This window comes from Serratia ureilytica (assembly GCF_013375155.1).
Taxonomy (GTDB): domain Bacteria; phylum Pseudomonadota; class Gammaproteobacteria; order Enterobacterales; family Enterobacteriaceae; genus Serratia; species Serratia ureilytica.
This window is the reverse complement of record NZ_JABXOF010000005.1, coordinates 55,444-283,723: the sequence shown is the minus strand read 5'-3', so window position 1 is coordinate 283,723 and position 228,280 is coordinate 55,444. Positions and strand designations below refer to the sequence as shown.

The window sequence follows — 228,280 nt, the reverse complement described above, 5'->3', positions numbered from 1 at the left end:
CCAGCCCGGCCAGCTCAAGCAGCAGGTGTTTGGCGCTGTAAAGCTGGCTGAGCATGTTGTTCTCGTCGCTGTCGGCCAGCAGCTGCAGCGTTTGCTGGCTGAGGGTCAGCAGCTGGCCGCTGTTGGCCAGGCGCTTGTACTCGGCGTCGGTCTGTTCGAACTCGCCGGCCTGCGGCGCGAATTCGTTCAGCTCTTTCAATTGGTATTGCAGCAGCTGCTTGCGCGCTTCGCGCTCGATGGACTGCTGCTGATGGTGCGCCAGCTCGCGGCAGCTCTGATGCCAGCGTTGGTAGGCCTGGCTCATCGCCGCCAGCAGGGCGGGTTCGTCGGCGTAGGCGTCGAGCAGCGCTTTTTGGTGCTCCGGCTTGAGCAGCAGCTGATGGGCGTGTTGACCGTGGATTTGGATCAGGCGTTGCCCCAGCTCACGCAGCTGCGACAGCGGCACGGCGGTGCCGTTGATAAAGCCGCGCGAACGGCCGTCGGCGTTGATCACCCGGCGCAGCAGGCATTCGTTGCTGTCGTCCAACTGGTTCTGCTCCAGCCACGCGCGCGCGGACGGGGTGTCCGCCAGCGAGAAGCGGGCGCAAATGTCGGCACGGGCGGCTCCCAGGCGAACCACGTTGCCGTCGGCGCGGTTGCCGAGGCACAGCCCCAGCGCATCGATGGCGATGGATTTGCCGGCGCCGGTTTCACCGGTGATCGCCGTCATGCCCGGTTGAAAATCAATTTCCAACTCACGAACGATAGCAAAGTTGCTGATGGTTAATTGCGCCAGCATGGGAACCTTCCTGTGTATAAACACATAACTGTAGTTTCATACAGTATAAACTGGTTTTATATACAGTAAAGTGGCCGATGCAGATTTTAGAACAATTTTTTCGACCAGCCCAACTTGGTGCTTAACGTGTTGAAATAGCTGTAGTCCTTCGGATGAATCAGGTTCAGATGGAAGTTGCTGCGGCGGATCAGCACTTCTTCGCCTTCCTGGATCGGCAGTGCGATCTGGCTGTCGCAACTGATCTCCAGATCGCTGCCGATCTGCGAGAATTTCAGGCGGATGGTGCTGTCGCCGTTGATCACCAGCGGCCGGGCGGAAAGGGTATGCGGGAACATCGGCACCAGCGCGATCGCCTCCAGCGACGGGGTGAGGATCGGCCCGCCGGCGGAGAGCGAGTAGGCGGTGGAGCCGGTCGGCGTGGCGATGATCAGGCCGTCGGAGCGCTGCGAGAAGGCGAAGCGATCGTCGATATACACCTCGAATTCGATCATGTGCGCCACTTTGCCGGGGTGCAGCACCACTTCGTTGATGGCGGTGCTGATGCGGCACTGCTGGTGCTCTTTATGCACGATGGTTTCCAGCAGGAAACGCTGTTCGTCGATGTACTCGCCTTCCAGCACGTCCGCCAGCTGCTGCAGGGCGTTGTCGGGATCGAGATCGGTGAGGAAACCGAGGTTGCCGCGGTTGACTCCGATTACCTTGATGTCGTAGCGCGCCAGCACGCGCGCTGCGCCGAGCATGTTGCCGTCGCCGCCGACCACCACCGCCAGATCGGCGCGCTGGCCGATATCCGCCAGGCTGCCGGTGACGGCGTCTTTCAGCCCCAAATCATGGGCGATTTGGCGTTCGACCATCACCGAATAGCCGCGGGCGACCAGCCAGTGGAACAGCATCTCGTGGGTTGCCAGCGCTGAAGGGTGACGCGGGTGGCCAACAATGCCAATACAGGCGAATTTTTTATTCATTTGTTGTGATTTTCCTCACCGGGACCCGTTTATGCCCCACATTGTGACCGGTTGACTTGAAACCCCGGTTTTGATCCCCATAATAAGCCAAGTTGCGAGATTAATGCTAAAACGCGGAGATATTCATGAGTAGTAAAGAACAGAAGACGCCAAACGAGCAAGTCTCGGAAGAAATGGAACAACACGCTCATCACGAGGATACGCTGCCGGAAGCGGCGGAAGGCGTCGATCTGCGCGATGCGCGTATCGCCGAACTGGAAGCCCAACTGGCGGAAGCTCAGCAGCACGAGCGCGACAGCCTGCTGCGCGCCAAAGCGGAAGCGGAGAACATCCGTCGCCGCGCCGAACTGGACGTCGAGAAAGCGCACAAGTTCGCCCTGGAGAAATTCTCCGGCGATCTGCTGCCGGTGATCGACAACCTGGAGCGCGCGCTGGATCTGGCGGATAAAAACAATCCGGAACTGGCCGCGATGATCGAAGGCATCGAGCTGACGCTGAAATCGCTGCTGGACGTGGTGCGCAAGTACGGCATCGAAATCGTCGGCGACGTCAACGTGCCGTTCAACCCGGAAGTACATCAGGCGATGAGCATGATGGAATCCGCCGATCACCAGCCGAACCACGTGATGATGGTGATGCAGAAAGGCTATACGCTGAACGGCCGCCTGCTGCGTCCGGCGATGGTCGCGGTCTCCAAAGCCAAGGCGTAATCGCCCCGGCAACGGCATAAAGAAAGGCACCCGAGGGTGCCTTTTTTGTCTCTGGACTACGCCTGCGGCAGGCGCGGCATCCAGTCGATCGGCGTGAGCCCTTGCTGCTCCAGCAGCTGATTGGCCTGCGAGAAGTGGCGGCAGCCGAGGAAACCGCGGTGCGCGGAGAGCGGCGACGGGTGCGGCGCTTTCAGCACATGGTGGCGGTTGCGGTCGATAAAGTTGCCTTTCTTCTGCGCGTGCGAGCCCCACAGCAGGAACACCACGCCTTCGCGGTTCTCGTTCAGGGCGGCAATCACCTTATCGGTAAAGGTTTCCCAGCCCAGGTTGGCGTGCGAGTGCGCGCGGCCGCCTTCCACCGTCAGCACGGTGTTGAGCAGCAGCACCCCCTGTTCGGCCCAGCTTTGCAGGTAGCCGTGATCCGGGCGCTCGAAACCGGGAATGTCGGTCGCCAGCTCTTTATACATGTTCACCAGCGACGGCGGCGCCGGCACGCCGGGGCGCACCGAGAAAGAGAGGCCGTGCGCCTGATTGGGGCCGTGATACGGATCCTGGCCGAGGATGACGACCTTGACGTCCGCCAGCTCGGTATAGCGGAAAGCGTTGAACACGTCCTTCTGCGGTGGATAAATGGTCTTACCGGCCTGGCGCTCAGCGGCAACAAAGGCGAGCGTTTCAACAAAATAGGGCTGCTCTTTCTCTTTGCCGATCACGTCATGCCAGGTGAGGGAGGTGGCCATAAACGCTCTCCTTTGTTTTCTTTAGCAATTCATGGGCTATAGCTTACCGTTTCAGCACGCGCAGCGAAACCCGCTTTTCATTTCTCGCCGCCGTGCCTTATGCAATTATTTTTGAAAATTTACAAAAATAATTGGTTTTTGCCGCAGTGGGAAAATTGATATAAAACATAAATTTGCCCCTTCACGCCCTGTGCCTACCCGGTAAAAATTGACTTTAATCAAAGAACTGGCCCGGTCAGGCTGGTATACAGAACAACAAGACAACAATGGTTTTACCAAATGGCCGAAACCAGAATTGGGTTTTCTCACGATGTGAATTTTTACGCCCTTGTACGGAGGCAACATAATGATTACCGGTATTCAAATTACCAAAGCGAACGACCAGGCGCTGGTGAATTCTTTCTGGCTGCTGGACGATGAAAAAGCGGAAGCTCGCTGCGTGTGCGCCAAGGCCAACTACGCGGAAGATCAGGTTGTCGCGGTCAGCGATCTGGGCCAGATCGAATACCGTGAAGTGCCGCTGGAAATGCAGCCGACCGTGCGCGTGGAAGGCGGCCAGCACCTCAACGTCAACGTGCTGCGTCGCGAAACCCTGGAAGACGCGGTCAAGCATCCGGAAAAATACCCGCAGCTGACCATCCGCGTGTCCGGCTATGCGGTGCGTTTCAATTCCCTGACGCCGGAACAGCAGCGCGACGTTATCGCCCGCACCTTTACCGAAAGCCTGTAATCGGCGGCGCAGTCAATCAGGGAGCTTCGGCTCCCTTTTTTGTGCTTGATAGCCGAAAACTGAAGGCGGATCACATTCTGCACAAAGATAAGCATTCCTGATACAGAACTCATCCGACCTGCCGATAGCTAAATCAGCACCTATTCAGGTGCTAAATAAAAAAGTCTATCGACAAGGAGTCGGCATGAGTATGCCTTTAAGTTTTACCTCTGCAGTATCCCCGGTGGCCGCGATCCCTACACCTCGCGCCGCTGCCGAAACGGCGACGGCATCGCAGCCTGCGGCCGCGCCGGCAAATCCGGCGCCGGTGGCCACCCCTTCTCAGAATACGCTGAACGCGCAGAACCTGTTGAATACGCTGGTCGGCGATATCTCCGCGGCGGCGCCGACGGCGGTTGCGCCGGGCGTGACCCGGGGACAACAATCTCAGGAAGGCGATTATGCGTTGGCGCTGTTGGCCAAGGACGTTTACTCGCTGAACGGCCAGGGCGCCGCCGGGTTCAACCGTCTGAGCGACAGCGCGCTGCTCGGTTTCGGTATCGATCCCGCCAGCCTGCACGACGCGGGCAGCGGTTTCCAGGCCGGGATTTACAGCAACGACAAGCAGTATGTGTTGGCGTTCGCCGGCACCAACGACTGGCGCGACTGGCTGAGCAACGTGCGGCAGGCGACGGGGTATGACGATGTGCAGTACAATCAGGCGGTTGCCGCCGCCAAAAGCGCCAAGGCGGCCTTCGGCGATGCGCTGGTGATCGCCGGTCATTCGCTCGGCGGCGGTCTGGCGGCCACGGCGGCGCTGGCGACCGGCACCGTCGCGGTCACCTTCAATGCGGCCGGGGTGTCGGATTACACCCTGAATCGCCTGGGGATCGATCCGGCGGCGGCGAAGAAAGACGCCGAAGCCGGCGGCATTCGCCGTTACAGCGAGCAATATGACATGCTGACCAGCACCCAGGAATCGACTTCGCTGATCCCGGACGCCATCGGCCACAACATTACCCTGGCCAACAACGATACCCTGACCGGCATCGATGACTGGCGGCCGAGCAAGCATCTGGATCGCAGCCTGACGGCGCACGGCATCGACAAGGTGATAAGCTCGATGGCGGAACAAAAGCCGTGGGAGGCGAAGGCCAATGCCTGAAGGGGGTCGCTTGCGGCGGGCGCTGGCGATAGCCTTACTGGCGCTGGTCGCGGTGACCGGTTTACTGATGATGGCTAAGGAGCAACAGATGGGGCAGGAGATTTCACCGTTTGACGGCCGCAGCAACCAGGCGCTGGCTCAGGCGGTGGCGCGCGGCGATACGCAGGGCATCGGTGCGCAGGCCACGCAGGATCGCTTGCGCGAACGGGGCGATCGGCAGGTCACGCTGTTGCAGTGGGCGGTGCTTTCGCAACAGCCGGCCAGCGTGCAGACGTTGCTGGAGCTCGGTGCCGACCCGGCGACGGCGGGGCTGGACGGCAACAGCGCGCTGCACACCGCGGCGATGTTGCAAGACGCACAGTATCTGCGGTTGTTGCTGACCGAAGGGGCGCCGGTGAACGTGCGCAATGCCGTTACCGGCGCCACGCCGCTCGCGGCGGCGGTGCTGGCCGGGCGTGAGGAGCAGTTGCGGCTGCTGCTGGCGGCCGGGGCGGACACCACGTTGAGCGATCGGCTGGGGGATACCCCGCTGCATCTGGCGGCGAAGATCAACGCGCCGCACCTAGCGCTGTTGCTGTTGCAGGCCGGTGCCGATGCCCGGGCGCGCAATCAGCAGGGTTATGCGTTCCAGTTTTACTTCTCGCAAACGCCGGCGCATTTGCAGAATGACGAGCTGAAGGCGCAGTTCCGCGAGCTGGATAAATGGCTGCAGGGGCGCCGCCTGGCCACGCATTACGCGCAGCAGTAAACGCCCATAAAAAAACCGCCTGTACAGGCGGTTTTTTCTTAGGCAGCGGCGGTTATTGCGCGTCGCCGGCCGGTTTGGCCTTCGCCTGACGGCGTTTGCCGACGTTTTTGGCGTCGCGATGGCGCACTTTCACCTTGGCCTTTTCTTTGTTCTTCGCCTTGTCTTCCGCGCGCTTGGCCAGCACTTTCTTCGACGGTTTACCGTTGCTCTTCTCGTTCGGCACCTTGGTTTTCGGCCGCAGTTCGTCGATCACGCGCGCTTTCAGCGGCTCGTTCAGGTAACGGCCCACTTTGCCCAGCAGCAGATGGTCGTGCGCTTCCACCAGCGAAATGGCAGTGCCTTTGCGCCCGGCGCGGCCGGTACGGCCGATGCGGTGCAGGTAGGTATCCGCAGTGCGCGGCATGTCGAAGTTGAACACGTGGGTGATATCGAGGATATCCAGGCCGCGCGCGGCAACGTCGGTGGCCACCAGCACGTTAACCCGGCCATCCATCATGCGTTTGACCGCTTCGTTGCGTTTGGCCTGCACCATTTCGCCTTCGAGATAGCAGGTGTTGATGCCCGCTTCGCGCAGCCAGGTGGCCAGCTCATGCACGCGCTCGCGCTTGCGCACGAAGATCACCGATTTCTGCACGTCCGGCTGCTTCAGCAGGTGGATCAGCAGCGCGGTTTTGTGCTGCACGTCATCGGCGCGATAGTACCATTGCAGGATCTTTTTGCGTTCGCGGCGCGACGGATCGGCTTCCACTTCCACCGGCTCTTTCAGGATGCGCTCGGCGAATTCGCGGATCGCTTCGCCTTCCAGCGTGGCGGAGAACAGCAGCGTCTGGTTGCGCCAGCGGGTTTCGGCGGAGATGGTTTCGATGTCCTGCGCGAAGCCCATGTCGAGCATGCGGTCGGCTTCGTCGAGGATCAGGGTTTCCACCGCGCGGCAGTCGAAGTTCTCTTCTTTAATGTATTGCAGCAAGCGGCCGGTGGTGGCGACCACCACGTCCTGGTTTTCGCTGAACACTTCCGCGTGGTTCATGTAAGCGACGCCGCCGGTGATGGTGGCGATATCCAGCGAGGTATGAGCAGCCAATTCACGCGCCTGATCGGCGACCTGCATCGCCAGTTCACGCGTTGGCGTCAGGATCAGCACGCGCGGCGGGCCGGATTTCTTGCGTGGAAAGTCCAGCAGGTGCTGCAACACGGGCAGCAGGAAGGCGGCGGTTTTGCCGGTGCCGGTCGGAGCCGAACCTAAGACGTCGCGCCCGTCCATCGCCGGCGGGATCGCAGCGGCCTGAATGGCGGTGGGGCGATCGTAGCCTTTGTCGCGCAGCGCGTCGATCAGGCGATCATCGAGTTCGAGTTCGGAAAAAGTGGTTGCTGTCATGGTCTACCTCTACTTGGGGCGCCGATTATAGACGGGTTGGCCGCGATCTTCACCTATTTAAGCGGAAAGCCGCTCTTTTCCCGCCGATCAGATTGCCTTATGCTACGCCAGTTTTATAGCCAGGTGGTGAGTGTGAGCAAGCGATCGAAAGCCGATTTTACCCCGCGCCGCGGGGGTTTTACCTTTAAACAATTCTTTGTCGCCCACGATCGTTGCGCCATGAAAGTGGGCACCGACGGGGTGCTGCTCGGCGCCTGGGCGCCGCTGGGGCAGGCGCGCCGGGTGCTGGACATCGGCAGCGGCAGCGGGCTGATCGCGCTGATGCTGGCGCAGCGCAGCGGCGACGAAGTGACCATCGACGCGGTGGAGCTGGATGAAGCCGCCGCCGGCCAGGCGCGCGAAAACGCGGCGGAATCGCCGTGGCCGCAGCGCATCCGCGTGCATGCGCAGGATATTCACCATTATGCGCAGCAGCATGCCGCTGAGTATGATCTGATCGTCAGCAATCCGCCTTATTTTGAGCCGGCGGTGGCCTGCCGCGATCAGGCGCGCCACAACGCGCGCTACACCGAAACCCTGACGCACGAGGCGCTGTTGGCCTGCGCCGCGCAGCTGTTGGCCGCGCAGGGCACGTTCTGCGTGGTGCTGCCGCACGACATCGGCGCCGAATTCGAACGCCTGGCGCAGCAAAGCGGTTGGCACACGGCGGCGAAAGTGAACGTCAGCGATCGGGCCGATACGCCGCTGCACCGGATGTTGCTGGCGCTGACGCGGCGGGAAACGCCGCTGCGGGAGCAGGCGCTGGCGATCAAACAGGCCGACGGCAGCTATACCGACGATTTCCGCCGGTTGATCACCGACTTCTACCTGTTCTACTGAAAAGAAAAGGGCGCCGATAAGGCGCCCTGTCGCAGAGTTTAAGGTTGCAAAATGGTCGGCAGCGCTTCCGGCAGCAAATCCGGGTAGTCCAGCGTGTAGTGCAGGCCGCGGCTCTCTTTGCGCGCCATGGCGCTGCGCACGATAAGCTCGGCCACCTGCACCAGATTGCGCAGCTCCAGCAGGTTGTTGGAGATGCGGAAGTGCGCGTAGTACTCGTCGATTTCCGCCTGCAGCGTGTTGATGCGGCGCAGGGCGCGCTCAAGGCGCTTGGTGGTGCGCACGATGCCGACGTAATCCCACATGAACAGCCGCAGCTCGTGCCAGTTGTGTTGAATCACCACCCGTTCGTCCGCATCGTCCACCCGGCTTTCATCCCAGTGCGGCACCTGTTTGGCCTGCTGGATGAACGGCAGGCGCTGCAGAATGTCTTCCGCCGCCGACCAACCGTAAACCAGGCACTCCAGCAGCGAGTTCGACGCCATGCGATTGGCGCCGTGCAGGCCGGTGTAGCTGACCTCGCCGATGGCGTACAGCCCGTCGAGATCGGTGCGGCCGTGCTGATCGACCATCACGCCGCCGCAGGTGTAGTGCGCCGCCGGGACGATGGGGATCGGTTGCCGAGTCAGATCGAAGCCCAGCGTCAGCAGCTTTTCGTGGATCATCGGGAAATGCTGGGTGATGAACTCCGCCGGCTTGTGGCTGATATCCAGGTACATGCAGTCGGCGCCCAGGCGCTTCATTTCATGGTCGATGGCGCGGGCGACGATATCGCGCGGGGCCAGTTCGCCACGCGGGTCGAAATCGGGCATAAAGCGGCTGCCGTCCGGGCGCTTCAGGTAAGCCCCTTCGCCGCGCAGCGCTTCGGTCAGCAGGAAGTTGCGCGCCTGTGGGTGGAACAGGCAGGTCGGGTGGAACTGGTTGAACTCCAGGTTGGCGACCCGGCAGCCGGCGCGCCAGGCCATGGCGATGCCGTCGCCGGAGGAGATGTCCGGGTTGGTGGTGTATTGGTATACCTTGGCCGCGCCGCCGGTGGCCAGCACCACCGTTTTGGCGCGGTAGGTTTCCACCCGCTCGAGCTCGCGGTTCCAGACGTAAGCGCCCACGACTCGGCGGGTGCCCGGCAGGCCGATTTTGTTCGAGGTAATAAGGTCAACCGCGTTGCGGCGTTCCATCACGCAAATATTGGGGTGAGCGCTTGCTTTCCCCACCAGCGTGGTCTCTACTTCCTTACCGGTAGCGTCCGCGGCGTGCAGGATGCGGCGATGGCTGTGGCCGCCTTCGCGCGTGAGGTGATAATGCGCCTCGCCCTGCGCGTTGACCTCGGTGTCGAACAGCACACCCTGATCGATCAGCCACTGCACGCAGTGGCGCGCGTTGCCGGCGATGAATTCGACGGCCTCTTTGTCGCACAGGCCGGCGCCGGCAATCAAAGTGTCATCAACGTGTGAGGCAATGCTGTCCGTCTCATCGAACACCGCGGCGATCCCGCCTTGGGCGTAAAAGGTGGCCCCCTCGCTGAGCGGCCCCTTGCTGAGAACGGTAACCTTGCAATGCTGCGCCAGGCGCAGCGCCAGTGACAGGCCCGCAGCGCCGCTGCCGACGATCAGTACATCGCTAACATGTTCAGATGATGGTTGCATAACGTATGATGTGTGCAGAAGAAGAGTGAATTTCATGTTAGCCTAACTGTCCGGGCAAAAGCCACGGATAGGGTGACATCAACAGAAAAAACAATGGCGATATGGAACTTCGTGTTCTATATGAACTCCAAGCGAGTGCTTGCTCAGGAAAATAATGTATGGCTGGCAGTACAATTTTACGCGTGGAGACGGATTTGGGGAGAGTTTACCTCGGATGAGCGAGCAGTTAACGGATCAAGTTCTGGTTGAGCGGGTCCAAAAGGGCGACCAGAAATCGTTTAACCTACTGGTAGTGCGCTATCAGCATAAGGTGGCGAGTCTCGTTTCCCGCTATGTGCCGCAGGGCGATGTGCCCGATGTGGTGCAGGAGTCGTTTATCAAGGCCTATCGCGCACTGGAATCGTTCCGTGGCGACAGCGCTTTTTATACCTGGTTGTATCGAATCGCCGTGAACACGGCAAAGAATTATCTGGTTGCTCAGGGGCGCCGTCCGCCATCCAGTGATGTGGACGCCAACGATGCGGAAAATTACGAAAGTGCGGGCGCACTGAAAGAAATTTCGAACCCTGAGAACTTAATGTTGTCAGAAGAGCTGAGACAGATAGTTTTCCGTACCATTGAGTCTCTCCCTGAGGATCTTCGCATGGCGATTACCCTGCGGGAGTTGGATGGTCTAAGCTACGAAGAGATAGCCGCCATCATGGATTGCCCGGTCGGAACCGTACGTTCGCGTATTTTCCGCGCCCGGGAAGCTATCGATAATAAAGTTCAACCGCTGATCCAGCGTTAGCAATGGCGGGCACAGGAAGGGTACTTAGGCATGCAGAAAGAAAAGCTTTCCGCTCTGATGGATGGTGAATCGTTCGACAGCGAGCTGTTGAGTTCTCTGTCGCAAGATCGAACGCTTCAGCAAAGCTGGCAGAGCTATCACCTGATACGTGACACACTGCGGGGTGATATCGGACAAGTGATGCATTTCGATATCGCCGATCGCGTCGCCGCTGCACTTGAGAAAGAACCTGCCCGGCTGGTGCCTTCCGCCGTCCAGGAATCTCAGCCGCAGCCTCACACCTGGCAGAAAATGCCGTTCTGGGACAAAGTGCGTCCTTGGGCGAGCCAGATTACGCAAATCGGCATGGCGGCCTGCGTGTCGCTGGCGGTCATCGTCGGCGTGCAGCACTACAACCAGCCTTCTGCGTCATCGAACACGTCCGAATCGCCGGCCTTCACCACGCTGCCGATCATGGGCCAGGCCTCACCGGTCAGCCTGGGCGTTCCTGCCGACAGTTTCTCCACCGGCAGCGGCCAACAGCAGCAGGTGCAGGAACAGCGTAAGCGTATCAACGCCATGCTGCAGGACTATGAACTGCAACGTCGCCTGCATTCGGATCAGCTGCAGCTTGAGCAAAGCAATCCGCAACAGGCTGCCATTCAGGTTCCCGGAACTCAGTCTTTAGGAATGCAACAGCAGTAATGAAGCAAATCTGGTTCTCCGTTTGTTTATTGACGGGCAGCCTGCTCTATTCCAGCATCGCCCCGGCGCAGCCGACTGCGTCCGGGGCGTTATTGCAACAGATGAGCAGCGCCAGCCGTTCTCTCAATTACGAGCTCGCCTACATCAGCATCAGCAAGCAGGGAATCGAGTCGTTGCGCTATCGCCATGCGGTGATCGGCAACGTGCCGCTCGGCCAGCTGTTGCACATGGACGGCCCGCGCCGCGAAGTGCTGCAGCGCGGCGGCGGGATCAGCTACTTCGAACCCGGCCTGGAGCCGTTCACGCTCACCGGCGATCACATCGTCGATGCGCTGCCGGCGATCGTTTATGCCGATTTCACCCGCCTGGCCAAGTACTACGACTTCATCTCCGTGGGCAGCACCCGCATCGCCGATCGGCCGTGTGAAGTGCTGCGCGTGGTGGCGCGCGACGGTTCCCGCTACAGCTACATCGTCTGGATGGACGAGGACACCAAGCTGCCGCTGCGGGTGGATTTGCTCGATCGCGACGGCGAAACGCTGGAGCAATATCGGGTGATCTCCTTCGCGGTCGGCGCCGACGTGCAGGGCGCGATGCAGGGGCTGCTCAAAGCCAACCTGCCGCCGCTGCTGTCGCTGCCGGCGGTGGAAAACGTCCAGCTGAGCTGGAGCACCGGCTGGCTGCCGGCGGGGGTAGACGAGGTGGCGCGCAACCGCCGCAAATTGCCTAACGTCGCCGTGCCGGTTGAATCCCGCCTTTACAGCGACGGCTTGTTCAGCTTCTCGGTCAACGTCAGCCCGGCGGGCAGCGGAGCCGGGCAGCAGTACTACCGTCAAGGGCGCCGCACCATCCAGACCGAAGTGCGCGCGGGCAACGAAATCACGATTGTGGGCGAATTGCCGCCGGCGACGGCCAAACGCATCGCCGACAGCATTTCTTTCAAGGTATCGCCGTAATGATGAAAGAGTGGGCCACGGTGGTTTCGTGGCAACAGGGCGTAGCGCTGCTGCGCTGTGAACCCAAGGCCGGCTGCGGCAGCTGCACCGCGCGCTCCGGCTGTGGCGCGCGTGCGTTGAACGAGCTGGTGCCGGAAACCGAGCATCAGCTGCAGGTGCATATCGATCAGCCGCTCGAGCCGGGGCAGCGTGTCGAGGTCGGCATCGCGGAAGGCAGCCTGCTGCGCTCCGCCATGCTGGTTTACCTGACGCCGCTGCTGGGCATGATGCTGGGTGGCGCGTTATTGCAATATTGTTTCGGCAGCGACGCCTCGGCGGCAGTCGGCGCCGTGCTGGGCGGCGGGGTGGCCTTTATGCTGGCGCGCCGCTTGGCCCGGCGTCTGGGCGAGCAGGCCGACTATCAGCCGGTGGTGCTGCAGATTGGCTTACCGCCTACCGCACTGCGCATGCAGGCGGAAAACTCCCCGCTGATTTAAACCGACGGCCGCGTCATCGCCGGGTTGTGATAGGCGGGGATGCGGTTGTGGATCATATGTTCCAGCAGCGCGATGAACAGATCGGCACTGAGCAGCGAATCATCGTTGATAGCGAACAGCACATTGCCCTGGCCGTCGAATAAGCGGATGCCGCGCTGCGGATGATTTTCCAACGCGCGGATCTGCTCGATAGGCACGTTGCCCCGTTCAGTGGTCAGCAGGGTGGCGCTCAGCCGCAGCGTTTCGGTCGGCGTGCCTTGCCGTTTGCCGAGCAGCAACTGCCACAGCCAGCGTGCGTCGCCCTCAACCGTGTGAAACGACACCGTCTCCCCCTGATAGAGCGCGTTCAACGCCAATGGCCCGCGCTGCTGCAGCTGCTGATCGACGATCACGTCCGCCAGTCGCCACGAATGGGCGACATTGCTGAAGACCGTGCACCAGGGCTGATCCGCGCCGGCGCGGAACGCCGTGACGTCAAACAACCCGCCAAAAGCCTTGCCGCCGCGAAAGCGATAGATGTCGCCGATTTTCTCAAACGGAATGAAACGCTCTTTGTGATGGTGGCCGTCAAAGACCCGCACGCCGTGCTCGTAGAGCCGATACGTCAACACCGGGCGCAGGTAATGCCGCAGCGCCAGCAGCGTACAGCCGAGTAAAATTGTGCCCGCGCCGGCCTGCAACAGCGTGATGACGTCGTTCTCATCAATGCTGCTCAGCAGCGGCAGCACCAACAGCGCCGCACCCACGCTGAACAGCAGCGCCGCCGCCGCCAGAATGCCCCAGTTGACCTTCGAAAAATCGTGCCGGCTCAGCATTTGCCCTTTATCGATCATAATGCACCTTCCAATCAACGTACGCAGATATGCTGGTGAACCCCGGTGGGCTGCCGATGTAGTGCCCGGAATAATGTTTTGTCGCGGAGTTCATGCCCTTTCTATCCGAGGGACGGTGGTGGCGTATATGGGGTTTTTCCTAAAGGATGTGGGGCAAAATCGAATTCTAAGAGGTTGATCCAAATATTCTTTTTCGATAATTTCAGAAGGGGTTTATTGCGCTGCGGCCGGTTATGTATTAGCGCCGGAGTTTGACGGCCACGGAGCGCCTGCAAGCCTTGGGTTCAGGCCGTATAGCCCGTGTTAACATCTGTTTTCATCAGCCGGGGCGCCCTGTAACATTTAGCTGCGCATAATAGAATGCCTTCACTGCACCGATCGCTAGGTTTTCAGTGGTGTGGCATGTAGAATGCAGCGATTCAGGTGCAAGACGGCCTAACCCATTCACTGTCGCTTTAGGTCCATGCGGGTTTCTATAGGCGAGTAATTCAGAAATACCAAGGCAGAAAAACTTTTATAATGAAGCATATACGAAATTTCTCCATTATTGCCCATATTGACCACGGTAAGTCGACGCTGTCTGACCGCATTATCCAAATTTGCGGTGGCCTGTCCGACCGTGAAATGGCTGCGCAGGTGCTCGATTCCATGGATCTGGAGCGCGAGCGCGGCATCACCATCAAGGCGCAGAGCGTCACGCTGGATTACAAGGCGCTGGATGGGCAGACCTATCAGCTTAACTTTATCGACACCCCAGGCCACGTTGACTTCTCCTATGAAGTGTCCCGCTCGCTGGCGGCCTGCGAAGGCGCGCTGCTGGTGGTGGACGCCGGCCAGGGCGTAGAAGCCCAGACGCTGGCCAACTGCTACACCGCGATCGAAATGGATCTGGAAGTGGTGCCGGTGTTGAACAAAATCGACCTGCCGGCCGCCGATCCGGATCGCGCCGCGCAGGAAATTGAAGACATCGTCGGCATCGACGCCACCGATGCCGTGCGCTGCTCGGCCAAAACCGGCGTCGGCGTGCCCGACGTGCTGGAGCGCCTGGTGCGCGACATTCCTGCGCCGCAGGGCGATCCGGATGCGCCGCTGCAGGCGTTGATCATCGATTCTTGGTTCGATAACTACCTGGGCGTCGTGTCGCTGGTGCGCGTCAAGAACGGCACGCTGCGCAAGGGCGACAAGATCAAGGTCATGAGCACCGGCCAGGTGTACAACGCCGATCGTTTGGGCATTTTCACGCCGAAGCAGGTCGATCGCGACGTGCTGAACTGCGGCGAAGTGGGCTGGCTGGTCTGTGCGATCAAAGACATCCTCGGCGCGCCGGTGGGCGATACCCTGACGCAGGCGCGTCAGCCGGCGGATAAAGCGTTGCCGGGCTTCAAAAAAGTGAAGCCACAGGTGTACGCCGGTCTGTTCCCGATCAGCTCCGACGACTATGAATCTTTCCGCGATGCGCTGGGCAAGCTGAGCCTTAACGACGCCTCCCTGTTCTACGAACCGGAAAGCTCCACCGCGTTGGGCTTCGGCTTCCGCTGCGGCTTCCTTGGTCTGCTGCACATGGAGATCATTCAGGAGCGTCTGGAGCGTGAATACGATCTGGATCTGATCACCACCGCGCCGACGGTAGTCTACGAAGTGGAAACCACCGGCAAAGAAGTGATCTACGTCGACAGCCCATCCAAGCTGCCGCCGTTGAACAACATCCAGGAACTGCGCGAGCCGATCGCCGAATGCCACATGCTGATGCCGCAGGAATACCTGGGCAACGTCATCACCCTGTGCGTTGAGAAACGCGGCGTGCAGACCAACATGGTCTACCACGGCAACCAGGTGGCGTTGACCTATGAAATCCCGATGGCGGAAGTGGTGCTCGACTTCTTCGACCGCCTGAAGTCCACGTCGCGCGGTTATGCGTCGCTGGATTACAACTTCAAGCGCTTCCAGGCCTCCGACATGGTGCGCGTGGACGTGCTGATCAACAACGAGCGCGTGGATGCGCTGGCGCTGATCACCCACCGCGATAACTCGCAGTATCGCGGCCGTGAATTGGTGGAAAAGATGAAAGATCTGATCCCGCGTCAGCAGTTCGACATCGCGATTCAGGCGGCGATCGGCACGCACATCATCGCGCGCTCCACCGTGAAGCAGCTGCGTAAAAACGTGCTGGCGAAATGCTACGGCGGTGACGTCAGCCGTAAGAAAAAGCTGCTGCAGAAACAGAAAGACGGTAAGAAGCGCATGAAGCAGGTCGGCAACGTCGAGCTGCCGCAGGAAGCGTTCCTGGCCATTCTGCACGTCGGTAAAGACGGCAAGTAACCGCGACGAGTTCGCGAAACGAGGGAGTTTGCATGGCGAATATGTTTGCCCTGATCCTGGCGTTGGCCACCCTGGTCACCGGGATCATCTGGTGCTTCGAGCGCTTTAAATGGGCGCCGGCCCGCCGCGCGAAGATTGCGGCGGTCAACGAGCAGACCGCGGGCGCAGTAGACGATAAAACGCTGGCGAAAGTGGCTAAGCAGCCAGGCTGGGTAGAGACCGGGGCATCGGTCTTCCCGGTGTTGCTGCTGGTCTTTGTGGTGCGCTCGTTTATTTACGAACCGTTCCAAATCCCGTCCGGCTCAATGATGCCGACGCTGTTGATTGGCGATTTCATTCTGGTGGAGAAATATGCTTACGGCATTAAAGATCCGATAACCCAGACCACGCTAATTGAAACCGGTCATCCGAAGCGCGGCGATATTGCGGTATTTAAATATCCGCTGGATCCGAAGCTGGATTATATCAAGCGCGTGATTGGCCTGCCGGGCGACCGTATTACTTACGATCCGGTGAATAAGCGCGTTACGGTGCAGCCGTCGTGCAACAGCGGGCAGTCCTGCGATACCGCGCTGGCGGTCACCTACGCCGACGCGCAGCCGAGCGACTTCGTACAGCTGTTCAGCCGCAGCGGCATGGGCGAGGCCAGCAACGGTTTCTACCAGATCCCGCTGAATGACAACGTGCCGCAGGGCGGCATTCGTCTGCGTGAACGTCAGGAGAGCCTGGGCAACGTGACGCACCGCATCCTGACCGTGCCGGGCACGCAGGATCAGGTGGGCGCTTACTACCAACAGCCGGGCAAACCGCTGGCGGAGTGGGTGGTGCCGGCCGGGCATTACTTCATGATGGGCGACAACCGCGACAACAGCGCGGACAGCCGTTACTGGGGCTTTGTGCCGGAGAAGAATCTGGTGGGTAAAGCCACGGCCATCTGGATGAGCTTTGAAAAGCAGGAAGGCGAGTGGCCTACCGGCGTGCGTTTCAGCCGGATTGGCGGCATTCATTAATCGCTGATTTATTCCCTGTCAATTTCACGCCGCAGCCTGCTGCGGCGTGAAAGATTAAGGGGATATAAACACAGCATTATGTTTCCACTCGTTGTAGAATACTTTCTCGAGCGATAAAAGTTGGCTCCTGCTGGGAGCCACTGCAAACGAAACAGCTTTGGATCGGCTTTCGGCGAAGCAGGCCTGTTCCGTATGCTGCAAGTTTTTGACGCATTCTTGATCTATTGGTAACTCATGAACCCCATCGTAATAAACAGGCTGCAGCGGAAGCTGGGCTACACTTTTCAACAGCAGGAGCTTTTACTGCAGGCTTTGACTCACCGCAGCGCCAGCAGTAAACACAATGAACGTCTTGAGTTTCTGGGTGACTCGATTCTTAGCTTTGTCATCGCCAATGCGCTCTATCACCGCTTTCCTCGCGTAGACGAGGGCGATATGAGCCGCATGCGCGCCACGCTGGTGCGCGGCAACACGCTGGCGGAGATGGCGCGCGAGTTTGACCTGGGCGAATGTCTGCGGCTTGGGCCGGGCGAATTGAAAAGTGGTGGGTTCCGCCGCGAGTCAATCCTGGCGGATACGGTGGAGGCATTGATCGGCGGCGTGTTCCTGGACAGCGACATCCAGACCGTCGAGCGCCTGATTTTGGACTGGTATCGCAGCCGGTTGGACGAAATCAGCCCCGGTGATAAGCAGAAAGACCCGAAAACCCGTTTGCAGGAATTTTTGCAGGGGCGTCATCTGCCGTTGCCTTCTTATTTGGTGGTGCAGGTTCGCGGTGAAGCGCACGACCAAGAGTTTACCATCCACTGCCAGGTGAGTGGTTTGAGCGAGCCCGTGGTGGGCACCGGCTCGAGCCGCCGTAAAGCCGAGCAGGCGGCAGCGGAACAAGCGCTGAAAAAGCTGGAGCTTGAATGAGTGAAGTAAAACAACACTGCGGTTTTATCGCCATCGTCGGCCGCCCGAACGTGGGCAAATCGACGTTGCTGAACCAACTGCTGGGGCAGAAGGTTTCCATTACGTCGCGTAAGCCGCAGACGACCCGTCACCGCATCATGGGCATCGACACCGATGGCGCCTATCAGGCGATCTACGTCGATACCCCAGGGTTGCACATCGAAGAAAAACGCGCCATCAACCGTTTGATGAACCGCGCGGCCAGCAGCTCGATCGGCGACGTCGAACTGGTTATCTTCGTGGTTGAAGGCACCAACTGGACCGCCGACGACGAAATGGTGGTCAACAAGCTGCGCAGCCTGCGCTGCCCGGTATTGCTGGCGATCAACAAGGTAGATAACGTCACCGACAAATCCAAGCTGTTGCCGCACATCGCGTTCCTCAGCCAGCAGATGAATTTCCTCGACGTGGTGCCTATCTCCGCCGAGAAAGGGATGAACGTCGACACCATCGCCGGCATCGTGCGCAAGCTGCTGCCGGAAGCGGAACACCACTTCCCGGAAGACTACATCACCGATCGCTCCCAGCGCTTTATGGCGTCTGAGATCATTCGTGAGAAGCTGATGCGTTTCCTGGGTGAAGAGCTGCCGTATTCGGTGACGGTGGAAATCGAACAGTTCGTGGCCAACGATCGCGGCGGCTACGATGTGCACGGCCTGATCCTGGTCGAGCGCGAAGGCCAGAAGAAAATGGTCATCGGCAACAAGGGCGCCAAGATCAAAACCATCGGCATCGAAGCGCGCCAGGACATGGAACAGATGTTCGATGCCAAAGTGCATCTGGAGCTGTGGGTGAAAGTGAAATCCGGTTGGGCGGACGACGAACGTGCGCTGCGCAGCCTGGGCTATGTTGACGATCTGAAGTAACGCCGTGGACGGCTGGGAGCGCGCTTTCGTCCTGCATGGGCGGCCGTACAGTGAAACCAGTCTGATGCTGGATCTGTTTACCGAAGGTCATGGGCGGGTGCGCTTGCTGGCAAAAGGCGCGCGCAGCCGCCGCTCCAATCTGAAGGGTTGCCTGCAGCCCTTTACCCCCCTGTTAGTGCGCTGGGGCGGCCGCGGCGAAGTGAAAACGCTGCGTAACGCCGAAGCGGTCTCTCTCGGTTTACCCCTCAGCGGCATGATGCTTTACAGCGGCCTGTACGTGAACGAACTGCTGGCGCGCGTGCTGGAGCAGGAAACCAACTACTCGGTGCTGTTCTTCGACTACCTGCAATGCCTGCAGGCGCTGGCGGCGGAAGACAGCTCGCCGGAACAGGCGTTGCGCCAGTTCGAGCTGGCCTTGTTGCAGCACCTGGGTTACGGCCTCGATTTCCTGCACTGCGCCGGCAGCGGCCTGCCGGTGGATGACGCCATGACCTACCGCTACCGTGAAGAGAAAGGCTTTATCGCCAGCCTGGTGGTGGATCACTACAGCTTCACCGGGCGCGAACTGCGCGCGCTGGCGGAGCGGCAGTTTCCCGATGCCGAGACGCTGCGCGCCGCCAAGCGCTTCACCCGCATGGCGCTGAAACCCTACCTCGGCGGCAAGCCGTTGAAGAGCCGCGAACTGTTTCGCCAATTCGTGCGCAAACAGCCGAATACGCCGGTCGACGACGCCTGACCTTTTCCCCTTTTGCCGTTCTGCACCCGCGTGTAAACTGCTGGCACTGAAAATCGTATTTAGAGGTTGTCATGGCTGATTTACTGCTGGGCGTCAATATCGATCACATCGCCACGTTACGTAACGCGCGCGGAACCCAATACCCGGATCCGCTTCAGGCGGCATTCATTGCCGAACAGGCGGGGGCCGATGGCATTACCGTGCATCTGCGCGAAGATCGCCGCCACATCACCGACCGCGACGTGCGCTTGCTGCGCCAGACCATCCAGACGCGCATGAATCTGGAGATGGCGGTGACCGACGAGATGCTGGACATCGCCGTGGAGCTGAAGCCGCATTTCTGTTGCCTGGTACCGGAAAAGCGTGAAGAAGTGACTACCGAAGGCGGCCTGGACGTTGCCGGCCAGCTGGACAAAATGAGCGTGGCGGTCGAGCGCCTGGCGCAGGCGGGCATTCTGGTCTCGCTGTTCATCGATCCCGATCATCGCCAAATCGACGCGGCGGTGGCGGTGGGCGCCCCCTATATCGAAATCCACACCGGCGCCTACGCCGAAGCGCAGGGCGAGCTGGCGGTTCAGGCCGAGCTGCGCCGCATCGCGGTCGCCGCCGCCTACGCGGCCGAGAAGGGGCTGAAGGTCAACGCCGGCCACGGCCTGACCTATCACAACGTGCAGCCGATCGCTGCGCTGCCGGAAATGCACGAGCTGAACATCGGCCATGCGATTATCGGCCAGGCGGTGATGAGCGGGCTGCCGGCTGCGGTTGCCGACATGAAAGTGCTGATGCGGGAAGCGCGCCGGTAATGGCGGTGCTCGGGCTGGGTACCGACATCGTCGAGATGGCGCGTATCGAAGCGGTGGTGGAGCGCAGCGGCGATCGTCTGGCGCGCCGCGTGCTGAGCGACGCCGAATGGGCGCTGTACCAGCAGCACCAGCAGCCGATTCGCTTTCTGGCCAAGCGTTTCGCCGTGAAAGAGGCCGCCGCCAAGGCGTTCGGCACCGGCATTCGCAACGGCCTGGCGTTCAACCAGTTCGAGGTGTTCAACGATGCGCTGGGCAAACCGAATATTCGTTTGCACGGCCGCGCCGCCGAGCTGGCGGGGGAGATGGGGGTCACCGCGATCCACGTTTCGCTGGCCGATGAAAGGCGCTATGCCTGCGCGACGGTGATCGTCGAAAGCTGAAAATAGAGAGGGCGCCCTGCGGCGCCCTTGTCAGTCCTGCGGCGGGTTAAATGCGATCGGCGTGGTGCAACACCACGAACTTATCCCACAGCTGCTCATTAGTCTCGCGATGCTGCGGATCGGTAATGATGGTGTTGTCGATGGGGCAGACCTGCTGACAGGTTGGCGTATCGTAATGGCCAACGCACTCGGTGCAGCGGTCGGTATCGATTTGGTAGATCTCATCGCCCATCGAAATCGCCTGGTTCGGGCATTCCGGCTCGCACATGTCGCAGTTGATGCATTTGCGTGTGATTAGCAGGGCCATGGCGTATCTCTCATTATTAACAGGGGTATTTTTCGCAGCGGCGATTATACCGGTTAAACCAACTTTTTCATCAATTGTTCGCTGTGCCTGATACGGTCGCGGGCATGATCGAGGTCGTGCTGGATCAGCGCCATAAACAGCAGGTCGGTGAGAGCGTACTGGGCGGTGCTGGAAGAGATGGCCGCGCTGCGGGTGCGGGGCTCTTCGGCGATGGTATAGAGGCAGTGATCGGCGCGTTGCTGCAGGCCGTTGGGCGAGAAGCTGGTCAGCGCCAGCACCCTGGCGCCGGCCTGGCGCGCTTCTTCCGCCGCCAGATTGATTTCACGCCGCTCGCCGCTGAAGGAGATCGCCACCAGCAGATCGCGTTTGTCCAGCGCCTGCACCGCCGCCAGTTGAACGTGCATATCCGCTTCGGCCACCGCCATCACCCCGATTTTCAGCAGCTTGAAGGAAAAATCCTTGGCCACCAGCCCGGAGGCGCCGATGCCGATCAGCATCACCCGGCGCGCCTGGCGCAGCATGTCCAGCGCCTGATGCAGCCGTTCTTCGCTGTTGATGTCCAGCGTCGCGCGCAGCGCCGCCTGCTTTTCCGCCAACAGCTTTTCACCGACGGTTTTCAGCGTGTCGCTGCTGAGGATGTGGTTATGAACGGTCACTACCGGTTCGGCCTGCGGCTGGGCCAGTGTCTCGCTCAGCGCCAGCTTCAGCGCCGGGAAACCTTTATAGCCCAGCTTTTGGGCGAACTTCACCACGCTCGACTGGCTGACGCCGGCCAGCTGGGCCAGCTTTTGCGAGCTGAGATGGCGCGCCTGTTCGGCGTTGTTCAGCAAAAAATCCGCCAGCTTGCGGTCGTTTTGCGCCAGTGTCGGATACATCTGGCGAATGCGCAGAAGGGTACTCATTGATCTTTCCCTGGAAACCAGCGGCCATTTTGCCACGCAGGCGGCGAAAACGCGCGGTGAAAATTTTTGTGAGCTCGTCGTTAAAATAGCAAATAGCGCTCGCTTTGTTGAATAAAATATTCAAATATTGACTTAATTTTGTGAATTAAAAATTCAAAGGTGAACAGATGAACTTAGGCGCACTGGTATCGGAAACCCGCAACCCGGCCACTATGGGGCTGGATGAGATGTCGACGTTGGACATGGTCCGCTGCTTTAACCAGGAAGATCGCAAGGTGCCGGAGGCGATTGAAAAAGTGCTGCCGGCGATCGCGCAGGCGGTCGATTTGGCCGCGGCGGCGCTGAAGGTCGGCGGGCGGTTGATTTATTTGGGCGCCGGCACCAGCGGGCGCCTGGGCGTATTGGATGCCTCCGAGTGCCCGCCGACCTTCGGCGTGCCGCACGGCGTGGTGGTGGGGCTAATCGCCGGCGGGCCGGGCGCGCTGCTGAAGGCGGTGGAAGGGGCGGAAGATGACGCAGCCCTGGGCGAGGCCGACCTCCGGGCGCTGAACCTGACCGCCGTCGATATGGTGGTGGGGTTGGCGGCCTCGGGGCGCACGCCCTACGTGATCGGCGCGCTGCGCTATGCGCGCGGGCTGGGTTGCCCGACGGCGGCCATCTCCTGCAACCCGGATTCGCCGATCGCGCACGAAGCGCAGGTGGCGATCTCGCCGGTGGTGGGGCCGGAGGCGCTGACCGGTTCGACGCGCCTGAAATCCGGCACCGCGCAGAAGCTGGTGCTTAACATGCTGTCGACCGGCGCGATGGTCAAGCTGGGCAAGGTTTACCAGAACCTGATGGTGGACGTGAAGGCCACCAACGTCAAACTGGTGGATCGCGCCTGCCGCATCGTGGTGGAGGCCACCGGCGCCGAACGCGCTCAGGCGGAGGCGGCGCTGGCGCAGACCGGCTTTGAGGTCAAACCTGCGATCCTGATGATTTTAGCCGGCGTCAGCGCCGATGAGGCGCAGCAGCGGCTGCAGCGGCACGACGGCTACCTGCGCGCGGCGTTGGCGCGTTAATTCACGGTGGGGGCGGCGATGGACAAGACAACGGCATTGGCGACACAGATCCTGGCGGGCGTGGGGGGCGAGGGCAATATCCTCAAACTGGAGAACTGCATGACGCGGGTGCGCGTCGAGGTCAGCGACGAACAGCGGCTGGATCTGGCGGCCCTCAAGCAGTTGCCCGGCGTGAAGGGCTATATCAAGCAGGGTGAACAGCATCAGTTTATCGTCGGCCCGGGCGCCGCCGCCAAGGTGGTGGACGCCATGCGCGCTTTGCTGAGCGGCAGCGCGCAGCCCGCCGTTGGTGACGCCGCCCGCACCAAGGCGCAGGCCAAACAGAAATACGCGGCGCCGATGAGCGGCGCGCTGAAAAAGCTGGCCGACGTTTTTATTCCGCTGATCCCGGCGTTTATCGCCTCGGGGCTGATCACTGGCATCATCAACCTGCTGAAACGGCCCGACATCGCCGGACAGTTGGCATTGGACTACCCGAACGCGCTGGGGCTGCTGGCGATCTTCGGCAGCGCGGTGTTCGCCATCATGAACATTCTGGTCGGGGTGAACGCCGCGCGGGTGTTCGGCGGCTCACAGGCGATGGGCGGCGTGATGGCCGGGATCCTCTCCAGCCCGGCGCTGGCGCAGATCACCCTGTTCGGCGAGGCGCTGCAGCCGGGGCGCGGCGGGGTGATCGCCGTGCTGCTGGTGGTGGCGTTGATGTGCTGGGTGGAGAAACGCCTGCGCACGCTGCTGCCGGAGTCGGTCGAACTGATCCTCAATCCGCTGCTGACCACGCTGGTGACCGCCTCGTTGGCGATCCTGATCCTGCAGCCGATCGGCGGCGCCATTTCCGATGCCATCGCCCACGGCGCCAATCTGGCGATCGACAAAGGCGGGCTGCTGGTGGGGGCGCTGCTCTCCGGGCTGTTCCTGCCGCTGGTGCTGTCCGGCTTGCACCAGGGGCTGGTGCCGATCCACGTCGAGCTGGTGCAGGCGCACGGTTCCAACCCGCTGTTGCCGATCCTGGCGATGGCCGGCGTCGGTCAGGTGGGGGCGGCGCTGGCGGTGCTGTTGAAAACCCGTAACGCGCGGCTGAAGAAGGTGATCAAAGGGGCGTTGCCGGTCGGCATTCTCGGCATCGGCGAGCCGCTGATCTTCGGGGTGACGCTGCCGCTGGGCCGGCCGTTTATCGGCGCCTGCCTCGGCGGTGCGGTAGGCGGCGCGCTGATCAGCTACTGGAAAGTGGCGACGGTGATTACCTTTGGCATTTCGGGGCTGCCTTTGGCGTTGACCATCGTCTCAGGTAAGGTGATGTTGTATCTGGCGGGGATGCTGATTACGATTATCGCCGGTTTTCTCTTCACCTGGATGATGGGGTTCAACGATCCCGAGGAGTAGCGTTTGAGCGACAAGCAGCAACCATCGGCCGCAGCAGGGCGCCGCGTGGTCTTTTTCGATCTGGACGGCACTCTGCATCAGGAGGATATGTTCGGCAGTTTCTTGCGTTTCCTGCTGCGCCGTTTACCGCTGAATTTGCTGCTGGTGATACCGCTGTTGCCATTGATTGGTCTGGCGCTGTTGCTGCTGGGGCGCGCCGCGCGCTGGCCGATGAGCCTGTTGTTGTGGGCTATCACCTTCGGGCGTACCGAAGCGACGCTGAAGGCGCTGGAGCGGCAGTTCATCGAGGTTTTCCGCCAGAGGGTGACTGCGTTTCCGGTGGTGCAAATGCGCTTGCGGCAGTATCTGGATGAGCACGATGCCGAGGTGTGGCTGATTACCGGCTCGCCGGAGCAACTGGTGGCGCAGGTGTATCGGGATTCGGCGTTTCTGCCGCGGGTGCGGTTGGTCGGCAGCCGCATCGCGCGCCGCTATGGCGGCTGGGTGCTGACCTTGCGCTGTCTGGGCGTACAAAAAGTGGTGCAGCTGGAGCAACGGCTCGGCGCGCCGCTGAAGCTGTACAGCGGTTACAGCGACAGCAAGCAGGATAACCCGCTGCTGTTTTTTTGCGAGCACCGTTGGCGGGTGAGTAAGCAGGGCGAGCTGCAGCAGCTGGAATAAACAAAGGGCGGAGAATTCCGCCCTTTGCTGTTATCGCTGCCGCGATCAGTCTTCGGTTACGTCGTGCGGTTTGCGTCCGAGCTGCCAAATCTTCTCCGCATAATGCCCCAACGCCCACAGGCTCAGGCCGAGCAGCGCGAAGAAAATCGTCTTCGGCATGCTGTCCCAGAAAAATTCGAACAGGCGGGTATAGAGGTTGATACCGAGGAAGGTCAGCCCGAAACCGCGTAGCATGGCGTCGTCATGCTTCAACCCCAGCCAGATGGCGGCGAAGGCGGCCAGCCCGAACAGCAGGCTCCAGTGGAACAGCTCAATCTGGCGCGCGCGGTACCAGCTGTCGAGATCGCCGTAGTTGCCGAAGATGGACAGCAGCCACAGCGCGATGAACAGGTACAGCAGGCCCATCGCCAGCGATACCCGCTGCAGGCCGCGCTGCGCCAATAGCGGCCGCAGCAGCAATGCGGCGGCGATCAGCACCGCGCCGAAGGCGATAAAGCGAATCGGGTAGCTCATGCCGAGCCAGTAGGCGCCCCAGCCGGACAGGTAGCCGGTCTCGGCGCCGAAGGCATTGCCGAGCGACAGCAGGGCGAACCACCATACCAGCCCGGAGCGGCTGAACCAGCCGATGGCGCCGTACAGCAGCGCGGCGACCAGCAGCAGCACGGAAACCCGCCCGCTGCCGTTATCCAGCCAGACGCCCAGTTGCCATAAGGCGCAGGCGGTGAGCAACACGGCGACAAACAGCGCCGCCTCATTGCCGTAGCGTTTTTCCGGGTGGCGTTGACGACGACGCAGCGCCCAGACGTAGGCCAGCGCCGCCAGTAGGCCGGCGATCGCCATGCGCACCGGCGCGTCGAAGCGGAACAGTTCGCTCAGCCATTCAAGCAGTGCGCTGTCGGCGAACAGGCTGGTGACGGCGATCAGCAACGAGGCCAGCGCGGCGAGAAACGCATAGCGCGCCAGCCGTCGCCAGTCGAAAGGCTGCACGTCCACATGCAGCAGCAGTTGCTGTTGTTGCTCGGGGGTCAAGGCACCTTCCCCAACCCAGCCGTCCAGCGCCTTGCGCACCACGACGGCGTTCTTTTTACTGAGTTTCATGTTTCTTGTCCCTGAATCACACGCTGATGTGGCCAGTATAGCCATTGGCGGGCGGCTACGACAAAGGGAGGCTAGTGTGTATAATGCCCGCCGCAAAAGCGCACGAGGAATTATGCGATGACTGAATATAACGATGAGTACTGGATGCGTCAGGCATTGCAGCTGGCCCTGCGCGCGCAGGAAGAGGGCGAGGTGCCGGTGGGTGCGCTGCTGGTGCTGGACAATCAGGTGATCGGCGAGGGCTGGAACCGGCCGATCGGCCGGCACGATCCTACCGCGCACGCCGAGATCATGGCGCTGCGGCAGGGCGGCGCGGTGCTGCAAAACTACCGCTTGTTGAACGCCACGCTGTACGTCACGCTGGAGCCTTGCGTGATGTGCGCCGGTGCGATGGTGCACAGCCGTATTCGCCGGCTGGTGTATGGCGCCGCCGACGAGAAAACCGGCGCGGTCGGTTCACTGGTGGACATTCTGCGCCATCCGGGCATGAACCATCAGGTGGAGATCGTCTCGGGCGTGCTGGCGGACGAATGCGCCGCCACCTTGAGCAATTTCTTCCGCCTGCGCCGCGAACAGAAAAAAGCGCTCAGGCTGGCGCAGCGGGCGGCGGATAAGCCGGAATAATCAGTAGTTGAGCGCCAGTTCCGGCATCACCGTCGGGTAGCCTTTCCCCAACGCCTCTTGCTCGGCGGCCGCTTGCGCCGCCTTTCTCTCTTTTTCCTGCAGATAACCCACCAGGCTGACCTGGTAGCGGCGGATGTTTTCTACATAGTTGTAGGCTTCACGCCCGCGCGCATAGCCATAGGTCAGCTGCGGGTAGTAGCGCTTTTGGCTGAGCATCGGCAGGCGCTGTTTGACGTCGACCCAGCTGTCCGGATTGCCTTTTTGCGTTTTGGTCAGCTTGCGTGCGTCCAGCATATGGCCCCAGCCCATGTTGTAGGCCGCCAGCGAGAACCAGATGCGCTCATCTTCCGGCACGCTGTCCGGCACCTTGGCCATCAGCCGCTGCAGGTACAGGGCGCCACCCTGAATGCTCTCTTCCGGATCGAGGCGATCGTTGACCCCCAGGCCGTCGGCGGTGGCGCGGGTCAGCATCATCAGGCCGCGCACGCCGGTGGGGGAGGTGGCCTGCGGATTCCAGTGCGATTCCTGATAGGCGATGGCCGCCAGCAGCTTCCAGTCGATCTCGTTGGCGTGTTTCTCGAACAGCGGGCGGAAGTTGGGCAGCACCGAGTCGATGGCCGACAGGAAGGTTTTGGTATCCACGTAGTCGAAGCTGCCGACGTGGCCGAGGTATTTCTCTTCCAGCCGCGCCAGGGTGCCGTCGTCCACCATCTGGCTGTAGAAATCCAGCATCGCCGCGTACAGGCTGTCATCGCCGTCGCGTTTGAGGTACCAGGTGACCGGCTCTTCGTCGGTGACGTCGAACGCCACCGCCAGCTGCGGATGGATGCGCTGCAGCAGCGCGATGGTCACCGAATCGCCGAGGGTATAGTCCAGCTTGCCGTCGGCAACCCGCTCCAGCAGCTCTTTGGAGGTGAGATCGCTGGAGGACTCCCAGGCGAGATCCGGGTATTTATCCTGTTTGAGCTGCTTTAGCGTGCTGACGTGCGCGGAACCGGAGGCGACCGCCAGCTTGCCTTTGATGTCGGCGAAGCCTTTTGGCCGCGGGGTGCCCAGCCGGTACACCAGCTGTTGGGAAACGGAGTAGTAGGCGGGGCCGGTGCGCGCGCGGCTGAGGCGCTCCTGGTTGTAGATAAGGCCCGCCGCCAGCAGGTCGGCGTCGTCGTCGTCCAGATCGTCGAACAGGTCATTGATGTTCTGATGGGGGATCACCACCAGTTTTACCCCGAGGTAGTTGGCGAAGCGCTTGGCCAGTTCGTAGTCGAGCCCACCCGGCCCTTGCTTGGTGTTGAAATAGGTCAGCGGTGAGTTCAGCGTGCTGATACGCAACTCGCCGCGGGAAATGATCTCCTGGAGTTGCCCGCCCTGGCCGCTGCGCCAGGTGATATTGGGCCACAGCGCGAGAGCCAGAAGCAGGGTGACAACGCCGATGAGGATGTAGTTTATTTTAAGACGTTTCAAATAGTTATCCAGTGGTGGTACAGGTACGCCGGCGACGATAACCGCGACTTTTCTCATGGTTAAATCACCAGTGCGGGGGGCATTTTGCGCAACAAAACGCCAGTGTGCAACTTTATTGACACGTTATGACAATTCGACGGTGCGGCGCGCTTTTATCAATAATCCCTACGCAAACGGTTTCGTCGGCGGCGAGGATTCTCTATAATGACGCGCGTTTTCCCCTGTTGCGCCCAATGAAGCGTCTTATCCGTCGCTTCGAAGACGAGAGAACTTTGATTATGGAAATTCTGCGTGGTTCGCCCGCTTTATCGGCTTTTCGCATTACCAAACTGCTGTCCCGCTGCCAGGACGCCCACCTGCCCGTCAGTGATATCTACGCCGAGTACGTCCACTTTGCCGATGTTAGCGCACCGCTAAGTGCCGAAGAACACGCCAAACTTCAGCGCTTGCTCAAGTACGGTCCTTCTCTCGCCGAACACGCCCCCGAAGGCCGGCTGCTGCTGGTCACGCCGCGCCCGGGCACCATTTCCCCCTGGTCTTCCAAAGCCACCGACATCGCCCACAACTGCGGTTTGCAACAGGTGCTGCGGCTGGAGCGCGGTCTGGCGTTCTACGTCAAGGCGCCTGAGCTGACCGAAGCCCAGTGGCACCAGCTCGCCGCGCTGCTGCACGATCGCATGATGGAAACCGTCTTCAGCGAGTTGCAACAGGCTGAACAGCTGTTCGCGCACCATCAGCCGGCGCCGTATCAGTCGGTCGACGTGCTGGGCGCAGGGCGCGCCGCGCTGGAGCAGGCCAACGTCCGGCTCGGCCTGGCGCTGGCGCAGGACGAGATCGATTACCTGCTGAATGCCTTTACCGGTTTGGGGCGCAACCCGACGGATATCGAACTCTATATGTTTGCGCAGGCCAACTCTGAGCACTGCCGCCACAAGATTTTCAATGCCGACTGGATCATCGACGGCGAACAGCAGCCCAAGTCGCTGTTCAAAATGATCAAGAACACCTATGAGCAGACGCCGGACTATGTGCTGTCGGCGTATAAAGACAACGCCGCGGTGATGGAAGGCTCGCAGGTCGGCCGCTTCTTCGCCGCGTCGGAGAACGGCACGTACGACTACCATCAGGAAGACGCGCATATCCTGATGAAGGTGGAAACTCACAACCACCCGACGGCGATCTCGCCGTGGCCGGGCGCCGCGACCGGCTCCGGCGGCGAGATCCGCGACGAAGGCGCCACCGGCCGCGGCGCCAAGCCGAAGGCCGGCCTGGTGGGCTTCTCGGTGTCCAACCTGCGCATTCCCGGCTTTGAACAGCCGTGGGAGCAGGACTTCGGCAAACCGGAGCGCATCGTCACCGCGCTGGACATCATGACCGAAGGCCCGCTGGGCGGCGCGGCGTTCAACAACGAATTCGGTCGCCCGGCGCTGCTGGGCTACTTCCGTACCTATGAAGAGCGCGTCAACAGCCATAACGGCGTTGAGCTGCGCGGCTACCACAAACCGATCATGCTGGCGGGCGGCATCGGCAACATCCGCGCCGATCACGTGCAGAAAGGGGAAATCACCGTCGGCGCCAAGCTGGTGGTGCTGGGCGGCCCGGCGATGAATATCGGTCTGGGCGGCGGCGCGGCGTCATCGATGGCGTCCGGCCAGTCCGATGCCGATCTGGACTTCGCGTCGGTGCAGCGCGACAACCCGGAAATGGAACGCCGCTGTCAGGAAGTGATCGACCGCTGCTGGCAGCTGGGCGACCAGAACCCGATCCTGTTTATCCATGACGTCGGCGCCGGCGGCCTGTCCAACGCCATGCCGGAGCTGGTGAGCGACGGCGGCCGCGGCGGCCGCTTCGAACTGCGCGACATCCTCAACGACGAGCCGGGCATGAGCCCGCTGGAAGTATGGTGCAACGAATCGCAGGAACGTTACGTGATGGCGATCGCCCCGGCGCAGATGGCGCAGTTCGACGAGATCTGCCGCCGCGAGCGCGCGCCTTACGCGGTGATCGGCGAAGCGACCGAAGAGCAACATCTGACGTTGAACGATCGTCACTTCGACAATCAGCCGATCGACATGCCGCTGGACGTGCTGCTCGGCAAGACGCCGAAGATGACCCGCGACGTGACCCGTCTGCAGGCGCAGGGCCAGGCGGTACAGCGTGAGAACATCACGCTGGCCGACGCGGTGAAGCGCGTGCTGCATCTGCCGGCCGTCGCGGAGAAAACCTTCCTGATCACCATCGGCGACCGCACCGTCACCGGCATGGTGGCGCGCGACCAAATGGTCGGCCCGTGGCAGATCCCGGTAGCCGACTGCGCGGTCACCACCGCCAGTCTGGACAGCTATTATGGCGAAGCGATGTCGCTCGGCGAACGCGCACCGGTGGCGCTGCTGGACTTCGCCGCCTCCGGCCGCCTGGCGGTCGGGGAAGCGCTGACCAACCTGGCCGCCACGGAAATCGGCAGCCTGAAGCGCGTGAAGCTGTCCGCCAACTGGATGGCCGCCGCCGGCCACCCGGGCGAAGACGCCGGCCTGTACGAAGCGGTGAAAGCGGTGGGCGAAGAGCTGTGCCCGGCGCTGGGCATCACCATTCCGGTGGGCAAAGACTCCATGTCGATGAAAACCCGCTGGCAGGAGGGCAATGAACAGCGTGAAATGACCTCGCCGCTGTCGCTGGTCATCACCGCCTTCGCCCGCGTGGAAGACGTGCGCCACACCGTGACGCCGCAATTGCGCACCGATAAGGGCGACAGCGCGCTGCTGTTGATCGACCTGGGCAACGGCCATAACGCGCTGGGCGCTACCGCGCTGGCGCAGGTTTATCGCCAACTGGGCGACAAACCGGCCGATGTGCGCGATGTCGCGCAGCTGGCGGGCTTCTTCAACGCCATGCAGCAGCTGGTGGCCGATCGCGCGCTGTTGGCTTATCACGACCGCGCTGACGGCGGCCTGCTGGTGACGCTGGCGGAGATGGCCTTCGCCGGTCACTGCGGCGTAGAGGTTAACCTCGATGGCCTCGGCGACGATGCGCTGGCGGTGCTGTTCAACGAAGAGCTGGGCGCGGTGATCCAGGTGAGCGCCGAACGTCTCGACGACGTGAAGCGGGCGTTCGCGCAGCACGGTCTGACCGACAACGTGCATCACATCGGCAGCGTACAGGCCGGCGATCGTTTCGTCATCAATCAGCACGGCAAAGCGTTGTACAGCGAAAGCCGCAATACCCTGCGCACCTGGTGGGCGGAAACGACCTGGCAGATGCAGCGTCTGCGCGACAACCCGGCGTGCGCCGATCAGGAACATCAGGCCAAGCAGGATGAACAAGATCCCGGCCTGAACGTGAAGCTGACCTTCGCACCCGAGGAAGACATCGCTGCGCCGTACATCGCCAAGGGCGCTCGCCCGAAAGTGGCGGTGCTGCGCGAGCAGGGGGTGAACTCCCACGTTGAAATGGCGGCGGCGTTCCACCGCGCCGGCTTTGACGCCGTGGACGTGCACATGAGCGATCTGCTGGCCGGGCGTCGCGATCTGCAGGACTTCCACACGCTGGTGGCCTGCGGCGGCTTCTCTTACGGCGATGTTCTGGGCGCCGGCGAAGGCTGGGCGAAGTCTATCCTGTTCAACGAGCGGGTGCGCGACGAGTTCGAGGCGTTCTTCCACCGTCCGCAGACGCTGGCGCTGGGCGTGTGCAACGGCTGCCAGATGATGTCCAACCTGCGTGAGCTGATCCCGGGCGCCGAACACTGGCCGCGCTTCGTGCGCAACCTGTCGGATCGCTTCGAGGCGCGCTTCAGCCTGGTGGAAGTGGCGGCCAGCCCGTCGCTGTTCATGCAGGGCATGACCGGCTCGCGCATGCCGATCGCCGTTTCCCATGGCGAAGGGCATGTCGAAGTGCGCGATGCGGCGCATCTGGCGGCGTTGGAAAGCCACGGCCTGGTGGCGCTGCGTTTCGTCAACAACGCCGGTCAGGTCACGGAAGCTTACCCGGCTAACCCGAACGGTTCGCCGAATGGCATCACCGCCGTGACCAGCGCCAACGGGCGCGCAACGGTGATGATGCCGCACCCGGAACGCGTGTTCCGCACCGTCAGCAACTCCTGGCACCCGGAAGAGTGGGGCGAGGATAGCCCGTGGATGCGCATGTTCCGCAACGCCCGTAAGCAACTGGGCTAAAAACGGCCACCACCGTACAGAGGGCGCAAGCAATTGCGCCCTTTTTTATGGCCGGCACTCGGCGATTGGCGGCAGTGTCTGCATTTAGCGACAAGCGCTGGTTTGCTTGTCGCTAAATGGAGACATTTAACCCATTGATTTTATTGTCGGTAAACAGGTTTGACTTTAGTTGTCGGCGTTTGGCGACAGGGTGGTGTTTTTTTCATCGTGCATTGGTGCTGATTGGGTGCATGGATTTACCTTTTTTTATTTATTATCAAATAAAATCATTATGTTATGATTTTTATTGCAAAGTTGGCACGTAACGTGCATTATTCTCGGCGGCTGCTCATTCACCTTTTTATGACGGTGCCGTAATTAGACGGCAAATTACCTCATAAGCCTCCGAATGATGCCAAAGAAATGGTGCCTATCGTCCAACTAAACCGATAACAGACCGCGCAAGCGGCTTTATCAAGCATCGGGCGACACGTGGAGTGAGGCACCGCCTGTATCCAACTGTGATGAAGGGTTCATCAATCCTGGATACTTACGGATGCTATTCGTCCCGTTCGATGCCAGCCGCTGCGCTACATCACCCTGGGGACGAGGTTCAAGGGCATCCACACTTTCCTTGCGTTGGGGCAAGTTTCTTGCCCCGATGTCATTTCTCAACGCTGCGCTTATCCCTGTTTCGTTACCTATGCTCTCGAACGCAGACGTTATCCCCACGCTATCGCTTTTGCACCGGTTGATGTTACCGAGGCCGCATGCCGTCGGCAGGCCAGGCCTATGGGCGCGTTTCACCGAACCCGCAACTTTTTCCTTGTGCGTTCAGGATTCTCCCTTGCCGGGCTTTTCTCTTTCCGGCGAGTCAGTTAGCATCGTGACAGAGCTGAGAGAATGAGATGATTTCGTTGAAAAAATGGCGTTTATTCCCCCGTTCGCTGCGGCAATTGGTGCTGCTGGCGTTCCTGTTGGTGCTGCTGCCGCTGTTGGTGCTGGCCTATCAGGCCTACCAGAGTCTGGATCACCTGAGCGCGCAGGCGGCGGACATCAACCGCACCACGCTGGTGGACGCGCGGCGCAGCGAGGCGATGACCAGCGTGGCGCTGGAGATGGAGCGCAGCTATCGTCAGTACTGCGTGCTGGTTGAGCCCACGCTGCAGAAGCTGTACCAAAATCAGCGCAAGCAGTATTCGCAGATGCTGGACGCCCACGCGCCGATTCTGCCGGACGAGCGCTACTACCAAACGTTGCGTCAGTTGCTGACCCAGCTGGCGGCGATCAAGTGCCATAACAGCGGGCCGGACCAAGAAGCCTCCGCCTTGCTCGAGTCGTTCTCGCGCTCCAATGCCGAAATGGTGCAGGCCACGCGCGCGGTGGTGTTCTCGCGCGGCCAGCAGCTGCAGCAGGCCATCGCCGAGCGCGGCCAGTTCTTCGGCTGGCAGGCGCTGCTGCTGTTCCTGGTCAGCGTGCTACTGGTGGTGCTGTTCACCCGCATGATCATCGGGCCGGTCAAGGCCGTGGAGCGGATGATCAACCGCTTGGGGGAAGGGCGCGCGTTGGGCAGCACCGCATCATTCAAAGGGCCGCGCGAGCTGCGTTCGCTGGCGCAGCGCATCATCTGGCTGAGCGAACGGCTGGCGTGGCTGGAGTCGCAGCGCCACGAGTTCCTGCGCCATATCTCGCACGAATTGAAAACGCCGCTGGCCAGCATGCGCGAAGGCACCGAACTGCTGGCCGACGAGGTGGCGGGGCCGCTGACTTCCGACCAGAAAGAGGTGGTGACGATCCTCGACAACAGCAGCCGCCACCTGCAGCAGCTGATTGAACAACTGCTGGATTACAACCGCAAACTGGCCGATGGCCCGGCGGAGCACGAGAACGTCGAGCTGCGCGAGATGGTCGATTTGGTGGTCGCCGCGCACAGTTTGCCGGCGCGGGCGAAGATGATTTCCACCGAAATCGCGCTGGAAGCGGAAATCTGCTGGGCAGAGCCTACGCTATTAATGCGCGTGCTGGATAATCTCTACTCCAATGCGGTGCACTACGGCAAGGAATCCGGTAACATTTGGATCCGCAGCCGTCAGGTTGGACAACGGGTGCAAATCGACGTCGCCAATACCGGCACGCCGATCCCCGAGGCTGAAAGAGCCATGATTTTCGAGCCTTTTTTCCAGGGTAGTCACCAGCGAAAAGGGGCGGTAAAAGGAAGCGGACTGGGGTTGAGCATCGCTCAGGACTGTATCCGTCGCATGCGCGGTGAGCTGCAACTGGCGACGGTCGCCGGTGCAGACGTCTGCTTCCGCATTGAACTGCCGTTAACCGCCGAGAATGAATAAATAATGTACACATGGTCTAAACGCCTTCGTCTTTCACAGACCGAACGTTCACCGCGTGCCACGCACAGAGCGCCGCTCGGCAAACGCCCGATCACCTGGCTGGGCGCCGTTTTCTTTATGCCGCTGTTGCTGGCGGGCTGCGTCGATCGCGCCGTCAGCGGCGGATTGAGCGCTCAGCAGCAAGAGGCGATCCCGGATACCAAGGTGATCGATTACCGCACCGCGGCTTGCGATACCCTGTGGCAATTGGACGACAAGGACGCGCTGGATAACGCGCTCTACTGGCTGCGCGCGATGGACTGCGCCGATCGCATCGGCTCGACCCAGGCGCGTGCGCTGGCGAAAACGGTGCCGGGCGACAGCTGGTCCGGCGTTTTCAAACAGAGCATCCTGCTGGGGAGCGCACAGCCGACCTCCGGTGAACGCCGCCAGATGCTCGACAGGATCAACAGTTACCGGATGGAGTTCCCCGGTTCGCTACGTCCGTTGACGCAGCTGTGGCGCCAGCAGCAGATGCTGCAGATCACGTTGTTCGATGAGAGAGCGCGTTATCAGCATCTGCAGGAGAGCAGCGACAGCCAGATCGATTCGCTGCGCCAGAATCAGGCGCGCCTGCAGTCGCAGCTGCAGGACACCTCGCGCAAGCTGGAAAACCTGACCGATATCGAACGCCAGCTCTCATCGCGCAAGCAGCTGCAAGGGGAAATCCCGGAAAACGGCGCGGGCCAGCAGAAGGGCGACGCCGCCGGTAAAAGCGGCGCGGCCGCCAAAGGCGCTGAAACGCAGGACGAACTGGAAAAAGGCACCGCGCTGCCGGTTGAACCGGAAGACACCTATACGCCGCACCCCGCCAATAAGGAGTCCCACGCGCAATGACCGCACGCAAACCGGCCAACCTGTTATTGGTTGACGACGATCCCAGCCTGCTGAAGCTGCTGGGCATGCGCCTGACCAGCGAAGGTTTTCACGTCACCACCGCCGAAAGCGGCCAGGAAGCGCTGCGCCTGTTGGCGCGCGAACAGATCGATCTGGTGATCAGCGATCTGCGCATGGATGAGATGGACGGCATGGCGCTGTTCGCCGAAATCCAAAAGCATCAGCCGGGCATGCCGGTGATCATTCTTACCGCGCACGGTTCGATTCCCGATGCGGTGGCCGCCACCCAGCAGGGGGTGTTCAGCTTCCTCACCAAACCGGTGGATCGCGATGCGCTCTATAAGGCCATCGACGAGGCGCTGTCGCTGTCGGCCTCCCCCGCGGGTGACGACGCCTGGCGCGAAGACATCGTCACCCGCAGCCCGTTGATGCTGCGCCTGCTGGAGCAGGTGAAAATGGTGGCCCAGTCCGACGTCAGCGTGTTGATCAACGGCCAGAGCGGCACCGGCAAAGAGGTGTTGGCGCAGGCGATCCACGCCGCCAGCCCGCGCGCGGGCAAGGCGTTCATCGCCATCAACTGCGGGGCGCTGCCGGAGCAACTGCTGGAGTCCGAACTGTTCGGCCACGCCAAGGGCGCCTTCACCGGCGCGGTCAGCAGCCGCGAAGGGCTGTTCCAGGCGGCGGCGGGCGGCACGCTGTTCCTCGACGAGATAGGCGACATGCCGCTGTCGCTGCAGGTGAAACTGCTGCGCGTGCTGCAGGAGCGCAAGGTGCGGCCGCTGGGCAGCAACCGCGATCTGGACATCGACGTGCGCATTATCTCCGCCACCCACCGCGATCTGCAAAAGGCGATGGCGAAGAACGAGTTCCGCGAAGATCTCTACTATCGCCTCAACGTGGTGAATCTGAAGATCCCGGCGCTCAACGAGCGCGCCGAAGACATTCCGCTGCTGGCCAATCACCTGTTGCGCGAAGCGGCTCAGCGGCACAAGCCGTTCGTGCGCAGCTTCTCGACCGACGCCATGAAGCGGCTGATGACCGCCAGCTGGCCGGGCAACGTGCGTCAGTTGGTCAACGTCATCGAGCAGTGCGTGGCGCTGACTTCGGCGCCGGTGATCAGCGAGGCGCTAGTGGAACAGGCGCTGGAAGGGGAAAACACCGCGCTGCCGACTTTCGCCGAAGCGCGCAACCAGTTTGAGTTGCACTATCTGCGCAAACTGCTGCAGATCACCAAGGGCAACGTGACCCAGGCCGCGCGCATGGCGGGCCGCAACCGCACCGAGTTTTACAAATTGCTGTCGCGCCACGAGCTGGACGCCAACGATTTCAAAGAATGACAGATTCCCGCCGGCGCCTGCCACGCAGGTTCTCAACAAATCCGGCGGAATGATTTACACTCCGTTCTCTTTGCCGCGGCGCGCCCCGGCGTAGAGCACCATGGAACGTATTAAGCGGGATCGTACACAAATGAGCAGATCACTTTCCATCGCCCTGGCCCAGCTGAACCTGCTGGTCGGCGACATTGAAGGCAACACCGAACGCATGTTGCAAATCGTGCAGGAGCAGCAGAAGGCGGGAGCCGATCTGGTCATGTTCACCGAACTGGCGCTGTCCGGCTACCCGCCGGAAGACCTGCTGTACCGCAATGATTTCTATCAGCGCTGTGATGCGCAGCTGCTGCGCCTGCAGCAGGCCTCCGCCGAGACGGCGATCCTGGTCGGCCACCCGTGGCGCGAAGGCGACAAGCTGTACAACGCGCTGTCGCTGTTTGCCGAAGGCCGCCTGCTGACCCGCTACTTCAAACAGCAGTTGCCGAACTACGGCGTGTTCGATGAGAAGCGCTATTTCCACGCCGGCAACGACACCTGCGTGGTGGAACTGAAAGGCTACCGTCTGGGGCTGCTGATTTGCGAAGATCTGTGGTTCCCGGAGCCGATCGACGCCGCCAAGGCCGCCGGCGCGGAGATTATCCTGTCGATCAACGCCTCGCCGTATAACCGCGAAAAACCGTATATCCGCAAAACGCTGATGGCCGGCCACTGCCAGCGCACCCAGCTGCCGCTGGTGTACCTCAACCAGGTCGGCGGCCAGGATGAGCTGATTTTCGACGGCTGCTCCAAGGTCTTCGACGCCGCCGGCACCATGACCCACCGTCTGGCGGCCTTCGACGAGCAGGTCACTCGCCTGGAATTCAACGAGCTGGACGTGGTGCCGATGGCCGATCCGGCCGCTGAGTTGCCGCAGCTGGCGCAGGTGTATCAGGCGCTGGTGCTGGCGGTGCGCGACTACGTGACCAAGAACGGCTTTAAAGGCGCGGTGCTGGGGCTGTCCGGCGGCATCGACTCGGCGCTGACGCTGGCGATCGCCGTGGATGCGTTGGGCAAAGACAAGGTGCAGGCGCTGATGATGCCGTTCCGCTATACCGCGGATATCAGCATCGCCGACGCCAAGGAAGAAGCGGAAATCCTCGGCGTGGAGTTCGATATCGTCTCCATCGAGCCGATGTTCGATGCCTTTATGGGCCAGCTGTCGCCGATGTTCGCCGGCACCGAGCGCGACACCACCGAAGAGAACCTGCAGGCGCGTTGCCGCGGGGTGGTGCTGATGGCGCTGTCCAACAAACGCCGCAGCATCGTGCTGACCACCGGCAACAAGAGCGAAATGGCGGTCGGTTACGCTACGCTGTACGGCGATATGGCCGGCGGTTTCGACGTGCTGAAGGACGTGCCGAAAACGCTGGTGTTCAAGCTGTCCGAATACCGCAACACCGTCTCCTACGTGATCCCGCAGCGGGTGATCGATCGTCCGCCGTCCGCCGAGCTGGCGCCGGATCAGGTCGATCAGGACAGCCTGCCGCCGTACGATATCCTGGATGCGATCCTGGAAGGCTACGTTGAGCGCGACAAGTCGGTCGCCGATCTGGTGGCCGAAGGCTTCGACGAAGCGATCGTGCGCAAGGTGATCCGCCTGGTGGACATCAACGAATACAAGCGGCGTCAGGCCGCCGTCGGGCCGCGCATCACCGCCCGTAACTTCGGCAAAGACCGCCGCTACCCCATCACATCCGGTTTTGGCCGCAAAAATTGGTAAAAGGAAAGAAGATGAAAAAGATCGACGCGATTATCAAGCCGTTCAAACTGGATGACGTCCGCGAAGCGCTGGCCGAAGTGGGCATCACCGGCATGACGGTCACCGAAGTCAAAGGCTTCGGCCGCCAGAAGGGCCACACCGAGCTGTACCGCGGCGCCGAGTACATGGTTGACTTTCTGCCGAAGGTGAAGATCGAGATCGTGGTTGCCGACGACATCGTCGACACCTGCGTGGAAACCATCATGCAGACGGCGCAGACCGGCAAGATCGGCGACGGCAAGATCTTCGTCTTCGACGTGGCGCGCGTGGTGCGCATCCGTACCGGCGAGCAGGACGAAGAAGCGATCTGATCTTCCGCAGGATCATCGGCCATCAGGGCGCAGCTTGCTGCGCCCTTGTCATTTCTGTCCCCCGCACATCGCACTTCTTCGCCTCATTGTTCCCCCCATTTTTGCCTGTCGGCATTCTAAAAAAGCGAACGCTATCGCGTTTTTGATACTTTTCCCGATCGCTTCTCTCGCGAGATCTACAATCAACGTAACTATTTTGATTAAGGTGATCCCCAATGAATTTCAAGTTGCGGCTAGGCGGCAAGGGCGTGCATCCCCAGGAGCTTACTCAAGTAAGTGACTGGGGGGACAAATCTGCCGGGAGCAGATTTGAACGCTGCTCGCAGCGGCCCGTTAGGGCGTGGCCTACGGATGGGCCACGTAATAGCACGCAGACAACAACGCAGCGGCTTGAAAGGCGATGGGGATGATGACGTTACGCCAAATCCGCCACTTTATCGCGGTGGCGGAAACCGGGTCGATCTCCGCCGGCGCCCAGGCGGTGTTTGTCTCCCAGTCTTCGCTGACGCTCGCTATCCAGCAGCTGGAAACCGAGATCGGCGTGCGGCTGTTCGATCGCCATGCCAAGGGCATGACGCTGACCCATCAGGGGCATCAGTTTCTACGCCAGTCGTATCTGATCCTGGCGACGGTGGACAACGCCAAGCGCAGCCTGCAGATCGGCACCGAAAGCCTGACCGGCAAGCTGACCATCGGCGTCACCAGTCTGGTGGCGGGCTACTTCCTGGTGGAACTGCTCACGCGCTTTAAATCGGCCTATCCCAACGTCACCGTGCAGGTGGTTGAAGACGAACGCCCGTACATCGAGCATCTGCTGGTCAGCGGCGAGATCGACATCGGCGTGCTGATCTTGTCGAACATCGAAGACCGCGACGCGCTGCAGACCGAGGTGCTGATGCACTCGCCGTATCGCCTGTGGCTGCCGCCGCTGCACCCGCTGCTGGAGCACGAGAGCATCAGCCTGGCGGACGTGGCTAAACAGCCGCTGATCCAGCTCAACGCCGATGAAATGGACGTGCACGCGCGGCGCATCTGGGCGCGCGCCGGGCTGAAGCCGGAGATCGCCATGAAGACCGCCTCGACCGAGGCGGTGCGCAGCCTGGTGGCGGCGGGGATGGGGGTGTCTATCCAGCCGGACATGGCGTACCGCGCCTGGTCGCTGGAAGGCAACATGATCGAGGCACGCAAACTGGACGATCTGCTGGAGCCGCTGGATATCGGGTTGGCGTGGCGGCGCGGCAGCGCGCGGCCGGAACTGGTGACGCCGTTCATCACCATCGCGCGCGAGAACGGCAGCAAACACGCCGCCGGGCTTAAGCATTCGATTTAATCGAACGCGGCGTTCAGTATTTAGAATTTGTTGCCCGCCAGAGGCTCGCTTAGGCTGATTAAAACTAACTTATTCACATTTGGTTAACGTTTTTGTCACTTAGGGGCGTCAGGCGATGGCAGATGTGCAAGTTCTCTCAGGTTTGTCCTGTCAGCAGTTCATTAACGGTCAGCTTATCGACGGCGAAGGCCAGCAGGAATGCATCGTCAATCCGGCCAACGGCGAGACGCTGATCGCCCTGACCGAAGCCTCTTCGGCGCAGGTTGGCAGCGCGGTGAAAGCCGCGCAGCAGGCATTTGGCCACTGGTCGCGCACTACACCGGCCCAGCGCGCCACGCTGCTGTTGCGCATTGCCGACGCCATCGAGAGGCAGGCGCCGCAGCTGGCGCAGCTGGAGGCCCTCAACTGCGGCAAACCGCTGCATCAGGCGCTCAATGACGATCTGCCGGCGGCGGTCGACGTGTTCCGCTTCTTCGCCGGCGCGGTGCGTACGCAGCAAGGGCAGCTGGCCGGCGAATATGTGCCCGGCCACACCTCGATGATCCGCCGCGATCCGATCGGCGTGGTGGCCTCGATCGCCCCCTGGAACTATCCGCTGATGATGGCGGCGTGGAAGATTGCGCCGGCGCTGGCGGCGGGCAATACCGTGGTGTTTAAACCCTCCGAGCATACGCCGCTGACCATTTTGGCGCTGGTGCCCGCGCTGCAGGAGATCCTGCCGCCGGGCGTGCTGAATATCGTCTACGGCGGCGGTGAAGGGGTCGGCAGCCAGCTGGTGGGGCACCCGCAGGTGCGGCTGGTGTCGGTCACCGGCGATATCGTCACCGGGCAAAAAATTCTTCAGGCGGCGGCCAAAAGCGTTAAGCGCACCCACCTGGAACTGGGGGGCAAGGCGCCGGTGATCGTCTGTGACGACGCCGATCTCGACGAAGTGGTCAACGGCATTCGCACCTACGGCTATTACAACGCCGGTCAGGACTGCACCGCCGCCTGCCGCATCTACGCGCAGGCGGGCATCTATCCCAAGCTGGTGGACGCGCTGGGCGAGGCGGTTGCCAGCCTGCGCTTTGCCCGCAAGCGCGATCAGGACAACGAGATCGGCCCGTTGATAAGCAGCCGCCAGCGCGATCGCGTCGCCAGCTTTGTCGAGCGGGCGCTCAGCCAACCGCATATCGAATTGATCACCGGCGCCGCGGCGCACTCCGGGCCGGGATTCTACTATCAGCCGACCCTGCTGGCGGGCTGCCTGCAAAGCGACGAGATCGTGCAGCGCGAGGTGTTTGGCCCGGTGGTCAGCGTCACGCGCTTCGAGCATCTGGCGCAGGCGGTCGAGTGGGCCAACGACTCGGAATACGGGCTGGCTTCGTCGGTGTGGACGCAAAATATCGATCGGGCGCTGCACATCGCCGCCCATCTGCAGTACGGCAGCACCTGGATCAACACCCATTTCACCTTGGCGAGCGAAATGCCGCACGGCGGCCTGAAACGCTCCGGCTACGGCAAGGATCTGTCCAGCGATTCGCTGCAGGATTACAGCGTTGTCAGGCACGTAATGGCGAAGTTCAAAGCCAGCTTCTAGCGGTTCTATAAAGCAAAATCGGGCGGCAGCCGTTCCCTGCCGCACACAGATACGCAACACAGGGGTAATTACGATGAGAAAAACTACCGCAGTCACCACCACCGTCTCCGCGCTCTGTCTCACCGTGCTGTGCGGCCTGGCTCAGGCGGCCGATCTGCCGCAGTCGCTGGGCAAAGGCGAAGGCCGGCTGGACATCATCGCCTGGCCCGGCTACATCGAACGCGGCCAGTCCGACAAAAACTACGACTGGGTCACCCAGTTTGAGAAGCAAACCGGCTGTGCGGTGAACGTGAAGACCGCCGCCACCTCCGATGAAATGGTCAGCCTGATGGCCAAGGGCGGCTACGATCTGGTGACCGCCTCCGGCGACGCCTCGCTGCGCCTGATCTTCGGCAAGCGGGTGCAGCCGATCAACACCGCGCTGATCCCGAACTGGAAGAACATCGATCCGCGCCTGCTGAACGGCGCCTGGTATACCGTGGACGGCAAAACTTACGGCACGCCGTACCAGTGGGGGCCGAACCTGCTGATGTACAACACCAAAACCTTCCCGACGCCGCCGGACAGCTGGGCGGTGATCTTCCAGCAGCAGAACCTGCCGGACGGCAAGAGCAACCAGGGGCGGGTGCAGGCTTACGACGGCCCGATCTACATCGCCGACGCGGCGCTGTTCCTGAAGGCCACCCAGCCGCAGCTCGGCATCAGCGATCCTTATCAGCTCAACGAAGAGCAGTATCAGGCGGCGCTGAAGCTGCTGCGCAGCCAGCACGCGCTGATCCACCGCTACTGGCACGATACCTCGGTGCAGATGAGCGACTTTAAAAACGAAGGCGTGGTGGCTTCCAGCGCCTGGCCGTATCAGGCCAACGCCCTGAAGGGCGAGGGGCAGCCGATCGCCACCGTGTTCCCAAAAGAGGGCGTGACCGGCTGGGCGGATACCACCATGCTGCATACCGACGCCAAACACCCGAGCTGCGCCTACCAGTGGATGAACTGGTCGCTGGAGCCGAAGGTGCAGGGCGACGTGGCGGCCTGGTTCGGGTCGGTACCGGCTTCGCCGGCGGGCTGCAAGGCCAGCGCGCTGCTGGGTGAGAAGGGCTGCGAAACCAACGGCTTCAACCAGTTCGACAAAATCGCCTTCTGGAAAACGCCTCAGGCGCAGGGTGGCAAGTTCGTGCCGTACAGTCGCTGGACCCAGGACTACATCGCCATCATGGGCGGCCGCTAAGCCGCGGGGCGCAGCCCGCTGCGCCCGAATTACATCCGTATGGAGCACAGAAAATGACCATTGCCGTGCAATTCATCGATGTTTCGCGGACTTTCGGCGATGTTCGCGCCGTGGATCGGGTATCCATCGATATTCAGGACGGGGAATTCTTCTCCATGCTCGGGCCATCCGGCTCGGGCAAAACCACCTGCCTGCGCCTGATCGCCGGCTTTGAACAGCTGACTTCCGGCTCGATTCGCATTCACGGTCAGGAAGCCGCCAACCTGCCGCCGTACCAGCGCGACGTGAACACCGTGTTTCAGGATTACGCGCTGTTCCCGCACATGTCGGTGCTGGAAAACGTCGCCTACGGCCTGATGGTGAAGGGCGTCGCCAAACGCGAGCGGCTGGCGCGGGCGCAAGAGGCGCTGGAGAGCGTGGCGCTCGGTTTCGTTGCCGAACGCAAACCGGCGCACCTGTCGGGCGGCCAGCGCCAGCGCGTGGCGTTGGCGCGCGCGCTGGTCAATCGGCCGCGGGTGCTGCTGCTGGACGAGCCGCTCGGCGCGCTGGATCTCAAGCTGCGCGAGCAGATGCAGGGCGAGCTGAAGAAGCTGCAGCGTCAGCTGGGCATCACCTTTATCTTCGTCACCCACGATCAAAGCGAAGCGCTGTCGATGTCCGATCGGGTGGCGGTGTTCAATAACGGCCGCATCGAACAGGTGGATACGCCGCGCGAGCTTTACATGCGGCCGAAGACGCCGTTCGTCGCCGAGTTCGTCGGCACCTCCAACGTGGTGCGCAGCGAGCTGGCACAGCGCCTGCTCGGCGAAAGCCGAACCTTCTCGATCCGGCCGGAACATATCCGCCTGCTGGAGCACGGCGGCGCGGCGCAGGACGAGATCCAGGTGCAGGGCACGCTGCAGGAAATCCATTACCAGGGCGCGGCCACGCGCTATGAAATCGCGCTGAACGGCGGCGAAAAGCTGCTGGTCAGCCAGGCCAATCCGCAGTGGATCGCCGCAGGGCAACAGCGGCAGATCGGCCAGCCGATCGTCGCCTGCTGGCCGCGCGCGGCGATGGTGCCGCTGCTGGAGGAGAGGTGAGATGGACATGAGCATCGATTCCCCCTCGGCGCGTGGCGGCACCGTGCGCACGCTGTCGACCTGGCTTTATCGCCGGCCGACGCTGTATCTGCTTTTGCTGCTGGTGCCGCCGCTGCTGTGGTTCGGCGCGGTGTACCTCGGTTCGCTGCTGACGCTGCTGTGGCAAGGATTTTACACCTTCGACGATTTCACCATGGCGGTGACGCCGGATCTGACCTTCGCCAACCTCGCGGCGCTGTTCAACCCGGCCAACTACGACATTATCCTGCGCACGCTGACCATGGCGGTGCTGGTGTCGCTGGCCAGCGCGGCGCTGGCGTTCCCCATCGCCTATTACATGGCGCGTTACACCAGCGGCCGCGTCAAGGCGTTCTTTTACATCGCCGTGATGATGCCGATGTGGGCCAGCTATATCGTCAAAGCCTATGCCTGGACTTTGCTGCTGGCGAAAGATGGCGTGGCGCAGTGGTTCCTGCAGCACCTGGGGCTGGAGCCGCTGTTGGCGTCGCTGCTGACGGTGCCCGGGGTCGGTGGCAACACGCTGTCGACCTCGGGGCTGGGGCGTTTTCTGGTGTTCGTCTATATCTGGCTGCCGTTCATGATCCTGCCGATCCAGGCGGCGCTGGAGCGCCTGCCGCCCTCGCTACTGCACGCTTCGGCGGATCTGGGCGCCCGGCCGGCGCAGACCTTCCGCCACGTCATTTTGCCGCTGGCGGTGCCGGGCATCGCCGCCGGATCGATCTTCACTTTCTCGCTGACGCTGGGCGACTTTATCGTGCCGCAGCTGGTGGGGCCGCCGGGTTATTTCATCGGCAGCATGGTGTACGCCCAGCAGGGCGCGATCGGCAATATGCCGATGGCCGCGGCCTTTACGCTGGTGCCGATCGTCCTGATCGCCATCTATCTTTCCATCGTCAAACGTCTGGGGGCTTTCGATGCACTCTGAACGCGCGCCCTTAGGGCTGAAGCTGGCCGCCTGGGGCGGACTTGTCTTCCTGCATTTCCCGTTGGCGATCATCGCCATCTACGCCTTCAACACCGAGGACGCGGCCTTCAGCTTCCCGCCGAAGGGCTTCACGCTGCACTGGTTCAACGTCGCCGCCGGGCGGCAGGACATTATCGATGCGGTGTTGCTGTCGGCGCAGATCGCCTGCCTGGCGACCGCCATCGCGCTGGTGCTCGGCACCCTGGCGGCGGCGGCGCTGTATCGGCGCGATTTCTTCGGCAAGGACAGCATTTCGCTGCTGTTGCTGCTGCCGATTGCGCTGCCGGGGATCGTCACCGGCCTGGCGCTGCTGGCGGCGTTCAAGGCGCTGAACATCGAGCCCGGCATCCTGACCATCGTCGTCGGCCATGCGACGTTCTGCGTGGTGATCGTGTTCAACAACGTCATCGCCCGGTTCCGCCGCACCTCGTACAGCCTGATCGAAGCGTCGATGGATCTCGGCGCCGACGGCTGGCAAACCTTCCGTTACGTGATCTTGCCGAACCTCGGCTCGGCGCTGCTGGCCGGCGGCATGCTGGCGTTTGCGCTGTCGTTCGACGAAATCATCGTGACCACCTTTACCGCCGGCCACGAGCGCACGCTGCCGCTGTGGCTGCTGAACCAGCTCGGCCGCCCGCGCGACGTACCAATCACCAACGTGGTGGCGCTGTCGGTGATGCTGTTGACCATGCTGCCGATCCTCGGCGCTTACTACCTGACCAAAGGTGGAGAAAGCGTCGCCGGCAGCGGCAAATAATTTCCTTACCCGACCTCTGATAAAAGGATAACCCTATGCAAAGCCAACTGTTGATTGACGGCCAACTGGTGAATGGCCAGGGCGCGACCCAGCCGGTGTATAACCCGGCGACCGGCGAAGTGATCGCGCAGGTGGCGGAGGCCAGCCCGGAGCAGGTCGATCGCGCGGTGCTGGCGGCGGACGCCGCGTTCGCCGCCTGGGGGCAAACCACGCCGAAGGAGCGCGCCGAGCATCTGCTCAAGCTGGCGGATCTGATCGATGAGCATGCCGAGACCTTCGCCAGGCTGGAGTCGCTCAACTGCGGCAAGCCTTATCACTGCGTATTGAATGACGAACTGCCGGCGGTGGCCGACGTGTTTCGCTTCTTCGCCGGGGCCAGCCGCTGCCTGACCGGCATGGCGGCCGGCGAGTATCTGGCCGGGCACACTTCGATGATCCGCCGCGATCCGCTCGGCGTGGTGGCTTCGATCGCGCCGTGGAACTACCCGCTGATGATGGCGGCCTGGAAGCTGGCGCCGGCGTTGGCGGCGGGCAACTGCGTGGTGATCAAGCCTTCTGAGCAGACGCCGCTGACCACCTTCAAACTGGCCGAACTGGCCGCCGGGCTGTTCCCGCCGGGCGTGCTCAACGTGCTGTTCGGGCGCGGCGCCGGCGTGGGCGATCGGCTGACCGGGCATGACAAGGTGCGCATGGTGTCGCTGACCGGGTCGATCGCCACCGGCGAGCACATTATCGCCCACACCGCCGCCGGCATTAAGCGCACCCATATGGAGCTGGGCGGTAAGGCGCCGGTGCTGGTGTTTGACGACGCCGATCTGCAGCAGGTGGTGGACGGCATTCGCGGTTTCGGCTTCTACAACGCCGGGCAGGATTGCACCGCCGCCTGCCGCATCTACGCGCAGAAAAGCATTTATCCCGAGCTGGTCAAGCGGTTGGGCGAGGCGGTGGCCAGCCTGAAGATCGGCGCGCCGGACGACGAGAGCACCGAACTGGGGCCGTTGATTACCGCCCAGCATCTGGAGCGGGTGGCCGGTTTTGTCGAGCGAGCCAAAGCGTTGCCGCACGTACAGGTGGTGACCGGCGGGGAGAAGGTGAAAGGGCCGGGCTACTACTTCCAGCCGACGCTGTTGGCCGGCGCGCGCCAGGACGATGAGATCGTGCAGCGCGAAGTATTCGGCCCGGTGGTGACGGTGACGCTGTTCGACGACGAAGAGCAGGTGCTGGCCTGGGCGAACGAATCCAATTACGGGCTGGCGTCGTCCGTGTGGACCCGCGACGTGGGCCGCGCGCATCGCTTAAGCGCCCGCCTGCAATACGGCTGCACCTGGGTGAACACCCACTTCATGCTGGTGAGCGAAATGCCGCACGGCGGCCAGAAATTGTCCGGCTACGGCAAGGATATGTCGATGTACGGGCTGGAGGATTACACGGCCATTCGTCATGTGATGTTCAAACATTGATTTTACAGTAATTATCCGCACAATAGCGCGGCCTTCGAGCCGGCTCCGGCCGGCTGATGATAATAAAAATTGAAAGGAAGCCTATATGGGTATCACCAGACGCGATTTTCTCAACGGAGTGGCGATCACCATCGCCGCCGGGTTGACGCCGCTGCAAATCTTGCGCGCGTCGCCGCAAACCGCCAATCAAACCCTGTACTATCCGCCGGCGCTGACCGGGTTGCGGGGCAACCATCCGGGCTCGTTCGAGCATGCGCACCAGTTGGGGCGCGACGGCAAAACCTTTGATTTCGGCAGCGTACCCGCCGTTGAAGAGTTCGATCTGGTGGTGGTCGGCGCCGGCATCAGCGGGCTGGCGGCCGCCTGTTTCTGGCAGCAACTGAAAGGCGAGCGGCAGCGCATTCTTTTGATCGACAACCACGACGACTTCGGCGGCCACGCCAAGCGCAACGAATTCAACACCGACGACGGCATGCTGCTCGGCTACGGCGGCAGCGAATCGTTGCAGTCGCCGCGCTCCAACTTCAGCCCGGTGGCGATGGGGCTGCTGCGCAAGCTCGGCGTCGATATCGACCAACTGGAGCAGGCTTTCGACACCACCTTCTACCCGGATTTGAATTTGAGCCGCGGGGTTTACTTCGATCGCAAGAACTTCGGCGTCGACAAGGTGGTGAGCGGCGATCCGGGGCGCACGGTGGCGGACGACATTCCGCGCGATCGGCTCAACGGCCGTTCTTATGAAGCGTTCATCGGCGATTTCCCGCTGCCGGAAAGCGATCGCCAGGCGCTGATCGCGCTACACACGGTGGAGAAGGATTATCTGCCAGAGATGACGCTGGAGCAGAAGGTCGAGTGGCTCGATACCCACAGCTATACCCAGTTCCTGCGCGAGAAGGTGGGCCTGAGCGAACTGGCGATCCGCTATTTCCAGCAGACCACCAACGACTTCCAGGCGGTGGGTATTGACGGCACCTCGTGCAGCGATGCGCGCATCTGCGATCTGCCGGGCCTTGACGGCATGAATCTGCCGCCGCTGGACGAAGAGTCGCAGGCGGATCTCGACGATCCTTACGTGTTCCACTTCCCGGACGGCAACGCCACGCTGGCGCGCCTGATGGTGCGCCAACTGATCCCGGCGGTGGCGCCGGCAGGCAAGGACATGAACGACGTGGTGCTGGCCAAATTCGACTACAGCCAGCTCGATCGGCCGGAATCGCCGGTGAAGCTGCGTTTGAACAGCACCGGGCTGCACGCGGCCAACGTCGGCGACAAGGTGGAAGTCACCTACATGACCGGCGAGAAGATGACCAAAGTGCGCGCCGGGCAGGTGGTGATGGCTGGCTACAACATGATGATCCCGTATCTGGTGCCGGAGATGTCGCACGAGCAGCAGGAGGCGCTGAAGCAGAACGTCAAGGCGCCGCTGGTGTACAGCAAGGTGGTGATCCGCAACTGGCAGCCGTTCATCAAGCTGGGCGTGCACGAGGTCTATTCGCCGGCCGCGCCGTACAGCCGCGTGAAGCTGGACTATCCGGTGAGCATGGGCGGCTATCAGCACCCGCGCGATCCGGATCGGCCGATCGGCCTGCATATGGTGTATGTGCCGACGCTGCCGGGCAGCGGCCTCAGCACGCGCGAACAGTCGCGTAAAGGGCGCGCGCTGCTGCTGGGCACGCCGTTCGAAGTGCACGAACAGATGATCCGCGAACAGCTGCAGGGCATGCTGGGCGAGGCCGGTTTCGATCATCAGCGCGACATTCAGGCGATCACCGTCAACCGCTGGTCGCACGGTTACTCCTACTTCCTCAACGGGCTGTTTGACGACGAAGACGAAGCCAAGAAAATCATCGAAACGGCGCGGCAGCCGATCGGCAAGATCGCTATCGCCAACTCCGATGCCGACTGGAGCCCGTACGCCAACTCGGCGATCGATCAGGCGTGGCGCGCGGTTAACGAACTGGCCTACGGCAAGGTTGCCGCCAAGGAGGGAGCATGAGTCTGCGTTCGCTGTACCTGTTGAGCCTGCTGGCCGCCGGCGGCTCGGCCCAGGCGATGTCGGCCGGGGAATACGTCGCCAAAGCCGGTGACTGCACCGCCTGCCATACCGCACCGGGCGGCGCCGAATTGGCGGGCGGCATGAAATTCCCGACGCCGCTCGGGGCTATCTACGCCACCAACATCACGCCGGACAAGCTGCACGGCATCGGCGCTTACTCATTCGAAGAGTTCGATCGCGCCATGCGTCAGGGGATCGCCAAAGACGGTCATCGGCTTTATCCGGCGATGCCGTACACCTCGTACGCCAAAATGAGCGCGGAAGACATGCGCGCGCTGTATGACTATCTGATGAACGAGGTGCCGGCGCAGAACGTCGCCAACCGCGCCAGCGACATCAGCTGGCCGCTGTCGATGCGCTGGCCGCTGGCGGTGTGGAACCAGCTGTTCCACGACGACCAGCCGTATCAGGCCGATCCGCAGCAAAGTGCCGAGTGGAATCGCGGCGCCTACCTGGTGCAGGGCGCGGGCCACTGCGGCAGCTGCCATACGCCGCGCGGTTGGGCGATGCAGGAGAAGGGGCTGGACGGTAAGGAACCGGTGTTCCTGAGCGGCGCCGAGCTGGACGGCTGGTACGCTTCCAACCTGCGCGGCCTGCCGCCGGAAGAGGTGACGGCGCTGCTGAAAACCGGCCGCAGCCGCCATGCGGCGGTCGCCGGGCCGATGAGCGAGGTGGTGGCCCACAGCACGCAGTACCTCAGCGAGGGCGATCTGAACGCCATCGCGGTGTACCTGCGCAGTCTGGCGCCGGGCCCCGTCGCCGGGGCCGCCTCGAAGGCTGCGCAGGCGGATAACCCGAGCGGCAAGGCGACCTATGCGATGTACTGCTCGACCTGCCACGGCAATAAGGGAGAGGGCACCGACTTCACCATCCCGGCGCTGGCGGGCAACGCCACGGTAACGGCGGACAATCCGCTGACCGCGCTGCGGGTGGTGCTGGAAGGGGCGCATACCCCGATCACGCAGCAGGCGATGGCGCTCGGGATGCCGGCTTACGGCTGGGCGTTGAACGACCGGCAGGCGGCCGACCTGATGAGCTATCTGCGGGGAAGCTGGGGCAACCAGGCGGCGCCGGTAACGGTGCAGCAGGTGCAGGACGCGCGCCAACTGCAGGCGAAATGAAGAGGGAGCGCGGTCTGACGGCCGCGCTCCGCAAGCATTACAGCACCTTATGCGGGCCGAAGCATTCGTAGTGGATGCGTTCGGCCTCTACGCCCATCTCCAGCAGCTGTTTGCCCACGAACTGCATGAAGGCCACCGGGCCGCAGAAGTAATAGTGCATCTGCGGATCGGCCAGGCTGCCTTGCAGCGCGCTCAAATCCATCAATCCGCGGCTGTGGTAGTCGCGGCCTTCCACGTCATCGGCACCCGGCTCGCGGTACCACACATGGCGGCTCAGATTCGGCATACGCCCGGCAATATCCGCTACCTCATCGGCAAAGGCGTGTACGCTGCCGTTTTCCGCCGCGTGCAGCCAGTGGACCTGCGCCTGGTGTTGGTTGTCGTGCAGGCTGTTGAGCATGCCGAGCATCGGGGTTTGGCCGACGCCGGCGGAGATCAGCGCCACCGGCGTGGTCGGCGCCACATCGAGGAAGAAGTCGCCGTGCGGCGGGGCGATGTCGATCACGTCGCCTTCCTGCGCCTGCTGGTGCAGGTAGTTGGACACTTTCCCCTGATCTTCGCGCTTCACCGCGATGCGGTAGAACTCGCCGTTTGGCGAGGTGGTCAGCGAGTACTGGCGAATTTCCTGATGCTCCAGGCTGTCGTGCTTGATATAGACCGCCAGGTATTGCCCCGGTTTGAAGTCCGCCACTCGGCCGCCGTCCACCGGTGCCAGCACGAAGCTGCAGATCACGTCGCTCTGCGGCTGTTTCTTCAGGATGCGGAATGCGCGCAGATCGCGCCAGCCGCCGTTGTCGGTTTCGCTCTGCTGATAAATCTGCTCTTCACGCTGAATAAACACGTTGGCCAGCACGCCGTAGGCTTTGCCCCAGGCGTCCAACACTTCCTGACCCGGGCTGAACATTTCGTCCAGCGTCGCCAGCAGGTGGCCGCCGACGATTTGGTATTGTTCCGGCTGGATATTGAAGCTGGTGTGCTTCTGCGCGATGCGCTCCACCGCCGGCAGCAGCGCCGCCAGGTTCTCGATGTTGGCGGCATAGGCGCAGATGGCGTCGAACAGCGCCTGACGCTGATCGCCGTTGCGCTGGTTGCTCATGTTGAAAATGTCTTTCAATTCCGGGTTGTGCGCGAACATGCGATCGTAAAAGTGGGCGGTCAGCTTCGGCCCGGTCGCAGCCAGCAGGGGAAGGGTGGATTTAACGGTGGCGATGGTTTGGCTATCCAGCATGGGAGCGCTCCTTGGGTTGGGATCTTGACGAGAATTTTAATGATGCATTTTAAATGCATCTTATTGGGTTCCACGCCGCTTGTAAATACCCTTGTTTTCGTTGCGGTGTTCTTCGGGCGTCGATCGCGCTCACAGAACATGAAAAAAGCGCATCGTTCGCATGAGGAAATGTCCGTTGATAAACGGCGGCGTTTAGCGGATCAAAGCCTTGCGCTGCCTTATGCCAATCGTTTGCGTAAAAACCTCTGTCAAGACCTATCTTCGGTGGGGCGAAACGGTTTACACTGTGGCCCAGAACCCAAACGGGTAGTTATTTGGTGATTTTTTAGTTAGCTGATTTAAGTCAGGAGATGCCGGATGTTAAAGCGTGAAATGAACATTGCCGATTACGATGCGGAACTGTGGCGTGCCATGGAGCAGGAAGTGGTGCGTCAGGAAGAGCACATCGAGCTGATCGCGTCTGAGAACTACACCAGCCCGCGCGTGATGCAGGCTCAGGGTTCCCAGCTGACCAACAAATACGCTGAAGGCTATCCGGGCAAGCGTTACTACGGCGGCTGCGAATACGTGGATATCGTTGAGCAGCTGGCTATCGACCGCGCCAAAGAATTGTTCGGCGCCGATTACGCCAACGTGCAGCCGCACTCCGGCTCCCAGGCTAACTTCGCCGTTTACACCGCGCTGCTGCAGCCGGGTGACACCATTCTGGGCATGAACCTGGCGCACGGTGGCCACCTGACCCACGGTTCCCCGGTTAACCTGTCCGGCAAACTGTATAACGTGGTGCCTTACGGCATCGACGACAAAGGTCAAATCGACTATGACGATCTGGCCAAACAGGCGCAAACCCACAAGCCGAAAATGATCATCGGCGGCTTCTCCGCTTACTCTGGCGTGGTTGACTGGGCCAAAATGCGCGAAATCGCTGACAGCATCGGCGCTTATCTGTTCGTCGACATGGCGCACGTGGCCGGCCTGATCGCCGCCGGCGTGTACCCGAACCCGGTACCGCACGCGCACATCGTCACCACCACCACCCACAAAACCCTGGCGGGCCCGCGCGGCGGCCTGATCCTGGCGAAGGGCGGCGACGAAGAGCTGTACAAGAAGCTGAACTCCGCCGTGTTCCCTGGCGGCCAGGGCGGCCCGCTGATGCACGTGATTGCCGGCAAGGCGGTGGCGCTGAAAGAAGCGATGGAGCCTGAGTTCAAGGTTTACCAGCAGCAAGTGGCGGTCAACGCCAAGGCGATGGTTGACGTGTTCCTGCAGCGCGGCTACAAAGTGGTCTCCGGCGGCACCCATAACCACCTGTTCCTGCTGGATCTGGTCGACAAAAACCTGACCGGTAAAGAAGCGGACGCCGCCCTGGGCCGCGCCAACATCACCGTCAACAAAAACAGCGTGCCGAACGATCCGAAGAGCCCGTTCGTCACCTCCGGCGTGCGTATCGGCACCCCGGCCGTGACCCGTCGCGGCTTCAAAGAAGCCGACGTGCGCGAACTGGCCGGTTGGATCTGTGATGTGCTGGACAACATCAACGATGAAGCCACCATCGAACGCACCAAGAAGAAAGTGCTGGATATCTGCGCCCGCCTGCCGGTTTACGCATAATCCCGCTTTTGCCTGAAAAAACCCGCTGCGGCGGGTTTTTTTGTGGCCGCTCGCGGCAAACTGTGAGCTGTCTGGCACTCTAACGCATTGACGTGGAATGAAGATTGCGGGCAGGTGTGAGCTCTGTCAAAGTATTGCCCTCACTCCGGAGGGATCATGGTTCTGCAATCCACGCGTTGGCTCGCGCTCAGTTATTTCACCTACTTTTTTTCCTACGGCATTTTCTTACCGTTCTGGGGCGTGTGGCTGAAAGGCGAGGGCATCGCGCCCGAAACCATCGGCATATTGCTCGGCGCCGGTTTGGTGGCCCGCTTCCTCGGCAGTTTACTGATTGCTCCCCGCGTTAAAGATCCCTCTCATCTGGTTTCCGCGCTGCGCCTGCTGGCGCTGCTGACCCTGGCTTTCGCGGTTGGCTTCTGCTTCGGCAACGGCTGGGGCTGGCTGATGCTGGTGATAGCGGGGTTCAACCTGTTCTTCTCGCCGCTGGTGCCGCTGACCGACGCGCTGGCCGCCACCTGGCAAAAGCAGATCCGCATGGACTATGGCCGGGTGCGGCTGTGGGGCTCGCTGGCGTTCGTCATCGGCTCGGCGCTGACCGGGCAACTGGTGGCGGTGTGGGGCCATAACGCCATTCTCTACAGCCTGATCCTCAGCGTGCTGGCGATGCTGCTGGGCATGCTGCTGAAGCCGAGCGTGATGCCGCAGGGCGAAGCGCGCACGCACGGCGGGGCCGAGGGTTCGCTGTGGGCGCTGTTGAAAGAAGGGCCGGTGTGGCGCTTCCTGCTGTGCGTCACGCTGCTGCAGGGCGCGCACGCCGGCTACTACAGCTTCGGCTCCATTTACTGGCAGGAGGCGGGCTATTCGGCCTCGACCATCGGTTACCTGTGGTCGCTGGGCGTGGTGGCGGAAGTGATTATTTTCGCCAGCAGCAACGTGCTGTTCCGCCGCTGGAATGCGCGCAACCTGCTGCTGCTTTCCGCCTGTTGCGGCGTGTTGCGCTGGAGCCTGATGGCCTACAGCACCGAGCTGGGTTGGCTGCTGCTGATCCAAATCCTGCACTGCGGCACCTTCACCGTGTGCCATCTGGCGGCGATGCGCTTTATCGCCGCGCGCCAGGGGCAAGAGGTGATCCAACTGCAGGCGGTGTATTCGGCGCTGGCGATGGGCGGCGGTATCGCCGTCATGACGGTCATTGCCGGGTTCCTGTTCGAACATTGGCAGGGCGGGGTGTTCTGGGTGATGGCGGCGGTCGCGGTGCCGGCCTTGTTCATCCGGCCGCCGGCGGTCAGCGTCAGCCGGTGATTAAGGGGCTTCCAGCAGCGCGCGGATGGCCTGGCGCTGGCGGTTTTCCAGCGGCAGTTCGGTATAGATCAGCGGCGGGTGCGGAGCGCTGTGCACCGCCGCGTAGGGGGTGATCACCAGCGTGACGCCCTGCGGCGCTCCGCCGCACAGATAGTCGCTCAGCGGCAGATACTTGATGTTCAGCGGCAGCAGCGTGAGCTCGCGGATCTGATATTCCACTTCCTCTTCCAACTGCGGGTTATCCAGCGTCAGCAGCAGCACCTGTTTTTCCTGCAGCGCGTTGTCCTGCATCAGCCAGGCGCCGAAGCTGATGGCCACCAGGCCCGCCTCCTCGTTGGAAAAATGCACGCCGTACTCCTGCTCCAGCGGTTTCAACGCTTCCTGCGTGGTGCGCATCAGCCGCGGGTATTTGCGCACCACTTCTTCCAGCAGCATATTGTCGATGCCGATGGCGAAACGGCAGCGCTCCAGCGCCGGCGCCAGATGGGCGAACAGCTGGCTGACCAGCTCCGCCTTGCTGCTGAAAGCCATGCCGGACAGCTGCTGGAACCGCTCGACCATGCTGTCGATCGCCGTCATCAACCGCTGCTCATGCGCCGAGTCGTTGCTGTGGTAGCTGTGGCTTTTCAACAGGGTGAAGGTCAGCGCCAGGAAATCGCGCTCGTCCGCGTGCGGCGGCTGGTTAAACAGCCGGTTGCAGGTCTGATGCAGCCAGGCGGCGGCTTGCTGCTCCAGTTTTTGCCGCAGCCAGTCGCGCTGAACGGCGTCGAAACGCGGGTGTTGCTGCAGGCGGTTTTGCCAGGCGCAGTAGAGCAGATAATGCTGCAGGAATTGGCGGTCGCGCGCGTCAAAGTGACGATTGAGCAGCGGCTCGCAGGCGTCGAGCGCCTGGGCCAACAGCGATGTCGACTCGGCATCGGCCGCCAGCGCTTGCCGCAGGCGCGGGGCGAAATCGTCTTCGACGAACCGCGGGCTGCAGCGCAGGGTGCGCCTTAGCCAATGGAGCAGGCACAGGCGTTGGTTGAGCGCGCTGCCCCTCAATCGGTAGCCATGGTCGGGATCGACGGCGATCTCCAGATGGTGGAAACGCTGGATTTCACTGGCCACCTCGGCTATATCTTGCCGGGTTATCGGGGGGGCGACGCCATTGATTCGGCTGAGGGTCTCCAGCTGTAACTCGGGCTCCGGCGTGTACAGCATCAGCAGCAGATGGCAGCGCCGTTGTTGTCCGGAGAGCTCAGGCACGGGAGAGGTGTCCAGGCTCATATCACCTTCCGGCATAAAAGGTTGCGATTATGCCTAAGCATAGCAAAAGGCGTTGTACCGGCAGGGTTAACGCGCGGCTTTTACTTCGGCTTACAACTTTCGTCACAAATATCGCCGGCAGAGGCGGGCCGTTCGACATTTATTTGTGTTACGTTATAACAAATATAGGTAAAGCAGGATAATGATGAAGTTACGTCGACTTTTGGCTGCCTTTGGCGCCGTGTTCAGCGCCGGTGCGATCGCGCATCCGCACAGCTTTATTGATATGAACACCACCTTCGTCGCCAAGGATCAGCGGTTGGTCGGCCTGAAAATGGTGTGGGTGATGGATGAAATCACCTCGGCGGATCTGCTCTACGATGCGAAAAACGCCAAGAGCGATTCGGAAGTGTGGAAAAAGCTGGCGGCGGAAGTGATGGCCAACGTGCTGGGGCAGCACTATTTCACCGACCTTTACCGCGACGGCAAGCCGGTGAAATACCTGAACTTGCCCAGCGAATATCACCTGTCGCGCCAGGGCAATCAGGCGGTGCTGGAGTTCGTGCTGCCGCTGGCCGAACCGCAGCCGCTGGCGGGCAAGCCGTTCGAACTTTCTACTTACGATCCGACTTATTTCGTGGATATGACCTATAAAGACCAAAATGCACTGCATCTGCCGCCGGAGATGGCGCAGCAGTGCAGCTACAAGCTGATGACGCCGCAGCCGAATGCGTCGCTGCAGGCCTATGCGCTGTCGCTCGACAAGAACGACTCGCCCGGCGAAGACCTGGCGCTGGGGCAACAGTTCGCCCAGCGGGTGACGCTGCAATGTCGTTAAATCTCTCGCAACCGACGACGAGCCGGCGCCACTGGGCCTTCGGCCTGTGGCCGCTGCTGCCGTTCGCGCTGGCGCTGGCGGCCGCCGCGCTGCTGGCGTGGCACTATTGGCCGCAGCTGCTGATGCAGAGCGTGGTGTGGCAAAAAGCGCTGCACCAGCAGATGGCGGGGCTGTTGCAGCAGGTGAAGGCTGCGCCGCAGCAGGCCGGGCTGGCGCTGATGCTGTTCAGCCTCGGCTATGGCGTCTTGCATGCGCTCGGCCCCGGCCACGGCAAAGTGGTGATCGCCACTTACCTGGCCACCCATCCGGCGCGGCTGAAAAGCAGCCTGAAGCTGACCTTCGCCGCTTCGCTGGTGCAGGGCGGGGTGGCGATCGCGCTGGTTACGCTGATGCTGGTGGTATTGCAGCTCTCTTCGCGCCAGCTTCACCAAAGCAGCTTCTGGCTGGAGAAGGGCAGCTTTATTTTGGTGATGTTGCTTGGCGTGTTGCTGAGTTGGCGCGCGCTGAAACGTCTGTTTGCGGCGATCAAGGCGATGCGCCCGGCGCCGGCGCTGCGCATTAACAGCCTGACGCCGCTGGCGGCGGAGCATGTGCACAGCGCCGATTGCGGCTGCGGCCACCGGCATCTGCCGAGCGACAGCGAGCTGCAGGCGGGAAGCGATTGGCGCACCCAGACCGCCATCGTGCTGGCGATGGGCATGCGTCCCTGTTCGGGGGCGATTTTGGTGCTGCTGTTCTCTAAGGTGATCGGCGTGTTCGGCTGGGGAGTGATCTCCGCGCTGGCGATGGCGTTCGGCACGTCGTTGACCATCTCCATGCTGGCGCTGCTGGTGCATTACAGCCGACGGCTGGCGGTGCGCCTTAGCCGCTCGCGTGCGCCCGCCGCCTGGAGCGCGGTGGCCTGGGGATCGTTGGCGCTGGCCGGGGGCCTGATCCTGTTGGCCGCCGGGCTGTTGCTGTACGTCAGCGCGCAGCCGGAATTCGGCGGCGGCATCCGCCCCTTCTCCCGCTAACGGGCATAAAAAAAGCGCTGCATCGGCAGCGCTTTTTTCGATTCGCTTCTGGCGATTAACGCTTCAGCGCTTCGCTCAGTTCTTCGCGCATGGTGGCCAGCATGGCTTTCACGACGCGCGGGTTGCCTGCTACCACGTTGCCGGAGCTGAAGTGGTTGTGGCCGCCGACGAAGTCGGTGACCAGGCCGCCGGATTCACGCACCAGCAGTTCGCCCGCGGCGAAGTCCCACGGCTTCAGGCCGATTTCGAAGAAACCGTCTACGCGGCCGGCGGCCACATAGGCCAGATCCAGCGCAGCGGAACCGGTGCGGCGGAAGTCCGCGCACTGGGTGAACAGCTTGCCGACGATGTTGATGTAAGGCGTTGCGTGCTGTTTGACTTTGAACGGGAAGCCGGTCGCCAGGATGGTGCCATCCAGATCTTTGGCGTTGGTGCCGCGCAGACGATAACCGTTGAGCTGGGCGCCCTGACCGCGCGTGGCGGTGAACAGTTCGTTGCGCATCGGATCGTAAACCACGGCCACTTCAGTACGGCCTTTGATGCGTACAGCGATGGAAACGGAGAAATGAGGGAAACGTTTGATGAAGTTTGCAGTGCCATCCAGTGGATCGATCACCCATTGCACATCGCGATCTTCGCCGATCAGCTCACCGCGTTCTTCGCTCACGATACTGTGTTGCGGATAAGACTTGCGGATGACGTCGATGATCAGATGCTCTGCATCGCGATCGACGTTGGTGACGAAGTCATTGGTCCCTTTCTGGCTCGCTTCTACAGCGTCCGGGGTTTCGTAGTTTTTGGCAATCAGGTTACCGGCCTTGCGCGCAGCGCGCACGGCGATAGTCAGCATCGGATGCATGGGTATCTTCCAACTAGGATGTTAAAGAACAGGAAACGGCGCGAAGTATAGCAGCTGTTCGGCAAATTGCCTACGGCTGTGTTAAGATGCTGCGATTTTCCGCCACGCTCAGAGTTTGTATGCTGCACAATATCCGCATTGTTCTGGTAGAGACTTCACATACCGGCAACATGGGCTCGACCGCCAGAGCCATGAAAACCATGGGGTTAACCAACCTTTATCTGGTTAATCCGCTGATCAAACCCGATTCTCAGGCCATCGCCCTGGCCGCCGGCGCCAGCGACGTGATCGGCAACGCCACCATCGTCGATACCCTCGATGACGCCATCGCCGGCTGTAGCCTGGTGGTGGGCACCAGCGCACGTTCTCGCACCTTGCCGTGGCCGATGCTGGAGCCGCGTGAATGCGGCGTGCGCGCGGTACACGAAGGCGAACACGCGCCGGTGGCGCTGGTGTTCGGCCGCGAACGCGTCGGGCTGACCAACGATGAATTGCAGAAGTGCCACTACCACGTCGCCATTCCGGCCAACCCGGACTACAGCTCGCTGAACCTGGCGATGGCGGTGCAGATCCTGGCGTATGAAGTGCGCGTGGCTTACCTCGATCGCCAACAGGCGGGCGCGCCGCAGCTGGAAGAGACGCCGTATCCGCTGGTGGATGACCTCGAGCGTTTCTATCAGCACCTGGAGCAGACGCTGCAGCGCACCGGCTTTATTCGCCCGTCCCATCCGGGCCAGGTGATGAGCCGCCTGCGTCGGCTGTTCACCCGCGCACGCCCGGAAGGGCAGGAGCTGAATATCCTGCGCGGCATGCTGACCTCGATCGAGAAACAGGATAAACATCAAGGTAATTAATTGATGTGGCATAACGGTGGGCGACAATAGTATTAGTTATCCAAAGGTTATAACATGTATTTTATATACCTTTGTTCTTGCTAAGTTCAAAACGTGCTAATACTTGAGTCAATTACTAGGTTAAATAGTTGACTGTTTTACTCAGGAATGTCAGACTTTCGGCCATATTTGACCAACAGGTAACCATTGAGCTATGAGACTGACATCCAAAGGCCGTTATGCCGTAACCGCTATGCTCGACGTAGCGCTGCATTCCCAGGAAGGGCCGGTGCCACTGGCGGACATTTCCGAACGCCAGGGTATTTCGCTCTCTTATCTGGAACAATTATTCTCCCGTCTGCGCAAGAATGGCCTGGTGGCCAGCGTGCGCGGTCCGGGCGGTGGTTATCTGCTGGGTAAAGACGCGGGTGAGATCGCCGTTGGCGCTGTCATCACTGCCGTCGATGAATCGGTAGATGCAACCCGTTGCCAGGGCAAAGAAGGCTGTCAGGGCGGCGATCGCTGCTTGACCCACGCCCTGTGGCGCGATCTGAGCGAGCGCATCAGCGGGTTCCTGAACAACATTACGCTGGCTGAACTGGTCAACAACCAGGAAGTGCTGGTGGTGGCGGATCGTCAAAACAACGATACGCGCCGCACGGCCAACGGTCGTCCGCAAGAAACTATCAACGTTAATCTGCGCGCATAAGCAGCTGGCGAAATTATTTTAGTTTTTGGAAGTGATGTACGGAGCACAAGAGCAATGAAATTACCGATTTATCTGGATTACTCAGCAACGACGCCGGTTGACCCGCGCGTTGCTGAGAAGATGATGCAGTTTTTGACCCTGGACGGCACTTTCGGCAACCCGGCTTCCCGTTCCCACCGTTTCGGTTGGCAGGCGGAAGAGGCGGTAGACATCGCCCGTAACCAAATCGCCGAACTGGTGGGCGCCGATCCGCGCGAAATCGTCTTCACCTCCGGGGCGACCGAATCCGACAACCTGGCGATAAAAGGCGCTGCCAATTTCTACCAGAAAAAAGGCAAGCACATCATCACCAGCAAAACCGAACACAAAGCCGTGCTCGACACTTGCCGTCAGCTGGAGCGCGAAGGGTTTGAAGTCACCTACCTGGCGCCGCAGAGCAACGGCATCATCAGCCTGCAGGATCTCGAAGCGGCGATGCGCGATGACACCATCCTGGTCTCCATCATGCACGTCAACAACGAAATCGGCGTGGTGCAGGATATCGAAGCGATCGGCGAAATGTGCCGTGCGCGCGGTATCATCTACCACGTTGACGCCACCCAGAGCGTGGGCAAACTGCCTATCGATCTGAGCAAGCTGAAAGTCGACCTGATGTCGTTCTCCGGCCACAAAATCTATGGTCCGAAAGGCATCGGCGCGCTGTATGTGCGTCGCAAGCCGCGCATCCGCATCGAAGCGCAGGTGCACGGCGGCGGTCACGAGCGCGGCATGCGTTCCGGCACCCTGCCTGTCCACCAGATCGTCGGCATGGGCGAAGCTTATCGCATCGCCAAAGAAGAGATGACCGAAGAGATGGCGCGTCTGCGCACCCTGCGCGATCGTCTGTGGAACGGCGTGAAAGATATGGAAGAAGTGTATCTGAACGGCGATCTGGAGCACGGCGCACCGAACATCCTGAACGTCAGCTTCAACTATGTTGAAGGCGAGTCGCTGATCATGGCGCTGAAAGACCTGGCCGTTTCTTCCGGTTCAGCCTGTACCTCCGCCAGCCTCGAGCCGTCCTACGTGCTGCGCGCGCTGGGCATGAGCGATGAATTGGCGCACAGCTCGATCCGTTTCTCCCTGGGGCGTTTCACCACGGAAGAAGAGATCGACTACACCATTCAACTGGTGCGTAAATCCATCGGCCGTCTGCGCGATCTGTCCCCGCTGTGGGAGATGTTCAAGCAGGGCGTGGACATCAACAGCATCGAATGGGCGCATCATTAATTCTCAGGTTTCAGGAGCAAGGTCATGGCTTACAGCGAAAAAGTAATCGATCATTATGAAAACCCGCGCAACGTGGGTTCTTTCGACAACGAAGATCCTACCGTCGGCAGCGGCATGGTAGGGGCGCCGGCTTGCGGCGACGTGATGAAGCTGCAAATCAAGGTTAACGATGAAGGCATCATCGAAGACGCGCGCTTTAAAACTTACGGCTGCGGTTCCGCCATCGCCTCCAGCTCGCTGGTGACCGAATGGATGAAAGGCAAGTCGCTGGATCAGGCTGAAGCGATCAAAAACACCCAGATCGCCGAAGAGCTGGAATTGCCGCCGGTCAAAATTCACTGCTCGATCCTGGCTGAAGACGCCATCAAAGCAGCGATTGCCGACTATAAGAGCAAGCATAGCGCCAAGTAATTTGTCTGAGTCGGCCCGGCCGCGCCGGGCTTTGATGTGAAGTGTGAGGTTGTGATGTCTATTACCATGAGCGACAGCGCTGCGCAGCGTGTTCAGGCGTTTTTGACGAACCGCGGCAAGGGTCTCGGCCTGCGTCTGGGAGTGCGAACTTCCGGCTGCTCCGGGATGGCGTACGTGCTGGAATTTGTTGACGAAGCCAACGATGACGACATCGTATTTGAAGACAAAGGCATCAAGGTGATCATCGACGGCAAGAGCCTGGTCTACCTTGACGGCACCGAGCTTGATTTCGTTAAGGAAGGCCTGAACGAAGGCTTCAAGTTCAACAACCCGAACGTCTCAAGCGAGTGCGGCTGCGGCGAGAGTTTCAACGTCTGACAGTCCATCGTGCTCCCCCGTTTCGGCGGGGGAACTTCATCCGCTAACGCCCAGAGCACGCTATGGATTACTTTACTTTATTCGGGCTGCCAGTTCGCTACACCGTGGACGGCAGCCTGCTTGCGTCCCGCTTCCAGGATCTGCAGCGCCAATTCCACCCCGATCGTTTCGCCAACCAGCCGGAGCGCGAACGCCTGATGGCGTTGCAGCAGGCGGCGACCATCAACGAAGCCTACCAGGCGCTGAAGCACCCGTTAAAACGCGCGGAGTATATGCTATCGTTGCACGGCTTCGATCTGGGCAACGAACAGCATACGATGCGCGACACCGCGTTCCTGATGGAACAGCTGGAACTGCGCGAAGAGCTCGACGCCATTGAGCGCAAGCCGGAGGCGGAAAGCCTGCTGGCCGATTTCGGCGCGCGGCTGGCCGCCTCGGTCAAACAGCGCAGCGCGCTGATGCTGCAGCAGTTGGACAGTGAACAGTGGGCGGACGCCGCCGACACCGTGCGCAAGCTGCGCTTCTTGGACAAACTCCAGCAACAGGTTGAACAACTCGAAGAAAAACTGCTGGGTTTTGAGTAACACCTTCTGATTCTGATTGTGGAAGCTTCAACATGGCCTTATTACAAATTAGTGAGCCTGGCCTCAGCGCCGCGCCGCACCAGCGACGTCTGGCCGCCGGCATCGACTTGGGCACCACCAACTCGCTGGTCGCCACGGTGCGCAGCGGGCAAGCGGAAACGCTGGCCGACGAACAGGGTCGCCATTTGCTGCCTTCGGTAGTGCATTATCAGGCGGACGCGCAGCGCGTCGGCTGGGAGGCGCGCCAACAGGCGGCGCAGGATCCGGCCAATACCGTCAGCTCCATCAAACGCATGATGGGCCGTTCGTTGGCGGACGTCCAGCAACGTTACCCGAACCTGCCGTATCAATTTCAGGCCAGCGACAACGGCCTGCCGCTGATCGTCACCGCCGCCGGCCCGGTTAACCCGGTTGGCGTCTCCGCCGATATCCTGCGGGCTCTGTCCGCGCGCGCGCAAGCGGCGCTGGAAGGCGAGCTGGATGGCGTCGTGATTACCGTTCCCGCTTACTTCGACGACGCGCAGCGCCAGGGCACCAAAGACGCGGCGCGTCTGGCCGGCCTGCACGTTCTGCGTCTGTTGAACGAACCCACTGCGGCCGCGATCGCCTATGGGCTGGATTCCGGCCAGGAAGGGGTGATCGCGGTTTACGATCTGGGCGGCGGCACCTTTGATATCTCCATTCTGCGCCTCAGCCGCGGCGTGTTCGAAGTGCTGGCCACCGGCGGCGATTCCGCGCTGGGCGGCGACGACTTCGATCACCTGCTGGCCGACTGGTTGCGCGACCAGGCCGGCGTGGCCGATCGCAGCGATCACGGTGTGCAGCGCCAACTGCTGGACGCCGCCATCGCCGCCAAAATCGCGTTGAGCGATGCCGACAGCGTGTGCGTTGAGGTAGCCGGCTGGCAGGGCGAGGTGACCCGCGCCCAGTTCGAAGCGCTGATCGCTCCGCTGGTGAAACGTACGCTGATGGCCTGCCGCCGCGCGCTGAAAGATGCCGGCGTCGCCGCCGACGAGGTGCTGGAAGCGGTGATGGTCGGCGGTTCCACCCGCGTGCCGCTGGTGCGTGAGCAGGTGGGCGCCTTCTTCGGCCGCACGCCGCTGACGTCTATCGATCCGGATAAAGTGGTCGCCATCGGCGCCGCGATCCAGGCCGACATTCTGGTGGGCAACAAGCCGGACAGCGACATGCTGCTGCTGGACGTGATCCCGCTGTCGCTGGGCCTCGAAACCATGGGCGGTCTGGTGGAGAAAGTGATCCCGCGCAACACCACCATTCCGGTGGCGCGCGCGCAGGAGTTCACCACCTTTAAAGATGGCCAGAGCGCGATGATGATCCACGTGCTGCAGGGCGAGCGCGAGCTGGTGCAGGATTGCCGTTCGCTGGCGCGCTTCACGCTGCGCGGCCTGCCGCCATTGCCTGCCGGGGGCGCGCACATTCGCGTCACCTTCCAGGTGGATGCCGATGGTCTGCTGAGCGTCACCGCGATGGAGAAATCCACCGGCGTGGAAGCCTCGATCCAGGTCAAGCCGTCGTACGGCCTGTCGGACGGCGAAATCGCCGGCATGATCAAAGATTCGATGGCCAACGCGCAAAGCGACGTGGGCGCGCGCAAGCTGGCGGAGCAACGCGTGGAAGCCGCGCGGGTGCTGGAAAGCCTGCAGGGCGCGCTGGCCACCGACGCGGCGCTGCTGAGCGAGGCGGAAAGCCAGGCGATCGCCGCCGCGACCCAGGCGTTGCAGCAGGCGGCGCAGGGTGAAGATCCCGCCGCTATCGAAGACGCCATCAAAACATTAGATGCACAAACGCAAGATTTTGCCGCGCGCCGCATGGACGCTTCCATTCGCCGCGCGCTGGCTGGCCATTCTGTGGATGAGGTTTAACCATGCCTAAAATTGTTTTCCTGCCCCATCAAGATCTGTGCCCGGAAGGGGCGGTTCTGGAAGCCGAAAAAGGGGAGTCGATCCTCAACGTTGCGCTGCGCAACGGCATTGAAATCGAGCATGCCTGCGAGAAATCCTGCGCCTGCACCACCTGCCACTGCATCGTGCGTGAAGGCTTCGATTCGCTGGAAGAGAGCAGCGAGCTGGAAGACGACATGCTGGACAAAGCGTGGGGGCTGGAGCCGGAAAGCCGTCTGAGCTGCCAGGCGCTGGTCGCCGACGAAGATCTGGTGGTCGAAATGCCGCGCTACACCGTCAACCACGCGCGTGAGCATTAATTGTTAGCCGCAGCCTCAACCCGGAGATCATAATGGGACTGAAGTGGACCGACAGCCGTGAAATCGGCGAAGCCCTGTACGACCAATACCCGGACACCGATCCGAAAACCGTGCGTTTTACCGACATGCATCAGTGGATCTGCGATCTGGAAGAGTTCGACGACGATCCGCAGGCTTCCAACGAAAAAATACTGGAAGCGATCCTGCTGGTCTGGTTAGATGAAGCGGAGTAAATAGCGTAACGGGCTGCCATGGGCGGCCCGTTTATTTTGTATCCGACATACCCGTCGTCTTTCAAACCGCAGCGTTGTTACCTGCACGATCACACCCCAGTCACTTACCTGAGTAAGCTCCTGGGGATGAGATCGCTGGGCGCCTAGCTGCAATTTGAAATCCATAGGGTATGCAATAAAGCCCTAATGAAATAATAAAGGGAACATCCGGAGTAAGAAGGCTATGACAACAGAATTCATGCAGGTTACGCTGTCGCAACAACCTGCCGACGCCCGCTGGGGCGAAAAAGCGCTGCTCAGCACCAACGGCGAAGGGATGACCATCCACCTGACCGGCGCCGACAAGCTGGGCGCGATCCAGCGTGCGGGCCGCAAAATTGACGGTCAGGGCATCAAAAACGTCAAGCTGGCCGGCGACGGTTGGGATTTGGAAAACAGCTGGGCGTTTTGGCAGGGTTACCGCGGGCTGAAAGGGCAACGCAACGTCGAATGGGCCGAACTGCCGGAAGCCGCGCGTCAGGAGCTGGATCAGCGCCTGAAGATCGTCGACTGGGTGCGCGACACCATCAACATGCCGGCGGAAGAGCTGGGGCCGGAGCAACTGGCGACCCGCGCCGTCGATCTGATGTGCGACGTCGGCTGCGATGCCGTCAGCTACCGCATCACCAAGGGCGAAGATCTGCGTGAGCAGAACTATGCCGGCATCCACACCGTCGGCCGCGGCTCCGAGCGCCCGCCGGTGCTGCTGGCGCTGGACTTCAACCCGACCGGTAACCCGGACGCGCCGGTGTTCGCTTGCCTGGTCGGCAAGGGCATCACCTTCGATACCGGCGGTTATAGCCTGAAACAGAGCGCCTTTATGGATTCGATGAAGGCTGACATGGGCGGTGCGGCCACCATCACCGGCGCCCTGGCGCTGGCGGCGGCGCGTGGTCTGAAGCAGCGCGTGAAGCTGTACCTGTGCTGCGCCGACAACATGGTCAGCGGCAACGCCTTCAAACTGGGTGACATCATTCGCTACCGCAACGGCAAAACCGTCGAGGTGATGAACACCGATGCTGAAGGGCGCCTGGTACTGGCCGACGGCCTGATCGACGCTTCTGAGCAGAATCCGCAGCTGATTATCGACTGCGCGACCCTGACCGGCGCGGCCAAAACCGCGGTAGGCAACGACTACCACGCCCTGTTCAGCTTCGACGATGCGCTGGCACAGGAACTGCTGAGCAGCGCCGCCGCCGAGCACGAGCCGTTCTGGCGTCTGCCGCTGGCCGAGTTCCACCGCAGCCAGCTGCCGTCCAACTTCGCCGAGCTGAACAACGTGGCCGGCCCGGCCTACACCGCCGGCGCCAGCACCGCGGCGGCCTTCCTGTCGCATTTCGTTAAGAACTACCAGCAAGGCTGGTTGCACATCGACTGTTCCGCCACCTACCGCAAAGGCGCGGTGGATCAGTGGTCGGCCGGCGCGACCGGGCTGGGCGTGCGCACCCTGGCCAATCTGTTGCTGAGCAAAGCCAAATAATTGAACGCCCGCCGCGTCGGGCGCTAGAATGCGCATTATCTTCGGGGCCCAGCATGCTGGGCCTCGCTATTTGATCCCTGGAGTTTGCCATGAGTTCCCATCATCACGATGCCGCCCCGAGCGAGAACGAGCTTGAACGCCTGCTGAAGCTGGCGGTGACGGAGCCGGCCCACCGTCCGGCGTTCTTCCGTGAACTGCTCGACGCCACGGTGCTGATCCTCGGCGACAGCGAGCAGGTGCAGCAGGACGGCGACATCACGCTGAACGCGGATACGCCGGTCAATATCCAGCATTGGGAAAAGCAGGACGGCGGCAGCATCATTCCGTTCTTCACCTCGCTGGAAGCGTTGCAGAAGGCCGTTGAGGACGAACAGCCGTTCATCGCCATGCCGGCGCGGGTGCTGTTTGAAATCACCCAGGGCGCGGATTTGTTCCTCAACCCGAAGGCGGAATACGGCAAAGAGTTCTACCCGGAAGAGGTGGCGATGCTGCTGGCGACCGGTGGCGTCGTCAAACCGGTTGAGCATTACGTCGACAAAGAGACCCAAATCCTGTTGGGGCAGCCCGAAGAGTACCCGTCGGCGATGGTGGATGCGCTGACCACGCTGTTCAGCCAGCGCAAACCGGTGCGCCGCGCGTTTCTGGCGCTGATGCACGACCAGGCGGCGGACGAGAAGCCGAATCTGCTGATCGGGCTGGAAGTGGATGCAGAACCGGCGGAGATCGAGGCGTTGATCAACGAGGCCGGCAGCGTCGCCAGCGAAACGGCGCCGAATGACGAACCGGTCGATTTCTGCCTGGTGTCGGAGAAAGAGCGCGGCATCAGCCACTACCTGATCGCCCATACGCAGCCGTTTTATCAGCGCCGCTGGGGCAGCTGGCTGCGCAATTTGATCCCGTCCACCGACAAGACCCAGTAACGCGGCGCGTGGTCGGAAATGCCGCAGGAAGATCATATTTTTTTAATGAAATGTTGATTTTCCCGTAGGCAAGCGTTAACGGCGCACATATAATCTGCGCCACTTGAGAAGGCCGGCAACATTGCAGACCGGCCTGTTTTGGAAGTCATACAGAGGCCATCATGACCGTAGAACGTACCTTTTCCATCGTTAAACCAAACGCTGTAGCCAACAACGACATCGGCGCTATCTACGCGCGTTTCGAGCGCGCCGGTTTCAAAATCATCGCCGCTAAAATGCTGCGTCTGACTCGCGAGCAAGCTGAAGGCTTCTACGCTGAGCACAAAGGCCGCCCATTCTTCGACGGTCTGGTAGAGTTCATGACCTCCGGCCCAATCATGGTGCAGGTTCTGGAATCTGAAAACGCCGTGCAGCGCAACCGCGACATCATGGGCGCAACCAACCCGGACAACGCACTGGCCGGCACCCTGCGCGCCGACTACGCGGACAGCTTCACCGCTAACGCCGTTCACGGTTCCGACTCCGTTGAATCCGCACAGCGTGAAATCGCTTACTTCTTCAACGAAAGCGAAATCTGCGCACGTTAATCGTGCCGTTTCTGAGCTGATAGCCAGGCATTCACCGGCTGAAACAATAAAAATGCCCTGAATGCCTTTCAGCCATAGAAACCCGCTACTAAAATTTGTACAATGCCGCGCCCCTGATAAGACGACTTGTCAGGGGCGTGTTTTTAGTGCCGCCACCCGAATCTCGCGGGCTGAAATGCACAACTTACTTTCCATTCTTTAGCGCCATAACGTGTAATAACGAGGCCAGAGATCATTATGTTAGAACCCATCACGTCCGAGCACACCGTGTCTGAAAATAATTCGCTGACTACCCCCTCCGTTAACGTGGAGCAACCGGCTGCGGCCAAAATCAACCTGCTGGATCTGAACCGCCAGCAAATGCGCGAGTTCTTCGCCGAAATGGGCGAGAAACCGTTCCGCGCCGATCAGGTGATGAAGTGGATTTATCACTACTGCTGCGACGATTTCGAGCAGATGACCGACATCAACAAAGTCCTGCGCGGCAAGCTGCAGCGCGTGGCGGAAATCCGCGCGCCGGAGGTGGCGGAAGAACAGCGCTCGGCCGACGGCACCATCAAATGGGCGATCAAGGTGGGCGATCAGCAGGTCGAAACCGTGTACATCCCGGAAGCCGACCGCGCGACGCTGTGCGTCTCCTCGCAGGTGGGTTGTGCGCTGGAGTGCAAATTCTGTTCGACGGCGCAGCAGGGCTTCAACCGCAACCTGCGCGTGTCGGAAATCATCGGCCAGGTGTGGCGCGCGGCGAAAATCATCGGCGCGCTGAAGGTGACCGGCCAACGCCCGATCACCAACGTGGTGATGATGGGCATGGGCGAACCGCTGCTCAACCTGAATAACGTGGTGCCGGCGATGGAAATCATGCTGGACGACTTCGGCTTTGGCCTGTCCAAACGCCGCGTGACCCTGTCTACCTCCGGCGTGGTGCCGGCGCTGGACAAGCTGGGCGACATGATCGACGTGGCGCTGGCCATTTCGCTGCACGCGCCTAACGACACCATCCGCGATGAGATCGTGCCGATCAACCGCAAGTACAACATCGAGACCTTCCTGTCCGCGGTGCGTCGCTACCTGGAGAAATCCAACGCCAACCAGGGGCGCGTCACCGTCGAGTACGTGATGCTGGATCATATCAACGACAGCACCGACGATGCGCATCAGTTGGCGGAAGTGCTGAAAGACACGCCGTGCAAGATCAACCTGATCCCATGGAACCCGTTCCCGGGCGCCCCTTACGGCCGCAGCTCCAACAGCCGGGTGGACCGTTTCTCCAAGGTGTTGATGGAATACGGCTTTACGACTATTGTTCGTAAAACCCGCGGTGACGATATCGACGCCGCCTGCGGGCAACTGGCGGGTGAAGTGATCGACCGTACCAAGCGTACCCTGAAAAAGAAAATGGCCGGGGAACCTATCAGCGTACGGGCGGTCTGAATCCTATAGCACCTTTTTTGTTATCTAACAGCCTGTTATGCGAGATGTTGACGCTAATGGGCGTTAGCTGACGGCCGATAAGGAAATGAATGCGGGCATGAAGCTGAAACTGTGGGGTGTGTGGCTGGCGGTCGGGTTGTTGGCCGGGTGTTCCGGCTCATCGCCGGAAAAGGAAGCACAGGTCGCTGAGGCGGGCCAGACGCGGTTGCAGCTGGGGCTGGAGTACCTGCAGCAAGGTGACATGGACGCCGCGCGCCAGAACCTGGAAAAGGCGCTGGACGCGGCCCCGCAGGATTACCGCACGCAGTTGGGCATGGCGCTCTACGCGCAGCGGATCGGTGAAAACGCCGCGGCCGAACAGCGTTATCGGCAAGCGCTCAAACTTGCGCCGGGCAATGGCACCGTACTGAATAATTACGGTGCGTTTCTTTGCAGTTTAGGGCAGTATGTACCGGCGCAACAGCAGTTTAGCGCTGCGGCGCTGGCGCCCGATTATGGTCAGGTCGCTGACAGCCTGGAAAACGCAGGTTACTGTTTTCTCAAGGCCGGACAAAACGATGAAGCGCGCACGCTGTTGAGCCGCGCGCTGAAAGTCGATCCGGACAAAGGCGCTCCGCTGTTGGCGGAGGCCGAAAAGCAATTTGGAGAAGGGAAGCGCGCCCAGTCGCAACTTTTATTGGATGTTTATCAGCATGTTCTGCCGGCTAGCGCCAGCAGCTTATGGTTACAGATTCGTTTCGCCGCGTTAGCCGGCCGTCAGGATAGCGTTCAACGCTATGGCAAGCAGTTAGCGCGAAGTTTTCCACAATCCAAACAGTACCAGCAGTTCTTAGCTAATGAATACTGAAGCCTCCCAAGATAAAACCGTATCCATGACGACGGGCCAGCGCCTGCGTCAGGCCCGTGAGCAACTCGGGCTGAGCCAACAGGCCGTTGCAGAACGCCTGTGTCTCAAAATGTCCACCGTGCGCGATATCGAGGAAGACAGCGTGTCCGCTGACCTCGCGTCCACCTTCGTGCGCGGCTACATCCGTTCCTACGCCAAGCTGGTGCATTTGCCGGAAGACGAACTGCTGCCGATGCTGGCCAAGCAGGCGCCGTTGAAGATGGCGAAAGTGGCGCCGATGCAAAGCTTCTCGCTGGGCAAGCGCCGCAAGAAACGCGACGGCTGGCTGATGAGCTTCACCTGGCTTATCGTGTTCGTGGTGATTGGCCTGACCGGCGCCTGGTGGTGGCAAAACCACAAGGCGCAGCAGGAAGAGATCGCCACCATGGCCGATCAATCCTCGGCGCAGCTTTCACAGAATAACGAAGGGCAGTCCGTGCCGCTGACGGACGGCAACGCCGACGCCGGCACTAACGTGCCGTTGACCGACAACAGCGCCGCGCCGGCCGATACCGGCGCAGCGGCTCAGGCGCCGGCGGCGACCGCCCAGACGCCGGGCGCGGCTCAGCAACAGCCTGCCGTGGTGTCGCCAAGCCAGACCACCCTGCCGGAAACCGCGCCGGCGGCGCAATCGCCGCTGCCGACCGCCGATGCGGGCGTTGCTGCGCCGGCGGCCGATCCGAACGCGCTGGTGATGGACTTCTCCGCCGACTGCTGGCTGCAGGTGACCGACGCGAGCGGTAAAACGCTGTTCAGCGGCACCCAGAAGCAGGGCGGCAAGCTGAACCTGACCGGCACTGCGCCGTACAAACTGACCATCGGCGCGCCGGCGGCAGTACAGATCCAGTATCAGGGTAAACCGGTTGATTTGAGCCGGTTCGTTAAGTCAAACCGTGTTGCTCGCCTGACCGTCGCCGCGCAGTAATCGCGCGGCCCCGGTCGTGATGTCAGAGCAGCAATGGAGAGTAAGTAATGCATAACCAAGCGCCCATCAACCGTCGAAAATCTACACGCATTTACGTCGGCAAGGTGCCTATTGGTGATGGCGCGCCGATTGCCGTGCAGTCGATGACCAACACCCGTACCACCGATGTTGAAGCAACGGTTAATCAGATTAAAGCGCTGGAGCGCGTGGGCGTCGACATCGTCCGCGTTTCGGTTCCTACCATGGACGCCGCCGAGGCGTTCAAGCTGATCAAGCAGCAGGTCAACGTGCCGCTGGTCGCCGATATCCACTTCGATTATCGCATCGCGCTGCAGGTTGCCGAATACGGCGTGGACTGCCTGCGCATCAACCCGGGCAACATCGGCAACGAATCGCGCATTCGCTCGGTGGTGGACTGCGCCCGCGACAAGAACATCCCGATTCGCATCGGCGTCAACGGCGGTTCGCTGGAGAAAGATCTGCAGGAAAAGTACGGCGAACCTACGCCGGAAGCGCTGCTGGAATCCGCCATGCGCCACGTGGATATCCTCGATCGCCTCAACTTCGACCAGTTCAAGGTCAGCGTCAAGGCGTCGGACGTGTTCCTGGCGGTGCAATCCTACCGTCTGCTGGCGTCGCGCATCGATCAGCCGCTGCATCTGGGCATCACCGAAGCCGGCGGCGCGCGCAGCGGGTCGGTCAAGTCGGCCATCGGCCTGGGCATGCTGCTGTCTGAAGGCATCGGCGATACCCTGCGCATCTCGCTGGCGGCGGATCCGGTCGAAGAGGTGAAGGTCGGTTTCGATATCCTGAAGTCGCTGCGCATCCGCGCGCGCGGCATCAACTTCATCGCCTGCCCGACCTGTTCGCGTCAGGAGTTCGACGTGATCGGCACGGTGAACGCGCTGGAGCAGCGCCTGGAAGACATCATCACGCCGATGGACGTCTCGATCATCGGTTGCGTGGTGAACGGCCCGGGCGAAGCGCTGGTGTCCACCATGGGCGTGACCGGCGGCCACAAGAAGAGCGGCTTCTACGAAGACGGCGTGCGCCAGAAAGAGCGTTTCGACAACGAACAGATGATCGACCAGCTGGAAGCGAAGATTCGCGCCAAGGCCGCGATGATGGACGAAAGCAACCGTATCACGGTCAACCTGCTGGAAAAATAAGCGTTATCGCTACACGGCGGGCCTGTTGGCCCGCTTGTTTATGCGCCTGAAGGGCGGAAAACCGCATCCGCGTTGAATACCGGGCGGCAAAGTCCCTATAATCAGGTTCATTTTTACAGACAACGGACAGAGAACTCACGTGGCAAAGAACATTCAAGCCATCCGCGGCATGAACGACTACCTGCCGGAAGAAACGGCATTATGGCAGCGTATTGAAGGCACCCTCAAGCAGGTGCTGGGCGGCTACGGTTACAGCGAAATCCGGTTGCCGATTGTAGAGCAGACCCCGTTATTCAAACGCGCGATCGGCGAAGTGACCGACGTCGTGGAAAAAGAGATGTATACCTTCGAAGACCGCAACGGCGAAAGCCTGACGCTGCGTCCGGAAGGGACGGCCGGCTGCGTGCGCGCCGGCATCGAACATGGTCTGCTGTACAATCAGGAACAGCGTCTGTGGTACATCGGCCCGATGTTCCGCTACGAGCGCCCGCAAAAGGGCCGCTATCGCCAGTTCCATCAGCTGGGCGCGGAAGTGTTCGGCCTGCAAGGCCCGGATATCGACGCCGAGCTGATCCTGCTGACCGCCCGCTGGTGGAAAGCGCTGGGCATCGCCGAGCACGTCAAGCTGGAGCTGAACTCCATCGGTTCGCTGGAAGCGCGCGCCAACTACCGCGATGCGCTGGTGGCGTTCCTGGAGCAGCACGTCGAGGTGTTGGACGAAGACTGCAAACGCCGCATGTACAGCAACCCGCTGCGCGTGCTGGACTCCAAGAATCCTGAGGTGCAGGCGCTGCTGAACGACGCGCCGCGCCTGTCCGAGTACCTGGATGAAGAATCCCGTGCTCACTTCGCCGGTCTGTGTGAACTTTTGGCGCAGGCAGGTATCCCATATACCGTTAACGAGCGCCTGGTGCGCGGTCTGGATTACTACAACCGCACCGTGTTTGAGTGGGTGACCACCAGCTTGGGCGCGCAGGGCACCGTCTGCGCGGGCGGCCGTTACGACGGTCTGGTCGAGCAGTTGGGCGGCCGCGCCACTCCGGCGGTCGGTTTCGCCATGGGCCTGGAGCGTCTGGTGCTGCTGGTGCAGGCGGTCAACCCGGAATTCAAGGCGCCGTCGGCTATCGACGTGTACGTCATCTCTTCCGGCGCGGGCACCCAGAGCGCGGCGATGCAGCTGGCTGAACAGGTGCGCGACGCGGCGCCGCAGCTGAAGCTGATGACCAATTACGGCGGCGGCAACTTCAAGAAGCAGATCACCCGTGCGGACAAATGGGGCGCGCGCATCGCGCTGATCCTGGGCGAGAGCGAAGTGGCGGCGCAGCAGGTGGTGGTGAAAGACCTGCGCAGTGGTGAACAAGAAACGCTGGCGCAAAGCGAAGTCGCTGCGCGTCTGGCTTTGATGTTAGGTTAAGGAGAAGGACACCGTGGAAGTCTATACCACTGAAAACGAACAAGTCGACGCACTGCGTCGGTTCTTTGCCGAGAACGGCAAAGCGCTGGCGGTGGGCGTGGTGCTCGGAATTGGTGCCCTGGTTGGCTGGCGTTACTGGCAGAGCCATGAAAACTCCAACATGATGGCGGCATCGCAATCCTATCAGGAAGCCAGCGATCGTCTGGCGGCCGGCAAGCCGGATGACGTGGCTGCCGCAGAGAAATTTGTCCAGGCCAACGGCAATAGCTACGGCGTACTGGCCGCGCTGCAATTGGCTAAGCACTTTGTCGAACAGAATGATTTCGCCAAGGCGGAACAACAATTGGCGCTGGCTCAGGGCCAGACCAAAGACGACAACCTGTTGGCGATGATCGACCTGCGTCTGGCGCGCGTCCAGCTGCAGGAGAAAAAGCTGGATGAAGCGCTGAAAACGCTGGATGGCGTGAAAGGCGAAGGCTGGGCGGCGATGATGCAGGATGTGCGCGGCGATGTGCTGCTGGCGAAGGGCGACGCCAAGGGCGCGCGCGAAGCTTACAGCAAAGGCATTGAGTCCAACGCTTCTCAAGCGCTGCAGGTTCTGCTGCGCATGAAATTGAATAACTTGTCCAGCTAAGGGGAATTCCCATGCAATTGCGTAAAACACTCTTGGTCGGACTGGTTTCCGCTGCCTTGCTGAGTGGTTGCTCGCTGTTTAACAGCGAAGAAGACGTGGTTACCATGTCGCCGTTGCCGAAAGTTGAAAATCAGTTTACGCCGAACAAGGCGTGGAGCACCTCGGTGGGCGACGGTATCGGTGAGTATTACTCCCACCTGCTTCCGGCCTATCAGGACAGCACCATTTACGCCGCCGATCGCTTCGGCATCGTGAAAGCGATGGATGCCGACAGCGGCAACGAGAAGTGGAAGGTCAATCTTTCCGAGAAGACCGGCTTCTTCTCCAGCAACCTGTCTGCGCTGCTGTCGGGCGGCCTGACGGTTGCGGGTGACAAGGTTTACGTCGGCAGCGAAAAAGCGGTGGTTTACGCATTGAACACCGCCGACGGCGCCATCGCCTGGCAGACCAAAGTGGCCGGCGAAGCGATCTCCCGTCCGGTTGTCAGCGACGGCATGGTGTTGGTGCATACCTCCAACGGCATGCTGCAGGCGCTGAACGAAGCCGATGGCGCGGTGAAGTGGACGGTTAACCTGGACATGCCTTCGCTGTCGCTGCGCGGTGAATCCGCGCCGGCCGTCGCCTTTGGCGCCGCCATCGTCGGCGGTGATAACGGCCGCGTCAGCGCCGTGCTGATGCAGCAGGGCCAACTGATCTGGCAACAGCGCATTTCTCAGCCGAGCGGCGCGACCGAAATCGATCGCCTGAACGACGTGGACACCACGCCGGTGATCGTTGACGGCGTGGTCTACGCGCTGGGTTACAACGGCAACCTGACGGCGCTGGATCTGCGTTCCGGTCAGATCATCTGGAAACGCGAGCTGGGTTCGGTGAATGATTTCATCGTCGACGCGGGCCGCATCTACCTGATCGACCAGAACGATCGCGTGGTGGCGCTCAGCACCGAAGGCGGCGTGACCGTGTGGACGCAAAGCGATCTGCTGCACCGCAACCTGACGCCGCCGGTGATGTATAATGGTTATCTGGTGACCGGTGACGCCGAAGGCTATCTGCACTGGGTCAACACCACCGATGGCCGTTTTGTCGCCCAGCAGGAAGTGGACAGCTCCGGCTTCCTGTCTGCGCCGATGGTGGCCGGCGACAAGCTGGTCATCCAGGCTCGCGGCGGGAAAGTTTACGCTTTCACCCGCTAACGCCGCTCGTCGCATCCCTTCTTGCACCCGAATGATTTCGGGTTGCAGCCAGGCGGCAAGCGCATGAGTCCTCGGGAGCTTAGTGAGCTAAGTGACCGAGGCGAAGGTGCGCAGACAACGCCGCTGTGGCGCGAAAGATGAAGGGGAAAACGGCTCCTGAATGTTCAGGGGCCGTTTCGTATTTTATAAGCTGCACCGCTGGTGTCTATCCACAGTGCAGTAACGCATTGATTATTAAGTAATGAGGCTTCAACAATGATACCTGTCGTCGCGCTGGTCGGGCGCCCGAATGTGGGTAAATCCACCTTGTTCAACCGTTTAACCCATACGCGCGATGCGCTGGTGGCGGATTTCCCGGGGCTGACGCGTGACCGCAAGTATGGTCGTGCTGAAATCGAAGGCAATGAATTTATCATCGTCGATACCGGCGGCATCGACGGCACCGAAGACGGCGTCGAAACGCGCATGGCCGGTCAGTCGCTGCTGGCGATCGAAGAAGCGGACATCGTGCTGTTCATGGTCGACGCCCGCGCCGGCCTGATGCCGGCGGATCAGGGCATCGCCCAGCACCTGCGCAGCCGCCAGAAGGCGACCTTCCTGGTGGCCAACAAGACCGACGGTCTGGATCCGGACACCGCCACCGCCGATTTCTACTCGCTCGGTCTGGGTGAAGTGTTCGCTATCGCCGCTTCTCACGGCCGCGGCGTGACCCAGCTGATTGAACACGTGCTGGTGCCGTTCGTGCCGGAAAAACCGGAAGACGTCGAGCTGACCGAGGAAGAGGCCAACGCCGCTTACTGGGCCGAGCAAAACGGCGAAACGCTGGAAGGCGAAGAAGACGAAGAGCCGGAAGAAGCGTTCAATCCGCAGGATCTGCCGATCAAACTGGCGATCGTCGGCCGCCCGAACGTAGGTAAGTCTACGCTCACTAACCGTATCCTCGGCGAGGAGCGCGTGGTGGTGTACGACATGCCGGGCACTACCCGCGACAGCATCTACATTCCGATGGTGCGTGACGAACGCGAATACGTGCTGATCGACACCGCCGGGGTGCGCAAACGCGGCAAGGTGACCGAAACCGTCGAGAAATTCTCGGTGATCAAGACCCTGCAGGCGATTGAAGACGCCAACGTGGTGCTGCTGGTGATCGACGCGCGTGAAGGCATCTCCGATCAGGACCTCTCGCTGCTCGGCTTTATCCTCAATAGTGGGCGCTCACTGGTGATTGCGGTCAACAAGTGGGACGGCATGAGCGAAGAAGATCGCGAGCACGTGAAAGAGATGCTCGATCTGCGTCTGGGCTTCGTCGACTTCGCGCGCGTGCACTTTATTTCCGCCCTGCACGGCAGCGGCGTCGGCAACCTGTTCGAATCGGTACAGGAAGCCTACGAGTGCGCAACCCGTCGCGTAAACACCTCGATGCTGACCAAAATCATGCAGATGGCGGTTGACGATCACCAGCCGCCGTTGGTGCGCGGCCGCCGCGTGAAGCTGAAATACGCCCACGCCGGCGGTTACAACCCGCCGATCGTGGTGATCCACGGCAACCAGGTCAGCGATCTGGCCGATTCGTACAAGCGCTACCTGATGAACTACTTCCGTCGCTCGCTGAACGTGATGGGGACGCCGATCCGCATCCAGTTCAAAGAGGGCGACAACCCGTTCGCCGGCAAACGCAACCTGCTGACGCCGACCCAGATGCGTAAGCGCAAACGCCTGATGAGCCACCTGAAAAAGAGCAAGTAATCGCTCATGAGGGGCGCGGCAGTGATGCCGCGCCCCTTTTTTATTGGCCCGAAATCGTTTTATTATCTGAAGATTACCTCGCCTGTCTGAAGGAACACCATGTCCTGGGAAACCTGGAGTTTTGCGTTCGACGTCACCGTGCCCAATCTGCTGATGATGCTGCTGGGGATCCTGTTGCGCCATTGGCGCCTGATGGATGACCGCTTCGTCGACGGCGCGACCCGCCTGGTGTTCAATCTGGCGCTGCCGTGCCTGCTGTTTTTCAGCATCGCTACCAACCATCCGCAGCTGCTCGGCAATCTGCCGCTGGTGCTGTTCGGCGCGGTCGGCACGCTGGCGACCTTCCTGCTCTTGGAGCTGGCCGCCAAGTGGCTGGTGAAAGAACCGCGTGAGCGCGGGGTGTTCGTGCAGGGCGGGTTTCGCGCCAACACCGCCATCGTCGGTCTGGCCTACGCCATGACCGCCTACGGCAGCGAAGGCATTGCGCTCGCCTCGCTGTACCTGACGGTGACCGTGATCCTGTTCAACATACTGTCGGTCATCACCCTCACGCGCAGCCTGCAGGGCGGGCAGGGCAAGAAAATCAGCCACCTGTCGCTGCTGCGCAGCATTGTCACCAATCCGCTGATCATCGGCCTGGTGTGCGGGCTGCTGTATGCGCAAACCGGGCTGGGTATCCCGACCGTGATCCGCCAAACCGGCAGCTATATCTCCGCGCTGTCGCTGCCGTTGGCGCTGCTGTGCACCGGCGCCAGCCTGGATTTCCGCGCCATGTTCCGCTCGTCCAACGTGGCGGCGCTGTCGTCGGCGGCCAAGCTGTTTCTGGTGCCGTTCCTGATGACGCTGGCCGGCTGGCTGTGCGGGTTTCAGGGGGCGGCGTTGGGCATCATCTTCCTGTTTTCCGCCACGCCGACCGCTTCGGGCAGCTATGTGATGACGCGCGCCATGGGCGGCAACGCCACGCTGGCGGCCAACATTATCGCTATCACCACCGTCGGGTCGTTCTTCACCACCGCGTTGGGGATCTATTTCTTGCGCTCATGGGGCGTGATTTAACCTGGGAGCTGTTATGGATGCGCATTGTCCGCACTGTCGTCAGACCATGAATTGGGTAGCGGGTCACTACCATTGTGCCGCCTGTCAGCGCGATTATCGGCAGCTGGCGAGCTGCCCGGAGTGCGGGCAGCCGCTGCAAGAGTTGAAGGCCTGCGGGGCGGTGGATTACCTGTGCCAGAACGGGCACGGGCTGATCTCCAAAAAACGGGTGAATTTCAGCTATCAGCCGCTGTAAGCCCTCACTCATCCACCTGGCCGGTTTTCCACAAATCCACCAGCGCCTGCGGCGCGCTGCTTTCCGGGATTAACAGCACGATCTCGGTGCTCAGGGTGGGGCTGGTGTAGTTGATCTGTACGCGGTAGTAGCGCTGGTCGCCGCAGCCGGGGGAGTTGGGTTGGCCCTCTTCCTGGGCGTACGGCAGCGTCTGATTCAGCAACTGATTCAGGCGCTGCCGTTGCTCCGGCGTGATATCGGCCAGCGCAATGCGGCGCTGGCCCGCCAGTTTGGGAATGTAGGCGAAGCCTCCCTCGCGCGCCAGCTCAATGACCGTATCCTGATTGAGCGTCGGCAGCGGTTTCATTACTCCACCCCCACCTGATGCCAGGCCTGTTGCACCTTGTCCGCCACGCTTTGATCGAAACGCGCCTGCGCGTGTTTCACCGTGGCGCGGGCGAAGGTGGCGAAGTCGGCGTTTTGCGGCAGCGCTTTGTCGCACACCGTGTCATACCAGACGTAGCCGGCTTTTTCCCAGGCGAAGCCGCCCAGCGCGGTTGCCGCCAGGTAGAACGCGCGGTTGGGAATGCCGGAGTTGAGGTGCACGCCGCCGTTGTCTTCCTTGGTCTGGATGTAATCCTTCATGCTGGCGGGCTGCGGGTCTTTGCCCAGCAGCGGGTCGTCGTAGGCGGTGCCGGGCGCTGACATCGAGCGCAGCCCTTTGCCTTTGATGCCCTTGGCGAGCAGACCGGCGCCGATCAGCCAGTCGGCTTTATCGGCGGTTTGCTGCAGGTGGAATTGCTTGACCAACGAACCGAACACGTCAGACAGCGATTCGTTGAGCGCGCCGGACTGCTGGTAGTAGATCAGCCCGGCTTCGCTCTCGGTCACGCCGTGCGCCAGCTCGTGGCCGACCACGTCGATGGCGATGGTGAAACGGTTGAAGATCTCGCCGTCGCCGTCGCCGAACACCATCTGCTGGCCGTTCCAGAAAGCGTTCTGGTACTCCTTGCCGTAGTGCACGCTGCCGACCAGCGGCAGCCCTTTATTATCCAGCGAATTGCGCCGGTAGGCCTGCCAGAAGAAATCGTAGGTGACGCCGAGATAGTCGTAGGCCTCGTCCACCGCCACGTCGTGGTTGCTGGGCTGGCCCTCCTTGCGCACCTGTTTGCCGGGCAGTTGGGTGCCGTTCTGGGCGTCGTAGATATCGCGGAGCGCTTCGCCGGCTCGGGCGTTTTTCTCGGTCGGTGAACGCAGCGGCTTGTTGCCGAGCAGGCTTTGCACGTGGTTCAGGGTGTGCAGCGCGCAGTCGCGCTGCGGGGCGTTACCGTGTTCAATAATGCGGCGCAGCATGTAGGGAGGAATGACGGAACGCATGCGCTGGGCTGGCATAGTGGCTCTCCTTAGGCAAAAAATTTACCTCATCGAATGAATGCACTGAGCCTAAGTGTAGTCTACTCGTCATAAAGCCTGTGGTTATGCGTGCTCACCGCCGGGGTGGTCTTGTGGGGACTTATGCGCCGCACCGAGGCGCGTACCGCCAACCGGCCATGTAGCAGCAGGTTGCACGGCGGCGCGTCGGCGCGCAGCATGCGCCGCTGCAGCAGCTGGATCGCCTCGTAGCCCAGCTCATCGCGCGGCACCTGTACCGAGGTCAGCGGCACGTCGTGTATTTCCGCCAGGTTGAAGCCATCGGTGCTCATCACCGATACGTCGCCCGGTACGCTCAGCCCCAGCTTGTTGAGCGCCTTGACCGCCCCGACCGCCATGTAGTCGCCGCCGGCCAGGATCGCCGTCGGCAGCGGGGCGCGGTTCAGGTAGGTGCTCAGCGCCTGTTCGGCCTCTTCGCTGCCGAAGCCGGAAGTGGTCACCAGATGGCGGCCGTCGTCGAACGGCAGATGATGCCGCGCGTAGGCCTGCCGGATGCCCGCCAGCCGCAGCTCCATGGTGTGGCGGCGCAGACACTGCAGGTTGAGAATATGGCTGTGCCCCTGCTGGAACAGATAGCTGGCGGAATAGTCGCCGATCAGCTGATGATCCGGCGAGACGCTGTCCAGCCGCATCTGCCGATCGGTGCAGTTGATCAGCACGCAGGGCTTGGGCAGATCGGCCGCCAGGGTATGGATGTGTTCGTCGTCGATGCCGATGATCAGCGCCGCTTCGGTGTGCGGATCGCTCATTTTTTCCAGAAACAGCGCGCCGTCGCTGTGCTGCTCTTCCAGGCCGCAGTAACGGATGCGCACCTCGTGCTGCATCAGTGCGGCGGCGATGCCCTGAATGACCTTGTAGTAGAAGATATCGGTGCGCACGTCGAACGCGCGCTGCGGCGCGAACACCATCACATTGTTCAACATCAGTCGGCCGCTGGAAATGCCCTGTAGAATGCCGTTTTGCTGCGCGCATTCCAGCACCTTGCGGCGCGCTTCGGCGCTGGTGTTGGCCTTGCCCGCCAGCACGCGGGAAACGGTGCTGATCGACAGCCCGGTTTGGCGGGCGATCTCCTGGATTTTCAGCTTTCCGTTCATTTTGTGATCTCCTTCAAATTCGCCCATGAGAATATTTTCACTGCGGCTTTTCAGCACTTTGACTGGATCCTGCGGCCATTATGACTATTTTTTCACCCGCCTGTGAAAATCTTTGCAAAAAACCCCGTTTCGCTGTGCGTGATCGCTGAGTAGTCTGCATTGGTACACCAATTTTAACGACTTGTCAGTCCAATTTTAACGGTGTGCAAAGAAGAAAACAAAAAATAAATCATGGGGTTGTGATGGACTGCCGGCCTGTTATGCGGGCGTTGGCCTGTGTTCACCGTCCCCTTTTGATAGCGCAACGTACCCTACCAATGCGCGCGTCGCTGTCATGGGCGGCCGCGGGGAGAGAACCGATGAGTGTGGAGATCAATCAGACGGTCGCGCAGAGCGGCCGGCGCAAGTTCAAATCGCTACGCTGGTGGATGCTGGCGCTGTTCTTGCTGGGCGTCACGGTCAACTACATTACCCGCAACTCGCTGGGCATTCTGGCGCCGGAACTGAAAACCAGCCTGAACATGAGCACCGAGCAATATGCCTGGGTGGTGGCGTCGTTCCAGTTGGCCTATACGGTATTTCAGCCGATCTGCGGCTGGCTGATCGACGTCATCGGCCTGAAGATGGGCTTTCTGATCTGCGCGGGCATTTGGGCGGTGGTGTGCATGCTGCACGCCGGCGCCGGCAGCTGGTTGCAACTGGCCATTTTGCGCTTCTTCATGGGGGGCGCGGAGGCGGCGGCCACTCCGGCCAACGCCAAGGCGATCTCCGACTGGTTCCCGAAGAAGGAGCGTCCGATCGCCGCCGGCTGGGCGGGCGTCGGTTTCTCCATCGGCGCCATGCTGGCGCCGCCGATCATCGTCATCGCCCACGTCTCCTTCGGCTGGCAGGGCGCGTTCCTGTTCTCCGGCGGGCTGGCGCTGATCTGGGTAGTGCTGTGGTGGCTGTTCTACCACTCGCCCCAGCAGCACCCGAACCTCAGCCAACAAGAGCTGGATCTGATCCGTGAAGACAACGAGCCGGTGCTGCCGAAGCTGCCGTTCTTCACTTCGCTGGCCAGCCTGTGCAAGAACAAGAAATTCTATGGCATCGCCATCCCGGCCTTTCTCGCCGAGCCGGCCTGGGCGGTCTTCAGTTTCTGGGTGCCGCTGTACCTGGCCACCGAACGCGGCATGGATCTGAAGCAGATCGCGATGTTCGCCTGGCTGCCGTTCCTGGCGGCGGATATCGGCAGCGTCGCCAGCGGCTATCTCACCACCCTATACCGCAAATGGTTCGGCTGCAGCCGCGTCAACTCGGTGGTCGCCAGCTCGGTGACCGGCGCTTTCCTGATGGTGTCGCTGGCGTTCGTGGCGATCACCCAAGATCCCTATGTGGCGATCGCGTTGATCTCGATCGGCGGATTCGGCCATCAGGTGATCTCCTGCATGCTCAGCGCGCTGGTGGTGGAATCGTTCGATAAAAACCAAATGGCGACGGTCAACGGCATGCGCGGCTCCAGCGCCTGGATCGCCAGCTTCCTGTTCACGCTCCTGATCGGCGCGGTATCCGACACCCTCGGTTTCAACCCGCTGTTTATCGCGATGGGCTTCTTCGATTTGATCGGCGCCCTGTTCCTGATCGCCCTGATCGCCGAGCGCGGCGGTAAGAAAACCCCTTCACACAGCTAAGTGGAATATGTATGAAAACGTTGAAAAATTGGACGCTGGCGGCGCAGCATGCCGACCACGTCGAGCTGCTGGTCGATGAACGCCACCGTTTCTGCCTGTACGTGCTGGAAGACGGTCTGTTCCGCGTGTTGATCAAACGTGAGGGCGAGCTGGCGCTGGATCGCACCTGGAGCATTGCGCCGCAGGAGGATGTGCCCTGGGAGGGGCGCGATCGGCTCAGCGTCGCTGGTTTCAGCCTGCCGGGCTATCAGCTGCGCCGGGAGGGCGATCGGCTGGTGGTCAGCACGCCGCTGCTGCGCGTGACGGTGCATCAGCCGCTGTGGCTGGCGTGGGAGTATTGCAATGCCGCCGGCGAGTGGCGGCCGCTGGCGGCGGATCGGCCGACCAGCGCCTACCTGCTCAACGCGCACGGCGACGGCGTGGCGCATTACCAGCGGCGTTTCGCCGATGAGCGCTATTACGGCCTGGGGGAGAAGGCCGGCGATCTGGAACGCACCGGCCGCCGCTTCGAGATGCGCAACCTGGACGCGATGGGCTACAACGCCGCCAGCACCGATCCGCTGTACAAGCACATTCCGTTTACCATCACCCGCGGGCCGGAGGCGAGCTTCGGCCTGTTCTACGACAACCTGAGCAGCTGCTGGCTGGATCTGGGCAACGAGATCGACAACTACCATACGGCCTACCGCCGCTATCAGGCCGAAGCGGGCGATCTGGATTACTACCTGTTCCTCGGGCCGAAGGTTTTGGATGTCACCAAGGCGTTCGTGCGCCTGACCGGCCGCACCCACTTCGGGCCGAAGTGGAGCCTGGGCTACAGCGGTTCGACCATGCACTACACCGACGCGCCGGACGCCCAGCAGCAGCTGCAACAGTTCATTGCGCTGTGCCGTCAACATGCCATCCCCTGCGACTCTTTCCAGCTGTCGTCGGGCTACACCTCGATCAACAACAAACGCTACGTGTTTAACTGGAACTATGACAAGGTGCCGCAGCCTAGGCTGCTCAGCCAGGCGTTTCACGACGCCGGCCTCAAGCTGGCGGCCAACATCAAGCCGTGCCTGCTGCAGGATCATCCGCAGTATCAAGAGGTGGCGGCGCAGGGGCTGTTTATCCGCGATTCGCAAAGCGACGCGCCGGAACGCTCCAGCTTCTGGGACGACGAAGGATCGCACCTCGACTTCACCAATCCGGCGACGGTGCGATGGTGGCAGCAGGGCGTCACACAGCAGCTGCTGGAGATGGGCATCGATTCGACCTGGAACGACAACAACGAGTACGAAGTGTGGGACGGCGAAGCGCGCTGCCACGGCTTTGGACGGCCGATCGCCATCAAACATCTCCGCCCGGTGATGCCGCTGCTGATGATGCGCGCCTCGATGGAGGCCCAGTTGCGCTTTGCGCCGCAGCGGCGGCCGTACCTGATCTCGCGCTCCGGCTGCGCCGGCATGCAGCGCTACGTGCAGACCTGGAGCGGCGATAATCGCACCAGCTGGCAGACGCTGCGCTACAACATTCGCATGGGGTTGGGCATGAGCCTGTCCGGGTTGTATAACCTCGGCCACGACGTCGGTGGCTTCTCCGGTGACAAACCGGACGCGGAGCTGCTGGTGCGCTGGGTGCAAAACGGCGTGATGCACCCGCGTTTCACCATCCACTCCTGGAATGACGACGCCACGGTCAACGAACCCTGGATGTACCCGGCCGCCACCCCGGCGGTGCGCGAGGCGATCAACCTGCGTTACCGGCTGCTGCCGTATTTCTACACGCTGCTGTGGCAGGCCTGCGCCGACGACGAGCCGATGCTGCGCCCGACTTTTCTCGATCACGAACAGGATGCGCACACCTTTGGCGAAAACGACGATTTTCTGATTGGCCGCGATCTGCTGGTGGCCAGCGTGGTGGAGCCGGGGCAACGTCGCCGTTCGGTGTATCTGCCGGATAACGGCGAAGGCTGGTACTGCTTCTACAGCGGCCAGTGGTTTGGCGGCGGCCAGACGGTGACGCTGGCGGCGCCGTTGGAGCGTCTGCCGCTGCTGGTGCGCGCCGGGGCGGCGCTGCCGCTGTCGCAGCGGTTGGCGCATGTGGACGTGGCCGCCGACGATCGGCGCGAGCTGCGGCTGTTTCCGCTCAAGGGCGGCGGGGCGAGCGGCGGGCTGCTGTTTGAGGACGACGGCGAAAGCGACGGCTGGCGGCAGGGCGAGGCGCTGTGGCTGCGCTGGGAAATGCGCTGCGACCATCAGCGCATCATGCTGGATATCACGACGGAAGGGCATTTCCGCCCGGCCTGGCGCACGCTGACGCTCAGCCTGCCGGAAGGCGAAACGCGCGCGCTGTGGGTGAACGGTGAACCCGGCGAGCGTTTTACGCTGGAGTAGGGCTTACTCGGCCGCGCGCTTCTTGCGCGGCTTTTTGGCGACGGTGATGGTTTTCACCTCGCTTTCCACCCAGCCATCCTGCAGGCGGGTTTTCAGCAGTTCGCCGACCTGCGCCTGCTTGGTGGTTTTCAGCAGCTCGCCGCGCGGAGTTTGCGTCACGCTGTAGCCGCGCGCCAGCGTCGCCAGCGGGCTGACGGTCTCCAGCTGGCTGCAGGCCACGCCGAAACGCTGGCGGTAGGCGTTGAGCTGGCGCTCCATCGCCTGCTGCAGACGGTATTCCTGCTGCTGCACGCGCTGTTGGTAGCGGTGAATGCGGCCCTGCGGCTGCACCTGCGCCAGCCGCTGCTGGACGCGTTCGCTGCGGCGGGCGGCCAGGCGCAGCTGCTGCTGCATGCCGTCTTCCATTCGGCGCTGCAGCTTGAACAGCAGCGTCTGCTGGCGCGCCAGGCGCAGATGCGGATGCTGCTGCTGTAAACGGTGATGAATGCGGGTGAACTGCTGCTGACGCTGCGCCAGGTAGTAATCCATCGCCATCTCCAGCCGCTGCTGCTGCGACTGCAGCTGGCGCAACAGCTCGAGCTGATTGCGGCTCACCAGTTCGGCGGCGGCGGAAGGGGTCGGCGCCCGCAGGTCGGCGACGAAGTCGGCGATGGTGACGTCGGTTTCATGGCCGACGGCGCTGACGATCGGAATGCGGCTGGCGAAGATCGCCCGCGCCACGCGTTCGTCGTTGAAGCTCCACAGATCCTCCAGCGAACCGCCGCCGCGGCCGACGATCAGCACGTCGCATTCATCGCGGCGGTTGGCGGTCTCGATGGCGCGCACGATCTGCATCGGCGCTTCCGCGCCCTGCACCGAGGTGGGGTAGATGACGATCGGCAGCGACGGATCGCGCCGCTGCAATACCTGCAGGATATCGTGCAGCGCCGCGCCGCTGGCGGAGGTGATCACCCCGACGCGTTTGGCCGGGGCGGGCAGCGGCTGCTTGAACTGCTGATCGAACAGCCCTTCGGCGCTCAGGCGCTGTTTCAACTGCTCGAACTGTTGCTGCAGCAGGCCGTCGCCGGCGGGCTGCATGCTCTCGGCGATCAGCTGGTAGTCGCCGCGCGGTTCATACAGCGTGATGCTGGCGCGCACCAAGACCTGCTGGCCGTTTTGCGGCCGGAAGGTGACGCGGCGGTTGCTGTTGCGGAACATCGCGCAGCGCACCTGGGCGCGGTCGTCTTTCAGGGTGAAATACCAGTGGCCGGAGGCGGGCTGGGAGAGGTTGGAGATCTCGGCGGAGAGCCAAATCTGCCCCATTTCCATTTCCAGCAGTTGGCGAACCGTCTGATTCAGGCGGCTTACGGTAAAAATGGAAGGCGAAACAGGTAGCGACATGTGACCCAGATCAAATTTCAAAACAATCACTTAATTGGTCGATACTACATGGCTGAAAAAGGTAATCAAGACTTTTTGTAAGAAAGTGCTGGAGGCAACCGATTCCGCTCTGTATAATGCCGCGGCAATATTTTATCTTTTTCACAGCCCACCCTGGTGAGATATTGCCCATGCTACGTATCGCTAAAGAAGCTCTGACGTTTGACGACGTCCTCCTGGTTCCAGCCCACTCCACGGTTCTGCCTAACACCGCAGAGCTCGGCACTCAACTGACCAAAACCATCCGCCTGAACATCCCTATGCTGTCCGCAGCCATGGATACCGTTACCGAATCCGGCCTGGCCATCGCGCTGGCGCAGGAAGGCGGCCTGGGCTTCATCCACAAAAACATGTCCATCGAGCGCCAGGCTGAAGAAGTCAGCCGCGTGAAAAAACATGAAAGCGGCGTAGTCACCGACCCGCAGACCGTTACCCCGGCCACCACGCTGCAGGAAGTGAAAGAGCTGACCGCGCGCAACGGCTTCGCCGGTTATCCGGTCGTCACCGAAGACAACGAGCTGGTCGGCATCATTACCGGCCGCGACGTGCGCTTCGTGACCGATCTGACTCAGCCGGTGACTGCGGTGATGACGCCGAAAGATCGCCTGGTCACCGTGAAAGAAGGTGAAGCGCGCGACGTGGTGCTGCAGAAGATGCACGAAAAGCGCGTAGAAAAAGCGCTGGTGGTGGACGACAGCTTCCACCTGCTGGGCATGATCACCGTTAAAGACTTCCAGAAAGCGGAACGTAAGCCGAACGCCTGTAAAGACGAGCACGGCCGTCTGCGCGTGGGCGCGGCGGTCGGCGCCGGCGCCGGCAACGAAGAGCGCGTTGATGCGCTGGTGGCGGCAGGCGTTGACGTTCTGCTGATCGACTCCTCGCACGGCCACTCCGAAGGCGTGTTGCAGCGCATCCGCGAAACCCGCGCCAAATACCCGGATCTGCAGATCGTTGGCGGCAACGTCGCGACCGCGGCGGGCGCCAAAGCGCTGGCTGAAGCCGGCGTGAGCGCGGTGAAAGTGGGTATCGGCCCTGGCTCCATCTGTACCACCCGCATCGTGACCGGCGTAGGCGTACCGCAGATCACCGCCATCGCCGACGCGGTGGAAGCGCTGGAAGGCACCGGTATTCCGGTTATCGCCGACGGCGGCATCCGCTTCTCCGGCGATATCGCCAAAGCGATTGCCGCGGGCGCCTCTTGCGTGATGGTCGGCTCCATGCTGGCGGGTACCGAAGAATCTCCGGGCGAAATCGAGCTGTATCAGGGGCGCTCGTTCAAATCTTACCGCGGCATGGGCTCGCTGGGCGCGATGTCCAAAGGCTCTTCCGACCGTTACTTCCAGACCGATAACGCCGCCGACAAACTGGTGCCGGAAGGTATCGAAGGCCGCGTGGCCTATAAAGGCATGCTGAAAGCCATCGTGCACCAGCAGATGGGCGGCCTGCGCTCCTGCATGGGCCTGACCGGCTGCGCCACCATCGACGATCTGCGCACCAAGGCGGAGTTCGTGCGCATCAGCGGCGCCGGCATTCAGGAAAGCCACGTGCACGACGTGACCATCACCAAAGAGTCGCCGAACTACCGCATGGGCTGATGCCTTAACCTCTCCTGAGTGAGAGGCCGGGGTGGGGCGCTAAGCCCCATCCCGAAAACATACATTTTCGCTCTTTTTCTCTTGTTGCTGGAATTCGCCTCACATGACACAAAATATCCATAAGCATCGCATCCTCATACTGGACTTCGGTTCGCAATACACCCAACTGGTCGCCCGCCGCGTGCGCGAAATCGGCGTTTACTGCGAACTGTGGGCCTGGGACGTTAGCGAAGAGCAGATCCGCGAATTCAACCCAAGCGGCATCATCCTGTCCGGCGGCCCGGAAAGCACCACCGAAGCCGGCAGCCCGCGCGCCCCTGACTACGTGTTCAACGCCGGCGTGCCGGTGCTGGGCGTGTGCTACGGCATGCAGACCATGGCGATGCAGCTGGGTGGCCATGTGCAGGGCTCCAACGAACGCGAGTTCGGCTACGCGCAGGTGGAAATCGTCAACGAGAGCGCACTGCTGCGCGACATCGAAGACGCCATCAGCCCGGCCGGCAAACCGCTGCTGGACGTGTGGATGAGCCACGGCGACAAAGTGACCGCGATCCCGTCCGACTTCGTGACCGTCGCCAGCACCGATACCTGCCCGTTCGCCATTATGGCCAACGAAGAAAAACGCTTCTACGGCGTGCAGTTCCACCCGGAAGTGACCCACACCCGTCAGGGCCAGCGCATGCTGGAGCGCTTCGTACTGGACATCTGCCAGTGTGAGGCCCTGTGGACGCCGGCGACCATCATCGAAGATGCGGTTGAGCGCATCCGCGAGCAGGTGGGTGAAGACCACGTGATCCTCGGCCTGTCCGGCGGCGTTGACTCCTCCGTGACCGCGATGCTGCTGCACCGCGCCATCGGCAAGCGTCTGACCTGCGTGTTCGTCGACAACGGCCTGCTGCGCTTGAACGAAGCCAAGCAGGTGATGGAAATGTTCGGCGACCACTTCGGCCTGAACATCGTGCACGTCGAGGCGGAAAACCGCTTCCTGACCGCGCTGGCGGGCGTCGACGAGCCGGAAGCCAAGCGTAAAATCATCGGCCGCGTGTTCGTTGAAGTGTTCGACGAAGAAGCCTGCAAGCAAGAGCAGGTGAAATGGCTGGCGCAGGGCACCATCTATCCGGACGTAATTGAATCCGCCGCTTCCGCCACCGGCAAAGCGCACGTGATCAAGTCGCACCACAACGTGGGCGGCCTGCCGAAAGAGATGAAGCTGGGCCTGGTCGAGCCGCTGAAAGAGCTGTTCAAAGACGAAGTGCGCAAAATTGGCCTGGAACTGGGCCTGCCGTACGACATGCTGTACCGTCACCCGTTCCCGGGCCCGGGTCTGGGCGTGCGCGTGCTGGGCGAAGTGAAGAAAGAGTACTGCGATCTGCTGCGCCGCGCCGACGCCATCTTCATCGAAGAGCTGCACAAAGCCGATCTGTACAACAAAGTCAGCCAGGCGTTCACCGTGTTCCTGCCGGTGCGCTCGGTCGGCGTGATGGGCGACGGCCGCAAATACGACTGGGTGGTCTCCCTGCGTGCGGTGGAAACCATCGACTTCATGACCGCGCACTGGGCGCATCTGCCGTATGACTTCCTCGGCCGCGTGTCCAACCGCATCATCAACGAAGTGGACGGCATCTCCCGCGTGGTGTACGACATCAGCGGCAAGCCGCCGGCGACGATCGAGTGGGAGTAATCCCGCGTCCGGCGTAGGCTGGCGTCAGTGAACCGCACATGAGAACCAAACCCGCTTAACGGCGGGTTTTTTTATGCCCGATGTTTGGCGCCCTGTGCCGTAGACGGCCTCCGCTCCGAAAGGAGGGCTGGGTTGAGATAGGGGCGAACGGAGAGGACAGCCCGCGCGGAGCCGCCTGCGCTTTGCTTACGGCTCATTTCCTGAGGCGCTGCGTTTCCCATCTCGGCTTTGCGCCTATCCGCAGAACGGTATTCTGCAACCACGCGCACTTCGCCGGTGCGATGATGTCGTCGGATAACGGGGCTTTATTCACCGTATCCGCCGGGCCGCGGCATAATGAATTGCCGTATTGAGGCGCGTCGACTCATCGGCATCGGGCGATGGCGTAGCTAATTAATCCTCTGCGAAAATAAAAGGACTCCGTGCGCCCTTTTATGGGATTTTTCTGAAAGACTTGGTCTGACGAATAAATATATCAGAAGGATGCGATGAATTAGTCTATTTCTTATTTTATAAATCTTTCCTTCTGTTTTTATTGAGGAAATCAGCGGTTTTATTGTATTTAATAACCCTTCTCAAGGGCGATTCCTACGTTTTATCGGCATTCATTGCTTGGAGTTGAAATTCTAATTATATGATTTTTCTTGTCTTTTAATTATTGTCGTAACATAAAGTGCGAACTGTGTAATTATCTGGCATTTGATATTTTCTAAGCTATCTACATAGGCTACTCTAAATGTAAGGGTATTAAAATGCACCGCCGAGAGGGAGGCAAACGATTTATCAACGGATGCCAAGATATGCTTTCTTTTGACTGCTTAGTTGCACAACGTCAGGATGGATATTGGTCAAGATGAAAGAGACAGGAAAAGCCTTCACCAGGGAAAAGCTTTATAAGAATTATACCAATAACGTCACAAGGAGGATGTCTACCCAAAAAGAAGTATCTCTCTGTCAATCAATTATAAAAGGTTCATCGTTTTTCACATTCTAATCCTAATTGCATGATTGCGGCAGCGCTTTGTTTTTCATTTTAATGGATAAAAGCCCAATGAGCAGGTTGTCTGAGGGTGGGTTTTGTTAGGACATGGATGTCATTATGAGTTACCAGCATAGTATCGTGGTCGAGCTAGTTAATTTGATCGAGATGAATATACAGCATGATCTCTCGATAGAAAAGTTATCGGATTTGTCTGGTTATTCGAAATGGCACTTGCAAAGAATGTTTCAGCGTTATACGGGAATGAAAATAGCGACGTATATCAGAAATAGGCGTCTGAGCAAGTCTGCCGTCATGCTCAAACAGTCTGATTTAAAAGTATTGGAAGTGGCTACTGCTATCGGCTTTAGCTCCCAGCAGGCTTTTAGCCGCGCCTTTCAACGCTTTTTCGGTGAAAGCCCAAAGGACTTTAGAACGAGCCAGGAATGGGACTTTTCCAAACATCTCCCTCCCTTTTTAATACAAAATCCGTCAGCATATCATTTTATCGAAATGCCCAATAACATATACCTGCTTAAGGGATATAAGTTTTTTCTCTATCATTCAATGAATGCTTCCAGCTCTGGAGGAGAGGAACGACAGAAATACGGCAGCCGCACAGGGAAAAATACCGATACGTCAATGCGCACGGTAAAGTTGGCTTCATCCGGTTGGGAAGTAACGCTCAGCAAAGGGTACTACGAGACACGCAATCTGACGTTGATAAGAGGGCAGTATTTATTGTTCGAGTTTAACGGCAGGTTGAACGAATATCTGGTTTTTTTTGACAGCATCTATGACGCCTATCTTCCTTTGCTTGGCGTGCGAATAAGAAACGGCTTTTTAATTGAGTTGCATAAAGAAAAGAATTTTCAATACGCGGAAATTAACGTCAAGGTGTTGATTTATATTGGCAAGTCTTGACGCTCTTCGGGCAGTAAAACAGAGGGATTATCCCAAGGAAAAGGAGGTGCTTATCAGGGTGATTAATTAGCGCTCGGGCTGTTGCCGTTTTTATCTCTATCTATTTTAATTTTAAAAGGAAGTCAGTTATGACTGGTTCTAGTTTGAACACGTTCCCTGTGGGCTATGAGTATGTCAATTTTGTTAATTGGTCAAAAGAAATCTCCGGCAATCATATTCTGACCTGCTATCCACAAAATACGGATGAGCTCTTGGCCGTAATTAACTGGGCGCATGAGAATAAATATTGCGTGCGTCCGGTTGGCATCAAGCACAACTGGTCCCCGCTCGTTATTGCAAACGGGGAGGATAACAGCAATGTCGTGCTGATCGACCTCACCAGAAAATTCAAAAACATCTCAATCAATAAAGTGGGAGAGCATGGATACGTCACCGCGCAAACGGGGGTGACAATGCAGGCTTTGCTCACTGAATTAGAAAAAAAGAAACTCGGCTTTTACGCGACGCCGGCGCCTGGCGATCTGACCCTGGGCGGCGTGCTTGCCATCGGCGGCCATGGAACCTGCATCCCGGCAAAAGATGAGCCTCTGGCTGAGTTTGCCAGTTTTGGTTCCGTGAGCAATAGCGTGGTGTCGCTAAAAGCTGTCGTCTGGGATCAGGCGCGGTCGAAGTATGAATTAAAGGAGTTTACGCGTGATAATGCGGAGAGCTCGGCATTCCTGGTGCATGTCGGCCGGGCTTTTATCAGCGAAGTGACGCTGCAGGTGCCGCGCAACCGGCGTTTACGCTGTCAAAGTTATGTTAATGTCACCGCGGCGGATCTTTTTTCCACTGCAAGCACGACAAAAAATACCTTCAGCCATTTCTTGGATCTGTGCGGGCGCGTTGAAGTCATTTGGTTCCCGTTCACGGAAAAACCATGGCTGAAAGTGTGGAAGCAAGAAGACAGCTTCCCAAAAGTGTCAAAACCGGTTAATGGTCCATTTAACTATCCGTTCTCGGATAATTTGCCGGTTAAAATTTCCGATATCATTAAAAAAATCAATAATGGCCACCCGGAGCTGACCCCGACACTCGGCAAGGCGCAGATGGAGTTGGTCAGCATTGGTTTAGGGGCCACCGTGTCGGCGGATCTGTGGGGGTGGAGCAAGGATCTGCTGTTGTATGTGAAGCCGACAACGCTGCGCGTGACGGCCAATGGTTACGCGATAATCACGAAGCGGAGCAATATTCAAAACGTATTGCACGATTTCACGAAAAAATATGAAGAAATGGTGGCCGATTACCAGCGCAAGAATTCATTTCCGATGAATGGCCCGATTGAAATTCGCGTCACCGGATTGGACAGTGCAAAAGAGAGCGCGGTGGCCAATGCCATTGCTCCCGATCTTTCGGCTATTCGTCCCGTTGAATCCCATCCGGAATGGGATGTCGCGATCTGGTTGGATATTCTGACCATGCCCGATACGCCGGATGCCAATAAATTCTACAGTGAAATGGAAAAATGGATTTTTAGCCACTATGCGGGCGACTATGCGACGGTTCGCGTAGAGTGGAGTAAAGGCTGGGGTTATACGTCACAGGCCGCGTGGCAGGATAAAACCGTACTCGAAGAAAACATTCCGCGCAGCTTTAATGCCGGGGCAGGGAACAATGACAGTTGGAATCATGCCTGCAACGTGCTGAATAAGTACGATCCGCACAACGTGTTCTCCTCTCCATTGACCAAAGCGGTTTTCAAACAGAAGAGTTAGTGAGTGCGTAATTGAAATAACCACCTGATTGGGCAGGTGGTTAGCATCATTAACCTTTCAGAGGGAGCCGCTTGTTTTCAAGCACCCCATTCTTTCTCGTAATGATATTCGATACGGCTTGCATCCCCACCCAGCAGGGAGCCTACGGCTGCAACGCTTTTAAATGCCGCATAGCCAAGCGAGTCCGCGACATTATGAACGGCGCCCAAGCCAAAACCGATCGCGTTGAACCCTTGGCCTACGGAAGAGATCAATCGGGTATTAAGCGCATCATTGGCCAATTTTACGGTATCAATGATAACATCGCCGGCAAATCCTGATACAAAGCTTGCCGTATCGGAAATAATCCCCGCACCAGAAACGATTTCGATCTCTGCAGTATTTAGCTCTTTCATAGTAAATCCTTTCAACTTTATCCCTATACCTCAGGAACGAAACGTAAAGCGTTTCGCCGCTTAATTCTCGCAGCCTCTGTGAATGACGGCTTGATGAGAATACGCTTAGATTAAAGAGGTCGGCGTTGAAATATGCAACTCATAACGCCGTCGCTAATATTAGGGTCGCACTTTTTGTGACGTTTCAGCAGTTTTGTGTTTTTTTAAGATTATTATTACTTGTGGGTTTTGCCAACAAAGACTAAATCTAAATAAGCGCCGTGTTGGGCCAGGGATAAGATAAAAATGAACGGTGTCGCTATATATGGAGAGGTCAGAATTTGTTTAGGGAAGAGGCCTTATCGCACAGTCGTTCTAAATGGGCAGGAAAAGCATTGTTAATTGCAGGATTGCCGGCCTGGGTCATCGCGGGCATTTCACTTTCATTCGTTTCTGTGCTGATCATTTTCGTGACCTATGGCGGTTATACCCGGCGTATCAGCGTGGGCGGAGAGGTCACGACGCTGCCAAGATCGGTCAATATATTTGCTACTCAGCAGGGATTCATTGCACAACGCTTTGTCAATGTGGGCGATCAGGTAAAAAAAGGGCAGCATCTTTATCAGATAGACGTCAGCAGGGTGACGGATTCCGGCACCGTCAGCGCAAGCACGCGGCAGGCGATAGAAAATCAACTGGCGCAGGTCGATAGCATCATCGCCAAATTGGAGGCGAACAAGAAAACGACCCTGGTCAATCTGCAAGCGCAGATTGACCAATATAAACTGGCGCACAGCCAGTCCAAACAGATGGTCGAAAATTCACGCAACGGCGTTAACTTCATGCGCGAAACCATGAAAAATTACGATGAGTATCGCAGTAAGGGGCTCATTAATCGGGATCAGCTGAATAACCAGGTTTACCTCTACTATCAGCAGCAGAGTACGTTCCACAGTCTCTATAACCAAAGCATTCAAGAGTCTTTGCAGATAACTAACCTGAATAGCGATCTCGCGACAAGAGCGTCCGATTTCGATAATCAAATCTCACAATATCAATTTCAGCGCAATGATCTCCTGCGGCAGCTGGCCGAAGCGGACGCCAGCGGCTCGTTGATTGTCAATGCGCCGGCGGACGGGCGCGTTGAATCGCTCAGCGTGACGCCTGGGCAAATGGTCAATACGGGAGACAGCCTGGCGCAATTAATCCCCAGTAATCATGCCATCTATTATTTGGTTTTATGGTTGCCCAACAGCAGCGTGCCTTACGTGAGCCGAGGCGATCACATCAACGTTCGCTATGACGCCTTCCCGTATGAAAAATTTGGTCAGTTTCCCGGTGTGATCGAAAGCATCGCTTATGTTCCCGCATCGATTCAGGAAATGTCCACTTACAGCAGTTCGCCAACTCGACAATCGGCTGAACTGGTTGAGTCGTACTACAAAGTGCTGGTGGCTATCGATAACACGCAGTTTGGCTATCAGGGAAAGAAGCTGAACCTTTCAAGCGGCATGAAGGCGCAAGCCACGCTTTTCCTGGAGAAAAGACCCATCTACCAATGGATGTTCGCGCCATTTTATGACATGAAAAACAGTGTGTCGGGGCCACTTCGTGAATAAAGTTTATGAGAATATCGTTGGCAAGCTGAACCTGTCGCTCAGAAGAAAAGTGCCGCAGGTCTTGCAAACGGAGGCCGCCGAATGCGGGCTGGCCAGTTTAGCGATGGTGTGCGGCTATTACGGCATGCACATCGATATGCTGTCGATGCGCCAGAAGTTTGATATCTCGGCCCGCGGCGCCACCCTGAGCTCGCTGATCGCGATCGCCGAGAATCTCAATTTGAAAACGCGGGCCTTATCCTTGAGCCTGGATGAGATTCACCAGGTGAAAAGGCCCTGCATATTGCACTGGGATATGAATCACTTTGTGGTCCTGGTCAACATTCGCGGTGGGCGGATAACCCTGCACGATCCGGCATTTGGCCGCCGGGTTATCGGCCTGCAGGAGTTTTCCCTGCATTTTACCGGAATCGCTTTAGAGGTATGGCCAAGCAGTGAATTCACGCCTGTGGTGCAGAAAAATCGCCTGCACTTTAGAAAACTGCTCAGCAATGTCACCGGTCTTAAAAGCGCGCTGGTAAAAATTTTCGCTCTGTCGCTGGTCATTGAGGCCGTCAACCTGCTGATGCCCGTCGGGACTCAGTTGGTGATGGACCACGTCATCCAGGCCGGCGACCATAATTTATTGGTCATTATTTGCGTCGGTTTACTGTTTTTTATCTTGTTCCGCACCTGCGTTTCGATGTTTCGCTCGTGGATCTCCATCGTGATGGGCGCGCTGATCGATATACAGTGGAAATCAGGGCTGTTTGATCATCTGATGAAGCTCCCGCTTGCCTATTTTGAAAAGCGCAAGCTGGGTGATATTCAATCGCGCTTTGGCTCGTTGGACGCCATTCGCACCACGTTTACCACCAGTATCGTTTCCAGCATCATTGATGGCATCATGTCGGTCGGCGTATTTATCATGATGTTCATGTACGGTGGCTGGCTGGTGTGGGTAGCCTCCGGCTTTACGGTCTTATATGTTCTGCTGCGCCTTTCGACCTATCGCTATTATCGGCAAGCGTCCGAGGAGCAATTGGTGAAGTCGGCGAAAGCCAGCTCACATTTTATGGAGACGCTGTACAGCATCGCGACGCTGAAGTCGTTGGGGTTGGCGGGAACGCGTTCGCAATTCTGGTTAAATTTAAATATCGATACGGCAAACGCCAATATTCGGGTGACGAAGCTCGATATGTTCTTTGGCGGCGTGAATGCGTTTCTTGCGGCCTGCGATCAAATCGTTATCTTGTGGTTGGGCGCGTCTTTAGTGATCGACAGTCAAATGACATTAGGCATGTTTGTCGCCTTTAATGCCTATCGGGGGCAATTCTCCGATCGCGCGTCAAATCTTATCGATATGGTCATTCGGCTGCGAATGCTGAATTTGCATAATGAAAGGCTGGCGGACATCGTGCTTTCTACGACAGAGGAAGAAAAGCCCTATCGCAAGATATGCAATCCCAACGAGGCGGTGACTTTTGAAGTGCGCGATCTGCTTTATCAATATGACAGCCTTTCGCGCCCAGTGATCCCCGGACTCAGCCTGCAGATCGCGGCGGGAGAAAGCGTGGCGATCGTCGGGCCTTCAGGCGTCGGCAAAACCACGTTGATGAAGCTGATGTGCGGGCTGTTGGAACCGACGGAAGGGCGTTTGTTTATCAACGGCATTAACATTCATGATATCGGCATTAATAATTATCGGGAGTGCATCGCATGTGTATTGCAAGAAGATAAACTGCTTGCCGGTTCAATTGCCGAGAACATATGCAGTTTTGATGCTCATCCCGATACGGAATTTATCGTTGAATGCGCCAAGCATTGCAATATTCACGACGATATTATGAAAATGCCGATGGGATATGAAACGTTGGTGGGCGAATTGGGGGGGAGCCTTTCCGGCGGGCAAAAACAGCGGGTGCTTATCGCCCGCGCGTTGTATCGAAGGCCCAGTATTCTGTTTATGGACGAAGCCACCAGTCATTTGGATCTGGACAATGAAAAAAGGGTGAACGAAGCCATATCCTCGTTGAAAATGACCCGCGTTATCATTGCTCATCGGCCATCGACGATTGCATCGGCAGATCGGGTAATTACTTTGCAGCCTGTAAATGCAATGGCGTAATTGTTTGATGAAATATAAAATTTTATATTTATTTCATCTTTAATTAAGATTTTCGTTATTGAGTTAATTTATCGAGCACCTTATACCTAAAGCGTGAACCGACGGTTCATAAAAAGCAGTCTTTTTTAATTGATTCTTTTTAGTGAATGGAGATGAAAAATGAGAGAATTAAACTCAACAGAAGTTCAGCAGGTGAACGGCGCAACGATTGGCCTGGGTCTGGCTATTATCGGCAAGGTTGTTAACAGCTGGGGAAACGCGTGGAATAATGCCTGGGGCGGTTGCACGCCAAAACCGCCGGTATGTAAACCTGAGCCGCCGGTCTGCAAACCAGAACCGCCTAAATGCGATTAATCGTATTTAGATAACGCCACGTAAAATGCGGCAGGCTTAATGTTTTATTCATTGAGCCTGTCTTATTGCTGGCGGATAACCTGCGCCATCTGTGTAGTTAACTTGCCCCCCACTGCGTCAACAGCGCATGCAGCCTGGCCGGTTCCAGCGGCTTGCGCAGCACCAGATAGCCTTCCTGCTCGGCCTCTTGCAGAACTTGCGAATTGAACTCGCCGCTGACCATGGCGCCACTCACGTCCGGCAGGCGTTCGAACAACGCTTTGAGGATGTCGAAACCGCTCTCGCCGGAGCGCAGGCGTTGATCGCACAGCACGGCGAACGGCGTAAAGCCGTCGTCGACGATGGCGAAGGCTTCCTCGGCGGAGGCCGCGCAGCGCACGGTGATGCCCCAGGTGCTCATCAGGCTTTCCCAGGCGGAGGTCACCAAAGGATCGTCGTCCACCACCAGGCAGGATCCCCGCAGCGGCGCGTAGCGGGTGGGCGTGGCGGTGTTGTCGTACGTCGCCGCGCTCTCCGGCGCTTTGTCTTCGCCGAGGTATTGCGCAAAGCGCATCCAGAAGCGCGAGCCTTTGCCCTCGACGGAGTGCATGCCGTACTTCACCTTCATCAGCTTGGCGCAGCGCGCTACCACTGCCAACCCCAGCCCGTGCCCGGCGCTGTCTATCTTCCACGCCAGCTCGGGGCGGTAGTAAGGGGAGAAGATTTTGCTTTTCTCTTCGTCGGCGATGCCTACGCCGGTATCCCACACTTCCACCAGGCACTCGGCGCCGCGCGGGCGGATGGCGATCAGTACGCCGCCCCGTTGCGTGTAGCGCAGGGCATTTTGGATCAGATTGATCAGCGATTGCCGCACCAGCAGCGGATCGCCCATCACGCTGATGCGCCGCCTGGGCCGCCAGGTGCGCAGCGCAAGCGAGCGGCTGTTGGCCTCTTCGCGGAACAGGGTGATCACTGAGTCGAGCAGTGCGCCGATATCCACATGGGTGGCGGCGGTGCGCACGTTGCCGGATTCGATCTTGCTGAGATCAAGCAGCGAATTGAACATCAGATGCACTGAGCGCACGCTCTGCTGCAGATCCAGCAGCTGCGGCGTCAGGCTGTCGTCCCGGTTTTTGTGGATGATGGCTTCGATCAGAAAACCCATGGCGTGCACCGGTTGGCGCAGATCATGGCTGGCGGTGGTCAGGAACTGGTTCTTGTCCAACAGCGCCTGTTCCGCCTCTTCTTTGGCCTGGCGGAACTGCTCCGCCAGGCGCGAACTTTGCTCTTCGAGCAGCGCTTGCTGAATAAAGAACGCATGTGAGGTTAACGCGTGGCGATAAATGGCGAAGCCGTACAGCAAGTTCAGCATCAGCACGATGAACATCACGTCTTCCAGCCGCCAAATGATACCGAGGTTCAGCAGCCCCCAGGAGGCGAAGAAAAAACGCGTAAAGGTGCTGATGACGGGCGTAAGATGCGTTGCGTTGGCGGCGACGATCGCGGCGATGCTGATATTGAGCAGCAGGAAAAAGTCAAAGTTATGGGTCTGCGGGGTAATTAAATAGAGTGAGGAGATCCCCAGCCCGTGAATAAAGGCCACCTTATTAATGCGCGGCAGCCAGCGGCGCAGCACGGTGTCTTCATCATTTTCTTTGGCCTCGCGCAGGTAGCGCCGATGCCATATTCTGATCGCCACGGCGCATAGCAGGTAAACCATGATCCAGGCAATGGTTGGGCCAAGTTCATCCCCCAGCAAATAAATCCAGATGGCGAAAGGGATGCCGACGAAAGGTACGGCGGTAAAGCTGAACACCAATCGCATGAAGGTGTTGTCCAGCAGGCGGATCTGCGCGCGTGGTGAGATGCCATCATTTTGTAAATTCTGGAAAAACCTCATTGCGACGGCTCCCGTTTGCCGTGCAACAGCGTAATGGCTTCGACCCGGCTGTTGACGCCGATCTTTTTCAAAATATTGCTGATGTGTTCTTTGACGGTGGGTTCGGAAATAGACAGCTGCGCGGCGATCCTTTTATTGGGCAGGCCGCGCATCATCATATTTAATACGTCAATTTGTCGTGGGGTTAAATTAAATTTTTTTAAATGCTCGTGGTTGCTTTTAACGGCGAATTCATTCCCGTCAGGAAACCATTCCTGATTATCGTTCAGCGCAAAGACCGCCTTGGCGAATAATTCAGGAGGTTCGTTTTTTAATACAAATCCATGCCCGCCGGCAGTGTGCACTTTCTGCCAGATATCGTTATTCTCGTCGCCGCTAACCACCAAGATCCGCACCTGAGGATAAAGTTGCTTTACTTCTTTGAGTAATTTCAACGCCGTACCGGAAGAGAGCCAAAAATCGATCACCAGTAAACGCGGCGGGCCATTTTCCCTAATATGACGGTAGCAATTCTCTTCTGTGGTCACCACATGCGCCTGTTTGAATCGGCAATGCGTGCTGAGAAAATTAGCGATGCCGCTTGCTACCAATGGATGGTCATCAACGACCAACGCATAATCCTGCCCCAAAGGATTCTCCTTTCGCCTTCAAATATCAGATAGGTCTGATGAGTTATTATCAACCCTCCCTACTTTAGGAGGGTTTTTTCGTTTAGGAAAGGGAAATATATTATTCGAGGATTTGGATAAGAGAAAACATAAAGCCAATCGGTAATTTTAACTGATTGGTTATAAAGGATAATTTATGAAGAAACCACTTATCGCTTTAACCGTTACGATGATGATAGCCGGTTGTTCCACCCTGAAAACCGATCAGGCCATTCCGCTGCTGCAGGCGGAAACCGCTAAAATGCTGGGCCTGGGTTCATCGGACGAAATTACCGTGACCAATGTCAATGGCGCGCAGCCGGATGCGCTGGGCGGCCAAAAACTTTCTTATCGCGCCACCACGGAAAAAGGCCGAATTTTCGATTGTTCATCGCTGATGATGCCGGGAATTTTAGGCTCCTCGCCGTCGCTGAGCGCGCCGACCTGTACACCGGTAGTCACCCATAAATAATTCGCTTTGGAGGCGGTATTGCCGCTTCCTGGTTTTCCATCGTCGGAGCGCCAGCGCCGGGGGGCAATAAGCTTTTGCTTCGACGATCAATAAACCTGCGTGCGCGGAATAACGCCTCATACCTCCTCTAGCGCATTGAGTTTTCTTATAACAATACATTCCGCGACATCACGCTAACGAGTACGGAGATAGCCCGTGAATGACACGACATCGCATTCTTTAGCGGTTAAAACACCGCTTTCCAAACTTTACCTCGCTCTATTTTCCGCGCCGCTGTTGATGCTGGCGCCCGCCGATATCGCTCGCGCAGACGATGCCATTTTTGACGGCGACTCAAAAATTACCGAATCATTGGCCTACACCGGGGACGTTTACGTCGGCCGTAACCAAAGCGGCAACCTGCTGATCGAGAATGGCAAGATCAGCGCCTATAACATCAATATCGGCCGGATGTTCAACGGCCAAATTCATGACAGCGTAGTCACGGTCCGCGGGCCGAACGCCGAGCTGAATGCGGTGAACGATCAGTTCGTGCTGCGCGGCGGCCTCAATCTGGGGCGGGGCACTTTGCGGGTTGAAGACGGTGCGCTGGCCAGCGCGAAAGAGATCGTGGTCGGCACCACCCGTGGCTATGACAGCCACCTTATCGCCACCGGCGCCGGTTCTCGCGTTACCAGCAATTTTCTCAGCGTCGGCACCGATCTGGGGGCACGTTCCACGCTGGCGATTGAAGACGGCGCGGTGCTGAACACTGCCTTTGACGCACGCATCGGCAATGGCAGCGGGCCGGGTGAGACCGATACGCTGAGCCCGAAAGCCACGGTCAAGGGGGACAATTCCCAGTGGAACGTCGGCCGTGCGCTCACGCTCTACGGCGATCTGGACGTGCTGAACGGCGCTGCGGTCAACGTCGGTAATATTCAGGTGGCGGGCGTCTCGGGCGCGCGTAAAACTGCCGAGCTGACGATCGCCGGCAACGGCTCACGGTTTACCAGCGGCAGCAGCGTCAACGTCGGCGATTACGGCAACGGCGTGTTGGCGGTCATGGACGGCGGGACATTCTCCGCCGGCGGCAACGAAGTGGTGCTGGGCAAGACCGGTTCCGGCTCGAACCGCGGCGCGCTGATTATCGGCAGCCGCGGCAATATGGACACCGGCACCGGGTTAACCGAACCGACGCTCGGCGCGGCGGGCGCTGCAGGCACTATCGATGCCCAGACGGCGATCGCCCTGCGAGGCGGATTGTTCCGCAGCTATGTGTACTTTAACCATACCGACGGCAATTACGTTTTCAGCAACAAGATGAGCGGCGAAGGCGAGGTGATCAACAGCGCCGGGCACACGACGCTGAACGGCGATCTCTCTGAGCTGCAGGCGAACGTCACCGCGCGCGGCGGCAAGCTCATCATCGCCAGCGACATCAATACCCAGAAAGAAGACGACATCTTCGAGATCCAAACCCTCGGCGCCGAGAACGGCGGCACGCTGATCCTTAACGCGACGGCGGGCACCGACGTCAATAACGGGCTGGGCTACAGCAGCGCCGCGTCGATCAAGGCCGGCGGCACGCTGGGCGGCAACGGCACGCTGGGCCAGACCGAGATCCAGTCCGGCGGCCATATCTCGCCCGGCGACGGCAATATCGGCACGCTGACGCTGAAACGCTACCTGAACTTTATCGGCGAATCATTCTATGACGTCGATATCGCCGGCGACGGCCGCAGCGATCAACTGCTGGTGGCGGGCAAAACCACCATCAGCGATCGGGCCAAGGTGCAGGTTACGGCGCTGGATCCACAAACCAGCTATAAAACCGGCCAAAGCTACCGCATTCTGACCTCGGACGGCGGCATTGACGGCCAGTTCGCGTCGGCGGTCTCCAAGTCCGCCTTCCTCGATGTGGCGTTAAAACACAGCGCCAACGCCGTGGATCTGACTATCGCGCAGAAAGACACGGGCGGTGAAAACCCAGGCGGCGAGAATCCGGGTGGGGAAAATCCAGGTGGTGAGAATCCGGGCGGAGAAAACCCTGGCGGTGAGAATCCAGGGGGCGAGAATCCGGGCGGAGAAAACCCTGGCGGGGAAAATCCGGGGGGCGAGAATCCAGGCAGCGGCAAGCCGGGCATTTTCCAAACGGTGGCCGAGAGCGGCAACCAGTGGAATACCGCCGGCGCGCTCTCTACGCTGGCGCAGCGCGGTCCTTCACTGGCGCTGTACAACTCGCTGCTGCTGCTGAGCGCGCCGGAAGCGCGCGAGGCGTTCAATCAGCTGTCCGGCGAAGTCTATCCGTCGATGCAGTCTAACCTGATCGCCGGCAGCACCCAGCTGTTCAACGTGCTGAACCAGCGCATGCTGCGCCTGTTCGACAATGACAGCCTGCCGATACCGCCGTTGGCGATGTCGCTGGTGCAACCGGCGCAGGCGCAAAACAGCGGCGTCTGGGGCCAGACCTTCAGTTCCTGGGGCAGGAACAGCGGCAACGGCAACGTGGGCAAGCTGGATGGCAACACCACCGGCTTCCTGTTGGGGGCGGATCGCAAGCTGGCGGACCATAACGTGCGCATCGGCGGTTACTTCGGTTACAGCCGCGGCGATTATGACGTCGACAGCCGCCGCTCCAAGGCCGATACCGACAACTACCACCTCGGCCTGTATGCGGCCGGGCAACAGGATGCGTTCTCGCTGCGCGGCGCGCTGGGTTACACCTGGCACAAGATTGAAGGCAAGCGCAACGTCGATTTCAGCGGCTTCTCGGATCGGCTGAAGTCGGATTATGACGCGAACTCGCTGCTGGCGTTCACCGAAGCGGGTTACCGTTTCGGCCAACCGGAGATGAACGTCGAACCGTTCATCAACCTGAGCTACATCCGCCTGCATACCGACAGCTTCCAGGAGTCGGGTGGCGCGGCGGCGCTGAGCGTGCGCAATGAAACGATGGACACCTTCTACTCCACGCTCGGGGTGCGCGGCGTGACTGAACTGCCGAAGAACGTCAGCCTTTACGGCTCGCTCGGCTGGCAACATGCCTACGGCGATAAGAACACCTCATCGCGCATGGCGTTTGCCGGCAGCGACGCGTTCGTTACTCAGGGCCAGGCCGTGGATGACAACGTGATGGTGGGCGATATCGGCGTGAGCGTGAAGCTGTCGCGCGCTGCGACGTTGGATGTTGGCTATCAGGGGCAATTCGGCGCCGATACCCGCGTCAATTCGGTCAACGCCAACCTGCGCTGGTCGTTCTGATTTTTCCTCTAGACTTCTCTGGTACTTGCAGGCCCGCTTGATGCGGGCCTTTTTTATGGTGGGCATTAAGTTTCCCGTGAGCCTGCGTAAGGGGGCGCTAAGACATTTCCCGATATGAGCAGGGCGGGATTGTCTGTATGATTAATGCTCTTCTTGGTATGGGCAAGGGACTGATTTTCCAATGCGTGAATTGACAAGGCCGTTAACGATTTTCACCAGTAAGAAGCCTTTTAACGACTGTTTTGCGGATGATATGCAATATGGCGATATGGATGAACGTACACTTAAGCAACGGTATCGCTTGGGGCAAGTATCAACGTTTATCGATTGGAGTACTTATAAATCGCCCTATGATCATCCGGCAACGCGAAATATTCCGGCAGCAGGAAAAGAAAAGGCGGTTGCCATGCTTTTTGATGAGCTGAGAGCTGCATCGAGATACTTTTCTTTTACTGGCGTTTATCAAGGCTTGATAGTTAAGCTCTTCAATCACATGCAGGGCAATAACGGAACTGACTTTCAAGATGTTCAAATGGATTTAGCCTATAAAAGGCTGATACTGAGCGATAAATCAGAAAATAGTACGCTAATTCGAATTAAAAGTGTTCTCGACACCTTTGACTTTAACTCATATCGGCTGAATAAAGAGGCATTTGCTCTTCAGTTATCACAGAGCCGTTTGCCAAAGTATGTCCGCTGGGAAGACTGCATAAATGGAATGGGAGTCAGTGTGCATGAGGTCAACAGTACAGAGATCAGTGTTGATTCTTTGGTTTTTCAAGGTAATAGATATACTGCCGTGATTAGCTATAAAGCTCAGGATCATTTTGGATTGGATAAAGAAGATATTAGCAAGTTAAAGTTTAATTCTATTGGTTTTTTCAGGATTTGGTTTGTACTTCAAAGGTATAAAGAGTTCGCGTTTAGACCCTTTTTCACCAACTTTGGCGCGAAGATAATAGTGACAGGTGAAAACTATGCTTAACAAGAAAAAGGTTGCGTTCTTTTCTTTGGTTGCCGTAGCGGCTTTTTGGTTGGTTTGGGTGCTTGTCAGGCCGGCTAATGTTGTGCGGGTTGATGGTGCTGCTGTTTATGTTCAATACCTTCCGTTGACCACGGAAGGTAAAATATCTTGGTGGAATGATAATAAAGATAAACTTCAGGAAAAATATCATATTATCAAAGACGAGAGTCACTTTACCGTTGCCGTAATGAATTTTGATGGCTATGTTGCCGCTCCGACGGGTAGCAATGATGGAAGTGTTGATGACTATCATTGTTTTGCCGAGGGCGATGCCAAGAACAAATGTATCTATAAGGATATAGCGATGATTATTAATGGTGATGCTAATAAAAGGATTTTTATCAGTCTGGATGGGAAGACTTTTGCTCAAGAGCCTGACGGTAAGACCACGCTGTTAAAAAAATAGTGACTCTTACTCTTACCCCCTGATTTTTCCTCGTTTTCAATCAGACTCGTCTAGGTGGTGGTCAGGGTTTCGCCCTCGCCAAGCCCGCGCAACGGCGGGCTGAGCGAGGACGAAAGGGAGGGGCGTTAACGCCCTTTTTTCTTGCGTCCTGGCTGGGTAAAGCGTTTGCGGCCGGCCGGCGCAGCGGTTTTATCGGCGCTTTTCGGTCCGCCGGCGCTCGGTTTTTTCGCCGGGGCAGATTTGGCCGGGGCTTTCTTCGTCGGTTTAGCCTCGGACGAAGAGCCTTCAATCAGCTTGAACAGCTCAATCAGCTCGTCATCGGTCAGATCGCGCCATTCGCCCAGCGGCAAGCCTTTCAGGCTGACGTTCATGATGCGCGTGCGTTCCAGTTTGGTGACCTCATAGCCGAAGTGTTCGCACATGCGGCGGATTTGGCGGTTTAGCCCCTGCACCAGCGTGATGCGGAACACGAACGGCGCTTCTTTCTTCACCTTGCACTTTTTGGTCACCGTGCCAAGCATCGGCACGCCGGCGCCCATGCCGCGAATAAACTCGTCGGTCACTGGCTTGTTGACCGTCACCAGATACTCTTTCTCGTGATTGTTGCCGGCGCGCAGGATCTTGTTGACCAGGTCACCGTGGTTGGTCAGAAAGATCAGCCCCTGCGAATCCTTGTCCAAGCGGCCGATCGGGAAGATGCGCTTGCTGTGGTTGACGAAGTCGGTGATGTTGTCGCGCTCGCCGTCCTCGGTGGTGGTGACGATGCCGACCGGTTTGTTCAGCGCGATCAGCACCAGATCTTCTTCATTGCGCGGTTCGATCAGCTGACCGTTAACCTTCACCACATCGCCGGCAAATACCTGGGCGCCAACGGTGGCGCGTTTACCGTTGATGAAAACGTTGCCCTGTTCGATGTATCGATCGGCGTCGCGGCGTGAGCAGATACCGCTCTCGCTAATGTATTTGTTCAGACGAATGGATGAGTTAGTCAGCATGGGATCTCCGTAAAACGCGGACTATACATTACCCGCAGGGGATTGCGGAAGCTGTTCGAGAATAGATGCAATAGCGCAAGGTGATGCAGGCCTTATTGAGACTCTTCATACCTTCACCACCCGGGTGTTAAGCGGGGTGAGCGTCTGCCCGGCGTTGCCGATCGGCGTCAGGCGCGGCACGGGGCGGCCGCTGTCGCTTTCCACCAGCGTTGAATGCGCCTCTCCTTCGGCGAACAAATGATCTTCCCCCCACTGGCGCAGGCCAACGATCACCGGAAATAGCGCGCGGCCTTTCTCGGTCAGCACATACTCCTGATAGGCACTGCCGTCTGCGGCGGGCACGATCTCCAGCACGCCGTGCGTCACCAGGGCGCGCAGCCGGGTGGCAAGGATGTTCTTCGCCATCCCCAGCCCTTTTTGAAATTCGCTGAAGCGGGTGACGCCGTCGAAGGCGTCGCGCACGATCAGCAGCGACCACCAGTCGCCAATCACATCCAGCGTGCGCGCCACCGGGCACGGCGCGTCTTCCAGGCTTTTACGTTTCACGACGGTTATCTCCAGCTGCATATTGTGGTTGCATTATAAAACCTCTGCACCTAAAGTTCATTGGGTTTAATAATGAAACCAGATTGAGGTGTGCAATGAGCGACAAACTGTTGGATCCTCCCTGTGCGGTGCTGGGGCGCCTGCCGGCCCCCCTGGTGCTGCTGTTGGCCGCCGCCAGCGCCTTCAGCGTGGCCAACGTTTACTATGCGCAGCCGCTGTTGGACGCCATCGCCCATGATTTTTCCATCAGCCTGGCGGCGGTCGGCATGGTGATCTCCGTGACTCAGTTGGGCTGCGCGCTGGCGTTGCTGTTGGTGGTGCCGTTGGGGGATCGGTTGAACCGGCATCGGTTGCTGGCGGGGCAGCAGCTGGGGCTGATTGGCGCGCTGCTATTGGTGGGCTGGGCGCACAGCGCATCCGGGCTGCTGGTAGGGATGTTGCTGGTAGGCTTATTGGGCACTGCCATGACGCAGGGGCTGATCGCTTTCGCTGCGGCACTGGCGGCGCCGCAGGAGCGCGGGCGGGTAGTCGGTGCGGCGCAGGGCGGAGTGGTGCTGGGGTTGCTGCTGGCGCGCACCCTGTCCGGCGCGCTGGCGGACGTTGGCGGTTGGCGCACGGTGTATTTCTTCTCTGCTGGAGTGACGCTGGTATTGCTGCCGATCCTGTTGCGCCTGCTGCCTGCGCCGCGCACCGCTCCCAGTACGCTGAGTTATCCCGAGCTGCTGCGTTCAATGCTGACCCTGTTGCTGCATGACCGCACGCTGCAAATTCGCGGCATGTTGGCGCTGCTGATGTTTGGCGCTTTCAGCCTCTTTTGGAGTTCGCTGGTGTTGCCGCTGAGCCAGGCGCCGTTCAACTTCACCCATGCCGCGGTCGGGGCGTTCGGCCTGGTCGGCGCGGTGGGCGCACTGGCGGCGGTGCGCGCCGGGCATCTGGCGGATCGCGGGTTGGGGCAGGCGGCCAGCGGCGTGTGTCTGCTGCTGCTGACGCTGGCCTGGCTGCCGCTCGATTTGCTCGGCAGCGACCTGGTTTGGCTGGTGGCGGGCATCGTGCTGCTGGATCTGGCGGGCCAGGCGATCCACGTGCTGAACCAGAGCATGATCTTCCGCGCGCATCCGCAGTCGCACAGCCGGCTGGTGGGCTGCTACATGCTGTTTTACGCCGTCGGCAGCGGGCTGGGCGCCTTTGCCGGCACCCATGTGTACGCCTGGGCGGGCTGGAGCGGCGTCTGCTGGCTGGGGGCGGGCGTCAGCCTGAGCGCATTGCTGTTTTGGCGGCTGACGCTGCGCGGGATGCCGGATGCGGCGGGTAAGGGCTAGCGGGCCGGTGAGTGCATCAGGTAATAATCTTCTTCGCCGTCGTTGCCGGTGGAGATGATGCGCCAGCCGTGCTTGCGGTAGAACGCCAGCGCTTTTTCATTTTTCACCAGGCATTTCAGCGAACCGGTGGCGGTGAAGGTGGATTGCGCCGCATGCAGCAGCGCACTGCCGACGCCGCGCGGCGGCTGATGGGGATCGACATACAGGTTATGAATGAAGTTATCTTCGCGGTAGACGGAGACGAATCCCAGCAGCGCGCCGCCGTCTTCCGCCACCCAAATCGCTTCGCCCAGCGTCGCGCCGTCGAAATCTTCCAACTGATAGTTTGAGGTATCGCGCCAGCCGAACGCCGCCTTGCGCGACGCCAGGTACAGCGTGCGCAGGAAGGGGCGATCGGTCTCTTGGTAGGGTCTTATCTGCATGGCATCTCCCGGTGGTTTGTGCTCACTATAGCGCATTGCGCGGCGTATGCCCGCTGGGCCAATTTAATCGCTTGTTTGTCCGCGCCGCCGCTGGCATGATCCCCTGCAGGGATTAACGCAACGTTGATCACAACCTATTGATTTTCATGACTCGGGGTGCCCTTCCGCGTGAAGGCTGAGAAATACCCGTATTACCTGATCTGGATAATGCCAGCGTAGGGAAGTCACGGCCGCTCAACCGGCGCCGCCTTCTTGAACGCCGGTTGGGAGGAATATGATCGCTCGACCTGATGCACTACCCGGCGCCCGCGCCGCGGCCTGCCTGACCCAATTCCAACAGCGGCCTCCGCTGATCCACTGCCTGACCAACGAAGTGGTGCAGTCGCTGACCGCCAACGTGCTATTGGCGCTCGGCGCCTCTCCGGCGATGGTGGTGGAGCCGCAAGAGGCGGCGCAGTTCAGCGCGCTGGCCGACGGCCTGCTGATCAACGTCGGCACCCTCAACGCGCTGCGTGCCGAATCGATGCGGGTGGCGGTGGCCGCCGCCAATCGGGCCGGTAAGCCCTGGACGCTGGATCCGGTGGCGGTCGGCGCGCTCTCCTACCGCACCGCCTTCGCCAAACAGCTGCTGGACGAGAAACCGGCGGCGATACGCGGCAACGCCTCGGAAATCATGGCGCTCAGCGGGTTGCTGGCCAGCGGCCGCGGCGTGGACAGCGGCGACGACTCGCTGGTGGCATTGCCCGCCGCGCGTGAGCTGGCGCGGCGCAGTAGCGCGGTGGTGGCGGTCACCGGCGCGGTGGATTACGTCACCGACGGCCAACGCGATTGGGCGATCGAAGGCGGCTCCCCGCTGATGACGCGGGTGGTGGGCACCGGCTGCGCGCTGTCGGCGGTGGTGGCGGCGTTTTGCGCCCTGCCGGGCGATCGCCTGGACAACGTGGCGACCGCCTGCCGGGTGATGTCCCACTGCGGCGGTCTGGCGGCCAGGCAGGCCGCCGGGCCGGGCAGCTTTACGCCGGCGTTCCTTGACGCGCTGTATCAGCTGCGCGGGGAGGATCTGTGATGAAACGCATTAACGCCCTGACCATCGCCGGCACCGATCCCAGCGGCGGCGCCGGCATTCAGGCCGATTTGAAGGCCTTCTCGGCGCTTGGCGCCTACGGCACCTCGGTGATCACCGCGCTGGTGGCGCAAAATACCCGCGGCGTGCAGTCGGTGTATTACATCGATCCGGCGTTCGTCGCCGCGCAGCTGGACTCGGTGTTCAGCGACGTGCGCATCGACAGCGTCAAGATCGGCATGCTGGCCAACGCCGACATCGTGCAGGCGGTGGCCGAACGGCTGCGCCATTACCGGCCGGAATTCGTGGTGCTGGATACCGTGATGCTGGCGAAAAGCGGCGATCCGCTGTTGGCGCCGGAGGCGGTAGAGTCTATCCGGCGCGAGCTGTTGCCGCTGGTGTCGATCATTACGCCGAACCTGCCGGAAGCGGCGGCGCTGCTGGCGTGCGCGCCGGCGGAAGATGAAGCGCAGATGCGCGAGCAGGGGCGGGCGCTGCTGGCGATGGGCTGCCGGGCGGTGCTGATGAAGGGCGGCCACCTGAGCGAAAGCGAGAGCCCGGACTGGCTGTTTACCGCCGAAGGCGAGCAGCGCTTTACCGCGCCGCGCGTCGCCACCCGCCACACTCACGGCACCGGTTGCACGCTCTCAGCCGCGTTGGCGGCGCTGCGCCCGCGCCATGCCGACTGGGCGGCCACGGTGGCCGCCGCCAAGGACTACCTGCAACACGCGCTGCAACAGGCGGACACGCTGGAAGTGGGGCACGGCATCGGGCCGGTGCATCATTTTCACGCCTGGTGGTGAGTCAACTTTTTGCCGCAACCGTGGTCTGACTAGTTCAGGCCCGGTTTACGGGCGAAACCTGATTTAACCTAGGGAGAAGGACTATGACGGGACACCAGGCGCTGCGTTGCGCCCTCTTCGGCGCACTGCTCAGCTTCAGCGCGGGCAGCTTCGCTCAGCAGATCGTCACCACATCGGATTTGATTCAGCAGCCGGGGTATCAGGCCAGCTGGCAAAACATGGTCAAAGGCCAGGCGCGGATGCCGGGCTGGGCGCGCAAGGGCGTCGGCACCTCTACGCCGGCGCAAAACCTGAGCTGGAAGGGCAAAGAGTATCTGGTCGGCAATCTGTGCAAACCGCACGACTGCGGCAACAACTTTTTGATCGTGGCGTTCAGCGCGGATAAATCCCAGGCCTGGGGCGTGCGAGTCGCGGTGGAAGATCGGCCGGAAGCCGTCGATCATCCGAAGAAATACGCCAAGTACCAGTGGCTCGGCAAGCCGGATGACGACATGAAAGCGCTGCTTAAGCAGCAGTTCGAGAACAATCCCGACTGGAAATGATCTGACCGGGGGCGCTGACAATGTCGCCCCCGGCGTCGATCAGCCGATGCCGGCCTGATGCAGATCGTGCAGGTTGAGCGCCCCCACCAGCACGCCCTCCATATCGACCACCGGGGCCGCGCTGATGTGCTGTTCGTGCAGCGCTTCCAGCGCTTCGCCGGCGCGCCACTGCTCCGGCAGCCGATAGCCGGGGCGGGTGATCGCCGGGCTGAGCGGGTCCTGCAGGCTGTTGCCTTTCACCAGCCAGCGGCGCAGGTCGCCGTCGGTAAACACGCCCACTACCCGCTGCTGCGCGTCGCACACCGCCACCAACCCGAGCCCAGTGCGGCTCAGTTCCAGCATCGCTTCCATCACGTTGGCGCTTTCGCTCACGCGCGGCAGGCGATCGCCGGTGCGCATCAGGTGATGCACGCGGTTCAGCAGGCGCGCCCCCAGGCTGCCGCCCGGGTGCGAGCGGGCGAAGTCTTCCGCATTGAAACCGCGCTGGCGCATCAGCGCCATCGCCAGAGCGTCGCCCATCATCAGGGTGTTGACCGCGCTGGAGGTGGGCGCCAGCCCCATCGGGCAGGCTTCGCGCTCGACGCCGATATCCAGTACGCAGGCCGCGCCCTGCGCCAGCGGCGATTCTTTGCCGCCGGTGATGGCGATCACCGGAATGCCGTTCTCCGCCAGCAGCGGCAGGATCAGATCCAGCTCTTTGGCGCGGCCGGAGTAGGAGATGAACACCACCACGTCGTCGGCGCCGATCATGCCGAGATCGCCGTGCAGCGCCTCCGCCGGATGAACGAAGAACGACGGCGTGCCGGTACTGGCCAGCGACGCGGCGATTTTTTTGCCGATATGGCCGGACTTGCCGATGCCGGAAATCACCGCTTTGCCGCGGCAGTTCAGCAGCAGCTCGCAGGCGCAGACGAAATTGTCATCCAGGCGCGCCAGCAGGCGCTGCGCTTCGGTCAACTCGATCTCCAGCGTTTCGCGGGCGAAGGCGAGCAGGGCGTTGGCGTTACTCATCGGGGTCTCCTACCAGAATGATATTGATGCCTTTCGCCTGCAGGGCGGCGAGGTAATCGGGGTTAATGTCTCGGTCGGTGATCAGCGTATCGACGGCGCTGAGTTCGCACACCACGTTCGGGCTCTTGCGGCCGAATTTCGAGGAGTCCACCAACAAAATAATGCGGCCGGCGGCTTCGCACATCGCTTTGCTGACGTTGTGCACTTCGTTGAAGGTGGTGACGCCGGCGTTGAGATCGACGCCGTCCGCGCCGATAAACAGCTTGTCGAAGCTGAATTGCTGAAACGCCGATTCGGCCAGGCTGCCGTGGAACGAGGCCGATTTTTTGCGGTAGGTGCCGCCGGGCATCAGGATGGTCTGATCGTTGTCCAGTTCCACCAGCGCGTTGACGATGGTCAGGCTGTTGGTCATCACCGTGATGTTATTGAACTGCGCCAGGTGCGGCACCATCTGCAGCACCGTGCTGCCGGCGTCGAAGATCAGCGAGTCGCCGTCGGCGATCAGCGCCACGGCGGCGCTGGCGATGCGGCGTTTTTTCTCGGTGTTGATATGGGTTTTACGGTCGATTGGCTGATCGCCGTCGTCGCGGCTGAGCACCACGCCGCCGTAGGTGCGGATCACCTCACCTTCTTCTTCCAGCAGGGTAAGATCTTTGCGGATGGTGGTGCCGGTAGTGGAGAAATGCTCGGCCAGGGCGTCCACTGCCGTTTTGCCATGCTGCTGCAGATATTCAAGGATAGCGGCCTGCCGCTGCTTTGGTTTCATCGCGATTCCCGTTCACAAGAGTGGGGCATTTCCCCTCGCTGAATAATTCACTATGAAAGGTAATGCCTTTTAATGTGAAAATATCACGATTTGGGTTCAATCGCTAACGATAGTGCAGACTGGCATGCGCGATCCTCGGGGAAGATCACATCCGGGCGCAAATCCCGCTGATGCAAACCGTGCAAATGAGGCAGCGGGCGGGGCCGGGCGAAAACGGTCAGGCCGCGCAGCAACAGGCTGCCGCACACCCGCCGATCGGCGTCGAAGGCCAGCGCCAGCACCACCCGCGGGCGGAAACGGCCGCCGGAGCGGCCGACGCCGACGGCGCCCAGTCGGCATAAGCCGTCGAAGGCGCGGTTAAAACGTTGCAGTTGCCACCAGCCGAAGGCGATTTGCAGCAGCCAGGCCAGCAGCGCGAAGGCGATCAAAGCTTGTGTCATGGGGTTCTCCTTATGCCCCCTTCCGCGGAAGGGGGCGTCGGTGGCCTCAGAACATCACCTGGCCGCCGGTGATGTTGATCGATTGGCCGGTGCAGTAAGAGGCCTTATCGCTGGCGTAGAACAGCAGGGTGTTCAGCACGTCCTGGTAGTCGCAGCCGCGCTTCAGCGGCACTTTGTCGATGTAGTACTGCTCCACCTGGTCCGGCGCGATGCCCAATTTTTGCGCGTACTGCGGCAGCAGCGATTGAAACATCGGCGATTTCAGCAGGTTGCCGAGCATCAGCGAATGCACGGTAATGCCGTATTCCGCCAGATCGAGCGCCAGCGACTGCGTCAGCCCCACGCCGCCGAACTTGGCGGCGCTGTAGCCGGAGTTGTGCTTGCTGCCGACCTTGCCGGACTTGGAGTTGATCTGAATGATGCGCCCGGCGATGCCGTCGCGGATCATCAGGCGCGAGAACTCGCGGGCGCAGAGGAAATAGCCCACCAGGTTCACCTGCAGCGAGCGGTCGAAGTCGCCCAGCGGGAAGTCGGTGATCGGCGCCGCCTTGGCGATGCCGGCGCTGTAGACCAGCAGGTTGGTTTGGCCAAATTCCCGGTCAACCGCCGCCGCCAGCGCGATCACGCTCTGCTCGTCGGTGGCGTCGGCCTGAAAACCGCAGGCGCTGCCTGCGCCATACTCTTCGTTGATCTGCCGCGCCACCTGATTGGCGTTGTCGGCGTTCAGATCGGCCACCGCCACCCGATAGCCGGCCTGCGCCAGCCCGTGGGACAAAAAGGCGCCTAACGTTTGGCCGCCGCCGATCACTACAGCTACTTCAGACATGGTCTACTCCTTATGCGATAAATGACAGCGTGCTGCCCAACGGGATATCGGTCGGCGTCGGGCCGGAAACGTGGATCGAGCCGGGGAATTCGGCTTCGGCTTCGCCGTCGAAGCGTACGGTGATGTGGCCGAGCTCGCGCAGATTCTGCGTGGCGACGCTGCCGACGGCGGTGATGGCGTAGCGCTGCTGCGCCAGTTCCATCACGCCGCCCACCTGCAGTTCGCCGGCGGTCGCGCCGTGGCGGTGGATAAAGCAGAACTCTTCGATATCCGCCGGCGCGCCTTCACGGAAAGTGATCAGCATGTTGTCCAGCAACGCGTCGCGGGCGCAGCCGCCGATCTGTGTGATGGTGGTATGAAAAATGGTGTGCATAAACGTCTCCCTGGAAATCATGCTATTGATAAATAAAGGCCGAGGCGGCCCAGGCGATCAACACCGTCGGCGCGCCGGTCAGAAAGCGGCCAACCAGCACTGAAGGCACGCCGACCCGTACGGTGTCCTGTTTGGCTTCCGCCAGCGACAGGCCGACCGGAATGAAGTCACAGGCTGCCTGCGCGTTGATGGCAAACAGCGCGGGCAGCGCCAGCTGCGGCGGAATATGGCCGAGGCCGATCTGCACCCCGACCAGCACGCCGATCACCTGGGCGATGACCGCGCCGGGGCCGAGGAACGGCGACAGCAGCGGGAATGAGCAGATCAGCGCCAGCGTCACCAGGCCGATCGGGCTGTTGGCCAGCGGCGTCAGGCCGTGAGCGATAAAGTCCCCGAGGCCGGAGGCCATGATGATGCCGATCAAGGCCGAGACGAACGCCATAAACGGCAGAATGGTCTTCAGCACGGTGTCGATAGTGTCGCGCCCGGCCTGGAAGAACACCGCCACCACCGATCCCATGCCCATGCCGACCTTCGCCAGCAGCCCGTCGCTTTGTTCGGTGATCTTCTTGCTGGTGTCGTAGTCGCGCGCCTTGGGCGGCGCTGCAACGGCGGCGGCGGCGGGTGGGTTCTCCGTCGCGTCGATTCGGCTGATGTTGTGGTCGCGCACGCCGGAGACATAGATGTCTTCGAGGATAAACTGCGCCAGTGGGCCGGACTGGCCGGTAGCGTGGATGTTGACCGTCGGAATGCGGCGTTTCGGGTACAGGCCGCAGCGCAGGGTGCCGCCGCAGTCGATCACTGCCACGCCGATCTCTTCCGCCGGCGGCTCGCCCTCTTTGAAACCGTCGACGGCGGGCCAACCGGTCAATTCGCTGAGGCGATCGACGATGGAAGGCCGGGTGCCGGCGGTGATGTACACCACTTTTTTGCCGGGTTCTATCGGCAGTTCCAGGGGGCCGCCCCAGCCGCTGGCGCCTTTTTCAATACGGATATAAGCACTCATGCTGCACTCCACGAATTAAAGTTGCACCTGGCGATCCAGACGGATGCCCATCTTGCGTTCGAACAGACTGGTGGTGAGATCGGTGACCCAGCCGCGGAAGAAGTTGGTGAACAGCCCCACCAGGAAATAGCTCACCGCCAACGGGCCGAGCGGCAGGCCGAGGGTGGTCAGGCCGCTGGCGATGCCGAGGTAAACGAACAGCTCGCCGGGGTTGATGTGCGGAAACAGGCCGTTCATCGAGTGGCAGCTGTAGGAGGCCGCCGCGTAGTAGCTCGGCTTGTATTTCTCCGGCATGAAGCGCCCCAGGCTGAGGGTCATCGGGTTGCAGAAGACAAAGGTGCCGATCAGCGGCAGCAGCAGATAACGCGAGACGGGGTTGCCCGCGCAGCGCTGCGCCAATCGTTCGATACGTTCCTGGCCAACAAATTTGATCAGCGCGTTCATGATAACCAACAGGCTGATCAACAAAGGCAAAATGCCGGTCACCATGCCGACAAACACTTCACCGCCTTTCTGAAACAGGCCGATAAACCACTCGGCGCCGTGGGTGATTAGCTCAATCATTATGTTCTCCTGTAATGGACTGATATGGCCTGGAGCGAACGGCGGCTCTGTCGCCATGGGCCTTACAGTAGTCACTTTGTTGGGCTATTTGTTTTAAATAGATCACAATTTGAAAGATAAATATTTTATTTTGAAAGTTTAAAGTGAAAGAAAGAGAAGGTGAACGGCGCGAGAGGCGGGATAACGGGCACAAAAAAGCCCGGCGAACCGGGCTTTGTGACAGGCGGTCTGTCACATCAGGCGATGGTGACCTTCTTGTCCAAGTAGGCGTCTTGTACGGCGTTGATCAGCGCCACGCCGTCTTTCATCGATTTCTTGAACGCCTTGCGCCCCAGGATCAGGCCCATGCCGCCGGCGCGTTTGTTGATCACCGCGGTGCGCACCGATTCCTGCAGATCGTTCTCACCGGCGGCGCCGCCGGAGTTGATCAGCCCGGCGCGGCCCATGTAGCAGTTGGCCAGCTGGTAGCGCACCAGATCGATCGGGTGATCGGTGGTCAGCTTGGTGTAGACGCGATCGTCGGTATAGCCGAATTTCACCGCGCGGTAACCGCCGTTGTTTTCGGCCATTTTCTGTTTGACGATGTCGGCGCCGATGGTGGCGGCGATGTGGTTGGCCTGGCCGGTCAGATCGGCGCTGGAGTGGTAGTCCACGCCGTCCTTGTTGAACGCCGGGTTGCGCAGATAGGCCCACAGCACCGTGACCATGCCCAGCTCATGCGCGCGCTCGAAGGCGATCGAGATCTCTTCGATCTGGCGGCGCGACTGCTCGGAGCCGAAGTAAATGGTGGCGCCAACCGCCACTGCGCCCATGTTGAACGCCTGCTCGACGCTGGCGTACAGGGTCTGGTCGTACTGGGTCGGGTAGCTCAGCGTTTCGTTGTGGTTGAGTTTGACCAGGAACGGAATTTTATGCGCATAGCGGCGCGATACCGACGCCAGCACGCCGTAGGTGGAGGCGACGCAGTTACAGCCGGCTTCAATCGCCAGCTCGACGATGTTCTTCGGATCGAAATACAGCGGATTGGCGGCGAACGAGGCGGCGGCGGAGTGCTCGATGCCCTGATCGACCGGCAGGATCGACAGGTAACCGGTGCCGGCCAGGCGGCCGTGGTTGAACAGGGTTTGCATCGAACGCAGCACGCTGTTGGGGCGGTTGTTATCGATCATTACGCGGTCGACGAAGTCGGCGCCCGGCAGGTAGAGATTCTCGGCGGGGATAGTGGTACAGCGGTGTTGCAGCAGATCTTCCGCTTCCTTTCCTAGCAACTGCACAATATCAGTCATGATTCACTCCCGATTAAGCTTCTTCATACACCGGCAATGCAAGGATTTTTGACCACCGGCGTAGTAAAAAAGCGGTGATTGAAGCTGTAAAGCGATGCTACCGAACTTGATCCGGCAAGGACAAACAATAGATGCGATTGAGAGGAAATGCCATTGGCGTGGCCAAATACGCGGGGGCGATCGCCCCCGGCGCGTTAAGTGCTTGATTGTTCGATCTCGCCTGCCTTGGCGTTCCGAGCGGCGAGCGGGCGCAGAGCCGGATTAGCCCAGCAGGGCGCAGTTCGGCGGCAGGCGGCATTCGATGGCCTGCGGCACCACTTCGATGCGGAAATGGCGGCCTTTGAGCGGCTCGCCGTCGAGGTTGAAGGTCATCTCATGCGGCGCGTCGATCTCCAGCCACGGCAGCGCGGCGCTGAGGATGCTGTTGCTCTCTTCGTCGTTGAACAGGGCGGCCACCAGCGCCGGCAGCAGTTCATCGGCGATCAGCAGGCGCAGCTGCAACTGCCCGTCGTTAATCAGCGCGTTGGGGCACAGTTCCTGGCCGCCGCCGGCCTGTTTGCCGTTGCCGATGCCGATCACCAGCGCTTCGCCGGCCCAGCGGAAGTCCGGCCCGCGGATTTCACAGCGGTCGGCCTGCAGCGTATCCATGCGCAGCAGGCCGTGCACGAAGTAGGACACGCCGCCCAACGCCGCCTTCAGCTTCTCCGGCGTTTCAGTGGTGATACGGGTGCCGAAGCCGCCGGTGGCCATGTTGATGAAGTAGCGCTCGCCGTTGACCTTGGCCAGATCGATAGGCACCGAGCGGCCCTTGATCGCCAGCTGCAGCGCCTGCTCGGGCGAGAGGGGAATGTTGCAGGCCATGGCGAAGTCGTTGGCGGTGCCGAGCGGCAAAATGCCCAGCGCCGGCCGACCTTGCGCCGGCAGTTGCGCCAGCGCGGCGGCCACTTCGTTGATGGTGCCGTCACCGCCGCCGGCGACGACGGTGCCGACGCCGAGCCGAGCGGCTTCCGCGACGTAGCGCGCGGCGTCGCCGTGTTCCCAGGTGACGCGCACGTGCAGCGTTATCTGCTCTTCGCGCAGCCGGTTGACGGCCTGGCGCAGCTCTTCGTTGCCGGCGCCCTTGCCGTTGATGATAAGCAGTGCTGGTGCATGTGAGTGTTGAGGCATTGCCGAGCTCCTCCGGCGGAAAACCAATAATGCCTCAAGATAAACCAGCCCAGGCCGCCAAGCCATCAGAATATTCAGCTAATTCCGGTTATTTCCCATTGCGCCGTGAATATGAAGACGATGCGAATTTATCTGAATTTAACCTGACAATAAGCGCAATTTTAATGGCGGCAGGATTAATCGCTATAGCGTTATTTATATATCGATGTGGCGTTATTATTTTTATTAAAATGGATAACGGGAAAACGTAATGAGAAATAGGCGCGCCGGCGGCAATGGCGGGCCCATAAAGAAAAAGCCAGCCCAAGGGAGATTGGGCCGGCTAAGGAGGTGGTTCCTAGTATTGCTATGCAAATATTTTCGTTGTTCGTTTTAAGCAGCGTGATAGTAACCAAGCTGCGGGCACATTGATGTGATCCAATTCTAATATTTGCTAAAAATCGCCGCCGAATGACGGCGATTCATTGTTAGGCTCCGGCGCTATTTTCTTCCGCCAAATTGCGGATCAGCAAAGCATAATTGAGATCGATATCCTGCGGGATCGGCAAATAAACGATATGGCCGTTGCCCGGCGCGACCTCAATCGGCTCGCCTTTCTTATTTTGCATGCTTTCGAGGGTGAACAGCACGTTGCCGCCCGGCGTCATCATCTCGACGCTGTCGCCGAGTGAGAATTTATTCTTCACGTCGACTTCCGCCCAGCCTTCGCGGCGCACGCCGGTGAACTCGCCGACGAACTGCTGGCGCTCGGAGAGCGAAGAGCCGTATTCGTAGTTCTGCTGCGCTTCGTGCACGTGGCGGCGCAGGAAGCCTTCGGTATAGCCGCGGTGCGCCAGGCCTTCCAGCGTGGTGAGCAGGGTCGGATCGAACGGTTTGCCGGCAACGGCGTCGTCGATGGCGCGGCGGTAGACCTGGGCGGTACGCGCGCAGTAGTAAAAGGACTTGGTGCGCCCTTCGATCTTCAACGAATGCACGCCGAGCTGCGTCAGACGCTCTACGTGCTGGATGGCGCGCAGATCCTTGGAGTTCATGATGTAGGTGCCGTGTTCGTCCTCGAAGGCGCTCATATATTCGCCTGGTTTTTGCGCCTCAGACAGCATGAATACCTTGTCGGTCGGCGTGCCGATGCCCAGCGTCGGCTCGACGGTCTGCACCGGGATCGGCTCGTGCAGGTGCACGATATTGCCGGTGTCGTCCTCTTTGCCTTCTTCCGCCTTGTACTGCCAACGGCAGGCGTTGGTGCAGGTGCCCTGGTTGGGATCGCGCTTGTTGATATAGCCGGACAGCAGGCAGCGGCCGGAGTAGGCCATGCACAGCGCGCCGTGGACGAAGATCTCCAGCTCCATGTCCGGCACTTCGGCGCGGATCTCGGCGATCTCTTCCAGCGACAGCTCGCGCGACAGGATCACGCGGGTCAGGCCCATTTGTTTCCAGAACTTCACCGTCGCCCAGTTAACGGCGTTGGCCTGCACCGACAGGTGGATGTCCATCTGCGGGAAGGCTTCGCGCACCATCATGATCAGGCCAGGATCGGACATGATCAGCGCATCCGGGCCCATATCGACTACTGGTTTCAGATCGCGCAGGAAGGTTTTCAGCTTGGCGTTGTGCGGGGCGATGTTGACCACCACGTAGAATTTTTTACCCAGCGCGTGCGCTTCGTTGATGCCCTGCGCCAGATTCTCGTGGTTGAACTCGTTGTTGCGCACCCGCAGGCTGTAGCGCGGCTGGCCGGCGTAAACCGCATCGGCGCCGTAGGCGAAGGCGTAACGCATGTTTTTCAGCGTGCCGGCCGGGGAGAGAAGTTCCGGTGTAAACATAGTGTGTCTCGGTCTGATTTCAGGTCAGCACCACGCCACCTGATGGCGCAGTAAAAGCGGGGGATTGTAGCTGCGGCGCGGCAAAAAATCAGCAGTTAACCGGATTTATTCAAGGGAGATTGATCCCGGTCAAACGGAAAACGCGCGATGGCGGCCACCGCGCGGGCGAAACGGGAGATCAGGCGCTCAAATCGCGAATATCGGTGGTCGGGCCATTTTTAATCACCGACTGGATACCGTTTTTGGCTGCGCTTTCGGAGCTGTACATTTCGCTGACGCCGATCACCTGATGGTTCTTGGCCTTCAGCACAAAGTAGGGCTGGTTGCTGGTGCTGTGCTTCAGTTCAAACTGCGCTTCATGCGGCGAATTGGTCTGCACCGAGGCGATGCCGTTCTCCGCCGACGCTTTGCTGGCGTACATCTCGCTGGTCAGAATGATCTCGCCGTTACTGGCTTTCAGGTTGAAGTGGTACTGTCCGTTCTTTGCTTTTTTCAGCTCGTAATGACCGATTGCCATGGTTCTTCTCCTGTAGGTTCCGATTCGTGATGTAAGTGTAGCCAATCGCTTGAAAATCGGTGGCTAAACCTCACAGCAGCTTAGTCGAAAAAATGCGCAATTTTTTTGCGCCGGCGCGGAGTTTTCGCCCGAGAAGCCCGGCGCCGCACGGGAAGCTAAGGGAGGGGCGGTGATTGCGCAGTGCAGTATTTGGGACGTCTAAGCCGTGGAACACTCGCGATTTCATCTTGGCGGGTTCACCTCGCAGAGATAAAATAGGGCAAATTTTGCACAGGAGCGCCAAGGATGGAAAAAATCGAACGGTCAGTAGGAAATGATAAAAGCGAGGGCAGCGATAAAGATTGGGAGCCTCTGTTGAGAATGATCGCTAACACAGCCCTACCACACGACTTCCTGCTGTCGGATGAGCGACAACAGTGTGTGGCTGACCGCGCGCCTTGGTGGAACGCGGTCGATTCTCTCCCCTAAACCCCATTCACCAGCCGGCAGGGTTCGGCTTCCCAGCGGTAACCGACGCCGTATACCGAGCGGATAAAGGATTTTTGCCCGTCGATCAGCTCCAGCTTGCGGCGCAGGTTTTTGATGTGGCTGTCGATGGTGCGGTCGGTGACCACCCGATAGTCGTCATACAGGTTATTCAGCAGCTGCTCGCGCGAAAATACGTTGCCCGGCTGGCTGGCCAACGTCTTCAGCAGGCGGAACTCCGCTGGCGTCAGATCCAGCAATTGCCCCTGATAGCTGGCCTGGAAACGCGGCTCATCGATGTGCAACAGGTCATCTTCCCGCGCATTCTCCTGCGGCCGATAGCTGCGGCGCAGGATGGTTTTCACCCGCGCTACCACTTCGCGCGGGCTGTAGGGTTTGCAGATGTAATCGTCGGCGCCGATCTCCAGCCCCAGCAGGCGGTCAATCTCTTCGATTTTCGCCGTCACCATCACGATCGGTACGTCGCTGAAGCGGCGCAGCTCGCGGCACACCGTCAGCCCATCGGCGCCCGGCAGCATCAGATCGAGCAAGATCAGCGCCGGCGGATGCTGGTGCACGGTCGGCACCACTTCGTTGCCGTTGGTCAGCCAACGGGTGGCGTAGCCCGCCGCCTGCAGATAATCCACCAGCAGCTGGCCCAGTTTGGGCTCATCTTCAACAATCATGATCTGCACGGGTTGATTCTGAATGTCCATCAGGGCGCCTTATTTTTTATCGGGGTAGCAAATTCTACTGTAATGCGCACGCCGCCTAAAGGCGAATGCTCGGCGCGGATTTTTCCGTCGTGCGCTTCCACGATGTTGTGGCAGATCGCCAGCCCCAATCCGGAACCGCCGCTGGCGCGGTTGCGCGAGCCTTCCGCCCGGTAGAAACGTTCGAAAATGCGCGTCAGTTGCTGATCGCTGATGCCTGGCGCGCTGTCCTGCCAGCAGAGGGATAGCCGCCCCGGCTGCAGCTCGGCGCTGATTTCCAGCCGGCCGCCGGCATCGGTGTAGCGCAGGCTGTTTTCCAACAGGTTATTGAACAGTTGATTCAGGCGATCGGGATCGCCGAACAGCGGCGCCTGGGGCGGCAGATGGGTGACGATCTCCAGCCCTTTGGCGCGAAAGCGCTCGCGGAAGGCGGCGACGGCGATCTGCAGCAGATGCACGCAGTCCACCGACGATTTGCGATAGGCCAGCGCGCCGAGATCGGAGAGCGAAAGCTGGTGCAGGTCGTCGACCAGTTTGGTCAGGGTGGACACCTCGGCCTGCAGCGAGCTGAGCGACGCGGGCGTCGGCTGGCGCACGCCGTCCTGCAGCGCCTCCAGCTCGCCGCGCAGCACCGCCAGCGGCGTGCGCAGTTCGTGCGACACGTCGGCCATAAAGGCGCGGCGCATCTGTTCATTTTTCTCCAGCGAGGTGGCCAACTGGTTGAAGTCGTGCGCCAGCCTGCCCAGCTCATCTTGGCTGCTGACCGCCACGCGGGCGGTGAAGTCGCCCGCCGCCAATCGATGGGTGCCCGCCACCAGGCGTTTAACCGGGGCCAGCATGCCGCGCGACAGTAGCCAGGTCACCGCCGCCGCCAGCAGGGTGGAGAGCGCGACGATGATCCAGCTGGTGCGGCGCTGCTGGCGATCGAAGTTGATGTCGGTATTGCGCGTCAGGCGTTCGACCGGGGTAGTGAGCACCCAACCGACGATCTCGTTGTTGTAGCGGATCGGGTGGCGCGGCCCCTCTTTCGGCAACGGGCCGGAATGCCCGACCAGCCGATTGAACTGGCTGTCCACCACCCAAAACTGGGTGCGCCAGCCCTTGGGCGGCAGGTTGTGGCTGCTGTCGCTGTTCTGCTCGAACGAACGCATGATTTGGTAGACCACCTGATCGTTGTTGCGCAGGAATATCCAGTTGCCATGATGGCTGTACTGCTCCTCCAGCGCTTCGCTCAGCATGTTGATGCGCTGCTCGTTACTGCTCTTGATGTAGTCGATAAAACCGCGTTCAAAGCTGACGCGCACCCCCCAGTGCATGGTGATCAACACCAGCATGCAGGTGGCGAAAATGGCCAGGAACAGCTTCCCGGTAATGCCTATCTTCATTGCAACCTCGTTGAGCCGGTGCCCGGCTCTTTGGCCAGCGTGCGGTTAGGCGCGCTATCCGCCGGCACGCGCGCGAAGGCCAGCGCGGGCAGGGCGATAATCAACGCCATACAGCAGTAGCTGTAAATAAATGCGCTGTGGATGGCCGGGCTGTCGGCCACCGCCTGGTGATGGGCGAAGCTGCCGATCAAGATGCCGGCGACGCTGACGCCGAGGCTCATCGACAGCTGCATGACCATCGACAACAGGCTGTTGCCGCTGCTGGCCAGCCGGTCCGGCAGGTCTTTCAGCGTCAGGGTATTCATCGCCGAGAAGCGCAATGCGTTGACCATCCCCTGGAAGAACAGTATCACCGGCAGCAGCCACAGCCAGCCGAGCATCGCCGCCAGCAGGAAACTCAGGCTGACCAGCGCCAGCAGCAGCGTGGCGGCCACCAGCACGTTGCGGTAGCCGAAGCGGTTGACCACCTGCACCACGATGCGCTTCATGCCCATGCTGCCGATGATCATCGGGATCATCATCAGCCCGGCGTGGAACGGCGTGAAGCCCATGCCCACCTGCAGAAACAGCGGTGTCATGAACGGCAGCATGCCGCTGCCGATGCGCCCCAGCAGACTGGCCAGCAGCCCGATCTTGTAGGTCGGGGTGCGCAGCAGCCGCAGCGAGAACAGGGCGCGGCTATTGCCGTAGGCATGCCAAACATACCCCAACAACGCCGCCGCGCCCAGCGCCACCAGGCCGGCGATGGCGCCGCCGGTCAGGCCCATGCCTTTGTGGCCGTCGAGCGCCAGCGTCAGCGACGCCATGCCGATCGCCAGCAGGAAAAAGCCGCTGAGATCGAAACGGCGGGTCTGCATTTGGTAGTTGGGCATCAGCAGCAGCGTGGCGATGGCGCCCACGATGCCCACCGGAATATTGATCAGGAAAATCCAGTGCCAGCTGGCGTATTGCACCAGAAGTCCACCCAGCGCCGGCCCCATCAGCGGGCCGATCTGGCCCGGCAGCGTCACGAAGGTCATCGCCGCCATGTACTGCTCGCGCGGCACGATCTTCATCACCGTCAGGCGGCCGACCGGCACCATCATCGCGCCGCCGATGCCCTGAAGCACGCGCGAGGCGATCAGCTCGTTCAGGGTTGCCGAGCGGGCGCAGAGGAGGGAGCCGAGGGTAAACAGCACGATGGCGCTGAAAAACACCCGCTGTACGCCGACCTTGTCCGCCAGCCAGCCGCTGGCCGGCAGCGTCACCGCCACCGTCAGCACATAGGCGACGATCACCGACTGCATGCGCAGCGGGTTCTCCCCCAGGCTGGCGGCCATCGAGGGCAGGGCGGTATTGACGATAGTGGTATCCAGCGTCTGCATAAAGAAGCCGAACGCCACTATCCAGAGTTGCCAACGTACCGTGGCGGTGTGTTTCATCAGCATCGGTCGGCCATTAGTGCGGCAGCGGGGCCAGCTGCTTGTTGCGGCGGAACTTCGCCTGCAGCCGGTCGAAGTAAAGATAGACCACCGGCGTGGTGTACAGCGTCAGCAACTGGCTCATCACCAGACCGCCGGCGATGGTGATGCCGAGCGGCTGGCGCAGCTCCGCGCCGTCGCCGCTGGTCAACACCAGCGGCAGCGCGCCGAACAGCGCCGCCAGCGTGGTCATCAGGATCGGCCGGAAGCGCAGCAGGCTGGCCTGGAAAATCGCCTCGCGGGCGCTGATGCCGCCGTTGCGCTGCGCCTCGAGCGCGAAGTCGACCATCATGATGGCGTTTTTCTTCACGATGCCGATCAACAGCATGATGCCGATCAGCGCGATCAGGCTGAACGGCGCGCCGAACAGCTCGAGCGCCAACAGCGCCCCCACGCCCGCGGAAGGCAGGGTGGAGAGGATGGTCAGCGGATGGATATAGCTCTCGTACAGCACGCCGAGCACGATATACACCGTGGCGATCGCCGCCAGGATCAGGATCAGCTGCGACTTCAGGGTGTCCTGGAACACCTGGGCGGTGCCGGCGAAGGCGCCGCGCACCGTGGACGGCACGCCGAGCTGAGTCATGGTGCGCTCGACAGCGGCGGTGGCGTCCGACAGGCTGCCGCCGTCCGGCAGGTTAAAGGAGATGGTCGAGGCGGCGGACAGCCCCTGATGGTTGACCGACAGCGGCGCGTTGGCCGGTCGCCAACTGGCGAAGTAGGAGAGCGGTATCGCCTTGCCTTCGTTGTTGATGATGAACATCTTGTCCAGCGAGCTGACGTCCTGAGTGTAAGGCGGCGCCACTTCCATCACCACTTTGTATTGGTTGAGCGGTTGATAGATGGTCGAAATCTGTCGCTGGCCGAAGGCGTTGTTCAACAGGTTGTTGGCGTCGGACACCGAAATGCCGAGACGCGCCATGGTCTCGCGATCGTAGACCAGATCCATCTCCGAGCCTTTATCCTGCTGATCCGAGTTGACGTCCGCCAGCTCGGGCAATGCCGCCAGCGCGGCGCGGATCTTCGGTTCCCAGTCGCGCAGCGCGGCGAGGTCATCCGCCAGCAGCGTATATTGGTAGCTGGCGTTGGCCTGGCGGCCGCCGACGCGGATATCCTGCACCGCCATCAAGAACAGGCTGGCGCCCGGTTCTTTGGCCAGGCGAGCGCGCAGGCGGGCGATCACTTTCTGCGCGTCGTCGCTGCGTACCGACAGCGGTTTCAGTGAGATGAACATCGAGCCGCTGTTGGTGCGCGAGCCGCCGGTAAAGCCGGTGACGTTTTCCACGTCCGGATCTTCGCGCACGATTTTCATGAAATCTTCCAGTTTGCCGCGCATCGCCTGGAACGAGATGCTCTGATCGGCCTGGATAAAGCCCATCAGGCGGCCGGTATCCTGTTCGGGGAAGAAGGTTTTCGGGATGCTGATATACAGCCAGACGTTGAGCGCAATGGTGGCGAGGAACACCGCCAGCACCCAGCGCGAGTGGCCAAGCACCCAGTTCAGCGAGCGTCCGTATCCCTGCTGCAGCGCCAGCAGCATTTTGCCGAAGCCGCGCGCGCGCCGCTGCGAACGTGCCGGCTGGTGGCGCAGCAGATAGGCGCACATCATCGGCGTGAGCGTCAGCGAGACGATCAGCGACAGCCCGATCGACACCGACAGGGTGACGGCGAATTCGCGGAACAGCCGGCCGGGCAGGCCCGCCATCAGCAGCAGCGGGATAAACACCGCCACCAGCGAAACGCTCATCGACAGCACGGTGAAACCGACCTCCCGTGCGCCCAGCAGCGCAGCGTTGATCGGTTTCATGCCTGCCTCGACGTGGCGGGAAATGTTTTCCAGCACCACGATGGCGTCGTCCACCACAAAGCCGGTGGCGATGGTCAGCGCCATCAGCGACAGGTTGTTGAGGCTGAAGCCGCACAGATACATGGCGGCGAACGAGCCGATCAGCGACACCGGCACGGCGACCGCCGGGATCAGCGTGGCGCGGCCGGAGCGCAGGAAGATGAACACCACCAGGATCACCAGCCCGATGGCGATCGCCAGCGACTGTTCCACCTCGGCCAGCGACGCGCGAATGGTCGGCGAGCGATCCTGCGCGACGTTGAGTTGAATCGAGGCCGGGATATTCTCCTGCAAGGCGGGCAGCTCGGCGCGAATGCGATCGACGGTTTCGATGATGTTGGCGTCCGGCGCGCGGCTGATGGCCAGAACGATCGCCGGCTTGGCGTCGGTCATCCCGGCGTTGCGCACGTCCTGCACCGAATCTTTGACCTCGGCCACGTCGCCGAGCCGCACCGCCGAACCGTTGTTGTAATGAACGATCAGCGGGCGGTAGGCGTCGGCGGTTTTCAGCGCGTCGTTGGCCTGGATTTGCCAACGTTGCTGCGGGTTTTCGACGGCGCCCTGCGGGCGGCGCACGTTGGCGTTGCTGATGGCCTGCCGCACGGCATCCAGCGAAACGCCCTGATTGAACAGCGCCGAAGGGTTCAACTCCACGCGCACCGCCGGCAGCGAGCTGCCGCCCACGGAAACGTCGCCGACGCCTTCGGTCTGGCTGATCTTCTGCGCCAGCTGGGTGGAGGCGAAATCGTAAAGCTGCCCCTGGCTGTAGATGTCCGACGTCAGCGTCAGGATCATGATCGGCGCGTCGGAAGGGTTGACCTTGCGATAGCTGGGGCGGCTCGGCATGCCGGTCGGCAACAGGCTTTGCGCGGCGTTAATCGCCGCCTGCACGTCGCGCGCGGCGCCGTTGATGTCTCGGCTGAGATCGAACTGCAAAATCACCCGGGTGCTGCCGAGCGAGCTCATCGAGGTCATTTCATTGACCCCGGCGATACGGCCCAGCGCGCGCTCCAGCGGCGTCGCCACCGAGGAGGCCATGGTTTCCGGCGAGGCGCCCGGCAGCGACGCGCTGATCGAAATCACCGGAAAATCCACCTGCGGCAGCGGCGACACCGGCAGCAGGCGAAAACCGATCGCGCCGCTGATGGCGATGGCCAGCGTCAGCAGGGTGGTGGCCACCGGCCGGTGAATGAACAGGGCGAAGAATTTCACGGCAGCTCCTGCGTATCCGGCTGGCGATGCGTGTTGCGCGCCAGTTTGTCAAACAGCAGGTAGATCACCGGCGTGGTGAACAGCGTCAGGATCTGGCTCATGATCAGGCCGCCGACCATACAGACGCCCAGCGGATGCCGCAGCTCCGCGCCGACGCCGGTGCTCAGCATCAGCGGCAGCGCGCCGAGCAAGGCCGCCAGCGTGGTCATCAGGATCGGCCGGAAACGCAGCAGGCAGGCCTGATAGATGGCGTCGCGCGGCGATAAACCCTGTTCGCGTTCCGCCGCCAGCGCGAAGTCGATCATCATGATGGCGTTCTTCTTCACGATGCCGATCAGCAGGATGATGCCGATGATGGCGATCACGTCCAGTTCGCTGCCGGCCAGCATCAACGCCAGCAGCGCGCCGACCCCGGCGGTCGGCAGGGTGGAGAGGATGGTCACCGGATGAATGAAGCTTTCATACAGCACGCCCAGCACGATATACATCGCCACCACCGCCGCCAAAATCAGCCACAGCGTGCTGCCGAGCGCCGCCTGGAAGGCCAGCGTCGCGCCCTGGAATTGGGTGGTGATGTCTTTCGGCATGGCGAGATTTTTTTCCGCCTGGGTGACCGCGTCTACCGCTTCGCCGAGCGAGTAGCCGGCGGCGACGTTGAACGAGACGGTGGCCGACGGGAATTGGTCGAGGTGGTTGACCGACAGCGGGCCGAACCGTTCTTCGATTTTGGCGATGGCGCTCAACGGCACCACGGCGCCGTCCTTGCCGCTCAGACGGATCTCATTGAGCGCCGCCAGCCCCGGCGTCGCGCTGACGTCGTGCTCCAACACCACCCGGTATTGATTGGCCTGGGTGTAGATGGTGGAGATCAGGCGTTGGCCGAAGGCGTTGTACAACGCATTGTCCACGTCGCTCATGGTGACGCCGAGGCGCGAGGCCGAATCGCGATCGACGTTGACGTAGGCGACCAGCCCCTGATCCTGCCAATCGCTGGTGACGTCCGCCAGCTGCGGGGTTTGTTTCAGCTCATCCATCAGCTGCGGCACCCACAGGCTGAGATCGTCCAGCGACATCGCCTGCAGGGTGAACTGGTACTGGGTGCGGCTGACCTGGGTATCGATGGTCAGATCCTGCACCGGCTGCAGGTACAGCTTCACGCCGGGGAACTGCGCCGTTTGCTGCTGCAACCGGCTGATGATCGCCGGAATGCGGTCGCTGCGTTCGCTCAGCGGCTTCAGGTTGATCTGCAGCCGGCCGCTGTTGAGCGTGGCGTTGCTGCCGTCGACGCCGACGAACGAGGTCAGGCTTTCCACCGCCGGATCTTTGAGGATCTGCGCCGCGACCTGCTGCTGGCGCTCGGCCATGTTGCTGAACGAAACGCTCTGCGGCGCCTCCAGCGTGCCCTGAATGATGCCGTTGTCCTGCACCGGGAAGAAGCCTTTCGGGATCAGCAGGTACAGCAACACCGTCAGCGCCAGGGTGCCCACGGCCACGCCGAGCGTCAGCCAGGGGTGGTTAAGCACCGTTTTCAGCCACTGGCCGTATCGCGCGATCACGCGCTCGAAAAAGCGCTCGGAGGCGGCGGAGAAGCGGTTCTGCTTGCGCAGCGATTCGTGGCTGAGCATGCGGGCGCACATCATCGGCGTCAGCGTCAGCGATACCACGGCGGAGATCAAAATCGCCACCGCCAGCGTCACGGCGAACTCGCGGAACAGGCGGCCGACGATGTCGCCCATGAACAGCAGCGGGATCAGCACCGCCACCAGCGAGAAGGTCAGCGAGATGATGGTGAAGCCGATCTCGCCGGCCCCTTTCAGCGCGGCGTCGAGCGGCTTTTCCCCTTTCTCGATGTAGCGCGAGATGTTCTCGATCACCACGATGGCGTCATCCACCACGAAACCGGTGGCGATGGTTAATGCCATCAGCGTCAGGTTATTGATAGAGAAGCCGAGGAAATACATGGCGGCGAAGGTGCCGACCAGCGACAGCGGCACCGCCACGCTGGGGATAATGGTCGCCGGCACGTTGCGCAGGAACACGTAGATCACCATTACCACCAGCGCGATCGCCAGCAGCAGCTCGAACTGCACGTCGCTGACCGAGGCGCGGATGGTGGTGGTGCGATCGGTCAACACCTTGACGTCGACCGACTTGGGCAGGCTTTTAATCAGCGTCGGCAGCATTTCGCGGATGCTGTCGGCGGTGGTGATGACGTTGACGCCGGGCTGGCGCTGAATGTTCAGCACGATCGCCTGTTGCTGGTTGGCCCAGGCCGCCAGTCGGGTATTTTCCGCCCCTTGTTCGATGGTGGCGATATCCTGCAGGCGGATCGCCGCGCCGTTCTGATAGGCGACGATCAGCTGGCGATAGTCGTCGGCGGATTTCATTTGGTCGTTGGCGGACAGGGTGACCGAGCGGGTCGGGCCGTCCAGGCTGCCTTTTGCCGAGTTGACGTTGGCGTTGCTGATGGCGGTGCGGATGGTTTCGCTGTTCAGGCCATAGGCGGCGACCGCCGCGGCGTTCAGTTTTACACGCACCGCCGGGCGTTGGCCGCCGGCCAGGGTCACCAGGCCGACGCCGGTCACCTGAGAGATTTTCTGCGCTACGCGCGTCTCCACCATGTCTTCCACCTGCGTCATCGGCATGGCGGTGGAGGTGACGGCCAGCGTCAGGATCGGCGGATCGGCCGGGTTAACCTTGCTGTAAATCGGCGGGTAGGGCAGATCGTTCGGCAATAGGTTGGTGGCGGCGTTGATCGCCGCCTGCACTTCCTGCTCCGCGACGTCGAGCGGCAGCGCCAGCTGGAATTGCAGCGTCACCACCGAGGCGCCGCCGGAGCTTTGCGACGCCATTTGCTTCAGGCCGGACATCTGGCCGAACTGGCGTTCCAGCGGCGCGGTAATGGCGGAGGTGACCACGTCCGGGCTGGCGCCGGGATACAGCGTCACCACCTGGATGGTCGGGTAGTCCACTTCCGGCAACGCGGAAACCGGCAGCGCACGATAGCCGATGATCCCCGCCAGCAGTATCGCCACCATCAGCAGGGTGGTGGCGACCGGGCGCAGGATAAACAGGCGGGAAGGGCCGCCGCCGCGGGTCGGTGGCATCACCTGCATCAGGACTTCCTCTGAACGTCAGGTTCGCGCTTGGCTTTTGACGCCGCAGGCGCGTCGTTCGGCGCCAGCACTTCCACCTGCATGCCTTCGGTCAGGCGATCGATGCCGTCGGTCACCACCCGATCGCCGGCGTTGAGGCCGGCGCTGATCACCACCTGCCGGCTGTCCTGCACGCCGGCGGTGACCCGGTGTTTGCTGACCTTGTTGTCTTCGCTGAGCGTCCAGACGAAGTTGCCTTCGTTGCCCATCTGCAGCGCGGCGGTCGGGATCACCACCGCATCGTGCAGGGTATCCACCTGCAGCCGCGCGTTGACGAACTGGTTGGGGAACAGCGCGTCGTCTTCGTTGGCGAAGCGCGCTTTCAGCTTGATGGTGCCGGTGGCGGTATCAATTTGGTTGTCCAGGCTCAGCAGCGAACCGGTCGTCAGCTTGTTCTGGTTGGTGCGATCCCAGGCTTCGACGCTCACCGGCCCGGCTTTTTGCGCCTTGAGCAGATCGGCGATGTTGCCTTCGGGCAGCGTGAACACCACGTCGATCGGGTGCGTCTGCGTGATCACCACCAAACCGGTGGTGCTGCCGCTGGTGACGTAGTTGCCGACGTCGACCAGTTTCAACCCGACGCGGCCGTCGATTGGCGCAGTGATGCGGCTGTAGGTGATCTGCAGTTTGGCGCTGTCGACCGCGCCCTGATCGGCTTTGATGGCGCCTTCGGTTTGCTGCACCAGCGAGGCCTGCGTATCCAGCTCTTGACGGGAAACCAGATTGGTTTTCACCAATTGCTGATAGCGCGCCAGATCGCGCCGGGCGTTGGCCAGCGTGGCCTGATCTTTTGCCAACAGCCCCTGCGCCTGGGTCAGCTGCACCTGGAACGGCCGGGGATCGATTTCTGCCAGCAGATCGCCGGCTTTGACCTGCTGGCCTTCGGTAAAGTGGATCGCCATCAGTTGGCCGTCGACCCGGCTGGTGACGGTGACGGTATTGGCGGCGATGGCGGTGCCCAAGCCGGAAAGATAGCGCGGCACCGTCTGTTGCGTGGCCGTCGCGGCCTGCACTGGCGACATCGGCGCGCCGCGCCGCCCGCCCGCCGCGCGACCGGCCCCCGCTTTGCCGCCGGCCTGCTGCGCGCCCGGGGCCGTGCCGGCCGGCGGTTGAGCGGCGTTAAAATAACGCCAGGCGAAGACGGCGGCGATGACCAGGATGGCCGCAACCAGCAGGCGCGGCATCAGGGAACGGCGTTGGGGTTTTGCATTCATGGCGGCGAAAATTCTCTCCAAAAGGCAGGGGTGCGGGCACTCATTGCCACAAAAATGACACTCCTTACAGGATACTAGTTTAGCCAGCGGGGACGGCATAAAAATGAAGGAAATATGGAGGAACCGTCAGCATTGTCCTAATAAGTGGGTGATTTGAGCGTGCTATGTTTATAAGTGATTTGTTTCAGCTTATAGCCAATCCGTTTTAGCGTTCTATCCTGGTTGGCGCTAATAATTAACCCGCGAATCTTTTCCCACAGGAGCAGGTGATGAGCAACAGAGAATTGGGCCGCTCAGGCATTCAGGTGCCGGCGTTGACCTTTGGCGGCAATGTGTTCGGTTGGACGGCGGATCAAGCGACCTCGTTCAGCCTGCTGGATGCGCTGGTGGACAATCAGCTCAACTTTATCGATACCGCCGACGTTTATTCCAGCTGGGCGCCGGGCAACCGGGGCGGCGAATCGGAAACCGTCATCGGCGAATGGCTGAAGAAGAGCGGCAAGCGCGACCAGGTGATCATCGCCACCAAGGTGGGTAAACCGATGGGCGAAGGCAAACAGGGTCTGTCGCCGCGCTATATTCAGCAGGCGGTGGAAGATTCGCTGCGGCGCCTGCAAACCGATTATATCGATCTTTATCAGTCGCATGACGATGACCGCGATACGCCGCTGGAAGAGACGCTGGCGGCGTTCGATGCGTTGATTAAGGCCGGCAAGGTGCGGGCGATCGGCGCCTCCAACTATCAGGCGGATCGCCTGGAAGAAGCGCTGCGGGTGAGCGAGAGCAACGGATTGGCGCGCTACGAAACCCTGCAGCCGGAATACAATCTGTATGCGCGCGAAGGGTATGAAGCCGAGCTGGAGCGGGTGGCGCAGCGCCATGGCCTCGGGGTGATCAACTTCTTCGCGCTGGCCAGCGGCTTTCTGACCGGCAAATACCGCAGCAAAGCGGATGAGGGCAAAAGTCAGCGCGGCGATCGCATCGTCGAACGCTACCTGAACCCGCGCGGTTTCCGCATCCTGGCGGCGCTGGATCAGGTGGCGGGCAAACACGGCGTCTCTGCGGCGCAGGTCTCGCTGGCCTGGCTGATCGCGCGTCCGAGCATCACCGCGCCGATCGTCAGCGCCACCTCGTTGTCGCAGCTGGATGAGTTGGTCAGCGCCACGCGTCTGACGCTGGATGCGGACGACATTCAGACGCTGAACCACGCCAGCGCCGAGTAAGAGCCGCCGGCGATTTTGCTCTATGCTGAAGGGGTCAATATGACTCATTCAGGAAACTGCAATGTCTGGCGATATCATCAACGACCTCGCGGCGCTGGAACAGCTGTACGGCAAGCCCGCCGCGCCCTCGGTTTTTAAAGAAGTCAGCTACATCCACCCGGCTTACCGTCCGTTTATCGAGGCGGCGCCGTTCGCCGCCCTCTCGACGGTGGGGCCGGACGGCATGGACGTCTCGCCGCGCGGCGATCCGGCCGGTTTCATTCATATCGAAGACGAGAAAACCCTGCTGTTGCCGGATCGGCGTGGCAATAACCGCATCGACAGCCTGCGCAATATCCTGCACGACAACCGGGTGGCGCTGCTGCTGCTGATCCCCGGCATCGGCGAAACGCTGCGGATTAACGGGCGGGCGGAGATCGTGGTGGCGCCGGCGGTGTTGCAGCGCTTCGCCCACCGCAACCAGCTGCCGCGTTCGGTGCTGCGCATTCGGGTGGAGGCGGTGTTCTTCCAGTGCAGCCGGGCGATCTTGCGTTCGGGGTTATGGGAAGAGGCCAGCCGCCTCGAGCGTTCGGTGCTGCCCAGCCCCGGCCATATTTTGGCCGCGGTGAGCCAAACGCGCTTCGACGGTGAGGAGTACGACAGCGCGCTGCCGCAGCGGCTGAAGGATACGCTGTATTAATCGCCGTGGCGTTCGCGCCACGTTTGTCGATTCAGCCGGTATAAGACGTGCTTTTGCAGCGGATGGCCCGCCGGCAGACGCGGGTGCAGGAAGGTTTCGCCGTCGAAGCGCATACCGATGCGCGTCATCACCCGGCGCGACGGCTGGTTATCTTCGGCGGTGAAGGACACCACTTCCGGCAAATGCAGCGTGTCGAAGGCGCACGCCAGCGCGGCGCGCGCCGCCTCAGCGGCGTAGCCGTTGCCCCAGTGGGCCGCCGCCAACCGCCAGCCGATCTCCACGCAGGGGGAGCAAGGCAGATCGTCGCCCGGCTGCGCCAGCCCGACAAAACCGATAAAAGGCGCGCCGCTTTTCACTTCCACCGCCCACAGCCCCCAGCCGTGCTGTTGCAGGAAAGCGCGGATGCGTTCGGCCTGCGCGCGGCTTTCCTCGGCCGTCATCGTCGCCGGGAAATAGCGCATGACCTGCGGATCGGCGTTGAGCGCGGCGAAGGCCGGCAGGTCGTCGTCGCGCCAGGGGCGCAGCCGCAGCCTGGCGCTGTCGAGGGTAAGGATGGTCGACATGATGCATAGCCTCCAATGAACAAGGGCGCGGCGAGCCGCGCCCGCGGGCTGTCAACGGAACAGCGTTTGCGCCCAGCGCGCCAGCCCGGCGGTGACCGAGCCGAAGTCGTTGCCGCCGACGATCGGAATGCCCGGCAGCTGCTGTTGCAGCGCGGCGCGCAGCAGCGGCGAACGCGCGCTGCCGCCGGTCAGGTAGATCACCTGCGGCGCGGTCTGGCTGCTGGCCAGCGCGGCGCTGACCTGCTCCTGAATGCGCATCAACGGCTGCGAGATGGCGTCGGCGAGCTGATCCTGGCTGATGTTCTCCGCCAGATCGGCCTGCACGAAATTGAGCGGCGCGCTGATGGCCGTTTGGCCGGACAGGGCGATCTTACTCTCTTCGGCCGCCCGCACCAATCGGTAGCTCAGGCGCTGCTGGTACACTTTCAGCAGGCGCTTGACCTTTTCCGGCTCCGCCGCGTCGAGGATCAGATCGCGCAGCACGCGGCCGTTGGCGGTGCTGTAGAAATCGTTTTGCGCCGGCACATCGTTGGTCGCCACCGCGTTCCAGTAAGGCAGCGCCGGCAGGGCGATGCCTTTCGCGGTTTCGCCACCCAGGCCGAACAGCGGCATCAGCTGCTTGAAGGCCAGCATGATGTCCAGATCGTTACCGCCGACCCGGCAGCCGCTGTGGCCCAGCAGGCTCTGCTGGCGATCGGCGCGGTTGCGCCACTGCGGCCCCATCAGCAGCACCGAGCAGTCGGTGGTGCCGCCACCGATGTCCACTACCAGCACGGTTTGCTCTTCGCTCAGCGTCGCTTCGAAGTCCAGCCCCGCCGCCACCGGCTCGAACTGGAATTCAATGTCCTTGAAACCGGCGCGTTCGGCGGCGCGTTGCAGAATGCCCTGCGCCTGCCGGTTGGCTTCGTCGCCGCCGATGCCCTGGAAGTTGATCGGTCGGCCGATCACCGCCTGATCGATGCCGGTTTGCAGCACATTTTCCGCCTGGCGTTTGATGTGGAACATCATGGCGCACACCAGGTCTTCGAACAGCGCGATCTGCTGTGGTTTCAGGCCGTTGGCGCCGAGGAAGGACTTCGGCGAGCGCACGAAGTACACCTCTTCCGGATCTTCCATATAGTGCGCCAGCGCCTGCAGGCCGAACAGCACGCTGTCGCCGTTGACCGGAATGTCTTCTTCGCGGTTGTAACTGATGGCGCGGCGCAGCAGCTGCTGGTTTTCTTCGCTGCCGGTCGGGATCTGCCAATGGCGGTGCAGGCATTCGCTCACCGCTTCGCGGGTCGGCGCGCACAGCATCGAAGGCAGATAGGGCGCGTTGTTTTCCAGCGTCAACAGCTCGGGGCCGTGGTCGCGCATCACTGCAACGGAACAGTTGGCTGTCCCGTAATCGAATCCAATAAACATCTCTTTTTTGTCCCCATGCCAATGAAGGGGGGCGACTTTACCCGAGACGGGGCCGGCGGGCAATGCGCCAATGCGCGAGTGTCGAAAAATTTAGCGGGCGCGGCGGCGTGCGCGAACTTTCTCAGTGCAGATAACGCTCAAGCCGCAGCAATGGCACAGTCGGCTATGAAAATGGCGTGCTTCGCCCATCAAGACGCACGCCATTTCTTTATACTCAACAGGTATTCCGAGCGGGGAATGCCTTTCCCTATGACTCTGTGATGAGGATTTCATGACGCGCAACTCGACCTTTCTCATGAATATCGGCTGGAGAACCCTGCTGAAAGATCTGGGGCTCCAGCCGACGGATGTTTTACGCCGGGCTGCATTGCCTGAAGATCTGTTGTCACGCACCGCTGAAGGGATCACTACGGAAGAATATTTCCGCTTCTGGCGCGCGATGGAGGAAGGAACGGGCGACCCGTTGTTTCCGTTGAAAATCGTTGCGCTGATGTCAACGGAATCGTTTGACCCTCCGATATTCGCCGCCCTGTGCAGCGCCAATCTGGCGCAAGCTGTCCAGCGGTTAGCGAAATACAAGCAACTTACGGCGCCGATGAGCCTGGAGCTCGCCATCGGCCCTGAAGGCGAAATGACGATTTCACCCCGCTGGTTGTTGGCGGAGGAGGCGGTACCGGCGTCTTTACTGGTGGCTGAGCTGGCATTTTATGTTCGGCTGGCGCAGCTTGCCACGCGCGAACCGGTAAAAGCGCGCCGTATCACCTTGCCTGAACTGCCGCCTGCAGCCCTTTCACGCCCCTTGGCAGCCTTCTTCGGCTGCGCGGTAACGCCTGGGGCAGGGCCGGGCATTACTTTCTCCTCCGCAGATGCCTTGCGTCCCTTTTTGACAGTGAATGAGGGCATGTGGCGCGTTTTCGAACCCGAGCTGCGTCGTCGCCTCAGTGAACTGGACGCCACGGCAACCACCGGAGAGCGCGTTTGTGCGGTGCTGCTGGAGTTGATTCCCAGCAATACCGCCGGCATCGACGCGGTGGCGGCAAGATTGGGCATGAGCCGCCGGACGCTGCAGCGGCGTCTGGAAGATGAGGGCGAGAGTTTTCGTTCGCTGAGCAACGGCACCCGGGAAAAATTGGCGCGCCACTATCTTAAGCATTCGACCCTTACCAGCGGAGAGATTGCCTTTTTGCTCGGTTTTGAAGAGCCGAACTCTTTCTTCCGCGCCTTTCACGAATGGACAGGGCAAACGCCGGAAGCGGCTCGCCAGGCGATGCGGCTGAATTAGCCGAGAGGCGCTGTTCACGTTGGCGCATTCTGCGAGTTGATTGGCGCGGTTCGACATGGTTGCGGCAGGGCCCGTCGCTTAAAGTGGACAACATACAGACTGCGCAGGCAGTCGCCAACGCAATCATCCTAATAAGGAGCAGTCAGTATGAAGTCCAAAGTGATCCTGGTGACCGGCGCCTCGTCCGGTATTGGCGAAGCCACCGCCGTCACGTTAAAGCAGCGCGGGCATACCGTTTATGCGGCCGCCCGCCGGGTTGAACGCATGCAGGCTCTGGCTGCCGCCGGCATTCGCGTTTTGCCGTTGGACGTCACCGACGATGCTTCCATGGCGCAGGCGGTAAAGACCATCATCGCCGAAACGGGGCGTATCGATGTGTTGGTCAATAACGCCGGTTACGGCTCCTATGGCGCTATTGAAGACGTTTCTGCGGATGAGGCTCGCGCTCAATTTGATGTGAATGTGTTCGGTGCGGTTCGGCTGACGCAGCTGATTTTGCCGCACATGCGAGCGCAGCGCTCCGGCACCGTCATCAATATTACGTCGATGGGCGGGAAAATACATACGCCGCTGGGTGGATGGTATCACGGCACCAAATTCGCCTTGGAGGCCATCAGCGACTGTTTGCGCATGGAGGTGCAACCTTTCGGCATCGACGTCGTGGTGATCGAACCCGGCGGCATCCAGAGTGAATGGGCGGATATCGCCGCGGAAAAACTGATCGGCGTTTCCGGCCAGAGCGAGTACGCCGCTCAGGCTCACGCTGTCGCCCACGCCATGGTCAGCGACGCCAGCAAGAAACGGCAATCGCCGCCGAGCGTGATTGCCGATACGATCGCCAAAGCCGTCGCCGCCCATCGTCCGAAAACGCGCTATGCCGTGGGGTTTGGCGCGAAACCGCTGATTTTTCTGCGGCGCTTGTTGTCCGATCGCGCCTTCGATGGGCTGATGCGCCGGGCATTGGGGGTACCGCGCCAGGGGCAATAAGTCGTCGGGCAGCGGGGCTTTATGTCGGTGGCGGTGAAAATGGTGCGTCTGAACGCTGTTCAGACGCATAATCATTAAAGACAATCGCTAATCTGGACGGTGGGAAGGTGCGTAACTTAATGTCCGAATTCCGCACGTCAGCGCGCTAGCCGAGTCCCATAATGCAGAAAAAACCGAACCCGAGCGTTGCCATGAATACTCAACAGCAAGCGTTGTACGACGCGCTGCGCGCGCGTGACCGCAAATTCGACGGCCGTTTTTTCGTCGGCGTCTCTTCCACCGGCATCTATTGTCGCCCGGTGTGCAGCGCCCGCACGCCGAAGCTGGAAAACTGCACCTTTTATCCGAGCGCGGCGGCGGCTGAACTGGCGGGGTTTCGCCCCTGCCTCAAATGCCGACCGGAACTGGCGCCCGGCCTGGCGCTGATCGATCTGGGCAACCGCTATGCCCAGGTGGCGGTGCAGCTCATCGAGCAGGGGTATCTGTCCGAACACAGCTGCGAAGCGCTGGCGGCGCGGCTGGGCATTTCCGATCGCCATCTGCGGCGCATCTTCGCCGAACAGTTTGGCGCTTCGCCGATCGACTACGCGCAGTCACATCGGTTGCTGCAGGCCAAGCGCCTGCTGGCGGACACCGATCTGCCGCTCAGCGAGGTGGCGTTCGCCGCCGGTTTCGGCAGCCTGCGGCGTTTCAACGAGCTGTTCAAGGCGCGTTACCGCCTGATCCCTTCGGCGCTGCGCAGCGGCGGCGCGCGCGGTGAACGGGCCGCCGCCAGCGGGTTGGTGTTTCACCTGGGCTATCGGCCGCCCTATGACTGGGCGCGCATGCTGAATTTCTTGCAGGCGCGCGCCGTGCAGGGCGTGGAGCGGGTCGAGGGGCGCCGCTACCTGCGCTCGATCGCCGTCAGCCAGGGCGGCACGGAACACCGCGGCTGGCTCAGCGTGCAGCCGGAAGAGGCGCGCAATCGGGTTCGGGTCGAGATTGCGCCGACGCTCAGTCTGGTGACGACGGAGGTGTTGCGCCGGGTGCGCCTGCTGTTTGATCTGGACGCCGCGCCGGATCGCATCAATGAGGCGCTGGGCTCGCTGGCGGCCGATGCGCCGGGGCTGCGCCTGCCGGGCTGCGTGAACAGTTTCGAGCAGGCGGCGCGTGCGGTGCTGGGGCAGTTGGTCAGCGTGAAAATGGCGGCGACCTTCGCCGGACGGATGGCCGAACGCTGGGGCGAAGCGCTGGCGACGCCGCATGAGGGCATCACCCACGTTTTCCCCACAGCAGAACGGGTGGCGCAGCTGCAGCCTGAAGAACTGCGCCCGCTCGGGGTGCAAGTGAAGCGCGCGGCGGCGCTGATCGAGATCGCCCGCGCGCTGGGGGAAGGACGGCTGCAGCTCGACAACGTGCTGGATATCGAACAGGGCATCAAGGCGCTGACCGCGCTGCCGGGCATCGGCAACTGGACCGCCAGCTATATCGCGATGCGCGCCTGGTCGTGGCCGGACGTGTTCCTGGCCGGCGACTACCTGATCAAACAGCGTTTCCCCGGTATGACGCCGCGCCAGATTGAACGCTACGCCGAACGTTGGCGCCCGTGGCGCTCTTACGCCACGCTGCACCTGTGGCACAACGGCGGCTGGGCGCCGGAAGGAGAGAGTTGAACGCGGCTAGCGGGGGGACTCGATCAGCTGCAGCAGGCGGCTCATGCCTTCACGCATCAGGAACGCCAGCAGCTTTTCCCGCTCGGCCGGCGTCAGGTGGTAGTAATACTCGATCCAGACCCGCACCGGATCCTGGCGTTTGACCGCGTAGTCCGGATGGTCTGCCTCGCGCAAGGCCGACAGGCTGCGCGCGCCGAACGGCAGACTGTCGATATGGTATTCCAGCGCTTTGCCCTGCACGCCGCTGCGGCGGCGGCTGACCCAGCCTTCGCGTCGGGCCATCAGATTGACCCCTTGCGGGGTTGACGGCAACCCCGCCTTACCCATCAGTTCCCTGGCGGAAAACCATTTCTTTTCCATAGTCCCTTATCCCTGAGCCATCACATGTCGAGGAAAATCAACGGATACGCTGATACTCGTACGGGTGCTTCATCTTACTTAATCGTTTAAGCCTAAGGTGTTATTTATATCACTAATCTTGTCTTGGTTAATATTATGTAACGAACGAGATGCGAGGCGCCGCCCGGGAGACGGCGCCTGAGAGGGGGGAGAGGGTTAACGGATGCCGAAATAGCCGTCGCTGAGCAACACCGCCAGCGGCTGCTCCAGCGCCACCTGGTCGCCGTCCGCCAGATCGACGCCAATGTCGCGCAGCGCCTGCAGCGTCACCGGCTGGTGAGCCGGTCCGGCGAAGGTCTGCGCTTTAATGCGATGCGCCGCGCCGTTGAGCATCGAGACCATCAGCTCGTCCATCTGGTTGCAGTGCACGTTGGTGATAAAGCGCTCATCGATGCGAATGATGTCGATCCTCTGGTCGCTGAGCTCATCGAACGCATTGATGTTATGCCCGAAGCCGTTGACGATCAGCCGGCAGCCCTGCTGCTGCAGTTCGCGGAGAAATGCCCGACACTGCGCGGCGTGCTCCAGTATTGCGGCCTCATCGACGCTGAACAGCAGCGCCTGCGGCGGCAGCGAGGAAGCGCGCACCGTTTCAGTCAGGTAGCGCTGGAAGTCGGCGCTCAGCAGGCTGTCGATGGCCAGCGGCAGCGCGAGCGACAGCCCTTTGCGTTTGATGTCGTCGGCATATTTCACCAGCAGTTGCGCCGCCGTCCAGCGGTCGATGTCCGGCATCAGGCCGTACAGCTGCGCGGCGGCGATGAACGCCTCGTGCGACAGCGGGCGGTCGTCCGGCGCCATCACCTGCAGTGTTACCTGGTGAAACGCGGCCGACAGCGGCGTCGCCGGCGGCGCGATGGCGCGGGTCAGCAGCCGCAGCTGCCCCTCGCTGACGATCGCCTGTACCTCCTGTGGGCTCAGCAATTCATGCTGCCGTTCCAGCAGCTGTTTTTGTCGCGTTTCATACAGATACACCTGGCCGCGCCCGTGGTGTTTGGCGGTGTAGCAGGCGATGTCGGCCTGCGCCAGCAGCTCGCTGCTTTTGGCGTCGCCGCCGATGCGCGTGATGCCGGCGCTGGCGCCGACGCGGTAAATCTTTCCTTCCCAGTAGAACGGGTGTTGGCTGATTTGGTTGACCACCTGTTGCATCAGCGATTTGGCCTGTTCAAGCCGGCAGTCGAACAGGATTAGGCCGAATTCGTCGCCACCCAGCCGGGCCAGGCAGTCGCTGTTGCGCAGCTGGTGCCGCATCAGCTGGGAGATGTCCCGCAGCAAGGCATCACCCGCCGCGTGGCCGGCGGTGTCGTTCACCGCCTTGAACCGATCCAGATCGAGGAACACCAGCGAATGCGACGACGACGGTTCGCCGCTGGCGACGATCGCCGCTTTCAACTGCTTCTCGAAGCGGGTACGGTTCGGCAGGCCGGTCAGCGCGTCGTGTGAGGCGCTGTAGCTGAGCTTTTTCATCAATTCGCGCGAGGCGGTGACATCCTGCAGCACCATCACCGCGCCCATGGTTTCGCCGTCGAGGGTTTTCAGCGGTGAGACCGACTGCTGCACGTCGAAATAGCGCCCGTCGCGGCTGTGCAGCACCAGCGCGTAATCCGCCGGCCACTGCCGTGGGTATTGCGTGAGGTTTTCGATTTCCGGGCCGTCTTTACCGTTGGTCAGGCGCACCACGCCGGCGACGGGCATACCGATCGCCAGATCGAGCGGCCAGCCGCACATCTGCTCGGCCACCGGATTCATAAAGGTAATGCGCTGGTGACCGTCGGTGGAGATCACCCCTTCGCCGATGGCGTCGAGGGTAATGTGCAAGCGCTCTTTCTCCTCGTGCAGCGCTTCGGCGAGGATCTTGAGCTCGGTCATGTCGATATTGGTGCCGATCATGCGCAGCGGCTGGCCCTGGTCGTCGAGGATCACATTGCCCTGGCCGCGAATATGGCGTAACTTGCCGCCGCGCGTGGTGATGCGAAATTCCATGACGAATGGTCGTGGCTGAGCCAGAATCTCGGCCAGCTCGCGATCGGTGCGGTCGCGATCTTCCGGCACCAACAGCGTACGCCACAGCGCCAACGTCGGCGTTTGGTCGGAATTGAGATCGTAGAGTTCGAACATGCGCTGATCCCAGGTGAAGTTTTCCTGGCTTATCACCCATTCCCAGATGCCGACGCCGCCCACCTGATTGGCCAGCGTTATGCGCTCCACCAGCCGGTTGTTTTCCGCCTGGCTGCGCTTCAAATCGCTGATGTCCTCCACCTGAGAGATGAAGTACAACGGCACCCCTTCGGCGTCGCGCACCAGCGAAACCGCCAGCAGCGCCCAAACGGTCTGGCCGTCGCTGCGAATGTAGCGTTTCTCCAGGGTATAGCTGCTGATATGGCCATCGAGCAGGTCGTGCAACTGGCTGAGATCGGCGTTGAGATCGTCGGGATGCGTAATTTCTTGAAAGGTCAGCTTATGCAGCGCCTCCGGCGTATAGCCGAGCAGCGTGCACAGCGCCTGATTGACCTGCAGCCATTTGCCCTGCGGCGACACCAGCGCCATGCCGATGGCGGAATACTCCAGCGCGCTGCGAAAGCGGCTTTCACTTTCGACGATATGCTGTTTTTCCACTCGGAAGGCGTGCATCACCACCGCCATTGCGTGCGCCGGGATTAAAATCAGCAGCATCGGCAAGTACAGACCGAGATCGCCAAGGTGTTTGCCGGTAGCCTGAAAATGCAGCAGTCCCAGCGAAATCATCACGGTGATCAGCAAGAGGGTGCAGAAGCAAACGGTGAACGCCTCAAAACGCGGCAGTGCGATGGCTGCCCACAGCAGCGGCAAAATCACGAACGTGAACGGAAAAGGCAGATAGGTCAGCGCCATAAAGCTGAAAGCCAGCGTAACCATCAGTGTCAGCAATAATGGAAACGGGTTCAGCGCCGTCAGGGTACGACGGTTGTAAGCGAGGCCGATCGGTGCCAGCGACAGTACCCCTATCGCTTCGGAAATGAACCAGGTACCGAACGGCTGCCAAAAAGGCTGCTCTGGCGCGGGTACCAGGCCGGCGGCCAGCAGCGCGCTGAACAGCGGGGTAAAAATCACCGCACAGACCACAAAACGCAGCCAACTGGCGAGATCATTCAACGGATCGTACGGGTGTAGCATGCGGCGCAACAGCAGGGCGCAAATCGCCGCTTCCAGCAGGTTGATGGCGGCCAGCTTGACGGGAGTGACGCTGACGCCGAACAGCAAGAAGCTGGCGAGCACGATGCCGAGGCCGCTGGCCAGCAGCGGCAGCCCCCAGTGACGCGGGGCGTGGCGGTACAGCACCGCGATTGCGGCGGCGGTCGGGAACCACAGCGGCGTGAAGTGGCGGGCTTCGTTGGACAGCGACAGGCTCAACAAGGCGAGCAAAAACGTCGCCAGCGCCACGAACAGGGAATGCGTCACCACGACGCCTTTGTGTGTGCCGAACGTGTTCGGCGCGCTGATATCCATAGACACCCTTACCGATGGCCTCTGTCAGTGATTGGATTCATGACGTGGATGAATTAAGACGATTTATTGGCAAAGGGTAGTACAGCGCGAGAGGAAAACCTACCGGGAAGGCCGACTTTACTGCGTTAACGCCAGCCCGGCGACAGAATGACGAAAAAGCCGGCGCGAGGCCGGCTTTTGGCGTATTACAGCAGGAACAGGGTGGCGAGGCCGAGGAAGATGAAAAAGCCGCCGGTGTCGGTCAGCGCGGTGATGAGCACGCTCGAGCCGACCGCCGGATCGCGGCCCAGTTTGAGCATGGTCATCGGGATCACCACGCCCATCAGCGCCGCCAACAGCAGGTTGAGCAGCATCGCCAGCGTCATCACGCCGCCCATTGCCGCGTCGCCGTACAGCAGCCAGGTGATCACGCCCATGATGCCGCCCCACACCACGCCGTTGATGATGGCGACGCCCAGCTCCCTGAGCATCAGGCGCGAGATGTTGCCGACTTCAATCTGGTGCAGCGCCAGCGCGCGCACAATCATGGTGATGGTTTGGTTGCCGGTGTTGCCGCCGATGCCGGCGACGATCGGCATCAGCGCCGCCAGCGCCACCAACTGGGAAATGGTGTGTTCGAACAGGCCAATCACGCGCGAGGCGACGAACGCGGTACAGAGGTTGATCGCCAGCCAGGCCCAGCGGGTCTTGACCGCCTTGCTGACCGGGGCGAACACGTCTTCTTCCGGGCTCAAACCGCCCATGCGGCGCAAATTGGTGTCGCTCTCTTCGTTGACGGCGTCGACGATCTCTTCGATAGTCAGGCGGCCCATCAGTTTGCCTTTGGCATCAACCACCGGGGCGCTGATCAGGTCGTAACGTTCGAACGCGCCGGCCGCTTCATCGGCCTTGTCTTCGGGCTGAAAGGTGGCGGGATCGCTGTCCATCACCTCGCGCACCGGGATCTCCGGGTCGTTCAGCAGCACTGCGGTGAGCGGCAGTTCGCCCAGCAGGGTGTTTTTGCGATCGGTGACGAACAGTTTATCGGTGGCGTCGGGAATGGTTTTACGCATGCGCAAAAAACGGTGCACCGCGCCGAGCGTGACGTCCGGCCGCACCGTCACCAGTTCGAAATCCATCATCCAGCCGACGCTGTCTTTGGCGTACTGGCTCATCTCGCGCACCTGAGCGCGCTGCTCCGGCTCCAGCGAGGTCAGCAACCGGCCCATCAGGTTACGCGGCAGGTATTGCGCCAGATAGGCCTGTTCGTCCACGTCCAGCGTTTTGATCGCTTTGAGCAGGTCTTTATCGCTCATTTCTTCGATCAGGCTGTCCCAGACCGGTTCGGCGACTTCCACCAGCGTCTGGCCGCGCTTGCTGTTGCCCACCAGCCGCCACAGCGCCATGCGCTCGTCCTGCGGCAGCGCTTCCAGCAGGTCCGCCAGGTCGGCGGCGTGCATGTCGTCAAGCAGGCCGGTAATTTCCGCCGTTTGGTTCAGCAGTTCGCTTTGGCTGAGGGCGTGTTCATCCCCTGGGCGGCCGAGAATGCCGTCGACCAATTCCTTATTGTTCAACAACAGAGTGAGAATGCGCTGGCGGTGTTCAGCGACTTTTTTGACGTTATGGGTTGCGGCTGACATGGTGTTCCTTAACGGGCGCTCGGCGTTCCTGACGCAGGCTCATTAAAAGATAGAGCATAGCGAGTGCCGGAGTCATTTTTATGAAACGGACGGGGCGCGGCGGTTATTCAGAGGAGGCGTCCTGTTGCGGCGCGCTGACTTCGGCGGCGTTTTGCGCAGCGGCCTGCTTTTTTTCCTGATGATGAGGCACCGCCACCACGGCGGCGTACAGCAGTCGGCCGACTAAAATGATAAAGCTGATAAACAACACTATCTTCGTCATCTGTCCGGTGGTTTTCTTGCGCATATATCACCCGGTATGCCGGTGTCCTGTGTTATTCGCTCGAGAATTTGTAACCGGATTTTAGGCGCTGATGACAAAAGTTGTCCATTTTTTTCCGGCGAGCGGCGCGCCGTATTAGGGTTTCGTTTAGGTTGGCGGAGCGGGGGCGGAAAGAAAAACCCCCTGTCTGGCAGGGGGCGGGGGATCAGGCGGAGCGCTGTTCGTCTTGCGAACCTTCTTCGTCGATCAGCAGCTTCCAGCCGACGACGTCGTTCCAGTAGGCCTGCTCGCGCTCGAAGTCCAACTGCACCAGGTTGTTTTGCGCCAGGTAGCCGGCCGGGAAGCGCAGCGTCCAGTGGTTGTCGTCGGTGGTCAGGCGCAGCGTTTCCGGCGTGGTGGTCGACTGGCGCTGGTTGTTGAGCAGGGTGCTCAGACGCAGCAGCTGGATCAGCGGCAGGTAGTGTTTCTTTTTGAACAGGTTGAGGCGCGGCAGCTCTTCCAGCTTGATCGCCTTGCGGTGGAAACGCACCAACGCCGCCAACAGCAGCTGCTGTTCCTGGTTAAAGCCAGGCAGATTGGAGTTTTGCAGAATGTAAGCCGAATGGCGATGCATGCCGCTGTGGTTGATGCTCAGCCCCACTTCGTGCAGCATGGCGGCCCATTTCAGCAGGGCTTCCAATTGCGGATGCACCAGCTTGGTGTTTTGCGCCATCCACTGCGAATAGAGCAGTTCGGTGGTTTCCAGCACCCGCTTGGCCTGTTCGCGGTCGATGTTGTAGTGATCGGCCAGGCTTTTGGCGGTGCGGCTGCGGATGTCCTGGTGGCGGAAGCGGCCTTCCATTTCATACAGCACGCCTTCGCGCAACGCACCGTCAGACAGGCGCAGATCGCGGATCGCCAGCGCATCGAACACGCCGCACAGAATAGCCAGCCCCGGCACGAACACCGATTGGCGATCTTCCGACAGCCCCGGCAGGCTCAGTGAGCTGAAGCTTTTGAACTGCAGCACCTGTTCGGCGAGCATTTCCAGGCGTTCGAGGGTGATCAGACCGTCTTTTTCGCCCATCGCCACCAGCACTTCGTGGGCGGCCTTGATGGTGCCTGAGGCGCCCAGCGCGTACTGCCAGCCCTGAATGCGGTACTGCCAGGCCAGCGTTTCCAGCTTCTGCGCCGCCGCCAGCCGCGCGCGGCGGAAGTTGTTTTTGCTGATCTCGCCGCCGGGGAAGAACAGCTGGGCGAAGCTGACGCAGCCCATGCGGCGGCTTTCCGCCAGCAGCGGCTCGAAGTCTTCGCCGATCACCAGCTCGGTCGAGCCGCCGCCGATGTCGATCACCAGCTTGCGGCCTTTCTCCGGTTGAGTGTGCTCCACGCCCATGAAGATCAGGCGCGCTTCTTCCTGGCCAGCGATGATTTCGATCGGGTAGGGGATCACTTTGGCGGCGCGCTTGAGGAACACTTCGGCGTTCACCGCCTGGCGCAGGGTGTGGGTCCCGACGATGGTGACGTTATCCGCCGGGAAGCCCTGCAGCCGTTCGGCAAACAGCGCCAGGCAGGCCAGGCCGCGTTCTATCGCCTCTTCACTGAGTACGTTGTTGCTGTCCAATCCGTCGGCGAGGTGCACCCGCTGTTTTAAACGGCCCAATACCTGTAAGGCGCCGTTGACGACGCGGGCGATCACCATGTGGAAACTGTTCGACCCGAGGTCGATGGCGGCGATTTCCTGCGGTTTGTTCGTTGCAGTGTTTTTTAGCGGCATAGTTGCTGGCCTACTGTCCTGGTTGTTCCAGAGCTTTTAAATACTCGTAAATAGCCACCTGGGCGCGCACTTTGCGGCGGTTGCCGCGCGGCACGTACTGGTTGCTCAGTTCTTTATCCACATAACGGGCCTTGACCGTATCGCTGAACAGGATCTCCAGAATGTCCAGAACGCGCTGTTTCAGCGCCGGATCCAGCAGCGATACCGCCACTTCGATACGGTAATCTATGTTGCGGGTCATCCAGTCGGCGGAGGACAGATACACCCGTTTGTCACCTTTGTTGTCGAAAACGTAAACCCGATCGTGTTCCAAAAAGCGATCGACGATGCTGATCACCTGAATATTGTCGCTGATCCCCGGCAGGTTGGGAATCAGGGAACACATGCCCCGCACCAGCAGGCGGATCTTCACGCCGGCGCCGGACGCGGTATATAACCGATCTACCAGCCCTTTATCCACCAGATTATTTATTTTCAACATAATGCCGGCCTGTTCCCCGGCCTGGGCGTTGGCGATTTCGTTGTCGATCAGCTCATACAGCTTCAGGCGCGAGTTCTGCGGCGACACCATCAGGTTGTCGAAGGTGACCGGCCGGTAGGGGTTCTCGATAAAGTTGAACACCCGGCGCACTTCGTTGGTGATGCGTGAGTCGGCGGTCAGCAGCGAATAGTCGGTATAGATGCGCGCGGTTTTTTCGTTAAAGTTGCCGGTGCCGATATGAGCATAGCGCACAATTTCATCGCCTTCACGGCGCGAAATCAGGAACAGTTTGGCGTGGATTTTCAGCCCCGGCGCCGAGAAGATCACGTGTACGCCGGCTTCGGTCAGGCGCTTCGCCCAGTGAATGTTGGCCTCTTCGTCGAAGCGCGCCTGCAGCTCGACCACCACCGTGACCTTTTTGCCGTTGTGCGCGGCGTGGATCATCGATTCGATGATGCGCGAGTCTTTCGCCACGCGGTAGATGTTGATTTTGATCGCCAGCACGCTCGGATCGAACGACGCCTGGCGCAGCAGCTCCAGCACGTGTTCAAAGGTGTGGTACGGGTAGTAGAGCAGCACGTCTTTTTCGCGAATGGCGTCGAAGCCGTTGCGGAAACCGTCGAACCAGATGTGGCGCAGGCGCGGCAGCGGCTTGTTGACCAGATTGGCCTTGCCGACGTTCGGGAAGCTGATGAAGTCTTTAAAATTGTGATAGCGGCCGCCGGCGATCACCGAATCGTAGTTGGAGATGCCCAGCTTGCCGCGCAGCAGTTCCACCATCTCGTTCGGCATGTCGCGCTGATAAACGAAGCGCACCGGTTCGGCGGTGAGGCGCTGTTTCAGGCTGGAGGACATCAGTTCCAGCAGGCTGGATTCCATTTCGGTCACCAGATCGTACTCTGCGTCGCGGGTCATCTTCATCGAATAGGCGTTGAGCGCGTCGTAGTCGAAGAAGCCTTTGAAAATCTCATCCAGGCAGTAACGCAGAATGTTGTCCAGCAGGATCATCGGCTTGCGGCGGCGCGGCGCTTCCGGCGGCAGATTGACGAAGCGCGGCACTTTGTCCGACGGGATTTCCAGCAGCGCATAGTCGGTGCGCGCGCCGCGGATAATTTCCACCGCCAGATAGGTGTAATCGTCTTTCAGGAACTGCACCAGATTGGTGTCGTGGTTGATCAGGATCGGCGTGATGTGCTGGCGCAGATGCTGTTTGAAATACTGGCGCAGCCAGATTTGCTGGTTTTCGGACACCTGGCGTTCGTTGATCAGGAAGATCTGGTTGCGCGCCATTTCCAGCAGCAGATCGTTGTACAGGCCGTCGAATTCCTGATCGGTTTTCAGCACCTTGGCCTGGATCTTTTTCAGCAGGTGGCGCGAGGCGCCGGCGGAGCCCTGCTCTTCGCTGATCAGGATGCGGCGTTTGAGATCGGCGAAGCGGACTTTATAGAACTCGTCGAGGTTGTTGGAGTAAATGCCCAGAAAACGCATTCGTTCAATCAGGGGATTGCTCTTATCTGCGGCTTCCTGCAACACGCGTTCATTAAAGGATAACCAGCTTAGTTCTTTTTCGATGTAGAGCTTTTCCTGACCCATTGCCACTCCAGTTCAATTTTAGAATAGGATCCGGGACGCAGCGCCCGGATGCCGCTCTAGTGTCCTTCATCATTATTGCGAGAGATTGACAGGAAAGTCCAACATATCCATTGCGTTGGCGCGCGGCGTTTTTCGCCGACAATAAATTTTCCCCGCGGCGGGATGCCCGGCAGTGAAACGATCAGCATGAAATGACGGTTAGCAGGCTTATTCTTGGCGTTATAAAGCGTGTTTATGGTCATTTTTCAGCAATATATCAAATTCATATTGTCTGTTGGCAGTGTAAAAAACCTGGGTTGAGTCGGGTAACTTTGTCATGCAAACGTCATAAAACTGACATAAGATGCCCGGTTATCTTACGGCGTAAGCCCGATTACATCAGCGACAGCGAGACACATGACACAGACGACGGCAAATCAACATCCCCGAGATCGCCTGCGCGGGCGCATCGACCGCGGCGTGCAGGCGGCAGTGACCGCCTGCGGGCTGATGGTGCTGATGACGTTGATGCTGATCTTCGTTTATCTGCTGTTTGCGGTGCTGCCGCTGTTCAAACCGGCCTCGCTTGGGCAAGTTCAGCCGCTGCCGATTGTGGCGTCTTCCCCGGCGCTGGCGCTGGGCATGGACGTGCAGCAGCGCGTCGGTTATCGCATCGATGCGCAGGGCACGGGGCAATTTTATCGTCTGTCGCCGGCGCCGAGCGGCCAGGCCCAGACACCGCTGGTGCAGCAAACGCTGCTGGCCAAACCGGCGCTGCTCGCGCAGGCCGCCGGAGAGCGGGATCTGTTCGCGTTGGCGCAGGCCGACGGCCGGTTGGTGGTGGCGCGCGCGGATTTCGCCACGGCGGAAAACGGCCGGCCGCAGTGGCTGTTCCCACTCGGCCAACCGCCGCTGGCGCTGGATCCGCAGCGCAAGCCGCTGAAGCTGTTGTCGCTGGCGGACGCGCATCGCGGGCAGTATCTGCTGGCCGGGGTGACCGACGATCGGCGGCTGGTGTTCGGCCGTTTCAGCCCGGATCGGCCGCCGCAGTTCAGCGAGCGGCCGCTGGAACACGACGCAGAGCAGTTGGTGCTGACGCCGGATGGCCGCCAGCTTTACCTGCTGGCGGGCAACCGGCTGGCGCGTTACCAGATCGACGGCGCGCAGCTGCAACTGCGTGAAACGCGCACCTTGGGCGAACACGCCCCGTACCAGATGACGGCGCTGCCCGGCGGCAGCGCGCTGCTGATCAAGGGCGCCGACGGCAACCTGCGCGAGTGGTTTGAGGTGGAAAAAGAGCAGCGCTGGCGACTGACGCCGGTGCAGCATTTCGACCACGGCGCCGACGGGCAGGAGCTGACGGTGGCTGAACCTTATCGCCGGGTGTTCGCCACCCTGCGGCCCGATGGCGGCTTCTCGTTATTCTCCACGATCCAATCCCAGCCGCTGCTGAATACCCGTTTGGGCGCCGAGGTGCGGCAAATGGCGTTCGCGCCGCGCGGCGATGGCCTGCTGCTGGAGAGCGCGCAGGGCTGGCAGCGCTATGCGCTCGACAACCCGTATCCGGACGTCACCTGGCGTTCGCTGTGGGGCAAGGTGTGGTATGAGAACTACCCGCAGCCGGCCTATGTCTGGCAGTCCACCTCCGGCGAAGACAGCTACCAACCTAAATTCAGCCTGATGCCGGTGATCTTCGGCACCTTCAAGGCGGCGGCTTACGCGATGCTGTTCGCCATCCCGCTGGCGTTGGCCGGCGCCATCTATACCGCTTACTTTATGACGCCGGGGCTGCGGCGAGTGATCAAACCGGCTATCGAAGTGATGGGCGCGCTGCCGACGGTGGTGATCGGGCTGGTGGCCGGCATCTGGCTGGCGCCGATCATCGAGCAGTATCTGTTGGCGGTGCTGGCGTTGCCGCTGCTGCTGGCGGCGGCGGTGCTGCTGTGCGGCGCGTTGACCCATCGCTTTATGCCGCGCTGCCGGCCGGGCGTCGATCTGCTGTTGCTGTTGCCGCTGCTGGCGTTGACGGTGTGGCTGGCGTTCAGCCTGGGGCCGTGGCTGGAGGTGGCGCTGTTCGGTGAGCCGCTGCATTTCTGGCTGGGGGATAATTATGACCAGCGCAATGCGCTGGTGGTGGGCGTGGCGATGGGGTTCGCGCTGGTGCCGATCATCTTCTCGCTGGCGGAGGATGCGCTGTTCAGCGTGCCGGCCACCCTGAGCCAGGGCTCTTTGGCGCTGGGCGCCACCCAATGGCAGACGGTGATCAAGGTGGTGCTGCCATCCGCCAGCGCCGGCATTTTCTCCGCGCTGATGATCGGCTTTGGCCGCGCGGTGGGAGAAACCATGATCGTGCTGATGGCCACCGGCAACACGCCGATTATCGACGGCAGCCTGTTCCAGGGGCTGCGAGCGCTGGCGGCCAATATCGCCATCGAAATGCCGGAGGCGGTTTCCGGCAGCAGCCATTACCGCGTGCTGTTCCTGACTGCGCTGGTGCTGTTTGTCTTCACCTTCGTGTTCAACACGCTGGCGGAGGCGGTGCGCCTGCGGCTGCGCAAGCGCTACACGCCGAATCAGGAGGCGCCATGAAAAACTGGGTGAAGAGCGGGTCACCGTGGGTGTGGCTGACCGCCGGTTCGGTCGCCGTCAGCCTGCTGGCGCTGATCGGCATTCTGTTGCTGCTGGCCGGGCAGGGGATGCGCTATTTCTGGCCGAGCCCGGTTTATCAGTTCGAACTGAATCAGAACGGCGCCGGGCCGGTGACGGTGATCGGCGAGTTGTACCAGCAACAAAGCATTTCCCGGCGCCAGCTGGCTGAGGCGGGCGTCACGCCGCCGGGCGAGGCGCAGAACGTCGAACGTTATCTGATTAAGGTCGGCAACCGCGAGCGCGAGGGGCAGGATTTCCGCACCTTGCTGGCCAGCGATATCCGCAGCCAAAGCTCGCCGCGCAGCCTGCTGGTGCTGGAGCGCGACAGCCACGGCACCGCTTACGGCTATCTGGCGGGGCTGCTGGAAGACGGGCAACCGCTGACCGGCCGCAATCTGGGGCAGGCGTTGCAGCAGCGCCTGCCGCAAATCGCCGCGCTCTCACGCCAGGCGCACGACATTCAATTCCGCGACATGGCGCGCATCAATCAGCAGTTTGACGCGCTGCGGCTGCGGGAAAAGCGCCTGCAGCGCGACGATAAGCTGGACGCCCGCGCACAGGACGCCATCAAGGCCGAACGGCTGGAGCTGCAGCGGCAGTATCAGCTGTTGTCCGAACGTCTGGCGGGGCTGAACCGCGATCGCCAGCGCGACGCGTTGCTGCTGCGCGACATGCACGGGCAGACGTTGACCATTCCGCTCAGCCAGGTGCGCGATGCCTGGTACCCGAACGCCATGAGCACCTCCGAGAAGCTGGCGCACTGGGGCGAGCAGGTGAAGAAGTTTCTCATCGACAGCCCGCGTGAGGCGAATACCGAGGGCGGGGTGTTCCCGGCCATTTTCGGCACGGTGTTGATGGTGATCCTGATGTCGATCGTGGTGATGCCGTTTGGCGTGATCGCGGCGGTGTATCTGCACGAATATGCCGGCAACAATCTGCTGACGCGGGTGATCCGCATCGCGGTGGTCAATCTGGCCGGCGTGCCCTCGATCGTCTATGGCGTATTCGGCCTCGGCTTCTTCGTCTATATGATAGGCGGCACGCTCGATCAGCTGTTCTATCCTGAATCCCTGCCCAACCCGACCTTCGGCACGCCCGGCGTGCTGTGGGCGGCGCTGACGCTGGCGCTGCTGACGCTGCCGGTGGTGATCGTCGCCACCGAGGAAGGGCTGTCGCGCATACCCACCTCGCTGCGGCAGGGCTCGATGGCGCTGGGGGCCAGCCGGGCCGAGACGCTGTGGCGCATCGTGCTGCCAATGGCGGCGCCGGCGATGATGACCGGTCTGATCCTGGCGGTGGCGCGCGCCGCCGGGGAGACCGCGCCGCTGATGCTGGTGGGGGTCGTGAAATCGGTGCCGGTGCTGCCGGTGGACGAGATTTTCCCGTATCTGCACCTTGAGCGGAAGTTCATGCATTTGAGCTTCCAGATCTACGATATGGCATTCCAGAGCCCGAGCGTGGAGGCGGCGCGGCCGTTGGTGTTCGCCACCGCCTTCTTGCTGGTGACGATCGTGGTGAGTTTGAATCTGGCGGCGATGGGCATCCGCCATTCGCTGAGGGAGCGGTACCGAGCATGGTCGCAGTAACAATGACGCTATTTTTGGGGAGTGCGTAATGGGTTTGATGACGCCAGGCAGTTTGCCCCGGCTGGATGTCCAGCATCTCGACGATGAACAGACCGCGCTGGCGGTCAACGGCCTGAACCTGTTTTATGGTGACAAACAGGTGCTGCACGATATCTCGCTGCGTATCCCGAAACACCGGGTGACGGCCCTGATCGGCCCTTCGGGCTGCGGCAAATCGACGCTGCTGCGCTGTTTCAACCGCATGAACGATCTGGTGGACAACTGCCGCATCGAGGGCGAACTGCAGCTGAACGGCGCGGCGATCTCCGGCGCGCAGATCGACGTGGCGGCGTTGCGGCGGCGGGTGGGCATGGTGTTCCAGCGGCCGAACCCGTTCCCGAAATCGATCTATGAAAACGTGGTGTACGGCCTGCGCCTGCAGGGCGTGCGCGACCGGCGCTTGCTGGATGAAGCGGTGGAGCGTTCGCTGCGCGCCGCCGCGCTGTGGCATGAGGTGAAGGACCGGCTGCGCGAAAACGCCTTCCGCTTGTCCAGCGGCCAACAGCAGCGCCTGGTGATCGCGCGTGCCATCGCCATCGAGCCGGAAGTACTGTTGCTCGACGAGCCGACTTCGGCGCTGGATCCGATCTCCACGCTGACCATCGAAGAGCTGATTTCGGCGTTGAAGCAGCGTTACAGTGTGGTGCTGGTGACGCACAACATGCAGCAAGCGGCGCGCGTCTCCGACTACACCGCCTTTATTCATCAGGGGCGGCTGGTGGAATACAACGACACCGACGCCATTTTCACGTCGCCGCGCCAGCGCCGCACCGAGGATTATATTACCGGGCGGTATGGGTGAGGGGAGAGCGACGGAGGTTTTCGCTCCGTCGCCGGCAATGGCCGTTGCAGTCGGCCTGCGTCTGCTGTTTTATTTTACCCGCGCATTAAGCCGGCATGAATTAATGCATGGCATAAGTCTGATTGCCGGCGAGTTTGTTTTATTCATCTTTCATCATGTGGAATTCAATCCATTCTCTGCAATTTATTATCAACCACAATTATGTTGTCGGTGATGATCAATATAATTGTTCATGTCGATAATGGCTGTGGCGGGCTCGGCGGTGCTGAAATGGTAATCCTTAATGCGCGCGGCCTTTAGCCGTAACCCGCAATACCAACCCCACCAACAGCAACGCAGCCCCCGAGGCATAGAGCGGGAACCAGCGCGTCCACCAGAGCGGGGAAAACAGCGGGGTGCTGTTGGGATCTGCAGGCGCGTAGCCGCTATAGGTATTTAGACCGGCGGCGATGGCGAGCATCGCCAGGCCGATAAAAAGCAGCAGGTTTGAAACTTTAGCCATTTACGTTACTCCTTCGTAGAAATTCAGAGGAAAGGTTCTTGTTATTGCGGTGCGTTACTGTTTCATCCACTATTCCGGTTAAATACGTTCTTGGATTTTTTATCAGCTCATTTTCCGGTAAAAATGGCATCACCGAATACTAGCCGGTTATTCGCCAATAAAAAACCCGCCAGCGCGGGTTTTCTCTTTTTTCTCGCAGACCGTCACTTCACCAGCGGCTTATCGCCCGGCGTTTTGAACTTCGCCAGATATTGCGGCTGGAAGATGCACATGCGCAGCACGGTGCGGTATTCGCCGTTGACGAAGAACTCGTCGATCAGCTCGCCTTCCACGTTAAAGCCCAGCTTGCTGTAGATGTGGATCGCCTTCGGGTTCTCCTTGTCGACGATCAGGTACAGCTTGTACAGGTTCAGCACCGAGAAGCCGTAGTCCATCGCCAGGCGGGCGGCGGTGCTGGCGTAGCCTTTGCCCTGGTGGGCGGGATCGATGATGATCTGGAATTCTGCGCGGCGGTGGATGTGATCGATCTCCACCAGTTCCACCAGGCCGACCTTGGCGCCTTCGTGCTCGATGATAAAGCGGCGCTCGCTCTGATCGTGGATGTGTTTGTCGTAGAGATCGGAAAGTTCGACAAAGGCTTCGTAGGGTTCTTCAAACCAATAGCGCATAACGCTGGCGTTGTTGTCCATCTGGTGGACGAACGACAGATCGTCCCGTTCCAATGGGCGTAACCTGACGCTGGCAGTGCTGGACATGTGGGCTCCTCTGTGCCGTGAAATTGTGCAAAGTATAACTTCACAGAATGGATGAAGGCGAAAAAAAACGGCGCCGCGTGGGCGCCGTTTAGGCAAGGTTCAGACTTCAGACGGTGCAGGTATTAGCTGGCCTGGCGACACTTATGGCCTCTGGTGGCAATGGAGTCTGCAATAAAATTTGTTCGGCGATTTCCGCCGATACTTTTTTAATCGCAACAATCAATTGAATTGCCGAATTTAGGACAACGCTTTTTATTTCTTCCACGCTTTTGCCGCGAAGAAACGAATGCAGGAAGACATCGCCAAACGCGCTATTGTTCAAGTCGCTGCGGGTTTTACAGGCCATCAGACGCTCAAATCCGTTATCGCTGTCATAGGGGCCTTCACAGAAAAATGCCGTTTCTACCGCGATTCGTTTGATCGCCATGAGTACAAATCCGTCCATCGAGGGGCTCTCCATTCGTTTTATTTAAGGAGCGGGCCGTGCGGATCAGGCCAGCGTCATTACCTTTCTCTTTCTGTTCTGCCAGCGCACCTGGCCCTCTCCCCAGGGTTTGAGCTTGTTGAAGCGCTTGATTGCCTGAGGTGCGAAACCGGGCCTGCAACAAAAATCGAGCAGCCATATCCTGTCTCCCTCATTCCATTCGGAAGGGTGAAGTGGGAACCCCGGATCGCGTTGCAATTGCGTTTCGGTGTCCTCCGTCAGACAGGCCCAGAGAACATAGGCCAGCGGTTGGTCATTGGTGTCGAAAAGAAACTTGATCTGCCCGTGCTGTATGGCAAATATCAAGCGCTCTTGAACGCTTTTTATCGGATGAAGGCTGTAATTTCGGTGATGTAACATGCAGCTCACGGCAAAACCAAGCTGCTCATAGTCTGACCATTGTTCTTGGCCGCCGGCGGTTTCTCGAATATAGAGCGTCATGCTGGTTCATTTCTCCTGGAGGGGATGACAAGCGGCTGCCCGCCAAAGGTTTCTTTGGCGAAGGCCACCGCCTTTATCCGCATGTCGGTTAACAGTTGCCGCAAGCGTTGGTCGTCATCACCATTGGCCTCCACCAGAGCCGTGATTTCGTTGAGCATCTGTATTTTCCCGCACTGGGGGCGGGGCCGCAGCCTGAGGCGAGCCTGTTGCGCCATGCCTTTCTGAATAACGGTGGCATCGATTCCCTGGGCGCGGCAGGTTTCGACCAACCAATGATTGACCTGCGAGAAAGCGCGCAGGGTGCCCATAAAACGCGCATCCCGTGAGAAATCGTCATGCGTGGGGACGGGGTGCCCTTGGCTGCAGCGAATCAAGGTCACGACCAAACGTTCCAGCGGCGATTCGTCTCCCGCCATTTCCGCTGAGACATAGAGCTTTCGGCAACGGTGGATAAGCAGCTGCAGGAAACTGTTTGCCAGCCTCTCTAAGGGTTTTGGCGTCTCCGCCGGTGAGAGCAGGTCGATGGGAATGCCCAGTAGCGTCAAATAGCCACGGCAACAGGCCTGCTGAAAAAAATGCCAGAAATAGGTTTTTACCTGTTGCTGGGCGATGGCAATGAAAGGCCGATCAAACAGGTACTTCCCAAGGTAGAAGCACAGCTCGGATAGGCTGTTCTGAATGATTGCCGGTTCTCTCATCAATTGTGCAAACTTGAGCTGGTATTCGAAATCGTAACGATGATCGCTGGGGAATAAACAGGTTAGCCCGTTAAAATCCAATACCCTACCGTCCATGGTGATGTTGGAGGATGAAGTGGTCAACATCAGGAAGCGGGTGCGGCAAAACGCCATTTGCCGAGCCAGACGTTTGGTGAGCTCATACATCCCCTCAAGGCAGCGGCGCCGCGGATCGCGAGCGGCCTGTTCGCTGAAGCCCGCGGTGGGGACCGGCAAATAGTCCGGCAGGCGGCGAAGCACGGATTTAACCCGTTGAACGTCATGCATGAGCTGCCCTGCATATTCCGCTTTGGGCCGGAAGTAGGGCGTTCGTTCAAAATGTGCCGGGCGGACCAGGGGCTCGCGAACCAGAAGGGCGCGGCGAGAGCGGCCCTTTGTGCGGGTGAAATCCCCATGGGTATAGCTGTCGGTGAGCAAAATCGCGTGGGTGCGCGCGGCGCCATAAGGCAACGTCTGCGCCAGCATTTCGCTCCATAGGGCTTCATAGATCGCCTGTTCGGCGCGCAGTTCGCCATTGGAGTGATACCAATCCGAACCTTGCCCGACCAGCGGATTAGCACCGATTCCTTTCACCTGGTAACGGCCATCAAAACCGCAGCGGGCGCCGCCGCCGTTACGTTGAATACCGCCTCCGCCGTAACGTTCCGCGTGGAAAACTTTGACGGCGCCTGGCGTATCGGGAGTGACCAGATAGCTGCACGCGGCGTGCAGCGCTTCGCCGTCTGCCTTTTCTTCGGCGGACCAAATGAGAGAGGACGTAACCCGGTGTGCCGTGAAAGGCACTAAATTTTCCGCCAGGTCCTTAAGTAAAAAAGAATCGCTCATTGGGTGATGTACTCTATGGTGTAGTTCAGTTCTGATACGGACGTGCGCTGCGCGAAACGAGCAAAAGCGGCGTCCAGATGCCCGGCGATATCGCGCAATGCTTCCGCCCTGGCCATCGCGGGGTGATCGCAGTCGATGTCGATATTTTGTATTCGTCCATGTACATAGGGGCGCCAGGCCTCCAAATCCAACCAGTCTTCTGCGCGCGGCGCTGCTGCCGTGAAGAACAGCAAATTACCGTAGAAGTGGCCGTGTTCCGACTGGCCGACCAGGCGGCGGCTATTAATCACCACGTCAATCAAGCGGTCGAGCGTGCCGTCATCCAGACTGGCCAGGGCGCTGCCGTGTTTTCGCAACAGGGCGATTGTTTCCGCGCGTTGCAGGATCTCGCCTTTCGGCACGACCAGCGAAGGCAATTCTTGATCGAAGGGCAAGGCGATGCCCGCAATGAACAACAGGGCGGCCAGCGCCAGGCTCTCCTCCTCTTCGCCATTGAGCGTTTCAAAAGCGAAGCGTCGCCACAGATCGCTGGGATAGGCATCCATCATCGCCAGCAATTCGACCTGCTGATCTTGTTGCTCTAGGTGGATGGCGACATTGTGGGCGATCATGCCGCCAACCGACCACCCGATGATCCAGTAAGGCCCCTCGGGCTGATGGGCGCGTATGCGCCTGGCATATTCTGCGGCCATTTCATCCATCGTTCGGGTGATATTGCTGCCCGGCGTCAGGCCTTGAGCTTGCAAGCCGACGATTTCACACGGCGTTTTGAGAAAACGCGCCAGGCCGCTGTAACACCAGGCGATGCCACCGGCCGGATGGATGCAAAACAGCGTCGGCAGCGCGTTTTGCGAAGCGCCGGCGCCAGGGCGCAGCAGCAGTGTGGCATCGAGCATATCCGGCGCTGAGTGCTGGCCTTGTTCGGCCAGCGCCCGGGCTGAAGGATGAGCAAAGATACTGGCGATGGTGATTTGCCAACCCAGGCCGGCGTTAATGCGGGCGGCGACATCAACGGCGCTCAGCGAGTTGCCTCCCAGTTCGAAGAAGTTGGCTTCAGGCGCCACGGCAGGCAGGCGCAGCGCATCGGCAAAATATTCGCACAGCCGTTGCTCCGTCAGGGAGGAGGGAATGCCACCGCCCTGTGATTGCGGGCTTTGCGGAGCGGGCAGCGCTTTTCTATCCAGTTTGCCATTGCGGCTGAGCGGCAGTTCGGAGAGAAACACCAGGCACTGCGGCAGCATGTAGGCAGGGAGATATTCCCGGCAGAGCGCTAGTAAGGCTTTTTCATCGGCCTCGGCGCCGCTGGCCACGACATAGGCGACAATGCGCCCGTCATGCATGTTGGCACAGGACTGGAGCACCTGCGGATGTCGATTGAGAACCGCGTCAATTTCCTCCAGCTCAATACGCTGCCCGTGTATTTTTATCTGGTGATCCAGCCGCCCCAAATAGTCTATTTCGCCATTCGGGCGCCAGCGCGCCAGGTCTCCCGTGCGGTAAAGGCGCTTGCCGTCCGCCGTGGCGAAAAACCGTTCTGCCGTCAGCTCGGGTTGGCCCGCATAGCCGTCAGCGAGACAAATGCCCTCAATGTGCAATTCCCCTTCGATGCCAATGGGGGTGGTGTTGCCGAAGGGATCCAGCACGTGGATGCGCGTATTCCAAATGGGGCGGCCGATAGGCACGCTGCGCTTCTCGTCGCTGCAGCTCAGCGCGTGGTAAGTGACATCAATGGCGGCCTCCGTCGGACCGTAAAGATTATGCAAAGGCGCCGTCAGCAATGTCCGCTGCCGTTGGGCCAGCTCCGGCGACAAGGCTTCCCCGCTGGCGAATACCCTGAGCAGCGGCAGCGGTTCGGGCCTGCGTTCGACGGCGTCGAGAAACAGCGCCAGCATCGATGGAACAAAGTGCAGCGTTGTGATGCGATGCTGCACGATGCAATTCAGCAGGTACGCCGGATCGGTATGGCCGCCGGGCCGCGCCATCACCAAGGTTGCGCCCCCGATCAGCGGCCAGAAAAACTCCCAAATCGACACATCAAAGGTGGCCGGCGTTTTCTGCAGCACGCGATCCTGCGTTCCGAGAGGATATTCGGCCTGCATCCATTGCAGGCGATTGGCCAAGGCAAGATGGCTCACGATCACCCCTTTTGGGGCGCCGCTGGAACCGGAGGTGAACAGAATATAAGCCGGATCTGCGCCGCTTTGCCGCGTGACGAGCGGCAATGCCGCGTCGCCCTGATGGGCGGCTAGTGAGTACAGCGCGGCGAGATCGAGCCGGGGAACGCTGTCCGGCAACCTGTCGTCATCGGCGCGATCGGCTATCAGCAATGCCGCATTGGCCTGCTCGAGCATCTTTTGCTGTCGCCGCGTCGGCAGTTCGGGCGACAGCGGCAATAGCGTGGCGCCGGCACGCATAATGGCCAGCAGAACCACTTCTAAGGCTACGCTGCGTTCAAGTGTGACGGCGATCACCTGGCCGCGAGCGCCTTGCAGATGGCGTTCAAGGGCATGCGCGCACCGCCGTGAGCGCAGTTCCAGCGCCGAATAGCTCAGCCGTTCGTTTTCGTCGAGCACGGCTAGCTGATGCGGAGTGGCTTGAGCCTGTTTGAGGAACAGGCCGAGGATCGTGTTGGCGGGTAACGGCTGGGCGGTGTCGTTCCATTGCGCGATTAACGCCAGTTCCGCCGGTGCTGGCAGCGTCAGTTGTTGCAGCGGAAGGGTCGGCGCCGCAACCAACTGCATGATCCAATGCAACAGCCGCCGCACATGCAATTGCAGCTCTGCGTGATGATGGCGCGCGGCATTGGCGATAAGACGCAGGCGGCGCGGTTGCAGGTCCGTACCCAGTTCCAGGTGGAGGTTAAGATCGCGTACGGGGCCGGTGGCGATATGTTTGACCGTGGCGCTTAGCTCCGCAAAATCGAGCGTCGCAGGCGGAGGCAAGATGTTCAGTTCGATGCCGTAAAGGGGCAGAGTATCGCCTACCCTGCCGATGGCTCGGCCGATCCATTCTCCGCGGTAGCGCTGGTGCGCGAGCAGCTCGCGCCGGCTGCGGGCGACGGTGGCGCAAACGTCGCGAAAGTGCGCGTGTTGCGGCAAATCCAGCAGAAGCGGCAGGATATTGCTGCGTGTGACCGCCGCCTGGGCACCATAAGTATCAAGCCGCCCCATGCAGGGCAGGCCGAACAACAGTTGCCGCTCGCCCGACTGACAGCGGGAGAAATAGCTGGCGAACGCGCTGAGCAAGATGTCGGATAACGCGATCCCGCTGCTTTGGTAGAAGCTGCCCAGGGCTAGCGCCAGCTCGGTATCGATAACGGTCTCGACTTCCAACGTGTGCTCGGCCATGGCTTGCGCTGGCGCACCCAGAAAGGTCGGCGCAGGCAACTGCGCGCAGCGCTGCATCCAGTAGCGGTGATCGTCCGCATATTGCGCGCTCTGCCTGTAGAGGACGTCGTCCTGGCAGAGCGTGGTCAGTTTGACAAAGCGGCTGGGGAGAGGCGGCGTTCCTTGCAACAGCGCTCGGTAATGCTCCCCCGCACGGCGGTGGAGCAGGGAATAGGCGTAGGCGTCGAAAGCGATATGGTGTATTCGGGAAAACCATATCGCTTCGCGTTCATTCAAAACATACAGCTGATGTTCATGAAGATGTAAATTCTCCGGTCCCTGTTCCCGTTGCGTTATCTGTTCCATCGCGCGCCAGGCGAGCGCCTCCGGGTCTGCGTGATGGCTGAGATCGCAGACGGTCACGCGGCCAGCAGGCTGGCGGATGCCGAAAGACGGAGTGCCATCGATATCGAGGAAACGGTGGTTGAGCACCTCAATATCCTGCAGAGCCAGTTCGATGGCGTTGAGCAATAATGTCCGATTAATTTCACCGTGCAGGCGCAGGGCTTGCGCCGTCGCATAGAGTTTGGAAGAGTGGCTCGCTTGCGATGCGTACCATACGCCCTGCTGGGTGTCCGCCAGGGGGGTATTATTAAGGGATGAATCATTCATTTTTTCTCTGGCTCCTGTTCTGGAGTGGTACTCAAGTGCCTTGTCACCAGGCTTTCCATTTTCTTTTGGCCTGCAAAATCAAATCAATATCTCTGTGTAATTGATATTCAGTGCTTTGGGTTTTTCACCTAGCGCGATTTCATTCAATGAATGCCCTGCGCTCTTCGTTGGCGACAATGACCGGCGGGGGAAATTGCCTTGCCCTTATCGCCAAGGTCATCGCAAAATCTTCTGCCGCGTTTCGCCGGGCATACCGCAATAAATTAAGTAGCTATCATTTTTTAATCGCTATTGGGCCGCACCCCGGCGGCGACGCGCGGCTTGCTTTTCGCCGGCTCTCTGTTGCGCCCGGCATTATTTTCCCTTTGTCGCTGCGCGAATGGCCGGCAGCACAAACAGTGAGGCGATAAAGCTGATGAATACGCCATAAGCGATACTGATCATCTGCATTTTTCCGCTGACCATCATGGGGAACACCAGCTCATGCGCGTGGCCAAACGTGGTGAACGTGATGCCGTTGAACAGCAACATGCTCAACAAGGCGCCAATGGAAGAGCCTGCCAGGCCCAGCAAGAGGGTTTGGCAGAGATAAGACACATCAATAACCCTGCCGAATCCCAGCAGCAGCGTTATTGCCAGCTGGTCTTGTTGGTTGGCGATGAGCGATTCACACAGCGCGATGATGCCCGCAGTCACCGACACCCCCGCCAGCAATGAAAATAACAGGCCGAACCACAGCAGCACCTGGCCCAACCCTTCGCTGCTGCCGGCATAGTAGGTTCGGCTGTCGCTAATGGCGACTCGGTCATTGAGCGTTCCCTGGATGGCTTGTTGCAGTTGCTCGACAGAGGTGACATTGCTGGTCAATGCCACCAGGTTGTAATCCAGTCCCGCGCCCCAGCTGGTGCGGATATGTTCCAGATCGGCCATGAACTCGGACTGCCGCGGCGAACCGCCGGTGGTAAATTCACCGACGATTTTCCAATCGCGGTCGTGCAGGCGTATGGTCTCGCCCACGTGGAACGCCGGATAATGCCGCGCCAATGACGCGCCGACGACGAGCTCATTTTGCCCCGGCTGAAATGCTCTGCCGCGGGTGAGGGTGACCAGCGGTTGCCCGTTGTTCGCGTTCATCAGCGTGAATGCCGCCGGCGTTACGCCGCGCACCAGATACTCTTTCTCCACGTTGTCTGGGCGGAGCCGCACCAGGACAACCCACTCCGGCGAAGCCGCAACAAGGCCGGGCAAGCGCGAAAGTTGCGCCGCCTGCGTTCGCGTTATCGTGCTGGTCAGTTCGGAAGAGGAGTCTTTGCTTTGCGCAAAATACAGGCCGGGTTCCGCACTCGACTCCAGCGCGCCGATCAGCCCTGCGCGCAGTGAAAATAACGATGTCACAATGACCGCGAGAAAAATGAAGCTGGATAGAATCGCGGTGAAATAAAGCGGCCGCCGCCACAGGTTGCGTAATCCAATGCCCAGCAATATCCCGAGCTGGTGGATTTTCGAGGATGAACGCGGGTTCATTTTCTCTCCTCCTGCAGGCGAGCGATTTGCAAGAGGGAGGGCAATGCGCAGACCAGGGATAAAATAAAGACCAGCAGGAGGCCGATGGCATAATCCTGGAAATGCGGCTCAACGGCGTTTAATACGGCGGGGAACAGCGTCGGCAACAGCAGAATAAAAATAACCGACAACACTATGCCCACGATGGCACCCGCCAAGGTGATGGCGCCGAGTTGCACGGCAACCGCTTTAATCAACTGTGATTTGCGAAAACCCAGATAATTAAGGGTGCGGTAGTCGCTCAAGGCTTTATGCGTCATGACATAGAAGTTGGTGCTGAGCAGCAGCGCCAATAACAGGCACAGCGCCAGATTGACCCAAAAAATCACGCGATGGAAATCGAACAATTTACTCATAAACAATTTTATATGCATGCGTACGGGGGCTGTCTGCGTGGTGCCGCGCAACCGCTCCGCGCCAAACAGGGCATCAATCTGCCGGGATAGGTTCTCGGCAGACATGCCGGGTTTAGGGGTCGCCATAAAAAAACTCACCAGCCGCTTGCCATTTTGTCTCACGCTGTCGAGGTAGTCATAATGCATCCAGACCGCGGGAGGGGTGTCGGTTTGGGTTTCTTCAACGATGCCAGTAATGTAAAGATCGAGAATGGGGTTAGGCGCGAGCTTCCAAATCGCGGATGAAAGCGGCAGCCGATCGCCCGCTTTTAAGCGATATTGCGCCGCAAAACGGCTGTCGACCAGCACGCCTTGCCGGTCATTCTGCCAACGCTCCAGTAAGCCCGGCGCTATTTTTAAAGAGGGGATCATGGCGAAGTAGTGTTGGTCTTCTACCGCGATAGCGGGCACGAACCATCCGGGGTGGCGATAGTAAGCACCGACCCAAACTCCCCAGCTCAGCCGATCCAACGCCGGCAGTTGACTCATTTTCTGATGATAAAACTGCGGCAGCAGCATCTGGGAACTGAGGGCATTCAGCACCAGTAGCCGGTTGTCTGCGCCGGGCGGATCGCTTGCCTTTAAGCTGAAGGCGCGATCAAAGGTCAGCATGAGCAGCAGCAACATGACGCCGCTGGCGATAAACAGCAAGATCATGATAAATCTTCTCGACTGCTCAGTGGCGGAGCGCCACAACCAGAGGTAAAACACGGCTCTCATGGCATATCCCTACGGATCAGCTTGCCGTCCCTGAGTTGGAATTGGCGCTGTGCCCGCGCGGCGACCTGAATATCATGCGTCACGACGATGATAGCCTTGCCCTGCTCCCGGCTCAGTAGCGTCATAATATCCATAATTTCCTCCCCCGCCTCCTGGCTGAGATCGCCGGTAGGCTCATCGCACAGCAGCAGATCCGGATTAGTGGCTATCGCACGCGCAATGGCCACGCGTTGGCGCTCTCCTCCGGAGAGTTCATCCGGCAAGTGGCGGCGCCGGTGTTCCATCTGAACCAGCTCCAGCGCGGCGTCGACGCGTTGCCGGCGCTGTTTGGCGTCCATATGCCAAAGGTGCAGGGGGAGGGCGACATTCTCTTCGGCGCTGAGCACGGGCAACAGGTTATAAAACTGAAAGACGAAGCCAATATGGCGGGCTCGCAGCGAGGTGCGTTCTTCAGGTCGCAGCCGATGCAGCGAATGCCCTTGCAAAAATACCTCGCCCCGATCGCAGACATTAACGCCGGAGATCAGATTGAGCAGCGTCGATTTCCCTGAGCCGGATGGCCCCATGATGCTGACCATCTCGCCGCCGTGCAGGCTAAAATCAAGATCGTGCAATACCGTGATGTGCTCGCGCCCTTTTTTATAGTCTTTGCCGGCCTGTTGCAGTTGTACGACCGGATCGCTCGGCGCGGTTGCCGTTTTATTCATAAAAATCTACCTGAATTGACATATTATGTTTCAGCCAGGGCTGTTGCTGAGCGAGCTTGATAATGACTAAAACCGCCGCGCGTTGCTCATCCACCACCGAAGAGATAAGGCTGACGGTGCCTGAGATCTGTCGATCGGGGAGGCCATCCGGCTTGATTGTCACTCGTTGTTGGGGCGCGACTTTCGCCAGCTGGCTTTCGGGCAGCCAAACTTCGGCATCAAAATCATCCAAACCGACAATGGTGGCGATCCCCGTGCGGGTGAAACCGCCGCCGGCGGAAATGGGCGAGACCGTTTCCCCCGGGGAGGCGTCTAACGACACCACCTGGCCGTCGAAGGGCGCGCGGATAATCGTACGCAACAGGTCGATTTCACTGGCTTTTATCTGCCAGCCCACTTGTTGTAATTCTGCCTGATATTGGCGGCGCTGCGCCTCGAACGAATCCAACTCCGCTTTGGCGCTATCGACATCATCCTGGCTCACATAGTTGAGCGGCAACAAACGGTTCAATCGCTGCAGCTGATTGCGCGCGCGCGGCAGGCGGGACTCTGTCTGCGCGAGTTTGCCCGCCGCGATTTGCTGGCTGGCCTGGAGCGACGCAAGCTGCGCTCTTAGCGAACGCCCGTCGAGTGATGCCAATCGCTCGCCTTTTTTTACCTTGTCCCCGCGTTGCACATAAATCTCTTGCACCGTTCCCGTAATCTCTGCCGAAACGGTGGAGAGGCGCGAGGCCTTGATGAATCCTGCGGCCGTGACTGCAGATGCGGCCGCCGCAGGGGGCGCTGGCTCGACAGGTGCTGCGGTGTTGGCCTGAGGCTCGGCGGCGCTGGCGCGCTCGGCCGCTGCTGGCTGGGTAAACCATGCCCTGCCGGCAACGAGACCTAAGGCTAACGCCAGCGCAATCGCTCCGACGAGCGCCGCTTTGCGCCATGGCCGCCCGCGCGGCGGAGTATGAGGCGAGTTCAGCAGGTGCAACGCCTGCTGGCGGGCGGAGTTGCGCGGTGCCTCTGAAGATGGGGAACGCATAGGTGCTTAACGATCCCCTACTGTCAGACGCAAGATCACACCAATGAAGAGCAGAGCGGCTCCCGAAGCGTAAAGTGGGAACCAGCGCGCCCACCAGTTGGTGGAGAACAATGACGCACCGTTGGCGTTGCTCGCCGTGTAGCTACTGTAGATATTGAGGGCCAGGGCGACAGCGAACATGACGAGGCCGATAATAAGCAGCAAGCCTGATACTTTATGCATGGGATTTCTCCTTCAGAGGGGACATAAGAGAGGCGTCGAGGTAATCGCCAGGGATGACCATCTCAGTGTGAATTTCAGTGAGATAGGTTTCATTCTTCACTTCCATCCAACTGTTTTCCGGTGACGGGAGAGCCTCTCGGAAGACTAACCAGTCAACTTTTCGCGCCAGTAGCAGCAATTGGTCAAGGCAATGTGAATTGCCCAGCCTGCACCACATCGGCTTGCGAATCTTGTCGTTGTTAAATGACTGCCAGCTAAGATGATCGTTGAATTGCCCGTTCACATAGCTGTCTGTCGGAATGCCGTTCTTCAGTAACAATGCCAACAGGCGCGCCGGATGCTCCGCCGCCTGATGCCCGGACAGCTCATGGAAAATGCGGGAAGAGCGGACCCACCAGGTTTCACGGATCAGGACACAGTCTTCCTCCTCCATGCGCGGGGCATGGCGGAAGTCATGATCCAGCTCATTGGCCATCAATCGCTTGTAGGCGGGGCGGCCAATCTGCACCGGTTCGGCCAGTACGGTAAGCAGGTATTTGGTTCCCCAGGCCACCATCGGCGTCGCCGCGCCGAGGTAACATAATTGGAACGCTTGTCCCTGGTTGTCCGTCAGCTTCAGCAGGCCGCTCTGCGTATCATGATGCAGTTGGAGCCGGTCGAGCGTCAGGTCGCCGGCAACCTGAGGCGGCTCATCCAGGCACAGATGATGAGCCGCCAGGCGGGCCTGAGCCTGGAGATTGCTGGACTCGCCGCTGACGCTGAAGGTTAATGGCAGCGCCGGCGCGGCGAACTGGCGCAGCCAGTTTTGCAGCTGATGGCGTCTGTCGTCGGCCTGGCTGTCGTTGGTCAACGTGGTGCGCGCCAACTGCCAGCCGATACGCGAATACGCATTGTTGATGACCACTTTGCCCCGGGGATGCGCTAGCTGCCCCACATGACGGGCATCCAATTGCAGGAAGAGCGTTACCGGCAGCTTCAGGGCGGCGGGATTGATATTGTGCTGCCGCCAGCGGGCCGTTGTGGCGGCGGATTGCGAGATACGTTGTTGGGTGAATTGAATAAATCCCTGCCAGCTCTGCTGCAAAAACAATGAGACATCGGTGCAGTGGCCACCTGCGCCGTATTTGTCGATAAAGTTCTGCAGCAGCCAGAGGTACTCCTGCGACAACGTGGCGCGTTTGGCCACCGCTTTCGCTACGCGGGCAAGTACATTGGGAATGAAAGCGTCAGGCAATGTCATCCTGATCCCTTCCCGCCAGGCGTCTTCATATAAAATATTGCGAATTTCGGGCATCTGATGGCGGGTCAGCCGCTCCCAGCTCTGTTGAATCGTCTGTTGAGCCTGCTCAAGCAGCGCAACGCGCTCCGCGTTTTCTGCCGCACCAAAGCGTTCGGGCAGTTCGGGCAGGTTGCGCAGAGCGTCGCTGGAGAGCTCCGCCGGCATCAGCGCCAAAACATCGGCCAGAGGGGCAGGATGATGCGTTCCCCACTGTAATGTCGGGCGCAAGACGTCCTTGCGCACCAGCTTTCTCAGCAGTCTTTCCGCTTCGGACGGGGCCATCCCAGCCAGTTCGAAATGCGTTCGCCACGCGCTCCAGCTTTGCTGGTGGCTGGCGCTCAGAACGGCGTCGATTTCCGCCGCCTCCAGGCCCAGGACAAATTGCTGCTCTTCGTTCCATAACAAACCGTGGCGTTTCTCATAGCGATAGAAATGGCCGCGCATCTGGCTGGCGGAAATGCGTTGCAAGGAGGGGTTACGGCACAGCGGCAGATCATGTTTCGCCAACCAGAGCTGCGTATACAGCGCGTCGCGCAAGGCTAATGCGATGGAGCGGTTGAGGTGTACGGTCGAGGTCACCTTGCCTTCACCGGTTTGCAGAGTGGCTTCGCCGGCCGAGCTTTCAAACGGGACCAGGCTAAAAGAGGAAAAGGTGCTGAATGGGCTGACTTTGCCCGCCGCTCGAATCATGTAGGCAAACAAGGAGCGCTCTACGCGCCGGCGCCGTTTGGCCGGCCAACTCTGCCAATTTTGTTCCAGATCGCAAAGCAACTGCGGGGAGGCAAGGCAGAGCGCCCGGCGCAGAGCCGGTTCGTTGGCGGCTTTGAGCAACAAGGCCTGCGTCTGTTCGTTGACACGCTGCCAGCGTTGGTTAAAGGTTGCCGCCAACTGCCGGCGCTCATTCGCTATCGCCAACCATTCGGTCAGTTGCTCCAGAGCGGCTGAGTCGTAATGCGCCAACCAGGCGCGCACTTCGGCAGACAGGTTGAAATAGCGATCGTTGAAGATATGGCGGCGACAGCGAATCATATCCTGGCGAACGCTGTCCGCCGAGGGTAATGCGATATTCGCATGCAGCCTGGCGATAAGCGCCTGCCCGAGTTGCCGCCAGGCCGGCTCCTGCAAGTGGTGTTGCCGGATAATCGCGGATAAATCATCCGGAAGTTGGCTGACATAGTGCGCCGGCAGGCCTGCGGTGCGCAGCATGATAAAAGGGGCGACGAGCAACAAAGGCTGCGCGGGTAACGTCATGATAATACTCCAGATGCCAACCAGTTATTCACCTTCTGCCAACTCACGAAGCTTAACCAACCCATCGCCGCCGCCATGCAGAGGCTGTAAAGCAGGCAATAACTGCGGAATAGGCGGCGGCCTCGGGCAGACCACTCGCGGGTTTTCTTATTGGCGCCGGGTTGGGCAAAAGCGCGAAATGCCCGCGTGGCATCCGAAAGCCGAAAAGGGGTGAGATTGAAAAGCAGGCCGAACAGTATCAACAGCAGTAACGGCCGTATCGCGGTGGCGACGGCGCTTTCACTCAGCGCCGCGAGCGCTCCCAGACACAAGAGATCCATCAATGGCCCTGCCATCGCCACCCAGGCCTTCATGCCGCGCAGTGGGAATAGCGCGATGGCGCTGGTGTTGACAAACACGGAGGGCAGCCACCAGCCGCGAAATTGCAGACCTGCCCCCAGAACCGGGCAGCCGTAAAGACGGCAAACGACGGCATGCGCCATTTCATGCAAAAACAGCCATAACGGTATGCCGACAAGCATCACCATCAGCTGGACGCTGGCCCATTCGCCCTGCAGCAGCCAGGCGTTTAGCCCTGGCAAACACGCGATGAAACGCCACAAGGCAGCGGCAATCGCGAGGCTCAGCAGGCCGTAACCTAACCCGCGCGGGACAACCCGCAGCACGGTGGCGATTTTATGTGCGGCGCGATCGGGGTTAGGCAGCTGATATCGCCCGGCCACTTTCGCCGCCGCAGGCGGCTTTTGCGCGCCATCAACGATCATATTCGCCTGTTTCAACCGCAGCAGAAACGCGGACAGCGCCTGTTGGCACTGTTCGGGCGTTGCGTTCGGGTGGTGTTCTGCCAGCTCCGCCAGGAGGGCCGCCATGGAGCTGCCCCCTTGCAACTGTTGGGCAAGCCGGGCAGAAAACCCACTCAGCTTTAACGGCGCATTACTGTTTTCTTGCAGCAACAGCGCCACATTCGCCTGCGGAGAGATCAGTTTCACATCCTCGTTTAAACGCAACAGGGGGGATGCAGGCGGCATGTTAAACACCCTCTGCCGGCGGAGGGGACGCCAGCACTAGACAGAACAGCGGCGCCTCGCGATAGCCGTCGGCGCCCGCGTGGCGAATGAGCCCTTCTTCGATCACGCCTCCCGCCAGCGTTCCGGTCAAGCCGCAGTCCAGCGCCGCCAACCAGCACTGCATCGCGCTTGCCGCGGCGTTTTGCAGCTGCATGCGGTATCCCGCCGCGCCATGGTCATGCAGGGTCTTTTCAAGATCGGCAACCCACATCAGCAACGCGCCGGCTTTATGGAACGCTAATTGATTGATGCAATCAGCCAAATGTGCGCGGCCAAACCCGCTATCCCGTTTCCGCCAGTAACGGCGATCTGCCTGACTGCACTGATAAATGCCCGCGGCAAGTTCGCCGCTGGCTTCCGGCAGCAATATCCAGGGTTCCATTGGCAACGCCGGCATCCCGCGCAGGCGGCTTTGTTCAAGACCGGCATGCGCGACGGCGATCAGGGTATTCAGCCAGGTTTCCGGGAACGGGCTATCGGCATAGTCATACGTCGCCCTGCGGCGCTCCAGTAACGCGGAGAGCGGCTCATCGCGGTGCACAGTCGCCAGTGATGAAAGAGCAGCGGGCGTGGGCGACGCTGGCGCGGCGGCCGGCCGTGGGCGGTGGCTAACGGCGACCAGGCTGCTCGCCGTTTCATAAAGTGGAGCAGGGCACGGCTCACCCTGTGACGGGGGCGCTTGCACATGCAAGACCTGGCAGAGGATATGGGGGTTATCCTGTTGCGTGAAGAAGAGCAATGACGCCAACCATTGCAGGTCGACGCCATGATCTTCTCTCAGCGTCCAGCCCGCCGCGCGCGCGGAAAGCGCGCAATATTGATTAACCACTCCAGCGTCAAGGTTAACGATGTTATAGCTGAAGTCGTTATATTTGCCGCGCACGCGGTTCAGGTTGCCGCTGATAATGAGTGAAATAGGCTCTTCGGGATGCTGGAGCAAGTGTTCCAATTGCTGGCAGTCAATGCCGTCAATCCTGACGAGCTGGTGCTTTTCACCGAGATAGAACCAGGCCCCGCAAGGTATCTCCGGCAGCGGCCGGCGGACGACCACAAACATATCGCACGAGAGCAGTTGCCCACCGCTGGGCGCGATGCGGCGTAATGTGCCGTCTTCACCTTTTTGATAACCCGTGGCGTGGCGCAGCAACCAGCCCAGATTGGCCAGTGTCAACGGTTGTGACGGCATTGCCGACATTCGCCAGGGCGGCGGACAGCGCTCCGCCAATGCGCTGTCGGGCAGGTTGATATGCTGCTGCCCATGCAGCCTGACCGGCCTTGAGGCGTGGCGGTTGAGGTTATCCAGCGTGAAGTGCATCTGATGCGAACGCGGTGGCAACAAGCCCTGCGGCGGCAAGCGTGTGCCGATATGGTGCTGCCAGGCAGTAAATGCCTCTTCCCCCGGCGGCAGATAGGCGGCATGGCCTAAACCGCTTAGCGCGGTACCGGGAATGCGGGCGACCTTATAGGCTAAGGTGTACTCCCCCTCGCCCCGATGGCTATGGGAAACGACCTTGTTGAGGTAGCTTTCAGAGGACAGCCCGAGCAGAATTTGCCCCAGCTCATGGGCGGCATAGACGGCGCGGAACGCCACCTCTTGCCGATCGTTGGCGGGCGATGGCTGCTCACATTGCGTGCGTGCGCATTGATAACTGGCGCTGATGTTCGGGAGGGTATAAGGGCCCACCAGCGTGCGATCCGCGCCAATAATGCAGCTCAGATAACGCACGCCGGCCTGGTGCAACCCATCGGCGCATGCCTGGCGGAAAACGTCGGACTCGCTGCCGTCAAAAATGATCAGTGCATCATCCCAGGGGAGGGCGCTGGACGTTGGGCGCTCGGTCAGAACGTCAATGCTGGCGGCCATAGGCGCCAACGCGTGTTGCAGCAGCGATGACACATCTTCCGGGCAAACCAGGGCGAGCCTGCGGCGGCGGGCGGACTGCAGCGCCGCAGTGCGGTTGGCGTGCAGGCGGGTATTGTCGACAAAGCGGCCGCAATAGCTTGCCAAATGGCTTGGGGCGCCGTCATCCAGGCCTTCACCTTCTTCAAGGAAGCCATAGCGAAACAGTAAGGACAGCATGCCCAGGGCATTCTCGCGGCTCATGGTCGCGTCGTCGGTCAGCACGCTTTCCAGCACGTTGACGCCATCGAGGCGCTCGAGGAAGACCGCCAGCGTGTTTATCCCCTGAACGCAGGTCAGGATGCGCGGCTGATAGGCGCCATACACGGCTACGCGGGTATCGCTTTCAGGAATGAAAATCAGTTCCGGAATTAATTTGGGGCGCTTGGGCAGCAAAGCGTAAAGATCGTTATGGTGGCTAAACTGTGCGCCCGACAAGACGGTCGACATATGAGTGGCTTTCATTAGCGTAAGGCTCCTTCCAGGTGTTCGGCCAACAAGGCCGTGCCCTGAGCCTGCGAAATATGCCGGTTTTCACGGCAGCTGCAGCCGTGTAACGCCACCACGGAACTGCTTGCGGTGCGATTGCTGCCAAAGCTCACGGCGGTCAGTTTGCCGAATTGGTCTTCGGGGAGCTGCGCATACTGCTTTAACCGTAATCCAGCCATCAGCACCAGCGCCGGCGTATATCCGCGCAATGCGTTCTGCGGCTGCTGTTCATGATATCGCTGCAGGTTCAAATCCATCATTGCCGTACGCGGCGTTTCGGCGAGGCTGAGCAGGCGCTTCGCCGCACAGGCATAACAGGCGGTTCGGCCTGGGATGACTAGGGGGCCGCAAAACAGCATATGGTCGTTCAACACGGTGCAAGCGTGAGGGATCCCGGCGCGAAACAGCTGCGTGGTGAGCTGTTCAAGCTTAAGCGGCGCGCCGCCGGATAGCGCGATCCCGACGAACGAAGCCTTGCTGTCGGCCCAGGAATAGTTCAGTGCGGTTGCCAATGTCAGTTGAGAGATCCCTTCCTGGCAGTGCATATAATCGGCCACGTCATTGCCGAACGCGGTGTCACTGACGATAATCATTACCACTCTCCTTCAGGCAAAAGGTTGCGGCCACGGATTTATCGTGGCGGCTTTGCCTAATTGTTCACTCAACCGTTGCTGCTGTTCCCGTAGGCGCGGATGCCCGAGATAGCGGGCGCGATAGCATGCCGTCATGGGCAAAAGGGCGGGGATGACAGCGCGCACCACATGTAAACCGGCATCGCGCAGTTCATCCGTCGTCATGTCCGCTATCACGACGTCCATCTTGAGTTGACGAAAACGCGCCACCAATTTTTTCAGCTGTGCTGCCGGCGTTTGCGGTTGCCCGGCCTGCAGGCGGCTAATCGGCATCTGCCGCTCGCTGGCGGTGAGAAAATCGAATGCGGAGCGCTGTTCGGCTCGCCCCATGAAGATGGCGCCATGTTCGAGAGCGATAAAATCGCGTATATCGTCCGGCACCGGCAGTTGATGTTCGAGTACCGAACGCCCCATGGCGCTTTCTCGGATAATCTTGCCGCAGCTGCCCCAGGGATCGAACCCCGTAGAGCAGTTGACGAACTGGGCCGAGGTCGGATGCCCGTCGCGCAGCTGCAATCCGTAGATTGTCGGGCAGCCGATGTCGGTAGTGGCATCGAAGAACAGCTGTTCCAGCCCACTGGCCGCCAGGCGTGAAAACTTGTCTTGTAATCTATCCGGTACCGGTTCATCGAAGCGGATGCGCGCTAAAGGCATTTGCAATAGCCAGGTAAGGGCAATCGCATCGCGTTCGATGACTTCATTGATCGCGGTTACCGTGGCGGTGGTGAGGTCGGTGTGCGCCGCGACGCCTGTCGATATCGGCAACCAGAAACGCTCGCTTTCCCAGGGCCGCACATACAGATGCGACATGATCAACGGGATCTTGCGCGGGCGGGAGTCCGTCAACGAGTAACCTTCCACCCAGCGCAACGGCTGGGCGTCATCAATGGGTTTGACCGGGCAGAGCGGATCGGCGAGCTCCTCCTCGCTGCAACGGGGCAGGCTGTCGGCCGCCAAACCGTCAGCCCCGAGTTCGCGGAAGCTGGCGACCGAAACATCGCGAAGATGGTAGACGCAGGTGGCGTATCGCTCTGCCGCTTCGGCGACAGCGCGGACGATCGCCATATCGACGTGTTCATCGGCGCCGCAGCCGGCAAGCGCGATTTTTTGCAGGTCGTTGCCTTTATTGTCAATGATATGGGGATATGGCATTGACAGATTGCCCAGGCTGGCCAGAACCGACGAAAAGCGGGGGATATGCATCTCCTGCGGTTCCAACGGGTAGACGCTGCCGACAACGCCCGTCAGCGGCGAGAGCAGCGACATGAACGGATATTTCTGGCGCATGGACGCGGAAACGGCAAAGTTATGATGATGCATGAATAACTCCGCTTTCCAGGCTTTTGCTTAGCAACACGGCCAGCCAGGCTTCATCCAGCGTGCTTAAGCCAAGGCGATTGTTCATTAGGTGCATGAATTGGAATGCCAGATTTTTCGCGAGGCCGTCACTGTATCGTTCGCAATGGCGTTCATAGTTACGCCGGGTCTGGTCTAGCGCAGACTGCCAGCGATCCACCAGTTCGGCGCTTTGCGCGTCTTGCCGTATCTGCGGCGACAGAAGAACCGAGTTTTCATCAATCAGTTCCCATGCGCGATCGGTAAAGCTGTTTTTGATCATTCCGATATCCGCAGAGCCCGCCAGCCAGAAAGTCGAGAAGCTTTCAAGGAAGGCGGAACGCCGGGCAACAGGAATGAACGTTTCCAACATGGCCAGCATCAGAGGCAACGCAAACTCTTTGCGCGTCATGCCGCCGCCTGCCTCGGCCAGCAATATGGCACGGGCAATGTCACTGGATTGGTGAAACAGCGCTTCGGCGATGCCAATGCCCGTTTCGCCCCCGTAGACGTCCGTTTCCGGCTCATATTCCGCGCGTTCGCAATGGACCGGGAGTTCATGCGTGGGAAACGGCGTGTTGCCGCGGAAGCTGACCAATGGCGTCCACAGGTTGGCCGGGCGCAACGGCAGGCTATTCAGCGCATCATGCAGCGCAGCGTAAATGGCGGTTTCCAGGCGCTGGCTGTCCTTTTCCTGCAGCAGAAAACGAACGCGTAAATGTAATCCTTTTTCATCGATATAACGTAAGAAGAACCAAGGAGAATCAGGAGCGTACGCCAGTGCTTGGGTCAATCCCTGGGTGATCAGAAAGTCCATTCCATCATGATGGCTACCGATATACAGCTTGTAAAAATGCCAAGATGCCGATCTGTTTTTCATCTTTGCGTACCTGTTTTTTTTAAGATTGTTTTGGCTGGAAAAGGAACCACTTAACGCCGACAAACAGCGTGATCACACCCCATATCGCCATGCCGATACAGTTAATGAAGAAGGGGAATACGCCTTCGCTGCCATTCATGGCGTATCGCAGTGCATCGGCGACAAAACCGACCGGCGTCGTCAAAATTAACCATTTGAGGGGCGGGAATGCGCTCAGATCGAGGAACAATTGCCCGAAACACATGCACCAAAAGTTGAGTAAGGTCAGGGCGATTGTCGCGACGGTATTCGTGCGGAATAAGCCGGCCAGCGCATACCCAAAGCTCACCAGCAACAGTGCGCTGGCGACGAGCAGCACGATAAACAGCAGGGGATGCTCAAGGGTAAAGCCAAAGACCAGACTGCTAATGAGCATTAACAGGGCGATCTGAACCAGTGATATCGCCAGGCGGACGCTGACCTGTGATGCGAGCAGAATCCAGCGCGGCAACGGAATGACGCCGTAATAGCGGTAAGTGCCTTTTTCTCGCGCGGCGATCAGCGGCGTCGCCGTGCCAAATAAGGCGACTTGCAACAGGGCCAGCGTCAGCAAGGACGGGAAGATAAAACTAAAATAGTTGAAACGCTCAGTTTTCAGCGTAATGAAGCGTATCGGCTGCTGGGCGTCGGCCGGTTGCTGATTGAGTGCGGCGGAAACCAGTTGAGCGACGGAGCTCATGGATTCCGTCGTGGTGATCGCAGGGCGTTGTTGTACTGCATCCCAACTCACCGCCGCGTTCACTTCATTCGCGCGCACCAGCGCTTCCGGATCGCTTCGAAGCTGGCGCTGGACGGCCAGGCCAGGATAATTGTTCAATTTAAGCCAGAGAGCCTCTGTTTCCGGCGTGTCTCCGACAACGCTCACCTGCATGGAGAACGGTTGATGATTGCCATTAATAATTTTTGCCGTTATGCCAAAGGTAAAGATGAAAAATAACGGCAATACAAGAGAAAATAAGGTTGATAGCGGATCGCGTAAATATTCTTTGGTGTTGGCGCCGAAGAAGCGCCGATAAATCTGCCAGCTATGGCTCATGTTAATCCCTTAATGCTTCGCCTGTCAGATGAATGAACACATCCTCGAGGGTGTTTTTGCTTACCTGCATTTGTTCGGGTTCACAACCCAATCGTTGTGATAACGCAATCACTTGCGGTAACACCTGTGCCAATTCTTGGGTGGGAATATGTAGGCGGCGGAAGGTTTGATCATGTTCATCGCTTTCCTGCGTCGCCTCAGGGAAGAGCGCGAGGAACTCGTCAACCGACGTCAACGGCACTGAGAATCGGATATGATGCCCAGGACAATAACGCTCAATAAGCTGTTGTGGGCTGGCATTCTCCAGCAACCGGCCGTGGTTGATGATCATCACCCGGTCGCATAAATTCTCCGCCTCATCCATTTGGTGAGTGGCGATCAATACGCCCGTGCCAGATTGACGAGAATTCGCAATAATGTGCCGCCAAATATAGCGTCGGCTTTGCGGGTCAAGATCGCTGGTGGGTTCATCCAGCAAAAGAAGCTTGGGTTTGCCGGCCAATGCCAGCGCCAACACCAAACGTCTTTTTTGCCCCCCTGAAAGCCGCGAGAAACGCATTTTACGCTGCGCTTTTAGCGCCACAATGTCCAATAACTGCTTAACCGACAACGCATCCGTATAAAGTACCTGATAGAGCGAAATGATCTCTTCAACGCGCAGCAGCGAAGGCAAACTAAAGGATTGCGGAACGACGCCTAACTGTTGCTTGATGACGTGATTAAGCCCTTGTCGAACGTCTTCGCCAAATAAACGCACCAAGCCGGCTTCAAAGGGCTGTCCTCCGTACAAGGTTTCCATGAGCGTCGTTTTGCCGGCACCGTTAGGTCCGACCAATCCAATGATTTCTCCCGGCTTGATTTGCAGCGAGATGTCATGAAGAACTTGCGTGTCACCATAAAACTTATTCAGTGACTCGACCTCTAATAGCGGCCGTTTGCGATCCCAGGATATATCCAGGGTTGGCTTATGACTGCTGTCGAAATCTAAAGTGGCGTCAGTGTACGTGCTCATTGTTTAAAGCCAGTGAGTAGAGTTTCAGATAACTAACTGGCACAGTATCTTGTACCGGTTGTGGGTAATGATTTAGCTGCCGCTACTGGTAACGCTGCCCATTGTGCCGATGCAGCTCGCCGTTGCAATGCAGCCGCAGCCCGCTGTAGAGGCGGTGCTGACGCTGCTGCCGGTTGAGGCGCAATCGCTGGCAAAGTGCAGCGTTTCAGGCAGTTCTTCGACTAATAAATCAATGCCGTCAGAGGGCATGGAAGGCGAGTCGAGAACAATATCGAAACGGTGGGATTGACGAGTCAGAGAGGTATGATTAAGCATAAATATCCTTATTAATCAGTTTGTTGATGAGTTAGCTATAACATGATTCGAGCTGCTGCATATCGTTGAAATATATTCAAACGAATTCATCTCAATGGGATATTCCCCATTAAATATTTATCTGAAAAATAAAAATCAATTTTAATATCGCGCTAATTATATAAAAATAAGCAGCGGCGATACTGAATTCTTTCATATTGAATTATTTGCATTTGAAGGCGTCATATATGACTGGCGCTTGCGAATATGAAAGGAATCCTATGTACGTAATGTTAAGTTATCGTGTTAGACACACTCTTACATACTTGTAATAGAACGGCAACACATCATTACAATTGACAGGGGTGTTTTCTGTTATTGCAACGAAGCTCACAATAATCATGGGGTTGACGTTAATTTATTTAATTTAAAACTATGTATAAGGGATAAATATATTCTTTTTTGAAAAATTTCACCCAATATTGTTTAGGGTAGAAAGTATTATAATGGTTTTATTTTTTGACAAGGATTATTGCGCGCGGAACCACAGTTGGCTTGGCGTCCGTGATGCGTTCCGTTCCGGGCGGGGCATTGATGCGACATACTGGGACGCGCTCACGACGGGGTTGGCCCTAAAGCGGGCAGTTTGGCCACGGCGCAGCGAGCCTTTTGGAACCATCGCGGCGGGCAGCGAAAAAAAACGGCGCCGCGTGGGCGCCGTTTAGGCAAGGTTCAGGCTGCGCGCATCAGTCGGCGGCGTGGCCCTGCGCCGGCAGGCGTTCACCGTCCAGCCAGGCGGCGCCGTCGCGCATCGCCAGGCGGCCGTCGACGAACCAGCTCACCACCAGTGGATAGATCGTGTGTTCCTGGGTTTGCACCCGTTCAACCACGTCATCCTCCTCGTCGTCAGCGAAAATCGGCACCTTGGCTTGTAAAATCACCGGGCCGCCGTCGAGCTGTTCGGTCACGAAGTGCACCGAGGTGCCGTGTTCGCTGTCGCCGTTGTCGATGGCCTGACGGTGAGTATGCAGCCCCGGGTATTTCGGCAGCAGGGAAGGGTGAATGTTCAGCATGCGGCCGGCATAGCGCTGCACGAACTGCGGGCTGAGGATGCGCATGTAGCCGGCCAGCACCACCAGATCGGGCTGGTACTGGTCGATGGCGTCCGCCAATGCGGCGTCGAACGCCGTGCGATCGGCGTAGGCCTTGGCATCCAGCGCCTGGGCGGCGATGCCCGCCGCTTCGGCGCGTTGCAGGCCATATGCCTGCGCCTTGTTGCTGAACACCGCCACGATTTCGGCGGCGATGCGGCCCTGCTGGCAGGCGTCAATCAGCGCCTGGAGATTGCTCCCCTGGCCGGAGACCAACACCACGATCTTTTTCATCAGTTGATGACCACTTGTTGTTCGTCGGAAGAGGCGGTCAGTTTACCGATTTTCCACGCTTTTTCACCTGCCGCGGTCAGCAGCGCGATGGCCGCTTCCACTTCGGCTTCCGGCAGGGCGATGACCATGCCTACGCCGCAGTTGAAGGTGCGATACATTTCATGACGGCTGACGTTACCGGCCTGCTGCAGCCAGGTGAACACCGCCGGCCACTGCCAGCTGGCTTCGTCGATCACCGCCTGCATGCCTTCCGGCAGCACGCGTGGAATATTTTCCCAGAAGCCGCCGCCGGTGAGGTGAGCGATGGCGTGTACGTCAGCCTTCTCGATCAGCTCCAGCACGGACTTCACGTAAATCTTGGTCGGCGCCAGCAGGTGGTCGGCCAGCGGTTTACCTTCCAACTGAGTGGCGGTCGGATCGGTGTTGCTCACTTCCAGGATTTTGCGCACCAGCGAGTAGCCGTTGGAGTGCGGGCCGGAAGCGCCCAGGGCGATCAGCGCATCGCCGGACTGCACTTTGCTGCCGTCGATGATCTCGGATTTTTCGACCACGCCGACGCAGAAACCGGCCACGTCGTAGTCTTCGCCGTGGTACATGCCCGGCATTTCAGCGGTTTCGCCGCCCACCAGCGCACAGCCGGACTGTTTGCAGCCCTCGGCGATGCCGGTGATCACGCTGGCCGCGGTGTCCACATCCAGCTTGCCGGTCGCGTAGTAGTCGAGGAAGAACAGCGGCTCGGCGCCCTGAACCACCAGATCGTTGACGCACATCGCCACCAGATCGATGCCGATGGTGTCGTGGCGTTTCAGATCCATCGCCAGACGCAGCTTGGTGCCCACGCCGTCGGTACCGGAAACCAGCACCGGCTCGCGGTATTTCTGCGGCAACGCACACAGGGCGCCAAACCCGCCCAGACCGCCCATCACTTCCGGGCGACGGGTCTGTTTAACTACACCTTTGATGCGATCTACCAATGCGTTGCCTGCATCGATATCGACACCTGCGTCTTTATAGCTGAGAGAGGTTTTGTCGGTCACTGCGCGATTCCCCACGACGATTTGCGGTTTGAAAACTGTGCTTCCGATGTTGATTCCGGAATAAGGCGCGGCAATTCTAACAGCGCAGGCAAACGTTTGCGAGCGGCTTGTGAACCGGCTCCGCTTTTTCGTCATCTATACTGATATTCAAACTTTTGTTGATCCCGATCGGGCTATTGTGGGTGGCGCGGCGAAAAAAAGGAGGTATAATCCCGCGATTTTTTTGGCCGCAACCACCTTAATAGGAGAAAAATGATGAAGATCGTTGAGGTGAAACACCCGCTGGTAAAACACAAGCTTGGCCTGATGCGCGAAAATGACATCAGCACCAAACGCTTCCGTGAGCTGGCCTCAGAAGTGGGTAGTTTACTGACCTATGAAGCGACCGCCGATCTGGAGACGGAAAAAGTCACCATCGAAGGCTGGTGCGGGCCAGTTGAAGTGGATCAGATCAAAGGGAAAAAGATTACCGTAGTGCCAATCCTGCGCGCAGGCCTGGGCATGATGGAAGGGGTGCTGGAGCACGTGCCGAGCGCGCGCATCAGTGTAGTGGGCGTATACCGCGACGAAGAAACCCTGGAGCCGGTGCCGTACTTCCAGAAGCTGGTTTCCAACATCGAAGAGCGCATGGCGCTGGTCGTCGACCCGATGCTGGCCACCGGCGGTTCGATGATCGCCACTATCGATCTGCTGAAGAAAGCCGGCTGCCACAGCATCAAGGTGCTGGTTCTGGTCGCGGCGCCGGAAGGCATCGCCGCGCTGGAGAAAGCGCATCCGGACGTTGAGCTGTACACCGCCTCCATCGATCAGTGTCTGAACGACAAGGGCTACATCGTGCCTGGCCTGGGCGATGCGGGCGACAAGATATTTGGTACTAAGTAAACATTTGAGCCGACTTAACGAGTCGGCTTTTTTTTGACTAAAACCTATAAAACCAATAAACCGAGGAAAAGCACACATGACCCGTCGCGCCATCGGCGTCAGCGAGCGCCCGCCGCTGCTCCAGACCATTCCGCTCAGCTTCCAGCACCTGTTCGCCATGTTTGGCGCCACCGTGCTGGTGCCTATCCTGTTCAAGATCAACCCGGCGACCGTGCTGTTGTTCAACGGCATCGGCACGCTGCTGTATCTGTTCATCTGTAAAGGCAAGATCCCGGCCTACCTCGGTTCCAGCTTCGCGTTTATCTCGCCGGTGCTGCTGCTGTTGCCGCTCGGTTACGAAGTGGCGTTGGGCGGTTTCATCATGTGCGGCGTGCTGTTCTGCCTGGTGGCGCTGATCGTGAAAAAGGCCGGCACCGGCTGGCTGGACGTGATGTTCCCGCCGGCGGCGATGGGGGCGATCGTCGCCGTCATCGGCCTGGAGTTGGCGGGCGTGGCGGCCAATATGGCGGGGCTGCTGCCGGCGGAAGGCGCCAGCGCCGACTCGACCACCATCACCATTTCGCTGGTGACGCTGGCGGTCACGGTGCTCGGTTCAGTACTGTTCCGCGGCTTCCTGGCGATTATCCCGATCCTGATCGGCGTACTGGTGGGCTATGCACTGTCGTTCTTCATGGGCGTGGTGGATTTGACCCCGATCCGCGAGGCGCACTGGTTCGCGCTGCCGACCTTCTACACCCCGCGCTTTGAGTGGTTCGCCATCTTCACCATTCTGCCGGCGGCGCTGGTGGTGATCGCCGAGCACGTCGGCCACCTGGTGGTGACCGCCAACATCGTGAAAAAAGACCTGATCCGCGATCCGGGCCTGCACCGCTCGATGTTCGCCAACGGCATCTCGACGGTATTCTCCGGCTTCTTCGGCTCCACGCCGAACACCACCTACGGCGAGAACATTGGCGTGATGGCCATCACCAAGGTCTACAGCACCTGGGTGATCGGCGGCGCGGCGGTGCTGGCGATCCTGTTGTCCTGCATCGGTAAGCTGGCGGCGGCGATCCAGGCGGTGCCGGTGCCGGTGATGGGCGGCGTTTCGCTGCTGCTGTACGGTGTGATCGGCGCTTCGGGCATTCGCGTGCTGATCGAATCCAAAGTGGATTACAACAAAGCGCAGAACCTGATTTTGACCTCGGTGATCCTGATCATCGGCGTGAGCGGCGCCAAGGTGCACATCGGCGCGGCGGAGCTGAAAGGCATGGCGCTGGCGACCATCGTCGGCATTGGCTTGAGCCTGCTGTTCAAGGTCATCAGCCTGTTCCGCAAGGAAGAAGAAGTGCTTGACGCGCCGGACGAACCGGCGGAGCAGAAGTAACGAAAAGGGCAGCCCAGGGGCTGCCCTTTTGACTTATGGCATTCGCCTTAGCTGCGAATTTTGCGGTACACGAACAGCACCACGATGGCGCCGATAACCGCCACCACGAAGCTGCCGAAGTTGAAGCCGTCAACCTTGCCGTAGCCGAAGAAGGTGCTGATATAGCCGCCGACCACGGCGCCGATGATCCCCAGCACGACGGTCAGAATAAAGCCGCCGCCGTCTTTGCCGGGCATGATCCACTTAGCCAAAATACCGGCGATCAGGCCGAAGATAATCCAGGAAATAATCCCCATTTACTGCTCCTTTCTTTGGTGGCTGAGAATAGCTTACTGCTGGGTGGCCGGCTGAGTATTGCCGTTCACCGCCGCATCGGTCTCTTGTTTCAACTCTTGCGCTTTGTTTTCGGCGCTGTTCTTGATGGCTTCGGTCTTCGCCTTGGCCTGCTCGGTCAGATCGTTGGCGCCGTTGATGGCGTCGTTTTTGATGGCCTTGGCCTGATCCACCAACTGCTGGCTCTGTTTGCCTGCGTCGTCTTTGATCGCGGCGGCTTTGGCCTTGGCGTCGTTGGTGATGGCGTCCGCCTGCTTGGCGGCGTCTTCTTTAATCGCCGAAGCTTTGTCTTTCAGCTGATCCGCCTGAGTGGCGGCCTCTTTTTTGATTTCATCCGCCGTCGCTTTCGCTTTGTCCGTCAGATCGTCCGCTTTTTTCTGGGCGGCGTCTTTCATCTGCTCGGCGCTGTCTTTGGCTTTATCCAGGTTGGCGTCAACCTTGGAGGAGTCATCACAGCCGGCAACCAACAACCCGATAAAGGAGGCCAACAGCACTTTATTCCATACTTTCATCGTCTATATCCTTGCAGAAACCTTGTTGATGGTGATTGCATTTAGCCTACCTATACTAGGTCAGATTTTACTTAAATTACAAATTTAACCTGCGCAGGCATGGAGTTAGGGAATGATATCGGATAATTCTTGCCTCGGCGGGCGCCGCCGCCGATCAAGCGGCGCTTAGGCATTGTTCACTATTGCGGCATAAGATCCTGCCGGTTCAACAGCGCCCGTTTTCTGTGTTAAACTGCCCACGTTTTTCTGCCAGTTTTGGTTGAGGTGCTTCTCTGAATACGCCGGCACAGCTTTCACTGCCACTTTATCTTCCCGATGATGAAACTTTCGCCAGTTTTTATCCGGGCGAGAACCCATCCCTATTAGCCGCGATCCAATCCGCCGTCCGTCAGGAACATGGCAGCTATATCTATTTCTGGTCGCGTGAAGGCGGCGGGCGCAGCCATCTGCTGCATGCGGCCTGCGCCGAGCTTTCGCAGAAAGGCGAAGCGGTGGGCTATGTGCCGCTCGACAAGCGCGCCTACTTCGTGCCTGAAGTGTTGGACGGCATGGAGCAGTTGGCGCTGGTCTGCATCGACAATATCGAATGCATCGCCGGCGACGAAGAGTGGGAAATGGCGATCTTCAACCTCTACAACCGCATCCTGGAAACCGGCCGCACCCGTTTGTTCATCACCGGGGATCGTCCGCCGCGTCAGCTGAACCTGCGTTTACCGGATCTGGCTTCACGCCTGGACTGGGGGCAGATCTACAAGTTGCAGCCGCTGTCGGACGAAGAGAAACTGCTGGCGCTGCAGCTGCGCGGCAAACTGCGCGGCTTCGAGCTGCCGGAAGATGTGGGCCGCTTTCTGCTGAAACGACTGGATCGCGAGATGCGCACGCTGTTTATGACCCTCGATCAACTCGATCGCGCCTCGATCACCGCCCAACGCAAGCTCACCATCCCGTTCGTTAAAGAGATCCTGGGGCTGTAACGGGCGGGCTAATCTGCCTATTTTTCCGCGTGTTCCAGCAGGGAGCAGTAGTGCTCAACCTGCTGGCGTTGCCGATCGTTTCGCAGTTGCAAAGCGAGATTGATATGTTCCAGACACTGCGCATTGTCTGCAAGCCGTGGGTCGATTTTCCCCTGCTGTGCCAACCAGGCCGCCACGTCAGCCCAGCGCCACAGCGGTGAGGCGCCGCCGAGCCGTTGAATGGGGGAAGGGAAGCCGCCGGGGCCGCGAGTCCCGTCTTTTAGCATGGCGATCGCCTGACGCGACAGTTCGGTGAGCTCGGCAATATCGCTTAATCCCACCAGACTGGAGTCCACCGATATCACCTTGGCGCCGATATTTGCGGATTCAATATCGCTGATGGCGCTGCAAATCGCGTGCGCAAAGTTATCGCTTTCTCGATCGAACTCCAGGTAAACGGCTTTACCGTAGAAACAGATCAGCGCGTCATCGCATCCCGCCGCATACAGCGCATCTTCCAGCCCGGCGGTATCGGCGGTGACCCCATCCAGCGTCAATGAGAAATGATAGAGCGTCATGGTGATTCTCCGGTTATTTTTTCTGCGACAGCGCCAGGCAGTGATCGACTTTGCGCCGAATCTGTTTGGCATGTACCTCTGGGTTTTTTGGCGTGCTCCAGATGCTCATCATATGTTCTTGATGCCCGGCAAAGGCGCAATGTAGTCGGCCAAATGCGTGCCCCTTGCTGGGCCGAAAATGCCAACCCTGAGAAAGGGCGTAAGCTAATGCCGCCTGAATGTGCTTGTCTGGGTGTTTTTTCATCGCTCGTCCAGTGATGCGATCAGGGTAGGTGGGGTGTTGACGATTGTCAACGGCTGTTTCACCGAGAGATTTGGCGTTTGCGCAGCATAGCAACGGAAGAAGACTGTGATGATGAAAAGTATTTATATAACAATTAATTAAAAATAGCCCTGTTCAGGGCTATTGGTATTTTGCGGTTCAATAAGAGATTTGCCGGACGATTACAAAATCTCCAGCACCTGCTCCGGCGGCCGGCCGATGCGCGCCTTGCTGCCTTTCACCACGATCGGGCGTTCGATCAGTTTCGGGTTCGCCGTCATTGCCGCCAGCAGTTGCTCTTCGCTCAGGCTGTCGTCCGCCAGCTTCAATTCCTTGTACAGATCTTCTTTTTTGCGCATCAGCTCGCGCGCGGATGTGAAGCCCAGTTCCTTCAACAGCTTTTTCAGCTCATCGACCGTAGGGGGCGTTTCGAGGTACAGCACCACCTTGGGATCGACGCCGTGCTGTTCCAGCAGCGCCAGGGTTTCACGGCTCTTGGAGCAGCGCGGGTTGTGGTAAATCGTGACGTTTTTCATGGCGTTCATTCCTTGTTGAATCAGCTGCGCTGGTATTGGCGGAAGCGCTGTTGCAGTTGGCGCAGCTGGTCGATGCGTGCATCGTAGCGCGCCTGTTTCAGGCTGCCGAGTTTCTGCAGCGAGCTGGCATTGCTGAGCAGGCCGATAGCCTGATCGAGCCGGCCGTTCAGCGCCAGGCTTTCGGCGCGGGCCGACAGCTCTTCATCGCGCAGCCCCTGAGCGGCGCTGGCCTGCGCCAGCAGATCCCAGCCGTTCGGATCGTCCGGATGGGCAAAGGTGTAGCGGTTCAGGATCTTCGACGCCTGCGCCGGCTGGTTGCCTTCGACATAGGCGTTGGCCAGGTTGAGCTGCAGCACCGGGTTGTTGTTCTGGGCGGCGTTGGCCGCCTGCAGGCGGGCGATGGCCTGCGGCGCGCGTTTCTGGCCGAGATCGATATCGGTCATCAGGTCAATCAGCCAGACGTTTTTCGCATCCTGCGCCAGCATCGGTTGAATGATGTTGCGCGCGTCGTCGTATTTTTTCGCTTCATAGAACAGGATGGCGCGGCCGTATTTGGCGGCCGCCTGTTCGCGCACGTTCCCCTTGCTGAGCGAGCCGAGCAGCTCTTCATTCAGGCCATAGCCTTCCGAGCTGTACATGCCCAGTGCGCGCACCTTGGCCATCAGGTAATCCTGCGAAGACTGCACGATGTGTTTCTGCATCTGGTTGGCGCGGTTGCGCGCGTCGGAGAGACGGCTGTCCGGCAAGGGGTGCGTCAGCAGCATTTCCGGCGGCTTGGAGGCGTAACGCGACTGATCCGAGAGTTTCTGCAGGAAGTCGGGCATCGCTTCCGGATCGAAACCGGCGCGCTGCAGCACCTGAATGCCGATGCGATCGGCTTCCTGTTCGTTCGATTGGGTAAAGCTGATCATGCCCTGCTGGGTGCCGGCCATGGTGCCGCTCAGCGCCGCCATGCCCATGGTCGGGTTGGCCATCGCCAGCAGGATGGAACCAAGTGCGCCCACCCAGGTCAACGGGGCGTTGCGTTGCTGATCTTCCATTGCGCGCGCCAGGTGGCGCTGGGTGACGTGCGAGATTTCGTGCGCCAGCACCGAGGCCAGCTGGCTTTCGTTGTCGCTGACGCGGAACAGGGCGGAATGCAGCACCACGTTGCCGCCGAAGAAGGCGAAGGCGTTGATTTCGTCGTTGCGCACCAGATAGAAATGGAACGGCGTGCGCACCGAATAGGCGCTGGCCACCAGCCGGTTGCCCAGTTGGTTGATGTATTGACTCAGCAGCGGATCGTTGATCAGCGGGGCGCTGGCGCGCAGTTGGCGCACGTAGAAGTCGCCCATCGCCAGCTCTTGTCCGATGCTCAGGGTGCCGCCGGCGGAGGTGCCCATATCCGGCAACTGGTCCTGGCTTTCCGCCTGTGCTGGCGCCAGGGCGGTGGCGTTCAACGTGCCGAGCAACAGCACCGCTAACGCGGTTTTGGTCAACCGGTTGGTCATAGTCAGGCGTTTCCCTTAAATAATCATTTCTAAGACGTCAGCAGCAGACAAGAGTTCTTTATTCCCACGGCGCGATCCGCGTGAAAGTGCGGCGGATCACAAACCGCCGCGACGGCAATCATCACATCATAGTCAGCGGCAGGCGACAAGGAAACGTTAGCCGGGGGTGAATAGGGCAAAAAAGTTTTATTTTTCATTTCGAAGGGCGTCTTCTCCGTCGGGAGCGAGACGGAACTTCAATAAAACGCGGATAAAGTTAGTCTGTGTTTTATTGACAAGATAAACGCAGACTCATATAGTCTGCGTTATTGAAGGTTTACTGACGGTCAAAAACGGACATATGGCGTACATCACAACCAGCGTTGAATATGGCATCCACTGCCTGCTGTGGCTGGTCGGCGATAACCAGCGCGCGCTCAGCAGCCGCGAACTCGCCGAACTGCAAGGGATCTCCCCCAGCTTTCTGGCCAAGATTTTCCCCAAGCTGGAAAAGGCGGGCATCGTCGCCGCCAGTGAAGGGGTGCGAGGCGGTTACCGGCTGGCCCGTCCGGCGAAAGAGATCAGCTTTCTGGAGATTATCGACGCCATCGAGGGGCACAAGCCGCTGTTCGATTGCCAGGAGGTGCGCGGGCGCTGTGCGGTGTTCGATGACTCCCCGCCGGATTGGGCGATCTCCGGCAAATGCGCTATCCATGCGGTGATGCTGCAGGCGGAGAAGGCGATGCGCGATGCGCTGGCGGCGCAGACCCTCGGCGCCGTCGCCGCCCGCTTTGGCCGCAAGGCGCCGCAGGGCTTCTTCGGTGAGGTCAACCTCTGGCTCGACGAGCGCATGACGGAACGCACCGCGCGCAGCGGCAAAACGGCGCGCGCCAAGTCCTAATCGCCGCCTTTCCTTAAAGCGAAACACACTTTTTCCCGCCTCTTCGGAAGGGGCGGGCGGGCCTTCTGCACCCTGTTACGGGAGCGGAACGGCATCGTTCATCCGAAAAAACTGCGGGCAGCCTTGTCGCCCGGTTAACCCTGTATGAAGGAGTCATCCCATGACGCAGAAAATAGTGATTGCCGGTTCCGGTTTTGCCGGTTTTTGGGCCGCCGTGTCCGCCATGCGCGCCATTACCCTTGCCGGTAAGCATGAGGATATCGAGGTGATCATGGTCTCACCGACGCCAACGGTCACCATCCGCCCGCGCCTGTATGAAGCGGTGTTGGAAAACATGAACCCGGATATTTCCGCGCAGCTCGCCGCCGTCGGCGTACGGCACCTGGCCGGGACGGTAGAGGGCATCGATGCCGTCGCCAAAACGCTCACGGTGGCGCAGGCGACGGGGGAAGCCCTTGAATTGGTTTACGACCGCCTGGTGTGGGCCACCGGCAGTCGGCTCTCCGTGCCTGCGGTACCGGGCTTTGCCGAATACGGTTTCAACGTCGATACGCTGGAAAGCGCGCAGCGTCTGGATGCTCATATTAAAGCGCTGGCGGCCAAACCGTCGACGCCGGCGCGCAACACCGCCGTGGTGGTGGGAGCGGGACTGACCGGCCTGGAGAGCGCGGCGGAGATGCCGCAACGGCTGCGCGATGCGCTGGGCAAAGACGAGAACGTGCGCGTGGTGATCGTCGATACCGCGCCGGAAGTGGGCGCGGGAATGGGGGCAGAGCCGGGGGCGGTGATACGCCAGGCGCTGGCGGAGTGCGGCGTGGAAGCGCGGGCCGGCCTGCGCGTTTCGGCTATCGATGCCGAGGGAGTGATGCTGTCGAACGGTGAGCGCATCGCCGCCAACACGGTGATCCTGGCGGCGGGCGTGCGGGCGCACCCGCTGACCGAACAGATCCCCGGCGAGCGCGACGGCAGTGGCCGAGTGATCGGCGACGCTTTCCTGCGTGCGCCGGCGGCGGCGGGCATTTTCGTGACCGGCGATACGGTAAAGGCGGCGACCGATGATCTCGGTAACCACAACCTGATGACCTGCCAGCATGCGCTGAGCCTTGGCCGTGTCGCCGGCCATAATGCGGCGGCGGAGCTGACGGGCTTGCCGGCGCACCCTTACAGCCAGCCGAAGTATGTGACCTGTCTGGATCTGGGCCCCTGGGGCGCGCTGTATACCGAAGGCTGGGAGCGCCAGGTGCGCTTTACCCGTGAGGAAGGCAAAAAGATTAAGCAGGAGATCAACACGCAGTGGATTTACCCACCGGCGGCGGATCGCGAGGCGCTGTTTGCCGTCGCCAATCCGGATTTCGTGATTGTGCCTTAAAGAAAAGAGAAAACGGGAGCGGCAACGCTCCCGTCGTCATTGGCCCAGCGGCAGGAACGAGCGCTCCGGCACCACGGTTTTCATCACCAGCGTGGAGCTCAGGCGCTGCACGCCCGGCAGAGCGGAGAGCTTCTCGTCGTAAAGCTGCTGGAAGGCGGGCAGATCGCGGGCGATCACGTGCAGCAGATAGTCCGGATCGCCAAACAGCCGCTGCGCCTGCACCACCTGGGGAATGTCCACCATGGCGTTTTCGAAGGTTTCAACGGCGCGGCGATCGCCTTCGCGCATGGTGACGAACACCAGGGCGGAAAAGTTATAGCCCAGGCTGCCGGGATCGAGCTGGGCGCGGTAACCCCTGATCACCCCGGACTCCTCTAATGCGCGCACCCGGCGGTGGCAGGGGGACACGCTCAAACCGATCCGCTCGGCCAGCTCGGTCACCGACAAACGCCCGTCGGCCTGCAGTTCAGCAAGAATCTTGCGATCAATCTTATCCATTTGGAAAAATTTCCCCGCTTATGCCGGTTTCAGGCAAGTAATTGAAAGCACATTTTAACGCCTTGAGGATATTCTTGCCATCTGTTGAACGGTTTTGACGGCCGCCGCGGCAGGCGGAGGCCGTTCTTCTTCCAAGAGGAAAGCGCAATGGTTCTTTGTTCGGAATGGCGCGGCGCGTTTGAGAGGGCGCCGGCATGACGCTCGCTCTGTTCGCCGCTTTTTGGGCGGTGTCGATTTTGTTGGTGATCACGCCGGGTATGGATTGGGCCTATGTGATCTCGGCGGGCATTCGCGGGCGGGTAGTGGTGCCTGCCGTCGCCGGCTTGCTGTTTGGCCACCTGCTGATGATTGCGATCGTGGTGGCGGGCGTCGGCGCGCTGCTGGTCGGCAACCCGCTGGCGCTGACGGCGCTTACCTTGCTGGGGGCGGCTTATCTGTTGTGGATCGGTTTCAACATGCTGCTGCACCCGCCGGTGCCCGGCGCCGGCGAAGATCAGTGTTCCGATTCCTGGCTGCGCTGGGCCGGCAAGGGCGTGTGCGTCAGCGGGCTGAACCCCAAGGTGTTTCTGCTGTTTCTGGCGCTGCTGCCGCAGTTTACCGACGCCCGGGCCGAATGGTCGGTGCCGATGCAGATGCTGGCGTTGGGCGTGGTGCATTTGATCAGCTGCGGCCTGGTGTATCTGCTGGTGGGATTCGGTTCGCAGTCGGTGCTGCGCACGCGCCCGCAGGCTGCGAAGGTGGTGGGGCGCATCTCCGGCGCGGCGATGATCGTCATCGCCCTCGGGCTGCTGGCCGAGCAGGCGCTGAAATAGTGGTTCGAAAGGCCCGCTTGTGCGGGCCTGGCGGTATCAGGCTTTGACGGCGAGCAGCACCGATGAGGCTTTGATCAGGGCAATGGCGCGCGAACCGTTCTTCAGCGCCATCTCCTGCAGGCTTTCATTGGTGATCACCGACGTCAGCACAAAACCGGCATCCGCTTTGAGGTGTACGGTGCTGTTGACTGCGCCGTGCTCAACCGCAATCACTTCCCCGGCAAACTGGTTGCGGGCGGAAAAACGCAAACCGCAATCCTCTGTTGCCAGGATCACCCACGGCGCTTTAATCAGCGCGACGGCCTCTTTACCGATGGTTAACCCCAGCGACTGTTGGCTTTGTACCGTGACGATAGCCACCAGTTTTTCACCGCCCTGCAGGGTGATCTCCACTTCGTCATTGACGGCGCCTTTGGCGACGGCGGACACGGTACCGGCTAACTGGTTACGGGCTGAAACGGGCATAGATTCTCCTTGAAAGGGGCAAACGGTAAAATTTGTCGCCAGCATGGGCCCTAACCGCCGCGATTGCCAATGTCGCGGGGGAAGAGTGTGAACTGGGGCGGCCTTGCTGAAAAATTAACGTCGGTAGATGTCCGGTCGGGCGATCTGCCAGACAAAATCGGGACAGTTGATGGCGGTATAGCCTACTTTTTCATAGAGCCAAGGGGCGGTGCTGGTGACCAGCATGATTCGCCGCAGCGTCGCCATCAGCGGATGGGCCTGGCAGCATTCCGCCAGCCACAGGCCCAACCCGCCTTTTTGATGCGTCTCCAGCACGTACACGTCGCACAGATAGCCGAAGGTGGCGTAATCGGTGACCAGCCGGGCGAAACCGATTTGTCTGGTGCCGTGATACAAGCCGAAGCACAGGCTGTGGGAGAGGGACTGGCGAACGGTCTCTTTATCAATGCCCTCCGCCCATGACGAACGGGTCAGAAATGCATGAATGGCGTCAATATCCAGCAGGCTGGGCTCGGTGCTGACGAGATAGTCAGCACGCCGCCACTCCCGTGGGGCAGGAATTGTCATGAGGGTTCTTCTCCTGTGCAAGCGTTAAGGTCTGGGCCGCCGTTCAGGCGTGCAGTTCGGCGACCGTCATGGTGAAAATCAGCGTGTCTTCGCCCTCGTTGGCGTAACGGTGCGGGCCGTCCGTTCTGGCGACCGCCGAACAGCCTGGCGTAATCCTGAGCTCGGTTTGTTCGACGGCAAGGCTCAAGACGCCTTGTTCAACGTGCAGCAGCTCGAAGGTGCCCGCTGGATGGCCGCCCGATGCATAGGCTTCCCCCGGCGCCATTTCCCAGCGCCACAGTTCTATCATATTCGGGCCGCGGGTGCCTGCCAGCAAGCGGGCCGAGCCGCTGCGATCGCCGTGCCACAGCGTGGGAATGTCTTGGCTTTCAATCAGGTAGGCGGCGGGTGCGCGGGTCACGTTGACGATGTCCGCCACCGACAGGCCCAGCGCTGCCGCGAGTTTGCACAGGATGGCGATGCTGGGATTGGCGCTGCCTTTCTCGATCTCCACCAGCATGCCCTTGCTGACGCCCGCCCGGCGCGACAGTTCGTCCAGCGACAGCTTTTGGCTTTTTCGCTGCTGTTTGATGCGGTGTGACACCGCTTCGCTGACGGTTTGCACGTCGGCGCCGAACTCGGTCGGTCTGTTGACTTTTTCGCTCATCGGTCAATATTATGGAATAAAATGGTCAGTATAGGATTATTCAATGATTTTAGTCGATCCGTCAATCGATCCGGCCGTCGCTGCGCTGGCGCCCGGATTCCGGGCGTTAAGCATTACCGTGGCCGCGGCTCCCATAACCAACCCGGACGTGGGGGCGCTGGCGTTGGCGCAGGCCTGTCGCGCCCTCGGCGAGGAGGACGCGCCCTGGGCTGAGGCGCATCTCTCGGCCTGGCGCGATGTCTTCATGCGGTTTGGCGCCAAACCCAAGCGTACGCCCTGTTCCGCCGATGCCTTGCGCAAGCGCGCGCTGCGCGACGGCACGATGCCCAGCATCGATCCGGTGGTCGATCTCTACAACGCCGTCAGCATTCGTTATGCGGTGCCGGTGGGGGGCGAGAATATCGCGGCTTATGTCGGCGAGCCGCGGCTGATCGTCGCGGAAGGCAGTGAGCTGTTCGATACCGTCAAGGAGGGTGCGGTGATCCATGAATCGCCGGAGGCGGGGGAGGTGGTCTGGCGCGACGATCGCGGCGTGACCTGCCGCCGCTGGAACTGGCGTCAGGGCGTCAGAACCCGGCTGAGCGCCGAGGCCGAACGGATGTGGTTCATCCTGGAGAGCCTGCCGGCAATGCCGTTGGCGGCGCTGCATGCGGCGGGCGACGAATTGATTGCCGGTTTACGACAAATGATGCCCGGCGTTGCGATAGAGCAACGGCTCATCGGCTGCACCTCGTAACCGGCCTCAGCACTGGCGGCGGACCAATCCGCTGATCAAATCCAGCGCGTCGTCCGCCGCCGCGATTTCGCTCTCGCTGAGCGCCTGCCGCTCGATGAAGCTCTCGATAGCTTCCAGCAGAGAGAAGACGCTGATTTCATCCCCTATTTTCACGACTTCGCACACGCCGCGCCCAATTGCCTGGCAGATTGCCTCATCAAATTCAAATGGCTTGTTGTTCATCTCTCCCCCGACGGCATTTGGGATTATGACGACCATGTTACCGGTTTTTACACGGCGGCGGTCTGACGAAAATCCCATTTCTTTTCGTTGCTGCAGAATGGCTCACGATCGCGTGCGTTGGCGAAATTCTGATTTCCTTACGGCGGTCAGATTTCCCTTGAGACCGCCTGAGCGGCGCGGTATTGTCGCCAAATGACGACAATACCGCCTCATTGTCCGCATAAAAAATTTATGACGTTATCATCCCTTCATCCCGCTGCCGTGCGGGATTTTTTTATGAGGTTTATCTCAAAGTGCGGATAACCTCGACGCGATCGCTTGCCATGTTCTGGGAATAATCCTAGCTTGAAATAGTCATTTAGGGTTAGCAATCCCTCATGACCTCCTTGTAATACTTGATGCACCAGAACGTCTTCTCCCCCGCTTAGGCGGGGGTTTTTAATGATGTGCATCGGCAAAGGCCGTCAACGTAGAACCGACAGAGTTCGTGACGATAATCACTTCAAGCATCAAGGGACGGGACAATGAAAAATGATTTGGCGGCGGCGATCGCGATTGGCTGTGTGCTGTTGTTCGCACTGGCGGTTGGTTCGCCCCTCTCCATCAGCGCCTCGCTGTAATCTTCCACGGCCCCGTCCGGGGCCGTTCACCCAGTCTGTCGCCGCGTCTGCGGATTTTTGCGCCAATCGCTCGCCTGCGCGATAAAATCAGCCAAATCGCTGTTGATGTATGGCCAACTTTGAGTACTCTGAGTGCCTTGCACACCTCGAGTGCGCCCGTTCTATCTATGCTTTAATCAGGCCCATCACAGGAATCGCTATGCCCGCCCGCCAAATCTCGAGGAGCCCGCTCTGATGCTGGAGATGCTATTACAGTGGTACCGCCGCCGTTTCACCGATCCACAGGCTATCGCGTTGCTGGTGATTCTGGTCGCCGGCTTCCTCATTCTCTATTTTCTGCACGGCATTCTGACCCCGCTGCTGGTCGCCATCGTGCTGGCGTATCTGCTGGAGTGGCCGACCGCGCGCCTGCAGCGCATCGGCTGTTCGCGCACCTGGGCGGCGAGCATCATGCTGCTGGTGTTTGCGGGCATCGCCATGCTGCTGGTGTTCGTCGTCGCGCCGACCGCCTGGCAGCAGGGCATCAATCTGATGAGCGATCTGCCGGGCATGCTCAACCAGTTCTATAACTTTGCCGCGACGCTGCCGAAGCGTTATCCGGCGCTGGTGGATGCCGGCATCATCGACATGATGGCGGAAAATCTGCGCAGCCGGCTGTCCGGCATGGGCGAGTCGGTGGTGAAATTCTCGCTGGCGTCGCTGGTCGGTCTGTTGACGCTGGCTATCTACCTGATCCTGGTGCCGATGATGATGTTCTTCCTGTTGAAAGACAAAGAGCAGCTGCTGAACGCGGTGCGCCGCGTGTTGCCGCGCAATCGCGGTCTGGCGGGGCAGGTCTGGAACGAGATGAATCAGCAGATCACCAACTATATTCGCGGCAAGGTGCTGGAGATGGTGATTGTCGGCGTGGCGACCTACCTGGTGTTCGCCGTGCTGGACATGCGCTACTCGCTGCTGCTGGCGGTGCTGGTGGGTTTTTCGGTGCTGATCCCCTATATCGGCGCGGTGCTGGTCACCATACCGGTGGTGGTGGTAGCGCTGTTCCAGTGGGGCGTCGGCGCCGATTTCTGGACGCTGATCGTCGCCTATCTGGTGGTGCAGGGGCTGGACGGCAACCTGCTGGTGCCGATCCTGTTCTCCGAGGCGGTCAACCTGCATCCGCTGGTGATTATCCTGTCGGTGATCGTGTTCGGCGGAATGTGGGGCTTCTGGGGCGTGTTTTTCGCCATACCGCTGGCGACGCTGGTGAAGGCGGTGATTCACGCCTGGCCGGATGAACTGCGGGTCGAGGTGGAAGACAAGGCCGGCTGACGGAGGGAAACGAAGCGCAGCAGGCCGCTGCGCTTCGTGAGAATTACTGCTGCAGGTAGTTCAGAACGATGTCGTGGTGATTGGTGGTTTTGAAATCATCAAACACTTTTTCAATCTTGCCTTTGGCGTCGATCAGGAAGCTGATGCGGTGAATGCCGTCATAGGTCTTGCCCATGAAGGTTTTCTCGCCCCACACGCCAAACTGTTGCGATACCTGATGGTCTTCATCAGACAACAGCGTGAAGTTGAGCAGCTCCTTTTCGGCGAAGCGCGACAGTTTTTCCGGTTTGTCGGTGCTGATGCCCAGCACTTCGACGCCGGCCTTTTTCAATTCGTCCATGTTGTCCCGCAGGCCGCAGGCTTGCACGGTGCAGCCCGGCGTCATCGCCTTCGGATAGAAATAAACCAATACTCGCTGTCCCTGGAAGTCGGCCAAATTAATTTCCTCACCGTCCTGGTCAGGCAAACTAAATTTCGGCGCTGTGTCACCGGCTTTCAATGGGCTCATCACTACTCTCCATCTTTCTCATCATGCTGTGGATAGTTCACCACGCTAATACTGCCTTGCGCGTTCAATTCTGTACATAGGCGATGGAAGGCTTGCTCAATATTTGAGGCGTCCCGATCGCCGGAACTGTGGGCGGTGATTTGAATATACAGCTGCGGCGGCAGGTCGCCGTCCGCTGGCTGCGTGCGTGAGACCAGCTCGGCGATATTCATCTGGCTGGAGTCGAACAGATCGGTAAAACGTTCGATGATGTGCGGCGAGTCCTTCACCTCGACCTGAACCCACACGGTGGCCGGCATCGGCGGCCTTTCATGCGAGTTTGTGCGCTTCATCACGATCAGCAGCTCCAGCTCCGCGCCTTTTTGCGGCAGGGTGGATTCGATCAGGGTGATGGCGTTCCAGCTGCCGGACAGCAGCATGATGAACGTGAACTCCTCTCCCAGCATGGCCAGACGGCTATCTTCGATATTGCATCCGCAACTGCTGACGTGGCGGGTGATGGTATTGACGATTCCGGGGCGGTCGGCGCCGAGCGCGGTAATCACGAGATAGTGTTCGTCTGACTGAGGCAAAATGGCGCTTCCTGTCGTGCTTAATGGGGTTACCATGGTAAACATAAAAAAAACCGCCTGCCAAGCGCTTACAACGCGGTTGTGCGCTTGCTTTTGGATAGGCAGCAAAAGTACCATGAGTGACTTGTTTGTGGAGGGGACGGCCAATGTTTACGGGAAGTATTGTTGCACTGGTTACGCCGATGGACGACAAAGGTGCTGTCGATCGCGCGAGCCTGAAAAAATTGATCGATTATCATGTAGCCAGTGGCACCGCGGCGATCGTTTCCGTAGGGACCACCGGCGAGTCCGCAACGCTTGCCCATGACGAGCACGTTGACGTGGTGCTGCAGACGCTGGAGCTGGCCGACGGCCGCATTCCGGTGATCGCCGGCACCGGCGCCAACGCTACCGCCGAAGCCATCGCGCTCACCACCCGCTTCGCCAACACTGGCGTGGTAGGTTGTTTGACGGTGACGCCGTACTACAATAAGCCGACGCAGGAAGGGCTGTATCAGCACTTCAAGGCGATCGCCGAGAGCACCGAGCTGCCGCAGATCCTGTATAACGTGCCTTCGCGCACCGGCTGCGACATGCTGCCGCCGACCATCGCTCGGCTGGCGAAAATCAAGAATATTGTTGCTGTAAAAGAAGCGACGGGGAACTTAAGTCGCGTTAGTCAGATCCAAGTGCTGGTTGACGATGAAGACTTCATTTTGCTGAGCGGCGACGACGCCAGCGGGCTGGACTTCATGCAACTGGGCGGCAAAGGGGTGATTTCCGTGACGGCCAACGTGGCTGCGCGCGAGATGGCGGAACTTTGTGCGCTGGCGGCGCAGGGCAAATTCGCCGAAGCGCGCCGCTTAAATCAGCGCTTGATGCCGTTGCATCAGGATCTATTTGTAGAAGCAAACCCAATTCCGGTGAAGTGGGCCTGTAAGGCGTTGGGATTGATGGCAACCGATACGCTGCGTTTGCCGATGACGCCGTTGAGCGAAACCGCCCGCCCGGTGGTGGAGCGCGCGCTGAAAAGCGTCGGTTTGCTGTAACTCTAAGGGAAATTTGATGGCTTATTCATTGCAAAAGTCGACGGTAGCAAAAGTAGTGGGCATCTCTTTGGTGATGATGCTGGCGGCCTGCAGCAGCGATCAGCGCTACAAGCGCCAGGTCAGCGGCGACGAGGCTTACCTCGACGCGGCTCCGCTCAAGGCGCTGAACGCGCCGTCCGGCATGATCCTGCCGGTGCAGAGCGGCAACTATGACGTGCCCGCCACGACGCTGCAAGGCAACGTCGGCAAGCAACTGGACATTCGTCCGCCGGTGCAGCCGTTGGCGCTGCTGAGCGGTTCTCGCGCGCAATACGCCGGCGACAGCGGCACGCTGCTGCTGGAAAACAGCCCGCAGAACCAAAACCTGTGGTCGCGCGTCGTCAGCCTGCTGCAGGCGAAGAACATCGCGATCGCTTCCCGCCAGGACGCCGGTCAGACCCTGACCACCGACTGGGTGAAGTGGAACCGTCTGGACGAAGACAACCAGTACGAAGGCCGTTATCAGATCAGCGTGCAGCAACAAGGCTACCAGCAGGCGCTGGTGGTGAAAAGCGTTGGCCTGCAGCAGCAGGGCAAGACCGAACAGGTCACCGATCAGTCTGAGATCCAGCGTTACAATGGCATGATGATCAACACCCTGATCGAAGGTCTGGACAAGCAGGACAATCTGGCGAGCAGCCAGACCGCCAGCCGCTTCGGCGCGCTGGACGTGCAGAGCGGCGCCGATGATACCGGCCTGCCGATGCTGGTCGTGCGCGGCCCGTACACCGTGGTGTGGGATCGCCTGCCGCCGGCGCTCGAAAAACTGGGGATGAAAGTGGGTGACCGCAGCCGTCCGCAGGGCACCGTCGCCGTGACCTACAAGTCCCTGAGCAGCAGCGATTGGGATGCGTTGGGCGTCAAGGATCCTGAGCTGGCGGAAGGGGATTACAAGCTGCAGGTCGGCGATCTCAACAACCGCACCAGTCTGCAATTCATCGATCCGAAAGGCAAACCGCTCACCCAGTCGAAAAACGACGCACTGGTGGCGGCATTCCAGTCTGCCTTCAGTAAAACCAGCGTTAAATAACCAAAAAGGGGCTTCGGCCCCTTTTTGTTTTGTCTATACGGTATCGTTTGCGTCGCAGGTTTGGCACAATAGTGCCCGGCACGCCAAAGAATTCATTAGGTCAATTCTATACCCCCTAATTTCGGGCCGCGCTCGGGAGACAACGGGGATACATCACTGGAGTAAGTAAGATGCAAAAGCTAGCTGAGCTGTATCGCGGAAAGGCAAAAACCGTTTACACCACCGAGAATCCCGATCTGTTGGTGTTGGAGTTCCGCAACGATACGTCAGCACTGGATGGTCAGCGCATTGAGCAGTTCGATCGCAAAGGCATGGTGAACAACAAGTTCAACCATTTCATCATGAGCAAACTGGAAGAAGCCGGCATCCCGACCCAGATGGAGCGTCTGCTGTCCGACAACGAAGTGCTGGTGAAGAAGCTGGACATGGTGCCGGTGGAATGCGTGATCCGCAACCGCGCCGCCGGTTCGCTGGTGAAGCGTCTGGGCATCGAAGAAGGTCTGGTGCTGAACCCGCCGCTGTTCGATCTGTTCCTGAAAAACGACGCCATGCACGATCCGATGGTCAACGAATCCTACTGCGAAACCTTCGGCTGGGTGAGCAAAGAGCATCTGGCGCGCATGCGTGAGCTGAGCTATCGCGCCAACGAAGTATTGACCAAGCTGTTCGACGACGCCGGCCTGATCCTGGTCGATTTCAAGCTGGAATTCGGCCTGTTCAACGGCGAAGTGGTGCTGGGCGATGAATTCTCGCCGGACGGCAGCCGTCTGTGGGACAAAAACACCCTGGACAAGATGGACAAAGACCGCTTCCGTCAAAGCCTGGGCGGGCTGATCGAAGCCTACGAAGAAGTGGCGCGCCGCATCGGCGTGAAGCTCGACTAAGCGTTGGCACCGCCATTCGGGACGATCCGGCCGGAACGTCCCGCTGTTCTGCATTTTTCCAGAAAATTTCTACATTTCCTCCGCAGCAGACCATTTATAATGATGGATGTGAGATGACTAAAACCTATCCCACTCAGGCTTGAAGCTGCCTTTGCGCTTACCAACGCGCGGCATCTTCAACGAGCAGGGGAAATATCTGGAGTGTATTTATGCGTTGGCAAGGGCGTCGGGAAAGTGACAATGTTGAGGATCGTCGCGGGCAGTCTTCAGGTTTGGGCGGCGGTGGCGGCGGTTTCCGCGTGCCGGTGCGCGGCAAGGGCGGCATCGTCATTCTGGTGGTGGTGCTGGTGGCCGGCTATTACGGCATCGATCTGTCGCCGCTGTTGAACGGCGGTAATGTCGCTCCTCAGGGTCAACAACAGAGCGCCAGCATCAGTCCGAAAGACGATGAACTGGCCAAATTTACCTCGGTGGTGCTGGCCTCGACCGAAGATAACTGGAAAGAGATTTTCCAGCGCATGGGCAAAACCTACCAACCGCCGAAGCTGGTGATGTATCGCGGCGTGACGCGCACCAGCTGCGGCACCGGTCAGGCGGCGATGGGGCCGTTCTACTGCCCGGGCGACAGAACGGTGTATATCGATCTGTCTTTCTATCAGGACATGAAGACCAAACTGGGCGCCGGCGGTGATTTCGCTCAGGCCTATGTGGTGGCGCACGAAGTCGGCCACCATGTGCAGAACCTGCTGGGCATCGAGCCGAAAGTACGCCAGATGCAGCAGGGCGCCAGCCAGGCGGAAGTGAACCGCCTGTCGGTGAAAATGGAGCTGCAGGCGGACTGCTTTGCCGGCGTATGGGGCAAATACGCCGAGAAGCAGCAGATGCTGGAAGAGGGCGACCTGCAGGCGGCGCTGAATGCCGCACAGGCGATTGGCGACGATCGGTTGCAGCAACAGAGCCAGGGCCGCGTCGTGCCGGACAGCTTTACCCACGGCACTTCGCAGCAGCGCTACACCTGGTTTAAACAGGGCTTCGACAGCGGCGATCCCAATACCTGCAACACCTTCGCATCCCGTTAACACCTCACGTGCCGGAGCCTGACTCCGGCATTTTTTTCGAATTGAGATACAGCCTTATGCTACAGGCAGCGCAACAACTCATGCGGCGGCAGGGCATCCGGCGCCTGCTGGTGCTCAGCGGCGAACCCGAGTGGTGCCGCGAACAGGCGCAGCGGCTGGCGGCGACGTTGCCCGGCGACTGGCCTTGGGTCGGGGAGAATCCGCCGCCCGGCCAGGCGGCGTTGGCGAGCGGCGCAGTGCGCCAACTGCTGGGGCAGGAACGGCTGCACGCGGTGTTCGACGCCGGTCAGTCGCTGGACGTGGAGGCGTTGGCGGCGCTGTGCGGCGCACTGCGTGCCGGCAGCTGGCTGCTGTTGCTGACGCCGCCCTGGCGGCAATGGCCGCAGCAGCCGGACGGCGACAGCCTGCGCTGGAGCGATTGCCCGCAGCCAATTACCACCCCGCATTTCATCCACCACCTGCAGCAGCATCTGGCCGACGACCGCGAAGTGACGATCTGGCGGCAGGATGAGCCCCTGACGTTGGCCGCGCTGCCGGCGCGTGAAGGATGGCAGCCGCCGGACGGCCGGCCGACCGAGGAACAACAGGCGATCTTGACGACGCTGCTGCAGGCCGAATCCGGCGTGTGGGTGTTGACCGCCGCCCGCGGCCGCGGCAAATCGACACTGGCCGGCATGCTGGTGGCGCAGTCGCCGCTGACCTGTTGGATAACCGGGCCGAGCCGCGCCGCCACTGAGGTGGCCGGGGAATGGGCGCAGGGGCGCGCGCAGTTTTGGGCGCCCGATGCCCTGTTGGCGCAGTGCCGGGAGGGGGACGTCAGCGCCGTGGGGTGGCTGCTGGTGGATGAAGCGGCGGCGATCCCCGCGCCGCTGTTGCAGCAGTTGATCGGCTATTTCCCACGCGTGTTGCTGACCACCACGGTGCAGGGCTATGAAGGCACCGGCCGCGGTTTTCTGCTGAAGTTTTGCGCCGGGCTGCCGGCCTATCAGGCGCTGAGCCTGCAGCAGCCGATGCGTTGGGCGCAGGGGGATGCGCTGGAACGGATAACGGACAATGCGCTGTTGTTCAATGAGCTGCCCGCCTGGCCGGCGGATGGCCAGGCGATCGATTACAGCCAGGCGGAACAAGGCGAGCTGTGCGCCGATCCGCAGCGGCTGGCGCGTTTCTACGCCCTGCTGAGCAGCGCGCATTACCGCACCTCACCGCTGGATTTACGCCGGCTGATGGATGCGCCCGGCATGCATTTTGGGCTGGCGCAGGCCGGTTTGGAGGTGGTCGGTGCCGTGTGGCTGGTGGAAGAGGGTGGATTGAGCGCCGAGTTGGCGCACGACGTGTGGGCCGGTCGCCGTCGGCCGCGCGGCAATCTGGTGGCGCAGTCGTTGGCGGCGCATGGCGGCCAATGCTGGGCGCCGACGCTGCGGTCTCGGCGCATTACCCGCATCGCGACGCTGCCGGCATTGCGGCGGCGGGGTATCGCGCGCCAGTTGATCGAGCGGCAACGCCGTCAGGCGCAGGGGCTGGACTTCCTGTCGGTCAGCTTCGGCTATACCGAGCCGCTGTGGCGCTTTTGGCAATCCTGCGGTTTCGAGCTGGTGCGCATCGGCAGCAAGCCGGAGGCCAGCAGCGGCTGCTATACCGCGATGGCGATCTTGCCCCTGAGCGAGCAAGGAGAGGCGCTGCGGCACGCGGCGCACAAGCATCTGGCGCGCGACTGGCCCTGGCTGCGGCAGCGTATCGAGCTAACGCTGGCGATCCCGGGCGACGATGGCGATACGTCGCTCGGCGAAGAGGACTGGCGCGAGCTGGCCGGGTTCGCTTTTGCCCATCGGCCGCTGGAGGCCAGCCTGGGGGCGTTGCAGCGGTTGCTGTTGGCCAGCAGTCTGCCGCTGCCCGCACTGCGCGGCCATCTGCAGCGGCGGCACTCTCCCGCGGAGTGCGCAGAGCGGGCGGGCGTCAGCGGCCAGAAAGCCTTGCTGCGCCATTGGCGGCACGAAACGGCGCAGGCGCTGGAACAGCTGAATGCGCAGCACTGCCGCTACTGGCGCGACTGGGCGCAGTCATTGCAATAAATTGAAGAACTTGCTCAATAAAACCCGATTTTCCTGATTTCTCAGCGGCGTATAGTGGCTGTCAGCGGTGTGGCGACGACAGTCGCTGCGTCAGGTTTGGTTACTATTAAGGAGTCATCGATGAAACATGAGCATTTCGTTGTCCAAAGCCCGGCGACCCCGGCGGCGCAGCTGATCTTGCTGTTTCACGGTGTCGGCGACAACCCGGTGGCGATGGGGGAGATCGGCAGTTACTTCGCCAAAGAGTTTCCCCAGGCGCAGGTGGTAAGCATCGGTGGCCCCGCAGCGTTTGGCAACGGCGCCGGCCGCCAGTGGTTTTCGGTGCAGGACGTGACCGAAGAGAACCGCGTGGCCCGCATCGCAGACGTAATGCCGCAGTTTGTGGCCGTGGTGCGCCATTGGCAGCAGCTGAGCGGCGTTGGCTATGCCGGCACTGCCCTGGTGGGGTTCTCGCAGGGAGCGATCATGGCGCTGGAGGCGTTGAAGGCGGAAACCCGCCTCGCCGGGCGAGTGGTCGCGTTCAGCGGGCGTTTCGCCCAGTTGCCTGAGCAGGCGTTCGGCGACAGCGTGGTGCATTTGATCCACGGCGAAGAGGACGCGGTGATCGCGGTGCAGCATGCTCACGCGGCGGCGGAGGCGTTGCGGACCAACGGCGCCGATTTCACGCTGGACGTGGAACAGGACGTTGGGCATGCGATCAACCAGGGCATGATGAACGCCGCGCTGGAAAGGTTGCATTACTATGTGCCGCAGCGCTACTGGGACGAAGCCTTGTCCGGCAAGCGCGGCGAGCTGATCGCCTTCCGCTAAAAATTCAGGGCGCCGATGAGCGCCCTGATATCACTTCTTCTTCGGCCAGTCGTCTTCGTCATCCCACTGGGCGTTGTTGTCGCGGTGCGGCGGTATCTCCGGCTTGTTGGCCAGATAGCTTTTGACGTCAACGCGGCGCAGTTCCTTGATGCCGCTGACGACCATCCCCACCAGAACCAGCAGGATAATCCACCAGTAATCAGCTAACCATTGCATAGCTACTCCTTTCCTTTACTGCGTATAAAACGCGAAAAAATCGATGGCAGATGGCGTTCGAGCCATTCGGCACCGGCGACCTCCTTGTCTTGCCAGGCCGCCAGCAACAGCGCCGGCGTCAGCAAGTGTTCGGCTTCTTGCGCCAGCGGCCGGTAGCTCAGATGCCACGGCTCCACCGCTACGCCGCCGCAGTCTTCGGTGAAGGGGCGGTAGAAACCGAATTCGGCCATATGCGCCGTCAGCCACTGGTTAAGGGGCGCAAAGTAGCCGCCTTCCTCATATTCCCACGGTTCCAGCTGCAGCTTTTGCCCTTCCGGCAACAGCGACGGATCGTACACGTCCAGATCGCTGCCCCAGTGGTGGCGGCTGGCGCCCGGCAGAGCCGACCAGCGCAGGATCGCCTCACAGCGCTCGGCGGCGGACAGCGGCGCGACGTCGATCGGTTGACTGTCCTTATCTAATACTGGCCGCTGGCCGCAGAATTTGCCATTCCAGATGGCCAACTGCCGGTCAAAATCGCGGAAGGTGCTGGCGGGCTGGAGATCGAATCCCGCCGCACGCGCCGCCTGCTGCATCGCCAGAAACGCGTTGACGGCTTCCGGCTGCAGCCGATGGTTGCCGCTCAGCGGCGCCAGGTGCTCGGTCGAGCGGCCGGTGAGCATTTCTGCGTTGATCATGCGATCAATTGCTCCATGATGCGTTGATACATGCGGCTCAGCAGCTGCAGATCCGCGGCGTTGACGCATTCGTTGACCTTGTGGATGGTGGCGTTGACCGGCCCCAGCTCCACCACCTGTGCACCCATCTGCGCGATGAAGCGGCCGTCGGAGGTGCCGCCGGTGGTCAACAGCTGCGGCGTCAATTCAGAATAGTGCTCGACGGCGTTGACCACCGCATCCACCAGCGCGCCACGCGAGGTGAGGAACGGCTGGCCGGACAGACGCCACTCGATGCTGTAATTCAACTTATGGCGTTCCAGCAGCTCTTCCACGCGCTGCTTGATCATCGCGTCGGTCAGTTCGGTGCTGAAACGGAAGTTGAACTGCACGTAGAAATCGCCTGGGATCACGTTATTGCTGCCGGTGCCGGCCTGCACGTTGGCGATCTGCATGCTGGTCGGCGGGAAGAACTCGTTGCCGCGATCCCATTCGATCGCCACCAGTTCATTCAGCGCCGGCATGGCGCGGTGCACCGGGTTGTCCGCCAAATGCGGATAGGCGACGTGCCCCTGTACGCCGTGGATATGCAGGTTGGCGGTGATGGAGCCGCGACGGCCGTTTTTCACCACGTCGCCGACGCGCTCGGTGCTGGACGGCTCGCCGACCAGGCAGTAATCCAGCCGTTCGTTGCGCGCCATCAGCGCTTCAACCACTTTAACCGTGCCGTGAGTGGCGCTGGCCTCTTCATCCGAAGTGATCAGAAAAGCAAGGCGGCCCCGGTGATTCGGGTTGGCGGCGACAAAGCGTTCCGCCGCCACCACCATCGCGGCCAATGACCCTTTCATGTCCGCCGCGCCGCGGCCGTACAGCATGCCGTCGCGGATCGCCGGTTCAAACGGCGGGTTGTCCCAGCGCTTTTCATCGCCGGTCGGCACTACGTCGGTGTGCCCGGCAAACGCCAGGGTTTGCCCTTCGCCGCGCCAGGCCCAGAAGTTTTGGGTGTCTTCGAAGTCCATTGCTTCGACGGTGAAACCGATCGCCTGCAGGCGATCGATCATCAGCTGCTGGCAGCCTTCATCATTTGGGCTGAGGGAAGGGCGTTTGATCAGTTGCTGAGCCAGTTCGATAACCGGGCAAGTCATACGGCGACCTCGGCGATAAATTGCTGGTAAGCGTCGGCGTTGAAACCGAACAGGGCGCGCCCGTTGCCGGCGTCCAGCAACGGGCGTTTGATGATCGCCGGCTGCGCCAGCATCAGCGCGATGGCGGCGTCGGCGTTATCGCAGGCGTTGCGCTGCGCTTCATCCAGCTTGCGCCAGGTGGTGCCGCGGGTATTGAGCAGCGGCTCCCACCCCAGTTGCGCGACGAAACCGCGCAGCCGTTGTTCGTCCAGGCCGTCGGCGCGATAGTCGTGAAAATGATAGGCCACGCCCTGATCTTCCAGCCAGCGGCGGGCTTTTTTGATGGTGTCGCAGTTTTTGATGCCGTACATCGTCAGCGTTGTCTGTTGCGGTTTGTTTGCCATGGCGTAAAGCTACCTGTCTCGTCGAGTCGATACTGAGCGGCGTGGGCGATCTTTGGCCCGCTAGCCGCCCGGCGATAGCAGAGATAATGCCAGTAAAGCGGCGGCGAGATCCAGACAACGATGCGTGTGAGGTGCGATTGCGCGCCAGGGATAAGAGGTCGGCAACGTGGTTGAACGGCTGCCTTCGCCGACCGTGCTGGTGAAAAGGCGCCGGCGAAAGCGTTTTGCCGCCAATGCAGAGCTGGCGGAGAGAGAGCTACTCTTTATTGATCCTTATGTTTAAACGATCGGTCAAACACCGTACGCGGGTAATATGCAAGAGCGGTTTTATCCGGCTGGCGCCGAGTTTTTTCATTATTCGCGACTTGTAATGATTGGCGGTTTTATTTCTGATATTCATGGCATTGCTGATGTCGGCCAGCGATTTTCCCGTCGACCATTCCGAGAGAAAATGCGACTCGCGCTGAGAGAGTTGCGGCGGCTCGGTATAGTGGCTGTAGCGCTTATATAAGTCGCCGATCAGGTGGCTGAAGCGGCTCAATGATATAAGGTTTGATAATATAATGGTTTTATTGTCGACAATCACCATGTCATGCAGGCAGTCGGTGATAATGACTATTTTGTAGGTATTGGGGTTGGCATATTCATCGCGGTAGCGCGCTTCAAAATTGGCGATGGTGACATCGATAAAGCAGACCCTTTTGCGGCTAAAGCCGGCCGGCGCGCGTTTCTCCGCCCAGGTTTGATTGATGAGTTGCCGGATGCCGATAGCGGTATAGGCACACGCGCTGAAAATATCAATTTTCATTTTATTATAATCCCTTAATTTCTATTTCCCGGTGAGGATTGATATCTTAAAACATAAAAAAAGAAACAATCTAAATAATTTCACATTGAACTTATTGGGCGCCGCAGGGAAAGAACGCTATCCTGCGGTGGACAATCAGGAAAGCCCCATATACTAGCATGATTTATAAAGAGTAAATTTGGTTTTTAATCGAGCTGCCCAGTGAAGAAAGAGGAATAGAATAGAAATCCTCTATTAATACTCCGGTTATTAAAAGGAATTAACATAGAAAATGGCTATCAAAATAAAATATTCGATCGTTAATATCGATCGTTTCTGTGAGGGAGGGAATGTTAATGAATTAATAATTAAGATATTTCTTGCTTTTTAGCGAGGGGTGTTGCTTATTTTTAGCGCAGTTCAAAGAGTGTGCTGGGACAATCTCATGGCGCGCGCCAAATTAATGGCAAAGATAAATCTTAATCAAAAAAATGCGATGTTTTAAGCTGCGTGCGTTGTGCAAGTGGGGAGGATTTATACGGGGGAACGGCATGAAAGAATGCCGGATCGAAATTTCCGATAAGATCACGTCGGAAATAGCGTCTTGTCTTGTGGACGGGTTGGATCGCGTTAACGATGAATATATCGGCTACGACAATCGTCGGCCGTGGTGAAAGATCCTGACAGCGGCAGCAATTCTGCGGGGCATCTGCCGCCCTATTTTTATCAGCCGAACGTTGTAATGCGCGATTAACGCACGTAGCCCCCCAGTTGCAAACGCCACAGAGCATCCCCCTCTGCGAACACCATGCCGGTGGTCAAATCGTGAAAACCGTACTTTTCATAGAAAGCCAGTTTTTCCGGCACCGAATAGATGAAAACCTTGCCGAGCGGCGCCAGATCTTGCATTACCCGGTCCATCAACCGGCGCCCCAATCCCTGCCCCTGAAAGCGCGGATCGATCGCCACGTCGGCCAGGTAAGCGACCGAAGTCAAATCGCTGATGGCATGCGCGGTGGCGATCAGCTCATCGCCGATAAACCCCCAATAGCAAAACTGGCTGTGTTGATAAACGCGTTGCAGCGTATGCGGATCGCGTTCGCCCAGCCCGGCGGCCTGCAGCAATTCACACAGCCGCCGCCAGTCGATGGCGCGGCGGTTCATATCGGTGATGATTTCCATCGTTTTCCTCTAATCAATATGATTGAGATCGGCGGCATAGTGCCGAATGGCGCGCTGATAGCCGCGGATGTCGGGGTCTGACGAGGTTTCCGCCAGCAACAACAACAGATCGGCCACGGCCCGTTTACCTTCACCCAGGTTGTACAGCGTCATGGCGCGAAACAGCATCAGCTCGTTGGCCTGCGGGAACTCAGCCAGGCCATCGTCGAAAGCGCGCAGCGAAGCCGGGTATTTCCCGAGGGCGCGGTAAGTGCTGCCGAGGCCCAGCCAGGCTTCACGGCGCTGGGCGGGCGGCAAATCGCGATCCAACGCCGCGAGGTAGCAGGGAATCGCCTGTCGCTCCAAACCCTGAACGTCGTACAGGCAGGCCAGCTGAAAATGCAGCATCGCCGCTTCCGGCTCTGCCGCCAGTTGCCGCAACGCCAGCGCAGTGGCTTCCTGATAATGACCTTGCGCTTTCAACTGTGAGACAGACAAAGAGGTGGACATGATCGGCGCTCCATTGGCGTATTGTTATACCTTTTACACGCTATCGTGGAGAAATTGATATCACAAGGGAATAGCCGCACTGAACATTGATCAGATAAATACGAAAATGTGCGCTAACCCCGGTTTCCGGGCCCGGCATCGTTCCCGTTTCCCTTCACATGGTCAAAAAACAGGCGTAGAATCCGCTTCGTCAAATGATTGAGGTTGTAAAGTATTATGGTTGATCGTGAATTAGGAAACTGGAAAGACTTCATTGATGAGATGTTGGGCAACTGACACAGCGATGAAGCCGATGGCAAGGTTGAGTCATTGGAAAATTACTGAAACACCGTGGGAACGAGATATTCGTTCGAAAAAGCAGCATCGGTCATCCGACGCTGCTTTTTTTATGCGCCGCCGATCACTCTTCGGCGGGCGGTGTGGCGGCAGGATGCGCTTTACCGGGGAAGCGGCGGCGAACCAGCACGAAGAACAGCGGCACGAAGAAGATCGCCAGCAGGGTGGCGGAGATCATGCCGCCCATCACCCCGGTGCCGACCGCATGCTGGCTGCCGGAACCGGCGCCGCTGCTGGTGGCCATCGGCAGCACGCCGAAGATGAACGCCAGCGAGGTCATCAGGATCGGCCGCAGGCGCATGCGCGACGCGTCGAGCGTCGCCGACATCAGATCCTGCCCCTTCTGGTTCAGCTCATTGGCGAACTCGACGATCAGAATGGCGTTTTTCGCCGACAGCCCAATGATGGTCAGCAGGCCGACCTGGAAATAAACGTCGTTCTCCAGGCCGCGCAGCCAGGTGGCGGCGACCGCGCCGATCACCCCCAGCGGCACCACCAGCATCACCGAGAACGGAATTGACCAGCTCTCGTACAACGCCGCCAGACACAGGAACACCACCAGCAGCGAGATGGCGTACAGCGCTGGCGCCTGCGAGCCGGACAGCCGTTCCTGATAGGACATCGCCGTCCATTCCAGACCGAAGCCGGTCGGCAGCTGGCTGACCAGTTTCTCCATTTCCGCCATGGCGGTGCCGGTGCTGACGCCGTTGGCCGCTTCGCCGACGATCTCCAGCGCCGAGCTGCCGTTATAGCGTTCCAGCCGTGGCGAACCATACTCCCAGTGCGAGCTGGCGAAGGCCGAGAACGGCACCATGCCGCCCGTGCTGTTGCGCACATACCATTTGTTGATGTCATCCGGCAGCATGCGGAACGGCGCCGCAGCCTGCACGTAGACTTTTTTCACCCGGCCGCGATCGACGAAGTCATTGACGTAGGTCGAGCCCCAGGCGGTAGAGAGCGTGCTGTTGATGTCGTCGATCGACACGCCCAGCGCCTGAGCCTTGCGTTGATCGATATCGATTTGCAACTGCGGGCTGTCGTCCAGGCCGTTGTGGCGCACGCGCGACAGCAGTGGATTTTGCCCGGCGAGCTGCAGCAATTGATCGCGCGCCGCCATCAGCTTGGCGTGGCCGAGGCCAGCGTGGTCTTCCAACTCCATATCGAAGCCGGAGGAGTTGCCGAGGCCGGTGATCGCCGGCGGACTGCTGGCGATCACCCGGGCTTCGTTAATCTTGCTGAATGCCTGAGTCGCGCGATCGATGATGTCGAATGAGCTGTTGGCGCCCGAGGCGCGCAGGTCCCAGTCTTTCAGCCGGACAAACAGGCGCGCCACGTTTTGGCCGTTGCCCCCCGGCCCGGAGCCGATGATGGCGAACACCGACAACACGTCCTGTTTCTCTTCGGTGAGGAAGTACTGCTCGACCTTCTCCACCACTTTGGACGTTTGCTGCAGGGTCGATCCCGCCGGCAGCTGCACCTGTACGGTGAAGATGCCGCGGTCTTCCTGCGGCAGGAACGAGGTCGGCAGCTTGATGAACAGCAGCGCCATGCCGCCGAGCAGCAGCAGATAAATCACCATATAGCGGCCGCTGGCGTGCAGGATGCGCCCCACGCCGCGCTCATAGCGATCGGCATTGCGGTTGAACATGCGGTTGAACCAGCCGAAGAAGCCGCGCTTGCCGTGATGATGCCCCTTGGCGATCGGTTTAAGCAGCGTCGCGCACAGGGCCGGAGTCAGGATCATCGCCACCAGCACCGACAGCACCATGGCGGAGACGATGGTGATGGAGAACTGGCGATAGATGGCGCCGGTGGTGCCGCCGAAGAACGCCATCGGCACGAACACCGCCGACAGCACAAGAGCGATGCCGACCAGCGCGCTCTGGATCTGCCCCATGGATTTGCGCGTGGCCTCTCGCGGCGGCAAGCCTTCCTCGCTCATCACGCGCTCGACGTTCTCCACTACCACGATAGCGTCGTCCACCAGCAGGCCGATCGCCAGCACCATGGCGAACATGGTGAGGGTGTTGATGCTGAAGCCGCAGGCGGAGAGGATGGCGAAAGTGCCCATCAGCACCACCGGCACGGCGATGGTGGGGATCAGGGTGGCGCGGAAGTTCTGCAGGAACAGGTACATGACCAGGAACACCAGCAGGATGGCCTCCAGCAGCGTTTTCACCACGTCCTTGATCGAGGCTTTGACGAACGGGGTGGTTTCATAGGCCACTTTGGCTTCCAGCCCGTGCGGGAAGTATTGCGACAGCTCGGCGATTTTGTCCTTCACCAACTGGTCGGTCTGCAGTTCGTTGGCGCCGGAAGCCAGCTTGATGTTCATGCCGGCGGCCTGCATGCCGTTGTAGCGGCTGAGGTAGTTGTAGTTCTCGCCGCCCAACTCAACGGTGGCGACGTTGCCCAGCGTCACCAGCGAACCGTCCTGATTGACCCGCAGGGTGATCTGGCGGAACTGCTCCGGCGTCTGGAGCTGCGACTGGGCGTTGATGGTGGCGTTCAGCGCCTGTTTATCGACCGACGGCGTGCCGCCCAACTGGCCGACCGCCACCTGGGCGTTCTGCGACTGAATGGCTTTGACCACGTCCTGGGTCGTGAGCTGATAGCTGTTGAGCTTGTTGGGATCGAGCCAGATGCGCATGGCGTACTGCGAGCCGTAGACGTCCATGCTGCCGACGCCGTTGATGCGGCTGAGCGGATCCTGCAGGTTGGAGACGATGTAATCGGCGATGTCCTGCTTGTCCATGCTGTTGTCGGTGGAGACGAACGCCACCATCATCAGCGTGGTATCGCCGGATTTCGAGACCGTGACCCCCTGATTCTGCACCGCCTGCGGCAGACGTTTGATCGCCGCCTGCAGCTGGTTTTGCACCTGCTGCATCGCTTCGTTGGGGTCGGTGCCGGCTTCGAACGTCAGCGTGACGGTCGCCTGGCCGGTATTGGTGCTCTGCGACGACATATACATCATGTTGTCGAGGCCGGTCATATTCTGTTCAATGATCTGCGTGACGGTGTTTTCCAGCGTTTGCGCCGAAGCGCCTGGATAAGTTGCGCTGATGCGCACGTTCGGCGGCGCCAAATTCGGGTATTGTTCTACCGGTAAAGAAAAAATCGCCAACGCCCCGGTCAGGCAAAGAATTATTGCCTGCACCCAGGCGAAAATCGGGCGATCAATAAAAAAATTGGCCATGCAGCGCGAACCTCGTTATGACTTGTTCTATCTTTAAAACGCATCAGAATTATGCATTTCAGCGGCAGGGAGGGATCCCGGCGCTATTGCACTGTACTCGGGAAAGCCGAGGAAAGCGTGGAGAAAAAAAGGAGATAGTGTAAATAACGGTAGCGTAAAACGGCGTTGGCGCTTGTTTGCCGACAACGAGACGCGATTAAGACATTTTTATGACTGTCGAAGGCCTTGCGCGCCTTTTTGCGCGCACGGAACCGGAAATAAACAGGACTCACCTTACAGCAGGAGCTTGGCATGGGAATTAACCCGGTATTTGCCCGTCGGCTTTATTTGTGCTGGCTGATCAGCCACAGTGAGCGGCCCAATGTGCCGCGGTTGATGGCGCTGACCGGTTGGCCGCGCCGCACGTTGCAGGATGTGCTGAAGGCGCTGCCCGGCATGGGCGTCGAGCTGCAGTTCGTGCAGCAGGGCGTGCGCAACAACGACGGTTTTTATCAGCTGGAAAGCTGGGGGCCGTTCAACAAGAGCTGGGTGCACCAGCACCATCAGGCGCTGCTCAGCGCCATCGAGTAAGCTGCCCCGGCGCAGCGGCCGGGGCTGACGTTCATTGGCTTTTATGCTCCAGGTACATCACCGTCGCCGCCACGCGAGAACGCACGTCCAATTTGCGCAGTATGTTGCGGATGTGCACCTTCACGGTTTCTTCAGAGATATGCAGCTGCGCCGCTACCTGTTTGTTGGACAGGCCGCGCGCCACCTCTTGCAAGACATCCAGCTCACGTTCGGTCAAGGCGGCAAAGGGATCGCGCTGCTCGCTGCGCGCCAGCAAATAGTCGGCCATGGCGTCGCTGATCACGTTCTGCCCCTCGGCGGCGGCGCCGATGTGCTCCAGCAGCAGTTCCGGCTCGCTGTCTTTCAGCAGGTAGCCGTCGGCGCCGGCGTCGATCAGCGCATACAGATCGCTGCGCGCGTCGGAGACCGTCAGCACGATGATGCGCGCGTCCACGCCTTCGTCGCGCAGGGCCCGCAGCGTGTCCAGCCCGGACATGCCCTTCATGTTCAGATCCAACAAGATCACGTCCGGGGCGTGCTGCAGCGCCAGCGCAACCGCCTCGCTGCCGTTGCCGGCCTCCGCCACCACGCTAAATCGCGCATCCAGTCCCAGCAGTTGTTTGATGCCGCGCCGCATCAACGGATGATCGTCAACGATCATGACTCGGTATTGCTTCATCACCATGAAATATGCTCCCTGTAGCAAGTAAAGCCACTCAAACGCGCCCTGCGGCGTGCTTCACAGTGGGACTGTCTCTTCAAAAATAGCGGCAATCAGCGCCGTAAACCTCCCCGGACGGCCTTCCGCCCGGCGGCAACCGTAACGCAGAATGAACAGCGCAAGGTCAGGGCGAGAATGTCAGGCAAACCGCCGTGCCGCCGCCGCTTCTGCGCTGAATGTGCAGCGTTCCTCCCAATCGCGCCGCGCGTTCGCTCATGATGGTCAAACCATAATGCCCTTCCGGTTCCTCCAGACTGGCGATGCCGCAACCGTCGTCGGTAATGCTGAAAACGTTGTCGCCTGCGGCGTTGACCTCGCAACACACCGTAATCTCGTCTGCCCCAGCGTGCTTGACGGCATTGAGCACCGCCTCGCGCACGATCTGCAACGCGTGCACCTGCTGCTGGGCGTTGAGCGCCTGCGAAGACAGCCGACAGTGTAACTGAATCCGCGCGGGGGTTAGCGCTTTTAATGGCTGCAACAGCTGCTCCAGCGCGGCGTTCAGATCCGCCTCCTGAATGTTGAGGCGGAAGGTGGCCAGCAGCTCTCTCAGTTGGCGATAGGCATCGGCCAGCGTGCGATCGAAATCGTCGATAATGGTCTGCGCCGCCGGATCGGCGGCGCTGCGCCGCAGCAGCGTCAGCTGGATGCGCAGGAACGACAGCGTCTGCGCCAGCGAATCGTGCAGCTCGCGGGCGATGGTCGCACGCTCTTCCATCAACAGCAGATATTGGTGCTGCTTTTGTGCCCGGTTGAAGTAAACGCCGCGGCCCAACATATTGGCCAGGCTCTGCATCAGGTGAGGATGCGGCGGGTGCGCCTCGGGCTGCCAGCGCAACTCGCCCAGCGGCTTGTCGCCCTGGGTGATCGGCAGCGCGTTCCAGGCCTGCGTCGGCGCCGCTTCCCCTTCGCTCAGCCGCCACTGGCCTTGGCCGTCCGCTACGTGCAGTTGGATGCAGCGCAGCCGTTCGCTTTGGCGCACGATGCGCAGCACATTTTCGAACGCCTGCTGATCGAGCTGGCGCACGCTCAGTGCCTGCGAGCAGCGATACAGCACCTCAAGCGTTTCATTGGCCTGCTGCAGACGTTGGGTTTTTTCCTGTACCTTCAGCTCCAGCGACTGATAGAGCCGGGCCAGTTCGTCCGACATGGCGCTGAAGGTTTGCGACAGCACGCCGAGCTCGTTCGGCAACGTCACGTCCAACTGCGGGTGGCGAAAATCCCCTTGTTGCACGCGCTGGCTGGCGTCGACCAGATGCTGCAGCGGGGTGACCACCTGGCGGCGCATGAAACGAATGCAAAACAGCACCAGACCGATGATGGCGGCGTAACCCAGCACGCTGACGGCGGCCACCAGGGTCAGTTTCAGTTCGGAATAGCGCTGCAGGGCAGACACGAAATGGTCAACGCGATTGACATGACCGGCGACCTCCGCCCGATAGGCGATCGCCTGCCCGTTGCGGATCTGCCGCTCCATCGTTTGCCACGCCTGTTGCAGCGCCAGATAATGGTTGCGCACCTCGGCCGGTACGTAGAAGCGCGCCAGTTTTTGCAGCGCCGGCGCCTGCAATGACTGCCGGTATTGCTGCAGGTGCAGCTCCAGTTCTGGGCTCTGCTGGTCGAGATCGAAGGCCAACCGGTAGCTTTGCATGCGCAGCGAACCGGCGATATTGATCGCTTCGGCATCGCTCTGGCTGCCGGCGACGGTGGTCAACGCCAACCCGGTGGCGAGCACCGACAGTATCACGATGCCGAACAGCGCTTTGGCCAGGCTGCCGGTCACGGAACGTTTAACAAGCAATCAAGGATCCTTCTCTCAGGTAGGGCGCGTCGCCAGTTTCATTCGAAAGCAAAACTATAACTTTTGCAACTAAAATGCACCGCGATTTGTATCAAGTTGTCAACAAAACGGGAACAATTGTGGTTGTGTAATCAAATGAATAGCGAAACGCCCGTCGATTTTCAGCGGCGGGCCGGTTTCCTCTGACGATTTGTCTTTGGGGGGCGAATCGCACTGGGTTTTATGCAATCTCATGCGCCTGAGCGCGACTTATTTTTCATTATTTTAAGCAATGTTAAGTCCCGGCTTGTCCGGCGGGGCGCGGTGTGATTTTTGTTGCAAATCGTCTGCCGCGGCGCGGCCTAATCGCGGTATGATCTTCACGTTGTCACGCAAGGGAAAAGGGTTATGTCGTCGAAAATTGAGAATGTGAAGAAAGAGCTGCTGTCGGACAACTGGTATGTGCTGCACAAGTACACGTTCGATCTGAAACGCAAAAACGGCGGTTCGGTGCAACAGGTGCGCGAGGTCTACGATCGCGGCAACGGCGCCACCATTTTGCTGTATAACCGCGCCAAGGGCACGGTGGTGCTGACCAACCAGTTCCGCATGCCGACCTACGTCAACGGCAACGAGAGCGGCATGCTGCTCGAGGCCTGCGCCGGCTTGCTGGACGCCGACTCTCCGGAGCAGTGCGCGCGCCGCGAAGCGGTGGAGGAGACCGGTTTTCAGGTCAGCGAGGTGAAGAAAATCTTCGAAGCCTACATGTCGCCGGGCGGCGTGACCGAGATCGTGCACTTCTTTATCGCCGAATACCATGACGATGAGCGGCGCGCGGCCGGCGGCGGCATTGAAGATGAAGATATTGAGGTGATCGAACTGCCGTTTCGCGACGCGGTGGCGATGATCGCCGATGGCCGGATTAAAGACGGCAAAACCATCATGCTACTGCAGTATTTGCAGATTCATCGGGTGATGGAATAAAAAAAGCCGGTCATGATGACCGGCTTTTTTATCGGCTTGCGCCCGGCGGCTTACTTCAGCAGCGCCTGCGCCTTGGCCACCACGTTGTCCACGGTGAAGCCGAACTCGGCGAACAGCTGCTCCGCCGGCGCCGACTCACCGAAGGTGGTCATGCCCACGATAGCGCCGTTCAGGCCCACGTACTTGTACCAGTAGTCCGCGATACCCGCTTCCACCGCCACGCGCGCCGTTACCGCCGCCGGCAGCACCGACTCGCGGTACGCCGCATCCTGCTTGTCGAACGCGTCGGTCGACGGCATCGACACCACGCGCACCTTGCGGCCCGCCGCGGTCAGTTTGTCCGCCGCCTCCACCGTGATGCCCACTTCGGAGCCGGTGGCAATCAGGATAACGTCCGGCGTGCCCGCGCAGTCTTTCAGCACGTAGCCGCCGCGGTACACGTTCGCCAGCTGCTCTGCGGTGCGCGGCTGCTGGGTCAGGTTCTGGCGCGAGAACACCAGCGTGGTCGGGCCGTCGTTGCGCTCGATGCCGTACTGCCACGCCACCGCCGATTCCACCTGGTCACACGGACGCCAGGTGCTCATGTTCGGGGTCACACGCAGGCTCGCCAGCTGCTCCACCGGCTGGTGGGTCGGGCCGTCTTCGCCCAGACCGATGGAGTCGTGGGTGTAGACGAACACGTTGCGCAGCTTCATCAGCGCCGCCATGCGCACCGCGTTGCGGGCGTATTCCACGAACATCAGGAAGGTCGCCGAGTACGGCAGGAAGCCGCCGTGCAGCGCGATGCCGTTGGTGATGGCGGTCATGCCGAACTCGCGCACGCCGTAATGAATGTAGTTGCCCGCCGGGTCAACGTTCAGCGCTTTCGAACCGGACCACATGGTCAGGTTGCTCGGCGCCAGGTCGGCGGAGCCGCCCAGGAACTCCGGCAGCACCTTGCCGAACGCTTCCAGCGCGTTCTGCGACGCCTTGCGGCTGGCGATGTTGGCCGGGTTGGCCTGCAGTTTTTCCACGAACGCCTTGGCGTCCGCTTTCCAGTCCGCCGGCAGCTCGCCGTTCATGCGGCGCTTGAACTCGGCGGCCAGTTCCGGGAAGGCCCTGGCGTAGGCGGCGAACTTGTCGTTCCAGGCCGCTTCTTTGGCCTGACCGGCTTCCTTGGCGTCCCACTGGGCGTAGATGTCCTGCGGAATTTCAAAGGCGGCGTATTTCCAGCCCAGCGCTTCGCGGGTGGCGGCCACTTCGGCGGCGCCCAGCGCGGCGCCGTGCACGTCATGGGTGCCGGCCTTGTTCGGCGAGCCGAAGCCGATAACGGTCTTGCACATCAGCAGCGATGGCTTGTCGGTCACCTTGCGGGCTGCTTCAATCGCGGCCTTGATGGCGTCCGGGTTGTGGCCGTCGACGTTGCGCACCACGTGCCAGCCGTAGGCTTCGAAACGCAGGGCGGTGTCGTCGGTGAACCAGCCGTCGACGTGGCCGTCGATGGAGATGCCGTTGTCATCGTAGAAGACGGTCAGCTTGCCGAGCTTGAGGGTGCCGGCCAGGGAGCAGACTTCGTGCGAGATGCCTTCCATCATGCAGCCGTCGCCCATGAAGGCGTAGGTGTGGTGGTCGACGATGTCGTGACCAGGGCGGTTGAACTGCGCCGCCAGGGTGCGTTCGGCAATGGCGAAGCCGACGGCGTTGGCGATGCCCTGGCCCAGCGGGCCGGTGGTGGTCTCAACGCCCGGGGTGTAACCGTACTCCGGGTGGCCCGGGGTTTTGGAATGGAGCTGACGGAAGTTTTCCAGCTCGCGCATCGGCAGGTCGTAGCCGGTGAGGTGCAGGAGGCTGTAAATCAACATGGAGCCGTGGCCGTTGGAGAGCACGAAACGGTCGCGGTCAGCCCAGTGCGGGTTAGTCGGGTTGTGGTTGAGGTAGTCGCGCCACAGGACTTCGGCGATGTCCGCCATGCCCATAGGGGCCCCCGGGTGGCCGGAATTTGCTTTTTGTACGGCGTCCATGCTGAGTGCGCGGATGGCGTTGGCAAGCTCTTTACGAGAAGACATAACGAAACTCCAGTGCGATTACAGTTGAGCGGCCAACATGTCTTCCAGCTTCTGCTGGTCGACGGCGAACAGGCGGATGCCTTCGGCGAGTTTTTCCACCGCCATGGCGTCCTGATTGTGCAGCCAGCGGAACTCCGCTTCGGCCAGCGGGGCAGGTTGGTGGAAGCCCTCGGTCGAAGGGGTCAGCTTGCGTTCGACCGGCTGCTCGCTGTTTTTCAGCTGCTCCAGCAGGTTCGGCGCGATGGTCAGGCGATCGCAGCCGGCCAGCGCCAGGATCTGCTCAACTTTGCGGAAGCTGGCGCCCATGATCACCGTCTGGTAACGATGACGCTTGTAGTATTCATAGATGGTGCGCACCGATTTCACGCCCGGATCCTGATCGGCGTCGTAGTCGGCGGCAGGCTGTTTAGCCTGGTACCAGTCATAGATGCGGCCGACGAACGGCGAGATCAGATACACGCCGGCTTCGGCGCAGGCGCGGGCCTGAGCGAAGGAGAACAGCAGCGTCAGGTTGGTGTTGATGCCTTCTTTTTCCAGCTCTTCGGCGGCTTTGATGCCTTCCCAGGTGGAAGCCAGCTTGATCAGGATGCGCGATTTGTCGATGCCCTGTTCCTGATACATGCCGATCAGTTTGCGCGCTTTGGCGACGCACATGCCGCGGTCGAACGACAGGCGGGCGTCCACTTCGGTGGAGATGCGGCCCGGCACGCTTTTGAGGATCTCGACGCCGATGTTGACTGCCAGTTTATCGCTGGCGTTGATCAGCTGGGTTTCCTTGCTGCCGCCCTGGCGGCGGGCATACTCCAGCGCTTCGGTGATCAGCGCTTTGTACTGCGGCAGCGCGGCGGCTTTCAGGATCAGCGAAGGGTTGGTGGTGGCGTCCTGGGGTTCGAACTGGCGGATGGATTCGATATCGCCGCTGTCGGCGACCACCGTGGTCAGCTGCTTGAGTGCGTCTAATTGATTCATTGATAAGCTCCTTGACCAAGCTCAACGTAGGGAAATGAGAACCTTTTTCATCATAGGGGGAACACACTGCATCATCGGATCGAGAATGAAAATGCGCTTTTTCTGATTGTTGCGATGGATAATAACAATGAATGACGAATAAACCCAGGCGGAGCGCGGCTTGCGCGCGACCGCCATCGAGACTGCAGGCGGTTTAACGCCGACCGACCGCGTTTTCGTAATAGCCGATCCGCTCGACTTTCGGCGCCGAACCTCCCCCTTCAAACTCCGATTCCAGCCAGGCATCGACGATGGTTTTCGCCAGTTCGGCGCCGATGACCCGCGCGCCCAGCGTGATGATCTGCGCATCATTGCTTTTGCGCGCCCGTTGGGCGGAGTAGGTATCGTGACATTGCGCCGCGCGAATGCCGGGCACTTTATTGGCCACGATGCTCATACCGATGCCGGTGCCGCACAGCAGGATCCCCCGCCGATGTTTTTCCTCCCGTATCGCCTGCGCGACGCGATAGGCGATATCGGGATAGATCCCCGTTTCTGCGGTGCGATCCGTCGTGTAGTCAATGACGGGAATGTCCCGTCGTTGCAGGTGGGCGACGATCAGATCCTTCAGTTCAATGGCGGCATCGTCGGCGCCGATGGCGATAGGCAGCATAGCGGTCTCCTGATTGGTAACGAAAAGGGCGGCGATCCTCGGTGGCGCCACGTTCATTACCGTATTCCTGTTTAATCAAATGTTCAATTGGTGTTCTTTTGTTTTTTGCCTGATTTTTCTGTTCCTCCCTTTAAAAGGTGACATTCGTCACTAAAAAAGAGGTTTTAATCGTTATTTATCCTCATGTAGACGGGTTTTTGAGCGATATCACAGTTTGGCAAGTTCTCTGTGGGCAAATTGAACGCGTGACGTTAGTGTTCATTTGTTCTTTATTTGTGTTATTGATCATAAAGAGTCACCCTACCAGAGGAGAGTGCTATGTGTCAGACCTGCATGACAGAGGCGAAAATGGCGGACGGTATCCCCGAGATCATGAAGGCGGTTGTGGCGTACGCCCCGAAAGATTACCGCCTGGAACAGGTGCCGGTACCGAAGATCGGCCCGAAAGAGATCCTGGTGAAGATCGAGGCCTGCGGCATCTGCGCCGGCGATGTTAAAGCGTTCGAAGGGGCGCCCAGCTTCTGGGGCGATGAAAAACAACCGGCATACATCAAGGCGCCGATGATCCCCGGTCATGAGTTTATCGGCCACGTGGTGGGATACGGCGAAGGCGTCGAGGGCTTCAATCTCGGCGATCGGGTGATATCAGAACAGATCGTTCCCTGTTGGCAATGCCGCTTCTGCAACCGCGGCCAGTATTGGATGTGCGAAAAGCATGACCTGTACGGTTTCCAGAAAAACGTCAATGGCGGCATGGCCGAGTACATGAAGTTCACCAAAGAGGCGATTAACTATCACGTACCGGCCGATCTGCCGATCGAAAAAGCCATTCTGATCGAACCCTATGCTTGCTCCTTCCATGCGGTGCAACGCGCCAATATCAAACTGGGCGATGTCGTGGTGCTGGCCGGCGCCGGCACCCTGGGGCTGGGCATGATCGGGGCGATCAAAAAGTCCGGGCCCTCGAAGCTGGTGGTGCTGGATCTGTCCGACGAGCGTCTGGCGCTGGCGAAGCGCTTCGGCGCGGATGTGACGCTGAACCCGACCCGTGACGACGTGCCCGCGGCGGTTAAAGCGATGACCGACGGCTACGGCTGCGACATCTACATCGAGGCGACCGGCGCCCAAAAGTCCGTGGAACAGGGCCTGACGCTGATCCGCAAACTCGGCACCTTCGTGGAATTTTCCGTGTTCAAGGATCCGGTGACCGTCGACTGGAGCATCATCAGCGACCGCAAGGAGCTGGACGTGCTCGGTTCGCACCTCGGCCCTTACTGCTACCCGCTGGTGATCGAAGGCATCGCCAATGGCGATCTGCCGACCGAAGGCGTGGTGACGCATACGCTGCCGCTGGAACAGTTCGCCGAGGGCTTCGAGCTGATGAAGCGCGGCATCGGTTCAATCAAAGTGGTGCTTAATCCAAACCTCTGAAACCTGCATCGTTCTTCGGGTGCGGGCGAGCCTGCGCCTCCATAATCACATGTGCTGGGGTGTTCTATGTTGCATGGACTGATTCATCGCATTGGTCTGTCACCGAAACTGCTGCTGGGCTATGCCGGCGTGTTGGTGTTCATGATGGGCGAAGGGCTGGAACAAGGATGGCTGTCGCCTTATTTGATCGGCAAGGGGCTGAGCATTCAGGAATCGGCGCTGCTGTTCAGCGTTTATGGCTTTGCGGCCGCGATCGCCGCCTGGTTTTCCGGCGTGCTGGCGGAAATCTTTACCGCCCGGCGGGTGATGTTGGCCGGCCTGCTGCTGTTTCTGTTCGGTTCGGTGTGCTTTTTGACGTTCGGCCTGCCGAGCAACAACCTGGCGATCATGGTGCCGACCTATGCGCTGCGCGGCTTGGGTTATCCGTTGTTCGCCTACGGCTTTCTGGTGTGGGTGGCGTATGAGGCGCCGCCGGAAAGGCTGGGGTCGGCGGTGGGGATTTTCTGGTTCGTCTACAGCGGCGGGCTCAGCGTGCTGGGCGTGCTGTATTCCAGCATCATGCTGCCTTATCTCGGCGAGATCCACACGCTGTGGAGCGCGCTGATTTTCGTCGTGCTGGGCGCGGTGATTGCGCTGATGCTCAATCGCGACGACGGCGCGGCACAGAGCGGCAACCGGGAAAAAGCGTCGCTGGGTTACGTCTTGAAAGGCATCACCATCGCGTTTGAAAACCCGAAGATCGGCCTGGGCGGCATCGTGCGCACCATTAATACCTCTGCGGCATACGGCTTCGTCGTATTCATGCCCATGTACATGATGGATATGGGATTCACCCGCACGCATTGGCTGCAGATGTACGCCGCGCTGTGGACGGTCAACATCATTTTCAACCTGATTTTCGGCGTGATCAGCGACGGGCTCGGCTGGCGCAATGTGGTGATGTGGTTCGGCTGCGTCGGCTGCGCCTTGACCACGCTGATGTTCTACTACGTGCCGCAATTCTTCGGCGCCAATTACCTGCTGACCGTTTGCGCCGCCGGTTTGTTCGGCGCCTGCCTGGCGGCGTTCGTGCCGCTGTCGGCCATCATGCCGTCGCTGGCGCCGGACAATAAGGGCGCGGCGATGTCGATTCTCAATCTGGGCGCCGGCCTGAGCACCTTTGTCGGCCCGGCGGTGGTGGGGCTGTTTATCGGCAGCCTCGGCACCGTTGGCGTGATCTGGATCTTTACCGGTTTGTACCTGTTCAGCGGCGTGCTGATGAAATTTGTCACGCTGCCGAAAGAAAGCGCGATGGCGCAGGAAGAACGCGGCGCGAGTTTGGCGAAAATATCCTGACCGAGGGTGAAGTTCACAGTTTTAAGGGGAAATATATGATTAATCATCAAACTACGGCGCCGCGCGAGCTCTCGCTGCAGGGCAAGGTGGCGCTGATTACCGGCGGCGCTGCGGGGATCGGCCTCGCTATCGCCGAACGCTATCTGCAAAACGGCGCGCGCGTGGCGCTGCTCGATCGTGCGCCGCAGGTTGCTGAAGTGGCGCGACAGCTGGACGCCGAGGCGGCGGTGGGCGTCGTGGCCGACGTCACCGATGCCGCGTCGGTGGAGCGGGCGGTGGCGCAGAGTGAGGCGCATTTCGGGCAGCTGGACGTGCTGGTCAACAGCGCCGGCATCGTCGCGCTGCATCCCGCTGAGGAACTGCCGGAAGCGGCGTGGGATGCAACCCTGGCGGTCAATCTGAAAGGCGTGTTTCTCACCTGCCAGGCGGTGGGTCGCCGTTTCATTCGCCAGCGCGGCGGCAGCATCATCAATCTCGCCTCGCAGGCCGGGGTGGTGGCATTGCCGAATCACCTGGCCTATTGCGCCAGCAAAGCGGGCGTTATCGGGTTGACCCAGGTGCTGGCGCTGGAGTGGGGGCCGCACAACGTGCGGGTCAACGCCATTTCACCCACCGTCGTTTTGACGGAGCTGGGCCGTAAGGCCTGGTCTGGCGAGGTGGCTGAGCAGATGAAGCAGAAAATCCCGCTGCGGCGCTTCGCCGAGCCGCAAGATATCGCCGCCAGCGCCCTGTTTTTGGCCGGCGACGCGGCGGCGATGATCACCGGCGCCAACCTGGTGGTCGACGGCGGTTACACCATTCAATAATTTCTTATTCAGGCGACAGAGAGGCCGCGATGAACAGAATCATTAACGATCCCGATCACGTAGTGGAAGACGCCATTCAGGGCTATAGGCTGGCCCACCCGGACTATTACGCCGCCACCGACAATGCGCGGGTGTTGAAATATCCGCCGGCGCCGATCGCCGGCAAAGTGGGCATCGTCACCGGCGGCGGTTCCGGCCATGAGCCGGCGTTCCTGGGGTATGTCGGCAAAAACATGCTGGATGCCGTCGCGATTGGCGAGATTTTTTCATCGCCTACGGCGGGGGCTTTTCTCGACGCGTTCAAGGCGGCGGACAGCGGTGCGGGCGTCGCTTGCCTGTACGGCAACTACGCCGGCGACAACATGAACGTCAAGATGGCGATCAAGAAGGCCACGGCGGCCGGCATACGGGTGAAAACCGTGGTGGCCAACGATGACGTCGCCTCGGCGCCGGCCAGTGAGATCGATAAACGGCGCGGCGTGGCCGGAGAAATTCTGATGTGGAAGGTCGGCGCGGCGGCGGCGGCCAAGGGATACGATCTGGACGGCGTGATCGGCGCGGCGCAAAAAGCCATCGACCGGTGTCGTTCGATCGGCGTCGGCCTCAGTTCCTGCACCATTCCCGCGGTCGGCAAACCCAATTTTCATATCGAAGACGGCAAGATGGAGATCGGCATTGGCCATCACGGCGAACCGGGCATTGAGGTGTCGCCGATCCAGTCGGCGTCGGCGATGGCCGGCACCATGCTCGATTTCGTGCTCAACGACATGCCGCTGGAACAGGGGCATGAGGTGGCGTTGCTGATCTCCGGGCTTGGCGCCACGCCGGTGATGGAGCTGTATATCTATTATGCCGAAATAGAGCGTCGGTTGACGGCGAAAGGCGTGCGGGTGCATCGGCGCTACGTCGGCAATTACTTCACGTCGCTGGAAATGATGGGCGTGACGCTGACGCTGATGACGCTGGATGACGAACTGAAAACGCTGCTGGACATGCCGGCGCAATCTTTAGGCTTAACCCAGGTGGAGTGAATCATGACGGAACAAATTTCAACCCGGTACGGCAGTGAGATCGTTACGGGGCTGATAGAAACCATTGTCAGCAACCGCGAATACCTGAGCGAAATCGACGGCGCCATCGGCGACGGCGACCACGGCATTAACATGTCGAAGGGATTCGCGATGTGCGGCGATGCCATTCGCGGCCGCGAGCTCACGTTGGCGCAGGCGTTCGATGCGGTTTCCGATGCGCTGATGGAGGGCATCGGCGGTTCGATGGGGCCGCTGTACGGCAGTCTGTTCATGGGCATGGCGGAGAGCGTGCGCGAGCGCAGCGTGCTGGATAAGCAGGCATTTTTGGCGATGTTGCACAGCGGTTTGCGCGAACTGCAGGACATCAGCAGCGCGGGCGTGGGGGACAAGTGTCTGATGGATACGCTGATACCGGCGGTAGCGGCGTTTGAGCAGGCGGCGGGGCGCGGTGACGACTTCGCCGCTGCGCTGGAACAGATGAGGATCGCCGCAGTGCGCGGGCGCGATTCCACGCGCGAGCTGGTGGCGAAAATCGGCCGCGCCAGCCGTCTGGGCGAGCGTTCGCGCGGCGTACTGGACGCCGGCGCGGTATCTTGCTGCCTGCTCTTGACCCGATTGGCGGACGAGGTGGAGCAACGACTGAATACCGTTGCCGCCTGAACGCGTTATACTAGCGGGCATTCAGCATTGTCGGAGGGGCGTGTATCGTCCCTCCGCCATGATTAACCGGCCTGCCGTGGGGAAACGTCTAACGGATGGAAAAACAAACTGTGTCCCAGGATAACGAACTGCTGACCGAAATCGCCGTTGCTTATTATCAGGATGAGATCACGCAGGAAGAGATCGCCAAAAAGTTCGGCATCTCACGGATCAAAGTCGGTCGTTTGCTCAAGCGCGCCAAGGAAGAAGGCATCGTCGAGATCAACGTGCGTTATCACCCGGTGTTCAGCACCCGGCTGGAACAGCAGATGATGGAACGTTTTCCCATCAGCCGCGCGCTGATCGCGCTCGATCATCAGGACGAAGAGGAACAGCGTCGGCAGGTGGCGGCGCTGGTGTCCAACTACCTGGCGATGTCGCTGAAAGACGATATGGTGTTGGCGGTCGGGCAGGGACGCAACGTGGCGGCGATCGCCGATCACGTCGGCAGCGTGACGGAGCGCAACTGCAAGTTCATCTGCGGCATCGGCGGCACCCACCGTCCGGGCGATGCGATCAACGCCGACCATATCAGCCGGCGTCTGGCGAAGAAGTTCGGCGGCAGCAGCGAGACGCTCTATGCGCCGGCCTACGTCGAAAATCGCGCGTTGAAAGACGCCTTCATGCAGAACGGCACGATCAAGGAAACGTTGGATCGCGCGCGTAAGGCCGATGTGGCGTTAGTCGGCATTGGCGACATGAATGAAAACAGTTATATGGTGAAATTGGGGTGGTTTACGCCGCACGAGATTATCGACGCCAGCCTTAATCAGGGCGTGATCGGCGACATCGCCGGCTATGACTTTTTCAATGCCCAGGGGCAGCATGTCGATACGGTGATGAATGACCGTGTGATTGGGCTGAGCATTGATGAGCTGCGCAAAATTCCGTGCGTGATCGCCATTGCCTCCGAGAATACCAAAGCGCTGGCGATTTTGGGCGCGTTGCGCACCGGCGCCATCGACATTATCGCCACCAGCGCGCTCAATGTGCGCACTATCCTCAACATGTCGCAATAGCGGCACCCGCAAAAAAGGGTTCAGCGCCAGGCTGAACCCTCCAGAGACATCCCCCTTTTGACGGATCAGTGGCTGAGGTTGACGTCGATCGCCTGATAGAAGGCGTTGGCGGTGTCGGCTATGTCCCACACGGCAAGGATCACGTGCGAACCGCTGCGATCTGCCGGTATGTTGCACTGGTGGGTGACCTGCGCGGCAGGGATGGCGCCGCCGTCGTTGAACTGGCAGAACGGCGTCAGGTCAAAGGAAGCGCGGGTCAGCGGTTGAGAAGCGTCCCAGTTCGGCTTGGTGATGAAATAGCGCCAGCTGGTGGTGCTGTGACGCGCGGTCAGCTTCCAGGTAAAGGAGTTCGGGCCGGTTTTCAGGTTGAGCTTGTTCCAGCGCGTCGGCGTTTGCTGATCCAGTTCGAAGAAGGTGGACTTGTTGGCGCTGGCGATATGGCCGTCAACCGGGCCGGCCTGCGGGAATCCTTTCAGGCCTTCGACGCTCTGCGGTTCGTACTGCACACTGCCGCACTGAGTGTTGAGCTGCAGTTTGCACTGGTAGGCGCGGCTGGCCGGCGACTCGACATAACCGTGAGCATTCGCCTGTTGCGAAACGCCGAACATGGCCGCGCTCAGCAGGCCCAGAGAGAGCAGGGTACGGGAAGTTTTGTTCATAAGTCACTCCTGACTGAAATTATGTTGTAAGTTGAGCGTATTTCACCGACAAAATGAGAGACTAATAACGCAATTAGAAATAACCCTTCTTGTCGGCTTGTTTTATTTTTATCATTCTGGTCGTGCGATAGAGCGGAATGTTTTAACGGCTATTAACGAAAATTATTATGATGACGATCTTTGATCGTTAGGCTGAATTTATTTAACTGTCGCTGTGTAAAAGTAGGGCGCTATGATGAATTTTATATCAGGTCGTGATGAATAGTATTTAAGATAGCGCTCTCATTTATGAAGTATATTGCTTGTTGCTATGAGTACCCTTGTTCGATTTGATCGATTTTTGTGCGCCACCACCTTGGGAATTTAGTGTCATTTTTCTTATTTTATTTTAAAGAGGAATTTGTATGACTAGATTATCCCTGGACGCGATTAAAATAATCAGCACCATCAAGAGCACCGGTTCTTTCTCTATGGCGGCGGAGGCGCTGCATAAAACGCCTTCGGCGATCTCTTATCGGGTTTCCAATATTGAAAGCAAACTCTGCGTGAAACTTTTTCATCGCAATGGCCCCATGATTACCCTGACGGATGAAGGGGAATTTCTCCTGCAGGAAGGCAGCTGGATATTAAATGCGGTGCAGGATCTGGAAAGCCGGGTGCGCAACATCCCCAAGCTGGACAATAATATCCGCCTGGCGGTAGACACCTTCTTCCCGTTGGAAACCCTGACGCAGGATATCCGCGACTATATTCAGCATTGCCCGAACGCCAGTATCTCGGTGCAGCGAGAAGCGTTGAACGGCACCTGGGATGCGCTGAAGAACAACCGGGCGGATCTGATCATCGCCATTGGCCAAATTCCCGACAGCGTGCAGGCCAAAACCCTG

The 228,280-nt window shown here is 60.1% G+C and carries 209 protein-coding genes and 1 riboswitch (2 of these 210 running past the window's edge); of the genes, 112 read left to right on the top strand and 97 right to left on the bottom strand.

The annotated features are described in order from the left end of the window. Positions 1–778 carry the beginning of a DNA repair protein RecN gene (recN, locus tag HWW83_RS11850; protein WP_176589317.1) on the bottom strand. 884 nt of this gene lie to the left of the window's left edge, so the window shows 778 of its 1,662 coding nt (coding positions 1–778); it begins with the start codon at positions 776–778; the stop codon falls past the left edge of the window. Between the two features lie 86 nt (positions 779–864). Beyond that, positions 865–1,743, bottom strand: coding sequence for an NAD(+) kinase (nadK, locus tag HWW83_RS11845; protein WP_004929107.1), 879 nt, complete (start codon positions 1,741–1,743; stop codon positions 865–867). A gap of 125 nt (positions 1,744–1,868) precedes the next feature. On the opposite strand from nadK, the gene grpE reads away from it, so the two are divergent. Next, positions 1,869–2,453, top strand: a complete 585-nt coding sequence (gene grpE, locus HWW83_RS11840; protein ID WP_025159545.1) for a nucleotide exchange factor GrpE — start codon at positions 1,869–1,871, stop codon at positions 2,451–2,453. A 56-nt stretch (positions 2,454–2,509) separates the two neighbouring features. On the opposite strand, the gene ung is transcribed toward grpE, so the two are convergent. Further along, complete coding sequence (ung, locus tag HWW83_RS11835) at positions 2,510–3,193, bottom strand: uracil-DNA glycosylase (RefSeq protein WP_033635636.1); 684 nt, start codon at positions 3,191–3,193, stop codon at positions 2,510–2,512. 346 nt (positions 3,194–3,539) lie between these two features. On the opposite strand from ung, the gene grcA reads away from it, so the two are divergent. The 3 genes from grcA (at position 3,540) to HWW83_RS11820 (ending at position 5,815) form a co-directional block, all read left to right on the top strand. After that, a complete protein-coding gene (gene grcA, locus HWW83_RS11830; RefSeq protein ID WP_004929114.1) occupies positions 3,540–3,923 on the top strand; it encodes an autonomous glycyl radical cofactor GrcA in 384 nt (127 codons plus the stop codon). Positions 3,924–4,107: 184 nt separating this feature from the next. Continuing rightward, a complete protein-coding gene (locus HWW83_RS11825) occupies positions 4,108–5,067 on the top strand; it encodes a Tle-like phospholipase domain-containing protein (protein WP_033644128.1) in 960 nt (319 codons plus the stop codon). Next, entirely contained in the window at positions 5,060–5,815 is a 756-nt protein-coding gene (locus HWW83_RS11820; protein ID WP_033644127.1) for an ankyrin repeat domain-containing protein, read from the top strand. The genes HWW83_RS11825 and HWW83_RS11820 overlap by 8 nt, the downstream gene beginning before the upstream one ends. Before the next feature lie 52 nt (positions 5,816–5,867). Here HWW83_RS11820 and srmB read toward each other — a convergent pair whose 3' ends face one another. Further along, positions 5,868–7,190: an ATP-dependent RNA helicase SrmB gene (srmB, locus tag HWW83_RS11815; RefSeq protein WP_004929122.1), complete on the bottom strand. Its 1,323-nt coding sequence runs from the start codon at positions 7,188–7,190 to the stop codon at positions 5,868–5,870. 99 nt (positions 7,191–7,289) lie between these two features. On the opposite strand from srmB, the gene trmN reads away from it, so the two are divergent. Continuing rightward, positions 7,290–8,069, top strand: a complete 780-nt coding sequence (gene trmN, locus HWW83_RS11810; protein WP_033644126.1) for a tRNA(1)(Val) (adenine(37)-N(6))-methyltransferase TrmN — start codon at positions 7,290–7,292, stop codon at positions 8,067–8,069. A gap of 38 nt (positions 8,070–8,107) precedes the next feature. Here the strand turns inward: trmN and nadB are convergent, their stop codons facing one another. Then, positions 8,108–9,709 (bottom strand): L-aspartate oxidase, encoded by a 1,602-nt coding sequence (nadB, locus tag HWW83_RS11805; protein WP_016929796.1) that lies wholly within the window; start codon positions 9,707–9,709, stop codon positions 8,108–8,110. A gap of 214 nt (positions 9,710–9,923) precedes the next feature. On the opposite strand from nadB, the gene rpoE reads away from it, so the two are divergent. The 4 genes from rpoE to rseC are packed head-to-tail and all read left to right on the top strand — an operon-like array spanning position 9,924 to position 12,615. Next, entirely contained in the window at positions 9,924–10,499 is a 576-nt protein-coding gene (gene rpoE / locus HWW83_RS11800; protein ID WP_004929136.1) for an RNA polymerase sigma factor RpoE, read from the top strand. A gap of 30 nt (positions 10,500–10,529) precedes the next feature. Further along, positions 10,530–11,183 (top strand): anti-sigma-E factor RseA, encoded by a 654-nt coding sequence (gene rseA / locus HWW83_RS11795; protein ID WP_176589316.1) that lies wholly within the window; start codon positions 10,530–10,532, stop codon positions 11,181–11,183. Beyond that, the gene (rseB, locus tag HWW83_RS11790) at positions 11,183–12,139 is read left to right on the top strand and encodes a sigma-E factor regulatory protein RseB (protein WP_025303948.1); all 957 of its coding nucleotides are present in this window, start codon (positions 11,183–11,185) and stop codon (positions 12,137–12,139) included. Before rseA ends, rseB begins: the two co-directional genes overlap by 1 nt. Next, the gene (rseC, locus tag HWW83_RS11785; protein ID WP_033644124.1) at positions 12,139–12,615 is read left to right on the top strand and encodes a SoxR-reducing system protein RseC; all 477 of its coding nucleotides are present in this window, start codon (positions 12,139–12,141) and stop codon (positions 12,613–12,615) included. The genes rseB and rseC overlap by 1 nt, the downstream gene beginning before the upstream one ends. Here the strand turns inward: rseC and HWW83_RS11780 are convergent. Beyond that, entirely contained in the window at positions 12,612–13,448 is an 837-nt protein-coding gene (locus tag HWW83_RS11780) for a hypothetical protein (protein WP_033644123.1), read from the bottom strand. The two genes, rseC and HWW83_RS11780, sit on opposite strands and share 4 nt — an antisense overlap. Positions 13,449–13,967: 519 nt before the next feature. Between HWW83_RS11780 and lepA the strand changes: the two genes are divergently transcribed. The 7 genes from lepA (at position 13,968) to acpS (ending at position 20,516) form a co-directional block, all read left to right on the top strand. Further along, positions 13,968–15,767 (top strand): translation elongation factor 4, encoded by a 1,800-nt coding sequence (gene lepA / locus HWW83_RS11775; protein WP_019452315.1) that lies wholly within the window; start codon positions 13,968–13,970, stop codon positions 15,765–15,767. A 32-nt stretch (positions 15,768–15,799) separates the two neighbouring features. Next, positions 15,800–16,777 carry a signal peptidase I gene (gene lepB, locus HWW83_RS11770; protein ID WP_033644122.1) on the top strand — a complete coding sequence of 326 codons (978 nt, stop codon included), beginning with the start codon at positions 15,800–15,802 and terminating at the stop codon, positions 16,775–16,777. Positions 16,778–17,011: 234 nt separating this feature from the next. Further along, positions 17,012–17,692: a ribonuclease III gene (gene rnc / locus HWW83_RS11765; RefSeq protein ID WP_004929158.1), complete on the top strand. Its 681-nt coding sequence runs from the start codon at positions 17,012–17,014 to the stop codon at positions 17,690–17,692. Then, positions 17,689–18,597, top strand: a complete 909-nt coding sequence (gene era / locus HWW83_RS11760; protein WP_004929162.1) for a GTPase Era — start codon at positions 17,689–17,691, stop codon at positions 18,595–18,597. The genes rnc and era overlap by 4 nt, the downstream gene beginning before the upstream one ends. 4 nt (positions 18,598–18,601) lie before the next feature. After that, the gene (gene recO / locus HWW83_RS11755) at positions 18,602–19,333 is read left to right on the top strand and encodes a DNA repair protein RecO (RefSeq protein ID WP_015378804.1); all 732 of its coding nucleotides are present in this window, start codon (positions 18,602–18,604) and stop codon (positions 19,331–19,333) included. Positions 19,334–19,404: 71 nt separating this feature from the next. Next, on the top strand, positions 19,405–20,136 hold the full coding sequence (pdxJ, locus tag HWW83_RS11750; protein ID WP_046687673.1) for a pyridoxine 5'-phosphate synthase: 732 nt from the start codon (positions 19,405–19,407) through the stop codon (positions 20,134–20,136). After that, positions 20,136–20,516: a holo-ACP synthase gene (gene acpS, locus HWW83_RS11745; RefSeq protein ID WP_004929169.1), complete on the top strand. Its 381-nt coding sequence runs from the start codon at positions 20,136–20,138 to the stop codon at positions 20,514–20,516. Before pdxJ ends, acpS begins: the two co-directional genes overlap by 1 nt. 46 nt (positions 20,517–20,562) lie before the next feature. Here the strand turns inward: acpS and HWW83_RS11740 are convergent, their stop codons facing one another. Beyond that, on the bottom strand, positions 20,563–20,823 hold the full coding sequence (locus HWW83_RS11740; protein ID WP_033632309.1) for a YfhL family 4Fe-4S dicluster ferredoxin: 261 nt from the start codon (positions 20,821–20,823) through the stop codon (positions 20,563–20,565). 53 nt (positions 20,824–20,876) lie between these two features. After that, a complete protein-coding gene (locus HWW83_RS11735) occupies positions 20,877–21,725 on the bottom strand; it encodes a MurR/RpiR family transcriptional regulator (protein WP_033644119.1) in 849 nt (282 codons plus the stop codon). A gap of 167 nt (positions 21,726–21,892) precedes the next feature. Between HWW83_RS11735 and murQ the strand changes: the two genes are divergently transcribed. From murQ to yfhb, 3 genes are read left to right on the top strand one after another with little or no spacing between them, the layout of a single operon-like run. After that, positions 21,893–22,786 carry an N-acetylmuramic acid 6-phosphate etherase gene (gene murQ, locus HWW83_RS11730; protein WP_089195090.1) on the top strand — a complete coding sequence of 298 codons (894 nt, stop codon included), beginning with the start codon at positions 21,893–21,895 and terminating at the stop codon, positions 22,784–22,786. 18 nt (positions 22,787–22,804) lie between these two features. Next, positions 22,805–24,166: a PTS transporter subunit EIIC gene (locus tag HWW83_RS11725; RefSeq protein WP_033644117.1), complete on the top strand. Its 1,362-nt coding sequence runs from the start codon at positions 22,805–22,807 to the stop codon at positions 24,164–24,166. Between the two features lie 3 nt (positions 24,167–24,169). After that, a complete protein-coding gene (yfhb, locus tag HWW83_RS11720) occupies positions 24,170–24,826 on the top strand; it encodes a phosphatidylglycerophosphatase C (RefSeq protein ID WP_089195089.1) in 657 nt (218 codons plus the stop codon). A gap of 45 nt (positions 24,827–24,871) precedes the next feature. Here the strand turns inward: yfhb and HWW83_RS11715 are convergent, their stop codons facing one another. Continuing rightward, positions 24,872–25,924 (bottom strand): DUF2157 domain-containing protein, encoded by a 1,053-nt coding sequence (locus tag HWW83_RS11715; protein WP_089195088.1) that lies wholly within the window; start codon positions 25,922–25,924, stop codon positions 24,872–24,874. A gap of 117 nt (positions 25,925–26,041) precedes the next feature. Here HWW83_RS11715 and tadA point away from each other — a divergent pair, with 117 nt between their 5' ends. After that, entirely contained in the window at positions 26,042–26,548 is a 507-nt protein-coding gene (tadA, locus tag HWW83_RS11710; protein ID WP_176589315.1) for a tRNA adenosine(34) deaminase TadA, read from the top strand. Here tadA and mltF read toward each other — a convergent pair whose 3' ends face one another. Then, a complete protein-coding gene (mltF, locus tag HWW83_RS11705) occupies positions 26,549–28,009 on the bottom strand; it encodes a membrane-bound lytic murein transglycosylase MltF (RefSeq protein WP_033644113.1) in 1,461 nt (486 codons plus the stop codon). It abuts the gene before it with no gap. Between the two features lie 275 nt (positions 28,010–28,284). On the opposite strand from mltF, the gene purL reads away from it, so the two are divergent. The 15 genes from purL (at position 28,285) to HWW83_RS11630 (ending at position 50,416) form a co-directional block, all read left to right on the top strand. Next, positions 28,285–32,178: a phosphoribosylformylglycinamidine synthase gene (gene purL / locus HWW83_RS11700; RefSeq protein WP_176589325.1), complete on the top strand. Its 3,894-nt coding sequence runs from the start codon at positions 28,285–28,287 to the stop codon at positions 32,176–32,178. Positions 32,179–33,065: 887 nt separating this feature from the next. Continuing rightward, complete coding sequence (locus HWW83_RS11695; RefSeq protein ID WP_033644112.1) at positions 33,066–34,502, top strand: sensor histidine kinase; 1,437 nt, start codon at positions 33,066–33,068, stop codon at positions 34,500–34,502. A gap of 3 nt (positions 34,503–34,505) precedes the next feature. Then, positions 34,506–35,378 (top strand): two-component system QseEF-associated lipoprotein QseG, encoded by an 873-nt coding sequence (gene qseG / locus HWW83_RS11690; protein WP_176589314.1) that lies wholly within the window; start codon positions 34,506–34,508, stop codon positions 35,376–35,378. Continuing rightward, positions 35,375–36,715 (top strand): two-component system response regulator GlrR, encoded by a 1,341-nt coding sequence (gene glrR, locus HWW83_RS11685; RefSeq protein WP_033644111.1) that lies wholly within the window; start codon positions 35,375–35,377, stop codon positions 36,713–36,715. Before qseG ends, glrR begins: the two co-directional genes overlap by 4 nt. A 130-nt stretch (positions 36,716–36,845) precedes the next feature. After that, positions 36,846–38,468, top strand: a complete 1,623-nt coding sequence (locus HWW83_RS11680) for an NAD+ synthase (protein WP_033644110.1) — start codon at positions 36,846–36,848, stop codon at positions 38,466–38,468. Between the two features lie 11 nt (positions 38,469–38,479). Next, positions 38,480–38,818, top strand: coding sequence for a nitrogen regulatory protein P-II (gene glnB, locus HWW83_RS11675; protein ID WP_004847623.1), 339 nt, complete (start codon positions 38,480–38,482; stop codon positions 38,816–38,818). Between the two features lie 406 nt (positions 38,819–39,224). Continuing rightward, a complete protein-coding gene (locus HWW83_RS11670) occupies positions 39,225–40,148 on the top strand; it encodes a LysR substrate-binding domain-containing protein (protein WP_176589313.1) in 924 nt (307 codons plus the stop codon). 115 nt (positions 40,149–40,263) lie between these two features. Then, complete coding sequence (locus HWW83_RS11665; RefSeq protein WP_042785220.1) at positions 40,264–41,727, top strand: gamma-aminobutyraldehyde dehydrogenase; 1,464 nt, start codon at positions 40,264–40,266, stop codon at positions 41,725–41,727. 73 nt (positions 41,728–41,800) lie between these two features. Continuing rightward, a complete protein-coding gene (gene ydcS / locus HWW83_RS11660; protein ID WP_033644107.1) occupies positions 41,801–42,955 on the top strand; it encodes a putative ABC transporter substrate-binding protein YdcS in 1,155 nt (384 codons plus the stop codon). A gap of 53 nt (positions 42,956–43,008) precedes the next feature. Then, on the top strand, positions 43,009–44,037 hold the full coding sequence (locus HWW83_RS11655; protein WP_033644106.1) for an ABC transporter ATP-binding protein: 1,029 nt from the start codon (positions 43,009–43,011) through the stop codon (positions 44,035–44,037). 1 nt (position 44,038) lies between these two features. Then, on the top strand, positions 44,039–44,983 hold the full coding sequence (locus HWW83_RS11650; protein WP_176589312.1) for an ABC transporter permease: 945 nt from the start codon (positions 44,039–44,041) through the stop codon (positions 44,981–44,983). Beyond that, positions 44,973–45,779 (top strand): ABC transporter permease, encoded by an 807-nt coding sequence (locus HWW83_RS11645; protein WP_016929774.1) that lies wholly within the window; start codon positions 44,973–44,975, stop codon positions 45,777–45,779. Before HWW83_RS11650 ends, HWW83_RS11645 begins: the two co-directional genes overlap by 11 nt. 35 nt (positions 45,780–45,814) lie before the next feature. Beyond that, on the top strand, positions 45,815–47,239 hold the full coding sequence (gene patD / locus HWW83_RS11640; protein ID WP_033644104.1) for an aminobutyraldehyde dehydrogenase: 1,425 nt from the start codon (positions 45,815–45,817) through the stop codon (positions 47,237–47,239). Positions 47,240–47,324: 85 nt separating this feature from the next. Further along, positions 47,325–49,235: an NAD(P)-binding protein gene (locus HWW83_RS11635; RefSeq protein WP_176589311.1), complete on the top strand. Its 1,911-nt coding sequence runs from the start codon at positions 47,325–47,327 to the stop codon at positions 49,233–49,235. Then, entirely contained in the window at positions 49,232–50,416 is a 1,185-nt protein-coding gene (locus HWW83_RS11630) for a c-type cytochrome (RefSeq protein WP_033644102.1), read from the top strand. The genes HWW83_RS11635 and HWW83_RS11630 overlap by 4 nt, the downstream gene beginning before the upstream one ends. Positions 50,417–50,453: 37 nt before the next feature. Here the strand turns inward: HWW83_RS11630 and hmpA are convergent, their stop codons facing one another. Next, the gene (gene hmpA / locus HWW83_RS11625) at positions 50,454–51,644 is read right to left on the bottom strand and encodes an NO-inducible flavohemoprotein (protein ID WP_176589310.1); all 1,191 of its coding nucleotides are present in this window, start codon (positions 51,642–51,644) and stop codon (positions 50,454–50,456) included. A gap of 357 nt (positions 51,645–52,001) precedes the next feature. Between hmpA and glyA the strand changes: the two genes are divergently transcribed. After that, positions 52,002–53,255 (top strand): serine hydroxymethyltransferase, encoded by a 1,254-nt coding sequence (gene glyA / locus HWW83_RS11615; RefSeq protein WP_025303922.1) that lies wholly within the window; start codon positions 52,002–52,004, stop codon positions 53,253–53,255. Between the two features lie 156 nt (positions 53,256–53,411). Continuing rightward, complete coding sequence (locus HWW83_RS11610; protein WP_033644100.1) at positions 53,412–54,557, top strand: 3-phenylpropionate MFS transporter; 1,146 nt, start codon at positions 53,412–53,414, stop codon at positions 54,555–54,557. On the opposite strand, the gene csiE is transcribed toward HWW83_RS11610, so the two are convergent. Then, the gene (gene csiE / locus HWW83_RS11605; protein WP_103101658.1) at positions 54,558–55,823 is read right to left on the bottom strand and encodes a stationary phase inducible protein CsiE; all 1,266 of its coding nucleotides are present in this window, start codon (positions 55,821–55,823) and stop codon (positions 54,558–54,560) included. 181 nt (positions 55,824–56,004) lie between these two features. Between csiE and HWW83_RS11600 the strand changes: the two genes are divergently transcribed. Both HWW83_RS11600 and HWW83_RS11595 read left to right on the top strand, forming a co-directional pair. After that, entirely contained in the window at positions 56,005–56,640 is a 636-nt protein-coding gene (locus tag HWW83_RS11600) for a DUF1007 family protein (RefSeq protein ID WP_028127507.1), read from the top strand. Continuing rightward, positions 56,631–57,653, top strand: coding sequence for a nickel/cobalt transporter (locus HWW83_RS11595; protein WP_176589309.1), 1,023 nt, complete (start codon positions 56,631–56,633; stop codon positions 57,651–57,653). The genes HWW83_RS11600 and HWW83_RS11595 overlap by 10 nt, the downstream gene beginning before the upstream one ends. 55 nt (positions 57,654–57,708) lie before the next feature. Here the strand turns inward: HWW83_RS11595 and suhB are convergent, their stop codons facing one another. Then, a complete protein-coding gene (gene suhB / locus HWW83_RS11590; protein ID WP_033644096.1) occupies positions 57,709–58,512 on the bottom strand; it encodes an inositol-1-monophosphatase in 804 nt (267 codons plus the stop codon). Between the two features lie 119 nt (positions 58,513–58,631). Here suhB and trmJ point away from each other — a divergent pair, with 119 nt between their 5' ends. The 22 genes from trmJ (at position 58,632) to HWW83_RS11480 (ending at position 78,868) form a co-directional block, all read left to right on the top strand. After that, on the top strand, positions 58,632–59,366 hold the full coding sequence (trmJ, locus tag HWW83_RS11585) for a tRNA (cytosine(32)/uridine(32)-2'-O)-methyltransferase TrmJ (RefSeq protein ID WP_025303916.1): 735 nt from the start codon (positions 58,632–58,634) through the stop codon (positions 59,364–59,366). A gap of 193 nt (positions 59,367–59,559) precedes the next feature. Further along, positions 59,560–60,054, top strand: coding sequence for a Fe-S cluster assembly transcriptional regulator IscR (iscR, locus tag HWW83_RS11580; RefSeq protein ID WP_004941404.1), 495 nt, complete (start codon positions 59,560–59,562; stop codon positions 60,052–60,054). A 54-nt stretch (positions 60,055–60,108) separates the two neighbouring features. Next, the gene (iscS, locus tag HWW83_RS11575; RefSeq protein ID WP_015378780.1) at positions 60,109–61,323 is read left to right on the top strand and encodes a cysteine desulfurase; all 1,215 of its coding nucleotides are present in this window, start codon (positions 60,109–60,111) and stop codon (positions 61,321–61,323) included. Positions 61,324–61,347: 24 nt separating this feature from the next. Continuing rightward, positions 61,348–61,734 carry a Fe-S cluster assembly scaffold IscU gene (gene iscU, locus HWW83_RS11570; protein WP_004941408.1) on the top strand — a complete coding sequence of 129 codons (387 nt, stop codon included), beginning with the start codon at positions 61,348–61,350 and terminating at the stop codon, positions 61,732–61,734. A 54-nt stretch (positions 61,735–61,788) separates the two neighbouring features. After that, entirely contained in the window at positions 61,789–62,112 is a 324-nt protein-coding gene (iscA, locus tag HWW83_RS11565) for an iron-sulfur cluster assembly protein IscA (protein WP_004941410.1), read from the top strand. A gap of 62 nt (positions 62,113–62,174) precedes the next feature. Next, positions 62,175–62,696 (top strand): co-chaperone HscB, encoded by a 522-nt coding sequence (gene hscB, locus HWW83_RS11560; protein ID WP_033644094.1) that lies wholly within the window; start codon positions 62,175–62,177, stop codon positions 62,694–62,696. Between the two features lie 32 nt (positions 62,697–62,728). After that, the gene (hscA, locus tag HWW83_RS11555; protein WP_164119878.1) at positions 62,729–64,579 is read left to right on the top strand and encodes a Fe-S protein assembly chaperone HscA; all 1,851 of its coding nucleotides are present in this window, start codon (positions 62,729–62,731) and stop codon (positions 64,577–64,579) included. Between the two features lie 2 nt (positions 64,580–64,581). Beyond that, on the top strand, positions 64,582–64,917 hold the full coding sequence (gene fdx / locus HWW83_RS11550; protein WP_004941417.1) for an ISC system 2Fe-2S type ferredoxin: 336 nt from the start codon (positions 64,582–64,584) through the stop codon (positions 64,915–64,917). 32 nt (positions 64,918–64,949) lie between these two features. Continuing rightward, a complete protein-coding gene (gene iscX / locus HWW83_RS11545; RefSeq protein WP_006327336.1) occupies positions 64,950–65,150 on the top strand; it encodes a Fe-S cluster assembly protein IscX in 201 nt (66 codons plus the stop codon). A gap of 223 nt (positions 65,151–65,373) precedes the next feature. Further along, a complete protein-coding gene (gene pepB / locus HWW83_RS11540; RefSeq protein ID WP_176589308.1) occupies positions 65,374–66,669 on the top strand; it encodes an aminopeptidase PepB in 1,296 nt (431 codons plus the stop codon). Positions 66,670–66,758: 89 nt separating this feature from the next. Further along, positions 66,759–67,589, top strand: a complete 831-nt coding sequence (gene sseB / locus HWW83_RS11535) for an enhanced serine sensitivity protein SseB (protein WP_033644091.1) — start codon at positions 66,759–66,761, stop codon at positions 67,587–67,589. A 161-nt stretch (positions 67,590–67,750) separates the two neighbouring features. Next, the gene (gene ndk, locus HWW83_RS11530) at positions 67,751–68,176 is read left to right on the top strand and encodes a nucleoside-diphosphate kinase (protein ID WP_004941424.1); all 426 of its coding nucleotides are present in this window, start codon (positions 67,751–67,753) and stop codon (positions 68,174–68,176) included. Positions 68,177–68,413: 237 nt separating this feature from the next. After that, positions 68,414–69,610 (top strand): dual-specificity RNA methyltransferase RlmN, encoded by a 1,197-nt coding sequence (gene rlmN, locus HWW83_RS11525; RefSeq protein WP_142075904.1) that lies wholly within the window; start codon positions 68,414–68,416, stop codon positions 69,608–69,610. A gap of 97 nt (positions 69,611–69,707) precedes the next feature. Continuing rightward, a complete protein-coding gene (pilW, locus tag HWW83_RS11520; RefSeq protein WP_033644344.1) occupies positions 69,708–70,457 on the top strand; it encodes a type IV pilus biogenesis/stability protein PilW in 750 nt (249 codons plus the stop codon). Beyond that, the gene (rodZ, locus tag HWW83_RS11515; protein WP_033644090.1) at positions 70,447–71,421 is read left to right on the top strand and encodes a cytoskeleton protein RodZ; all 975 of its coding nucleotides are present in this window, start codon (positions 70,447–70,449) and stop codon (positions 71,419–71,421) included. Before pilW ends, rodZ begins: the two co-directional genes overlap by 11 nt. 47 nt (positions 71,422–71,468) lie before the next feature. After that, complete coding sequence (gene ispG / locus HWW83_RS11510; protein ID WP_016929756.1) at positions 71,469–72,590, top strand: flavodoxin-dependent (E)-4-hydroxy-3-methylbut-2-enyl-diphosphate synthase; 1,122 nt, start codon at positions 71,469–71,471, stop codon at positions 72,588–72,590. A gap of 139 nt (positions 72,591–72,729) precedes the next feature. Further along, complete coding sequence (gene hisS, locus HWW83_RS11505; protein WP_025303909.1) at positions 72,730–74,004, top strand: histidine--tRNA ligase; 1,275 nt, start codon at positions 72,730–72,732, stop codon at positions 74,002–74,004. 13 nt (positions 74,005–74,017) lie between these two features. After that, the gene (locus HWW83_RS11500) at positions 74,018–74,638 is read left to right on the top strand and encodes a YfgM family protein (RefSeq protein WP_033635592.1); all 621 of its coding nucleotides are present in this window, start codon (positions 74,018–74,020) and stop codon (positions 74,636–74,638) included. An 11-nt stretch (positions 74,639–74,649) separates the two neighbouring features. After that, on the top strand, positions 74,650–75,831 hold the full coding sequence (gene bamB / locus HWW83_RS11495; protein ID WP_176589307.1) for an outer membrane protein assembly factor BamB: 1,182 nt from the start codon (positions 74,650–74,652) through the stop codon (positions 75,829–75,831). A gap of 255 nt (positions 75,832–76,086) precedes the next feature. After that, entirely contained in the window at positions 76,087–77,577 is a 1,491-nt protein-coding gene (der, locus tag HWW83_RS11490) for a ribosome biogenesis GTPase Der (protein ID WP_004941442.1), read from the top strand. Between the two features lie 99 nt (positions 77,578–77,676). Further along, entirely contained in the window at positions 77,677–78,633 is a 957-nt protein-coding gene (locus HWW83_RS11485) for an AEC family transporter (RefSeq protein WP_176589306.1), read from the top strand. Positions 78,634–78,646: 13 nt separating this feature from the next. Next, a complete protein-coding gene (locus HWW83_RS11480) occupies positions 78,647–78,868 on the top strand; it encodes a zinc ribbon domain-containing protein (RefSeq protein WP_004941446.1) in 222 nt (73 codons plus the stop codon). A gap of 4 nt (positions 78,869–78,872) precedes the next feature. Here HWW83_RS11480 and HWW83_RS11475 read toward each other — a convergent pair whose 3' ends face one another. The 3 genes from HWW83_RS11475 to HWW83_RS11465 all read right to left on the bottom strand — a co-directional run bounded on the left by HWW83_RS11475 (position 78,873) and on the right by HWW83_RS11465 (position 81,372). Continuing rightward, positions 78,873–79,214, bottom strand: a complete 342-nt coding sequence (locus tag HWW83_RS11475; protein ID WP_016929750.1) for a protealysin inhibitor emfourin — start codon at positions 79,212–79,214, stop codon at positions 78,873–78,875. After that, positions 79,214–80,239, bottom strand: a complete 1,026-nt coding sequence (locus HWW83_RS11470) for a M4 family metallopeptidase (RefSeq protein WP_033644087.1) — start codon at positions 80,237–80,239, stop codon at positions 79,214–79,216. The genes HWW83_RS11475 and HWW83_RS11470 overlap by 1 nt, the downstream gene beginning before the upstream one ends. A 62-nt stretch (positions 80,240–80,301) precedes the next feature. After that, positions 80,302–81,372, bottom strand: coding sequence for a LacI family DNA-binding transcriptional regulator (locus tag HWW83_RS11465; protein WP_033651630.1), 1,071 nt, complete (start codon positions 81,370–81,372; stop codon positions 80,302–80,304). Positions 81,373–81,731: 359 nt separating this feature from the next. Between HWW83_RS11465 and HWW83_RS11460 the strand changes: the two genes are divergently transcribed. Then, on the top strand, positions 81,732–83,042 hold the full coding sequence (locus HWW83_RS11460) for an MFS transporter (RefSeq protein ID WP_033651564.1): 1,311 nt from the start codon (positions 81,732–81,734) through the stop codon (positions 83,040–83,042). Positions 83,043–83,053: 11 nt separating this feature from the next. Beyond that, positions 83,054–85,420 (top strand): glycoside hydrolase family 31 protein, encoded by a 2,367-nt coding sequence (locus tag HWW83_RS11455; RefSeq protein ID WP_176589305.1) that lies wholly within the window; start codon positions 83,054–83,056, stop codon positions 85,418–85,420. Between the two features lie 3 nt (positions 85,421–85,423). Here the strand turns inward: HWW83_RS11455 and xseA are convergent, their stop codons facing one another. After that, entirely contained in the window at positions 85,424–86,800 is a 1,377-nt protein-coding gene (xseA, locus tag HWW83_RS11450) for an exodeoxyribonuclease VII large subunit (RefSeq protein WP_033644342.1), read from the bottom strand. 170 nt (positions 86,801–86,970) lie between these two features. Between xseA and guaB the strand changes: the two genes are divergently transcribed. From guaB to HWW83_RS11430, 4 genes are all read left to right on the top strand, one after another. Beyond that, complete coding sequence (gene guaB, locus HWW83_RS11445; RefSeq protein ID WP_004941460.1) at positions 86,971–88,434, top strand: IMP dehydrogenase; 1,464 nt, start codon at positions 86,971–86,973, stop codon at positions 88,432–88,434. Positions 88,435–88,537: 103 nt separating this feature from the next. Next, complete coding sequence (gene guaA / locus HWW83_RS11440) at positions 88,538–90,115, top strand: glutamine-hydrolyzing GMP synthase (RefSeq protein WP_021504498.1); 1,578 nt, start codon at positions 88,538–88,540, stop codon at positions 90,113–90,115. A gap of 1,099 nt (positions 90,116–91,214) precedes the next feature. Then, the gene (locus tag HWW83_RS11435; protein WP_176589304.1) at positions 91,215–92,018 is read left to right on the top strand and encodes a helix-turn-helix domain-containing protein; all 804 of its coding nucleotides are present in this window, start codon (positions 91,215–91,217) and stop codon (positions 92,016–92,018) included. Positions 92,019–92,146: 128 nt separating this feature from the next. Then, the gene (locus tag HWW83_RS11430) at positions 92,147–93,772 is read left to right on the top strand and encodes a cholesterol oxidase substrate-binding domain-containing protein (protein WP_047574026.1); all 1,626 of its coding nucleotides are present in this window, start codon (positions 92,147–92,149) and stop codon (positions 93,770–93,772) included. A gap of 77 nt (positions 93,773–93,849) precedes the next feature. Here HWW83_RS11430 and HWW83_RS11425 read toward each other — a convergent pair whose 3' ends face one another. After that, the gene (locus HWW83_RS11425; RefSeq protein ID WP_079007635.1) at positions 93,850–94,167 is read right to left on the bottom strand and encodes a hypothetical protein; all 318 of its coding nucleotides are present in this window, start codon (positions 94,165–94,167) and stop codon (positions 93,850–93,852) included. Positions 94,168–94,487: 320 nt separating this feature from the next. Between HWW83_RS11425 and HWW83_RS11420 the strand changes: the two genes are divergently transcribed. From HWW83_RS11420 to HWW83_RS11410, 3 genes are all read left to right on the top strand, one after another. Further along, positions 94,488–95,765, top strand: a complete 1,278-nt coding sequence (locus HWW83_RS11420; RefSeq protein ID WP_033644082.1) for an HlyD family secretion protein — start codon at positions 94,488–94,490, stop codon at positions 95,763–95,765. Next, entirely contained in the window at positions 95,758–97,872 is a 2,115-nt protein-coding gene (locus HWW83_RS11415) for a peptidase domain-containing ABC transporter (RefSeq protein WP_033644081.1), read from the top strand. The genes HWW83_RS11420 and HWW83_RS11415 overlap by 8 nt, the downstream gene beginning before the upstream one ends. A 159-nt stretch (positions 97,873–98,031) precedes the next feature. Next, positions 98,032–98,226, top strand: a complete 195-nt coding sequence (locus HWW83_RS11410; protein WP_127897174.1) for a hypothetical protein — start codon at positions 98,032–98,034, stop codon at positions 98,224–98,226. A 97-nt stretch (positions 98,227–98,323) separates the two neighbouring features. Here the strand turns inward: HWW83_RS11410 and HWW83_RS11405 are convergent, their stop codons facing one another. Further along, positions 98,324–100,105, bottom strand: coding sequence for a hybrid sensor histidine kinase/response regulator (locus tag HWW83_RS11405; RefSeq protein ID WP_033644080.1), 1,782 nt, complete (start codon positions 100,103–100,105; stop codon positions 98,324–98,326). After that, positions 100,102–100,734, bottom strand: coding sequence for a response regulator transcription factor (locus tag HWW83_RS11400; protein ID WP_033644079.1), 633 nt, complete (start codon positions 100,732–100,734; stop codon positions 100,102–100,104). The genes HWW83_RS11405 and HWW83_RS11400 overlap by 4 nt, the downstream gene beginning before the upstream one ends. 175 nt (positions 100,735–100,909) lie before the next feature. On the opposite strand from HWW83_RS11400, the gene HWW83_RS11395 reads away from it, so the two are divergent. The 4 genes from HWW83_RS11395 to HWW83_RS11380 all read left to right on the top strand — a co-directional run bounded on the left by HWW83_RS11395 (position 100,910) and on the right by HWW83_RS11380 (position 105,897). Next, the gene (locus tag HWW83_RS11395; protein WP_025303891.1) at positions 100,910–101,224 is read left to right on the top strand and encodes a putative periplasmic lipoprotein; all 315 of its coding nucleotides are present in this window, start codon (positions 100,910–100,912) and stop codon (positions 101,222–101,224) included. Positions 101,225–101,419: 195 nt separating this feature from the next. Next, the gene (locus HWW83_RS11390) at positions 101,420–104,467 is read left to right on the top strand and encodes an autotransporter family protein (RefSeq protein ID WP_101453854.1); all 3,048 of its coding nucleotides are present in this window, start codon (positions 101,420–101,422) and stop codon (positions 104,465–104,467) included. Positions 104,468–104,648: 181 nt separating this feature from the next. Beyond that, the gene (locus tag HWW83_RS11385; protein ID WP_176589303.1) at positions 104,649–105,452 is read left to right on the top strand and encodes a YPO3983 family protein; all 804 of its coding nucleotides are present in this window, start codon (positions 104,649–104,651) and stop codon (positions 105,450–105,452) included. Next, positions 105,445–105,897: a DUF943 family protein gene (locus HWW83_RS11380; protein WP_033644077.1), complete on the top strand. Its 453-nt coding sequence runs from the start codon at positions 105,445–105,447 to the stop codon at positions 105,895–105,897. The genes HWW83_RS11385 and HWW83_RS11380 overlap by 8 nt, the downstream gene beginning before the upstream one ends. Before the next feature lie 125 nt (positions 105,898–106,022). On the opposite strand, the gene rluF is transcribed toward HWW83_RS11380, so the two are convergent. Both rluF and HWW83_RS11370 read right to left on the bottom strand, forming a co-directional pair. After that, the gene (gene rluF / locus HWW83_RS11375) at positions 106,023–106,892 is read right to left on the bottom strand and encodes a 23S rRNA pseudouridine(2604) synthase RluF (protein WP_033651557.1); all 870 of its coding nucleotides are present in this window, start codon (positions 106,890–106,892) and stop codon (positions 106,023–106,025) included. 105 nt (positions 106,893–106,997) lie between these two features. Continuing rightward, positions 106,998–107,438, bottom strand: a complete 441-nt coding sequence (locus HWW83_RS11370) for a winged helix-turn-helix transcriptional regulator (RefSeq protein ID WP_096242851.1) — start codon at positions 107,436–107,438, stop codon at positions 106,998–107,000. A gap of 95 nt (positions 107,439–107,533) precedes the next feature. Here HWW83_RS11370 and HWW83_RS11365 point away from each other — a divergent pair, with 95 nt between their 5' ends. Beyond that, a complete protein-coding gene (locus tag HWW83_RS11365) occupies positions 107,534–108,757 on the top strand; it encodes an MFS transporter (RefSeq protein ID WP_176589302.1) in 1,224 nt (407 codons plus the stop codon). On the opposite strand, the gene HWW83_RS11360 is transcribed toward HWW83_RS11365, so the two are convergent. Further along, on the bottom strand, positions 108,754–109,179 hold the full coding sequence (locus tag HWW83_RS11360) for a GNAT family N-acetyltransferase (RefSeq protein ID WP_047574046.1): 426 nt from the start codon (positions 109,177–109,179) through the stop codon (positions 108,754–108,756). The two genes, HWW83_RS11365 and HWW83_RS11360, sit on opposite strands and share 4 nt — an antisense overlap. A 142-nt stretch (positions 109,180–109,321) precedes the next feature. Continuing rightward, positions 109,322–109,418, top strand: a riboswitch (TPP riboswitch). A 35-nt stretch (positions 109,419–109,453) separates the two neighbouring features. Between HWW83_RS11360 and thiM the strand changes: the two genes are divergently transcribed. The 3 genes from thiM (at position 109,454) to HWW83_RS11345 (ending at position 111,587) form a co-directional block, all read left to right on the top strand. Further along, entirely contained in the window at positions 109,454–110,245 is a 792-nt protein-coding gene (gene thiM, locus HWW83_RS11355) for a hydroxyethylthiazole kinase (RefSeq protein ID WP_176589301.1), read from the top strand. Further along, positions 110,245–111,045, top strand: coding sequence for a bifunctional hydroxymethylpyrimidine kinase/phosphomethylpyrimidine kinase (thiD, locus tag HWW83_RS11350; RefSeq protein ID WP_033651554.1), 801 nt, complete (start codon positions 110,245–110,247; stop codon positions 111,043–111,045). Before thiM ends, thiD begins: the two co-directional genes overlap by 1 nt. 83 nt (positions 111,046–111,128) lie before the next feature. After that, entirely contained in the window at positions 111,129–111,587 is a 459-nt protein-coding gene (locus tag HWW83_RS11345; protein ID WP_033648850.1) for an inhibitor of vertebrate lysozyme family protein, read from the top strand. 39 nt (positions 111,588–111,626) lie between these two features. On the opposite strand, the gene gutQ is transcribed toward HWW83_RS11345, so the two are convergent. From gutQ to yegS, 9 genes are all read right to left on the bottom strand, one after another. Next, positions 111,627–112,598 carry an arabinose-5-phosphate isomerase GutQ gene (gutQ, locus tag HWW83_RS11340; protein ID WP_047574051.1) on the bottom strand — a complete coding sequence of 324 codons (972 nt, stop codon included), beginning with the start codon at positions 112,596–112,598 and terminating at the stop codon, positions 111,627–111,629. Continuing rightward, entirely contained in the window at positions 112,591–113,364 is a 774-nt protein-coding gene (gene srlR, locus HWW83_RS11335; RefSeq protein WP_033644070.1) for a glucitol operon DNA-binding transcriptional repressor SrlR, read from the bottom strand. Before srlR ends, gutQ begins: the two co-directional genes overlap by 8 nt. 83 nt (positions 113,365–113,447) lie before the next feature. Next, positions 113,448–113,804 carry a transcriptional regulator GutM gene (gene gutM, locus HWW83_RS11330; protein ID WP_004941515.1) on the bottom strand — a complete coding sequence of 119 codons (357 nt, stop codon included), beginning with the start codon at positions 113,802–113,804 and terminating at the stop codon, positions 113,448–113,450. A gap of 46 nt (positions 113,805–113,850) precedes the next feature. Next, positions 113,851–114,630: a sorbitol-6-phosphate dehydrogenase gene (gene srlD, locus HWW83_RS11325; protein WP_176589300.1), complete on the bottom strand. Its 780-nt coding sequence runs from the start codon at positions 114,628–114,630 to the stop codon at positions 113,851–113,853. A 10-nt stretch (positions 114,631–114,640) separates the two neighbouring features. Next, positions 114,641–115,003, bottom strand: coding sequence for a PTS glucitol/sorbitol transporter subunit IIA (srlB, locus tag HWW83_RS11320; protein ID WP_004941520.1), 363 nt, complete (start codon positions 115,001–115,003; stop codon positions 114,641–114,643). A gap of 22 nt (positions 115,004–115,025) precedes the next feature. Beyond that, positions 115,026–116,009, bottom strand: a complete 984-nt coding sequence (gene srlE, locus HWW83_RS11315; protein ID WP_042785195.1) for a PTS glucitol/sorbitol transporter subunit IIB — start codon at positions 116,007–116,009, stop codon at positions 115,026–115,028. Positions 116,010–116,024: 15 nt separating this feature from the next. Beyond that, positions 116,025–116,573: a PTS glucitol/sorbitol transporter subunit IIC gene (gene srlA / locus HWW83_RS11310; RefSeq protein WP_004941528.1), complete on the bottom strand. Its 549-nt coding sequence runs from the start codon at positions 116,571–116,573 to the stop codon at positions 116,025–116,027. 236 nt (positions 116,574–116,809) lie between these two features. Next, complete coding sequence (fbaB, locus tag HWW83_RS11305; protein WP_033644067.1) at positions 116,810–117,859, bottom strand: class I fructose-bisphosphate aldolase; 1,050 nt, start codon at positions 117,857–117,859, stop codon at positions 116,810–116,812. 261 nt (positions 117,860–118,120) lie between these two features. Continuing rightward, a complete protein-coding gene (gene yegS, locus HWW83_RS11300; protein ID WP_033644066.1) occupies positions 118,121–119,026 on the bottom strand; it encodes a lipid kinase YegS in 906 nt (301 codons plus the stop codon). Between the two features lie 29 nt (positions 119,027–119,055). Here yegS and HWW83_RS11295 point away from each other — a divergent pair, with 29 nt between their 5' ends. Continuing rightward, entirely contained in the window at positions 119,056–119,277 is a 222-nt protein-coding gene (locus HWW83_RS11295; protein ID WP_127897175.1) for a hypothetical protein, read from the top strand. Between the two features lie 216 nt (positions 119,278–119,493). Here the strand turns inward: HWW83_RS11295 and trhP are convergent, their stop codons facing one another. Together trhP and HWW83_RS11285 are read right to left on the bottom strand one after the other, a co-directional pair. After that, positions 119,494–120,846, bottom strand: coding sequence for a prephenate-dependent tRNA uridine(34) hydroxylase TrhP (trhP, locus tag HWW83_RS11290; protein WP_047574075.1), 1,353 nt, complete (start codon positions 120,844–120,846; stop codon positions 119,494–119,496). A gap of 178 nt (positions 120,847–121,024) precedes the next feature. Continuing rightward, on the bottom strand, positions 121,025–121,363 hold the full coding sequence (locus HWW83_RS11285; protein WP_176589299.1) for a YegP family protein: 339 nt from the start codon (positions 121,361–121,363) through the stop codon (positions 121,025–121,027). 285 nt (positions 121,364–121,648) lie between these two features. On the opposite strand from HWW83_RS11285, the gene HWW83_RS11280 reads away from it, so the two are divergent. Next, entirely contained in the window at positions 121,649–121,831 is a 183-nt protein-coding gene (locus HWW83_RS11280; RefSeq protein WP_176589298.1) for a hypothetical protein, read from the top strand. Here HWW83_RS11280 and baeR read toward each other — a convergent pair. Genes baeR through HWW83_RS11250 form a run of 6 tightly spaced genes read right to left on the bottom strand, consistent with a single transcriptional unit; the run spans position 121,828 to position 132,813 of the window. After that, positions 121,828–122,544: an envelope stress response regulator BaeR gene (baeR, locus tag HWW83_RS11275; protein ID WP_033644062.1), complete on the bottom strand. Its 717-nt coding sequence runs from the start codon at positions 122,542–122,544 to the stop codon at positions 121,828–121,830. The genes HWW83_RS11280 and baeR overlap by 4 nt on opposite strands. Continuing rightward, entirely contained in the window at positions 122,544–123,926 is a 1,383-nt protein-coding gene (gene baeS, locus HWW83_RS11270; RefSeq protein ID WP_033644061.1) for an envelope stress sensor histidine kinase BaeS, read from the bottom strand. Before baeS ends, baeR begins: the two co-directional genes overlap by 1 nt. Continuing rightward, positions 123,923–125,353 (bottom strand): multidrug transporter subunit MdtD, encoded by a 1,431-nt coding sequence (gene mdtD / locus HWW83_RS11265; protein ID WP_033644060.1) that lies wholly within the window; start codon positions 125,351–125,353, stop codon positions 123,923–123,925. The genes baeS and mdtD overlap by 4 nt, the downstream gene beginning before the upstream one ends. Before the next feature lie 10 nt (positions 125,354–125,363). Next, the gene (gene mdtC / locus HWW83_RS11260; RefSeq protein ID WP_096242487.1) at positions 125,364–128,444 is read right to left on the bottom strand and encodes a multidrug efflux RND transporter permease subunit MdtC; all 3,081 of its coding nucleotides are present in this window, start codon (positions 128,442–128,444) and stop codon (positions 125,364–125,366) included. Beyond that, complete coding sequence (locus HWW83_RS11255; protein ID WP_033644058.1) at positions 128,441–131,560, bottom strand: MdtB/MuxB family multidrug efflux RND transporter permease subunit; 3,120 nt, start codon at positions 131,558–131,560, stop codon at positions 128,441–128,443. Before HWW83_RS11255 ends, mdtC begins: the two co-directional genes overlap by 4 nt. Further along, on the bottom strand, positions 131,560–132,813 hold the full coding sequence (locus HWW83_RS11250) for an MdtA/MuxA family multidrug efflux RND transporter periplasmic adaptor subunit (protein WP_176589297.1): 1,254 nt from the start codon (positions 132,811–132,813) through the stop codon (positions 131,560–131,562). Before HWW83_RS11250 ends, HWW83_RS11255 begins: the two co-directional genes overlap by 1 nt. 269 nt (positions 132,814–133,082) lie before the next feature. Here HWW83_RS11250 and HWW83_RS11245 point away from each other — a divergent pair, with 269 nt between their 5' ends. Together HWW83_RS11245 and HWW83_RS11240 are read left to right on the top strand one after the other, a co-directional pair. Further along, positions 133,083–134,036 carry an aldo/keto reductase gene (locus tag HWW83_RS11245; protein WP_060660366.1) on the top strand — a complete coding sequence of 318 codons (954 nt, stop codon included), beginning with the start codon at positions 133,083–133,085 and terminating at the stop codon, positions 134,034–134,036. A 61-nt stretch (positions 134,037–134,097) separates the two neighbouring features. After that, the gene (locus HWW83_RS11240; RefSeq protein WP_033644055.1) at positions 134,098–134,715 is read left to right on the top strand and encodes a pyridoxamine 5'-phosphate oxidase family protein; all 618 of its coding nucleotides are present in this window, start codon (positions 134,098–134,100) and stop codon (positions 134,713–134,715) included. Here HWW83_RS11240 and HWW83_RS11235 read toward each other — a convergent pair. Next, positions 134,712–135,278, bottom strand: coding sequence for a GNAT family N-acetyltransferase (locus HWW83_RS11235; protein WP_142002800.1), 567 nt, complete (start codon positions 135,276–135,278; stop codon positions 134,712–134,714). The two genes, HWW83_RS11240 and HWW83_RS11235, sit on opposite strands and share 4 nt — an antisense overlap. Before the next feature lie 51 nt (positions 135,279–135,329). Continuing rightward, the gene (gene yegD, locus HWW83_RS11230) at positions 135,330–136,682 is read right to left on the bottom strand and encodes a molecular chaperone (RefSeq protein WP_033651543.1); all 1,353 of its coding nucleotides are present in this window, start codon (positions 136,680–136,682) and stop codon (positions 135,330–135,332) included. A 271-nt stretch (positions 136,683–136,953) separates the two neighbouring features. On the opposite strand from yegD, the gene HWW83_RS11225 reads away from it, so the two are divergent. The 3 genes from HWW83_RS11225 to alkA all read left to right on the top strand — a co-directional run bounded on the left by HWW83_RS11225 (position 136,954) and on the right by alkA (position 140,603). Further along, a complete protein-coding gene (locus HWW83_RS11225) occupies positions 136,954–137,964 on the top strand; it encodes an AraC family transcriptional regulator (protein WP_033644051.1) in 1,011 nt (336 codons plus the stop codon). A 147-nt stretch (positions 137,965–138,111) separates the two neighbouring features. Then, positions 138,112–138,951: an oxidoreductase gene (locus tag HWW83_RS11220; protein ID WP_033651541.1), complete on the top strand. Its 840-nt coding sequence runs from the start codon at positions 138,112–138,114 to the stop codon at positions 138,949–138,951. Positions 138,952–139,112: 161 nt separating this feature from the next. Further along, on the top strand, positions 139,113–140,603 hold the full coding sequence (gene alkA / locus HWW83_RS11215; RefSeq protein ID WP_089195065.1) for a DNA-3-methyladenine glycosylase 2: 1,491 nt from the start codon (positions 139,113–139,115) through the stop codon (positions 140,601–140,603). A 6-nt stretch (positions 140,604–140,609) separates the two neighbouring features. On the opposite strand, the gene HWW83_RS11210 is transcribed toward alkA, so the two are convergent. The 6 genes from HWW83_RS11210 to ppk1 form a co-directional block, all read right to left on the bottom strand. After that, on the bottom strand, positions 140,610–140,963 hold the full coding sequence (locus HWW83_RS11210) for a DNA-binding protein (RefSeq protein WP_069101090.1): 354 nt from the start codon (positions 140,961–140,963) through the stop codon (positions 140,610–140,612). A 195-nt stretch (positions 140,964–141,158) separates the two neighbouring features. Next, a complete protein-coding gene (locus tag HWW83_RS11205) occupies positions 141,159–144,485 on the bottom strand; it encodes a diguanylate cyclase (RefSeq protein WP_176589296.1) in 3,327 nt (1,108 codons plus the stop codon). Between the two features lie 185 nt (positions 144,486–144,670). Further along, positions 144,671–146,104, bottom strand: coding sequence for a magnesium transporter (gene mgtE / locus HWW83_RS11200; RefSeq protein ID WP_015378729.1), 1,434 nt, complete (start codon positions 146,102–146,104; stop codon positions 144,671–144,673). 103 nt (positions 146,105–146,207) lie between these two features. Next, a complete protein-coding gene (locus tag HWW83_RS11195; protein WP_004941600.1) occupies positions 146,208–146,390 on the bottom strand; it encodes a YfgG family protein in 183 nt (60 codons plus the stop codon). Between the two features lie 181 nt (positions 146,391–146,571). Then, a complete protein-coding gene (gene ppx, locus HWW83_RS11190; protein WP_033632396.1) occupies positions 146,572–148,122 on the bottom strand; it encodes an exopolyphosphatase in 1,551 nt (516 codons plus the stop codon). 10 nt (positions 148,123–148,132) lie between these two features. Further along, complete coding sequence (ppk1, locus tag HWW83_RS11185) at positions 148,133–150,196, bottom strand: polyphosphate kinase 1 (RefSeq protein ID WP_033644044.1); 2,064 nt, start codon at positions 150,194–150,196, stop codon at positions 148,133–148,135. A 396-nt stretch (positions 150,197–150,592) separates the two neighbouring features. Between ppk1 and HWW83_RS11180 the strand changes: the two genes are divergently transcribed. From HWW83_RS11180 to pstB, 3 genes are read left to right on the top strand one after another with little or no spacing between them, the layout of a single operon-like run. Next, the gene (locus tag HWW83_RS11180; RefSeq protein WP_060660369.1) at positions 150,593–152,764 is read left to right on the top strand and encodes an ABC transporter permease subunit; all 2,172 of its coding nucleotides are present in this window, start codon (positions 150,593–150,595) and stop codon (positions 152,762–152,764) included. Continuing rightward, positions 152,761–154,410: a phosphate ABC transporter permease PstA gene (gene pstA, locus HWW83_RS11175; RefSeq protein ID WP_046687625.1), complete on the top strand. Its 1,650-nt coding sequence runs from the start codon at positions 152,761–152,763 to the stop codon at positions 154,408–154,410. The genes HWW83_RS11180 and pstA overlap by 4 nt, the downstream gene beginning before the upstream one ends. A gap of 28 nt (positions 154,411–154,438) precedes the next feature. Further along, positions 154,439–155,251: a phosphate ABC transporter ATP-binding protein PstB gene (pstB, locus tag HWW83_RS11170; RefSeq protein ID WP_004941613.1), complete on the top strand. Its 813-nt coding sequence runs from the start codon at positions 154,439–154,441 to the stop codon at positions 155,249–155,251. A 280-nt stretch (positions 155,252–155,531) separates the two neighbouring features. Here pstB and HWW83_RS11165 read toward each other — a convergent pair whose 3' ends face one another. From HWW83_RS11165 to purM, 22 genes are all read right to left on the bottom strand, one after another. Continuing rightward, complete coding sequence (locus tag HWW83_RS11165; RefSeq protein ID WP_033644041.1) at positions 155,532–155,753, bottom strand: hypothetical protein; 222 nt, start codon at positions 155,751–155,753, stop codon at positions 155,532–155,534. Positions 155,754–155,956: 203 nt separating this feature from the next. Then, positions 155,957–156,508, bottom strand: coding sequence for a spermidine N1-acetyltransferase (gene speG, locus HWW83_RS11160; protein ID WP_033644040.1), 552 nt, complete (start codon positions 156,506–156,508; stop codon positions 155,957–155,959). Between the two features lie 106 nt (positions 156,509–156,614). Then, a complete protein-coding gene (locus tag HWW83_RS11155) occupies positions 156,615–156,953 on the bottom strand; it encodes a hypothetical protein (protein ID WP_033644039.1) in 339 nt (112 codons plus the stop codon). Between the two features lie 45 nt (positions 156,954–156,998). After that, positions 156,999–157,433, bottom strand: coding sequence for a toxin-activating lysine-acyltransferase (locus HWW83_RS11150; RefSeq protein ID WP_060660372.1), 435 nt, complete (start codon positions 157,431–157,433; stop codon positions 156,999–157,001). Continuing rightward, on the bottom strand, positions 157,430–158,995 hold the full coding sequence (locus HWW83_RS11145) for a hypothetical protein (protein WP_047025625.1): 1,566 nt from the start codon (positions 158,993–158,995) through the stop codon (positions 157,430–157,432). The genes HWW83_RS11150 and HWW83_RS11145 overlap by 4 nt, the downstream gene beginning before the upstream one ends. Beyond that, complete coding sequence (locus tag HWW83_RS11140) at positions 158,992–162,993, bottom strand: non-ribosomal peptide synthetase (RefSeq protein ID WP_046687623.1); 4,002 nt, start codon at positions 162,991–162,993, stop codon at positions 158,992–158,994. The genes HWW83_RS11145 and HWW83_RS11140 overlap by 4 nt, the downstream gene beginning before the upstream one ends. A gap of 354 nt (positions 162,994–163,347) precedes the next feature. After that, complete coding sequence (locus HWW83_RS11135) at positions 163,348–164,517, bottom strand: ABC transporter permease (protein ID WP_033644036.1); 1,170 nt, start codon at positions 164,515–164,517, stop codon at positions 163,348–163,350. Then, the gene (locus tag HWW83_RS11130; protein WP_033644034.1) at positions 164,514–165,608 is read right to left on the bottom strand and encodes an ABC transporter permease; all 1,095 of its coding nucleotides are present in this window, start codon (positions 165,606–165,608) and stop codon (positions 164,514–164,516) included. The genes HWW83_RS11135 and HWW83_RS11130 overlap by 4 nt, the downstream gene beginning before the upstream one ends. 59 nt (positions 165,609–165,667) lie before the next feature. Continuing rightward, positions 165,668–166,378, bottom strand: coding sequence for an ABC transporter ATP-binding protein (locus tag HWW83_RS11125; RefSeq protein ID WP_033644033.1), 711 nt, complete (start codon positions 166,376–166,378; stop codon positions 165,668–165,670). After that, a complete protein-coding gene (locus HWW83_RS11120) occupies positions 166,371–167,405 on the bottom strand; it encodes an efflux RND transporter periplasmic adaptor subunit (protein WP_084710305.1) in 1,035 nt (344 codons plus the stop codon). The genes HWW83_RS11125 and HWW83_RS11120 overlap by 8 nt, the downstream gene beginning before the upstream one ends. Before the next feature lie 6 nt (positions 167,406–167,411). Next, the gene (locus tag HWW83_RS11115) at positions 167,412–167,627 is read right to left on the bottom strand and encodes a hypothetical protein (protein WP_033644030.1); all 216 of its coding nucleotides are present in this window, start codon (positions 167,625–167,627) and stop codon (positions 167,412–167,414) included. After that, a complete protein-coding gene (locus HWW83_RS11110; protein ID WP_033644029.1) occupies positions 167,620–170,157 on the bottom strand; it encodes a lantibiotic dehydratase in 2,538 nt (845 codons plus the stop codon). The genes HWW83_RS11115 and HWW83_RS11110 overlap by 8 nt, the downstream gene beginning before the upstream one ends. After that, entirely contained in the window at positions 170,154–171,185 is a 1,032-nt protein-coding gene (locus HWW83_RS11105) for a PqqD family peptide modification chaperone (RefSeq protein ID WP_033644028.1), read from the bottom strand. Before HWW83_RS11105 ends, HWW83_RS11110 begins: the two co-directional genes overlap by 4 nt. Position 171,186: 1 nt before the next feature. Next, on the bottom strand, positions 171,187–173,589 hold the full coding sequence (locus HWW83_RS11100) for a nitroreductase family protein (protein ID WP_060660375.1): 2,403 nt from the start codon (positions 173,587–173,589) through the stop codon (positions 171,187–171,189). Continuing rightward, positions 173,589–174,206: a hypothetical protein gene (locus tag HWW83_RS11095; protein ID WP_021504405.1), complete on the bottom strand. Its 618-nt coding sequence runs from the start codon at positions 174,204–174,206 to the stop codon at positions 173,589–173,591. The genes HWW83_RS11100 and HWW83_RS11095 overlap by 1 nt, the downstream gene beginning before the upstream one ends. A 12-nt stretch (positions 174,207–174,218) precedes the next feature. Beyond that, positions 174,219–175,565, bottom strand: coding sequence for a YcaO-like family protein (locus tag HWW83_RS11090; protein ID WP_176589295.1), 1,347 nt, complete (start codon positions 175,563–175,565; stop codon positions 174,219–174,221). Further along, positions 175,552–176,460, bottom strand: coding sequence for a thiopeptide-type bacteriocin biosynthesis protein (locus tag HWW83_RS11085; RefSeq protein WP_071841623.1), 909 nt, complete (start codon positions 176,458–176,460; stop codon positions 175,552–175,554). The genes HWW83_RS11090 and HWW83_RS11085 overlap by 14 nt, the downstream gene beginning before the upstream one ends. 19 nt (positions 176,461–176,479) lie before the next feature. Then, positions 176,480–177,535 carry an ABC transporter permease gene (locus HWW83_RS11080; RefSeq protein ID WP_176589294.1) on the bottom strand — a complete coding sequence of 352 codons (1,056 nt, stop codon included), beginning with the start codon at positions 177,533–177,535 and terminating at the stop codon, positions 176,480–176,482. A 1-nt stretch (position 177,536) separates the two neighbouring features. Beyond that, positions 177,537–178,547 (bottom strand): ABC transporter ATP-binding protein, encoded by a 1,011-nt coding sequence (locus HWW83_RS11075; RefSeq protein ID WP_050594439.1) that lies wholly within the window; start codon positions 178,545–178,547, stop codon positions 177,537–177,539. A 72-nt stretch (positions 178,548–178,619) separates the two neighbouring features. Next, positions 178,620–178,862: a hypothetical protein gene (locus HWW83_RS11070; RefSeq protein WP_127897176.1), complete on the bottom strand. Its 243-nt coding sequence runs from the start codon at positions 178,860–178,862 to the stop codon at positions 178,620–178,622. A gap of 725 nt (positions 178,863–179,587) precedes the next feature. Next, the gene (purN, locus tag HWW83_RS11065) at positions 179,588–180,226 is read right to left on the bottom strand and encodes a phosphoribosylglycinamide formyltransferase (protein WP_033644022.1); all 639 of its coding nucleotides are present in this window, start codon (positions 180,224–180,226) and stop codon (positions 179,588–179,590) included. After that, a complete protein-coding gene (gene purM / locus HWW83_RS11060; protein ID WP_025303843.1) occupies positions 180,226–181,263 on the bottom strand; it encodes a phosphoribosylformylglycinamidine cyclo-ligase in 1,038 nt (345 codons plus the stop codon). Before purM ends, purN begins: the two co-directional genes overlap by 1 nt. A 255-nt stretch (positions 181,264–181,518) precedes the next feature. On the opposite strand from purM, the gene upp reads away from it, so the two are divergent. Beyond that, positions 181,519–182,145 (top strand): uracil phosphoribosyltransferase, encoded by a 627-nt coding sequence (gene upp / locus HWW83_RS11055; protein WP_004941642.1) that lies wholly within the window; start codon positions 181,519–181,521, stop codon positions 182,143–182,145. Positions 182,146–182,221: 76 nt separating this feature from the next. Continuing rightward, complete coding sequence (uraA, locus tag HWW83_RS11050; protein ID WP_004941645.1) at positions 182,222–183,511, top strand: uracil permease; 1,290 nt, start codon at positions 182,222–182,224, stop codon at positions 183,509–183,511. Positions 183,512–183,558: 47 nt separating this feature from the next. Here uraA and HWW83_RS11045 read toward each other — a convergent pair whose 3' ends face one another. Together HWW83_RS11045 and HWW83_RS11040 are read right to left on the bottom strand one after the other, a co-directional pair. Next, a complete protein-coding gene (locus tag HWW83_RS11045) occupies positions 183,559–183,807 on the bottom strand; it encodes a GlsB/YeaQ/YmgE family stress response membrane protein (RefSeq protein ID WP_016926728.1) in 249 nt (82 codons plus the stop codon). Between the two features lie 33 nt (positions 183,808–183,840). Then, positions 183,841–184,356 carry a hypothetical protein gene (locus HWW83_RS11040; protein WP_016926729.1) on the bottom strand — a complete coding sequence of 172 codons (516 nt, stop codon included), beginning with the start codon at positions 184,354–184,356 and terminating at the stop codon, positions 183,841–183,843. Positions 184,357–184,628: 272 nt separating this feature from the next. Between HWW83_RS11040 and hda the strand changes: the two genes are divergently transcribed. Beyond that, positions 184,629–185,330 carry a DnaA inactivator Hda gene (gene hda / locus HWW83_RS11035; RefSeq protein ID WP_025159568.1) on the top strand — a complete coding sequence of 234 codons (702 nt, stop codon included), beginning with the start codon at positions 184,629–184,631 and terminating at the stop codon, positions 185,328–185,330. A 17-nt stretch (positions 185,331–185,347) separates the two neighbouring features. Here the strand turns inward: hda and HWW83_RS11030 are convergent, their stop codons facing one another. The 4 genes from HWW83_RS11030 to bepA form a co-directional block, all read right to left on the bottom strand. Beyond that, positions 185,348–185,887 carry a helix-turn-helix transcriptional regulator gene (locus tag HWW83_RS11030; RefSeq protein ID WP_033644020.1) on the bottom strand — a complete coding sequence of 180 codons (540 nt, stop codon included), beginning with the start codon at positions 185,885–185,887 and terminating at the stop codon, positions 185,348–185,350. Between the two features lie 13 nt (positions 185,888–185,900). Next, complete coding sequence (locus HWW83_RS11025; RefSeq protein ID WP_033644019.1) at positions 185,901–186,131, bottom strand: hypothetical protein; 231 nt, start codon at positions 186,129–186,131, stop codon at positions 185,901–185,903. Between the two features lie 200 nt (positions 186,132–186,331). Continuing rightward, the gene (gene arsC, locus HWW83_RS11020; RefSeq protein ID WP_004941660.1) at positions 186,332–186,685 is read right to left on the bottom strand and encodes an arsenate reductase (glutaredoxin); all 354 of its coding nucleotides are present in this window, start codon (positions 186,683–186,685) and stop codon (positions 186,332–186,334) included. A 20-nt stretch (positions 186,686–186,705) separates the two neighbouring features. Continuing rightward, positions 186,706–188,175 (bottom strand): beta-barrel assembly-enhancing protease, encoded by a 1,470-nt coding sequence (bepA, locus tag HWW83_RS11015; RefSeq protein WP_033651532.1) that lies wholly within the window; start codon positions 188,173–188,175, stop codon positions 186,706–186,708. Between the two features lie 340 nt (positions 188,176–188,515). Here bepA and HWW83_RS11010 point away from each other — a divergent pair, with 340 nt between their 5' ends. Beyond that, positions 188,516–189,055, top strand: a complete 540-nt coding sequence (locus HWW83_RS11010; RefSeq protein ID WP_060660377.1) for an RrF2 family transcriptional regulator — start codon at positions 188,516–188,518, stop codon at positions 189,053–189,055. Positions 189,056–189,215: 160 nt separating this feature from the next. Then, positions 189,216–190,424 carry an NAD(P)/FAD-dependent oxidoreductase gene (locus HWW83_RS11005; RefSeq protein WP_060660378.1) on the top strand — a complete coding sequence of 403 codons (1,209 nt, stop codon included), beginning with the start codon at positions 189,216–189,218 and terminating at the stop codon, positions 190,422–190,424. Between the two features lie 36 nt (positions 190,425–190,460). Here HWW83_RS11005 and HWW83_RS11000 read toward each other — a convergent pair whose 3' ends face one another. After that, on the bottom strand, positions 190,461–190,922 hold the full coding sequence (locus HWW83_RS11000; RefSeq protein WP_033644014.1) for an Lrp/AsnC family transcriptional regulator: 462 nt from the start codon (positions 190,920–190,922) through the stop codon (positions 190,461–190,463). Between the two features lie 194 nt (positions 190,923–191,116). Here HWW83_RS11000 and HWW83_RS10995 point away from each other — a divergent pair, with 194 nt between their 5' ends. Further along, positions 191,117–191,734 (top strand): LysE family translocator, encoded by a 618-nt coding sequence (locus tag HWW83_RS10995; protein WP_046687614.1) that lies wholly within the window; start codon positions 191,117–191,119, stop codon positions 191,732–191,734. Positions 191,735–191,770: 36 nt separating this feature from the next. Here the strand turns inward: HWW83_RS10995 and HWW83_RS10990 are convergent, their stop codons facing one another. The 3 genes from HWW83_RS10990 to HWW83_RS10980 form a co-directional block, all read right to left on the bottom strand. Beyond that, positions 191,771–192,199: a TOBE domain-containing protein gene (locus HWW83_RS10990; protein WP_038873689.1), complete on the bottom strand. Its 429-nt coding sequence runs from the start codon at positions 192,197–192,199 to the stop codon at positions 191,771–191,773. Between the two features lie 114 nt (positions 192,200–192,313). Then, positions 192,314–192,766: a GNAT family N-acetyltransferase gene (locus HWW83_RS10985; RefSeq protein ID WP_060660379.1), complete on the bottom strand. Its 453-nt coding sequence runs from the start codon at positions 192,764–192,766 to the stop codon at positions 192,314–192,316. Positions 192,767–192,809: 43 nt separating this feature from the next. Beyond that, complete coding sequence (locus tag HWW83_RS10980) at positions 192,810–193,412, bottom strand: XRE family transcriptional regulator (RefSeq protein ID WP_060660380.1); 603 nt, start codon at positions 193,410–193,412, stop codon at positions 192,810–192,812. A 43-nt stretch (positions 193,413–193,455) separates the two neighbouring features. On the opposite strand from HWW83_RS10980, the gene HWW83_RS10975 reads away from it, so the two are divergent. Further along, on the top strand, positions 193,456–194,148 hold the full coding sequence (locus tag HWW83_RS10975) for a B3/B4 domain-containing protein (protein ID WP_046687610.1): 693 nt from the start codon (positions 193,456–193,458) through the stop codon (positions 194,146–194,148). A 6-nt stretch (positions 194,149–194,154) separates the two neighbouring features. Here the strand turns inward: HWW83_RS10975 and HWW83_RS10970 are convergent, their stop codons facing one another. Further along, positions 194,155–194,448, bottom strand: a complete 294-nt coding sequence (locus HWW83_RS10970) for a hypothetical protein (RefSeq protein ID WP_232096991.1) — start codon at positions 194,446–194,448, stop codon at positions 194,155–194,157. A 776-nt stretch (positions 194,449–195,224) separates the two neighbouring features. On the opposite strand from HWW83_RS10970, the gene HWW83_RS10965 reads away from it, so the two are divergent. After that, entirely contained in the window at positions 195,225–196,301 is a 1,077-nt protein-coding gene (locus tag HWW83_RS10965; RefSeq protein WP_063990467.1) for an AI-2E family transporter, read from the top strand. 43 nt (positions 196,302–196,344) lie between these two features. Here the strand turns inward: HWW83_RS10965 and bcp are convergent, their stop codons facing one another. Together bcp and HWW83_RS10955 are read right to left on the bottom strand one after the other, a co-directional pair. After that, complete coding sequence (gene bcp / locus HWW83_RS10960) at positions 196,345–196,809, bottom strand: thioredoxin-dependent thiol peroxidase (RefSeq protein WP_033635500.1); 465 nt, start codon at positions 196,807–196,809, stop codon at positions 196,345–196,347. A 2-nt stretch (positions 196,810–196,811) separates the two neighbouring features. Next, entirely contained in the window at positions 196,812–197,417 is a 606-nt protein-coding gene (locus tag HWW83_RS10955) for a glycine cleavage system transcriptional repressor (protein WP_369795937.1), read from the bottom strand. A gap of 110 nt (positions 197,418–197,527) precedes the next feature. Between HWW83_RS10955 and dapA the strand changes: the two genes are divergently transcribed. The 6 genes from dapA to ypfH all read left to right on the top strand — a co-directional run bounded on the left by dapA (position 197,528) and on the right by ypfH (position 204,320). After that, positions 197,528–198,409: a 4-hydroxy-tetrahydrodipicolinate synthase gene (gene dapA / locus HWW83_RS10950; protein WP_033644005.1), complete on the top strand. Its 882-nt coding sequence runs from the start codon at positions 197,528–197,530 to the stop codon at positions 198,407–198,409. A 16-nt stretch (positions 198,410–198,425) separates the two neighbouring features. Next, entirely contained in the window at positions 198,426–199,478 is a 1,053-nt protein-coding gene (gene bamC / locus HWW83_RS10945) for an outer membrane protein assembly factor BamC (RefSeq protein WP_033644004.1), read from the top strand. 170 nt (positions 199,479–199,648) lie between these two features. Next, positions 199,649–200,362, top strand: a complete 714-nt coding sequence (gene purC / locus HWW83_RS10940; protein ID WP_033644003.1) for a phosphoribosylaminoimidazolesuccinocarboxamide synthase — start codon at positions 199,649–199,651, stop codon at positions 200,360–200,362. A gap of 209 nt (positions 200,363–200,571) precedes the next feature. Next, the gene (ypfJ, locus tag HWW83_RS10935; RefSeq protein WP_033644002.1) at positions 200,572–201,441 is read left to right on the top strand and encodes a KPN_02809 family neutral zinc metallopeptidase; all 870 of its coding nucleotides are present in this window, start codon (positions 200,572–200,574) and stop codon (positions 201,439–201,441) included. A gap of 56 nt (positions 201,442–201,497) precedes the next feature. Next, entirely contained in the window at positions 201,498–203,510 is a 2,013-nt protein-coding gene (locus tag HWW83_RS10930; RefSeq protein ID WP_123061884.1) for a tRNA(Met) cytidine acetyltransferase TmcA, read from the top strand. 120 nt (positions 203,511–203,630) lie between these two features. Further along, positions 203,631–204,320 (top strand): esterase, encoded by a 690-nt coding sequence (gene ypfH, locus HWW83_RS10925; protein ID WP_042785172.1) that lies wholly within the window; start codon positions 203,631–203,633, stop codon positions 204,318–204,320. A gap of 30 nt (positions 204,321–204,350) precedes the next feature. Here the strand turns inward: ypfH and HWW83_RS10920 are convergent, their stop codons facing one another. The 7 genes from HWW83_RS10920 to HWW83_RS10890 form a co-directional block, all read right to left on the bottom strand. Then, positions 204,351–204,536 (bottom strand): YpfN family protein, encoded by a 186-nt coding sequence (locus tag HWW83_RS10920; protein WP_004941720.1) that lies wholly within the window; start codon positions 204,534–204,536, stop codon positions 204,351–204,353. A 2-nt stretch (positions 204,537–204,538) separates the two neighbouring features. Then, on the bottom strand, positions 204,539–205,213 hold the full coding sequence (locus tag HWW83_RS10915; RefSeq protein ID WP_033643999.1) for a M15 family metallopeptidase: 675 nt from the start codon (positions 205,211–205,213) through the stop codon (positions 204,539–204,541). Next, positions 205,210–206,337, bottom strand: coding sequence for a succinyl-diaminopimelate desuccinylase (gene dapE / locus HWW83_RS10910; RefSeq protein ID WP_176589293.1), 1,128 nt, complete (start codon positions 206,335–206,337; stop codon positions 205,210–205,212). Before dapE ends, HWW83_RS10915 begins: the two co-directional genes overlap by 4 nt. After that, a complete protein-coding gene (locus HWW83_RS10905) occupies positions 206,334–206,720 on the bottom strand; it encodes an ArsC family reductase (protein ID WP_176589292.1) in 387 nt (128 codons plus the stop codon). The genes dapE and HWW83_RS10905 overlap by 4 nt, the downstream gene beginning before the upstream one ends. A 256-nt stretch (positions 206,721–206,976) precedes the next feature. Then, positions 206,977–207,528 (bottom strand): LuxR C-terminal-related transcriptional regulator, encoded by a 552-nt coding sequence (locus HWW83_RS10900; RefSeq protein WP_123061883.1) that lies wholly within the window; start codon positions 207,526–207,528, stop codon positions 206,977–206,979. A 729-nt stretch (positions 207,529–208,257) separates the two neighbouring features. Then, positions 208,258–208,689 carry a GNAT family N-acetyltransferase gene (locus HWW83_RS10895; RefSeq protein ID WP_033643995.1) on the bottom strand — a complete coding sequence of 144 codons (432 nt, stop codon included), beginning with the start codon at positions 208,687–208,689 and terminating at the stop codon, positions 208,258–208,260. Positions 208,690–208,698: 9 nt separating this feature from the next. Next, positions 208,699–209,178, bottom strand: coding sequence for a tetratricopeptide repeat protein (locus HWW83_RS10890; RefSeq protein ID WP_033643994.1), 480 nt, complete (start codon positions 209,176–209,178; stop codon positions 208,699–208,701). 216 nt (positions 209,179–209,394) lie between these two features. Between HWW83_RS10890 and ypfM the strand changes: the two genes are divergently transcribed. Then, positions 209,395–209,454, top strand: coding sequence for a protein YpfM (ypfM, locus tag HWW83_RS10885; protein WP_100396732.1), 60 nt, complete (start codon positions 209,395–209,397; stop codon positions 209,452–209,454). A gap of 124 nt (positions 209,455–209,578) precedes the next feature. Here ypfM and acrD read toward each other — a convergent pair whose 3' ends face one another. After that, positions 209,579–212,713 (bottom strand): multidrug efflux RND transporter permease AcrD, encoded by a 3,135-nt coding sequence (acrD, locus tag HWW83_RS10880; RefSeq protein ID WP_176589291.1) that lies wholly within the window; start codon positions 212,711–212,713, stop codon positions 209,579–209,581. Between the two features lie 291 nt (positions 212,714–213,004). Here acrD and HWW83_RS10875 point away from each other — a divergent pair, with 291 nt between their 5' ends. After that, positions 213,005–213,283, top strand: coding sequence for a winged helix-turn-helix domain-containing protein (locus tag HWW83_RS10875; protein ID WP_004941750.1), 279 nt, complete (start codon positions 213,005–213,007; stop codon positions 213,281–213,283). 31 nt (positions 213,284–213,314) lie between these two features. Here the strand turns inward: HWW83_RS10875 and HWW83_RS10870 are convergent, their stop codons facing one another. Next, positions 213,315–213,947 carry a response regulator gene (locus HWW83_RS10870; protein WP_033643992.1) on the bottom strand — a complete coding sequence of 211 codons (633 nt, stop codon included), beginning with the start codon at positions 213,945–213,947 and terminating at the stop codon, positions 213,315–213,317. Between the two features lie 160 nt (positions 213,948–214,107). Further along, a complete protein-coding gene (gene narQ, locus HWW83_RS10865; RefSeq protein WP_176589290.1) occupies positions 214,108–215,784 on the bottom strand; it encodes a nitrate/nitrite two-component system sensor histidine kinase NarQ in 1,677 nt (558 codons plus the stop codon). A gap of 387 nt (positions 215,785–216,171) precedes the next feature. Between narQ and nudK the strand changes: the two genes are divergently transcribed. Then, positions 216,172–216,747 carry a GDP-mannose pyrophosphatase NudK gene (gene nudK, locus HWW83_RS10860; RefSeq protein WP_033643990.1) on the top strand — a complete coding sequence of 192 codons (576 nt, stop codon included), beginning with the start codon at positions 216,172–216,174 and terminating at the stop codon, positions 216,745–216,747. Positions 216,748–216,797: 50 nt separating this feature from the next. Here the strand turns inward: nudK and tkt are convergent, their stop codons facing one another. The 3 genes from tkt to rpiB all read right to left on the bottom strand — a co-directional run bounded on the left by tkt (position 216,798) and on the right by rpiB (position 220,413). Then, entirely contained in the window at positions 216,798–218,792 is a 1,995-nt protein-coding gene (tkt, locus tag HWW83_RS10855; RefSeq protein ID WP_176589289.1) for a transketolase, read from the bottom strand. A gap of 18 nt (positions 218,793–218,810) precedes the next feature. Next, positions 218,811–219,761: a transaldolase gene (tal, locus tag HWW83_RS10850; protein ID WP_016926754.1), complete on the bottom strand. Its 951-nt coding sequence runs from the start codon at positions 219,759–219,761 to the stop codon at positions 218,811–218,813. Positions 219,762–219,954: 193 nt separating this feature from the next. Then, positions 219,955–220,413 (bottom strand): ribose 5-phosphate isomerase B, encoded by a 459-nt coding sequence (gene rpiB, locus HWW83_RS10845; protein ID WP_033643988.1) that lies wholly within the window; start codon positions 220,411–220,413, stop codon positions 219,955–219,957. A gap of 318 nt (positions 220,414–220,731) precedes the next feature. Between rpiB and HWW83_RS10840 the strand changes: the two genes are divergently transcribed. From HWW83_RS10840 to HWW83_RS10815, 6 genes are all read left to right on the top strand, one after another. Next, complete coding sequence (locus tag HWW83_RS10840; RefSeq protein ID WP_033643987.1) at positions 220,732–221,844, top strand: MDR/zinc-dependent alcohol dehydrogenase-like family protein; 1,113 nt, start codon at positions 220,732–220,734, stop codon at positions 221,842–221,844. 66 nt (positions 221,845–221,910) lie between these two features. Then, the gene (locus tag HWW83_RS10835) at positions 221,911–223,179 is read left to right on the top strand and encodes an MFS transporter (protein WP_033643986.1); all 1,269 of its coding nucleotides are present in this window, start codon (positions 221,911–221,913) and stop codon (positions 223,177–223,179) included. A gap of 35 nt (positions 223,180–223,214) precedes the next feature. Continuing rightward, the gene (locus HWW83_RS10830; RefSeq protein ID WP_176589288.1) at positions 223,215–223,985 is read left to right on the top strand and encodes an SDR family oxidoreductase; all 771 of its coding nucleotides are present in this window, start codon (positions 223,215–223,217) and stop codon (positions 223,983–223,985) included. A 29-nt stretch (positions 223,986–224,014) separates the two neighbouring features. Then, entirely contained in the window at positions 224,015–225,016 is a 1,002-nt protein-coding gene (locus HWW83_RS10825) for a dihydroxyacetone kinase subunit DhaK (RefSeq protein ID WP_060660386.1), read from the top strand. 3 nt (positions 225,017–225,019) lie between these two features. Further along, a complete protein-coding gene (dhaL, locus tag HWW83_RS10820) occupies positions 225,020–225,676 on the top strand; it encodes a dihydroxyacetone kinase subunit DhaL (RefSeq protein WP_176589287.1) in 657 nt (218 codons plus the stop codon). 95 nt (positions 225,677–225,771) lie between these two features. Beyond that, a complete protein-coding gene (locus tag HWW83_RS10815) occupies positions 225,772–226,734 on the top strand; it encodes a sugar-binding transcriptional regulator (protein ID WP_004936575.1) in 963 nt (320 codons plus the stop codon). 65 nt (positions 226,735–226,799) lie between these two features. Here HWW83_RS10815 and cbp21 read toward each other — a convergent pair whose 3' ends face one another. Next, positions 226,800–227,393, bottom strand: a complete 594-nt coding sequence (gene cbp21, locus HWW83_RS10810; protein ID WP_033643984.1) for a chitin-binding protein/chitosanase CBP21 — start codon at positions 227,391–227,393, stop codon at positions 226,800–226,802. 404 nt (positions 227,394–227,797) lie between these two features. Between cbp21 and HWW83_RS10805 the strand changes: the two genes are divergently transcribed. Further along, a protein-coding gene (locus tag HWW83_RS10805) for a LysR family transcriptional regulator (RefSeq protein WP_025303805.1) crosses the window boundary here: on the top strand, positions 227,798–228,280 show its 5' portion. It continues 459 nt past the right edge of the window; 483 of the gene's 942 nt are visible here — the first part of the coding sequence; its start codon is at positions 227,798–227,800; the stop codon falls past the right edge of the window.

Excerpts from the sequence above, each read along its gene's own strand:
- hscA (WP_164119878.1), top strand. The coding sequence starts at position 62,729 with ATGGCCTTATTACAAATTAGTGAGCCTGGCCTCAGCGCCGCGCCGCAC.
- guaB (WP_004941460.1), top strand. The coding sequence starts at position 86,971 with ATGCTACGTATCGCTAAAGAAGCTCTGACGTTTGACGACGTCCTCCTG.
- HWW83_RS11635 (WP_176589311.1), top strand. The coding sequence starts at position 47,325 with ATGGGTATCACCAGACGCGATTTTCTCAACGGAGTGGCGATCACCATC.
- HWW83_RS11430 (WP_047574026.1), top strand. The coding sequence starts at position 92,147 with ATGACTGGTTCTAGTTTGAACACGTTCCCTGTGGGCTATGAGTATGTC.
- HWW83_RS11485 (WP_176589306.1), top strand. The coding sequence starts at position 77,677 with ATGTCCTGGGAAACCTGGAGTTTTGCGTTCGACGTCACCGTGCCCAAT.
- HWW83_RS11115 (WP_033644030.1), bottom strand. The coding sequence starts at position 167,627 with ATGCATAAAGTATCAGGCTTGCTGCTTATTATCGGCCTCGTCATGTTC.
- HWW83_RS11235 (WP_142002800.1), bottom strand. The coding sequence starts at position 135,278 with ATGTCGACCATCCTTACCCTCGACAGCGCCAGGCTGCGGCTGCGCCCC.
- HWW83_RS11145 (WP_047025625.1), bottom strand. The coding sequence starts at position 158,995 with ATGAGCGATTCTTTTTTACTTAAGGACCTGGCGGAAAATTTAGTGCCT.
- acpS (WP_004929169.1), top strand. The coding sequence starts at position 20,136 with ATGGCGGTGCTCGGGCTGGGTACCGACATCGTCGAGATGGCGCGTATC.
- HWW83_RS11610 (WP_033644100.1), top strand. The coding sequence starts at position 53,412 with ATGGTTCTGCAATCCACGCGTTGGCTCGCGCTCAGTTATTTCACCTAC.
- mgtE (WP_015378729.1), bottom strand. The coding sequence starts at position 146,104 with ATGTCAGCCGCAACCCATAACGTCAAAAAAGTCGCTGAACACCGCCAG.
- yegS (WP_033644066.1), bottom strand. The coding sequence starts at position 119,026 with ATGCCTCAACACTCACATGCACCAGCACTGCTTATCATCAACGGCAAG.
- ppx (WP_033632396.1), bottom strand. The coding sequence starts at position 148,122 with ATGCCGCTAAAAAACACTGCAACGAACAAACCGCAGGAAATCGCCGCC.
- HWW83_RS11250 (WP_176589297.1), bottom strand. The coding sequence starts at position 132,813 with ATGAATGCAAAACCCCAACGCCGTTCCCTGATGCCGCGCCTGCTGGTT.
- acrD (WP_176589291.1), bottom strand. The coding sequence starts at position 212,713 with ATGGCCAATTTTTTTATTGATCGCCCGATTTTCGCCTGGGTGCAGGCA.
- baeS (WP_033644061.1), bottom strand. The coding sequence starts at position 123,926 with ATGAAGATAGGCATTACCGGGAAGCTGTTCCTGGCCATTTTCGCCACC.
- HWW83_RS10895 (WP_033643995.1), bottom strand. The coding sequence starts at position 208,689 with ATGGAAATCATCACCGATATGAACCGCCGCGCCATCGACTGGCGGCGG.
- HWW83_RS10830 (WP_176589288.1), top strand. The coding sequence starts at position 223,215 with ATGATTAATCATCAAACTACGGCGCCGCGCGAGCTCTCGCTGCAGGGC.
- srlD (WP_176589300.1), bottom strand. The coding sequence starts at position 114,630 with ATGTCTGAAGTAGCTGTAGTGATCGGCGGCGGCCAAACGTTAGGCGCC.
- grcA (WP_004929114.1), top strand. The coding sequence starts at position 3,540 with ATGATTACCGGTATTCAAATTACCAAAGCGAACGACCAGGCGCTGGTG.
- HWW83_RS11155 (WP_033644039.1), bottom strand. The coding sequence starts at position 156,953 with ATGGACGGATTTGTACTCATGGCGATCAAACGAATCGCGGTAGAAACG.
- bamB (WP_176589307.1), top strand. The coding sequence starts at position 74,650 with ATGCAATTGCGTAAAACACTCTTGGTCGGACTGGTTTCCGCTGCCTTG.
- HWW83_RS11480 (WP_004941446.1), top strand. The coding sequence starts at position 78,647 with ATGGATGCGCATTGTCCGCACTGTCGTCAGACCATGAATTGGGTAGCG.
- iscA (WP_004941410.1), top strand. The coding sequence starts at position 61,789 with ATGTCTATTACCATGAGCGACAGCGCTGCGCAGCGTGTTCAGGCGTTT.
- HWW83_RS10980 (WP_060660380.1), bottom strand. The coding sequence starts at position 193,412 with ATGAGCGAAAAAGTCAACAGACCGACCGAGTTCGGCGCCGACGTGCAA.
- HWW83_RS11140 (WP_046687623.1), bottom strand. The coding sequence starts at position 162,993 with ATGAATGATTCATCCCTTAATAATACCCCCCTGGCGGACACCCAGCAG.
- HWW83_RS11475 (WP_016929750.1), bottom strand. The coding sequence starts at position 79,214 with ATGAAACCGCTGCCGACGCTCAATCAGGATACGGTCATTGAGCTGGCG.
- rnc (WP_004929158.1), top strand. The coding sequence starts at position 17,012 with ATGAACCCCATCGTAATAAACAGGCTGCAGCGGAAGCTGGGCTACACT.
- ypfH (WP_042785172.1), top strand. The coding sequence starts at position 203,631 with ATGAAACATGAGCATTTCGTTGTCCAAAGCCCGGCGACCCCGGCGGCG.
- yegD (WP_033651543.1), bottom strand. The coding sequence starts at position 136,682 with ATGTTTATTGGATTCGATTACGGGACAGCCAACTGTTCCGTTGCAGTG.
- tadA (WP_176589315.1), top strand. The coding sequence starts at position 26,042 with ATGACTGAATATAACGATGAGTACTGGATGCGTCAGGCATTGCAGCTG.
- HWW83_RS10990 (WP_038873689.1), bottom strand. The coding sequence starts at position 192,199 with ATGCCCGTTTCAGCCCGTAACCAGTTAGCCGGTACCGTGTCCGCCGTC.
- HWW83_RS11435 (WP_176589304.1), top strand. The coding sequence starts at position 91,215 with ATGAGTTACCAGCATAGTATCGTGGTCGAGCTAGTTAATTTGATCGAG.
- HWW83_RS11600 (WP_028127507.1), top strand. The coding sequence starts at position 56,005 with ATGATGAAGTTACGTCGACTTTTGGCTGCCTTTGGCGCCGTGTTCAGC.
- HWW83_RS11670 (WP_176589313.1), top strand. The coding sequence starts at position 39,225 with ATGATGACGTTACGCCAAATCCGCCACTTTATCGCGGTGGCGGAAACC.
- HWW83_RS11180 (WP_060660369.1), top strand. The coding sequence starts at position 150,593 with ATGACACAGACGACGGCAAATCAACATCCCCGAGATCGCCTGCGCGGG.
- ydcS (WP_033644107.1), top strand. The coding sequence starts at position 41,801 with ATGAGAAAAACTACCGCAGTCACCACCACCGTCTCCGCGCTCTGTCTC.
- guaA (WP_021504498.1), top strand. The coding sequence starts at position 88,538 with ATGACACAAAATATCCATAAGCATCGCATCCTCATACTGGACTTCGGT.
- murQ (WP_089195090.1), top strand. The coding sequence starts at position 21,893 with ATGAACTTAGGCGCACTGGTATCGGAAACCCGCAACCCGGCCACTATG.
- thiD (WP_033651554.1), top strand. The coding sequence starts at position 110,245 with ATGAAACGCATTAACGCCCTGACCATCGCCGGCACCGATCCCAGCGGC.
- HWW83_RS11820 (WP_033644127.1), top strand. The coding sequence starts at position 5,060 with ATGCCTGAAGGGGGTCGCTTGCGGCGGGCGCTGGCGATAGCCTTACTG.
- HWW83_RS11010 (WP_060660377.1), top strand. The coding sequence starts at position 188,516 with ATGGCGTACATCACAACCAGCGTTGAATATGGCATCCACTGCCTGCTG.
- HWW83_RS11665 (WP_042785220.1), top strand. The coding sequence starts at position 40,264 with ATGGCAGATGTGCAAGTTCTCTCAGGTTTGTCCTGTCAGCAGTTCATT.
- cbp21 (WP_033643984.1), bottom strand. The coding sequence starts at position 227,393 with ATGAACAAAACTTCCCGTACCCTGCTCTCTCTGGGCCTGCTGAGCGCG.
- pilW (WP_033644344.1), top strand. The coding sequence starts at position 69,708 with ATGAAGCTGAAACTGTGGGGTGTGTGGCTGGCGGTCGGGTTGTTGGCC.
- HWW83_RS11780 (WP_033644123.1), bottom strand. The coding sequence starts at position 13,448 with ATGATCGATAAAGGGCAAATGCTGAGCCGGCACGATTTTTCGAAGGTC.
- HWW83_RS11210 (WP_069101090.1), bottom strand. The coding sequence starts at position 140,963 with ATGGAAAAGAAATGGTTTTCCGCCAGGGAACTGATGGGTAAGGCGGGG.
- HWW83_RS11045 (WP_016926728.1), bottom strand. The coding sequence starts at position 183,807 with ATGGGGATTATTTCCTGGATTATCTTCGGCCTGATCGCCGGTATTTTG.
- iscX (WP_006327336.1), top strand. The coding sequence starts at position 64,950 with ATGGGACTGAAGTGGACCGACAGCCGTGAAATCGGCGAAGCCCTGTAC.
- HWW83_RS11285 (WP_176589299.1), bottom strand. The coding sequence starts at position 121,363 with ATGGCAATCGGTCATTACGAGCTGAAAAAAGCAAAGAACGGACAGTAC.
- lepB (WP_033644122.1), top strand. The coding sequence starts at position 15,800 with ATGGCGAATATGTTTGCCCTGATCCTGGCGTTGGCCACCCTGGTCACC.
- HWW83_RS10875 (WP_004941750.1), top strand. The coding sequence starts at position 213,005 with ATGGGAATTAACCCGGTATTTGCCCGTCGGCTTTATTTGTGCTGGCTG.
- patD (WP_033644104.1), top strand. The coding sequence starts at position 45,815 with ATGCAAAGCCAACTGTTGATTGACGGCCAACTGGTGAATGGCCAGGGC.
- grpE (WP_025159545.1), top strand. The coding sequence starts at position 1,869 with ATGAGTAGTAAAGAACAGAAGACGCCAAACGAGCAAGTCTCGGAAGAA.
- HWW83_RS11040 (WP_016926729.1), bottom strand. The coding sequence starts at position 184,356 with ATGAAAGTATGGAATAAAGTGCTGTTGGCCTCCTTTATCGGGTTGTTG.
- HWW83_RS11595 (WP_176589309.1), top strand. The coding sequence starts at position 56,631 with ATGTCGTTAAATCTCTCGCAACCGACGACGAGCCGGCGCCACTGGGCC.
- HWW83_RS11365 (WP_176589302.1), top strand. The coding sequence starts at position 107,534 with ATGAGCGACAAACTGTTGGATCCTCCCTGTGCGGTGCTGGGGCGCCTG.
- HWW83_RS10995 (WP_046687614.1), top strand. The coding sequence starts at position 191,117 with ATGACGCTCGCTCTGTTCGCCGCTTTTTGGGCGGTGTCGATTTTGTTG.
- HWW83_RS11130 (WP_033644034.1), bottom strand. The coding sequence starts at position 165,608 with ATGATCTTGCTGTTTATCGCCAGCGGCGTCATGTTGCTGCTGCTCATG.
- alkA (WP_089195065.1), top strand. The coding sequence starts at position 139,113 with ATGCAGAAAAAACCGAACCCGAGCGTTGCCATGAATACTCAACAGCAA.
- bcp (WP_033635500.1), bottom strand. The coding sequence starts at position 196,809 with ATGAGCCCATTGAAAGCCGGTGACACAGCGCCGAAATTTAGTTTGCCT.
- ndk (WP_004941424.1), top strand. The coding sequence starts at position 67,751 with ATGACCGTAGAACGTACCTTTTCCATCGTTAAACCAAACGCTGTAGCC.
- rodZ (WP_033644090.1), top strand. The coding sequence starts at position 70,447 with ATGAATACTGAAGCCTCCCAAGATAAAACCGTATCCATGACGACGGGC.
- HWW83_RS11080 (WP_176589294.1), bottom strand. The coding sequence starts at position 177,535 with ATGAGCCATAGCTGGCAGATTTATCGGCGCTTCTTCGGCGCCAACACC.
- iscR (WP_004941404.1), top strand. The coding sequence starts at position 59,560 with ATGAGACTGACATCCAAAGGCCGTTATGCCGTAACCGCTATGCTCGAC.
- trmN (WP_033644126.1), top strand. The coding sequence starts at position 7,290 with ATGCTACGCCAGTTTTATAGCCAGGTGGTGAGTGTGAGCAAGCGATCG.
- upp (WP_004941642.1), top strand. The coding sequence starts at position 181,519 with ATGAAGATCGTTGAGGTGAAACACCCGCTGGTAAAACACAAGCTTGGC.
- HWW83_RS11245 (WP_060660366.1), top strand. The coding sequence starts at position 133,083 with ATGAGCAACAGAGAATTGGGCCGCTCAGGCATTCAGGTGCCGGCGTTG.
- sseB (WP_033644091.1), top strand. The coding sequence starts at position 66,759 with ATGAGTTCCCATCATCACGATGCCGCCCCGAGCGAGAACGAGCTTGAA.
- srlR (WP_033644070.1), bottom strand. The coding sequence starts at position 113,364 with ATGAAACCAAAGCAGCGGCAGGCCGCTATCCTTGAATATCTGCAGCAG.
- ypfJ (WP_033644002.1), top strand. The coding sequence starts at position 200,572 with ATGCGTTGGCAAGGGCGTCGGGAAAGTGACAATGTTGAGGATCGTCGC.
- rseC (WP_033644124.1), top strand. The coding sequence starts at position 12,139 with ATGATGAAAGAGTGGGCCACGGTGGTTTCGTGGCAACAGGGCGTAGCG.
- csiE (WP_103101658.1), bottom strand. The coding sequence starts at position 55,823 with ATGAGCCTGGACACCTCTCCCGTGCCTGAGCTCTCCGGACAACAACGG.
- glyA (WP_025303922.1), top strand. The coding sequence starts at position 52,002 with ATGTTAAAGCGTGAAATGAACATTGCCGATTACGATGCGGAACTGTGG.
- HWW83_RS11405 (WP_033644080.1), bottom strand. The coding sequence starts at position 100,105 with ATGAGGTTTTTCCAGAATTTACAAAATGATGGCATCTCACCACGCGCG.
- HWW83_RS11735 (WP_033644119.1), bottom strand. The coding sequence starts at position 21,725 with ATGAGTACCCTTCTGCGCATTCGCCAGATGTATCCGACACTGGCGCAA.
- rpoE (WP_004929136.1), top strand. The coding sequence starts at position 9,924 with ATGAGCGAGCAGTTAACGGATCAAGTTCTGGTTGAGCGGGTCCAAAAG.
- HWW83_RS11085 (WP_071841623.1), bottom strand. The coding sequence starts at position 176,460 with ATGAAAAACAGATCGGCATCTTGGCATTTTTACAAGCTGTATATCGGT.
- suhB (WP_033644096.1), bottom strand. The coding sequence starts at position 58,512 with ATGCATCCGATGCTGACTATCGCCGTGCGCGCTGCGCGCAAGGCCGGT.
- HWW83_RS11225 (WP_033644051.1), top strand. The coding sequence starts at position 136,954 with ATGACGCGCAACTCGACCTTTCTCATGAATATCGGCTGGAGAACCCTG.
- hscB (WP_033644094.1), top strand. The coding sequence starts at position 62,175 with ATGGATTACTTTACTTTATTCGGGCTGCCAGTTCGCTACACCGTGGAC.
- HWW83_RS10900 (WP_123061883.1), bottom strand. The coding sequence starts at position 207,528 with ATGAAAATTGATATTTTCAGCGCGTGTGCCTATACCGCTATCGGCATC.
- dapA (WP_033644005.1), top strand. The coding sequence starts at position 197,528 with ATGTTTACGGGAAGTATTGTTGCACTGGTTACGCCGATGGACGACAAA.
- uraA (WP_004941645.1), top strand. The coding sequence starts at position 182,222 with ATGACCCGTCGCGCCATCGGCGTCAGCGAGCGCCCGCCGCTGCTCCAG.
- HWW83_RS11030 (WP_033644020.1), bottom strand. The coding sequence starts at position 185,887 with ATGACGCTCTATCATTTCTCATTGACGCTGGATGGGGTCACCGCCGAT.
- HWW83_RS11150 (WP_060660372.1), bottom strand. The coding sequence starts at position 157,433 with ATGACGCTCTATATTCGAGAAACCGCCGGCGGCCAAGAACAATGGTCA.
- HWW83_RS11455 (WP_176589305.1), top strand. The coding sequence starts at position 83,054 with ATGAAAACGTTGAAAAATTGGACGCTGGCGGCGCAGCATGCCGACCAC.
- HWW83_RS11195 (WP_004941600.1), bottom strand. The coding sequence starts at position 146,390 with ATGCGCAAGAAAACCACCGGACAGATGACGAAGATAGTGTTGTTTATC.
- ispG (WP_016929756.1), top strand. The coding sequence starts at position 71,469 with ATGCATAACCAAGCGCCCATCAACCGTCGAAAATCTACACGCATTTAC.
- HWW83_RS11220 (WP_033651541.1), top strand. The coding sequence starts at position 138,112 with ATGAAGTCCAAAGTGATCCTGGTGACCGGCGCCTCGTCCGGTATTGGC.
- HWW83_RS11255 (WP_033644058.1), bottom strand. The coding sequence starts at position 131,560 with ATGCAGGTGATGCCACCGACCCGCGGCGGCGGCCCTTCCCGCCTGTTT.
- xseA (WP_033644342.1), bottom strand. The coding sequence starts at position 86,800 with ATGTCGCTACCTGTTTCGCCTTCCATTTTTACCGTAAGCCGCCTGAAT.
- HWW83_RS11465 (WP_033651630.1), bottom strand. The coding sequence starts at position 81,372 with ATGAACGGAAAGCTGAAAATCCAGGAGATCGCCCGCCAAACCGGGCTG.
- srmB (WP_004929122.1), bottom strand. The coding sequence starts at position 7,190 with ATGACAGCAACCACTTTTTCCGAACTCGAACTCGATGATCGCCTGATC.
- HWW83_RS11425 (WP_079007635.1), bottom strand. The coding sequence starts at position 94,167 with ATGAAAGAGCTAAATACTGCAGAGATCGAAATCGTTTCTGGTGCGGGG.
- HWW83_RS10825 (WP_060660386.1), top strand. The coding sequence starts at position 224,015 with ATGAACAGAATCATTAACGATCCCGATCACGTAGTGGAAGACGCCATT.
- HWW83_RS11345 (WP_033648850.1), top strand. The coding sequence starts at position 111,129 with ATGACGGGACACCAGGCGCTGCGTTGCGCCCTCTTCGGCGCACTGCTC.
- mdtD (WP_033644060.1), bottom strand. The coding sequence starts at position 125,353 with ATGCTGATGAAACACACCGCCACGGTACGTTGGCAACTCTGGATAGTG.
- gutQ (WP_047574051.1), bottom strand. The coding sequence starts at position 112,598 with ATGAGTAACGCCAACGCCCTGCTCGCCTTCGCCCGCGAAACGCTGGAG.
- fbaB (WP_033644067.1), bottom strand. The coding sequence starts at position 117,859 with ATGACTGATATTGTGCAGTTGCTAGGAAAGGAAGCGGAAGATCTGCTG.
- HWW83_RS11395 (WP_025303891.1), top strand. The coding sequence starts at position 100,910 with ATGAAGAAACCACTTATCGCTTTAACCGTTACGATGATGATAGCCGGT.
- HWW83_RS10985 (WP_060660379.1), bottom strand. The coding sequence starts at position 192,766 with ATGACAATTCCTGCCCCACGGGAGTGGCGGCGTGCTGACTATCTCGTC.
- HWW83_RS11680 (WP_033644110.1), top strand. The coding sequence starts at position 36,846 with ATGAGCAGATCACTTTCCATCGCCCTGGCCCAGCTGAACCTGCTGGTC.
- nadB (WP_016929796.1), bottom strand. The coding sequence starts at position 9,709 with ATGCAACCATCATCTGAACATGTTAGCGATGTACTGATCGTCGGCAGC.
- tal (WP_016926754.1), bottom strand. The coding sequence starts at position 219,761 with ATGAATCAATTAGACGCACTCAAGCAGCTGACCACGGTGGTCGCCGAC.
- HWW83_RS11280 (WP_176589298.1), top strand. The coding sequence starts at position 121,649 with ATGGAAAAAATCGAACGGTCAGTAGGAAATGATAAAAGCGAGGGCAGC.
- rpiB (WP_033643988.1), bottom strand. The coding sequence starts at position 220,413 with ATGCTGCCTATCGCCATCGGCGCCGACGATGCCGCCATTGAACTGAAG.
- speG (WP_033644040.1), bottom strand. The coding sequence starts at position 156,508 with ATGTCCAGCACTGCCAGCGTCAGGTTACGCCCATTGGAACGGGACGAT.
- ung (WP_033635636.1), bottom strand. The coding sequence starts at position 3,193 with ATGGCCACCTCCCTCACCTGGCATGACGTGATCGGCAAAGAGAAAGAG.
- rluF (WP_033651557.1), bottom strand. The coding sequence starts at position 106,892 with ATGCTGACTAACTCATCCATTCGTCTGAACAAATACATTAGCGAGAGC.
- glnB (WP_004847623.1), top strand. The coding sequence starts at position 38,480 with ATGAAAAAGATCGACGCGATTATCAAGCCGTTCAAACTGGATGACGTC.
- HWW83_RS11630 (WP_033644102.1), top strand. The coding sequence starts at position 49,232 with ATGAGTCTGCGTTCGCTGTACCTGTTGAGCCTGCTGGCCGCCGGCGGC.
- iscU (WP_004941408.1), top strand. The coding sequence starts at position 61,348 with ATGGCTTACAGCGAAAAAGTAATCGATCATTATGAAAACCCGCGCAAC.
- HWW83_RS11385 (WP_176589303.1), top strand. The coding sequence starts at position 104,649 with ATGCGTGAATTGACAAGGCCGTTAACGATTTTCACCAGTAAGAAGCCT.
- hmpA (WP_176589310.1), bottom strand. The coding sequence starts at position 51,644 with ATGCTGGATAGCCAAACCATCGCCACCGTTAAATCCACCCTTCCCCTG.
- qseG (WP_176589314.1), top strand. The coding sequence starts at position 34,506 with ATGTACACATGGTCTAAACGCCTTCGTCTTTCACAGACCGAACGTTCA.
- HWW83_RS11725 (WP_033644117.1), top strand. The coding sequence starts at position 22,805 with ATGGACAAGACAACGGCATTGGCGACACAGATCCTGGCGGGCGTGGGG.
- dapE (WP_176589293.1), bottom strand. The coding sequence starts at position 206,337 with ATGACTTGCCCGGTTATCGAACTGGCTCAGCAACTGATCAAACGCCCT.
- HWW83_RS11715 (WP_089195088.1), bottom strand. The coding sequence starts at position 25,924 with ATGAAACTCAGTAAAAAGAACGCCGTCGTGGTGCGCAAGGCGCTGGAC.
- ppk1 (WP_033644044.1), bottom strand. The coding sequence starts at position 150,196 with ATGGGTCAGGAAAAGCTCTACATCGAAAAAGAACTAAGCTGGTTATCC.
- HWW83_RS11205 (WP_176589296.1), bottom strand. The coding sequence starts at position 144,485 with ATGGATATCAGCGCGCCGAACACGTTCGGCACACACAAAGGCGTCGTG.
- HWW83_RS11005 (WP_060660378.1), top strand. The coding sequence starts at position 189,216 with ATGACGCAGAAAATAGTGATTGCCGGTTCCGGTTTTGCCGGTTTTTGG.
- HWW83_RS10870 (WP_033643992.1), bottom strand. The coding sequence starts at position 213,947 with ATGGTGATGAAGCAATACCGAGTCATGATCGTTGACGATCATCCGTTG.
- pepB (WP_176589308.1), top strand. The coding sequence starts at position 65,374 with ATGACAACAGAATTCATGCAGGTTACGCTGTCGCAACAACCTGCCGAC.
- HWW83_RS11000 (WP_033644014.1), bottom strand. The coding sequence starts at position 190,922 with ATGGATAAGATTGATCGCAAGATTCTTGCTGAACTGCAGGCCGACGGG.
- HWW83_RS10815 (WP_004936575.1), top strand. The coding sequence starts at position 225,772 with ATGGAAAAACAAACTGTGTCCCAGGATAACGAACTGCTGACCGAAATC.
- purN (WP_033644022.1), bottom strand. The coding sequence starts at position 180,226 with ATGAAAAAGATCGTGGTGTTGGTCTCCGGCCAGGGGAGCAATCTCCAG.
- HWW83_RS11095 (WP_021504405.1), bottom strand. The coding sequence starts at position 174,206 with ATGATTATCGTCAGTGACACCGCGTTCGGCAATGACGTGGCCGATTAT.
- trmJ (WP_025303916.1), top strand. The coding sequence starts at position 58,632 with ATGCTGCACAATATCCGCATTGTTCTGGTAGAGACTTCACATACCGGC.
- srlE (WP_042785195.1), bottom strand. The coding sequence starts at position 116,009 with ATGAGTGCTTATATCCGTATTGAAAAAGGCGCCAGCGGCTGGGGCGGC.
- era (WP_004929162.1), top strand. The coding sequence starts at position 17,689 with ATGAGTGAAGTAAAACAACACTGCGGTTTTATCGCCATCGTCGGCCGC.
- dhaL (WP_176589287.1), top strand. The coding sequence starts at position 225,020 with ATGACGGAACAAATTTCAACCCGGTACGGCAGTGAGATCGTTACGGGG.
- HWW83_RS10970 (WP_232096991.1), bottom strand. The coding sequence starts at position 194,448 with ATGGGATTTTCGTCAGACCGCCGCCGTGTAAAAACCGGTAACATGGTC.
- tkt (WP_176589289.1), bottom strand. The coding sequence starts at position 218,792 with ATGTCTTCTCGTAAAGAGCTTGCCAACGCCATCCGCGCACTCAGCATG.
- bepA (WP_033651532.1), bottom strand. The coding sequence starts at position 188,175 with ATGACCAACCGGTTGACCAAAACCGCGTTAGCGGTGCTGTTGCTCGGC.
- HWW83_RS10840 (WP_033643987.1), top strand. The coding sequence starts at position 220,732 with ATGTGTCAGACCTGCATGACAGAGGCGAAAATGGCGGACGGTATCCCC.
- nadK (WP_004929107.1), bottom strand. The coding sequence starts at position 1,743 with ATGAATAAAAAATTCGCCTGTATTGGCATTGTTGGCCACCCGCGTCAC.
- HWW83_RS11410 (WP_127897174.1), top strand. The coding sequence starts at position 98,032 with ATGAGAGAATTAAACTCAACAGAAGTTCAGCAGGTGAACGGCGCAACG.
- HWW83_RS11090 (WP_176589295.1), bottom strand. The coding sequence starts at position 175,565 with ATGCATCATCATAACTTTGCCGTTTCCGCGTCCATGCGCCAGAAATAT.
- HWW83_RS10915 (WP_033643999.1), bottom strand. The coding sequence starts at position 205,213 with ATGATCAACGCAGAAATGCTCACCGGCCGCTCGACCGAGCACCTGGCG.
- der (WP_004941442.1), top strand. The coding sequence starts at position 76,087 with ATGATACCTGTCGTCGCGCTGGTCGGGCGCCCGAATGTGGGTAAATCC.
- HWW83_RS10930 (WP_123061884.1), top strand. The coding sequence starts at position 201,498 with ATGCTACAGGCAGCGCAACAACTCATGCGGCGGCAGGGCATCCGGCGC.
- HWW83_RS11240 (WP_033644055.1), top strand. The coding sequence starts at position 134,098 with ATGTCTGGCGATATCATCAACGACCTCGCGGCGCTGGAACAGCTGTAC.
- HWW83_RS11075 (WP_050594439.1), bottom strand. The coding sequence starts at position 178,547 with ATGAGCACGTACACTGACGCCACTTTAGATTTCGACAGCAGTCATAAG.
- HWW83_RS11100 (WP_060660375.1), bottom strand. The coding sequence starts at position 173,589 with ATGAAAGCCACTCATATGTCGACCGTCTTGTCGGGCGCACAGTTTAGC.
- HWW83_RS10890 (WP_033643994.1), bottom strand. The coding sequence starts at position 209,178 with ATGTCCACCTCTTTGTCTGTCTCACAGTTGAAAGCGCAAGGTCATTAT.
- trhP (WP_047574075.1), bottom strand. The coding sequence starts at position 120,846 with ATGTTTACACCGGAACTTCTCTCCCCGGCCGGCACGCTGAAAAACATG.
- pstB (WP_004941613.1), top strand. The coding sequence starts at position 154,439 with ATGGGTTTGATGACGCCAGGCAGTTTGCCCCGGCTGGATGTCCAGCAT.
- nudK (WP_033643990.1), top strand. The coding sequence starts at position 216,172 with ATGTCGTCGAAAATTGAGAATGTGAAGAAAGAGCTGCTGTCGGACAAC.
- glrR (WP_033644111.1), top strand. The coding sequence starts at position 35,375 with ATGACCGCACGCAAACCGGCCAACCTGTTATTGGTTGACGACGATCCC.
- HWW83_RS11470 (WP_033644087.1), bottom strand. The coding sequence starts at position 80,239 with ATGCCAGCCCAGCGCATGCGTTCCGTCATTCCTCCCTACATGCTGCGC.
- HWW83_RS10955 (WP_369795937.1), bottom strand. The coding sequence starts at position 197,417 with ATGGTAACCCCATTAAGCACGACAGGAAGCGCCATTTTGCCTCAGTCA.
- HWW83_RS11655 (WP_033644106.1), top strand. The coding sequence starts at position 43,009 with ATGACCATTGCCGTGCAATTCATCGATGTTTCGCGGACTTTCGGCGAT.
- HWW83_RS11650 (WP_176589312.1), top strand. The coding sequence starts at position 44,039 with ATGGACATGAGCATCGATTCCCCCTCGGCGCGTGGCGGCACCGTGCGC.
- HWW83_RS11070 (WP_127897176.1), bottom strand. The coding sequence starts at position 178,862 with ATGCTTAATCATACCTCTCTGACTCGTCAATCCCACCGTTTCGATATT.
- purC (WP_033644003.1), top strand. The coding sequence starts at position 199,649 with ATGCAAAAGCTAGCTGAGCTGTATCGCGGAAAGGCAAAAACCGTTTAC.
- HWW83_RS11645 (WP_016929774.1), top strand. The coding sequence starts at position 44,973 with ATGCACTCTGAACGCGCGCCCTTAGGGCTGAAGCTGGCCGCCTGGGGC.
- HWW83_RS10835 (WP_033643986.1), top strand. The coding sequence starts at position 221,911 with ATGTTGCATGGACTGATTCATCGCATTGGTCTGTCACCGAAACTGCTG.
- srlB (WP_004941520.1), bottom strand. The coding sequence starts at position 115,003 with ATGCACACCATTTTTCATACCACCATCACACAGATCGGCGGCTGCGCC.
- gutM (WP_004941515.1), bottom strand. The coding sequence starts at position 113,804 with ATGACACAAGCTTTGATCGCCTTCGCGCTGCTGGCCTGGCTGCTGCAA.
- HWW83_RS11825 (WP_033644128.1), top strand. The coding sequence starts at position 4,108 with ATGAGTATGCCTTTAAGTTTTACCTCTGCAGTATCCCCGGTGGCCGCG.
- srlA (WP_004941528.1), bottom strand. The coding sequence starts at position 116,573 with ATGATTGAGCTAATCACCCACGGCGCCGAGTGGTTTATCGGCCTGTTT.
- rseA (WP_176589316.1), top strand. The coding sequence starts at position 10,530 with ATGCAGAAAGAAAAGCTTTCCGCTCTGATGGATGGTGAATCGTTCGAC.
- HWW83_RS11740 (WP_033632309.1), bottom strand. The coding sequence starts at position 20,823 with ATGGCCCTGCTAATCACACGCAAATGCATCAACTGCGACATGTGCGAG.
- rlmN (WP_142075904.1), top strand. The coding sequence starts at position 68,414 with ATGTTAGAACCCATCACGTCCGAGCACACCGTGTCTGAAAATAATTCG.
- HWW83_RS11110 (WP_033644029.1), bottom strand. The coding sequence starts at position 170,157 with ATGACGTTACCCGCGCAGCCTTTGTTGCTCGTCGCCCCTTTTATCATG.
- HWW83_RS11460 (WP_033651564.1), top strand. The coding sequence starts at position 81,732 with ATGAGTGTGGAGATCAATCAGACGGTCGCGCAGAGCGGCCGGCGCAAG.
- baeR (WP_033644062.1), bottom strand. The coding sequence starts at position 122,544 with ATGGACATTCAGAATCAACCCGTGCAGATCATGATTGTTGAAGATGAG.
- bamC (WP_033644004.1), top strand. The coding sequence starts at position 198,426 with ATGGCTTATTCATTGCAAAAGTCGACGGTAGCAAAAGTAGTGGGCATC.
- HWW83_RS11165 (WP_033644041.1), bottom strand. The coding sequence starts at position 155,753 with ATGGCTAAAGTTTCAAACCTGCTGCTTTTTATCGGCCTGGCGATGCTC.
- HWW83_RS11695 (WP_033644112.1), top strand. The coding sequence starts at position 33,066 with ATGATTTCGTTGAAAAAATGGCGTTTATTCCCCCGTTCGCTGCGGCAA.
- HWW83_RS11295 (WP_127897175.1), top strand. The coding sequence starts at position 119,056 with ATGCCTCAAGATAAACCAGCCCAGGCCGCCAAGCCATCAGAATATTCA.
- HWW83_RS11025 (WP_033644019.1), bottom strand. The coding sequence starts at position 186,131 with ATGAAAAAACACCCAGACAAGCACATTCAGGCGGCATTAGCTTACGCC.
- HWW83_RS10920 (WP_004941720.1), bottom strand. The coding sequence starts at position 204,536 with ATGCAATGGTTAGCTGATTACTGGTGGATTATCCTGCTGGTTCTGGTG.
- iscS (WP_015378780.1), top strand. The coding sequence starts at position 60,109 with ATGAAATTACCGATTTATCTGGATTACTCAGCAACGACGCCGGTTGAC.
- HWW83_RS11120 (WP_084710305.1), bottom strand. The coding sequence starts at position 167,405 with ATGCGTTCCCCATCTTCAGAGGCACCGCGCAACTCCGCCCGCCAGCAG.
- HWW83_RS11380 (WP_033644077.1), top strand. The coding sequence starts at position 105,445 with ATGCTTAACAAGAAAAAGGTTGCGTTCTTTTCTTTGGTTGCCGTAGCG.
- pstA (WP_046687625.1), top strand. The coding sequence starts at position 152,761 with ATGAAAAACTGGGTGAAGAGCGGGTCACCGTGGGTGTGGCTGACCGCC.
- HWW83_RS11360 (WP_047574046.1), bottom strand. The coding sequence starts at position 109,179 with ATGCAGATAAGACCCTACCAAGAGACCGATCGCCCCTTCCTGCGCACG.
- arsC (WP_004941660.1), bottom strand. The coding sequence starts at position 186,685 with ATGAAAAACGTCACGATTTACCACAACCCGCGCTGCTCCAAGAGCCGT.
- lepA (WP_019452315.1), top strand. The coding sequence starts at position 13,968 with ATGAAGCATATACGAAATTTCTCCATTATTGCCCATATTGACCACGGT.
- pdxJ (WP_046687673.1), top strand. The coding sequence starts at position 19,405 with ATGGCTGATTTACTGCTGGGCGTCAATATCGATCACATCGCCACGTTA.
- thiM (WP_176589301.1), top strand. The coding sequence starts at position 109,454 with ATGATCGCTCGACCTGATGCACTACCCGGCGCCCGCGCCGCGGCCTGC.
- rseB (WP_025303948.1), top strand. The coding sequence starts at position 11,183 with ATGAAGCAAATCTGGTTCTCCGTTTGTTTATTGACGGGCAGCCTGCTC.
- HWW83_RS10965 (WP_063990467.1), top strand. The coding sequence starts at position 195,225 with ATGCTGGAGATGCTATTACAGTGGTACCGCCGCCGTTTCACCGATCCA.
- fdx (WP_004941417.1), top strand. The coding sequence starts at position 64,582 with ATGCCTAAAATTGTTTTCCTGCCCCATCAAGATCTGTGCCCGGAAGGG.
- HWW83_RS11105 (WP_033644028.1), bottom strand. The coding sequence starts at position 171,185 with ATGCCGCCTGCATCCCCCCTGTTGCGTTTAAACGAGGATGTGAAACTG.
- HWW83_RS11135 (WP_033644036.1), bottom strand. The coding sequence starts at position 164,517 with ATGAACCCGCGTTCATCCTCGAAAATCCACCAGCTCGGGATATTGCTG.
- HWW83_RS10975 (WP_046687610.1), top strand. The coding sequence starts at position 193,456 with ATGATTTTAGTCGATCCGTCAATCGATCCGGCCGTCGCTGCGCTGGCG.
- HWW83_RS10905 (WP_176589292.1), bottom strand. The coding sequence starts at position 206,720 with ATGGCAAACAAACCGCAACAGACAACGCTGACGATGTACGGCATCAAA.
- HWW83_RS11125 (WP_033644033.1), bottom strand. The coding sequence starts at position 166,378 with ATGAATAAAACGGCAACCGCGCCGAGCGATCCGGTCGTACAACTGCAA.